At 36.6% G+C, this 230686-nt stretch carries 183 protein-coding genes, 4 tRNA genes, 3 pseudogenes and 2 riboswitches (2 of these 192 only partly in view); of the genes and pseudogenes, 144 read left to right on the top strand and 46 right to left on the bottom strand.

Annotated elements, in window-relative coordinates; all coding sequences use genetic code 11:
* The 25 genes and pseudogenes from HUW50_RS09090 to mmuM all read left to right on the top strand — a co-directional run.
* Window positions 1-584, top strand: the 3' portion of a protein-coding gene (locus HUW50_RS09090) for a YybS family protein (RefSeq protein ID WP_083964768.1). 352 nt of this gene lie to the left of the window's left edge; the window shows 584 of its 936 coding nt (coding positions 353-936); its start codon lies off the left edge, out of view; the stop codon is at window positions 582-584.
* 39 nt (window positions 585-623) lie between these two features.
* Entirely contained in the window at window positions 624-2597 is a 1974-nt protein-coding gene (locus tag HUW50_RS09085) for a DHH family phosphoesterase (RefSeq protein ID WP_066338721.1), read from the top strand.
* On the top strand, window positions 2594-3040 hold the full coding sequence (gene rplI, locus HUW50_RS09080) for a 50S ribosomal protein L9 (protein ID WP_066338717.1): 447 nt from the start codon (window positions 2594-2596) through the stop codon (window positions 3038-3040). The genes HUW50_RS09085 and rplI overlap by 4 nt, the downstream gene beginning before the upstream one ends.
* 157 nt (window positions 3041-3197) lie before the next feature.
* A complete protein-coding gene (dnaB, locus tag HUW50_RS09075) occupies window positions 3198-4559 on the top strand; it encodes a replicative DNA helicase (RefSeq protein WP_066338842.1) in 1362 nt (453 codons plus the stop codon).
* 269 nt (window positions 4560-4828) lie between these two features.
* Entirely contained in the window at window positions 4829-6115 is a 1287-nt protein-coding gene (locus HUW50_RS09070) for an adenylosuccinate synthase (RefSeq protein ID WP_066338714.1), read from the top strand.
* 222 nt (window positions 6116-6337) lie between these two features.
* Window positions 6338-6413: transfer RNA gene (locus HUW50_RS09065), tRNA-Lys, on the top strand.
* Window positions 6414-6433: 20 nt separating this feature from the next.
* Window positions 6434-6505: transfer RNA gene (locus HUW50_RS09060), tRNA-Glu, on the top strand.
* Window positions 6506-6531: 26 nt separating this feature from the next.
* Window positions 6532-6608, top strand: a tRNA-Asp gene (locus tag HUW50_RS09055).
* 158 nt (window positions 6609-6766) lie between these two features.
* A tRNA-Phe gene (locus tag HUW50_RS09050) sits at window positions 6767-6839 on the top strand.
* Window positions 6840-7151: 312 nt separating this feature from the next.
* Window positions 7152-8603 carry a M23 family metallopeptidase gene (locus HUW50_RS09045; RefSeq protein ID WP_232329079.1) on the top strand — a complete coding sequence of 484 codons (1452 nt, stop codon included), beginning with the start codon at window positions 7152-7154 and terminating at the stop codon, window positions 8601-8603.
* A gap of 292 nt (window positions 8604-8895) precedes the next feature.
* On the top strand, window positions 8896-9603 hold the full coding sequence (yycF, locus tag HUW50_RS09040) for a response regulator YycF (RefSeq protein WP_066338711.1): 708 nt from the start codon (window positions 8896-8898) through the stop codon (window positions 9601-9603).
* Window positions 9604-9607: 4 nt separating this feature from the next.
* Window positions 9608-11446 carry a cell wall metabolism sensor histidine kinase WalK gene (walK, locus tag HUW50_RS09035; protein ID WP_066338708.1) on the top strand — a complete coding sequence of 613 codons (1839 nt, stop codon included), beginning with the start codon at window positions 9608-9610 and terminating at the stop codon, window positions 11444-11446.
* Entirely contained in the window at window positions 11443-12792 is a 1350-nt protein-coding gene (locus HUW50_RS09030) for a YycH family regulatory protein (protein WP_066338703.1), read from the top strand. Before walK ends, HUW50_RS09030 begins: the two co-directional genes overlap by 4 nt.
* Window positions 12779-13597, top strand: coding sequence for a two-component system regulatory protein YycI (locus HUW50_RS09025; protein WP_066338698.1), 819 nt, complete (start codon window positions 12779-12781; stop codon window positions 13595-13597). The genes HUW50_RS09030 and HUW50_RS09025 overlap by 14 nt, the downstream gene beginning before the upstream one ends.
* A 21-nt stretch (window positions 13598-13618) precedes the next feature.
* Window positions 13619-14413, top strand: coding sequence for an MBL fold metallo-hydrolase (locus tag HUW50_RS09020; RefSeq protein WP_066338694.1), 795 nt, complete (start codon window positions 13619-13621; stop codon window positions 14411-14413).
* 192 nt (window positions 14414-14605) lie between these two features.
* Window positions 14606-15841, top strand: a complete 1236-nt coding sequence (locus HUW50_RS09015; RefSeq protein WP_066338692.1) for a S1C family serine protease — start codon at window positions 14606-14608, stop codon at window positions 15839-15841.
* 125 nt (window positions 15842-15966) lie between these two features.
* The gene (locus HUW50_RS09010; RefSeq protein WP_066338690.1) at window positions 15967-16122 is read left to right on the top strand and encodes a CxxH/CxxC protein; all 156 of its coding nucleotides are present in this window, start codon (window positions 15967-15969) and stop codon (window positions 16120-16122) included.
* Between the two features lie 85 nt (window positions 16123-16207).
* Complete coding sequence (gene rlmH / locus HUW50_RS09005) at window positions 16208-16687, top strand: 23S rRNA (pseudouridine(1915)-N(3))-methyltransferase RlmH (RefSeq protein ID WP_066338687.1); 480 nt, start codon at window positions 16208-16210, stop codon at window positions 16685-16687.
* A 200-nt stretch (window positions 16688-16887) separates the two neighbouring features.
* A complete protein-coding gene (locus HUW50_RS09000; protein WP_066338614.1) occupies window positions 16888-17664 on the top strand; it encodes a metal-dependent hydrolase in 777 nt (258 codons plus the stop codon).
* A 212-nt stretch (window positions 17665-17876) separates the two neighbouring features.
* Window positions 17877-18646 (top strand): annotated as a pseudogene (locus HUW50_RS08995) (isocitrate lyase/PEP mutase family protein).
* Window positions 18647-18675: 29 nt separating this feature from the next.
* On the top strand, window positions 18676-19248 hold the full coding sequence (locus HUW50_RS08990; protein WP_066338611.1) for a bifunctional transcriptional activator/DNA repair enzyme AdaA: 573 nt from the start codon (window positions 18676-18678) through the stop codon (window positions 19246-19248).
* The gene (locus HUW50_RS08985) at window positions 19235-20152 is read left to right on the top strand and encodes a DNA-3-methyladenine glycosylase 2 (RefSeq protein WP_185653856.1); all 918 of its coding nucleotides are present in this window, start codon (window positions 19235-19237) and stop codon (window positions 20150-20152) included. Before HUW50_RS08990 ends, HUW50_RS08985 begins: the two co-directional genes overlap by 14 nt.
* Window positions 20136-20615, top strand: coding sequence for a methylated-DNA--[protein]-cysteine S-methyltransferase (locus tag HUW50_RS08980; protein ID WP_185653855.1), 480 nt, complete (start codon window positions 20136-20138; stop codon window positions 20613-20615). Before HUW50_RS08985 ends, HUW50_RS08980 begins: the two co-directional genes overlap by 17 nt.
* Before the next feature lie 494 nt (window positions 20616-21109).
* A riboswitch (SAM riboswitch) is annotated at window positions 21110-21215 on the top strand.
* Between the two features lie 85 nt (window positions 21216-21300).
* Complete coding sequence (gene mmuP, locus HUW50_RS08975; RefSeq protein WP_066338595.1) at window positions 21301-22710, top strand: S-methylmethionine permease; 1410 nt, start codon at window positions 21301-21303, stop codon at window positions 22708-22710.
* Window positions 22685-23638 carry a homocysteine S-methyltransferase gene (mmuM, locus tag HUW50_RS08970; RefSeq protein ID WP_066338589.1) on the top strand — a complete coding sequence of 318 codons (954 nt, stop codon included), beginning with the start codon at window positions 22685-22687 and terminating at the stop codon, window positions 23636-23638. The genes mmuP and mmuM overlap by 26 nt, the downstream gene beginning before the upstream one ends.
* A gap of 213 nt (window positions 23639-23851) precedes the next feature.
* On the opposite strand, the gene HUW50_RS08965 is transcribed toward mmuM, so the two are convergent.
* A complete protein-coding gene (locus tag HUW50_RS08965; RefSeq protein WP_083964763.1) occupies window positions 23852-25459 on the bottom strand; it encodes a glycoside hydrolase in 1608 nt (535 codons plus the stop codon).
* Between the two features lie 625 nt (window positions 25460-26084).
* Here HUW50_RS08965 and HUW50_RS27045 point away from each other — a divergent pair.
* From HUW50_RS27045 to HUW50_RS08950, 4 genes and pseudogenes are all read left to right on the top strand, one after another.
* A pseudogene (locus HUW50_RS27045) lies at window positions 26085-26233 on the top strand (NAD(P)H-dependent oxidoreductase); the annotation flags it as partial.
* 94 nt (window positions 26234-26327) lie between these two features.
* The gene (locus HUW50_RS08960) at window positions 26328-27440 is read left to right on the top strand and encodes a CdaR family transcriptional regulator (RefSeq protein ID WP_066338587.1); all 1113 of its coding nucleotides are present in this window, start codon (window positions 26328-26330) and stop codon (window positions 27438-27440) included.
* Between the two features lie 126 nt (window positions 27441-27566).
* Entirely contained in the window at window positions 27567-28835 is a 1269-nt protein-coding gene (locus tag HUW50_RS08955) for a GntP family permease (RefSeq protein WP_185653854.1), read from the top strand.
* A 192-nt stretch (window positions 28836-29027) separates the two neighbouring features.
* On the top strand, window positions 29028-30173 hold the full coding sequence (locus tag HUW50_RS08950; RefSeq protein WP_185653853.1) for a glycerate kinase: 1146 nt from the start codon (window positions 29028-29030) through the stop codon (window positions 30171-30173).
* Window positions 30174-30391: 218 nt separating this feature from the next.
* Here the strand turns inward: HUW50_RS08950 and HUW50_RS08945 are convergent, their stop codons facing one another.
* The 10 genes from HUW50_RS08945 to ahpC form a co-directional block, all read right to left on the bottom strand.
* Window positions 30392-31846: a L,D-transpeptidase family protein gene (locus tag HUW50_RS08945; RefSeq protein WP_066338576.1), complete on the bottom strand. Its 1455-nt coding sequence runs from the start codon at window positions 31844-31846 to the stop codon at window positions 30392-30394.
* 408 nt (window positions 31847-32254) lie between these two features.
* Window positions 32255-32854 carry a hypothetical protein gene (locus HUW50_RS08940; protein WP_066338573.1) on the bottom strand — a complete coding sequence of 200 codons (600 nt, stop codon included), beginning with the start codon at window positions 32852-32854 and terminating at the stop codon, window positions 32255-32257.
* A 533-nt stretch (window positions 32855-33387) separates the two neighbouring features.
* The gene (locus HUW50_RS08935; protein WP_185653852.1) at window positions 33388-34914 is read right to left on the bottom strand and encodes a glycine betaine uptake BCCT transporter; all 1527 of its coding nucleotides are present in this window, start codon (window positions 34912-34914) and stop codon (window positions 33388-33390) included.
* Between the two features lie 90 nt (window positions 34915-35004).
* A complete protein-coding gene (locus HUW50_RS08930; RefSeq protein WP_066338566.1) occupies window positions 35005-35676 on the bottom strand; it encodes a hypothetical protein in 672 nt (223 codons plus the stop codon).
* A gap of 510 nt (window positions 35677-36186) precedes the next feature.
* Window positions 36187-37587 carry a decarboxylating NADP(+)-dependent phosphogluconate dehydrogenase gene (gene gnd, locus HUW50_RS08925; RefSeq protein WP_066338562.1) on the bottom strand — a complete coding sequence of 467 codons (1401 nt, stop codon included), beginning with the start codon at window positions 37585-37587 and terminating at the stop codon, window positions 36187-36189.
* 154 nt (window positions 37588-37741) lie between these two features.
* Window positions 37742-39088 carry a GntP family permease gene (locus tag HUW50_RS08920; RefSeq protein WP_066338560.1) on the bottom strand — a complete coding sequence of 449 codons (1347 nt, stop codon included), beginning with the start codon at window positions 39086-39088 and terminating at the stop codon, window positions 37742-37744.
* Between the two features lie 26 nt (window positions 39089-39114).
* Complete coding sequence (gene gntK, locus HUW50_RS08915; RefSeq protein ID WP_066338827.1) at window positions 39115-40656, bottom strand: gluconokinase; 1542 nt, start codon at window positions 40654-40656, stop codon at window positions 39115-39117.
* Window positions 40649-41380, bottom strand: coding sequence for a GntR family transcriptional regulator (locus HUW50_RS08910; protein ID WP_066338553.1), 732 nt, complete (start codon window positions 41378-41380; stop codon window positions 40649-40651). The genes gntK and HUW50_RS08910 overlap by 8 nt, the downstream gene beginning before the upstream one ends.
* Window positions 41381-41774: 394 nt before the next feature.
* Window positions 41775-43304: an alkyl hydroperoxide reductase subunit F gene (gene ahpF / locus HUW50_RS08905; protein WP_066338551.1), complete on the bottom strand. Its 1530-nt coding sequence runs from the start codon at window positions 43302-43304 to the stop codon at window positions 41775-41777.
* A 14-nt stretch (window positions 43305-43318) separates the two neighbouring features.
* On the bottom strand, window positions 43319-43882 hold the full coding sequence (gene ahpC, locus HUW50_RS08900; RefSeq protein WP_066338544.1) for an alkyl hydroperoxide reductase subunit C: 564 nt from the start codon (window positions 43880-43882) through the stop codon (window positions 43319-43321).
* A gap of 647 nt (window positions 43883-44529) precedes the next feature.
* Between ahpC and HUW50_RS08895 the strand changes: the two genes are divergently transcribed.
* The 3 genes from HUW50_RS08895 (at window position 44530) to HUW50_RS08885 (ending at window position 48901) form a co-directional block, all read left to right on the top strand.
* Window positions 44530-45483 carry a TRM11 family SAM-dependent methyltransferase gene (locus HUW50_RS08895; protein WP_396652610.1) on the top strand — a complete coding sequence of 318 codons (954 nt, stop codon included), beginning with the start codon at window positions 44530-44532 and terminating at the stop codon, window positions 45481-45483.
* A 223-nt stretch (window positions 45484-45706) separates the two neighbouring features.
* Window positions 45707-45812: riboswitch (SAM riboswitch) on the top strand.
* Window positions 45813-45938: 126 nt separating this feature from the next.
* A complete protein-coding gene (locus HUW50_RS08890; protein ID WP_185653851.1) occupies window positions 45939-47234 on the top strand; it encodes a Na+/H+ antiporter NhaC family protein in 1296 nt (431 codons plus the stop codon).
* A 455-nt stretch (window positions 47235-47689) separates the two neighbouring features.
* Window positions 47690-48901 (top strand): NupC/NupG family nucleoside CNT transporter, encoded by a 1212-nt coding sequence (locus HUW50_RS08885; RefSeq protein WP_185653850.1) that lies wholly within the window; start codon window positions 47690-47692, stop codon window positions 48899-48901.
* A gap of 66 nt (window positions 48902-48967) precedes the next feature.
* Here HUW50_RS08885 and HUW50_RS08880 read toward each other — a convergent pair whose 3' ends face one another.
* Entirely contained in the window at window positions 48968-50428 is a 1461-nt protein-coding gene (locus HUW50_RS08880) for a DHA2 family efflux MFS transporter permease subunit (protein ID WP_396652625.1), read from the bottom strand.
* A 592-nt stretch (window positions 50429-51020) separates the two neighbouring features.
* On the opposite strand from HUW50_RS08880, the gene HUW50_RS08875 reads away from it, so the two are divergent.
* Window positions 51021-51380 carry a DUF488 domain-containing protein gene (locus HUW50_RS08875; protein ID WP_066338528.1) on the top strand — a complete coding sequence of 120 codons (360 nt, stop codon included), beginning with the start codon at window positions 51021-51023 and terminating at the stop codon, window positions 51378-51380.
* Between the two features lie 44 nt (window positions 51381-51424).
* On the opposite strand, the gene HUW50_RS08870 is transcribed toward HUW50_RS08875, so the two are convergent.
* On the bottom strand, window positions 51425-53119 hold the full coding sequence (locus HUW50_RS08870; RefSeq protein ID WP_066338515.1) for a methyl-accepting chemotaxis protein: 1695 nt from the start codon (window positions 53117-53119) through the stop codon (window positions 51425-51427).
* Between the two features lie 221 nt (window positions 53120-53340).
* On the opposite strand from HUW50_RS08870, the gene sigY reads away from it, so the two are divergent.
* The 6 genes from sigY to HUW50_RS08840 all read left to right on the top strand — a co-directional run bounded on the left by sigY (window position 53341) and on the right by HUW50_RS08840 (window position 57528).
* Window positions 53341-53871, top strand: coding sequence for an RNA polymerase sigma factor SigY (sigY, locus tag HUW50_RS08865; protein ID WP_066338512.1), 531 nt, complete (start codon window positions 53341-53343; stop codon window positions 53869-53871).
* Window positions 53871-54203 (top strand): YxlC family protein, encoded by a 333-nt coding sequence (locus HUW50_RS08860; RefSeq protein WP_066338509.1) that lies wholly within the window; start codon window positions 53871-53873, stop codon window positions 54201-54203. Before sigY ends, HUW50_RS08860 begins: the two co-directional genes overlap by 1 nt.
* A gap of 2 nt (window positions 54204-54205) precedes the next feature.
* Window positions 54206-54412: a transcriptional regulator gene (locus tag HUW50_RS08855; RefSeq protein WP_066338822.1), complete on the top strand. Its 207-nt coding sequence runs from the start codon at window positions 54206-54208 to the stop codon at window positions 54410-54412.
* 242 nt (window positions 54413-54654) lie between these two features.
* Window positions 54655-55557 carry an ABC transporter ATP-binding protein gene (locus HUW50_RS08850; protein WP_066338490.1) on the top strand — a complete coding sequence of 301 codons (903 nt, stop codon included), beginning with the start codon at window positions 54655-54657 and terminating at the stop codon, window positions 55555-55557.
* Window positions 55558-55566: 9 nt separating this feature from the next.
* Window positions 55567-56379 (top strand): ABC transporter permease subunit, encoded by an 813-nt coding sequence (locus HUW50_RS08845; RefSeq protein ID WP_185653848.1) that lies wholly within the window; start codon window positions 55567-55569, stop codon window positions 56377-56379.
* Between the two features lie 222 nt (window positions 56380-56601).
* Window positions 56602-57528 (top strand): 1,4-dihydroxy-2-naphthoate polyprenyltransferase, encoded by a 927-nt coding sequence (locus HUW50_RS08840; RefSeq protein ID WP_066338485.1) that lies wholly within the window; start codon window positions 56602-56604, stop codon window positions 57526-57528.
* 116 nt (window positions 57529-57644) lie between these two features.
* Here the strand turns inward: HUW50_RS08840 and HUW50_RS08835 are convergent, their stop codons facing one another.
* Entirely contained in the window at window positions 57645-59138 is a 1494-nt protein-coding gene (locus tag HUW50_RS08835; protein WP_066338478.1) for a peptide MFS transporter, read from the bottom strand.
* A 304-nt stretch (window positions 59139-59442) separates the two neighbouring features.
* Between HUW50_RS08835 and HUW50_RS08830 the strand changes: the two genes are divergently transcribed.
* From HUW50_RS08830 to HUW50_RS08755, 18 genes and pseudogenes are all read left to right on the top strand, one after another.
* Complete coding sequence (locus tag HUW50_RS08830; protein ID WP_066338476.1) at window positions 59443-61266, top strand: sigma-54-dependent Fis family transcriptional regulator; 1824 nt, start codon at window positions 59443-59445, stop codon at window positions 61264-61266.
* Window positions 61267-61415: 149 nt separating this feature from the next.
* Window positions 61416-62612: an iron-containing alcohol dehydrogenase gene (locus HUW50_RS08825; protein ID WP_066338466.1), complete on the top strand. Its 1197-nt coding sequence runs from the start codon at window positions 61416-61418 to the stop codon at window positions 62610-62612.
* A 29-nt stretch (window positions 62613-62641) separates the two neighbouring features.
* Window positions 62642-63991, top strand: coding sequence for a GntP family permease (locus HUW50_RS08820; RefSeq protein WP_066338464.1), 1350 nt, complete (start codon window positions 62642-62644; stop codon window positions 63989-63991).
* A gap of 42 nt (window positions 63992-64033) precedes the next feature.
* Window positions 64034-65491 carry a CoA-acylating methylmalonate-semialdehyde dehydrogenase gene (locus tag HUW50_RS08815; RefSeq protein WP_066338462.1) on the top strand — a complete coding sequence of 486 codons (1458 nt, stop codon included), beginning with the start codon at window positions 64034-64036 and terminating at the stop codon, window positions 65489-65491.
* 500 nt (window positions 65492-65991) lie between these two features.
* Window positions 65992-66831 (top strand): oxidoreductase, encoded by an 840-nt coding sequence (locus tag HUW50_RS08810; RefSeq protein ID WP_066338461.1) that lies wholly within the window; start codon window positions 65992-65994, stop codon window positions 66829-66831.
* 1494 nt (window positions 66832-68325) lie between these two features.
* Complete coding sequence (locus tag HUW50_RS08805; protein ID WP_066338454.1) at window positions 68326-69513, top strand: ParM/StbA family protein; 1188 nt, start codon at window positions 68326-68328, stop codon at window positions 69511-69513.
* Window positions 69514-69522: 9 nt separating this feature from the next.
* On the top strand, window positions 69523-70137 hold the full coding sequence (locus HUW50_RS08800) for a hypothetical protein (protein WP_066338452.1): 615 nt from the start codon (window positions 69523-69525) through the stop codon (window positions 70135-70137).
* Window positions 70138-70966: 829 nt separating this feature from the next.
* Window positions 70967-72715, top strand: a complete 1749-nt coding sequence (locus HUW50_RS08795; RefSeq protein WP_066338450.1) for an ABC transporter ATP-binding protein — start codon at window positions 70967-70969, stop codon at window positions 72713-72715.
* Window positions 72716-74749, top strand: coding sequence for an ABC transporter ATP-binding protein (locus HUW50_RS08790; RefSeq protein WP_066338443.1), 2034 nt, complete (start codon window positions 72716-72718; stop codon window positions 74747-74749).
* Between the two features lie 86 nt (window positions 74750-74835).
* The gene (locus HUW50_RS27040; protein WP_232329077.1) at window positions 74836-74946 is read left to right on the top strand and encodes a hypothetical protein; all 111 of its coding nucleotides are present in this window, start codon (window positions 74836-74838) and stop codon (window positions 74944-74946) included.
* Window positions 74947-75278: 332 nt separating this feature from the next.
* A complete protein-coding gene (locus tag HUW50_RS08785; RefSeq protein ID WP_185653847.1) occupies window positions 75279-77018 on the top strand; it encodes a sensor histidine kinase in 1740 nt (579 codons plus the stop codon).
* Complete coding sequence (locus tag HUW50_RS08780) at window positions 77011-78423, top strand: response regulator transcription factor (RefSeq protein ID WP_066338433.1); 1413 nt, start codon at window positions 77011-77013, stop codon at window positions 78421-78423. Before HUW50_RS08785 ends, HUW50_RS08780 begins: the two co-directional genes overlap by 8 nt.
* A gap of 188 nt (window positions 78424-78611) precedes the next feature.
* Entirely contained in the window at window positions 78612-80312 is a 1701-nt protein-coding gene (locus tag HUW50_RS08775) for an extracellular solute-binding protein (protein WP_066338430.1), read from the top strand.
* A gap of 170 nt (window positions 80313-80482) precedes the next feature.
* Complete coding sequence (locus tag HUW50_RS08770; RefSeq protein ID WP_185653846.1) at window positions 80483-81373, top strand: ABC transporter permease; 891 nt, start codon at window positions 80483-80485, stop codon at window positions 81371-81373.
* Window positions 81374-81392: 19 nt separating this feature from the next.
* Window positions 81393-82283 carry a carbohydrate ABC transporter permease gene (locus HUW50_RS08765; protein WP_066338421.1) on the top strand — a complete coding sequence of 297 codons (891 nt, stop codon included), beginning with the start codon at window positions 81393-81395 and terminating at the stop codon, window positions 82281-82283.
* Between the two features lie 91 nt (window positions 82284-82374).
* The gene (gene yicI / locus HUW50_RS08760) at window positions 82375-84696 is read left to right on the top strand and encodes an alpha-xylosidase (protein ID WP_185653845.1); all 2322 of its coding nucleotides are present in this window, start codon (window positions 82375-82377) and stop codon (window positions 84694-84696) included.
* A gap of 339 nt (window positions 84697-85035) precedes the next feature.
* Window positions 85036-85269 (top strand): annotated as a pseudogene (locus HUW50_RS27035) (beta-glucuronidase); the annotation flags it as partial.
* A gap of 219 nt (window positions 85270-85488) precedes the next feature.
* Window positions 85489-86211 (top strand): YesL family protein, encoded by a 723-nt coding sequence (locus tag HUW50_RS08755; protein WP_066338411.1) that lies wholly within the window; start codon window positions 85489-85491, stop codon window positions 86209-86211.
* Between the two features lie 93 nt (window positions 86212-86304).
* Here the strand turns inward: HUW50_RS08755 and HUW50_RS08750 are convergent, their stop codons facing one another.
* The gene (locus tag HUW50_RS08750) at window positions 86305-87585 is read right to left on the bottom strand and encodes an MFS transporter (protein WP_185653844.1); all 1281 of its coding nucleotides are present in this window, start codon (window positions 87583-87585) and stop codon (window positions 86305-86307) included.
* 642 nt (window positions 87586-88227) lie between these two features.
* On the opposite strand from HUW50_RS08750, the gene HUW50_RS08745 reads away from it, so the two are divergent.
* The 7 genes from HUW50_RS08745 to HUW50_RS08715 all read left to right on the top strand — a co-directional run bounded on the left by HUW50_RS08745 (window position 88228) and on the right by HUW50_RS08715 (window position 95864).
* Window positions 88228-89145 (top strand): ABC transporter permease, encoded by a 918-nt coding sequence (locus HUW50_RS08745; protein ID WP_066338819.1) that lies wholly within the window; start codon window positions 88228-88230, stop codon window positions 89143-89145.
* A gap of 12 nt (window positions 89146-89157) precedes the next feature.
* Entirely contained in the window at window positions 89158-90027 is an 870-nt protein-coding gene (locus HUW50_RS08740) for a carbohydrate ABC transporter permease (RefSeq protein ID WP_066338398.1), read from the top strand.
* A gap of 158 nt (window positions 90028-90185) precedes the next feature.
* Window positions 90186-91814, top strand: a complete 1629-nt coding sequence (locus tag HUW50_RS08735; protein WP_066338392.1) for an ABC transporter substrate-binding protein — start codon at window positions 90186-90188, stop codon at window positions 91812-91814.
* A gap of 142 nt (window positions 91815-91956) precedes the next feature.
* Window positions 91957-92706, top strand: a complete 750-nt coding sequence (locus HUW50_RS08730) for a YesL family protein (protein WP_066338390.1) — start codon at window positions 91957-91959, stop codon at window positions 92704-92706.
* 314 nt (window positions 92707-93020) lie between these two features.
* Window positions 93021-93815: a Nif3-like dinuclear metal center hexameric protein gene (locus tag HUW50_RS08725; RefSeq protein ID WP_066338380.1), complete on the top strand. Its 795-nt coding sequence runs from the start codon at window positions 93021-93023 to the stop codon at window positions 93813-93815.
* 119 nt (window positions 93816-93934) lie between these two features.
* Window positions 93935-95041 carry a mannonate dehydratase gene (gene uxuA, locus HUW50_RS08720; protein WP_066338378.1) on the top strand — a complete coding sequence of 369 codons (1107 nt, stop codon included), beginning with the start codon at window positions 93935-93937 and terminating at the stop codon, window positions 95039-95041.
* A 145-nt stretch (window positions 95042-95186) separates the two neighbouring features.
* On the top strand, window positions 95187-95864 hold the full coding sequence (locus tag HUW50_RS08715) for a GntR family transcriptional regulator (protein ID WP_066338374.1): 678 nt from the start codon (window positions 95187-95189) through the stop codon (window positions 95862-95864).
* Between the two features lie 156 nt (window positions 95865-96020).
* Here HUW50_RS08715 and HUW50_RS08710 read toward each other — a convergent pair whose 3' ends face one another.
* On the bottom strand, window positions 96021-96437 hold the full coding sequence (locus HUW50_RS08710; protein ID WP_185653843.1) for a GNAT family N-acetyltransferase: 417 nt from the start codon (window positions 96435-96437) through the stop codon (window positions 96021-96023).
* 299 nt (window positions 96438-96736) lie between these two features.
* On the opposite strand from HUW50_RS08710, the gene HUW50_RS08705 reads away from it, so the two are divergent.
* From HUW50_RS08705 to HUW50_RS08650, 12 genes are all read left to right on the top strand, one after another.
* Window positions 96737-96919, top strand: coding sequence for a hypothetical protein (locus tag HUW50_RS08705; RefSeq protein WP_232329076.1), 183 nt, complete (start codon window positions 96737-96739; stop codon window positions 96917-96919).
* A gap of 421 nt (window positions 96920-97340) precedes the next feature.
* On the top strand, window positions 97341-97634 hold the full coding sequence (locus tag HUW50_RS08700; RefSeq protein ID WP_066338365.1) for a WXG100 family type VII secretion target: 294 nt from the start codon (window positions 97341-97343) through the stop codon (window positions 97632-97634).
* 250 nt (window positions 97635-97884) lie between these two features.
* Window positions 97885-98124, top strand: coding sequence for an ESX secretion system protein YukD (locus tag HUW50_RS08695; protein WP_066338357.1), 240 nt, complete (start codon window positions 97885-97887; stop codon window positions 98122-98124).
* Window positions 98125-98138: 14 nt separating this feature from the next.
* Window positions 98139-99458 carry a type VII secretion protein EssB gene (gene essB / locus HUW50_RS08690; RefSeq protein WP_066338355.1) on the top strand — a complete coding sequence of 440 codons (1320 nt, stop codon included), beginning with the start codon at window positions 98139-98141 and terminating at the stop codon, window positions 99456-99458.
* A gap of 49 nt (window positions 99459-99507) precedes the next feature.
* Window positions 99508-103977: a type VII secretion protein EssC gene (gene essC / locus HUW50_RS08685; RefSeq protein WP_185653842.1), complete on the top strand. Its 4470-nt coding sequence runs from the start codon at window positions 99508-99510 to the stop codon at window positions 103975-103977.
* Window positions 103974-107087 (top strand): type VII secretion protein EsaA, encoded by a 3114-nt coding sequence (gene esaA / locus HUW50_RS08680; protein ID WP_066338350.1) that lies wholly within the window; start codon window positions 103974-103976, stop codon window positions 107085-107087. Before essC ends, esaA begins: the two co-directional genes overlap by 4 nt.
* Window positions 107077-107583, top strand: a complete 507-nt coding sequence (gene essA, locus HUW50_RS08675) for a type VII secretion protein EssA (protein WP_066338348.1) — start codon at window positions 107077-107079, stop codon at window positions 107581-107583. The genes esaA and essA overlap by 11 nt, the downstream gene beginning before the upstream one ends.
* A 14-nt stretch (window positions 107584-107597) precedes the next feature.
* A complete protein-coding gene (locus HUW50_RS08670; RefSeq protein WP_083964758.1) occupies window positions 107598-108029 on the top strand; it encodes a YwqH-like family protein in 432 nt (143 codons plus the stop codon).
* Window positions 108029-108295, top strand: a complete 267-nt coding sequence (locus HUW50_RS08665; RefSeq protein ID WP_066338343.1) for a YwqI/YxiC family protein — start codon at window positions 108029-108031, stop codon at window positions 108293-108295. Before HUW50_RS08670 ends, HUW50_RS08665 begins: the two co-directional genes overlap by 1 nt.
* A gap of 343 nt (window positions 108296-108638) precedes the next feature.
* Window positions 108639-110492, top strand: coding sequence for a ribonuclease YeeF family protein (locus tag HUW50_RS08660; protein ID WP_185653841.1), 1854 nt, complete (start codon window positions 108639-108641; stop codon window positions 110490-110492).
* Between the two features lie 15 nt (window positions 110493-110507).
* Complete coding sequence (locus HUW50_RS08655) at window positions 110508-111059, top strand: hypothetical protein (protein ID WP_066338338.1); 552 nt, start codon at window positions 110508-110510, stop codon at window positions 111057-111059.
* A 638-nt stretch (window positions 111060-111697) separates the two neighbouring features.
* Window positions 111698-113077 (top strand): VWA domain-containing protein, encoded by a 1380-nt coding sequence (locus HUW50_RS08650; RefSeq protein WP_232329075.1) that lies wholly within the window; start codon window positions 111698-111700, stop codon window positions 113075-113077.
* 114 nt (window positions 113078-113191) lie between these two features.
* Here HUW50_RS08650 and HUW50_RS27505 read toward each other — a convergent pair whose 3' ends face one another.
* From HUW50_RS27505 to treP, 7 genes are all read right to left on the bottom strand, one after another.
* Window positions 113192-113494 carry a DUF2642 domain-containing protein gene (locus HUW50_RS27505; RefSeq protein WP_066338331.1) on the bottom strand — a complete coding sequence of 101 codons (303 nt, stop codon included), beginning with the start codon at window positions 113492-113494 and terminating at the stop codon, window positions 113192-113194.
* A 28-nt stretch (window positions 113495-113522) separates the two neighbouring features.
* Window positions 113523-113711 (bottom strand): hypothetical protein, encoded by a 189-nt coding sequence (locus tag HUW50_RS08640; protein WP_066338328.1) that lies wholly within the window; start codon window positions 113709-113711, stop codon window positions 113523-113525.
* A 202-nt stretch (window positions 113712-113913) separates the two neighbouring features.
* Window positions 113914-115152, bottom strand: coding sequence for a peptidase T (gene pepT, locus HUW50_RS08635; protein ID WP_066338325.1), 1239 nt, complete (start codon window positions 115150-115152; stop codon window positions 113914-113916).
* Between the two features lie 196 nt (window positions 115153-115348).
* Window positions 115349-115915: a CBO0543 family protein gene (locus HUW50_RS08630; RefSeq protein ID WP_066338322.1), complete on the bottom strand. Its 567-nt coding sequence runs from the start codon at window positions 115913-115915 to the stop codon at window positions 115349-115351.
* A gap of 222 nt (window positions 115916-116137) precedes the next feature.
* Complete coding sequence (gene treR, locus HUW50_RS08625) at window positions 116138-116854, bottom strand: trehalose operon repressor (RefSeq protein ID WP_066338318.1); 717 nt, start codon at window positions 116852-116854, stop codon at window positions 116138-116140.
* Window positions 116855-116917: 63 nt separating this feature from the next.
* Window positions 116918-118609, bottom strand: a complete 1692-nt coding sequence (gene treC / locus HUW50_RS08620; protein ID WP_066338316.1) for an alpha,alpha-phosphotrehalase — start codon at window positions 118607-118609, stop codon at window positions 116918-116920.
* A gap of 93 nt (window positions 118610-118702) precedes the next feature.
* The gene (gene treP, locus HUW50_RS08615; RefSeq protein ID WP_185653840.1) at window positions 118703-120103 is read right to left on the bottom strand and encodes a PTS system trehalose-specific EIIBC component; all 1401 of its coding nucleotides are present in this window, start codon (window positions 120101-120103) and stop codon (window positions 118703-118705) included.
* 336 nt (window positions 120104-120439) lie between these two features.
* On the opposite strand from treP, the gene HUW50_RS08610 reads away from it, so the two are divergent.
* Window positions 120440-121552, top strand: a complete 1113-nt coding sequence (locus HUW50_RS08610; RefSeq protein ID WP_185653839.1) for a YecA family protein — start codon at window positions 120440-120442, stop codon at window positions 121550-121552.
* A gap of 100 nt (window positions 121553-121652) precedes the next feature.
* Here HUW50_RS08610 and ade read toward each other — a convergent pair whose 3' ends face one another.
* The 3 genes from ade to HUW50_RS08595 all read right to left on the bottom strand — a co-directional run bounded on the left by ade (window position 121653) and on the right by HUW50_RS08595 (window position 126957).
* Window positions 121653-123386 (bottom strand): adenine deaminase, encoded by a 1734-nt coding sequence (gene ade, locus HUW50_RS08605; protein WP_066338303.1) that lies wholly within the window; start codon window positions 123384-123386, stop codon window positions 121653-121655.
* Between the two features lie 254 nt (window positions 123387-123640).
* Entirely contained in the window at window positions 123641-124576 is a 936-nt protein-coding gene (locus HUW50_RS08600) for a DMT family transporter (RefSeq protein WP_232329074.1), read from the bottom strand.
* A 281-nt stretch (window positions 124577-124857) separates the two neighbouring features.
* The gene (locus HUW50_RS08595; protein WP_066338301.1) at window positions 124858-126957 is read right to left on the bottom strand and encodes a metallophosphoesterase family protein; all 2100 of its coding nucleotides are present in this window, start codon (window positions 126955-126957) and stop codon (window positions 124858-124860) included.
* A 153-nt stretch (window positions 126958-127110) separates the two neighbouring features.
* Here HUW50_RS08595 and HUW50_RS08590 point away from each other — a divergent pair, with 153 nt between their 5' ends.
* The 5 genes from HUW50_RS08590 to HUW50_RS08570 all read left to right on the top strand — a co-directional run bounded on the left by HUW50_RS08590 (window position 127111) and on the right by HUW50_RS08570 (window position 131561).
* The gene (locus HUW50_RS08590) at window positions 127111-127866 is read left to right on the top strand and encodes a threonine/serine exporter family protein (protein ID WP_066338298.1); all 756 of its coding nucleotides are present in this window, start codon (window positions 127111-127113) and stop codon (window positions 127864-127866) included.
* Between the two features lie 18 nt (window positions 127867-127884).
* A complete protein-coding gene (locus HUW50_RS08585) occupies window positions 127885-128325 on the top strand; it encodes a threonine/serine exporter family protein (protein WP_066338293.1) in 441 nt (146 codons plus the stop codon).
* A gap of 103 nt (window positions 128326-128428) precedes the next feature.
* A complete protein-coding gene (purU, locus tag HUW50_RS08580; protein ID WP_066338290.1) occupies window positions 128429-129328 on the top strand; it encodes a formyltetrahydrofolate deformylase in 900 nt (299 codons plus the stop codon).
* A gap of 184 nt (window positions 129329-129512) precedes the next feature.
* Window positions 129513-130337 carry a uroporphyrinogen-III synthase gene (locus HUW50_RS08575; protein ID WP_066338284.1) on the top strand — a complete coding sequence of 275 codons (825 nt, stop codon included), beginning with the start codon at window positions 129513-129515 and terminating at the stop codon, window positions 130335-130337.
* A gap of 240 nt (window positions 130338-130577) precedes the next feature.
* Window positions 130578-131561, top strand: coding sequence for an aldo/keto reductase (locus HUW50_RS08570; protein ID WP_066338282.1), 984 nt, complete (start codon window positions 130578-130580; stop codon window positions 131559-131561).
* Between the two features lie 203 nt (window positions 131562-131764).
* Here the strand turns inward: HUW50_RS08570 and HUW50_RS08565 are convergent, their stop codons facing one another.
* The 3 genes from HUW50_RS08565 to HUW50_RS08555 all read right to left on the bottom strand — a co-directional run bounded on the left by HUW50_RS08565 (window position 131765) and on the right by HUW50_RS08555 (window position 134824).
* Complete coding sequence (locus HUW50_RS08565; RefSeq protein WP_066338280.1) at window positions 131765-132964, bottom strand: MFS transporter; 1200 nt, start codon at window positions 132962-132964, stop codon at window positions 131765-131767.
* 6 nt (window positions 132965-132970) lie between these two features.
* Complete coding sequence (locus tag HUW50_RS08560) at window positions 132971-133399, bottom strand: MarR family winged helix-turn-helix transcriptional regulator (RefSeq protein WP_066338277.1); 429 nt, start codon at window positions 133397-133399, stop codon at window positions 132971-132973.
* A 219-nt stretch (window positions 133400-133618) separates the two neighbouring features.
* Window positions 133619-134824 (bottom strand): nitrate/nitrite transporter, encoded by a 1206-nt coding sequence (locus HUW50_RS08555; RefSeq protein ID WP_066338274.1) that lies wholly within the window; start codon window positions 134822-134824, stop codon window positions 133619-133621.
* A 290-nt stretch (window positions 134825-135114) separates the two neighbouring features.
* On the opposite strand from HUW50_RS08555, the gene nirB (HUW50_RS08550) reads away from it, so the two are divergent.
* The 5 genes from nirB (HUW50_RS08550) (at window position 135115) to cobA (ending at window position 144500) form a co-directional block, all read left to right on the top strand.
* The gene (nirB, locus tag HUW50_RS08550) at window positions 135115-137460 is read left to right on the top strand and encodes a nitrite reductase large subunit NirB (RefSeq protein ID WP_066338272.1); all 2346 of its coding nucleotides are present in this window, start codon (window positions 135115-135117) and stop codon (window positions 137458-137460) included.
* A gap of 43 nt (window positions 137461-137503) precedes the next feature.
* Window positions 137504-139636 (top strand): assimilatory nitrate reductase catalytic subunit NasC, encoded by a 2133-nt coding sequence (nasC, locus tag HUW50_RS08545; RefSeq protein WP_066338269.1) that lies wholly within the window; start codon window positions 137504-137506, stop codon window positions 139634-139636.
* Window positions 139637-140056: 420 nt separating this feature from the next.
* Window positions 140057-142471, top strand: a complete 2415-nt coding sequence (nirB, locus tag HUW50_RS08540) for a nitrite reductase large subunit NirB (RefSeq protein ID WP_185653838.1) — start codon at window positions 140057-140059, stop codon at window positions 142469-142471.
* Window positions 142472-142556: 85 nt separating this feature from the next.
* Window positions 142557-142880, top strand: a complete 324-nt coding sequence (gene nirD, locus HUW50_RS08535) for a nitrite reductase small subunit NirD (protein ID WP_066338261.1) — start codon at window positions 142557-142559, stop codon at window positions 142878-142880.
* Window positions 142881-143012: 132 nt separating this feature from the next.
* Complete coding sequence (gene cobA / locus HUW50_RS08530; RefSeq protein WP_185653837.1) at window positions 143013-144500, top strand: uroporphyrinogen-III C-methyltransferase; 1488 nt, start codon at window positions 143013-143015, stop codon at window positions 144498-144500.
* Window positions 144501-144781: 281 nt separating this feature from the next.
* On the opposite strand, the gene HUW50_RS08525 is transcribed toward cobA, so the two are convergent.
* Complete coding sequence (locus HUW50_RS08525) at window positions 144782-144931, bottom strand: hypothetical protein (RefSeq protein WP_157094494.1); 150 nt, start codon at window positions 144929-144931, stop codon at window positions 144782-144784.
* Between the two features lie 396 nt (window positions 144932-145327).
* Between HUW50_RS08525 and HUW50_RS08520 the strand changes: the two genes are divergently transcribed.
* A complete protein-coding gene (locus tag HUW50_RS08520; RefSeq protein ID WP_066338258.1) occupies window positions 145328-146446 on the top strand; it encodes a Delta(10) desaturase DesB in 1119 nt (372 codons plus the stop codon).
* Between the two features lie 191 nt (window positions 146447-146637).
* Here HUW50_RS08520 and HUW50_RS08515 read toward each other — a convergent pair whose 3' ends face one another.
* Window positions 146638-148182 (bottom strand): FAD-dependent oxidoreductase, encoded by a 1545-nt coding sequence (locus HUW50_RS08515; protein WP_066338257.1) that lies wholly within the window; start codon window positions 148180-148182, stop codon window positions 146638-146640.
* Window positions 148183-148519: 337 nt separating this feature from the next.
* Here HUW50_RS08515 and HUW50_RS08510 point away from each other — a divergent pair, with 337 nt between their 5' ends.
* The 6 genes from HUW50_RS08510 (at window position 148520) to HUW50_RS08485 (ending at window position 153191) form a co-directional block, all read left to right on the top strand.
* Entirely contained in the window at window positions 148520-148870 is a 351-nt protein-coding gene (locus HUW50_RS08510; protein ID WP_066338256.1) for a lmo0954 family membrane protein, read from the top strand.
* A 31-nt stretch (window positions 148871-148901) separates the two neighbouring features.
* Window positions 148902-149549 carry a PspA/IM30 family protein gene (locus HUW50_RS08505; RefSeq protein ID WP_066338255.1) on the top strand — a complete coding sequence of 216 codons (648 nt, stop codon included), beginning with the start codon at window positions 148902-148904 and terminating at the stop codon, window positions 149547-149549.
* Between the two features lie 338 nt (window positions 149550-149887).
* On the top strand, window positions 149888-150622 hold the full coding sequence (liaF, locus tag HUW50_RS08500; protein WP_185653836.1) for a cell wall-active antibiotics response protein LiaF: 735 nt from the start codon (window positions 149888-149890) through the stop codon (window positions 150620-150622).
* Window positions 150619-151659, top strand: coding sequence for a sensor histidine kinase (locus tag HUW50_RS08495; protein ID WP_185653835.1), 1041 nt, complete (start codon window positions 150619-150621; stop codon window positions 151657-151659). The genes liaF and HUW50_RS08495 overlap by 4 nt, the downstream gene beginning before the upstream one ends.
* On the top strand, window positions 151656-152288 hold the full coding sequence (locus HUW50_RS08490) for a response regulator (RefSeq protein ID WP_066338246.1): 633 nt from the start codon (window positions 151656-151658) through the stop codon (window positions 152286-152288). The genes HUW50_RS08495 and HUW50_RS08490 overlap by 4 nt, the downstream gene beginning before the upstream one ends.
* A 66-nt stretch (window positions 152289-152354) precedes the next feature.
* Complete coding sequence (locus tag HUW50_RS08485) at window positions 152355-153191, top strand: STAS domain-containing protein (RefSeq protein ID WP_066338242.1); 837 nt, start codon at window positions 152355-152357, stop codon at window positions 153189-153191.
* A gap of 169 nt (window positions 153192-153360) precedes the next feature.
* On the opposite strand, the gene HUW50_RS08480 is transcribed toward HUW50_RS08485, so the two are convergent.
* Window positions 153361-154908 carry an ABC-F family ATP-binding cassette domain-containing protein gene (locus tag HUW50_RS08480; RefSeq protein ID WP_066338238.1) on the bottom strand — a complete coding sequence of 516 codons (1548 nt, stop codon included), beginning with the start codon at window positions 154906-154908 and terminating at the stop codon, window positions 153361-153363.
* Window positions 154909-155113: 205 nt separating this feature from the next.
* Here HUW50_RS08480 and HUW50_RS08475 point away from each other — a divergent pair, with 205 nt between their 5' ends.
* The 4 genes from HUW50_RS08475 to HUW50_RS08460 all read left to right on the top strand — a co-directional run bounded on the left by HUW50_RS08475 (window position 155114) and on the right by HUW50_RS08460 (window position 159477).
* Window positions 155114-157291, top strand: a complete 2178-nt coding sequence (locus tag HUW50_RS08475) for a DNA topoisomerase III (RefSeq protein WP_185653834.1) — start codon at window positions 155114-155116, stop codon at window positions 157289-157291.
* A gap of 17 nt (window positions 157292-157308) precedes the next feature.
* On the top strand, window positions 157309-157704 hold the full coding sequence (locus HUW50_RS08470) for a VOC family protein (RefSeq protein ID WP_066338231.1): 396 nt from the start codon (window positions 157309-157311) through the stop codon (window positions 157702-157704).
* Between the two features lie 16 nt (window positions 157705-157720).
* A complete protein-coding gene (locus tag HUW50_RS08465; protein ID WP_066338229.1) occupies window positions 157721-158185 on the top strand; it encodes an SRPBCC family protein in 465 nt (154 codons plus the stop codon).
* Window positions 158186-158496: 311 nt separating this feature from the next.
* Window positions 158497-159477 carry a nuclease-related domain-containing protein gene (locus HUW50_RS08460; RefSeq protein ID WP_066338226.1) on the top strand — a complete coding sequence of 327 codons (981 nt, stop codon included), beginning with the start codon at window positions 158497-158499 and terminating at the stop codon, window positions 159475-159477.
* Window positions 159478-159531: 54 nt separating this feature from the next.
* Here the strand turns inward: HUW50_RS08460 and HUW50_RS08455 are convergent, their stop codons facing one another.
* Window positions 159532-159804 (bottom strand): spore morphogenesis/germination protein YwcE, encoded by a 273-nt coding sequence (locus HUW50_RS08455; protein WP_066338218.1) that lies wholly within the window; start codon window positions 159802-159804, stop codon window positions 159532-159534.
* Window positions 159805-160120: 316 nt separating this feature from the next.
* On the opposite strand from HUW50_RS08455, the gene HUW50_RS08450 reads away from it, so the two are divergent.
* The 7 genes from HUW50_RS08450 to HUW50_RS08420 all read left to right on the top strand — a co-directional run bounded on the left by HUW50_RS08450 (window position 160121) and on the right by HUW50_RS08420 (window position 167589).
* On the top strand, window positions 160121-161329 hold the full coding sequence (locus HUW50_RS08450; protein WP_066338216.1) for an MFS transporter: 1209 nt from the start codon (window positions 160121-160123) through the stop codon (window positions 161327-161329).
* 151 nt (window positions 161330-161480) lie between these two features.
* The gene (nfsA, locus tag HUW50_RS08445) at window positions 161481-162230 is read left to right on the top strand and encodes an oxygen-insensitive NADPH nitroreductase (protein ID WP_066338214.1); all 750 of its coding nucleotides are present in this window, start codon (window positions 161481-161483) and stop codon (window positions 162228-162230) included.
* A gap of 130 nt (window positions 162231-162360) precedes the next feature.
* Complete coding sequence (locus tag HUW50_RS08440) at window positions 162361-163233, top strand: ABC transporter permease subunit (protein WP_066338212.1); 873 nt, start codon at window positions 162361-162363, stop codon at window positions 163231-163233.
* Entirely contained in the window at window positions 163230-164246 is a 1017-nt protein-coding gene (locus HUW50_RS08435) for an ABC transporter permease (RefSeq protein WP_066338210.1), read from the top strand. Before HUW50_RS08440 ends, HUW50_RS08435 begins: the two co-directional genes overlap by 4 nt.
* A gap of 31 nt (window positions 164247-164277) precedes the next feature.
* A complete protein-coding gene (locus HUW50_RS08430) occupies window positions 164278-165582 on the top strand; it encodes a TolB family protein (RefSeq protein WP_066338202.1) in 1305 nt (434 codons plus the stop codon).
* 766 nt (window positions 165583-166348) lie between these two features.
* On the top strand, window positions 166349-167260 hold the full coding sequence (locus HUW50_RS08425; RefSeq protein WP_066338200.1) for an NAD(P)/FAD-dependent oxidoreductase: 912 nt from the start codon (window positions 166349-166351) through the stop codon (window positions 167258-167260).
* A 74-nt stretch (window positions 167261-167334) separates the two neighbouring features.
* Complete coding sequence (locus HUW50_RS08420) at window positions 167335-167589, top strand: hypothetical protein (protein WP_066338198.1); 255 nt, start codon at window positions 167335-167337, stop codon at window positions 167587-167589.
* Between the two features lie 116 nt (window positions 167590-167705).
* On the opposite strand, the gene HUW50_RS08415 is transcribed toward HUW50_RS08420, so the two are convergent.
* Window positions 167706-168551, bottom strand: a complete 846-nt coding sequence (locus HUW50_RS08415) for an AraC family transcriptional regulator (RefSeq protein WP_066338196.1) — start codon at window positions 168549-168551, stop codon at window positions 167706-167708.
* A 269-nt stretch (window positions 168552-168820) separates the two neighbouring features.
* On the opposite strand from HUW50_RS08415, the gene HUW50_RS08410 reads away from it, so the two are divergent.
* The 4 genes from HUW50_RS08410 (at window position 168821) to HUW50_RS08395 (ending at window position 173490) form a co-directional block, all read left to right on the top strand.
* Window positions 168821-169990, top strand: a complete 1170-nt coding sequence (locus HUW50_RS08410; RefSeq protein WP_066338191.1) for a galactokinase — start codon at window positions 168821-168823, stop codon at window positions 169988-169990.
* 20 nt (window positions 169991-170010) lie between these two features.
* A complete protein-coding gene (gene galE / locus HUW50_RS08405; RefSeq protein WP_066338189.1) occupies window positions 170011-171000 on the top strand; it encodes a UDP-glucose 4-epimerase GalE in 990 nt (329 codons plus the stop codon).
* A gap of 109 nt (window positions 171001-171109) precedes the next feature.
* A complete protein-coding gene (galT, locus tag HUW50_RS08400) occupies window positions 171110-172642 on the top strand; it encodes a UDP-glucose--hexose-1-phosphate uridylyltransferase (protein ID WP_066338179.1) in 1533 nt (510 codons plus the stop codon).
* A gap of 290 nt (window positions 172643-172932) precedes the next feature.
* Complete coding sequence (locus HUW50_RS08395; protein ID WP_066338173.1) at window positions 172933-173490, top strand: HPP family protein; 558 nt, start codon at window positions 172933-172935, stop codon at window positions 173488-173490.
* A gap of 100 nt (window positions 173491-173590) precedes the next feature.
* Here HUW50_RS08395 and HUW50_RS08390 read toward each other — a convergent pair whose 3' ends face one another.
* Window positions 173591-173905: a YflT domain-containing protein gene (locus HUW50_RS08390; protein WP_396652609.1), complete on the bottom strand. Its 315-nt coding sequence runs from the start codon at window positions 173903-173905 to the stop codon at window positions 173591-173593.
* A 386-nt stretch (window positions 173906-174291) separates the two neighbouring features.
* Here HUW50_RS08390 and HUW50_RS08385 point away from each other — a divergent pair, with 386 nt between their 5' ends.
* The 5 genes from HUW50_RS08385 to HUW50_RS08365 all read left to right on the top strand — a co-directional run bounded on the left by HUW50_RS08385 (window position 174292) and on the right by HUW50_RS08365 (window position 177424).
* Window positions 174292-175101, top strand: a complete 810-nt coding sequence (locus HUW50_RS08385; RefSeq protein ID WP_066338167.1) for a glycosyltransferase family 2 protein — start codon at window positions 174292-174294, stop codon at window positions 175099-175101.
* A gap of 5 nt (window positions 175102-175106) precedes the next feature.
* Complete coding sequence (locus HUW50_RS08380) at window positions 175107-175784, top strand: uracil-DNA glycosylase (RefSeq protein WP_066338164.1); 678 nt, start codon at window positions 175107-175109, stop codon at window positions 175782-175784.
* Window positions 175785-176007: 223 nt separating this feature from the next.
* A complete protein-coding gene (locus tag HUW50_RS08375) occupies window positions 176008-176310 on the top strand; it encodes a YwdI family protein (protein ID WP_185653833.1) in 303 nt (100 codons plus the stop codon).
* A gap of 112 nt (window positions 176311-176422) precedes the next feature.
* Window positions 176423-176722: a hypothetical protein gene (locus tag HUW50_RS08370; RefSeq protein WP_083964755.1), complete on the top strand. Its 300-nt coding sequence runs from the start codon at window positions 176423-176425 to the stop codon at window positions 176720-176722.
* 330 nt (window positions 176723-177052) lie between these two features.
* On the top strand, window positions 177053-177424 hold the full coding sequence (locus HUW50_RS08365) for a DUF423 domain-containing protein (RefSeq protein WP_066338153.1): 372 nt from the start codon (window positions 177053-177055) through the stop codon (window positions 177422-177424).
* Between the two features lie 42 nt (window positions 177425-177466).
* Here HUW50_RS08365 and gerQ read toward each other — a convergent pair whose 3' ends face one another.
* A complete protein-coding gene (gerQ, locus tag HUW50_RS08360; RefSeq protein ID WP_083964771.1) occupies window positions 177467-177922 on the bottom strand; it encodes a spore coat protein GerQ in 456 nt (151 codons plus the stop codon).
* Window positions 177923-178292: 370 nt separating this feature from the next.
* Between gerQ and HUW50_RS08355 the strand changes: the two genes are divergently transcribed.
* Window positions 178293-178766: a GNAT family N-acetyltransferase gene (locus HUW50_RS08355; protein ID WP_066338149.1), complete on the top strand. Its 474-nt coding sequence runs from the start codon at window positions 178293-178295 to the stop codon at window positions 178764-178766.
* 353 nt (window positions 178767-179119) lie between these two features.
* Here the strand turns inward: HUW50_RS08355 and hemQ are convergent, their stop codons facing one another.
* The gene (gene hemQ, locus HUW50_RS08350; protein WP_066338139.1) at window positions 179120-179872 is read right to left on the bottom strand and encodes a hydrogen peroxide-dependent heme synthase; all 753 of its coding nucleotides are present in this window, start codon (window positions 179870-179872) and stop codon (window positions 179120-179122) included.
* A gap of 471 nt (window positions 179873-180343) precedes the next feature.
* Here hemQ and pta point away from each other — a divergent pair, with 471 nt between their 5' ends.
* Window positions 180344-181312 carry a phosphate acetyltransferase gene (pta, locus tag HUW50_RS08345; protein ID WP_066338137.1) on the top strand — a complete coding sequence of 323 codons (969 nt, stop codon included), beginning with the start codon at window positions 180344-180346 and terminating at the stop codon, window positions 181310-181312.
* A gap of 115 nt (window positions 181313-181427) precedes the next feature.
* Here pta and HUW50_RS08340 read toward each other — a convergent pair whose 3' ends face one another.
* The 5 genes from HUW50_RS08340 to HUW50_RS27025 all read right to left on the bottom strand — a co-directional run bounded on the left by HUW50_RS08340 (window position 181428) and on the right by HUW50_RS27025 (window position 186727).
* Complete coding sequence (locus HUW50_RS08340; RefSeq protein ID WP_185653832.1) at window positions 181428-182636, bottom strand: Ger(x)C family spore germination protein; 1209 nt, start codon at window positions 182634-182636, stop codon at window positions 181428-181430.
* 67 nt (window positions 182637-182703) lie between these two features.
* A complete protein-coding gene (locus HUW50_RS08335; RefSeq protein WP_066338126.1) occupies window positions 182704-183909 on the bottom strand; it encodes a Ger(x)C family spore germination protein in 1206 nt (401 codons plus the stop codon).
* Entirely contained in the window at window positions 183906-184997 is a 1092-nt protein-coding gene (locus HUW50_RS08330) for a spore germination protein (protein WP_066338120.1), read from the bottom strand. Before HUW50_RS08330 ends, HUW50_RS08335 begins: the two co-directional genes overlap by 4 nt.
* A 27-nt stretch (window positions 184998-185024) precedes the next feature.
* Window positions 185025-186581 (bottom strand): spore germination protein, encoded by a 1557-nt coding sequence (locus HUW50_RS08325; RefSeq protein ID WP_396652624.1) that lies wholly within the window; start codon window positions 186579-186581, stop codon window positions 185025-185027.
* A gap of 20 nt (window positions 186582-186601) precedes the next feature.
* Window positions 186602-186727, bottom strand: a complete 126-nt coding sequence (locus HUW50_RS27025; protein WP_260445673.1) for a hypothetical protein — start codon at window positions 186725-186727, stop codon at window positions 186602-186604.
* Window positions 186728-187051: 324 nt separating this feature from the next.
* Here HUW50_RS27025 and HUW50_RS08320 point away from each other — a divergent pair, with 324 nt between their 5' ends.
* The 21 genes from HUW50_RS08320 to HUW50_RS08220 all read left to right on the top strand — a co-directional run bounded on the left by HUW50_RS08320 (window position 187052) and on the right by HUW50_RS08220 (window position 219758).
* Window positions 187052-187903, top strand: a complete 852-nt coding sequence (locus HUW50_RS08320; RefSeq protein WP_066338117.1) for an octanoyl-[GcvH]:protein N-octanoyltransferase — start codon at window positions 187052-187054, stop codon at window positions 187901-187903.
* 27 nt (window positions 187904-187930) lie between these two features.
* Complete coding sequence (locus HUW50_RS08315; RefSeq protein WP_185653831.1) at window positions 187931-188626, top strand: copper homeostasis protein CutC; 696 nt, start codon at window positions 187931-187933, stop codon at window positions 188624-188626.
* A gap of 377 nt (window positions 188627-189003) precedes the next feature.
* Window positions 189004-189783 carry an endonuclease/exonuclease/phosphatase family protein gene (locus HUW50_RS08310; protein WP_066338115.1) on the top strand — a complete coding sequence of 260 codons (780 nt, stop codon included), beginning with the start codon at window positions 189004-189006 and terminating at the stop codon, window positions 189781-189783.
* A gap of 291 nt (window positions 189784-190074) precedes the next feature.
* Entirely contained in the window at window positions 190075-191391 is a 1317-nt protein-coding gene (locus HUW50_RS08305; RefSeq protein ID WP_185653830.1) for an alpha-L-fucosidase, read from the top strand.
* A 107-nt stretch (window positions 191392-191498) separates the two neighbouring features.
* Entirely contained in the window at window positions 191499-194576 is a 3078-nt protein-coding gene (locus tag HUW50_RS08300; RefSeq protein WP_185653829.1) for a beta-galactosidase, read from the top strand.
* A 340-nt stretch (window positions 194577-194916) separates the two neighbouring features.
* A complete protein-coding gene (locus tag HUW50_RS08295; RefSeq protein ID WP_066338103.1) occupies window positions 194917-197175 on the top strand; it encodes a helix-turn-helix domain-containing protein in 2259 nt (752 codons plus the stop codon).
* A 395-nt stretch (window positions 197176-197570) separates the two neighbouring features.
* Window positions 197571-198578, top strand: coding sequence for an ABC transporter permease (locus HUW50_RS08290; RefSeq protein ID WP_083964754.1), 1008 nt, complete (start codon window positions 197571-197573; stop codon window positions 198576-198578).
* Window positions 198579-198593: 15 nt separating this feature from the next.
* Window positions 198594-199499 (top strand): carbohydrate ABC transporter permease, encoded by a 906-nt coding sequence (locus tag HUW50_RS08285; protein WP_066338098.1) that lies wholly within the window; start codon window positions 198594-198596, stop codon window positions 199497-199499.
* Window positions 199500-199828: 329 nt separating this feature from the next.
* The gene (locus tag HUW50_RS08280) at window positions 199829-201412 is read left to right on the top strand and encodes an extracellular solute-binding protein (RefSeq protein WP_066338095.1); all 1584 of its coding nucleotides are present in this window, start codon (window positions 199829-199831) and stop codon (window positions 201410-201412) included.
* A 122-nt stretch (window positions 201413-201534) separates the two neighbouring features.
* On the top strand, window positions 201535-203868 hold the full coding sequence (locus HUW50_RS08275; protein WP_185653828.1) for a glycoside hydrolase family 3 N-terminal domain-containing protein: 2334 nt from the start codon (window positions 201535-201537) through the stop codon (window positions 203866-203868).
* Window positions 203869-203880: 12 nt separating this feature from the next.
* Window positions 203881-207027 (top strand): alpha-mannosidase, encoded by a 3147-nt coding sequence (locus tag HUW50_RS08270; RefSeq protein WP_066338090.1) that lies wholly within the window; start codon window positions 203881-203883, stop codon window positions 207025-207027.
* Window positions 207028-207158: 131 nt separating this feature from the next.
* Complete coding sequence (locus HUW50_RS08265; RefSeq protein ID WP_185653827.1) at window positions 207159-209876, top strand: alpha-mannosidase; 2718 nt, start codon at window positions 207159-207161, stop codon at window positions 209874-209876.
* A 99-nt stretch (window positions 209877-209975) separates the two neighbouring features.
* Window positions 209976-211277 (top strand): glycoside hydrolase family 125 protein, encoded by a 1302-nt coding sequence (locus HUW50_RS08260; RefSeq protein ID WP_185653826.1) that lies wholly within the window; start codon window positions 209976-209978, stop codon window positions 211275-211277.
* A 95-nt stretch (window positions 211278-211372) separates the two neighbouring features.
* The gene (locus HUW50_RS08255; RefSeq protein ID WP_066338083.1) at window positions 211373-212380 is read left to right on the top strand and encodes an asparaginase; all 1008 of its coding nucleotides are present in this window, start codon (window positions 211373-211375) and stop codon (window positions 212378-212380) included.
* Between the two features lie 16 nt (window positions 212381-212396).
* Window positions 212397-213431 (top strand): family 20 glycosylhydrolase, encoded by a 1035-nt coding sequence (locus HUW50_RS08250; protein ID WP_066338082.1) that lies wholly within the window; start codon window positions 212397-212399, stop codon window positions 213429-213431.
* Window positions 213432-213464: 33 nt separating this feature from the next.
* Complete coding sequence (locus tag HUW50_RS08245; protein ID WP_066338081.1) at window positions 213465-214337, top strand: sugar phosphate isomerase/epimerase family protein; 873 nt, start codon at window positions 213465-213467, stop codon at window positions 214335-214337.
* A 66-nt stretch (window positions 214338-214403) separates the two neighbouring features.
* On the top strand, window positions 214404-215780 hold the full coding sequence (locus tag HUW50_RS08240) for an alpha-L-fucosidase (protein WP_066338079.1): 1377 nt from the start codon (window positions 214404-214406) through the stop codon (window positions 215778-215780).
* 39 nt (window positions 215781-215819) lie between these two features.
* Window positions 215820-216782: a Gfo/Idh/MocA family protein gene (locus tag HUW50_RS08235; RefSeq protein ID WP_066338077.1), complete on the top strand. Its 963-nt coding sequence runs from the start codon at window positions 215820-215822 to the stop codon at window positions 216780-216782.
* Window positions 216779-217771: a Gfo/Idh/MocA family protein gene (locus tag HUW50_RS08230; protein ID WP_185653825.1), complete on the top strand. Its 993-nt coding sequence runs from the start codon at window positions 216779-216781 to the stop codon at window positions 217769-217771. Before HUW50_RS08235 ends, HUW50_RS08230 begins: the two co-directional genes overlap by 4 nt.
* A gap of 34 nt (window positions 217772-217805) precedes the next feature.
* Complete coding sequence (locus HUW50_RS08225; protein WP_066338072.1) at window positions 217806-218672, top strand: sugar phosphate isomerase/epimerase family protein; 867 nt, start codon at window positions 217806-217808, stop codon at window positions 218670-218672.
* Between the two features lie 21 nt (window positions 218673-218693).
* On the top strand, window positions 218694-219758 hold the full coding sequence (locus tag HUW50_RS08220; protein ID WP_066338069.1) for a Gfo/Idh/MocA family protein: 1065 nt from the start codon (window positions 218694-218696) through the stop codon (window positions 219756-219758).
* An 85-nt stretch (window positions 219759-219843) separates the two neighbouring features.
* Here HUW50_RS08220 and HUW50_RS08215 read toward each other — a convergent pair whose 3' ends face one another.
* Both HUW50_RS08215 and HUW50_RS08210 read right to left on the bottom strand, forming a co-directional pair.
* Complete coding sequence (locus tag HUW50_RS08215) at window positions 219844-220659, bottom strand: EcsC family protein (RefSeq protein ID WP_066338066.1); 816 nt, start codon at window positions 220657-220659, stop codon at window positions 219844-219846.
* Between the two features lie 178 nt (window positions 220660-220837).
* On the bottom strand, window positions 220838-221614 hold the full coding sequence (locus HUW50_RS08210; RefSeq protein WP_066338064.1) for an RsfA family transcriptional regulator: 777 nt from the start codon (window positions 221612-221614) through the stop codon (window positions 220838-220840).
* A gap of 342 nt (window positions 221615-221956) precedes the next feature.
* On the opposite strand from HUW50_RS08210, the gene HUW50_RS08205 reads away from it, so the two are divergent.
* From HUW50_RS08205 to HUW50_RS08195, 3 genes are all read left to right on the top strand, one after another.
* Window positions 221957-222181: a YuzB family protein gene (locus HUW50_RS08205; protein WP_066338063.1), complete on the top strand. Its 225-nt coding sequence runs from the start codon at window positions 221957-221959 to the stop codon at window positions 222179-222181.
* Between the two features lie 165 nt (window positions 222182-222346).
* Window positions 222347-223645 (top strand): HD domain-containing protein, encoded by a 1299-nt coding sequence (locus HUW50_RS08200; RefSeq protein ID WP_066338062.1) that lies wholly within the window; start codon window positions 222347-222349, stop codon window positions 223643-223645.
* 103 nt (window positions 223646-223748) lie between these two features.
* Window positions 223749-224270, top strand: coding sequence for a YwgA family protein (locus HUW50_RS08195; protein WP_185653824.1), 522 nt, complete (start codon window positions 223749-223751; stop codon window positions 224268-224270).
* A 209-nt stretch (window positions 224271-224479) separates the two neighbouring features.
* Here HUW50_RS08195 and HUW50_RS08190 read toward each other — a convergent pair whose 3' ends face one another.
* On the bottom strand, window positions 224480-224665 hold the full coding sequence (locus HUW50_RS08190; protein ID WP_066338058.1) for a 2-hydroxymuconate tautomerase: 186 nt from the start codon (window positions 224663-224665) through the stop codon (window positions 224480-224482).
* Window positions 224666-225068: 403 nt separating this feature from the next.
* Between HUW50_RS08190 and HUW50_RS08185 the strand changes: the two genes are divergently transcribed.
* Together HUW50_RS08185 and HUW50_RS08180 are read left to right on the top strand one after the other, a co-directional pair.
* Window positions 225069-225734, top strand: coding sequence for a site-2 protease family protein (locus tag HUW50_RS08185; RefSeq protein ID WP_157094500.1), 666 nt, complete (start codon window positions 225069-225071; stop codon window positions 225732-225734).
* 25 nt (window positions 225735-225759) lie between these two features.
* Entirely contained in the window at window positions 225760-226275 is a 516-nt protein-coding gene (locus tag HUW50_RS08180) for a YwhD family protein (RefSeq protein ID WP_066338055.1), read from the top strand.
* A gap of 338 nt (window positions 226276-226613) precedes the next feature.
* Here HUW50_RS08180 and HUW50_RS08175 read toward each other — a convergent pair whose 3' ends face one another.
* A complete protein-coding gene (locus HUW50_RS08175) occupies window positions 226614-228677 on the bottom strand; it encodes a transglycosylase domain-containing protein (RefSeq protein ID WP_066338053.1) in 2064 nt (687 codons plus the stop codon).
* A 559-nt stretch (window positions 228678-229236) separates the two neighbouring features.
* Between HUW50_RS08175 and speE the strand changes: the two genes are divergently transcribed.
* Window positions 229237-230067: a spermidine synthase gene (speE, locus tag HUW50_RS08170; RefSeq protein ID WP_066338048.1), complete on the top strand. Its 831-nt coding sequence runs from the start codon at window positions 229237-229239 to the stop codon at window positions 230065-230067.
* Between the two features lie 66 nt (window positions 230068-230133).
* On the top strand, window positions 230134-230686 hold the 5' portion of the coding sequence (gene speB, locus HUW50_RS08165; RefSeq protein WP_185653823.1) for an agmatinase. The gene runs 329 nt beyond the window's last position; 553 of the gene's 882 nt are visible here — the first part of the coding sequence; its start codon is at window positions 230134-230136; its stop codon lies beyond the right edge, outside the window.

Below are 230686 nucleotides of genomic sequence, written 5' to 3'. Positions count from 1 at the left end.
CAATACTATTCCTTAAGCTTGATTTTATAAAAATTTCTATCGGTTTACTTGAAGAATCAATAGAGCAATCAAAGTCAATCATTACTGCTCTTGACGCTAATACAAATGTAGAGCAACAATTTGAACAGCTGGAAAAGGGTTTGGATCTGATACATATATTAACACCAACTATGTTTGTAACCTTAGGTATCCTATTTTCTCTCTTTAGCCACCTTGTAGCAATACCAGTACTTAAGCGCTTGAAGGTTGAAGTATCTCCTTTAAAACCATTTAGGGATTGGCGCTTGCCAATAAGCTTAATCTGGTATTATTTAATCGTATCAGTGTTAATTATGATAAAACTTGATAAAGATAGCTTCTATTTTATGGCGTTGATAAACTTATATTATATTTTACAATTCTGTGTCCTAATTCAAGGCTACTCGTTCATATATTATTATTCATATAAGAAGGGCTTATCAAAGGCTATACCAGTAATCGCTGTAATTGCTTCATTGCTCTTACCAATATTTCTTTATCTTATTAGAATCTTAGGTATAATTGATTTATGCTTCCCTCTCCGTGACAAAATAACAAAAAAGTAAAATAGGATTCACTGCCTGAGAGGAGTTGATGAGAAACGAATGCCAAATTTAAATGAAAAGACATTAATCCGATATTCTATTTATTCATTAATTGGCTTAACAGTTATAGCTGTCCTGGTTCTATTTTTTTATAATTGGATAATCGGTATCCTGGTATCTATTTTCTTAAGTGTTTCACTTTACCTTCTAAGGAAAGCTGTTTTAGACTTTCAATTAGAAATGGAAGGTTATATTACAACGCTTTCATATCGATTGAAAAAGGTCGGCGAAGAAGCTTTAATGGAGATGCCGATTGGGATTATGTTATTTAATGATCAATATCATATAGAGTGGACGAATCCATTTTTAACTTCTTGCTTTGACGTAGATACATTAGTGGGTAGATCCCTATTTGATGTAGCTGATGCATTAGTCCCATTAATAAAACAAGAAGTTGATTCAGAAACGATTACCTTACATGATCGAAAATTTAAAGTCATTATTAAACGAAATGAACGTTTATTATATTTCTTTGATGTTACAGAACAAATAGAAATTGAGCGGCAGTATGAGAATGAGCGTACAGCCTTAGCATTTATCTTTTTAGATAATTATGATGAAGTGACACAAGGGATGGATGATCAGGCTAAGAGTGCAATAAATAGTGAAGTAACAGCCTTATTAAATAAGTGGGCTAAGGATTATGGTGTATTTTTAAAAAGAGTTTCCTCAGAACGTTTTTTAGGTGTGTTAAATGAAAATATTTTAACTAAGTTAGAAAAAACGAAATTCTCCATTTTAGATGAAGTTAGAGAGAAAACAACGATCCATAATGTATCATTAACATTAAGTATAGGGATTGGTACAGGTGTATCTTCGTTGCAGGAGCTAGCTGATTTAGCTCAATCTGGTCAAGATTTAGCCCTTGGACGTGGTGGAGACCAGGTTGCTATAAAACAAACAAGCGGTAAAGTAAAGTTCTTCGGTGGTAAAACCAACCCAATGGAAAAGCGCACGAGAGTACGTGCCCGTGTTATATCCCATGCATTAAAAGAAATTGTCTCTGAAAGTGATAAAGTGATGATAATGGGACATAAGTTTCCTGATATGGATGCCATTGGTTCTGCTATTGGAATCTTAAAGGTTGCACAAGTAAATGGAAAAGAGGGGTTTATCGTCTTAGACCCAGATGCACTTGATTCTGGTGTAGAACAATTACTGATTGAGCTAAAGCAGCATCCAGAGCTCTGGTCGAGATTTATCACACCAGAGCAAGCACTAGAGATTATGACAGATGAAACATTACTTATTGTCGTAGATACCCATAAGCCGTCAATGGTCATTGATGAAAGGTTACTATCTAGAAGTGAGCATGTTATTGTCATTGATCATCATAGACGGGGTGAGGAGTTTATAAAGGACCCAATCCTTGTTTATATGGAGCCTTACGCATCGTCTACAGCTGAATTAGTAACAGAGCTATTAGAGTACCAGCCAAAGCGTCTTAAAATGAACATGGTTGAAGCAACTGCTTTATTAGCAGGTATTATCGTTGATACAAAAAGTTTTACTCTTCGTACAGGTTCACGTACGTTTGATGCAGCCTCATACTTAAGAGCTAAGGGCGCTGATACAGTACTAGTTCAAAAGTTTATGAAAGAAGATATCGAGAACTATGTGAAGCGTGCTAGACTTATTCAAAACGCGTCAATCTACAAAGAAGGAATTGCGATTACAATTGCAGATGACAATGAATTTTTTGAACAGGTTATCATTGCTCAAACGGCTGATACGCTTTTAACAATGAATGGAGTTTCAGCTTCCTTTGTTATTGCAAGGCGGAATGAAGCTAGTATTAGCATTAGTGCCAGGTCATTAGGTGACATTAATGTTCAGCTCATTATGGAAGCACTTGATGGCGGAGGTCATTTAACAAATGCTGCGACACAGCTTCAGAATTACACGCTTAAAGAAACAGAAGAAAGACTGAAATCAGCACTAGAAGATTATCTTGAAGGAGGAACCAAATCATGAAGGTAATATTTTTAAAAGATGTAAAAGGAAAAGGGAAAAAAGGTGAAGTCAAAAATGTTGCGGATGGCTACGCGCAAAACTTCTTACTTAAACAAGGACTTGCAGTTGAAGCATCAAATGCTAATGTAAGCTCTTTAAATGCACAAAAGAAGAAACAAGAGAAAGAAGCAATTGAAGAATTAGAGCAAATGCAAGAACTTAAAAAGGTGTTAGAGGAACTAACTGTACAATTAAGTGCTAAATCAGGTGAAGGTGGGCGTCTATTTGGTTCAATTACTAGTAAGCAAATAGCAGATGAACTTAAAAAGAGCCATAGTATCAAGTTGGATAAGCGCAAAATCGACCTACCTGATGCAATTCGTGCCCTTGGATTTACAAATGTACCTGTTAAGTTGCACCCTGAAGTATCAGCAACAGTAAAGGTGCATGTAACTGAACAGTAAATGTTGGAAATATAAGTGGTTTTGTGGAAAGAGTGAAATTTATCTTGAAGCTTAGCCACATTTTTTTTATGCTTAGTACTTAAGAGTTTCTAATTATATGAGATTGAATCATTGATAGCTTCCTAGCAATTATTAAAATAAAAGGACGGTGGTCATCATAAACGAAGTAATTGGTGATCGTATTCCACCACAAAATATAGAAGCAGAACAGGCCGTATTAGGCGCAATATTTCTGCAACCATCTTCTTTAACATTAGCATCAGAACTTTTAATTCCTGAAGATTTTTATCGTGCATCACATCAAAAAATTTATAATGCAATGCTTGATTTATCCGATAAAGGTGAGCCAGTCGATTTAGTAACGGTAACCTCAGAATTAGCAGACGCGAATCTTTTAGAAGAAGTGGGCGGGGTTTCATATTTAAGTGATTTAGCAAATTCAGTACCTACTGCAGCTAATATTGAATATTACGGGAAATTAGTAGAAGAAAAGTCAATTTTACGTCGTCTTATCCGTACTGCTACTGGAATTGCCCAAGATGGGTATAGCCGGGAAGATGAAGTTGAAGTTCTTTTAAATGAGGCTGAAAAAACAATTATGGAGGTTGCACAGCGTAAGAATGCTGGTGCCTTTCAAAATATTAAAGATGTTCTTGTCCAAACATATGATAACATTGAATTGCTTCATGATCGTAAAGGGGATGTTACTGGTATCCCAACAGGTTTCATGGAGCTAGATAAAATGACAGCAGGCTTCCAACGAAATGATCTCATTATTGTAGCAGCACGTCCATCTGTTGGTAAAACAGCATTTGCATTAAATATTGCGCAAAACGTTGCGACAAAAACTGACGAAAACGTTGCAATCTTTAGTCTGGAGATGGGTGCAGATCAGCTTGTCATGAGGATGCTTTGTGCTGAAGGTAATATAGATGCCCAACGACTTAGAACAGGTTCATTAACCCCTGAGGATTGGGGTAAATTAACCATGGCAATGGGAAGCCTTTCAAATTCTGGAATATATATTGATGATACACCTGGTATACGTGTAAGTGAAATCCGTGCAAAATGTCGCCGTTTAAAACAAGAGGCTGGTTTAGGTATGGTATTGATCGATTACTTACAATTAATCCAAGGTAGTGGTCGTAGTGATAACCGCCAACAAGAGGTATCGGAAATTTCCAGAACTCTTAAGGAATTAGCTCGTGAGCTAAAGGTTCCTGTTATTGCTTTATCTCAGCTATCACGTGGAGTTGAACAACGTCAAGATAAACGTCCAATGATGTCAGATATCCGTGAATCTGGGAGTATTGAGCAGGATGCTGATATTGTGGCCTTCCTATACCGTGATGACTATTATGATAAAGAATCTGAGAATAAAAATATCATTGAAATTATCATTGCTAAACAGCGTAATGGTCCGGTTGGTACCGTGTCATTAGCCTTTGTAAAAGAATATAACAAATTCGTTAATCTAGAGCGGCGTTTTGATGACGAAGGTGTACCACAAGGTGCATAAGAGAAGATCGTATCCATGCGGTCTTCTTTTTTTATGTTCCTTTTAGAGTTAATCATTCTATATTGGGATATGATAAAAGTAATCGTAAATAAAGAGTAATGAAGGAATATATTGTTTTTTATTACAATAGACAAAGAGGAATATACGAACGAATACATCTCGTGGATTTATAAATGTTCGTATTTTCATTGACTTTCTTCATAGTGATTGATAAAATAAACATGTTTGATTAGTGCGAAATTAAGTGCGAAATTACGGAGGTGCACGGAATGTCTTCAGTAGTAGTTGTTGGAACTCAATGGGGAGATGAAGGGAAAGGAAAGATTACTGATTTCCTTTCTGAAAATGCAGAGGTTATTGCTCGTTATCAAGGTGGAAATAACGCAGGTCATACAATTAAATTTGGTGGAGAGACTTATAAACTTCACTTAATTCCATCTGGGATTTTTTATAAAGATAAAATCTGTGTGATTGGTAATGGTATGGTTGTAGATCCGAAAGCACTTGTTACAGAACTTGCTTATTTACATGAGCGTGGAATTACAACAGATAATTTACGTATTAGCAATCGTGCGCATGTCATTTTACCTTACCACCTTAAATTAGATGAGGTAGAGGAAGAACGAAAAGGCGCAAATAAAATTGGTACAACTAAAAAAGGAATCGGACCAGCCTACATGGATAAGGCAGCTCGCGTAGGGATCCGTATTTCTGATTTACTTGAGCGTGATGTTTTCGAAGAGAAGCTTGTTCGTGCTTTAGAAGAAAAGAACCGCATGTTAGAAAAGTTTTATGAAGTAGAAGGCTTCACTGTGGAAGAAATTTTAGATGAGTACTATGAATATGGCCAACAATTTAAAAAGTATGTTTTAGATACATCAGTTGTTCTAAATGATGCTTTGGATGAGGGGCGTCGTGTTCTTTTTGAAGGTGCTCAAGGTGTAATGCTTGATATTGATCAAGGTACATATCCTTTTGTTACATCTTCTAACCCTGTTGCTGGAGGAGTTACAATTGGTTCTGGAGTAGGTCCAACTAAGATAAACCATGTTGTTGGTGTATCTAAGGCATATACAACTCGTGTAGGTGACGGTCCTTTTCCTACTGAATTAAACAATGAAATTGGCAACCAAATTCGTGAAGTTGGACGTGAATATGGTACAACAACTGGACGTCCACGTCGTGTTGGATGGTTTGATAGTGTTGTTGTTCGTCATGCAAGAAGAGTAAGTGGATTAACAGACCTTTCACTAAACTCAATTGACGTGTTAACTGGCATTGAAACATTAAAAATTTGCGTAGCATATAAGCATAAAGGTGAGACAATTAACGAGTATCCTGCTAGTTTAAAAGTTCTTGCAGAATGTGAACCAGTATACGAAGAACTACCAGGCTGGACAGAAGATATTACAGGTGTTCGCAATCTAAGTGAACTACCTGCTAACGCTAGACATTATATCGAGCGTATTTCACAGCTTACTGGTATTCCATTATCGATCTTCTCTGTGGGACCGGACAGAACTCAAACGAATGTTATTCGCAGTGTATATAGTTAAATAAACATTAGTCATTGTATAGAGGGGAATCGAAGAATGTCGATTCCCTTTTAACATCAAAGAAAATATTACAAATTAAATAAAAAAATGTATTGTTTTATTTAGAAGTGATATGGTATGATAGATCACGTCCTGTTAGAAGATTTAATATCTTATTCATTGAATAATGAGTCACAGCAGTACAAGCACTAAAACAATGTAATATCTACTCATTTCTATAATGAGCCATTAGCTCAGTTGGTAGAGCATCTGACTTTTAATCAGAGGGTCGAAGGTTCGAGTCCTTCATGGCTCACCATTTTTACTACATGTTACTTTGGCCCGTTGGTCAAGCGGTTAAGACACCGCCCTTTCACGGCGGTAACACGGGTTCGAATCCCGTACGGGTCACTTTATATATAGTAGAATTACAATTAGGTCCGGTAGTTCAGTTGGTTAGAATGCCTGCCTGTCACGCAGGAGGTCGCGGGTTCGAGTCCCGTCCGGACCGCCATTATCTTAAGTTACTTTTCTTAAGTAAAAGGGTTTTGATAAACGAGAAGATCAAGGAAGCGATTGAACGATCACCGGAGCGTATGTAAATACGTGAGGATGTGAGTGAAAGAGCTGACGCAGAGATTCGAAGTTTAGCGGAAGCCGTAAACCCAGTATGGCTCGGTAGCTCAGTTGGTAGAGCAATGGACTGAAAATCCATGTGTCGGCGGTTCGATTCCGTCCCGAGCCACTCCAAAAGCATGATTCAATAGAATCATGCTTTTATTTTTTTAAAAGTTTATTAGGTAAAGAACAAGCTATTTTGTGGTAACTATAATATGCCCATTTCCTCCCTTCAAATCTACAGGAAATGACAGGAATAAGTAAAATATGTATGTAATAATACAATACTGTTACAATTTGTCGGATTTTAAGGCTGTTTACAAATAATATGTTACCTTTATAAGGTGGATAATGACGAGAATTTTGTCGATTTAAAACAAAATTCCTATGTAAGGGGCTTCCTGAGTTTCTTGTAGTAAAGATTTAGGGGGAAAAATCAGTGTTTAAGCGTTCTAATAGATTAGTAGGAAATCATCTCATAAAAAAATATTCATTTATAAATAAATTCACAATGGGGATTGCATTAGCAACTACCCTAACATTAGGAGTAGAATCTGCTTCTGCAGAAACATCCTTATCAACTGTTTATCATATCTACTTAGGTGAAGACTACATGGGCACTGTTGATAATGAAGTGTTGATCGATGATCTGTCTAAGAAAAAATTAGAAGAGCAAAAAGCCACATATGAGAATTTAAATTTAACAGTTGAAGATATAGAAATTATTCCTGAACAAATGTTTCGCCCAGTCTTTAATAATAATGAGACATTATTAAACTTAGATAAAGAGCTTGATGTTGTTGTTGAATCTACTGAATTAATGATTAACGATCAGTCTGTTGCTAATTTTAATAGTAAAGCAGATGCTGAATCTGTATTAACTGAGTATAAGCTGCAATATGTAACTAAAGATGTACTTAATGATATTGAGGCGAGACAAGCTACTAATCTTCCTTTAGACTCATTAAAAGAAGGGCAGTCACGTATATTAGACGTAACATTTTCTGAGAAAGTTTCACTTGAAACGAAAAAAGTTTCTCCAGACAAAGTATTAACTGTTGATCAAGGCGTTATTCTTTTAAAAAAAGGTACACTTGAGGAGAAGAAATACATGATTCAGGAGAATGATGTATTAGGTAGTATTGCATCTAAACATGATTTAACGTTAGAGCAACTATTAGACTTAAATACTGGACTTAAAAAAGATACAGTAATTAAACCTGGTGAAGAGGTGACCGTAACGGTTTTAAAGCCTTTCGTTAAAGTGAGTGAAAAGCAAGAGATGCTAAAGAAAGAAAGCATTTCCTTTGAAACAGAGGTTAAAGAAGATTCCTCACTGCCAAAGGGCGAACAAAAGATAACCCAAAAAGGTGTAGATGGTGAAAGACTGGTAAACTATGTTATTTTCAAAGAAAATAGCTCAGAGGTAAAACGAGAAACTGCTAGTGAAGAAATCTTAAAAGAACCTGTTAAAGAAATTATTTTAAAGGGTACAAAGATTATTCCTTCTAGAGGTACTGGTAGTCTAGCATGGCCAGCAGTTGGTGGCTATATATCCAGTGGCTTAGGCCAACGCTGGGGAAAGCTTCATAAAGGAATAGATATAGCTAGACCAAGTGATCGTACAATTAAAGCAGCAGATAATGGTACAGTTGAATCTGCAGGCTTTAATGGTGGTTATGGAAACAAAGTGGTTATTAACCATAATAACGGTTTAAAAACGATTTACGCACACTTAGATTCAATTTCTGTCTCAGTTGGACAAGTTGTATCTCAAGGGCAAAAAATTGGCGTAATGGGTACAACCGGTCATTCAACCGGTGTGCATCTTCACTTTGAAGTTTATGATAATGGTAATTTAAAAAATCCAATGGATTACTTAAAAAAATGATACAAAGGGTCTGACAATTTTAGTCAGTCCCTTTTTTGATTAAAGTAAGTATTACTTACCTACTACCCATAAAAAAGTTTTATAAACACGAAGTTATCTATAACGTACTTTTAACTCCTATTTTTATCAACCTTGTTGTTTAACTGAGACTTATCCTAAATAAAATACATTAATGTTTTTCTATTATTTTTCACATGGTTCACAGGTTCGTCTTTAAAAAAGATGATTCTCTTCTGTGAAAATGTTACATTTAAATTATGTAGATTACACGTAACTTAAAGGGGCGAGAGCATTGGAAAAAAAGATTTTAGTCGTTGACGATGAAAAACCAATTGCTGATATTTTGCAATTTAACTTAAAAAAAGAAGGATATACCGTATATTGTGCCTATGATGGCAACCAAGCGCTAGAAATGGTTGAGGAAATAAATCCAGATCTTTTACTATTAGATATTATGCTTCCTAATCGAGATGGTATGGAGGTTTGTAGAGAGGTTAGAAAGAAGCATGACATGCCAATTATCATGTTAACTGCTAAGGATTCTGAAATAGATAAGGTTCTTGGTCTTGAGCTAGGTGCAGATGATTATGTAACAAAACCATTTAGTACGCGGGAGTTACTAGCGCGTGTCAAAGCTAATTTACGCCGCCAGCAGACAATTGAGAACACTGAACCTAAAGGGGCAACAAATGAAATAAGTATTGGATCTCTTGTCATCCACCCTGATGCATATGTTGTGTCAAAGCGAGGAGAAACTATTGAATTAACCCATCGAGAATTTGAACTCCTACATTATTTAGCACAACATACTGGTCAGGTTATGACTCGGGAACATTTACTACAAACAGTTTGGGGCTATGATTATTTCGGTGACGTCAGAACAGTAGATGTTACAGTAAGACGTTTAAGAGAAAAAATAGAAGATAATCCAAGTCATCCAACATGGATTGTAACAAGACGTGGAGTGGGCTATTATTTACGAAACTCCGAACAGGAGTAATGAAATGAAGAAGGTAGGTTTTTTTCGCTCGATTCATTTCAAATTTGTCATGGTATATGTTCTTCTTATTATGCTGGCAATGCAAATTATCGGCATTTACTTTGTAAAAGAACTAGAAACGTCATTAAAGGAAAATTTTAATGCATCATTAACAAAACGTGTAAGTTTACTTGTTTATAATATTGAACAGGAAATGTCTCGAGATCCAAAGGAATACGAGGATGGAAGGACACCAGCTGATGAAATCACAACAATTATTAGGGATTTCGAGACAGATGAAATCCTCGAGGTTCGTGTCATTGATAAAAATAAAAATGTTATTGCTACCTCAAGTACAAACCAAGATATTGTAGGAAAAAAAACAACAGAGGCTATGGTACTTCGTACATTAGTTGGGATTGAGGATAGTAATAGCAGTTTCCATTTTGATCAAGAAACACGTCAACGTGTTGTTGTCATGACTTTTCCTATTAAAGAAAATAACTTTAGTGATAAAACAGTTGGTGCCGTTTATATGGTTGCTTCAATGGAAGAAGTATTTGCCCAAATGCGAATTATTAATAAGATATTTGCAACGGGTACAGGTTTATCCTTATGTATAACGGCTGCATTAGGAATTTTTCTTGCCAGAACAATTACAAGACCAATGACAGATATGCGAAAACAGGCAATCGAATTGGCAAATGGTAACTATTCTCGTAAAGTTAAAGTGTATGGAGAAGATGAAATCGGTCAATTAGCGGCTACTTTTAATTACTTAACTGAAAAACTGGAAGAAGCTCAAGCTATGACTGAGGGAGAAAGGAAAAAACTCGCTTCTGTTATTGCTCATATGACAGACGGTGTTATTGCAACAGATCGCAATGGACAAGTAATTCTTATAAACAATCCTGCATTAGAAATGTTAAATGTTTCACGTGGAACGTTAAAAAATGTCAACATTACTGACCTATTAAGGATTGAAGACAATTATTCTTTTGAAAGTCTTATCGATGAGCAAGAGTCATTAATTCTAGATTCAAGTACAAAGGAAAGACCGTTTATAGTACGGGTAAGTTTTTCTGTGATCCAAAAAGAGTCAGGAAGAGTAGATGGGCTTATTGCTGTATTATATGATATTACGGAGCAGGAAAAGATTGAACAGGAAAGAAGAGAATTTGTTGCTAATGTGTCCCATGAGCTACGAACACCATTAACAACGATGAGAAGTTACCTTGAGGCATTAGCTGACGGGGCATGGATGGACAAAGAAATTGCACCTCAGTTTCTAAATGTTACGCAAACAGAGACAGAGCGAATGATTAGACTAGTAAATGATCTGCTACAATTATCAAAACTTGATCGCACAGATTATCGTTTAAATAAGGATTGGATTAATTTTACGGATTTCTTTAATAAAATTATCGATCGTTTTGAAATGACGAAATCAGGGCATGTATCGTTTGTTAGAAATATTCCAAATGATGCACTTTATGTCGATATAGATACCGATAAAATTACCCAAGTTTTAGATAATATTATTTCCAACGCACTGAAGTACTCACCTGAGGGCGGGAAAGTTACCTTTACTATTGATATATTACCATCTGAACTTCAAATACGTGTGAAGGATGAGGGTGTAGGAATACCCCAGGAAAGCGTAAATAAAATCTTCGATCGATTTTACCGTGTTGATAAAGCCAGAACTCGTAAGCTAGGTGGAACGGGATTGGGCTTAGCGATTGCAAAAGAAATGGTATTTGCACATGGTGGCGATATTTGGGCGTTAAGTAAAGAAGGACAAGGTACAACGGTATACTTTACATTACCTTATGACCCGGAACAAGAGGATGAGTGGGAATGAATAAAGAATCGATAAAAAGTGCCGCACTAATTGCATTAATAGTCATCAGTTTATTTTTCACTTGGAACATATGGAGTCTCCAACCATCTTACGATAACTTTCAAAATAATGGATTTTATGAGAGTGTACCGATTAGTGAAGTAACAATGGACTTTTATGAAGTAATCAAACCACAACAATTATTTTTTCACGCAGCAGAAAACCATTACAGTAGTATTAATGATACGAGTAGTATGTTAAGTCTTTGGAATGAAATGCAAGACTGGGAATATAGCAACGAAAGAAACCAGTCTACAACCTATACAAAGGAAAAACTCCAAAGTCTAATCCATGGAAATGGAGAAGCTAAGCTAGAACTTAGATTCTATGATGAAATCCCAATGGCAACCTTTCAATCAATGGTAGATTGGGAAAAGGATATAAACCAGACCATTGAATTTGATCGTATTTTATTAAACGTTGAGAACGATAGCGAAGTGCAAAAGGTTTATTTCGTTTCTTATGATAAAATGAAAGTTGTTGAAACAACAGTTAATCAATCTAAAGCAAGTCACTTTGTTGGAGAGCTATATAATAAAAGAGAAGAGTTTCAGCCATATTTTTCTTATGAAACAGGACAAGGTAACGAAATTATGCTTCCGGAAAATCAAGTGGAATTAGAAAGCTATCAATATTTCACCGAAGAAATAGAAGGGGAAAAATTTAAAGAGGCTTTGTTTGTTAATCCGCAAATTGTTAAACAAGATGTTAGTATTTCTAAAAATAGATATACCGATGGAACTAGGGAGCTTAATATTTATCCAACTACACACATGGTTAAATATGTGAATCCAACTTTAAAGGATACAAATCCTGTTGAAGCGAATTTTCTTATTGAGCAAAGTATTAAATTTTTAAATGATCATGGTGGGTGGACAGATAATTATGTATTATTTGACATACAGGAAAGTGATCAGGAAGTAAAATTTATTATGTCTATTCATTCAATACCAGTCATTAGATCAATGGAAAATCAGTATGGCCCTACAATGATTTCACAAAGATGGGGTCAAAATGAAATTGCGATCTATGAGCGCCCTTTGTATGAGCTAATTATGTCACCTCTTTCAAGTAATTCTTTAACTTTAATGTCGGGAAGAAAAGTAGAAGAAATTATAAATAAGAATCAACAGTTAGATAAGACACAAATTAATAACATTTTTATAGCGTATGAGCTTGGAGGATCAGATAGTCAGCAAACTGTAAAGGTAGCCCCTGTCTGGTGTATAGAAATGATGAATGGAACTCTAATAAAAATGACTGAGGTCGTAGAACAGCCTGGGGGGGATGAAAATGGATTGGAGTAAAACTAAAACCATTTTTATTCTTGCATTCCTTATATTAGATATCTTTTTGGCGATTGAGTTCTATGAATTACGTGGTAAAAGAGATTATGCGGTTATTCAAAAGACATCAATAGAGGATCAGTTAGCTGCAGAAGATATAGTATATAATAAGTTGCCAGAAGATGTAGATAAAGGTTTTTATATTACAGGTAAAAGTAAGGACTTTACTCTAGAAGAGGTCAGTAAACTAAAAAATCAAACATTAATTTTAACAAATAGTAATTTAAGTGGAGAGTCCTTTAGAACATTAAATATGGAGCTTAAGGATCCTTTTTCTTTGCCTGAAGTAAATCTAAAGAGCAAAGTAAATCAGTTCTTAAAAGAAAACATTCTCTCTGGAGAGCTTTATCACTACTGGTATAGGGATGAAATATCTAATACAATTATCTGTATTCAACAGTACAAAGATAAAAATATTTTTCAAAACAAAGATGATGATCACATTGCAATGGTGATCCTTTATGTAAATGAGGAAGATGAGATATTCGCATACGAACAGTCCATGCTTGTAGATATAAAAGAGATTGAAGAAAAGGAAGCTGCTGTTCCTGCTATAAAGGCAATTGAAGCTTTATATAACAAAAACTATTTAAAGTCTAAGAGTAAAATCATACAGATCCAATATGGATATTACACACATATTCCACTTACAAATCAACAAATATTAGCACCAACTTGGCATATTATTGTTGAAACGGATGAAGAAAAGAGAGAAGAGTATTACGTTAATGCCTTAGAGGGAGAAGTTTTACAATCAGCAGAATAGGGAATAAAGGAGTGAATATTTATGAGCTTGCAGTTTAGTGTCCTTGCAAGCGGAAGTACGGGGAATGCAATCTATGTTGAGACTGAAAATCAATCATTTTTAGTGGATGCAGGATTAAGTGGTAAGCAAATGCAAAACTTATTTGAGCAAATAGGACGAGACATCAAAAAGCTATCAGGTATTTTAGTGACACATGAGCATAGTGATCATATAAAGGGTCTGGGCGTACTTGCTAGAAAACATAAGTTGCCAATATATGCAAATGAGAAAACATGGCAAGCTATGGATGGTTTAATTGGAGAAATTTCAACAGAGCAAAAATTTGTGTTTCAAACAGGAACAGTTAAAACATTTGGTTCACTGGATATTGAGTCCTTTGGTGTATCACATGATGCAGCTGAACCAATGTTTTTTGCTTTTAATCATCAAGGGAAAAAGCTAGCTTTAATTACCGATACTGGTTATGTAAGTGACAAAATGAAGGGAACAATCCGAAATGCGGATGCTTTTGTTTTTGAAAGCAATCATGACGTTTCTATGCTCCAAATGGGCCATTATCCTTGGAGCATAAAACGACGGATTTTAAGCGACGTTGGTCACGTATCGAATGAGGATGCTGCAATAGCGATGATGGATGTAATCGGAGATGCAACCAAACGAATTTATTTAGCTCATTTAAGTAAAGATAACAATATGAAAGATTTAGCTCGAATGTCTGTTCAGCAAACGTTGGCAAGTAAAGGCTTTATCACAGGAGAGCAATTTGATTTATATGACACAGATCCAACTACCCCGACACCGCTTGTAGCAATATAAGAATGATTGTGAAGATAATGATTAATAGTAAATTACAATAGTAATAAAGAGTTTGGAAAGATGGACACCTTTTCAGTGTGCCTCTGTCTAATTTTTGAGCAATAAAATAAAATCATCTTGGTTAATTTTAATTAGACAAGAGAATAATGTTGATTAGGTATACACACTATTCATGCAGCAGTATGGAAAGGGATGGTGATAGTTGTGGGCTATTATGATCAAGATTATGAAAACTATAATTCTAAAAGACAAAAGGGAAATCGCGGCGGATGGTTTTTAGCAGGATTGGTAGGAGCCATTTTAGGTGGATTACTAATGTTATTTGCTTTACCTGCTTTATCAAATTTCAATTTTTTACCTTATGATATGGATCTTAGCGGAGAAGTGGATCAACAAGAAGATGGTATAGCTTCAACTGGCGAGGTTAAAAATGTATCTGTTGAGGTAAACACGGCTATTACAGGTATAGTTGATGAGGTCTCAGATGCAGTTGTTGGAGTTGTAAATCTTCAAGAGGCAGGCTTTTGGAATGAAACAGGTGAAGCAGGAACAGGATCAGGCGTCATTTACAAAAAAGACGGCAAAAATGCTTTTGTTGTAACAAACCACCATGTTATTGCAGGTGCGTCACAAGTTGAGATTAGTTTAAGTGATGGTACAAGGGTTCCCGCTGAGATCCTAGGAAGCGATGAATTAACTGATTTAGCTGTATTACGTGTAGATAGTGAAAAGATCAAACAAGTTGCTCAATTTGGAGACTCGGATAAGGTAAAACCAGGTGAACCAGTCATTGCGATAGGAAATCCATTAGGTTTACAATTTTCTGGATCTGTTACACAAGGGATTATCTCTGGTACAGAAAGAGCCATTCCAATCGATTCAAATGGTGATGGTCAAGTGGATTGGAATGCAGAGGTTATCCAAACAGATGCGGCAATAAACCCAGGTAATAGCGGTGGTGCACTTATTAATATCGATGGGAAAGTGATCGGGATTAACTCAATGAAAATTGCTCAATCAGCAGTAGAAGGAATTGGCCTAGCAATTCCAGCAAATCTTGCAATTCCAATTATTGATGACCTTGAAACATATAGCGAAGTAAGACGCCCATATATGGGAATTGCCATGAGATCATTAAATGAAGTTTCGAGTTATCATTGGGAGCAAACATTAAAGCTACCTAAAGATATTGAATCAGGAATCGTTGTTATGAGTGTTGAACCAATTTCACCAGCAGCTCAAGCTGGTCTACAGGAGCTTGATGTGATAACTGAATTCGCCGGTCAAGAAGTGAAAGACATTATTGAGCTAAGAAAAATCCTATATAAGCAAGAGGTAGGAAACACGGTTGAATTCACGTATTATCGAGGCGGAGAAAAGCAAACTGGAAAGATGAAATTAGGGGAACAAGATGTACTAGGGAGCTGATCAATAGCTCTCTTTTTTTAAGTTGTGGATAAATACTCCAAGAGAATAGAATTTAGTTTGTGGATAAAATATAAACATGGTAAAACTATAACAGAACATCCACATGTGGATAAGGAGGAAGTTACATGTATTGTTGTGAAGATCATATTGAATTAGCGATTGATATGTATGTAGATGAAAAGGAATTAGCTCCAGAAATCGAAAAAATAGATAATAATAGCAAGTTATCCACAAGTTGTGAAATGTGTACAAACCCAGCTATATATATAGTGGGGAACTAATATTCGGTTGTTAATTGTGGATAACTAGATCGTGATTGTGGATAACCATATTAGAAAGAACTAGAGCTTGAAATGGGGAACATATGTGAATATTTCAATTGTGACAATTGGCAAGCTGAAAGAAAAGTATTTAAAGCAAGGGATTGATGAATACTTAAAACGTCTTTCAGCTTATGCAAAGATAGAAGTAATAGAACTACCTGATGAAAAGGCTCCTGAAAACCTAAGTGAAACGGAAATGGAGCAAGTAAAGGAAAAAGAGGGAGAGAGGATACTAAGCAAAATAAGTGATGACACACATGTCATTGCTTTAGCAATAGAAGGAAAAATGAAATCCTCAGAACAGCTCGCAAAGGATCTAGATCAGCTAGCTACATATGGAAAAAGTAAAATTGCCTTTGTCATTGGTGGCTCACTCGGTTTAAGCCATACTGTTATGAAACGGGCCAATGACAAACTATCATTTTCAAAGATGACGTTTCCACATCAACTAATGAGGTTGATTTTGGTGGAACAGGTTTATCGGGCCTTTAGGATTAATCGGGGGGAACCGTATCATAAGTAAATGAGGTCATTAATAGATGCTTTAAACTTTTTTACATGATTAGAAATAGCTCATTCAAAAAGGATTTGCTTCAGATGGGGAAATCCTTTTTGAATGGTTTCTAGTACTATAGCCTTGAACAAAGAGGGGAGACATGAATATACAACGAATTTTATATACATAGTATGTAGGTTTAATTATTTTTTATAGCGGGCTTTTCTATGAAAATATTACGTTTAGGTCATGCGATGTATGTATTTACAACTAAAAAGGGAAATCGGTATTTAGTCGACCCATTTTTTGATATGAACCCAGGTTGTCCAAGTGAGTATCAAACAGAAGAATTTTTGTCCAAGATTAATGGAGTGTTATTAACACATGGACACTTTGATCATACAAGCGGACTTGAAAAATTAAGAAAAGCTAACTCGAGTTGTTTAGTATTAGCACAATATGAATTAGCACTGATTTTAGGTCAAAAGGGTTTTGAAAATGTTTATCCTATAAATTTTGGTGGATCTTTAAATTTCGGTGACATAAAAGCTACTATGGTACCTGCTCGTCACTCATCTAGCTATGGTGAATTAGAAGGAAGCCCCATTTATGCCGGAGAATCAGCAGGGTATATATTAGATTTTGAGGATGATCATACGTTGTATCATTCTGGCGATACAATGATTATGACGGATATGAAACTAATTCAAGATTTATATCAACCATCTATTGCGATTCTTTCTTCTTCAGGTCAATTTACAATGGGCCCAAAAGAAGCAGCTTATGCAGTGGAACACTTATTAGATGTTAAATTTGTAATCCCAAGTCATACATTTCCTAGTGAAAACACAGCAGTATCACTAGAATCTTTAAATGGATTATTACAGGCATTTCCAGTTGTGGGAAATATGATTGGAAAAGATCATGAACTCAAAGATTATTTATCAAACCAACAAAAAACTGAGGTTGTCATTATTGGGTATGGGGAAGAAGTGACATTCTAGTAAAATATGATATTTAATGTTCCTTTTTTACTGCAGGTTTAAAACGATACAGTGACCTTATCACAAGTATAGAGAACATAGACTTTAGAAGTGAAGCAGAATATAGCTTCACTTTTTTTGTTTTTAAAACAGACCATATGAGCAAGAATGAGGACGAAATGGAGATCAATTACTTGTTAAAATGAGTCCAATAAACATTAGGAGGAAATAAAGTGAACAAGATTCAGGAATTCAATGAGATGCACTTTTCAAAGGATATATTATTTCTAGGCAACACCTGGGATTTACTTTCAGCCTTAATGCTTCAAAAAGCAGGATTCAAAGCAATTGGTACGACAAGTTGGGGTATCGCTAACTCACTAGGATTTGCAGATGGAGAAATGATTGATTTTGATAGACATTTGGGAATCATTAAAACCATAGCAGATAATGTGAAAATTCCAGTTTCTGCTGATATTGAAGCAAGGTAGGGGGAAGATATGCAAACAATTGTTGATAATGTGTTAAAGACGGCAGATGCTGGGGTAGCTGGCATCAATATTGAGGATTCACTCAAAAAACCAAAAGGGTTAAAAGAGATATCTAAGCATTGTGACCTTTTAAGTAATATAAGAGCAGCGTTAGAAAATAATGGTTATAGAAATTTTTATATTAACGCAAGAACTGATACTTACTTTCAAAGGCAAAATCCTCTTTTGGAAACAATTGAACGAGCAAAGGCGTACGTTGAAAGTGGTGCTAGTGGGATTTTTATTCCTGGATTAATAGAAGAGGATGAGATTAACAAAATCACAATGAATATTAGTGCTCCACTGAATGTATTATCTTTACCTGGACTAACAAATTGTAATAAGCTTAAAGAATTAGGTGTGAGACGATTTAGTTTTGGAAATGCCCTATCTGATAAAGTGATTGCTTATTTAGAAAAAGTGCTGGTGAATTACTAGAGTTTATGGATACTTCCCATTTGTATGAGAACTAGTACAAGTGCAGAAAGGATAGTGGAATGACATGGTGATTAATATCAATCTTTCATTTGAAGAGATGTGGGACAAAATCATCGCTTGTGATCGTAAATACGATGGTCTATTTTTTACGGCAGTAAAAACAACTAAAATATATTGCCGTCCTTCATGCAGATCAAGGAAGCCAAAAAAAGTAAATGTAGAATTCTACCATGATATCAATGGAGTTGAAGAAGCTGGTTTTCGTCCTTGCAAAAGATGTCAGCCAGAAGTTGAACAATCCCCGCATATTGAGATTGTCAGAAGGATCATTACCTTCCTAGTCAACCATTATAAACAAAATTTGATGCTAAAAGACATAGCGGATCAAGTAGGCTTAAGTCCCTTTTATTTGGAACGCTTATTTAAACAAGAAACCTCTGAGACTCCGCGTACTTATTTAGAAAAAATACGCATCGATAAAGCAGCCCATCTTCTTAAATGCACAGCTATGACAAACTTAGAGATTTGTTATGAGGTAGGATTCCAGAGTCCTTCCAACTTTTATAAAGTGTTTCGAAGCTTAAAAAACTGTTCACCTAGTGAATATCGAAAGGAATTCCTAAATGAATTGGATTGATCATGAATCTTATTTGGAGATTTATCCTCCTGAGGAATTTAATTTTGAAGAGTGTTTAATTTTATTAGGAAGGTCTAATCAGGAAGTGCTTCATCAAATTAAAGAGGGAGCTGTATATAAACTAATAAAAATTAAAGACTCTTTGATTTTATGTAAAATAGAATATATCAATAATTGCATAAATGTTGAATTTCCAATCAGGACTCCATCTATTCTCCATCGTAAAAAAGTGGGAGAGTATATTTGGGAATGGTTTGATTTGGCTCATGATTTAGAAATATTTTATCAAATGGCTAGTAAGGATAAAATTTTAAAGAAACTTGCGCATAAATATTTTGGCTTAAGGATTATGTGCATTCCAGATTTATTTGAAGCGCTAGTATGGGCAATAATGGGACAGCAAATTAATTTACCATTTGCTTACACATTAAAGCAACGGTTTGTTGAACAATTTGGCGAATTTATAATTTTCGAAGGACAAAGGTTTTGGTTATTCCCATCATTTGAAAAAATTGCATCCTTAGATATAGATGATTTAAGGAAACTTCAATTTACTACTAGGAAGGCTGAATATATCATTGGCATTGCTAAAGAAATGAAAAGTGGCAAATTAACAAAAAAATTATTGCTTCAGAAACAAGATTATCATCAAATACAAAAATCATTAATCTTGATAAGAGGTATCGGAGCATGGACGGCAGATTATGTGATGATGAAATGCTTACACCAAACCTCCTCCTTTCCAATTGCGGATGTAGGTCTTCATAATGCCTTAAAGAATCTATTAAGTCTTAAGGAGAAACCGACTATAGAAGAAATAGAGGAATATGCAGCAAATTGGGAAGGTTGGCAGGCGTATGCTACCTTTTATCTATGGAGGTCCTTATATGACAAAAATATATAAATTAGACTATGAATCACCGATTGGCGTGATAGAAATAATCAGTACTCATGAAGCCATCAGTTCTATACTGTTTTCTGAAGGGAATAAAAAAGAGAATTTATTACAAGCTGAAACACTTCCAGTTTTAACAGAATGCTACAACCAACTTGACGAATACTTTAAGGGCCATCGCCAAGAATTTACATTCCCATATCAATTTGAAGGGACTGACTTTCAAAAAACAGTATGGAATGCTTTAACAAAAATACCTTACGCTAAAACGGGATCTTATAAGGATATAGCTGTTTCCATTGAAAATAAAAAGGCGATAAGAGCAGTAGGGAGTGCAAATGGGAAAAACAGGTTAAGCATTGTGATCCCTTGTCACAGAATAATCGGTTCAAATGGGAAATTAACCGGTTATGCAGGAGGTCTATGGAGGAAGGAATGGCTGCTTCAACATGAGAAAGCTCATAACATTTAAGAGCTTTAAAGTACTTCATTTAGAATCGTTAGGATGAACCGTACCATAAGTATAAGTAAATGCGGTTTGGGGAGTGACATGGAAATTGGCTTTATTAATGAAAGTAAATAGGTTTTTAACATAACTTATCTAGAATTTATGAAATCTGTTTCATAATATAGCAAAGAATAAATGATCAAAAATTCAATGTGAAAACAAGGTAGGCGGAGTGGAGATATCGATACAAAGATCCAACCGACACCTTCCATTGATTCAAGGTTAGATATATGCGTTGTGTAGCAAGTTGGGTCGTCCTTTTTTACGAAAGATCGTTTGAATCTTCATTAGTTACCCTCTGTTTAATCCCAATTTAAAATGAAATGATTTAATGATCTATTCTTCAATTATATTTTTTTACTTTGCCAGCTGTGATTATTATAAATATTCGAAATTCTCTAACTATACAGAAGTGTATTGACAATTTTTTCATAGGTTGATAAGGTTAAAAAAATTATTTCTTATCCAGAGAGGTGGAGGGACTGGCCCTATGAAACCTCAGCAACAGGTCTACTAAGACACTGTGCTAACTCCAGCGGGTGATGAATCCTTGATAGATAAGAGCCTAAGTTTTTATTTGTCAGTAAAGCACTCTATTTTCAGAGTGCTTTTTTGATTTTTTCTGGATGTAAGATAAAGGAGAGTATGAATGGAGAACGAAAGTAAACAAGAATTTCAAAGAAAAATGCAAGCACGACATTTAGTAATGCTATCGCTTGGTGGAGTGATTGGAACTGGATTATTCTTAAGTTCTGGTTATACGATTCAACAGGCTGGTCCAATCGGCACAATTCTCTCATATTTAATTGGAGCATTAGTGGTTTATCTAGTCATGCTTTGTTTAGGTGAACTTTCAGTACATATGCCTGAGACAGGTGCGTTTCATAGCTATGCAACCAAATACATTGGTCCAGGGACAGGGTATACAGTAGCTTGGTTATATTGGCTAACCTGGACTGTTGCATTAGGTTCGGAATTTACGGCTGCAGGATTGCTAATGCAGCGATGGTTTCCATCAATCAATGTTTGGATATGGAGTGTTCTATTCGCAATTGTGATCTTTGTATTGAATGCTCTGACTGTTAAGCTTTTCGCTGAATCCGAATTCTGGTTTGCATCTATAAAGGTAATAGCAATTGTGATCTTTATTATTTTAGGAGTAGCAGCAATGGTAGGTTTTATTCCAATGACTAATTCGCAACCAGCACCATTCTTTACCAATTTTGTGAGTGCAGGTTTATTTCCTAATGGTGCTTTTGTAATTATAATGACGATGCTTGCAGTGAATTTTGCATTCTCGGGAACTGAATTAATAGGAATTGCAGCAGGAGAAACTTCAGATCCAGAAAAAACGATTCCAAAGGCAATTCGTACAACATTATGGAGATTGGTGATCTTTTTTGTAGGAACTATCGTTGTATTATCTGCGTTATTGCCTATCTCGGATGCAGGAGTATTAGAGAGCCCCTTTGTTGCAGTTCTTGAACGAATTGGTGTGCCATATGCAGCGGATATTATGAACTTTGTTATTTTAACAGCTATTTTATCTGCTGCAAACTCAGGTCTATATGCATCTTCTAGAATGCTTTGGTCACTTGCAGATAAGAAGACTATATCACCAATTTTTGCAAAATTGACAAAACGAGGTGTGCCTATATATGCAATCATTTTCAGCATGTTAGGCGGTGGTTTAGCTTTGTTATCAAGTATTATTGCACCAGATACTGTATACATAGTGCTTGTATCCATTTCGGGGCTAGCCGTGGTTGCAGTTTGGATGAGTATTAGTGCTTCACAGTTTCTATTTCGCAAACAATTTATAAAAGAAGGAAATTCAGAAAAGGACTTGGTCTATCGTGCACCATTATATCCTCTAGTACCAATCGTTTCGTTTATACTTTGCCTTGCTTCATGTATTGGAATTGCATTTGATCCTACACAACGCATTGCGCTGTATTGTTGCATTCCATTTATTTTGTTTTGCTATGGAAGTTATTATATAACACAAATTTTAAAGAAAAGGAGAGTAGAATATGTCGAACAAAATCAACCCAATTAACGCTATTTTACGCGATCATTCAATCATGATTCTGGACGGTGCTCTAGCTACAGAGCTTGAGCAGCATGGGTGTGAATTGGACGATCCCCTTTGGTCTGCACGTGTTTTACTTGAAAATCCAGAATTGATTTATCAGGTTCATTCAGACTATTTTCGTGCTGGAGCAGACTGTGCGATAACTGCAAGCTACCAAGCTACTATCGATGGTTTTTCCATGCGTGGTATCCAAGAAAAAGAAGCTTTGGAGTTAATTAAGAAAACGGTATTACTTGCAAGAAGAGCAAGAGATGATTTTTGGAAGGAAGAGATGCAAACGATTAGACCAAAGCCATTGGTTGCTGCATCCATTGGTCCTTATGGGGCTTACCTTGCAGATGGTTCAGAGTATGTAGGAAATTATGGTGTTACAGATGAAACATTAGCAGAATTTCATCGTTCAAGAATGTCAGCGTTGATTGATGCAGGTGCTGATCTATTAGCATTTGAAACGATTCCTTCCCTGCAAGAAGCAAAAGTATTAGATTCATTATTAAAGGAATTTCCAGAAACATATGCTTGGCTAACTTTTTCTTTGAAAAATGAGAAAGCGATAAGTGACGGTACATTGCTCGAGGAGTGTTCGAGAGTGTTTGAGGACAGTAAGCAAATTGTTGCAATTGGTATCAATTGTGTACCAGTATCATTTGTCACAGAATCCATCAACGTGTTAAGTGCTAATACCAAAAAACCGATTATTGTTTATCCGAACTCTGGTGAAACCTATAATCCAGAAACTAAAACATGGCATGGTCAAGAATCATGTAACGGACTCGAATATGAATCTAAAGAATGGTACCATGCAGGGGCGCGTATAATTGGAGGATGTTGTAGAACAGCACCTCATCATATTGAAGAGATTTCAAAAAAATGGAGACCTTCTGAGGATTAAAATTAGTATATGAAAATCAATAAAACTACTGGACAATAGACATTTTTCAAGGGGTTCAATATACATCTATACTAAGGAACAATCTTTAGAAAATATATTAATTGTATTTGAACAAGCCATTAAAGAAAATAATAAAGAGAATGCCGGATTTATCTAATTCTTAACCGGCATTCTCCATTATATTGTGAAATTTTTTAATCTGACCTATTTATATTATTGAGCTACTAATGTGACGATAGATCTAGGTGGTACATTAAATGTTTTATTGGCAGGGAACAAGTTTAGCTGTTCTAGGTCATAGTTTTCAGAAGTCACATATGGTTTGAATTGTATAGCTCCTTTATTTCCTGGTAGATCATCTACATTAACATTCACCGGTTTTGTTTCATTACTGTTATTTACAAGTACAATAGAGAGCTGAGTATCTTCCTCGTGATAATACGCTGAACCCATTAGGCCATCCTTATCGTTAGCTCCTTGTAAGTCGACTCTATATGCCCCTGGTCTAACAAACCGACTGTAATTACCTAACGCCCATAGTAACTTAGATTCGATGATTGTTTCTTCATCCCCTGGATTTAAGTAATCCGTATAGATCAAACCATCCTTGTAATCATATGGTGATACAGATAGCCACCATTGCCATGCTGAGGCTTGTGTTTCCACCATGTCATAATGAATGACTCGAGCAACATCGAGTGCAGTTTGTATCGATAGGTCTCGACCATGTCCATGACCTCCCAAAATGCAGTACTCTGACATCCAAATCTTTGCATTAGTATTATATCGATCTATATTTTCCCGTACGGATTTTCTTAACGGAATTAGTCGATCCTCTCCTGAAAAGTAATCAGACCAATATGCATGTGCACTAATTTTGTTTCCAATCATCTCACTGATTTCGGGGTCCCCTAAGAATTCTTTAATATATTCTCGGTACTTCCCTGGATATGTACCGCTAGCATTTCCACTACTATATTGGCTATCGCTACCTGTAAATTCAGAGTATATATCGTCATCAAGTAATGATGTATATTCTACAGCTTCTGGTGCGTCAATTTCAGTTTCAATGTCTCGGTTTTTTAGTTCATTATTTAATGCTCTTATTACTTGCTTCATATCCTCTATATTGTAACGATTTCCTTCTTGCCCAGCATAGTTCCAATCCCATGTAGGCTCATTAATCGGACTTATATAGTTAAACGGCAATTGTTCTTGTTCAAAATGTTCTAATACATCAGCTAAAAATTTTGCATATTCATCAATATTTTCTTCTTTTAAATTTGTGCTACCTACACTAGGGTCAGGTTGCCCATGTCCATTCTTTGTCATCCATACAGGCGGACTATTCACAAATGCAATAAATTCTTCAACACCTCGTTCTTTTGCCGCTTGGAGAAACCATTGCTGACCAGCTTGTTTATCCCAATCATAAGGTTCCTGTTCTGCTGTTTTAAAACTTTCTGTTCTCCTAAAGCGATCTGTAATAATTTCTTTATCTGTCAATTCACTACCTGCGCCAATATTAAAACGCCATAGCGATAAACCAATTCCTTTATCTTGTGAGAATAGTAAATCGGCAACTTTGTTTTTGTTTTCTTCTGACCATTCGGAACCAATTGGATCTAAAGCCCAAGCACCAGAAGCGCCGAATCCATCAATTTCCTGATATTTCTTTTCTACATTTATATCAATTTCTTGAGCGATATTGCTATTAGGAACTGCTAAATTGTTTTCTTTTGCGTTACTAACCGTTGAGCCAAGTAATAAAAAACTTAGTGATAAAGCCAATGGAAATTTTAATTTTTTATTTTTTGTCATTATTTTCTCCTTTCAACTACTCTTTTTAACTTAAAACTAGTCGACCTAAAGTAATTTGAGTGATTTTTATTTACCACCTCCTTTAGCGAACGGTAATATAGTTAACTTGTTTTTATAGATGAAGACAGTATAAAAAAGTATATAAACGAATCTACTTATCTTTTTAAGGAATGGATATAATTTTCTTCAAGAAAAGGAAATAAAATGAAACCCGTTTCATTTTAGATCTCAAAAACTAAAAGGTATGATATAACTAAGAGGTAAAAAAACTTGAAGTAATAGGTATGCCTATGACCAAGTAATAGATAGTCGACATAGCGAAGTAGGGGTTCTTAAAGTTTCTATCTTTTAATAGACGTATCTATACTATTTTCATAGCAAACTAGAAGTTAAAAAGTGAATTTCCTTTCACATATACATCCTAATAGGGAGATTGTATAAGTTGAAATGAAACCGATTACAAAATAAATAATACCATAAGGTGGAAGGTCTTTTCAATCCCTAATACAATTATATACAGTACGATATAATACTTTTAAATAAGATTCTTGAAAAAATATTGAGCCTCATCGATTAGAGATAATTGGAGTAAATTAACTATCAATCGATGAAGCTCTTGATAGTACATAAAGTTCTAATGAAAAAAGCATTATTAATTTTGTGGGAATCAAGAAAGTGAAGTTCTTTGAATTTGGGAATATGGAAAATCCAAATGGAAATCAAATGAAAAAACTAGAAAAGATTTATAATTATTTTAAAAGGCTAGATCACTAGGAAAACTCGATACCTCATTTAGATAAGTCAAGGAAACCCTATCATAAGTAAATATGATGTTTTAATGAAAGAGCAGGAAGGCAGGTAAACAAGCATGCAATTTTTAACCTATGAACTGGCTCAGGAAATTGTTGAGCGTACAATGAAAATTTTAAATAGAAATATAAATGTTATGAATGGTGAGGGAGTTATCATAGGATCCGGAGATAGCGAAAGGATTAATCAACTCCATGCTGGTGCTCTTCTCGTCCTTAAAAAAGGAGAAAGTGTTGAAATAGATAGTTTTAGGGCTGTGACAATGAAGGGTTCTAGACCTGGAATCAATTTACCTATACGCTTTAGTAATCAAATTGTTGGTGTTGTGGGTATTACAGGGGAGCCAGAGCAAATTCGGAATTATGCCCAGCTTGTAAAAATGGCGGCAGAACTAGTTTTGGAGCAGTCGTTTTTGCTTGAGAGGGTGCAATGGAAGCAAAGACTTCAAAGTGAGATTGTGAATCAGCTTATTTCAGAAGAAGGATTGAATGAGGAATCAATAAAAGAACGTGCCGGATTTCTTGGGATTAATTTAGAACATCCAAGAGTTGCTATCGTCATCGAAAAACGAGATTATACAGAAATCTCTAATCAACTAATTAGGTCAGTTCAGTATGAAATTGGTAAGGCTGATTTAATCGGTGTTACTTTTAACGATGAAATAGTCATTCTTAAAGCAGCAGCTGTTAACGAGTCCGAAAGGGATTTACCACCGTTATTAAAACGATTGCTAAAAGTATCAGGCGGCAAGGTCCTTATTGGAAGTGGAGGTCTGGCCGAAAACATAAAAGAATTAAAATCTTCATTCTATCAGGCGAAAAGAGCAATTATGGTAGGCAACAAGCTACAGCCTGATACGAGCTTCTATCAATTCGACGATTACCAATTAGAAATAATGCTGGCAAAATTGGTCCAGTATGAAGATAAAAGTATCTTTTCCTATTACCATCAGCTGCTAGATCAAGGTAAGAAGGGAGAACTGGCCGATACGCTGGAAGCCTATATAAGGGAGGGGGGAGAATTGAACAAGATTGCAGAAAGTTTGTTTATCCATCGGAATACCCTAAGGTACCGTCTTGAGAAAATTTCAGAATTGACAGGCAAAGATCCACGAAATATAAAAGATTTAATTGAATTGTATATGGCAAAGCTGCTGCATGATATTAGTTGATTGTGCATATGCACAATTAATGTGATTTTTTTAAGCTAATATTTTATCATCTTTCACAATGTAATCACACAAGCAAACGCTTACAATATAAACATAACACAAAACAAGCACTGTGGGGGAATCAGCATGGATGTTACTGTAAGCGCTCTAGGAGCCGTTAGTGCCTTAATCATTGCGATTATACTAATCTTAAAAAAAGTCCCGCCAGCATATGGGATGGTTGCCGGAGCTTTAATCGGCGGGTTGATTGGCGGCGTAGATATTACAAATACAGTTACCTTAATGATGGAAGGGGCCAAAGGAATCATTCCGGCAGTATTGCGAATTATGGCTGCGGGTATCCTGGCTGGGGTCTTAATTGAATCAGGGGCTGCTTCATCGATTGCGGAAACGATTGTCAAAAAATTTGGGGAAACACGTGCGTTGCTGGCATTATCTGTTGCAACGATGATCTTAACAGCGGTTGGGGTGTTCGTAGACGTAGCTGTTATTACCGTATCACCGATTGCTTTGGCAATTGCTAAACGTGCACATCTTTCAAAAACAGCTATATTACTAGCGATGATTGGTGGCGGAAAAGCAGGGAATATTATGTCACCAAACCCGAATGCTATTGCTGCTTCTGACGCATTTGGCGTTCCACTAACATCCATTATGGTTGCAGGAATCATCCCGGCCATTTTCGGACTGGCTGTTACGTATTTCTTTGCGAAAAGACTTGTAAATAAAGGCTCTGAAGTGTTAAGCAAAGATATTGAAATGACGGATAATACAGAGGTTCCTATTTTCATAACAGCATTGATCGCACCGCTAGTCACAATTATAATGCTCGCCTTGCGACCATTATTTGATATCAACATTGATCCAATGGTTGCTCTGCCAGTTGGAGGAATTATTGGCGCAATTGCAATGAAAAAGACAAGGAAAATTAATGATTATGCCGTTTCTGGTCTGAGCAAAATGTCCGGCGTAGCCATTATGCTATTAGGTACTGGTACATTAGCAGGAATTATTGCTAACTCTGCCTTGAAAGATATCATTATAAATTCGTTAAGTGCTTCAGGTCTGCCAGCTTATTTATTGGCGCCTATGTCTGGGATTTTCATGTCAGCTGCAACTGCTTCAACTACAGCTGGTACAGCAGTAGCGAGCAGCGTTTTCAGTGGCACAATTTTAGGATTGGGTGTATCAGCATTAGCTGGAGCGGCAATGATTCATGCAGGTGCAACAGTATTAGACCACTTACCGCACGGAAGCTTTTTCCACGCTACAGCTGGAAGTGTCAATATGGACATTAAGGAACGATTAAAATTGATGCCATACGAGTCTTTAGTCGGTTTAACACTTGCAATTATTTCAACTCTCATATTCGGAGTCTTTAAGTTATTTGGTTAAGAATGCACGGCAAAAAAATAGAAAAAAAGAACAAACAGCTAACTAAGCTCGAATAAACACTAAGATGTCCTAGAAAAGCTAACGCTCGGTCGTGCGATATATCGTAGATTCTGTGGAGAACATAGGGTCGGCAAATCTTATGCTGGTTTTATCGAACTTAAATAACGATTATTAGAAAGGAGATGGAAAACTATGAAAATTGTAATTGCCCCGGACTCTTTTAAGGAAAGTTTATCGGCTCTGGAGGCTGCCAATGCAATTGAGAGAGGCTTCAAATTGGTTTTTCCAAATGCTAGGTACAGTAAAATGCCGATGGCAGATGGCGGTGAGGGAACCGTACAGTCACTCGTAGATGCTACAAACGGTAAAATTGAGGAAAGAATCGTAACTGGCCCCTTGGGTGAACCAGTTAAAGCATTCTTTGGATTAATTGGAGACGGGGAGACAGCTGTTATAGAAATGGCTGCTGCCTCAGGTTTGCATCTTGTACCTGCCGAAAATAGAAACCCGTTAGTCACCTCGACAAAAGGAACAGGAGAATTAATATCAGCTGCACTTGATTTTGGTGTAAATCATATTATCATCGGGCTTGGTGGCAGTGCTACAAACGATGGGGGAGCCGGAATGGTCCAAGCATTGGGGATAAGACTACTAGATGAATTAGGAAACGATATTGGTTTCGGAGGCGGTGCCCTCTCACAAATTGTTACAATAGACTTGGCCGGTCTTGACGACAGATTGAAAGATGTTCAAATTGAAGTAGCCTGTGACGTTGATAATCCTTTAACAGGACCTAGAGGTGCTTCAGCAATTTTCGGTCCTCAAAAGGGTGCCACACCTGAGATGATAGATTTGCTTGATAAGAACCTGTCCCACTTTGCTGACGTCGCAGAAAGAGTACTTGGGAAATCCTTTCGAGATATAGAGGGCGTCGGTGCAGCTGGGGGCCTTGGAGCAAGTCTGCTTGCTTTTCTTAATGGAGACTTAAAAAGAGGGATCCAAATAGTCTTGGATGCTGTAAACTTTGAAGAAGTAGTCAAAGATGCAGACCTTGTTATTACGGGTGAAGGTCGGATTGATAGTCAAACTATTTATGGGAAAACTCCAATCGGCGTGGCAAAAGCAGCTAAAAAATATGGTGTGCCTGTAATAGGACTTGCGGGATCATTATCAGAAGACAGCGATGTAGTGTATGAACACGGAATTGATGCCCTTTTCAGTATAGTACCAGGTATTGTAAAACTTCCAGATGCGTTTGAACATGCTGCACATTACATGGAAAGAACAGCAAGAAACATTGCGGCATCCATGAGAGCTGTAAAAAATTCCGATGAATGATTGTTAAATAATAGGTGAAAAACAATTTATATTATAGGGAAAAGCTCAACAAGAGCAGTAATTTTCTAAGTGTTTTTTCAAAGGAAGATTGAAAGGAGTTTGAAGCGAGGAGTGCTAGCAATAAACGAAATTGTGTGCATTACTTAAAGATCAGCTGTGTTTTCAATAGATAAATAATAAAAACTCAGGAATCATTAACGATTCCTGAGTTTTATTTTCTAATAGACAACAACTGGCTGGTAGACACTGAGATTATCATACACAGATTTCATTACACTAGGGGATACGTTGACACATCCACCTGATCCTGCAGTAAGATAGGCATTGCTTGCCCAGTTTTTTCGCCAACCAGCGTCGTGGAAGCCTTGTCCACTGTTTGTAAATGGTGCCCAATAATCTACTTCAATTGAATAATTAGGATTACCTGAAGAACTTCCCGTTAGAGTGTAAGGTGTTCGTTTATAGAGGATATACCAAACTCCTTTTGATGTATCCTCTTGTGTACTATGTTTTCCAGTAACTACATTAGTTGTTACTACTAATTTTCCATCTCTGTAGATCCAAATTCGTTGTTCTGCAATCGATACTTCAGCATAAGTGTCACCAATACCATTGTTTGTTGTTGTTTCATAACCATAGCCCTCATTGCTCCAGCCATTTCCGTAAATATTTGAAGCAGAAACCGATTTTTCTCCTTTTTCAAGTGCTTCTTGAATCAGTGAGGTTTCTTTAGCTACATTAAGTGCCCAGCCATAACCCTGTCCTTTAACTGAAATGACTGACCCTGAATGGGTCTTAAAGCTGAAATTTTTACCTAATGTGGATTGAGATTCATTAATTTCAGCTATTTTATTTTTAATATTGCCTGGGTCTATTGAAACTTTCAAATCCTTTGACACAGTAGCATTTTTAATTAATTCGCTTGCCTTTAATGAATAAATTTGATCCTGTACCTTATATTCAACGGTTTGTTGAAGGAGTTCGTTTAGCTTTTTCTCTTCATTTTTTACAATTTGACTATCCTCCTTAATTGGGCGTAGGTATGCAGGGCTCAGAAGGATTTTACTAGTATAGCCCTGGGTTTCGAAATCCTTTAAAAGACTGGTAACATCATATTGTTTACCATCAATACTCTTTGAAACGATAATTTTTCCTTCCTCCAGATATGCCTGTGCATCTTTAGGTGCTTTTAAATTTTGATTCATTGAGATGAGTTTTTGTTCTAGTTCAGTTTTCAGCACTTCGCTACGATACTGGTCCTGTTTGCTTGGCATTAAGGAATAATTTTTTTCCTTGAAGGAAGGAAAAAATGTCCACTGGCCTTTTAATAATTTTTTTACTGCTGGCAGATCACTTGCAGTAAATCCCATCTTCATATCTTTTCCGTCTAAAATTAGTTGTTTTCCAACATAGACATCGTTCTTTAAAACTGATGTTTGTATACTTTTTAGAGCCTGATCAGCAGTCAGGCCATTTACTTTTACGCCATTAATCGTAATACCTGTATTAAAATGGGACGCCTGATAATAGCTCATTGTCACTAATATGAGTGCAATAATGATAATTGTTGTAATAAACTTCCAAGTTTTATACCATTTAACTGATTTTTTCCGTGAGTAATCAGTTTCTACAACTGATTGTTCTACAGCGTTTTCCAAAAATATTCCCCCCATACACACACTCGATAACATTAGACTGTATTCTTTGCCCTTTATTAAAAGTTTACAATTATTTTACAGTAATATTAAACTTTAACTACAATTCTACTAAATAGAATAGGATGAATTCTGTCGATATTTGTAGATTTACAAAGTTTTATTAAATTAATGGAAATGACAGGTAAAAAACATTAAGAGCAACTAATCGAATAAGAGTATTTTTAGATATTAAATAAAGTAGAGGAGGAAACCTCATTTAGAGTTAAATTGGAGAACCGTATTATAAGTTTTAATAGGTTTGTTTGAGGGGAAACCAAATAAAAGAGTCTAAGGTCAGAGGGTTTCCTAAACAGATTCCTTTTTGGAAACCCTCTCATTTACTGTTCACTAGCAGTTTAACAAAGAGGGTGTTCATTTAATTTTTTAAGCTAATCTTTTTACGATGCTTTTTAATTCATTCGTTAATGTACCATTTTTGTATTTTTGAATAAAATGACAATATATGAATTGTAAGACATCATTTACGCTGAATGTTACTTCTGGTTCTAAGTTTGCTAAATCACTTAGTATGACTTCAAGCCTTAACGCTTTTTTTCTATTGATTATACAGTCTATCACTTTGTTTCTTTGTGTCTCATGATTGATATGTAGAATTTCATGCTCTCCACTGTAATGAAAGATTTCGATGGGGTGCTGAATGCCTGAGTGTAAGTCTCGGTATAAATCAGAAAGATTCCTTTTGTGTTGTGCCTGATGGAGGAAATCATCCAAAAGAATACTGATTAAATTTGTTTGTGTAAATGGTTTTTCAATCACTTCAGAAACGTCCTCACAAAAAAGCTCGCCTCGAAGAAATTCTGAAACAGGAACAGTAAATGTATATTTAAGGTCGATAGTTTGGGAAAACTTTCGTAATAAATGATGTAGTAGTTTGTCAAAAAGACCTGTAGGATTATATGTTAATTCATTAAGCTCTTCTTCATATATTGTATATAATCTTTGATCAGAATAGGACTTACTCATACTATTTCCCTACCTTCTAAATTAACGTAATTAAATTCTCTATCTTTTCTACTTCAGCTTAAGAAACCTTCTGAACGATTACTATTTCAATGGATTAAGCATCAAAAACCCATTCTATTTATTCCTTTTTAAAAAATACTTATTTGTTATATTACTAGTCTATTCAATAGAGAGAAGTGGTAGAACGTTTAAACTAATAAGTTTTTGTATAAACTAATAGAAATATAAACATGAACCGAATGGGAGAGAAGACATATGACGTCTAAAAAGAAGGAAAAGAAAAATAGTCTCCAGGAAATCGATAAGAAGTTGTTGAATAAATTTGCTAATGTAGCTAAAAAATCAAAAACAGTTACTTCTATTAAAATAAGATAGGGACGGGGGGACAGGCACCACGTCCCTCGAATAGCGAGAAGATAGAATGTAAGGAATTTTATAGAAAAACAAATCTCATAAAGATATAAATCATGAATTAAAACAAAAACTCCCTGATTAATGACACTATCAGGAAGATTTTTTGTTTTAATAAACATTTAAGACTGATGCATACTTCTTTTATTCCCTTTTTGTACTTCGACTTCACTTTTTAAACCTTTTAGTAAGGAGAAGCACATGATGACCATGATAATGGCAAAAGGTAGAGCGGCGGCGATGGAAGCTGTTTGCAATACATTCAAACCGCCAGCTAAAAGTAATACAGCAGCCAAAGCAGATTGAATGACACCCCATGTCATTTTAATTTTATTTGAAGGGTTTAATGTTCCACCTTCACTTAGCATTCCCAATACAAAGGTGGCTGTATCTGCAACAGTTATATAATAAATGGCTACGACAGCAAACCCCAAAATACTTAATACAGAACTTAATGGAAGATAATCAAAGAATGTAAAAATAGACAATGATACGTTTTCGGTAATATTTTTTGCCAGATCATTGTTACCCGTTTTTTGAACAATATCAAGCGCTGAGCCCCCAAATATGGACATCCAGAGACATGTTCCGAGTGTAGGAACAACCAACACGCCAATAACAAACTCCCTGACTGTTCTTCCTTTGGAAACCCGGGCAATAAACATGCCGACGAAAGGTGCCCATGCAATCCACCATGCCCAATAAAATAGCGTCCATGATGCAATCCATTCTCCCTCACCAAATGGCCTTAACCTTAAGCTCATATGGATAAAGTCACTAATATAAATCCCGGTGGTATTAAAGAAGACTTTAATAATAGTCATGGTAGGACCAACAACCAAGATTAGTAACATGATGGCAAAAGATAAGATCATAGCAGCATTAGATAGATATTGGATTCCTTTCTCTAAGCCTGTATTGATTGAAGTGATAAAAAGGACTGTTGCTACAGCAATGACTATCAACTGTACAAATAACTCATTGGGAACGCCGAATATGTCATGCATTCCGGCAGTAACCTGCATAGCACCAAGGCCTAAGGATGTTGCGATACCAAAGACTGTTGCGAAGATCGACAGTATATCAATCGTTTTTCCTATCGGTCCGTAAATTCTATCTCCAAGTATCGGTTGGAACGCCGAACTAATTGCTGCAGGCAACTTTTTGTTATACTGAAAAAAGGCAAGTGCTAAACCGATTACAGTATAAATGGCCCAAGGGTCCAGACCCCAATGGAAGAATGTATATTTCATGGCAGTATTGGCTGCGTCAACTGTAAAGGGTTCTCCATAGGGAGGAGAAGTATAGTGAGTTACAGGTTCAGCAACACTCCAGTACACAATTCCAATCCCCATACCAGCACCAAACAGCATGGCAAGCCAAGATGCTGTATTAAAATCTGGGCGGTCAGTTTTTTTACCTAGTCGAATATCACCGTATTTAGAAAAAAGTAAATATATGGAGAATACCACGAAGAATAGGGTAGCACCAAGATATACCCATCCGAGGTAATCAATCGAACCATTATAAATCAAATTGGTAACTTTGGTGAGATTATCAGTAAAAAAGACTCCCCAAAAAATAAAAATAAGGGTAAGTAATAAAGAGATAATAAAGACACCTTTTCCTTTATTTTTTTTACTATCCATAGAAACCTCCTAGTAAAGTTTGATGTAAGATAAATAAGTTTTAAAAACGTTATCAAAAGGGTTTACTTTTCAAGCATGAAAAGGGGACAATCACTTATCAAGGAGATTATATAAAAATTCCCACTTATCTTTGTTCATCAACTCTTCCTGGGTTAACTCTAAACCACTTCCAAGGATAACTGTCTGGTTTGTAGTTGCAACCACCATTGCTTCAAATGATGTATCACTTTCAAGCATTTTGTATACATCCCCTATGGTTGGCAATAGTTCATTGTTAGGATTACTGAAATTGTTGAACCCAATATCATCTATGCTTTGAGTTTCGACGTTTTCAGTATTTTGATAATCAATAGGGTGGCAGTTAGTAGCGCGACCGGGTACCATTAATAGATATTCATTATGCTTGACCCCGTGAGAATTACTAGTGATGACTCCGTGTTTATCAACTTCTTCAACCATTTCGATTTCGTTTAACGAATAAGTGTCCAGGGAATCAGGCATTGGATTATGAATTAAAATATAATCTCCTTCTTCAGCTTTTCGATCTTTTTTGAGCGTATAAGCTTTATGATTGAAAATAAAGCTGTCAAACTCCTTTGGTTTGTATCTTTCAACGCTTACAGCATTGGTTAAATCCTGTGTTAAATCCCTCAATCTTATAAGATGAACGGATTTTTTATAAATCGGTTTCACCCCATAGACCTTGTGTAATTCATTGTTATAATAGACAAATTGTCCTTTTCTAACTTGGTACAGTTTCACGAATAGATCTCCCTTCGACACATATATAATAAGCTGTTTATTCACCAAAACTCTTTTCTTATTATTAGGATGCCTTATTTTAGAAAAAGATATTATATTTAAAAGGGGATAAGTAATCATACATAAAAGCTATTTCTTAATTCCGCATATTTGGAAACTTTGGATCTTTTCCAAAAAAAACTAATTTCTTTTGAAATTTTGTTTATAACACAAAAATAATGAAGTCTTGTAGATAATATTGCAAAAGGCTTATAAAGTAGGAGATAATATTAGAAGAAATTTGAGAGAAAAAAAGAGGCAGTCCAAAAGGGTTACAAATCCTTTGGACTGCCTTCTTTATTATCATTTAGGAAATGATAAAATTCTTAAACTGTGGATAAGCGCACGACATCCAGCTCCAGCGCCTAGCCCCTCTAGGGTCTAGCTAATTTAGAATTGAAGGCAAAGAACGCCTTCTATTCTAAATCATCTTATTGCCCGAGGCTGATCAAGGCGCTTGCGCTTTTGTTCTTACCATTTTGTGTGAAATAGACCTTCCATATCATTTCTCTCATACGTATGAGCACCAAAATAGTCACGTTGTGCTTGCAGTAAGCTTGCATTTGATTTGCCTGTACGGTAGCTATCGTAATAAGTCAGTGAAGCACTTAAGCATGGAAATGAGATGCCAGAATTGATGCCCTCACAGACAACCTTCCGTAAGCCCATTTGATATTCCTTAACCTTTTTCGCGAAATATGGGGCAGTTAGCAAATTATTAAGATTCGCTTGTGCTTGAAATGCTTCACTAATGACGTTTAAAAATTCAGCACGAATGATACAGCCGCCACGGAAAATAAGGGCAATATCTTTTAAAGGTAGATCCCAGCTGTAAAGTTCAGAAGTCATTTTATATTGTGTGAATCCTTGTGTATAAGCACAAACCTTACCCATATATAATGCTTGTTTAATATATTCAATCCATAATTCTTTATCTAAACTTTCCTGTTTCATCTCTGGACCATCCAAAATCGTTTCCGCAAAGACTCTTTCCTCTTTTAAAGAGGAGATATAACGTGCAAACAATGACTCTGTAATAATGGATGATGGGGTCCCATTATTAATTGCTTGAATGCTCGTCCATTTACCCGTGCCTTTTTGACCAACTTTATCAAGGATAACATCTATTATTGGTAAGCCCGTTTCTTCATCTTGTTTCTTTAAAATCTCTGCTGTAATTTGAATTAAATAGCTTTTCAGTTCACCCTGATTCCATGTTTCAAAGATATCAGCAATTTCATTAACCGATAAATGCAATCTTTCCCTTAAAAACGTATAAGCTTCTGCGATTAATTGCATATCCGCATACTCGATGCCGTTATGTACCATTTTCACAAAGTGGCCTGCACCTTTAGGACCAATATAAACACAGCAAGGGGTATTTTCAACCTGTGCTGCTATTTTTGTAAGAATAGGCGCTACCTTTTCATATGCATCTTTATCGCCACCAGGCATAATAGAAGGCCCTTTTAGAGCACCGACCTCGCCACCGGAAATACCAATTCCTAAATAATCGATTCCTTTAGTTTTTAACTCATCATATCTACGTTCAGTATCTTCGTAATGGGAGTTACCGCCGTCCATGATAATATCTCCAGCTTCGAGAAAAGGGATTAATGAATCTATTACAGAATCGATTGCTTTGCCTGCAGTGACCATGAGAAAGATCTTTCTAGGCGTTTTTAATGATTGAACAAAGTCTTGAACTTCGTAATAAGGATTGATTGCTTGTCCTTTACTTTTTTGAACAAGTTGATCGGTTAAATCCCTTGTATAATTATAGACGGCCACTTTTTCACCTTTACTATTCATGTTTAGAGCGATATTACTGCCCATAACTCCTAAACCAATAACACCAATTGTATTAAACATTTATTCTTGCTCCTTTTAATTCAGATTAATAGGCAGTAAATCCCTTACTTAAAAGACTTAGAATATACTAAGAGAACAAGTAGGGGACTTACTGCCTGTAAAGGCCTTCTTTTCGTTATAAATCTTGTTGGACTTTAGCTCTTAGAAAAATGGCTTATACGAATAAACTTAGTAAAAGGATAAACACTAATCCAGCTACTGAAATAATGGTTTCAAGTAATGTCCATGTAGCAAATGTTTCTTTCATGCTTAGACCAAAATACTCTTTAAACATCCAGAAACCGGCATCATTAACATGTGAAGCAATTAAGCTTCCTGCTCCTGTTGCTAGTACTACTAAGGCTAGGTTCACGTCAGCTTGACCTAACATTGGAATTACCAATCCAGCAGTCGTTAAAGCTGCAACAGTGGCAGACCCTAAAGCAATACGCAAGATGGCAGCGATGATCCATGCTAGCAGGATTGGTGATAGTGTCGTATCTTTAAATAATTCAGCGACATAGTCACCAACACCGCCATCAATTAATACTTGTTTGAAGGCTCCGCCGCCCCCGATAATTAAGAGCATCATCCCAATATGCAAGATTGCTTGTGTACAAGACTCCATGACTTCTTTTATTGGAATCTTTCTTGCTATTCCCATCGTATAGACTGCAACTAATAAGGAAATTAACATAGAAGTAGATGCATCACCAATAAAGCGAATAATGGCAAGTATACTATTATCTTCAAAACCTAAAGTTTTTTGAAGCAGTGTAATAATCGTAGCGATTGACATTAAAATAACAGGAAGCATTGCAGTAAAAACACTGATCCCAAAACCAGGTGTGTCTTCAAGCTTAAATACTTTTTGTTCTCCTAAAGAAGAAATACTGCCTGTTTTAGAAAATGATTCAGGTACAAGCTTTTTAGCCAGCTTTGTAAAGATTGGTCCTGCTAAAATAACCGTTGGAACCGCGATAATGAATCCGTAAAGTAAAACCTCACCAAGATTTGCACCATATTCACCAGCAATAACGGTTGGTCCTGGGTGTGGCGGTAAGAAACCATGTGTTACTGATAAAGCAGCAACCATTGGAATACCTAGATACAAGATTGAAATTCTCAATTCTTTCGAAATGGCAAATACAATTGGAATTAATAACACTAATCCTACTTCAAAAAATAATGCAATACCGATAATGAATGATGCTACGACGACAGCCCATTGAATATTTTTTTCTCCAAATTTGTTTACAAGGGTCATCGCAATCCGTTGAGCACCGCCAGAATCGGCAATTAACTTACCTAACATTGCTCCAAGTCCAAATATTAGGGCCAAATGACCAAGTGTTCCACCCAATCCTGCTTCAATTGTTTTAACAATTTGCTCCAGTGGCATGCCAAGTGCTAAAGCAACCCCAAATGATACAATGATTAACGAAATAAACGTGTTTAATTTTAAGCCCATGATTAAGATCAGTAAGGCTACGATCCCTATTGCGACTATAACTAAAGGCATGATAATTCCTCCTACTCCCGTTTTATCTAGTTGTTATTAATTAAACTTCTTTGGTAATTTGCAATTCGAGAATAATCCTCTGTTAAGACTCTTGATAGGTTAATAAAAATTGGAAGCAGCTCCCTGTACTCTTTTGAGGCAGCTTCGTTTGGTGTGTGTGCGTAAGTGCTGCCAATCATTTCAGTAACAATCTCAAAGGAATCGATTTCTCCAATTGCATATAGTCCTAAAATACATGCTCCTAGGCAAGAACTTTCGTAGCTTTCTGGAACGACTACTTCAGATTCAAATATATCGGACATCATTTGTCGCCAAACATCAGATCTTGCGAAACCTCCAGTTGCCTGAATCCGTGTTACTGGACCGTCCATGCATTCGGTTAAGGCTAAAAACACAGTGTATAAATTATATATAACTCCTTCTAGTGCTGCTCGAATCATATGTTCTTTCTTATGTGACATCGTTAAGCCGAAAAAGGAGCCACGCACATCCGGATTCCATAGCGGAGCGCGTTCACCGGCTAAATATGGATGAAATAATAATCCATCGGCGCCTGGTCGTACACGTTCAGCAATTTTCGTTAATACTTCATATGGGTCAATTCCTAGACGTTTCGCTGTTTCTATTTCTGAAGAGGCAAATTCATCTCTAATCCAGCGCAGGACCATCCCACCATTGTTTACCGGTCCGCCAATTACCCAATGCTTTTCTGTGAGACAATAGCAAAAAATCCGTTCCTTTTCATCAGTTTGTGGCTGATCAATAATGGTTCGAATTGCACCGCTTGTCCCGATTGTGATCGCAATTTCACCTTTTTTTATAGCGTTTACACCTAGGTTGGAAAGCACTCCGTCACTCGCACCGATAACAAATGATGTTGTGGAATCGATCCCAATTTGCTGTGCTAAATCTGGATCGCAGTTGTTAAAGACCTTTGTAGTAGGAACAAGCTCAGATAAATGCGCTTGAGTCACACCTGCAACCTTCAACGCCTCTTTATCCCAATCCAATGTTTGAAGATTCATCATGCCCATCGCTGAAGCAAGGGAATGATCGACAACATATTGTTTAAAAAATTTATGAAAGATATATTCTTTAATTCCAATATATTTTTTCGTTTTGTTAGCGATTTCAGGACGTTCATTTACAATCCAAGCAATTTTGGTGAGAGGGGACATAGGGTGAATCGGTGTCCCAGTGCGCTTGTAGATTTCATGTCCATTCAGTTCATCCTTTATTTTATGTGCCCAAGCTTCACTCCGATTATCAGCCCAGGTAATACATGGCGTTAGCGGCTGATCATTTTTATCCATGGCGATAACACTATGCATCGCACTGCTAAATGAAATAAACGATGGCTTTTTCTGTGGATGGGCTTTCATAATATTTGAAACGGCTTGCAAAACAGCCTGAAAAATTTGCTCTGGATCTTGTTCAGCTGTTGAAATATCCGGTGTGTAAAGAGGGTATCCTATATTCTCTTGTCCGATGACTTCACCTTTTTTCGTGAATAAAACTGCTTTCGTACTCGTGGTACCGATATCTATACCTAACATATAGCTAGTCATTTTCATGCTCTACTCCTTTAGATAACATTTGTTGTGACATCCATAGGTCTTCTACTTTTCCTTGAACATCATCAAAGTTTTGGTGTAAGGACTCAACCATTCGGGCCCTATCTTTTGTTTTTATCGCTTCAATATACAGCTCATGATTTTTCAAAATCCGTGTAAAGTCTTCATACTTTTCTTTAAAACGGACGCGCATGGATAAAAGAATGAAGCCTTCCATAACAGGTTTTAAATTATCCCAAATCATTTGGATATAGGAATGATTAATTGCTTTTATAATTGTTTCATGGAATAGGACATCCTGATATGCGAATTCATCGGCATCCTGGTATTTTATCGCGACCTTCATCATTTCAAGTATTTTACTAAGTTCCATTACTAATTCATTTATGTCCATCTTTACAAGCCGTTCAAATACAAACGATTCTATAAGTAAACGTACATCATAAATTTCCTTAATCTCTTTTTGGGTTATACCAATGACAACTGCACCCATTCTTTCTAAACGTATCATATTTTCGGAAGCAAGTATTTTTAACGCTTCACGAACGGGTGACCGACTTACAGTAAAATCTGCAGCTAATTTATTTTCAGATAAAATGGTTCCGCTTTCAATCATACCTGAAATAATTCTCATTCTAAGCTCAGATGTTACCCGAGTACCAGCAGAAGCTTTTGCAAGCCATTTTGCAGGGTATAGAAATTCGCTAGATTCAGTCATAAACTCACCTCTTGCTTTCATCCAAGTATACTTGTATACAAGTATTATATCTAAGATTTTAAGTTTTGCAAGCCCTTTTATGAAATCTATATCATATAATGTTTGACAAAAAACGAATGGTGATACATAGACTAAAAACTTAAGTTTGGATTTAGATAGTAATAAAAATGAATGAAAAACACCTAGAAGGGGAGTTGAAGAAAAATGTGACAAATATATGTGGCTAAAGATGATGAAGTTATCCTGAGGGTCTCTTTGTAACTTAGCAAGAACCTACTTATTGATAAGTAGTTGAACTAAGTAAGTCCCAAAATCATAAACTAGTAGAAAAAAAGGTCTTAAAAAGAAGAAAGTCACTTATCTATAGTGAGATAAGTGACTTTCTAAATTATTATTAATTACGGATAAGATAGTCAAATGCACCTAATGATGCAGTCGCGCCTGATCCCATCGAAATAATGATTTGCTTATATGGATTATTCGTGCAGTCACCTGCAGCAAATACTCCTGGAATGTTTGTTGCTCCGTGATTATCTACTACAATCTCACCGATTCTCGTACGTTCAATCGTTTCACCTAACCAATCGGTATTTGGTACTAAACCGATTTGAACAAATACTCCAGCTAATTCAATATGCTGCTCAGCCCCTGTTTCACGATCAATATAGGTAACACCGTTTACCTTGTCGGTACCGGTAATTTCTTTTGTTTGAACATTTTTTAGGACCGTTACATTAGGCAGACTGTATAAACGTTCTTGTAGAACAGAATCAGCTTTAAGTTCTGGCATAAATTCGAGAACTGTAACATGCTTCACAATTCCTGCAAGATCAATTGCCGCTTCAATACCAGAATTACCGCCACCAATAACAGCAACGTGTTTTCCAGCAAACAATGGACCATCACAGTGAGGACAGTATGCTACACCTTTATTCTTAAATTCAGCTTCGCCAGGTACACCAACATTTCGCCAACGAGCACCTGTTGAAAGGATCACGGTTTTACTTTTAAGAACTGCACCATTTTCCAATTCAATTTCAATGAGGTCATTCTTTTCTAAGCGTTTGGCACGCTGCAAGTTCATGACATCAATGTCGTACTCTTTCACATGTTCTTCAAGGCTTGCAGCAAGTTTAGGACCTTCAGTGTATTTCATACTAATAAAGTTTTCAATGCCCACCGTGTCCATGATTTGACCGCCAAAGCGTTCAGCGACAATACCTGTACGAATGCCTTTGCGTGCTGCATAGATTGCTGCACTCGCACCCGCTGGTCCGCCTCCAACAACAAGCACATCAAATGGATCCTTATCGGCAAACTCTGAAGCATTTGGAGTACTACCTACCTTAGCAAGGATCTCCTCTAGTGACATACGACCACTACCGAAGGAATCTCCATTGAGGAACACTGTTGGTACAGCCATGATGCCTTTGCTTTCAACCTCTTCTTTAAACGCTGCACCATCAATCATTGTGTGGGTAATGCCAGGGTTTAAAATGCTCATCAAGTTCAGAGCTTGTACAACATCAGGGCAGTTGTGACAGCTTAGGCTGATGTAAGATTCAAAGTGATATTCACCTTTAATACTTTTAATTTGATCAATTACGTTTTGTTCAACCTTTGGAGCTCTTCCACTCACTTGCAGTAAAGCAAGTACTAATGAAGTAAATTCGTGTCCAAGAGGGATACCAGCAAAAGTTACCCCAGTGTCTTCGCCGATACGGTTCACACTAAAGCTTGGTGTTTTTGGTAATTCTGAGTTCTCAACTTTAATTTTTGATGACATAGTGGCTAATTCATCGACTAAAGCCAACATGTCACGTGAAACGTCATCAGATCCTGCGCTAACTTTGAGAAGCACATTACCTTCCATCAGTTCAAGATATTGGGCTAATTGTGCTTTAATATCTGCATCTAGTATCATTAATCTCTTACTCCTTAAATTTTCCCTACAAGGTCAAGGCTTGGCTTTAATGTTGCAGAACCTTCTTGCCATTTTGCCGGGCAAACTTCACCTGGATTGTTGCGTACATATTGTGCTGCTTTAATTTTATTAACAAGCGTACTTGCATCACGGCCAATTCCACCCGCATTGATTTCAACAGCTTGAACGATACCGTCTGGATCGATGATGAAAGTTCCACGATCAGCAAGACCTTCTTCTTCGTTTAATACATCGAAGTTGCGAGAGATTTTTTGTGAAGGGTCACCAATCATAACATATTCGATTTTGCCAATTGCTTCTGAGTGATCATGCCATGCTTTATGTGTAAAATGAGTATCAGTTGAAACAGAGTATACCTCAACTCCAAGTTCTTTTAGCGTTGCGTATTGATTTTGAAGGTCTTCAAGCTCAGTAGGGCATACGAATGTAAAGTCTGCTGGATAAAAGCAAACTACGCTCCACTTTCCTTTTAGGTTTTCCTCAGTAACTTGGATAAAATCTCCGTTATAATAAGCTTGTGCGTTGAATGGTTGTACTTCTTTTCCAATTAGAGACATAGTAAATGTTCCTCCTAGTGTGTATTTGAGAATTTTTTAATAGCTAGTTTTGGACAGATAGTCAAAACTATAAATAACCAATAACTAATTATAATTTCTTCTTAGTTTTTATTAGTTATAAATAATAATTCTAATTCAAAATTAATTATTATATAAACCTCATTATTTTGTCAAGGATAATACTCAATCTTCGGAAGATATTTAAATCACTTTTGTGTATCAACACTGGTAGGTCTTGTGAAATGCAAGGTATTTCTAAAACGATCTAAATTGATTTTGGTGGTAAAACTTAAATTTTCAATTATTATCTAGATTTCTCAATAAACCGGTATTTTTAGAAAAATAAAATGCTCTTGATTTATATAAGAATTATAAATAATAACAAGGAAGATGTGTAAGTACCCTAAAATATGGTTGCCTAAATAACTGGTTAATAACCATATCTTCGTATTAAATGTTAAAGCGGTCCTGAAGCGGACTCCCGTCTTACGCCCTAACCAACAAAGTGCCAAAATCAACAGTGAACGTTTTGGCAAAGGTTCACTTCTTGTTATAATGAAACAAGAAATGAACAGGTAACGATTGTGATAATCAATTAATATCGCATGAAGTGAAGCTGAAATAGATTATTAAAGGATGAAAATTAATTGGACAATAAAGACCCAAAAATGAATTATGTATATACTTACTCCTATCCTGATGACGAAAGTTCTTTGTGTGCTTTGGAAATGCGCTCTTTTTTTGGAAAAGAGTCTAAGTCTAGAGTATTGGAAAGCCCAGTGAAGGTTAATCCCACGCGAAGCCCGTTTATTAAGGAAAGAATTGAAGTGAGATATGAGGGGGAAAGCCTTCAGGACCTTGTCAAAAAGGTAAAATCTCTACAATTAGTCGAGGAGACATTTAAAGTTATTTATGTGAAAAATGGAGGGCTTGCAAAAACTGAAAAAGAAGGCTTTGAGAGACGACGTTCAGTAGAGCGAGAGATTGGATTGCATGTCAAAGGTGAAGCGGATTTCCATAATCCAGATCGATTGTTTGGGGTCATGAATGTAAATGGACGATGGGTATTCGGTGACTACGCTAAAAGTGAGGCGGTTTGGCTCAAACATCAAAAGAAGCCTCATGGTTATTCCACTGCTCTCAATACTCGTGTTGCAAGGGCGGTAGTTAATATTGCCATTCCAAATCCAAGTGGAATAAAGGCAATCGACCCATGCTGTGGGATTGGGACAGTACTAGTTGAAGCCCGATCAATGGGGATTGATATAGTAGGAAGTGACCGAAATTACCTAATCCTGAATGGGGCACGAGAAAACATCGAACACTTTGGTCTAACTGGAGAAGTAAATTTAGCAGATATCAGAGATATAACTAATGACTATGATGTAGCGATTATTGATTTACCTTACAACTTGTGTTCTGTCATAACAGATGTAGAAAAACTGGAAATGCTCGAGAGTGCGCGGAGATTTGCAAAGAAAGTGGTAGTGGTAACGATCGAACCGATTGATGAGGTTTTAAGAAACGCAGGATTTTCCATTATTGATCGAGCTATCGCTAAAAAAGGGTCGTTTATCCGTGAAGTGATCGTATGTAAGTGAGGAAAGGGGGACAGTCCCTCACCACTTCACAGCTTTAATGTTGTGAGGGACAGTCCCCTGATTTGACCTTTTAAAGTGGACAAGGTAATTCCATCTATTCTTTTTAATCTTGGTGGTTAACATCCTTGTTGAAGGGAGTAATAATTTTTTTATACTCTTGCGAAAAGAATATAAATGTTGTACTCTTATTTATGTTTTTAATAAAAAAATAAATATGATGATCTTCTTATATAGAGAGACAGAGGGACTGGCCCAATGAAGTCTCGGCAGCAGGCTCAAGATGAGTGCTGTGCCAAATCCAGCAAGCGAAAACGCTTGAAAGATGAGAAGGGTGTTTTATTATAATAAGGCCTCTTCTATTTGTTTGAAAAGAAGAGGTTTTTTATTTTCCCCACATATAGGATGACAGAGTGGATGAAAAAGGTGTTTTGTAAAAAATTAGTGAGGTGTTCATCATGAGTACAGACAGAAAAGGGAATCCATGGGCTCTTTTGCCTTTTGTCGTGTTTTTAATAATCTTTATTGGCTCTGGAATCGTAACAGGAGATTTTTATAAGTTTCCTGTTATAGTGGCGATTACGATTGCAGCAGCTGTCGCTTTAGCAATGAATCGAAAAGAGTCTTTCAATCAGAAGGTTGAGATCTTTTGTAAGGGTGCCGGTGACACAAATATTATGTTAATGGTCATTATTTTCCTTTTAGCTGGTGCTTTTTCAGAAGTAGCAAAGGGAATGGGTGCGGTTGATTCAACTGTAAATCTTGCATTATCAGTTGTACCACAAAACTTATTAATGGTGGGTATATTCATTATCGCGTGTTTTATATCTCTATCTATGGGTACAAGTATGGGAACAATTGTAGCACTTGCACCAATAGGCGTTGGTATTAGTGAGCAGACTGATATTTCACTAGCACTTTCAATGGCTGCGGTTATTGGTGGTGCGATGTTTGGTGATAATTTGTCTTTTATTTCTGATACAACGATTGCTGCAGTGCGCACACAAGGTACAAAAATGAAAGATAAGTTTAAAGTGAACTTTTTCATTGTCTTACCGGCGGCAATAATTGCTTGTGTTATTCTGGGGTTTTTAACAATCGGAGAACAAGCAGTTGTCACACAGCATTCATATAGTTGGGTTAAAATTTTACCATATATCTTTGTGCTTATCACAGCGCTAGCAGGGGTCAATGTATTCCTCGTTCTTTTCATTGGAGTTGTTTTTTCAGGAGTTATTGGGTTAGCAGATGGTAGTTACCGCTTAATGGATATCATTCAACAAATAGGTAATGGGATGTCAGGGATGTATGAGATCTCTTTCCTAGCCATATTAATTGCAGGCATGGTGGAAGTGATTAAACATAATGGAGGTATTGATTATCTTCTTTATAAAGTGACACGCAATATTAAATCAAAAAGAGGGGCTGAATTTAGTATTGCTGGACTTGTTGGTTTAACAGATCTTTCAACAGCAAATAACACGATTTCCATTATCATCACTGGCCCGCTTGCTAAAAATATTGCTGATAAGTATGAGATTGATCCACGTAAATCAGCAAGCCTGTTAGATGTTTTTTCGTGCTGTATTCAAGGTTTAATCCCATATGGAGCACAATTACTTGTAGCTGCAGGAGTTGCAAATATATCACCAGTAAGTATTTTACAATTTTCATTTTATCCATTATTAATTGGAGTATGTGGAGTGATCTCAATTTTAATCGGTTATCCACGATTTGAGCGAGGTAGGAATTGAATCAGTTACAAAAGGCTAACCTTTACTTATAACGTTGGGTTAGTTTTTTTGTATTTAGGTCTGTTAATGCTCACTATTGATTTTGGTACGTTGTTGATTGGAGTGAATGATTACAGCGGAAATCAACAACCAAGTTTAACGGTGCCTTGTATTTAAATTTGTTCCTTAGATACTCAATTAATGATAAAAGACTAGTTTAGAAATAAAAATCATTTCGGTAAATAAAAAGGACTTTGTTCTTTTTATGAATGTACTGCTTTATACAGGTAAATATAATACATAAGTATGATTTTGGTGTTTTCTTAATGGATTCACAAAACATCCATTTATATTTCAAGTAGGGTTTGGTAAGATCAAATGGTTGTCTGATGACCGACAACTAAATCCTATTAAGTAATGGTAAGCACTTATTCTTAGTACTTAACCAAATTTGATACATCTAAGAGGTGACAATAATGAATTTATTATGGGGAATATTCGGTATTTTAGTTGTTTTGTGTATTGCATTTCTTTTATCCAATGGAAAGAAAGCGATTAATTTTAGAACTATAATTGGTGGCTTAGCGATCCAGATTATTTTTGCATTTATCGTGTTGAAGTGGGAAGCGGGAAGAACTGGGCTGGAGTGGTTCACTTTAAGGGTCCAGGATATTATTAATTATGCAAATGAAGGAATTTCATTTCTTTTTGGTCCACTTGCAAGTGGCGGAGAATTTGGGGTAGTATTCGCTTTTCAAGTGTTAACAGTAATTATTTTCTTTTCATCATTAATTTCAGTCTTATATTATTTAGGCATTATGCAATGGTTTATAAAAATCATTGGTGGTGGTTTATCAAAGCTTCTAGGCACGAGTCAGTCAGAATCAATATCAGCGGCAGCAAATATTTTTGTTGGTCAAACGGAAGCACCACTTGTTATCCGACCATATTTAGCTAAAATGACGAAGTCTGAACTTTTTGCAGTAATGACGGGTGGACTTGCTTCTGTCGCAGGGTCTGTACTTGTTGGTTATGCACTTTTAGGTGTACCACTTGAATATCTACTTGCTGCAAGCTTTATGGCGGCACCTGCAGGATTAATTATGGCAAAAATAATGATGCCAGAGACAGAGCGATCATCCGACTCAGGTTTTGAAATCTCCAAAGATACAGATTCAGTAAATGTTATTGATGCAGCAGCTCGTGGTGCAAGCGACGGGTTAAAGCTTGCATTAAATGTTGGAGCGATGTTATTAGCATTTATTGCATTAATTGCTTTAGTTAATGGGATTTTAAGCGGTATAGGTGGAATATTTGGTTTTGAAACACTATCACTTGAGGGAATTTTAGGAATCCTGTTCTCTCCGATTGCTTTTGCTGTGGGTGTACCTTGGTCAGAAGCAGTTACCGCAGGTAGCTTTATTGGACAAAAGTTAGTATTAAATGAGTTTGTTGCTTATTCAGCATTTGCACCACAAATCGACCAATTGTCTGATAAAACAGTAATGGTTGTAAGCTTTGCACTATGTGGCTTTGCAAATCTAAGTTCTATGGCAATTCTTCTTGGTGGCTTAGGTGAACTAGCACCAAATCGCCGCCCTGATATTGCAAGATTAGGTCTCCGTGCAGTAGCAGCAGGAATGTTAGCTTCCTTATTAAGTGCAGCAATAGCAGGTATGTTTATTTAAAGGAAAAGGGTAACCCCAAAAGTCTCTGTTTAAGACTTTTTGGGGTTACCCTTTTTTCAGTGAATCCTAACCTTCATTTAGTGCCACCTTTTGTGGTCTTTTTTCTTTAACCACTTCTTGCTTTTCGTCTTCTTCTGCTGGTCCCACTCTCTTAATAAAGAATGCAAGGATTACAGCTATTAATGATAAGTAAGTTGCCACGACAAATGCATCATTGATTCCTTGGATAGTTGCTTCTTTTAAAATATATCCCATTTGCTCTGTAGCTTCAGGTGTTACACCAGCTGCTGTTGCCATTTCAGTTGCGTGTTTCTCTGTCTGGTTGGACATCACTGTAACAAGAAAGGCTGTACCAAGTGCACCGGAAATTTGCTTAAATGTGTTAGACATAGCTGTTCCATGTGCATTTAATCGTTGTGGAAGCTGATTTAACCCTGCTGTCATAATTGGCATCATTAACATTGACATACCGAACATACGAGCAGTATATATGACTAATAAAAATGTATATGTGGTCGAATCTGTCAGTTCACTGAATTCCCATGTTGTAACGGTAGTGATTGCTAAACCAATAACAGAGAGCCATCTTGCACCAACTTTATCAAAAATCCACCCTGTAATCGGAGACATAATTCCCATTAAAATCGCCCCAGGCAACAATAGCAACCCTGATTCAAGTGGCGTAAATCCGCGGATATTTTGTAAATAAATTGGCACTAGAATCATTCCAGCAAACATGGCCATTGTGATTATGGCATTAATGATCGTTGTAAGTGTAAACATATTATATCGAAACACTCTAAATTCCAACATAGGATTTTTTACAGTCATTTGACGCCAAATAAATAAGGAAAGAGTAATAATACCAATAATAATGGCTGAAATGACTTCTACACTAGTCCAACCTGAGTTACCAGCACTACTAAATCCATATAATAATCCTCCGAAACCTAATGTAGAAAGAATGATTCCCGTAATATCAATCTTAGGATATGTTTGTTTCGTTACATTTTTGAGAAAGACTATAGCTATAAGAAAATCGATAATAGCAATTGGTAATACGATATAGAATAATACTCTCCATGAATAATTTTGGACAATCCAACCTGAAAGTGTTGGACCAATAGCAGGTGCAAAGGTCATCGCTAATCCTATTAGCCCCATGGCTTGACCGCGCTTGGCAATTGGGAAGATTGTTAATATAACGATCATTAATAATGGCATAAGTATCCCTGCACCTGCTGCCTGCACAACTCTCCCAGTTAAAAGAATTGTGAAATCAGGGGCAATCGCACAAATGAACGTACCAGCTGAAAATAACCCCATTGAGGTCAAAAAGAGCTGTCTCGTCGTAAATCGTTCAATCAAAAAGGCTGTAACAGGGATTAACACTCCATTCACAAGCATATATCCTGTCGTTAACCACTGTGCTGTATTTGCAGACATATCCAAGTCTTTCATCATTTCTGGTAAGGCCACATTCATTAACGTTTGGTTTAAAATAGCTACAAATGAACCTAAAAGCATAACTGTAAGAATGGCGCCCTTTTTTATTTGCTGGCCAGAAACGTTCGCATCGTTGGTCATTTTTTTATCCTCTCCTTTAAGTATATTTTTAAAAAGAATGAAATGGTGTAGTTAGCAATATTTGTACTAGCATCTTCAATATGTTTTTACATTTTCTTCATAAATATGTTGAAAACTTCTATTGCTTAGCCTTTTCTTATCGTTTAAGAAATGAAAATTCTTGTACTATGGATAACGCTGTGGCATCCAACACCAGTGCCTAGTAGCGCGTTGTGTATTTTACTAAACATGCGTACAGAGCTTCAATGAAGGGTTATGTACATTACTCGTGACTTCAACCATTTACCTTAGTTAATATTTCGTGGTACGAAATATTAACGATTCTACATTATACGCTGCTTTGAATAGAAGTCAACACCCTAAATGAATATGTGGAAACTTGAGGAATGTTATAAAGAAATCAAGTTTCTCAAACAAATACAATAAATATAGCTTTTTTATGGGAAAATAATTGTACAGTCTCGCTTGAATTTAGTTCTAAAGTTAAAGGTAGATAGTAAAGTAACAAAATAAATAAAGGAGTTATTATAGTATGCCAGTTACAATCAAACGTATTTATGATGAAGTGGGTAAAGATGATGGTGTCCGTGTGCTTGTAGATAGATTATGGCCAAGAGGTCTTTCAAAGGAAAAAGTAAAAGTTGACTGTTGGATGGAACAAGTAGCTCCATCAACTCAATTGCGTAAGTGGTTTCATCATGATCCGGAAAAATTTTGTGAATTTAAGGAGAGATATAAAGAGGAGCTAATGAATGAAAAAGAAAAAGGATTACAACTAGAAGAATTAAAGAGTCTAGTAGCAGAGTATAGAAATGTAACATTAATTTATTCTGCAAAAGATCAGAGGCATAATCAAGCAGTGGTTTTAAAGGAAATTTTAGAAAGGCAATAAAAAGAAGATGACAGTGCTAAGTCATCTTCTTTCGCAATATTTAATTATAGTTTAAATCTATTTACAATCGTATTTAATTGATTAGACATTTTATTAATGACAGTTGAACGGAATGCAACCTCTTCTATAGAAGCAGTTGTTTCTTCTGTTGCAGCTGATACCTCTTGTGCATTCATAGACATATGTTCATTCGCTTCTTCTAGATGAATGACAAGCTGAACAATTTGTTCGGATGTATTCGCCTCATCATGTGTCAAGGAAGAGAGTCCTTTGATCTCTTCAACTATGTTTTTCACGGCAAATCTAATGTTTTCAAGTGCTTCTCCTGTTTCATTTACAGTTTGTTCCCCCTGTTCGACATGTTTACGACTTTCTTCAATGCATCCTACTGTATTTGTAATGCTTGTTGTGATTTTTGAAACGAGCTTATCCACTTCTGAAGCTTCCTTATTTGATTGCTCAGCTAATTTTCGAACTTCATCAGCAACGACAGCAAACCCTTTTCCATGCTCGCCTGCACGTGCTGCTTCAATTGTTGCATTAAGCGCTAAGAGGTTTGTTTGTGAAGCAATGGTTGTGATTGCTTCTGTAATTTGTTGAATTTCCGTTGTATAGGTGCTTAGTGTTCCAATGATTTGCTGTGTATCAAGAGTTGATTTTTTGATAACATTCATCCGTTCTACAATTTCATGTACCTTTTGTATCCCTTGCTGTGCGGTTGTCATTGTATGTTCAGCACTTTCAACACTAATGTCAGCCTTCTCTTTAGATGAATGAATGAGCTTTGATAATGTCATTAAAGCATTTGAAGCCTCTGTTGTCATTTCTGCACTCTTTGAGGTTCTAGAGGCAACCTCATCCATATTTGTTGATACGTGGCCAAGCGCTAGGCTTATTTCATTCATTGATAGAGATGTATCACTTACATTTGAAACGAGATCATTTGAAGTAGTCTTTATTGTTGAAATAATCTCTCTTAAATTAGTAGACATTTCTTCAAGGTTTTGAGCCAAATCTCCTACTTCATCTTTGCTTGTAATATTATTTTCGTATACGGTAATATCGCCATTTGCAATCATTCTTGTCCGTTCAATCAGTATAGAGATTGGCTTTGTCTTTTTTCTAATAAGATACAATGTAAAGATAGCAGCGATTATTAACGGAATAAACCCTAATAATAGGCCATCCTTTACAACAGTCCATGTCCGTTCTTTAACAATATCCGCATTAAAATCAATAACACTAATGGCTATTATTTCTTTAGAAGGATCATGATCTTTAAAGATAGGCGCATACCCTGAAATTCGCTTCATTCCACCAAACTCATAGATTTCTGAGTAAGTAGAATGTTTCATTTCAATTAACATTTGAATGGCTTCTTTATCCGTTTGAAATTGATCGCCAACAGAGAACCCTTGTTTTATTAAATGGTCATCAAGAGCAAGTATTTCCCCATCTAAGCTAAGGATATATTGACTCTCAAAGATTTCTTTGTGATTAACTGTCCAGTTTAACTTTTTTCCAATTTCTATAGTGCGTTCACCATTTAGCAAATCTTCTAGATCCCTTGCTTCTAATAGACCTGTTGTAATATTTGCACATCCATAAGCCTCAACCCCGGCTGCTTCATATAGACTATTATAAGCTGTATTATATGTTGTAATAGAAGTAATGATTAATGTTGAAAAAATAACACCAATAATGATTAATCCTAATCTCCATGTTAGAGTTCTCTTCATAGCTAGCCTAGCCCCTTAAAAAAGATTTATTTATTTATCATACTTTTTACCCAGTGGTAAAGATGTGACTTTTATCACGTTTATTTTAAAGATTTTAGTTAGCTGTTTTAGATGTATCATAGGTTATGTGAATTTATTATGAAAAAATAATTTAAAATGAACGATTAAAGGAATCCAAACGTCAAATAGATAGAACAAACAGAAAGGGGGCTTGTCATCGATTGGATCAGGTAGAAGAGAGCAAACTAGTTAACGACGCAAAACGTGGGGACGATGAGGCGTTTACGGAACTGTTTCAGATGAATTATAGGTTCTTATATAAATATTTAATTAAACTAACCCTTCACCCTGATCAGGCGGAGGATCTTATTCAAGAAACAATGCTAAAGGCATATGTCCACCTTCAAAGCTTTAAGGGAGAATCAAAATATTCAACATGGCTTATTTCCATAGCATCTAGGTTATTTATTGATCAAAAACGAAAGGAAGTAAGAGATAAAAGGCGTTATGAAAAAGTTAGGGATGACGTAAAACAAAAAATGAAATGGAATGTCATGATAAATGGACAGGAATGGACGATCTATCTGGAGTTGTTTGCAAGACTAGAACCAGATATTCGTACTCCTATTTTACTAAGACATTACTATGGATTCACATATCCAGAAATTGCAAAGATGCTCAATCTTAAAGAAGGAACAGTGAAAACTCGTGTTCACAATGGACTAAAGCGAATAAGAAAGGAGTTGTGGTGATGAAAGAGAACAATGAAGATGAATGGATCAGCCATTTAGTTGGGGATTTGCAAAAGGTAGAGGCAATGCAAGAACCGGAAATTCCTGAAGCTGATCAATTAATGCATTCTATAAAGACATTTAAAGCTGAACGGAAAAAAGCTTATAAACGGGAAATGATAGCATTTTTAGTAACAGCTCTACTTATTCTAATTTCATATTCAACAATTGCCTTTAAAATGATGACAGTTTTTATATGGATTCAAGGGTTTGCATTGCTCTTAATTCCGATTATTTTTAAGCTTGAAAAAAAACGAAGAATGAAGCGCCGAAATGAGGTGACCATGTTTTGACAATGGATACTGAAGTATTAGTGGTGATTTTTCTTGTAGCACCTATCCTTCTTACTCAGGGTATTCTTTTATTTATAGATGCAAAGAAAAAGGGGGCATACTCCTGGTTTTGGGGAATATGGGGATTGATCCAATTTCCATGGCCGAGTTTGTTTTATTATTTCTTTGTGATTAGACCATATCGAAAAAGGATCAGTAGGATTGAATGATACTAATGTTAGAAATCGAAAGATAGTGATGTAATATGGATAAAATTCATGGTCTAAAAAAATACCCCCTACTTTAGGATAAATCCAATTGTAGGGGGTATTTTATATTAGGTTTATAAATGATTGTGTATCGACTCCTCTATCCTAGTCTGAATAAGGCAGCGAACATTTCCTATTTATAAAAACGATAGTTAGGTTCGTATCGTCATATAAGCATAAGAGGAAAAGTGGAGGTGTAACAGTTGATAACTGTAAACAATATTCATAAGCATTTTGGTTCACAGGCTGTATTATCAGGGATGAGTTTCACGGTGAAGAAAGGGAGTATTGTTGGGCTACTGGGCCCAAATGGCTCTGGGAAAACGACGATGATCAGGCTGTTGAACGGTGTAATTCAGCCGGAGCAAGGAACTATGGAAATTAACGGGTTTAACCCTTTAAATGATGGAAATGTAATCCGTCAAATGAGTGGTATTGTCACAGAGGGTGCAGGACTCTATCACGAAATGAGCGGGGAAGATAATCTATTATTTTTCTCGCAAATTTATGGAGTCAGGAAAGCGGTAAAACGAGTGAATGAATTGCTTAAAGACTTTGATCTTTATGCCCATCGTAAAAAGAAAGTTGGAACATATAGCACAGGAATGAAGAAGCGACTTGCATTAGCGAAAGCATTGCTTCATAAGCCGAAGCTTTTATTTCTGGACGAACCAACAAACGGCCTTGATCCTGATGGAATAAGGGATGTTATGAAGTATTTAACAAAACTGAATAAAACGGAGCAAATAACAATAATAATTTGTTCTCATGTTCTTCGGCAGTTGGAGGATATTTGCCACTCATATGTATTTATGGAGAAGGGAACTGTACTAGCACAGGGAACGAGGCAACAATTAGAGAAAGACTTTTTAACAGACATTTTGTTAAGGGTAGAAACAGGACTCAAATTGGATTCAACTGCATATTTTGGGTACCCAGCAGAACGAGTGAATGAAACTGCAATTATCTTTACTCTTCCTTCAAAAAATGAGATATCACCTTTATTAAATGAGATCTTAAAGGAAACCTGGATACATTCAACAACCATTGAAAATATAAGCTTGGAGTCAATTTACTTTGAAGTGAGGAGGAGGAACAATGAATAAAGGAATGGTGTGGATCATTGCAAAAAAGATATAAAATCGATCCTTGCAATTAAGCAGATATTACTTCCAATGTTGATTTTACCAATAATGCTATGTGTTATAATGCCAGGTATTCTTGTTTATCTTCTTCAATCTAATAATCTTTCATTTCTAAACGAGATTGATCAAATGATGAGTTTAGTAGGGACAATACCAGGGGATGATGGGGAGTTAATAAGGAGTCTTCCGACTAAAGAGGGACAGGCGATTTATTTATTCGTAAATTACATGCTTCCGTCTATGTATCTGCTTGTACCAGTTATTACTTCGATGATGATAGCTGCCAACAGTTTTGTCGGAGAAAAAGAGAGACGGACATTAGAAAGCTTGTTATTTGCTCCAATTGGGATCAAGGATTTGTTTATTGGTAAAATGCTTGCAGCCTTTATCCCATCGATGAGTATTTCGCTTGGAGGTTTTCTATTATGCTCATGTTTCATTAATATCCTTACTTATGGTCAATTTGAGCGTTTTCTCTTTTTGACGGTGGATTGGCTGTTGTTTGTTTGTTGGATTGTTCCTTCACTTACAGCACTGACGATATTACTTAATGTTCTTATATCTGCACGGGTAAAGGGTTTTCAAGAAGCACAACAAATAGGAGGGGCTACGGTCTTGCCAATTATCGGTCTATTACTTAGTCAGGTAAGCGGGTTATTTTTTTTCAATCCAACGATTATCCTTTTAATTGGTTTCACTCTCATTGTTTTATGCGTCTTTTTATTGTACAGAATTGCAAAAATGAATGAACGTCACATCCTTTTTGAAAAGCAGGTACATTGAAAAGATAGGATATAGATCAGTAAAAAAGATTACATTATTAAAGAGTATCTGTAGTTGCAGATGCTCTTTTTCATTGCTTGGGAAATTAATCATGTATAATGTTTATGTATGAATTAATGAACATCTAGAGAAGTTTTAGTTAATTGAATAAACCAGTAATTAAATAGTACGTATATTTAGTTATAACTAGATGAAAAGGACTTTTTAGAAAGGAAGTTTTATGTGGAGACAAAAAATGGTAATCGAAAAGAATCATTAAGTAGAGGTAAAATTTTGTGGCAATTAACCCGTCCTCATACATTAACCGCATCATTTGTACCAGTATTAATTGGTACAGTTTTAGCTATGTTTTATATAGACCTTGATGCAAGTCTTTTTGTAACAATGCTCTTATCTTGTTTATGGCTCCAAATTGCTACAAATCTGTTTAATGAATATTATGATTTCAAACGTGGATTAGACACTGAGGACTCTGTTGGAATTGGTGGTGCCATCGTACGTCACGGAATGAAGCCGAAAACGGTTTTAAAGCTGGCATTGGGTTCATATGGAATTGCTCTATTATTAGGTATATATATATGTATGAACAGTAGCTGGTGGTTAGCTCTTATTGGAGGAATAGGTATGTTAATAGGCTATTTATATACCGGTGGTCCTTTGCCTATCGCATATACTCCATTTGGAGAACTCTTGTCAGGACTTTGTATGGGGTCAATCTTTATTTTAATTTCCTTCTATATTCAAACAGGTACTCTTAATGTTCAAAGTATCCTTTTATCTATTCCAATCGGAATTTTAGTAGGGGCAATTAATTTATCAAATAATATTAGAGATATCGAAGAAGACATTAAAGGAGGAAGAAGGACGTTAGCTATTTTAATTGGGAGAAAAAAGGCCGTTTATTTACTAGGAGCAATGTTTTTAGTTTCATATGTTTGGGTTACTGGGTTAGTACTAGTTGAATTTGTGAGTCCTTGGCTATTACTTGTTTTTCTAAGCTTTCCTAAGCCAGTTCAAGCATTAAAGGGCTTTTTGGCAGGTGCTCATTCTCCTGCACAGATGATATTAGCAATGAAGGCAACTGCCCAGACAAATACTGTATTTGGAATCCTTTTATCAATCGGGTTATGTATTAGTTACGTTATATAACTGTTGTTATCATGATCAATGGAAATAAAAAACCCCCCGGAACCTTGTGTAACTGGATATTCACACAGGATTCCGGAGGATATAAGCGAATGCTCGTAACGAACAAGCAATAAAATTTAACGTACACCTTTCATAAAGCCCTGAATTTTAGGTGATAGGGCAAAAAGAAGGATGCTGAGAAGAATTGCTACTCCTCCAATGACACCAAAGTAAACCATTTCTGTTTCAGGTGTATAGAATTTAACAATTTGTGCATTAATGGCCTGTGCAGCAGCATTTGATAAGAACCATAAACTCATCGTCTGAGCTGAGAATGCTGCAGGTGCTAATTTTGTAGTAGCTGAAAGTCCTACTGGTGATAAGCATAGTTCTCCAAGTACGACAATGAAATAGCTAAGAACAAGCCATAATGGGTTGACTAATGAATCTGAACCCGTCAAGTATCCTGGCAACAGGATGACAAGGAATGACAAACCTGCAAATAATAATCCTAATGAGAACTTCTTAGGAACAGAGGGCTGGCGATTTCCTAGTTTCACCCAAAGCCAAGCAAATACTGGCGCTAAAATGATAATAAATAACGGATTTAATGATTGGAACCATGCAGGAGAAATTGTAAAGCCTGCGAACTCTAAATCTGTACGTTTATCAGCATAATGGGCAAGAATGGTTGAGCCTTGTTCTTGAATCGCCCAGAACATAACAGAAGCAATAAATAGCGGAATATAAGCTAGTATCCTAGATCGCTCTACTGCTGTTGTTTTAGGACTACGGTACATAACAAAGAAATAGATTGTTGGGATAAGAATACCCAAAATTCCTATAAGTGCTATAAAGGTTTCAAATGTTAAAATGCCTAGTGGAATTGTAACAGCAATTAAGATAGCTATAAGTACAGTAGCTAGTCCAAAAATAGAATAGACTTTTTTCTTTTCAGTTTGTGAAAGTGGATTTGCTACAACAGTACCCGCAAGGCCAAGATTTTTTTTCTTTGTAAAAATGAAGACTAATAAACCTAAAAACATACCAACAGCAGCAATAGCAAAGCCTAAGTGGAAATTATGCTTCAATCCTACTTCTCCTACAATTAATGGAGCCAGGAAACCTCCAAGGTTAATCCCCATATAGAATATGCTAAACCCAGCATCGCGACGGTTGTCTTCTTCACTGTAAATCTCACCTACAACACTTGAAACGTTTGGCTTCAATAGCCCTGTACCAAGTACAATAAGAACCATAGAGACAAAAAACATGGTTACGCTTCCAGGAATTGCCAATACGATATGGCCAAACATGATCAATATTCCACCGTAAAATATAGCCTTGGACGTACCGAATATTCTGTCCGCAAGCCAACCACCAATTATTCCGGACATATACACTAGTGATCCATAGATCGACATGATGGCAAGAGCCATATTTTCATCTAGACCTAATCCACCCTTTGATACTTCATAGTACATATAAAATACAAGAATTGCTCTCATTCCATAATATGAGAAACGCTCCCAAAACTCAGTAAAGAAAAGAGTGAATAATCCTTTAGGATGTCCAAAAAATCCTTTTTGAGGAACACTTGCCACAATTTTCTGTTTATTTAAGTCTGACATCATACAACCTCCTTTATTCTTCTACTATAATACTTTTATGGGTTGATGTTGTCAAAAAATAATTATTTCGTTTAAATTACTGAATTTTTTAGATTGATTAGGTATTTTGGCATATTAATGATATTTTTTTAGAATAATAGGAACATTGCCTATGTTACCAATTGTTTGAGAAGTTTTGCTATAATAATAAAAAGTAGAATTAAAGATACCTCTTATATTTCTCTTTTTGAAACCGCTTTAAATATTATCGTTACTGTCAATACGGTGCAAGCAGTACAATTTACTTATGAAATGAGGGATGTATATGGCTATACATGATCTAATCCATAAAGGCAGAGACGAATTGAATCTCGAAAATTTACTTCAGGTAAAAAACTGGATGACGCCAAGTCCCTTTTGTATTAAGGAAGGTCAAACATTAAGGGAAGCAGCGGAGATGATGATAGAGAATAGGGTAGACGGTCTTCCAATTGTTACTGAAGATCTTCAATTCATTGGTATCGTAACATTGAGACAGGCGCTTTATTATTTTGTAAATGGACAAGAGAATGAATTAGTTGAAAGTAGTATATTAAAGCGAAATTATGCTGTTATTAATCAATTTGACTCAATTTTTAGTGTTTTTTCAATGCCATATAACCAATTACCTGTCATCGATACCTCTGGAATGCTCATTGGCATTTTGACAAAGAGAGATATTCTAGATGGTTTTTCAAAGTATATTTATAGGCTGCAACAAAAGCAAAATAGTGCAGAGGTACTGAATGTTATCTTAGAGAGTGCATATGAAGGAATTGCAGTTGTTGACGAGAATGGTATTTTACAAGAATTTAACGAGGCTTATAGTCGTTTTACAGGAATAAGAAGAGATGATGCAATTGGTCGGCATGTTACGGAAGTCATCGATAATACCAATCTTCATTTAACAGTAAAAACAGCCATTCCTGAACGAGGTGTTGTCCAAAACATACAAGGACAAGATATGGTTGTTCATCGCATTCCTATTATTAAAGATGGAAAAGTTGTTGGTGCAATAGGGATGCTCATTTTTGAAGGAGTTACAGAGATATATAAAATTTATGAACGCTTACAGGAGAATCATATTAAAGATCAAACTGAAGAAAGGCCATTTACCTTAAATAAAGAACAAGATAGTCGTATGACACTTGATCAAATAATTGGTGTAAGTGATGCGATGACAACAGTTAAAAGGTTAGCAAGAAGGGCTGCAAGGACGGCAGCAACGGTCTTAATTACAGGAGAAAGTGGTACAGGGAAAGAAATGTTTGCCAAAAGCATACACCATTTAAGTCCGTTTGCAACAGGGCCGTTTATAAGTGTGAATTGTGGAGCGATCCCTGAGCATTTATTTGAATCAGAGTTATTTGGATATGAAGAAGGTGCCTTTTCCGGGGCAAAGAAGGGTGGAAAACCAGGGAAATTTGAATTGGCTGATAATGGGACGATTTTTTTAGATGAAATAGGTGAGATGCCGTTAATGATGCAAACAAAACTTTTACGTGTTTTACAAGAGAGAGAAGCGGAACGCGTTGGAGGTATTAAAAAATATCAAATAAATGTAAGAATTATTACAGCCACGAACCGGAACCTCAAGGAGATGGTAGACAAAGGAGAATTTCGTGAGGATTTGTTCTATCGACTTAACATTATTCACTTACATATCCCCGCTCTTCGCGAACGGAGGCAAGATATACCGATCCTTCTTTCATATTATATAAAAGAAATTTGTGATAAATACAGGATAAAAACAAAATCCTTCACACAGGAAGCTATTTCGGCATTTATGCAATATGAATGGAGAGGTAATATTCGTGAAATGCTGAACTCAATCGAGAGTCTTGTTACTCTAGTAGATGGACCTATTATTGAGTTAATGCATTTGTCTGAATCTATGAGAGGGTTTGAAAAGGGTGTAATTGAAGAAAGGAAGCCTTTAATTAGTAAGGGATTAATGGAAGAGGCAAAAATGTATGAGAACGAACGAGAAAAGGAATTGATTATTAAGGCGTTGAAAACTGCTGGTGGGAATAAATCAAAAACTGCTGAACTATTAGGCATTCATCGAACAACGCTTTATCAAAAGTTAAAAAAATATAATGTTACTTGATTGTAGTGTAGTGATATCACTACAAAATAACTACAGTTGTAGTGTGTTTACTACAGTTTTTGTAGGTTATATGTTAATTTTACAAGATGATAAAGTTGGCACACTTCTTGCTTTGTATATGTATATAGAAAAAAGGAGTGATTAGCCAAGTGGATAAATTTGCTGTTTTTCGTACACCACAAACAATTTTATACGGGCGGGAAGCTTTTAAAAATGTAGGAACAGAAAGTGCACTTAGAGGGGAAAAGGCACTCATTGTTAGTGATAAAGTGATGAATCAGCTCGGGCTTGTAAGTCAATGTCAAAGCTACCTTCAAAAAGAGGGAGTGAATAGTGAGATTTATTTAGGTGTTGATTCTGAACCGACAGATCAATATGTCGCTGAATCTTTAGAGCTATTAAAAAAGAAAAAATGTGATGTTGTGATTTCTATTGGTGGAGGGAGCTGTATTGATACTGCGAAAGCAATTGCTGTCTTAGCTACAAATGATGGATATATTGGTGATTATAGGGCAAATAAAAAAATTGTAGAGAACACACCAATTCCACATATCGCAATTCCAACAACAGCTGGAACTGGTTCAGAAGCAACAGATGTAACTGTAATAACCAGTACATTAAATGACGTGAAAATGATGATTAAGCAGCCTGCATTTATGCCAGATGTAGCGATTGTAGATCCATTATTGACCATTACATCTCCACAGCATATTACAGCAGCTACAGGAGTAGATGCTCTGAGCCATGCGATTGAGGCGTACCTTTCGAAACGTGCTCATCCAATGACAGACACAATTGCGTTATCTGCTATGAAGTTATTAGTAGAAAATATTTTAACCGCTTACAATAATGGGGAAGATCTTGATGCTCGTGAGGCAATGAGTTTAGGGTCACTACAAGCGGGTATGGCGTTTACAAATGCCTCGGTATGCCTTGTCCATGGTATGTCCAGACCTATCGGTGCATTATTTCATGTCCCACATGGATATTCAAATGCAATGCTTTTACCTGCAGTTTTAGAATTTAGTAAAGAAGCTTGCATTAACCGATTAGCTGATCTAGGGCGTATATTTAAGCCTAACAGTATCAATCTAACAAATGAAGAGGCAGCAGAAATAGCCGTTACTTCAGTTAAAAATCTTTGTTTGCAATTAAATATTCCAAACCTTAAAGGTTGGGGAATTGAACGTGGAGCATTTGAGAGTGTTGTTGGTAAGATGGCAGTAGATGCCTTAGATAGCGGAAGTCCAGCTAATAACCCTAGAGTTCCAACTCAAGTAGAATTGGAAGAACTCTATCATAATTGCTTTGATTACCAATTCACAAGTGAAGAAAAGGTTATGTAAATGTAGTTCAGGGGACAGGGGGAAATTAAATGATTGGAATGCTAGGATTGATAGCTTCACTCATACTACTAATCTATTTAACAATGAGGGGTATTAATATCATAATTGCTGCTATATTTAGCGCAATATTGGTTGCGCTTACAGGTGGTTTGAACCTAGAAACTGCCTTGACTGAGCATTATATGACAGGATTCACATCCTATTTTGCATCGTGGTTTTTAATTTTCTTATTAGGAGCCATTTTTGGTAAAATCATGCAGGCAACTCGGGCAGCAGATAGCATTGCAAATTGGGTAAAGAATACTCTCGGACCTTCACGAGCGGTGTTTGCAGTGGTTGCAGCTGCAGCAATTATGACGTACGGAGGAGTTAGTTTATTTGTAGTTGGCTTTGCCGTATACCCAATTGCGGTTTCTTTATTTAAAGTAGCAAATTTGCCACATCGATTTATTCCAGTTGCTTTAGTATTCGGATCAATATCCTTTACGATGACAGCTCCTGGTTCTCCTGAGATCCAAAATTTGATTCCTACTGAGTTCTTTGGGACAAAACCGACTGCGGGTGGCGTTATTGGTGTAATCATGGCGCTACTTATTATGGTTGTTGGTGGATGGTGGTTAGGGAGAATGGTTAAAAAGGCTGTTCAAAATGGAGAGGTTTTCTCCCTGCCAAATGATACATCGTCAAAAACAGCAGATGAAATGGCAGCAAGTATAGAATTTGAGGCACAAAGGCCAGAAACGGGATCTATAGATAAAAAATATCCAAATATTATATTTGCGGTGTTACCATTAGTTACCGTAATTGCAATGCTTAATACGATTTCTAACTTTACATCTTCAACAGGAGCTGCATTAATTTCGTTAGCTACCGGAATTCTTATGGCCTGTGTATTAATGTTTAACTTTTTACAAGAGTTCTGGGGTGCACTTGCCAAAGGTGCCCAAGATGCTTTGGTTGCAGTAGGGAATACGTGTGCTGTAGTTGGGTTTGGAAGTGTTGCCGCACAAGTTACCGCGTTTGATACTGTCGTTGATACTTTAGTTAATATACCTGGACCACCATTAATGGGATTAGCGATCGCAGTAACTCTTATTTGTGGAATAACAGGATCAGCTTCTGGTGGATTAGGAATTGCATTGCCAATATTGTCGCCGATATATTTAGCACAAGGACTTGATCCAGGTGCAATGCACCGAATTTCTGCGTTGGCATCTGGAGGACTTGACTCACTACCACATAATGGATATGTTGTGACAACGATAAGAGCTATATGCGGGGAAACGCATAAACGCTCGTATGGACCAATTTTTATGCTAAGTGTAGTACTACCAACAATTGTATTGGTTTTAGCGGTTATTTTATATTCAATATTCTAAAAAATATTTTTTTATGGAGCATGATAAGAGAGGGGAATTTTTATGACAACAACAACTACGCAAGTTTTAAAGAATTATATTAATGGTGAATGGATTGACGCTAAAACAGATGATTATCAAATTGTATCTAATCCTGCTACTGGTGAGGAATTAGCACAAGTACCAATCTCTACAAAAGAAGATGTAGATGCCGGTGTTAAGGCGGCGAAGGAAGCATTCAAATTGTGGAGTAAAACACCTGTTCCAAAACGTGCACGTATTCTATTTAAATATCAACAATTATTAGTAGATAACTGGGATGATCTCGCTAGATTAATTACATTAGAAAACGGAAAAAGCTTTAAGGAAGCTCATGGAGAGGTCCTAAGGGGAATTGAGTGTGTAGAATTTGCTGCTGGGGCCCCGTCATTAATGATGGGAAAACAGCTACCAGACATTGCTACAAATATTGAATCTGGTATGTATCGTTATCCTGTTGGAGTAATTGGTGGAATAACACCATTTAACTTCCCGATGATGGTTCCTTGCTGGATGTTCCCATTGGCAATTGCGATGGGTAATACATTTGTTTTAAAGCCTTCTGAAAGAACACCATTATTAGCGAATCGATTGGCAGATTTATTTAAAGAAGCTGGATTACCAGATGGTGTACTAAATATCATTCATGGAGCTCACGATGTTGTAAATGGACTACTTGATCATAAGGATGTTCCAGCTATCTCATTTGTTGGTTCACAGCCTGTAGCAGAATATATCTATAAATCAGCTTCAGCAAATGGAAAGCGCGTTCAAGCTTTAGCTGGTGCAAAGAATCACTCAATTGTTATGCCAGATGCCAATTTAGATACGGCAGTAAAGGAGATTATTGCTGCCGCCTATGGCTCGGCAGGTGAGAGGTGTATGGCATGTTCAGTTGTAGTAGCTGTTGACGATGTTGTTGAACCTCTAATTCAAAAGCTTAATCAAAAGGCAGATGAAATTAAAATTGGCAACGGTCTTGAAGAAGATGTATTTTTAGGACCAGTCATTCGCGAAGATCATAAAAAAAGGACAGTTAGCTATATTGAAAGTGGAGTAAACGAAGGTGCAACACTCGTTCGGGATGGGCGTAAAGATGAGGCATACCATGGAAATGGATACTTTATTGGACCAACAATCTTTGATAACGTTAACCCTTCAATGAAAATTTGGAAGGATGAGATTTTTGCTCCAGTGCTTTCAATTGTACGTGTTAAGAGTCTTGAAGAGGCAATTGAGTTAACGAATCAATCTGATTTCGGAAATGGAGCATGCCTATTCACGATTAATGGCAGTAATGTACGTTACTTTAGAGAAAACATCGAAGTTGGTATGCTTGGTGTCAATATTGGAGTACCTGCACCTATGGCCTTCTTCCCATTCTCTGGCTGGAAAAATTCCTTCTACGGAGATCTCCATGCGAATGGATCAGATGGTGTTGAATTTTATACAAGACGTAAAATGCTAACTGCTCGATGGTAGATAGGTATAGACACTGTTTAAAGTTAGGTATAACTTCCTAAAAGTAAGCACTCCCAGGTCGCATTATGACTTGGGGGTGTTTTTGTTAGGCTGTTTTCGCAAACTTTGTAGCTATTTACCAGGTAATGCGACGTGGTTGATTTCCGCTTCAGATGCTCGCTTTCCGCGGGGCGGGCGGTGAGCCTCCTCGGCGTAAACGCCTGCATGAGTCTCACCTGTCCCGCTACTCCCGCAGGAGTCTCGCAATCCGCTCCAATCAACCTGAATTAGTTTTTGTCTTAAAAGCAACAATCTTTTAGAAAAGAGCCTTTTGTTATCATAAAATGTTAGTAATTGATGTTGTCTAGTTCAATTTCCATGTAATAGAAGAGGATGGTATTCTAACACTAATAGATAAACGTAAAAAGTTAAGAAGGACTTTAATTGTCATCATTTAGTATGGAAAGGTCAGACTAAAATTCATTATATTGAATTGTAAATGGGGTAGAGGGGGAGAGCGTATGGAAAATCAAATTGCAGTTGTTACGGGGGCTTCAAGCGGCTTTGGTTTGTTAACATCGTTGGAGTTAGCCCAAAAAGGTTTTCACGTTATTGCAACAATGCGTGATATGAAAAAAGGTTTACCTTTAGTCAATCAGGCGGAACGTCTTGGAGTGAAAGATAGAATCCAATTATTTGAGTTAGATGTTACATCAAATCATTCAATTACTAATTGGAAGACCTTTATGGAGGAACTTGGAAGGATTGATATCCTAGTTAATAATGCAGGTTATGCTGGTGCAGGCTTTGTAGAAGAGATACCAGTAGAAGAATATCGGGAACAATTTGAGACCAATGTATTTGGGGTTATCGGTGTCACTCAAGCAGTTCTCTCTATGATGAGAAAACAACGTAAGGGAAGAATCATAACTATTAGTAGTATAAGTGGTAGAGTTGGATTCCCAGGCTTGTCACCATATGTATCCTCGAAACATGCGTTAGAAGGCTGGAGTGAATCGCTTCGACTAGAGATGAAGCCATTTGGAATTGACGTTGTAATTATAGAACCGGGTTCATTTCAAACGAATATTTGGTCATCAGGTAAACGGGTAACGGAGAATTCGTTAAAAATAGATTCACCTTACTATGGAAAAATGAAAAAGCTTGAACAGCATATTGAAAAAGGGACAAACAAATTTGGTGACCCAGTACTAGTTGCTAAATTAATTGCCGGTATTGCCCTAAAGAAAAAAACGAGCTTAAGGTATATGGTAGGGGAGGGGGTTAAAGTCTCTGTTATCTTGAAATTTATTCTCCCTTGGAGACTTTGGGAAAAGCTGCTATTAAAGCAATTAAAGTGATTATATTTTAGATAATAGCAAAAGAAGTTAATCAAATCACTATAGGTAATCTTAAGTATAGCAGTGAGTCAATCTTATTATAGGAAACAATATTAGTTGAGTTGAACTTAAAGGATATAAGCAGTATTTCCATGTGTAAAGCATCCGAAAAACCGGTGTTTGCAATTTTGTATACAAGTAAACAAAATGTAACCGTATTGTATACAGAAGTGTAAACATGTGTACATACCCGTACACATGTTGGTATTGTTGAATGTATACATTTTCTGATGATTTGTTTACAAAAATGTATACGTGTACACCTTTTTGTAAACAAATCACGCAACAATGTTTTCTTGTTTAACGAAAACTTAATGTATTCTCTTCATTTTAAGGGGTTATAAAGTTTGATATAGGGTTTTGTATGAAGGTATTTGCGAGGGATTATTTAAGTTTTGTAACTATCCTACTTCCAATATTACGTTGCACTAACATGCATAATATTAGAGTAGACTTGAAATCTGAATTTGACAAAGTTTCACTTTATTTTAGGGCTCTTTTAAATTTGGCTGTTCATTTCCGTTGCAGGTGTTCCATTTTCCGCGGGAGTTCACGCTTCCCCTCCCGCAGGATTCTCAAGTATCAATTTCAATTAACAAAGTGCCAAAATCAAAAGTGAGCATTATCAGAGTCTGTTTTAAAGATTGTATACATATTAGTTGAATTGCTGTTAGAAGTAGTGGTGTCAAATTTAATCGAACAACTTGTCAGTTCCTCTTTCTGTCATACGGCAAATTGAATTCATGTTATTAAGGAATACTTCTTTTAAGAAATCAGAAAGTAATATATTTTGTTCTTTGTTTTAGTGTTGAGCTTCAAATATCTACTGAACTTCTCATATCTTCTTAGGTTAACTTTAGCCAACAATGAATCGTTTAAGAACTTCATGTTTACTATAGCCGACATTAACGCACGGAAAAACCCACTCTAGCTAGTACGAATCGATTGAAAGAGTGGGTGGGGGATAACTTGTACGTAAAAGCTTAGCAATTCTAACTTTATTTCATATGAAGCTTTGGTTCATAATACTTCGACAAATGGAATTTCTGCTTTCTTAAAAATTCTTGGTCAAATCTATAATATATTAGATAAGTCTAGCATCCTTAAAAAACAATAGAATCATTTAATTAGCGACATTATTTGCATATGGGCAAAAAGAAAGAGAAAACCGTGTCGAAAGGAAAGGGATAATAGAGGTTTACGTCGATGTATACATGTATACGAAATGTTTTCTTTTTGATTACAATTACGTATACGTGTATACAAACCTGTAAACTCATTGAAATATAAGGATGTAAACACATTTGTTTATTTGTATACAAACTTGAAAACTTGTTTTCTAGTTGAACACAACTAAAGTAATATTGACGATTATCTTCCCCTGCTTTACCCTTGAATTAAATAGATAAAGTTTATTCATATTCTTTATTTATTTTATATGAAAGGAATGATTGGATGAGTATTAGTAGAATTGCAGCAATAGACGTTGGAAATGATTGCGTAAAAGCATTATTTGGAAAATTAGATTTTAACTTGTACATACCAAATGTAATTGCAAGAGATACAGAAGATCGACCAGTCATTGGAATCGAAGAATTAAACGAAAAAGATCCTTTGGATGGTATTCACATTCGAGTTCACTCCCCTGCTTTAAAAGAAAATAATGTCATTTATCGTGTTGGGAATTTAGCAACAAAAAGTGACAATCCAAATGAACTTGATCCAGGTAGCAGTAAATCAGAAGAAGATCAGACTTTAGTTATGCTTTTTGCCTCTTTAGCATTAGACGCAGTGAGAGAAAAAAATTCTGAGATTTTCAAAAAAACAGGCAATGTAATTGATGCAAGTTACACGCTTGGAACTGGTTTACCTCTACGTGAAGTGAAAGAAGGTAAGGATGTAGGCTATCGCTCACAGCTATTAAGCTCTGTTCATCAAGTTGAATTTTTAGTAACCCCTAAATATCAAGGTATTAAAGTAAATATAAAGTTTGATGAAGTAAAGGTTTATCCAGAAGGATTTGCAGCGTATATCAATCTTGTAATGGATAATGAGTTAAATATTATTAACCGTGATCTTATTGATAAAAGAATCCTTATCCAAGATATTGGGGGATTATCAACAGATGTTGCTGTTATTAAAAATCGCAATGTAGATGATGATAAAGCTCAAGGGTTTAATATTGGAGTCTCTGAAGCCCTTGAATCGATAAGAGAAGAAATCCGTACAAAACATGGAGTAGAGTTAGATAGTCGTAGAGATGTTGTTGAAATCATCACACGGAAAAACGACCGAAACCATATCATGGTTAAAGGAAGTCGGACAAGTGTTCATGATATTACAGATCGTATTCTTTTAGAGTTGGCTAAGAAGCAATATCGCCACTTACGCAATGTATGGCAGAAAAATTCCCAAACGGAGATCTGTTACTTCATTGGCGGTGGAGCAATGGTATTAAAAGACTATATTAAAATGTTAAATAATAGTTTAGATGGTTATAACATTGAGTTTTTTGAAGACGAAAAAGAAAGCATTTGGATGATGGCAAATGCTTACTATAAATTAATTTCAGATTATGCAAGAAAGAATAATAATATAAACACAAATGCAAAAAAGGTAGAGAAACAACCAGTACAAAAATAGGGTGATCTTATGAATAAAAAGGGCTCAGCAAGTATACAAAGGGGACAAGCAATTACTTTCCGTCTTCCTTCAGATACACCTGATCATATCCTAAAGCAGCTGCAAAAGTTAAAAGAAACAGAGAGAAGAAACTTTTCTAGCAAAATGGCAGAGTTTATTTTGGAGGGTGTTAATAGCTCTTTATCGAAAGAGAGAGAAACGGTAACACTTCCATTACCAAAACAATTAAATAAAGACCAAAGAAATTGGTTAAAACACTCCCATTCAGAAGCTATGTTAGGGAGTATTGTCTATCAATTGTTAGCTGATCCAATTCGTGCAACATCAATTTTGGCATCACTTAATAGTAATGCTTTGGATATTAATGAAGCACTGTATTTGCAAGAGGAAAAACAAGAAGAAATAGAAGATAACTTTATAATTCCAGCAGAATCAAGCATCGATGTTGAACAAGAGGAACCGGATGAGGTTCCTCTTGCTATTGATGATGAACTGGATAATGATTTAATGAATTTTGATTGGGAAAAAGCTAGACAGGAACACGCTGCAACAGAAGAAGATCAAGAAGAGCCAGAAAGTGTTGAAGACCTTCTTGGAGGATTTCTAGCAAATATGAATAAATGATCCAAAAGTATTTTGTACAAACCCGAACAAAATAAGAAGCTGGACTAATCTTTAAAGCTCAGTGTATAACTTTCTTATCATAAACTCCAGCCTGATGAATATAAGTGTAATAAATTATATTTCAGGGGAATGAACAGGGATTTATTTTTGAAAATCCATTGACAGAAACAAATGGAAAATTATACAATAAAAAAGGTAAATTAAATTACAAGAAATGGAGGGTTACAAAATGAAAATGTTAAAAGTCGATATTATTCATCAAATTTCATATTGTTATGTGACCCGCCAAGAGTTGTATATGGGCTAAACTTTCTTGTGAAAAGCTACCCTTATTATGTACATTTAACGCAGGTTACTACTTTAGTGACGTGCGTTTATTTTGTGTCTTTTTATGACATCGTGCGATTACGCATGATGTCTTTTTGTATTTTTAGGCTCTTTTCTAAAAGATTGTTGTTTTTGAACAAAACTGATTAGGTTGATTGGTGCGGATATGCGAGACTCCTGTGGGAGTAGCGGGACAGATGAGACCCCGCAGGTGCTTCGCGCTGAGGAGGCTCATCGCCCGCCCCACGGAAAGTGAGCATCCTCTCGCTGCAATCAACCTACCCAATACTATTTTAAAAGCAACAAAGTTTGGCGAGTCAGCCTTATTTTAAATACCGAGCATTTTGCTCGTTTATATAGATATGCCCGTTAAGAATGGGATGAATTTTTGAAAGGAGTTTTTTGAGATGGAAAAAGAAAAAGTGATCCGTATTTATTTAGATTGGATGAAAGGTGGCTAACAATATATATTTACTTTTAATAATAGGGGAGGGACCTTTCAGTGTTCTCAGTATTTAAGAAAATAAGTTGGTTTTTTAAACAGTATTGGAAACGATACACAGTTGCGATTACTTTATTAATCATTGTCAGTGTATTAGATGTTATTCCACCTAAAATTATCGGAATTGCGATTGATGATATTCAATTTGGGCAGATGACTGGTGAACGCTTACGTGAGTTACTAGTTTACTTTGGTGCTCTTATTGTTTTGAGCTATGGCATAACCTATGTATGGATGTACCAGTTATTTGGAGGAGCTCATTTAATTGAGCGAATTTTAAGGTATCGCTTTATGAGACATTTATTATCAATGACTCCTAGCTTTTATGAAAAGAATCGAACAGGCGATTTAATGGCAAGAGCGACAAATGATTTGAAGGCGATTTCAATGACAGCAGGCTTCGGGATTTTAACCTTAATTGATTCAACTATTTTTATGATTATTATTATAATCGTAATGAGCTTTACGATTAGTTTGAAGCTTACTCTTGCTGCTCTTTTACCATTGCCACTTATGGCAATTGCAATTAATTATTATGGAAAGCTTATTCACCAACGTTTCACAGTCGCTCAAAATGCCTTTGGCGATTTGAATGACAATGTGCTTGAGTCAATTGCAGGAGTTAGAGTTATCCGTGCATATGTACAGGAAAAGGCAGATGAAAAACGCTTTAATGACATGACAGAAGATGTATTTAACAAAAATATTGCCGTTGCGAAAGTCGATGCATTATTTGAACCTACCATAAAAATTCTCGTTGGTCTAAGCTATGTAATTGGTCTTGGCTATGGTGCTTATCTAGTCTTTCATCAAATCATCACACTAGGAGAATTAATTAGTTTTAACATTTATTTAGGAATGTTAATTTGGCCAATGTTTGCTGTTGGTGAGCTTATCAATATCCTTCAGCGTGGAAATGCCTCACTAGATCGAGTAAATGAAATCCTTACTTATGAAGCAGATGTAAAGGATCACAACAATCCTAATGAAGTAGCTGTAGCAGAGTCGATTGTGTTTTCAAATGTTACATTTCGTTATCCGACCTCAACAAATGAGAACTTAAAAAACGTTTCTTTGCATGTAAAAAGAGGCGAAACAATCGGAGTTGTAGGCAAAACAGGTAGTGGAAAGACTACTTTGTTAAAACAGCTGTTAAGAGAGTATCCATTGGGGACTGGACAATTAAAGGTATCAGGTATACCTCTAGAAACTATTGCGATTGACAGCGTCCATTCCTGGGTTGGTTATGTACCACAAGAGCAAATTCTTTTTTCACGAACGATCAGAGAAAATCTTCAGTTTGGAAAAGAAGAAGTGAGTGAAGAGGAAATTGATAAGGCGCTACATTTAGCTGCCTTTAATAGTGATTTGGCTATTTTACCAAAAGGATTAGATACACTTGTTGGTGAAAAGGGTGTTGCATTATCAGGTGGCCAGAAGCAGCGGATTTCAATTGCAAGGGCATTAATTAAAGATCCAGAAATTCTATTACTTGATGATGCTATGTCTGCTGTTGATGGAAAAACAGAGGCGAAGATTATAGAGAATATACGTAAGGAAAGAGCGGGAAAAACAACGTTTATTACTGCACATCGACTTTCAGCTGTTCAGCATGCAGATTGGATTGTTGTAATGGATGAAGGGGAAATTGTGGAGGAAGGAACACACGAACAGCTTCTGAAAGAGGGAAAATGGTATAAAGAGCAATTTGATCGGCAGCAATCTGATTCCTATGGAGAGGTGAGTTAAATGAAATCAAAATCAACTGGAAGACGCCTCCTTCATTACGCACTTCTCTACAAAAAAACGATTATAATAGCTCTTGCAATGCTAACATTTGCTGTTGCAGCTGAGCTTACAGGGCCTTTCTTAGCAAAAAAAATGATCGATGACCATATGATTGGAATTGAAAGCCCTTGGGTTGAAGTGACAAATAAGGATGATCAAGCAGTTCTGTATAACGAGCATTATTTCAAAAGAAGTTCGAATGTTACTATAGGAGACTCTTTAGGGGATGAGGAAATACAAATTATCCAAGTAGGACGCTCCTTTTATGTTACGAATGAGCATCTCCCTTTTGACGGCGAGAGATCAATTAGTGGCGACATGCTAACAATATCGAATGGTTCTGACGAAGAAAGCTATGAAGTAGATAAATTAAATCAACAGGAGTTATTTGCTTTTTATCAACCAGAAATCCGACCAATTATTCTCCTGCTTAGTTTTTATGTTGGTTTGCTTTTTATCGCGGCATTTTTCCAATATGGAAAATCACTAATGCTTCAAAAAGCCGCTAATCGTATTATTCAAAAAATGAGAACCGATGTGTTTGAGCATATACAAAGAGTGCCAATCAATTATTTCGATAATCGGCCAGCTGGAAAAATTGTTTCACGTGTAACAAATGATACTGAAGCAATTAGAGAGCTATATGTTAAAGTGTTAGCGACCTTTTTTACAAGTGGTATTTACATGACAGGAATCTTTGTAGCATTGTTTTTCCTTGATCAAAAGCTCGCGTTGATTACACTGTTTTTGGTTCCAATCATCATAATTTGGACGTTGCTTTATCGAAAGGTTGCCTCAAAGTATAATCACTTGATCCGAACAAGGGTAAGTGACATTAATGGGATCATTAATGAATCCATACAAGGAATGCCAATTATTCGTGCATTTCGACGTAAGGAACAAACAATGAAGGAATTTGAGACGTTAAACGAAGAACACTTTACCTATCAAAATAAGTTACTTAGCTTAAATTCAATGACTTCTCACAACTTAGTGAATGTCCTTCGTAATGTTACGTTTGTTGTACTAATTTGGTATTTTGGCGGGCAATCGATAAGTGCAGCAGGAATCGTATCTATTGGAATGCTTTATGCGTTTGTTGACTACCTTAACCGTTTGTTCCAGCCGGTAACTGACATTGTGAATCAGCTTGCACAGTTAGAACAAGCAAGGGTTGCATCTGAAAGAGTTTTTGAGCTTCTAGATGAAAAAGGTGAGGCTGTTAATGAGGATGAATTACCTAGATATGAGGGAAATGTTAAATTTCATCATGTTTCGTTTTCCTATGATGGAGAAAATGATGTCTTAAAAGATATCTCATTTGAAGCGAAAAAGGGAGAGACTGTCGCATTAGTAGGTCATACTGGATCAGGGAAGAGCTCGATTATCAATCTTCTATTCCGTTATTATGACATTGATCGAGGAAGTATTATGATTGATGGAATGGATACTAGTAAACTTCCTCGTCAACAGCTTAGGAAGCATATGGGAATCGTTCTGCAGGATCCGTTTTTGTTTACGGGGACAATCGAAACTAATGTAAGTCTAGAGAATCCAGCAATTACAACAGAAAAAGTTAAAAAGGCTCTACAGGATGTAGGAGCAGATCGATTTATTGAAAAGCTTCCAAATCAGTATGAGGAACCAGTCCTTGAAAAGGGTAGTACATTATCCGCTGGTGAACGGCAGCTTATCTCCTTTGCCCGCGCATTGGCGTATGATCCTGCAATTTTAATTTTAGATGAGGCAACAGCTAATATTGATACTGAGACTGAGGCAATGATCCAACAAGCATTAAATATTGTGAAAGAAGGTAGAACTACATTTATCATCGCTCATCGTCTTTCAACGATTCGTAATGCTGACCAAATTCTTGTCCTAGATCACGGGGAAATTGTCGAGAGTGGCAGTCATAAAGAGTTACTCGACCAAAAAGGAAAGTACTTTCAGATGTATCAGCTTCAGCAAGGGAAAGAAGTTTCAAAGGTAGGTTAGATACTTGGAAAAACGTAGATTAGGGTGATGGCTATGTTTACCTTCTAATAGACTCGGGAATATTAATAAAAAAGTAGGAGGTAACTATGAAAAGACTAATTAAAAAAATCATGAAATGGGCCCCTATTGTTTATCCAATTGTAAAAAAGATAATAAATAAGCGTAAAGCGAAAAAAGTTAAGACATCTACTTATTAGATGGTTAATTGTAGAAGCAGGCTATTAGTTATTTAACTGATAGCCTGCTTTTTTGTTGCTTAGAATATAATAAAATCTTGAACTGTGGATAAGTGCTTTAGCATCTAGCTCCAGCGCCTAGCCTATTGAGGACATAAGCTAATTTAGAATTGAAGGTAAAGAAGCCTTCTATTCTAAATTAATTTATTTGCCTGAGGCTGTTCAAGTCGCTTGCGCTTTTGTTAGGGAGAAAAAGCTTTTACAGAAACCACATTCTGTTAGCGCTTGCAAGGTGCATTTATCATGATATGATAAAGACATAATACTAGAAATATAGACAAGGATGCTAATTAATGAAAATAAACAGTAAGATTTCAAACCTTTTGGAACAGTTTACATTAAAAAAAAGAATCGTGTTTATTTTTGCTGTTGGTACACTAATTCCTTTTGTCTGTACAGCACTCATTTCATATAATGCCATGTCATCCATACTGAGCAGTAAACTAGATTCTGGAGTACGAAGCAATTTGAAAAATGTTCAACAGTCACTTGAAAGTACAATCGACAACTTGAACCATGTTTCACAGCAACTTGTCATCCCTGGGAGTGTTGGGGGCTATTTGGACACGTATTTGCATACGGAACAACCATATGAACGTGCAAAATATTATCAGGATATCAAGACGAAATTGAATGAAATTACTTTTACTAATCCTGGTATCGGTTTAACTATGTATTATTCTGATGAAGAGAATAATTATTTATTTAATACCTCTGGTGTAAAAAATGACTTTACAATTAATCGATTGCCCTTACTAGTTAATCATTTTAGAATCGCAAACTTTGGCCCACATATAAGTAATGAACTCCATAGTAATAGATATGTATTTTCTGTTTTAAGAAAGGTAGACTTGCCTGAAAGGGATGATATCTATGTTTATATTGAATCAGATTTAAAACATACGCAAAATATTTTGCAGCGAGATCAAACTGGAGAGCAGGATTATTACCTGATTTTAGATAATCATGGGAGGATCGTATATAGTGAAGTCAATAATCCCTTTCAGGAAAATACCTATTTTGAAGGTGGAAAGTCGGGTAAGGGTTTACTAAACGAATATTACTGGTTTAAAGAGACGAGTGATCAAGGGTGGAGCATAGTATCTTTAATACCAGTGGCAAAATACAATGAAGAGAAAAACCAATGGGTTGTGCAAATGATTTACCTATCCATTATCTTTGGAGTACTAAGCCGCATCATTGCTTGGTTGCTGTGGAAGATGGTATATAAGCCATTGCAGAAATTCGATAAAGAAATCAATTGGATGATGCAGAGCGATTTTCAATCCGAGACCTTTCGTACACGTATTCCGGAATTTGACTATTTGCTCAGACAATTCCGCAAGATGAAAAATCAAATTTCAGACCTTTTTAAGGAAATAGAACAAAAAGAAAAGCGTAGAGCTGACCTTGAGGTAGAGAAACTATTATATCAAATCAATCCCCACTTTCTTATGAATACATTGGATACTGCTAACTGGCTCGCTGTGATGAATGATCAGAAGGATATCAGTCAGCTTGTTACGTCTCTCAATAGGTTGTTGTATTATAATTTAGGGAAGGCTGGACAGACCTCTACGATCATGGAAGAGATCGAGACATTGAAGCAATATTTGGCTATCCAGAAATTCCGTTATGACTTTGAATTTGAAGTCCGAATTTATACTGATGATGTAATTTTGAATAATCCAGTCCCCCGATTTATCCTTCAACCGCTTGTAGAGAATGCAATTTACCATGGGTTGAGTGATGAAGGCTATATTTATGTAGAAGTGAGGAACGATAACCATAACATACAAATAGAAGTTAATGATAATGGTGCGGGGATCTCAGAGGAAGCTGTTGATAGATTATTAAATCAAAATCAAACGAAACAGCAGAAGGATGGCATGGGAATCGGATTAAATTATGTAAAGAGGATGTTAGAAAACCATTATGAAGGAAAGGCAAAATTAGAGATTAAAAGTTTAGTGGGTAAGGGAACGAGTGTTTTTCTGACTCTACCAATTTTGGAGGTGGATGCTCGTGATTAAAGTGCTTATCGTCGATGATGATAAATTAGTTAGAAAAGGACTCACTTCGACAATGCCCTGGCAGGATTATGATATGAAGGTGGTAGGAGAAGCAAAAAATGGAGAAAAGGCACTAGAATTCATGGAGTCTAATGAGATCGATTTGCTATTTACTGATTTAGCAATGCCCGTGATGTCAGGTATTGAATTAATGAGGAATGTTCGTGAACGTTACCCCAGTGTCTCAATTGTAGTATTAACCATGCACCAAGATTTTGAATATATTCAAGATGCCTTACGGTTAGGGGCAATTGATTATATTGCTAAAGTTCAAATGGAAATGGAAAGTTTTGAAGAAGTTTTGGCTAGAGTTCAAAAGCGAATGATAGATGTAAAAGGAAAAAATGACCGACAGTTTAAAGGTGAAAGTTCCTCTGAGATATTGGAGATCGATGAAGGTTATGCTTTTGTTTCAACTATGGAAACCGATGGTATGATAAGTATCATAAAGGAAAAAGGTGAACTAGACTTTCAACCAGAATTGATTGATACGGGTGTTTGGCTCTGGTTACCTACAAGTGAGAAAGACTGCAAAAACATATTAAATAGGATATCAATTGATGATGATAACAATAATAATGATTATGGAATTATTATTTTGAATGGGCTTATAAGGAAAAATAAAAATGAAATCCAGAAGCATTTGATTAAGTATAAAGAAAAACGGTTCTTCTATGATTATCATCCAAACAACAAAAGGATCTACCTATCTATACAAGAGCTAGAAAGAAATCTATCCCTCGTTGACGAGGTAAAGATTACAAAGCTAAAGGAACAATGGTTGTCTCTAGCTTGGGTACAACAGACCTCAGAGTTTGAAAAGCTATTGAAAGAAATGAAAGCATTACATTTGCCGAAGACAAGATTAGTTAATCTCTTGTATTTCTTAGTCAATGAATGGATCCGGATTTATAACCATGTCATTGCGAAGTTAGAGCTACCAGATGAAATGAGCTGTTGGTATGATGTTGAAAATTGGTTTTACTCGATCAGAGATCTATTAAACGAATCAATGGGGAACAATCTATTTTCTAGTGATGTTCAAAAAAGTATTATGAAGTCAGTTCGAATCATACATGAAGAATTGGCATGTCCAGTTCATGCTTCAGATATAGCAAAAAGGGTAAATATGAGCCGCAGTTATTTTAGTCAATGCTTTAAAGATTTGGTAGGAATGACATTTAATGAATATGTACGTCACGTAAGGGTTGAAAAAGCGAAAGAATACTTAGTGCATACAAATAAAACGATAACATGGATTGCTGAGAATACTGGCTATGCAGATGACAAGTATTTCAGCCGTACTTTTCGTAAAAAAACAGGTAGTTTACCTAGTGAGTACCGTAAAATGAATCAAAAAGGGTGAGGAATGTCCTTTTTTAGGGTGAGATATGTTTGATTACTCTAAACTAAGAAAATATAAGTGTGTTTTGAGCAAGTTAATTGGTCATTACTCTCCCTAAACTGGCAACCGCTTTCTAACTTGGAAGCGGTTTCATTTGTGTTATAGTACATTTGTAGATTAAAAGATTACAGTAAAAAGGGGGAAATAGTATGCGTAATAATAAACAAGCTTTGATGGTTTTACTTGCGATTCTGTTACTTTTCGTTACCGCATGTACAAATGGTGGGTCATCATCTGAGGAAACGAGCCAAACGAAAGAAACGAATTCTGAAAATCCACCTGATCCATTTGGTAAATACAATGAAGCGGTGACGATAACAGTTGGCCAAGAGGTTGATCCAAGTGATACGAGTTTACCGTCAGGTGATACACCTTTGGATAATCAATATACTCGAAGCGTAAAGGAAAATTTAAATATTAATGTAGAACATCATTTTACTGCATCACCTTCAAATTACGATCAAAAAGTCAGTTTGGCTATTGCTAGTAACGATTTGCCAGATGCGATGATAGTTGGACCTGTGGAATTAAGACAAATGTATGAGGCTGGGCAACTTGCGGACTTGACGGAAGTTTACGAACAGTATGCTTCTCCTGCTATCAAAAGAATTCTTGAAAGCACGAATGGTCTTGCTAAAGATAGTGTTACATTTGATGGAAAAATGATGGCAATCCCGAGTGTTCAGTTACAGGCAGATGGAGTCCACTTATTGTGGATCCGTCAAGATTGGTTGGACAAATTAGGACTAGAGCCACCGAAGACAGTTGAGGACTTGGAGAAGGTGGCAAAGGCCTTTACTGAGCAAGACCCGGATGGTAATGGAAAGGCCGATACAATAGGTCTTTCAGGACCAGATACAAATAATAAATTGTATGCTAATTTTCTGGAGTCGACAAACAACCTATATGGATTTGATGGAATCTTTTCTGCATACAATGCCAATCCAGGCTACTGGGTAGAAGGGGAAGATGGAAAGCCTGTATATGGCTCCACCTTACCAGAAACAAAAGATGCATTGGCTAAATTAAGAGATATGTATGCTAAAGGGTTAATTGATCAAGAAATGGGGGTACGTGAAGATTCTGGTGAATCTGTTATTAGTGGAGATTCAGGAATGTTCTTTGCTCCTTGGTGGATGCCTTATGGACCAATAACAGATGCGATCAATACGAATCCAGAAGCTAATTGGCAAGCATATGCTCTACCACTTGATGCAGATGGAAAATATAGTCCGCACATGAGTACTCCTTCAAGCCGCTTCGTGGTAGTACGTAAGGATTATGAACATCCTGAAGCAGCTATGAAAATGTTAAATAACTTATTAGCGAATGAAGCCACATTTGATCCTAGTAAAGGTGGCCCGGGCTTTTATCCGTTGAGACTCGTTTTTGCTCCTTCTGATGAAACTGAATATAGTGTTAAGGCGCTTAGGGAAGTGTTGGCAGGTACGAAAACAGCTGAAGACTTCAAAGATAAACCAGAATATAAGTTATTAGTAACAGACGCAGAAAATATTAAAAAGGTCAAATTGGAGCCTTATGACAAATTAGGTATCCAGCACTGGGATCCAAAGGCTGATTTAGGGGCATGGACTCGTTCCTATGCGCTGATGGTTGGTGGGTCACCACTTGTAGACCAAGAAATTAACGGGGTTTACAGTCAAATCTATGGACAAACAAAAACAATGGAAAGTAGATGGGTAAATCTCAAAAAGATGGAAGATGAAGTTTTCCTAAAAATTATTATGGGTGCAGCACCGCTTGATGATTTTGATAAGTTTGTTAAGGATTGGAAAAAACAAGGCGGAGATAAAATAACTGATGAAGTAAAAGAAGTAGTTAATAAGTAAATTTCCTAGATAGGCTGTCTCAAAACCTAAGGGTTAGATCCCTCAGAGCCAATAAGTAGGATTTTTCATTAAAGGAAAAGTTCATGTTATTGGTGTTTGTGGGGATAGCCCCTTTTGAGGCAGCCGCTTTCTATTAATCTATTACAGAGAAGTCAGGAGGGAAACGGGCTATGAAAAACAAAAGTTTTGCCAAGCATTATTACCTTATGCTTCTACCAGGGTTTATTTGGCTATTATTATTCAGTATTGTACCTATGTTTGGAATTGCTATTGCTTTTCAAGACTATAATCCGGTACAGGGAGTATTTGGCTCAGAATGGGTTGGTCTTGAGCATTTTAAGTATATGTTCACATTAAATGATACGATGGATATTTTTTTTAACACCATTTTTATTGCTGTATTGAAAATTATAGGAAATCTCATTATTCCGTTGATCTTTGCATTAATGCTTAATGAATTGCGCTTAATGGTATTAAAAAGATGGATTCAGACGATTGTGTATTTGCCTCACTTTCTATCATGGGTTATTTTAGGGGGCATTCTTTTAGATATTTTTGCTTATGTTGGTCCAGTTAACCAGTTTTTATCTTTATTTGGTGTTGATCCGATCTTATTCTTTGGAAGAGCAGACCTGTTTCCTATTCTGGTTGTTGGAAGTGATATTTGGAAGGAATTTGGATTCAATACGATTATCTATCTTGCAGCATTAACAGGAATTAATCCAGCTTTGTATGAGGCTGCTTCAATTGATGGTGCGTCTCGTTTACAGGGTTTGTGGCATGTGACCCTTCCTGGAATTAGAACAACGGCTATTTTACTAACCGTACTAAGCTTAGGCAATGTATTGAATGCAGGATTCGATCAAATCTTTAATTTATATAATCCACTTGTATATTCAACAGGAGACATCATTGATACATGGGTGTATCGTACCGGATTGTTGGATCTACAGTATGAGCTTGCAACAGCAGTTGGTTTATTAAAATCTGCTGCAGGATTTATTCTCATAAGTTTATCTTATTTCTTGGCTTACAAAACAACAAATTACCGTATCTTCTAAAAGATTGGAGTGAAGATGGATGGTCAAAGATAAGACGATTGGCTCAAGAGTATTTGACATTGTACTTATTGTTATTTTAGTCGGAATTGCCATAACGTGTATTCTACCACTCTGGTATACATTAGCTCTTTCGTTTAGCTCAAAATCAGCTGCAAGTGCTGGAGAGGTCGCGTTTTGGCCTGTGGGATTTAATATTAATTCATATAAGCAATTATTAGGGGATGCACAATTCTTTCATTCCTTTTGGATATCGATACAGCGTGTAGTACTTGGAGCTGCCCTTAACTTTATTATTGTGCCCCTTATGGCTTATCCACTGTCTAAAACTGTAAAAGACTTTAAACTGCGAAACATATTAATGTGGCTACTAATTTTTACAATGTTGTTTAATGGTGGGCTAATTCCTTTATATCTGACGATTAAAGAATATGATTTACTCAACAGTATTTGGTCTCTTGTTCTAGTTGGTGGGGCACAGACGATCGTGTTTAATATTATTTTGGCGATAAACTTTTTCCGTAATTTACCTAAGGAATTAGAAGAAGCAGCACTTGTGGACGGTGCAGGGCCTTGGTATATCTTATACAAATTATATATTCCACTCTCCGTACCAGTACTGGCAACGGTTAGCCTTTTTAGTATTGTTTATCATTGGAATGAGTTTTTGTACGGTTTAATTTTTATGACAAGAGAAGAGTTTTATCCATTACAGACATATATTCAACAATTGACGGTGGTCCTTGATCCTGCAAGTATGACTGAGGATCAGTATAAACGAATGAGCGAGCTTTCAAACAGAACATTAAATGCAGCCAAAATCTTTATTGCTATGCTTCCTGTATTAGTCGTTTACCCGTTTTTACAACGATTTTTTATTCACGGGATTACACTTGGCTCTGTGAAGGAATAAATCGATGTGGAAAAACTCTTGATTTAAAAAGAGGGGTTTTTTTCCGTAACATAAAGTTTTATTAGTTAAATAGGTAAAGGAGATGGAAAAAATGAAATTTAGTAATGGTAACTGGTTAAACCGTGAGGGAGTAAATATTTACAGTCCCTTTGAAGTGAATGAAGTAGAAAAAGATGATCAGTCATTAACCGTTTATGCACCTTTCATGCATATTGAAACACGTGGACATACGTTAACAGGACCGCTATTTACTATGAAGTTTTCATCACCAATGCAGGATGTAATCCGTGTCCAAATGTATCATTTCAAAGGAGAACAACACCAAGGACCAGAATTTGAACTTTTCCCCGATTCTAATTCACCTGTGAGCATTTATGATAATGAAAACGAAGCAAGTTTAACAAGTGGAGACCTGACCGTTAAGATTAATAAGCAAGAAGGATGGTCAGTGGATTTTTACAATAGTATGGGCAGGTTAACGGGTAGTGGCTCACGAGGCATGGGCTATGTAACAACCCAAGATAAGAAAACATATATGAGAGAGCAATTAGGACTAGGAGTGGGTGAATCTGTTTATGGTCTAGGTGAAAGATTTACTCCCTTTGTTAAAAATGGGCAAAGTATCGATATTTGGAATCAGGACGGTGGAACAAGTACAGAGCAAGCCTATAAAAATATACCGTTTTATTTAACGAATAGAGGTTACGGAGTTTTTGTCAATCATCCAGAAAATGTTTCGTTCGAAGTTGGTTCTGAAAAGGTATCTAAGGTCCAATTTAGTGTTAGCGGTGAATATTTAGAGTATTTTATTATTAATGGTCCTTCACCGAAAAAAGTCTTAGAGAACTTTACTTCATTAACAGGAAAACCGGCTGTGCCACCGGCATGGTCATTCGGACTGTGGTTAACGACCTCGTTCACGACAAACTATGATGAAGAAACAGTGAACCATTTTGTAGATGGAATGATCGAACGTGATATACCGCTTCATGTGTTTCATTTTGACTGTTTCTGGATGAAAGAGTATGAGTGGTGTAATTTTGAATGGGATAGACGGGTGTTCCCTGATCCTGAAGGCATGCTGAGACGCCTGAAAGAGAAAGGGCTAAAGATTTGTGTTTGGATCAACCCATATATTGCTCAAAAGTCAAAGTTGTTTGATGAAGGGAAGTCAAAAGGATATCTTTTGCAAAAAGAGAATGGAAGCGTGTGGCAGTGGGATTTGTGGCAGCCAGGTATGGGGATAGTTGATTTTACAAATCCACAAGCGTGTGAATGGTTTGCTTCCCACTTGAGAAGGTTGATCGATATGGGTGTAGATTGCTTTAAAACCGATTTCGGAGAGCGTATCCCAACAGATGTCGTTTATTACGATGGTTCTGATCCGTATAAAATGCACAATTATTATAGTTTTCTTTACAATAAAGTCGTTTTTGATGTGCTTGAAGAAAAGCTTGGTAAAGGAGAAGCTGCATTATTTGCGCGTTCAGCTACAGTAGGCGGACAGCAGTTTCCTGTACACTGGGGTGGTGATTGTGATTCAACATATGAGGCAATGGCGGAAAGCTTGCGCGGTGGTCTGTCATTAGGTCTATCTGGGTTTGGATTTTGGAGTCATGATATAGGAGGTTTTGAAAGTACTTCCTCTGCTGATTTATATAAACGCTGGGTTGCGTTTGGTTTACTTTCTAGTCATAGTCGTTTACATGGCAGCAGATCGTACAGAGTACCATGGATGTATGATGAGGAAGCAGTCGATGTGCTACGCTTCTTTACAAAACTGAAATGTCGATTAATGCCTTATTTGTTTTCCGCTGCTTGTGATGCTTCACAAAAAGGATATCCAATGATGAGGGCTATGTTACTTGAATTTCCAGATGATCCTGCATGTGAGAATCTAGATCGTCAGTACATGCTCGGTGATTCCTTATTGGTTGCACCAATTTTTCAAGAAGGCGGCCAAGTTTCCTTTTATTTACCTGAGGGAAATTGGACACATTACTTGACGGGTGAGAAGGTTGAAGGTGGGGGCTGGAGAAAGGAAGAACATGGCTATCAAAGTTTGCCTTTATACGTGCGTGCTAATAGTTTACTAGCTATAGGAGAGTTAGATGACAGACCTGACTATGAGTATGCCGAAAATGTTGAGTTGCATTTGTTTGAGTTGCAGGATGGAGGATCAGCTTCGACAACAGTTTATGATCCAAAGGGAATGCAAAAACTCACGGTTGAGGCTAAACGGGAAGGTAACGAAGTCTATATTTCAGCAAATGGAACATCTAGTAATTGGAGTGTTCTTTTGAGAGGAATCCAAGAACTTAATGCATTAGAAGGAGGAGTTGCTGAAGCTACCATGAGTGATATTCGATTGCTTCCAAATCCAAATGTAGGAGAACTTAAGATAAGGTTATAAACATTTAATCGTTCAGCAATTTAAAGGGAAGTTTATTTGAAAGTAGTGCTGTTAACTTTAAAAGAATAAGATGCTAATATAATTTCCCAAGCAATAAGCTAAAGTAGTGATGATCCGAGTACCGTAAGTAGGGGGAGTACTATGATTAGATTATTTCAAACGCATAAAGTGAGGAAAATCACAGAATTAGATGGTACTTGGGATTTTGCAAAGGTAGAAGAAATAGAAAAGAAACTACTATAAAATACACCTATAAAATGCCTGTTCCTGGTTGTTGGGAAATGCACCCAAAACTATGGTGATAAAATTCCTATAGATAACTTAATTGAACGTATTGGAAAAGGAACAGAAGAACGACAAGCAGATATTCTTGAACAGAATTTAAGGGCGTACACCTCAAAAGATTTTATTTCAGGTATGTACATTTGGCAATTTTGTGATTGTCGAGTGACTGAGGCGACGGGTTGGCTCCTTAATAGGGCTGGAACCCAGAATAGTAAAGGGATTGTGGATGTTTATAGAAGGCCTAAACTTGCTTATAATATTGCAAAACAATTTTTTGACACTGATTAACAGGAAGTAACCGATGTTATTAAATGTAAATAATTCAAAAAGAGGTGTTATTTTAGGGGTGAACCTGAGGTACCTCTTTTTTGTTTTTTAATGAACGAAAGCACAAATATGTTCATCGAGAAAAATAAAATAAAATTTAAGTAAATTTTTTGTAATAAATACTAGTTTAGTAATGGTATAATAGTTAAAAAATGAAAACGCTTAAAGGTGGGGCAGCGAATGGAAATGAACGGTTTGATGGGCGGCTTTTACAAATTATCGGTTTTAATTATGCGCTTTTCGTTAACAAATGTTCTGTGGGTTCTTTTTAATTTTCCTATTGTGTATATTTTGTTGATTCTTTTAGTTGGTGACATTTCCAACTTGCAGATGGGTTTATTGACGATTGCCATATTAGCACCATTTATTTTCTTTCCAGCTACTGCTGCAATGTATGGGGTAGTTAGAAAATGGGTGATGGGAGATGGGGATATCCCAATTTTTAAGTCCTTTTTACGCTACTATAAGGAAAATTATAAACGAAGTTTTCTTATAGGCGTTGTCTTTACTTTGTTTTGGACAAGTTGGGTATTAAACTATCTTATGTTCTTTCAGCAACAATCTGTCTTTTTTAACGTTATGTTTATGGTGATAACTGCCTTCTTCTTCACGTGGAATGCTTATTTCTTTTCTTATACTGTACACTTTGAAATGAAGTTCTTTACTTCATTAAAAAGTTCATTCATTCTTGCTATAGGTAGTCCGTTTTCTACGATTGGTGTAGCTCTTATAAATGGAGCACTCATCTTTATAAGCTTTAATTTTACATTTTTAATACCATTCTTTGTAGGCTCACTAAGTGCTTATTTTTCGTTCCTATATTTTTATAAGGTTATTCAAAAAGCAATGAAAGCACAGGAAGTGAATGAAAAAGTAACGAGCTCACCAGGCCTTGAAGGGTAATGAAATTTTAGGGTATGTTGTATAAATAAAAAGGCGCCGACTAGCCAATGACTAGCTAGCTGGCTCTCTTTTATAAATAGCTGGTGCTTCTCCTTAAAAGGATTTATGATCTACATGAGAAGCTAAATCTGTTTTCGGTTCGGGAACACGAACAAGTATGAGAAGACCAACTATAAATAAAAGAATAAGACTGAACACTCCACTATTTGAATCCCCAGTAAGCTGTGCTGTTACTCCTACTAATAGCGGTCCCATTATTGACGCAAATTTCCCAAAGATGTTATAAAATCCAAAAAACTCATTAGCTTTTTCCTTTGGTACAAGTTTTGCGAAGTATGACCGACTTAAGGCTTGAATCCCTCCTTGTGAGGTTGCAACAAGCATTGCCAAAATCCAGAAGTCTAATGTGGTTTTTAAAAAGTAAGCATAGATGCAAACAATCATATAAATGATAATTCCAACATACAGCATTTTCTTTCCGGTAAACCTCTCAGACAATCTTCCATAAAGAATCGCAAATGGAGCGGCAACAACCTGAGTTACGAACAAAATAATAAGCAAATTTGTTGAGCTTATACCTAAGTCAGTACCATATGCTGTGGACATTGTAATAATCGTGCCTACACCATCGATATAAAAGAAATAAGCAATCAGGAACAGAAATAATGCTCGATATTTACGGATTTCCCTTAAGGTTTTTCCTAGACGTTTAAAGCTATTTACAACTGGGTTCGATTCTCGTTTGATGTAATATCGTTGTTGAACATTTTTAAACAGAGGGATGGTAAAAACTGCCCACCATAAAGCCGTAATTATAAAGGCAATTTTACTTGCTATTGTAGTAGAAATAGGAATTATCTCGCTTTGTGCTAAAATGATGATCGCGATACTAATAACAAATGGAATGGTACTGCCGATATAGCCAAAGCTAAATCCGTGTGCCGAAATACGGTTCATTCGTTCCTCTGTTGTAACGTCTACTAAAAATGCATCATAAAATACATTTGCACCAGCAGATCCAACTGCAGCAACGGTATAACAAATAAGCAAGAGTAGCCACTGGTCACTTGGGATAAAGGCTAGTATTCCCGTAAAAATGACCCCTAAAGAAAAGAAAAAACTGAAAAAGCGCTTCTTAAACCCCTGATAATCAGCTATTGTGCCTAGAATTGGTCCGAGCATTGCTAAAATAAATGTCGCAATCGCAATTGTGTAACCCAAATAAGCTGTGGAGTTAGCAGGGCTAATTCCAGCATTTGTCGCTGCTGCTTTGTAAAATAAAGGAAAAACAGCAGTAGAAATAATAATGGAATAAGCGGAGCTTGCCCAATCATAGAATATCCAACTATTTTCCTCTTTCGAAAAACGTTTCATAAATGTGGCCTCCCTAGTAAACGGTCCCTTTTATTTTACAAGAAAAATAGTTTGTTATAGTAAGCGCTGGGAAAATTTAATATGTAATTTACATTATTAACAATTTATCAGGATTATGCTTGTCTGCTGATATGCAGAGACTATTTAGTATGAATATGAATGATATAAAACCTGATTTAAATATCGTGATACTTACTTGTAAAGTTACAGCTAATGTAGTGTCTGATTGTTTATTAAATAAATTAAGTTAAGATTTATTTTCGAAAAAACAAAATAACGTATTGAATATAAAGAAAATTTAGTTTACAATGAATTTAACTACCATACTAGTATGTCTAATGTGTAACAGAGTATGAAATAAGACTGACTTTACACCGATAGTAGTCTACGTCTATGCGGAATAAACTACCATACTAGTATTCTAATATGTATACGATTTCTAGCAGAAAGACTCGAAAAAACACATACGTAGGACACCTTTATCTCAATTCTGTAAGCGCTTTATAGTTAAAGTGGAGGAGCTTATCCAGATCAGTATTTAGTAAAACAAAGGCTACATATTCAGATTTATAAAGTGAGTGGGGGGTTAATATGGGGGAAGTTAAGGTCGAAAAGATGGGTAAGGTTAATGTATTGAAGGATATGAAAAAAAGTAAATTTGCCATTATTGGAGTATCTCTAAAAAAGGATTGGCAGCTTTACTCTTTATTGATTTTACCGATTATTTACTTATTGATTTTTAAATATGGTCCAATGATTGGTAATGTAATTGCATTCAGAAGATTTATGCCTGGGGGCAATATTTATGGGGAGGAATGGGTTGGATTACATTATTTTAAAATGTTTATCAATGATCCAACCTTTTGGAATGTTTTTACGAATACCCTCCTTATTGGTGGGCTAACATTATTGTTTTGTTTCCCAATGCCGATTATTTTTGCCTTGTTATTAAATGAAGTGAAGGGTAAAAAGTTTAAGAAATTTGTCCAAACAGCTTCTTATTTGCCTCACTTTCTATCTATTGTAATTGTTGCAGGAATGATTCTACAATTAACGGCTGTAAATGGTTCAATTAATAACATTGTAGAATTCTTTACCGGTGAGAAAATTAACTTTATTCAACAAGCAGAATGGTTTAGAACGATTTATATTACCTCAGAAATTTGGCAAGGTATGGGCTGGGGAGCGATTTTATATTTGGCAGCGCTAACAACAATTGATGATTCATTATATGAAGCAGCCAAAATTGATGGAGCAAATCGCTGGAAGCAGACACTCCATATTACAATTCCAGGTATCCTACCGACAATTATTACGTTATTAATCTTAAATATTGGTAGTTTTATGGCTGTAGGCTTTGAAAAAATATTACTTTTATATAATCCATTAAACTATGAAACGTCAGATGTTATTTCTACTTATTTATATCGTGTTGGACTTGAATCAAGTAATTTCAGTTATGCGACAGCGATTGGATTGTTCGAATCTCTAATCGGATTGGTGTTAGTATTATCGGCTAACGGTATTTCAAGAAAATTAACAGAAAGAAGCTTGTGGTAGAGGGGGAAGACCATGAAGGAATCTGTACAATATAAGATTTTTAAAGTGTTTAACGCGTTTATCTTATTAGTCATTGTTTTCTGTACACTATATCCATTTTTAAATGTTATCGCTCAGTCCTTTAGTAGTGAAGCTTTTATTAATGCAGGTCAAGTAAGTTTATTACCAAAGGGCTTTAATATCGAGACATATAAAACAGTAACTCAGGACAAGATGTTTTGGATCAATTACAAAAACACGGTTGTCTACACAGTTGTAGGAACTGCTATATCAATGTTTTTAACAATAATATTTGCGTATGCATTATCCAAGAGGAGATTGGCCGGACGTAGATTTTTTACAGTTTTTGCTGTATTCACGATGTTTTTTAACGGTGGATTAATCCCTAACTATGTATTAATTAATAGTATTGGATTTGATAATACAATGTGGGCAATTGTTATTCCTGGAGCCATTAGTATCTATAATATGTTAATCATGAAATCCTTCTTTGAAAATATGCCTGAAGAGCTAGAAGAAGCAGCATCAATTGATGGGTTAAATACTTATGGTATTCTCCTGAGGATTGTATTACCTCTCAGCAAGGCGGTTGTTGCAACGATGATTCTTTTTTATGCAGTAGGGCATTGGAATTCTTGGTTTCCAGCTTTCTTATACTTGGATCAAAAAGAGTTATTTCCAGTCACCATCTACCTTAGAAATTTAATCGCTGGTGTTACTGGAGGACAATCAGCTGGAGCGACTTCAGCCGATAACTTAACTCAAATATCAGCAAACATTAAGTCAGTTACAATGGTACTTACCATTTTACCGATTTTAACAATTTATCCTTTCGTTCAAAAGTATTTCGTATCAGGTGTAATGCTTGGATCTGTTAAGTGAAGACTCCATGAAAAGCAACAATCATGATGAGAAAAAGCATAGGTAATAAAGGGGTAATTATTTTAGGTAGATAAGCGTTATGTTGAGTGTCGAAAAACTAGGGTGGAAAAGGCTCAAACGCTTTCTTATAGAAACTGAATCAAAAGGGAGGAATAGAAATGAAAAGTGGTCGTAAAAGGTTAAAGTCAATATTTTGTTTAATAGCTTTGTTTGTACTAGTGATTGCTGGCTGTTCTAATAAAGAGTCTACAGGTACAGCAAACGAAAATACTAAAAAGGGTGCTATGGAATCATACGGTGTAGGTGATACATTTAAGGCTAGTGAAGAATTTGAATTACCAATCTTATATAGCGATCAACCAACCTATCCTTATAAAGAAAATTGGCTATTGTGGGAAAAGATCAAAGAAATGACGAATGTTTCGCTAAAACCTACAATTGTACCAATGAGCGATTACACGCAAAAACGTAGCTTGTTAATTAGTTCAGGTGATGCACCATTAATTATTCCTAAAACATATCCTGGTGAAGAGTCAGCTTTTGTTTCTTCTGGAACGATTTTGCCAATCAGTGATTACATTGATAAAATGCCACATTTCAAAGATAAAATAGAAAAATGGCAACTAGAAGATGAATTAGAAGGTTTACGTCAAAATGATGGTAAATTCTATCTGCTTCCTGGTTTACATGAGGAGGTATGGCCAGACTATACCCTAATAATAAGAACAGATATTTTTGAAAAGCACAATATTGCTATTCCAACTACTTGGGATGAATTATATGTAGCAATGAAAAAATTAAAAGAATTATATCCAGATGTTACACCATTCTCTGATCGCTTCCTATTTGATAGTACGCTTAATATAGCGGCTACTGGCTTTGGTACTAAAGCAGGCTGGGGATATGGAAATGGATTAACATATGATGAATCAGCAGATGAATTTATCTATTCTGCAACAACTAACGAATATAAAGAATTACTAACTTACTTTAATAAATTAGTATCAGAAGGACTACTCGATAAAGAAAGCTTTACACAGGAAGATGATCAAGCGATCCAAAAATTTGTTACTGGCAAATCCTTTATTATTAATGGAAACTCACAAACAGTTATCTTACACCGTAACGATATGGATAAAACGCTTGGTAAAGATAACTACTCAATTTCTAAAATTACCGTTCCAGGCGGTCCAGCAGGTCAGCTTATGTCGGGTTCTAGATTAGAAAATGGTGTTATGATCTCTTCTAAAGCAAAGGAAAGTGAAAATTTCGATGCCATCCTCCAATTTATTGATTGGCTTTATTATAGTGACGAAGGCCAGGAATTTGCTAAATGGGGTGTTGAAGGAACAACATTTACTAAAACAGATGGTGTTAGAAAATTAGTAGATGATGTAAATTATAATGGGCTTAATCCAGCTGGCACAAAGGATTTACGAACTGAGTTTGGTTTCTCTGGAGGAGTATTTGCCTATGGTGGAACAACAGATCTTCTACAATCAATGATGAGTGAGGAGGAGATTAAATTCCAGGATGATATGGCAAAGGTTAAAACAACAATTCCGGCAGAACCACCGATTCCATTCTCAATGGAAGATAGAGAAAAGGTAACATTACTAAATACGCCATTAAAAGACTACTCAGTTCAAAATACACTAAAGTTTATCATTGGAGATCGTGATTTAAAAGAGTTCGATGCATTTGTGAAAGAATTAGAAGGCCAAGGACTGCAACAATATCTTGACCTTGCTAATAAAACATACAAGGAATATAAAGAGTCTAAGTAGTTGAATAATCTAGTAGGTTGCCTTTTCACATGAAAGGGCAACCAACTTTATTAAATTGGAGGAAAATTGAAAGGGAAAATAACTTATTATACATAAACCGTAGTAAAATATATGTAAAATGAGAAAAAGATGGTGAATAATCATGGAAGAAAAGAAAGAGTTTGGTCAAGGAATCTTATACATAATTACAAACTATATCTATTGGTTGCTTTTAACAAATATTTATTTTGTCGTAACGAATAGCTTATTTATCTTTTTCTTTATGACATTAAAACCGTCATTTTCTAACATTCTACTATACTTTTTGGCATTACTACCAACAGGCCCAGCAATTGCAGCTATGTGTTACTCAATGGAGAAGCTTGTAAGAACGAAAGAAATATCACCAACACGTGATTTTTTCTATGGCTACAAAAAGAATATTAAAGATACTTTTTCTGTGTGGTTGCCAATACTCGTCGTTTACTTCATTTTATTTGTAGATTTACAATATCTCCGCCAGTCTACATCTGATACAAGTCAAATAATATCCATTGTGATTTTCATTCTGACGCTACTATGGACGATGTTAAGCTTAAACATTCTTACGATTAATGCCAGGTATAAATTTAGAATAAGGGATGTTTGGAAATTGTCAGTATACTATAGCTTTACGAAATTTAAACAAACATTCGGTAATTTTTTGATTTTATTTATCGTGGCATTTGTCACAACCGTAACAACGGATTTTTTAATTGTTTTTACTTCTAGTATTATTGCTTACCTCATGATGCTAAATATGAAAGAGATGCTGGCAGATCTTGAATTAAAATTTTTAAAGACAAGTACTGAAAATTCAATTGAAAAGAGTATGAATAAAAGCGCAAGCGCCTTGAACAGCCTCGGGCAATAAGATGATTTAGAATAGAAGGCGTTTTTTGCCTTCAATTCTAAATTAGCTGTAGACCCAAGAGGGGCTAGGCTCTGGAGCTGGATGTCATGCGCTTATCCATAGTTTTAGAATTTTATAATTTCTTAAACGATTAAAAATGGAAGAAATCCACTAGGGAGGCTAGTTAGTTGATTGATTTTAATCCTCACTGGTAATCCCAATTATAGGTTGGGAGAATCAATACTACCATACTAGTATAGTTATGAATTCAGTATAAGGTCCTTTGTGAAAGTAGATATCAAGAAAAGCTAATCTTTTCCTGTTGGGGAGTTGAAATGATGATAACGATCCAGGATGTAATAACTAAATTAACAAAACCAGTTGATAAGTTGGAAATAAGTGTTGATAAGCTGGTGTTTGGAGATCCGTATACAGAAGTTAAAGGTATTGTAGTCGCATTTGTAGCATCCCACTACGTAATTCAGCGTGCAATAGACATGGGAGCAAACCTTATCATAACTCATGAAGGTACATTCTACAGTCACCATGACAGAATTGAGCATCTAGAACATGATTCAGTGTATCGTAATAAGAGGGAAATGATTGATGAATCAGGTATTGCAATTTATCGATTTCATGACTATTGGCATAAGTATCAACCCGATGGAATTATGGTGGGGTTAATACAAGGATTAGGTTGGACTCACTATGTTGAAGAGAATAATGCAACATCAACTTTACTGACTATATCTAATATGACGGTTAAGGAGATTGCTGATTATGTAAAAAGAAAGCTTTCTATTCCTTTTGTACGTGTTATTGGAGACACCTCAATGCCATGCACTAGAATTGGATTATTAGCAGGATATCGAGGTGGAGGGGATATAGCTATACCGCTATTTGAACAGGGTGATCTTGATTTAATTATTTACGGCGAGGGTCCCGAATGGGAGACACCTGAATACGTTCGGGACGCCATTTATCAAGGGAGAAATAAGGCGTTAATTAATATAGGGCATGCTGCTAGTGAGGAACCAGGAATGGAGTATCTTGCAGAACTAACAAAGGCATTTTTCCCAGGCATTCCTGTTCACTTTATTTCCGAGGAAAATTCCTTTCAATTTCTCTAATGGCATTAATACAATAATGATAAACTCTCGACTTTTTAAAATAACCTTAATATAGAAATTTTAAATCTAACAAATTATAGCTTAATCTAACTAATACACAAAAGATGGAGGTTATATAGATGAAAATCACATTTCGATGGTTTGGCAATCAAGATGATAGTGTTACGTTAGACCAAATCAGGCAAATTCCTGGTATGGATGGGATTGTGGGAGGACTTCATGATATTCCTGCTGGGGAAGTGTGGCCACTTGATCAAATTTTAGCATTAAAGAAAGAGATTGAAGAGAAAGGTTTAAATCTTGAAGTGATTGAGAGTGTTAATGTACATGAAGATATAAAATTAGGGCTTCCTACACGTGATCTTTATATTAACAATTATCAGAAAACAATTCGAAATTTAGCACAAGCTGGAATAAAGGTTATTTGTTATAACTTTATGCCGATATTCGACTGGACAAGATCAGAGCTTGCGAAGGAATTACCAGATGGATCTACAGCATTAGCGTATGAAAAAGCCAAAGTAGAAGAGGTAGATCCTGCTGTTTTAATAAAAATGATTGAAAGCTCATCAAATGGTTTTTCTATGCCAGGTTGGGAACCAGAACGTGTTAGTAAAATTAAGCGGGCATTTGAATTATATAGAGATGTAACAGAAGAGGACTTATTTGAGCATCTGCAATATTTTTTGGAGAAAATTATTCCAGTTGCAAAAGAGTGTGACGTGAGAATGGCTATCCATCCTGATGACCCGCCTTGGTCTATTTTTGGCTTACCAAAAATTGTGATAAATAAAGAAAACTTAGAAAGAATTGTGAAACTAGTTGATAGTCCATACAATGGATTAACTTTGTGTTCAGGTTCATTAGGTGCAAACCCAAACAATGATATTCCAGATATAATGAGACACTTTTCAGCAATGGGGCGAATTCCATTTGCTCATATTCGTAACGTGAAAATCTATGAAAATGGTGACTTTACAGAAAGTTCTCATCGTAGTAGTGACGGTTCCTTGGATATATATGAGATAGTAAAAGCATTACATGATACAGGATACACAGGTTATATACGACCTGATCATGGGCGAATGATCTGGGATGAACAGGCTCGTCCTGGCTATGGCTTGTATGATCGTGCACTTGGAATAATGTACATTTTGGGCATTTGGGACAGTTTAGAAAAAGTAAAACAGTCAAATGGAATTGTTGGCAGTCAATCTCTATCTTAAACTAGTAAATTAGCTGTGTGAAATAACAAGAGTGCATCAGGTTGCTTTTTGTCAAAACATGATGCACTCTTGTTGGATCTAAGTATAAAGGAAAAGAGTTAGTATTTACTAGTATTGAAAAACAGGAATGAAGGGGGAGTTCGTCATGTATACCGACTATAAAACACAAGCAACATCGACACGTGAACAGGTTTATCAAGAATTGAAATCACAAATCTTAAGTTTGCAGCTTGTTCCTGGTACCAACATTTCAGAAAAGGAAATGTCACTTGAATACAATGTTAGCCGTACACCGATAAGAGAAAGCTTTCTCCGCCTTTCACAAGAAGGACTGCTTGATGTTTATCCACAAAGAGGTACATTTGTTTCGTTAATTGATTTAAACCTTGCTGAAGAAGCAAGATTTATGCGGGAGCATCTTGAAAGAGCTGTTATTCAATTAGCTTGCAGGGATTTCTCAAAAGATAATTTATTGGCACTTGAAATGAACTTAAGCATGCAAAAGGTGTGTATTGAACAAAAGGATTATCGAAAAATGTTTGAATTAGATGAAGAATATCACCAAACGATTTTTTCAGGCTGTAATAAAAGAAATACGTGGTTAATTATTCAGCAAATGAATGTTCATTTTAATAGAAGTCGGATGCTAAGATTAGCTACTGATTTTAATTGGGATACAATTTTTGCACAACATGAAGAAATAGTAGTTGCAATAAAAGAAAAAAAGCCAGAACTTGCTGATGAGCTAATGCAAGAACACTTACTTCAAGCAGTGATTGACAAAGAGTTTTTGAGGAAAAATTATCCAATGTATTTTAAATAGGTTAACTCTGTGTGCAAACAACTGCCTAAGCTAAGAAATGAAAGCTTTATATTTCCTTATATGAAAAAAGCGGTAGAAAACAGGATTGACAGGAACTTGAAAATGACTGCCGCTCCCCATTAGAATGTTAATTAATGTAGTTCCTTTACTATATCTTCAAAAATCCAATTCCATCACAATTGAAAGATCCTGAAATCCAAGCTGTTCATATAAACGTTTTGCTGGATTACCTGTATAAACATTTAGGATAATCTTTTGAAAGCCTTGATACTTTAAGTGTTCAAGGGCCTGTTTCATTAATTGTTTTCCTAAACCAGATTTTCTAAACTCGGGTAAAACATAAAGAGAAGTGATGCTGCCTGTTTTGTACATATTTATAGGGTTGAAGTCAGGTCCTAGTAATACCCACCCGGCAATCCTATTATTTTCTAAGGCAACAAGGTAATAGGAACCGCTGTTTAATAAGGGAATAAATATGTTAAAGCCACTTTGAACATCGATTTGAACCAAACCCATCGTACTTTCATTCATAACCTCTATTGTCATTTGTAGAAGTGTATTTGTCTCTGTCAAGTTAGCCTTCCTAATCAACATTTAAGACACCTCGATCCTTTATCCCATTCTTAAAGGGTAGTGAGACCCCCACTGTATGAAAATCAACTATTATCAAAGACATTTGAACATAAAAATAGTGTATGATCAAATGGTGAATAGGTGTGTGTCTATGAGTTGAAAAAAGTGATTCTGACTATAATTTAGAAATAAGGGTTAAAATGACCATAATAGGAAGAGTTGTTGTTTAGCTACAACAATATGTGGGAATATAAGAAGTTTTATATATGATATACTTACGTAAGAAGGGAAGTGTCTGGTTGAAAAACTCAAACAATCTGTTCAATGATGGAGAAGTGGTAAAGGTTCAGAAAACAGGAGAGCTAGTTACAATTTCAAAATCACAATATGTAAAACATATGAAAAAGTACTCATATAAAGTGATTGAACATCCAAGCACCTTTTATTTTGAGGAAGAGCTTCAAAAGTCACAAGAAGATTAAGGTAAATAAGTAATAACTAGGTAAAAGTATGTTTAGAAAAAGAGATCACCTCGTTGAAGGGGTGGTCTTTTTGTTGTTCGTGATTAAAGTCCTACTTTGAAATATTCCTACTTATTTTATAAGTGCTTATTACTCAAAACTGAGGATAATTTTTTATGAACATAATACTGTAGACATTTTTGTATTATAGGGATAAAGATCTCTTTTTGTGGCTAATTTAGATTTTTTCTGTATTTATTTGGGAAGATATGTTATTGGTATATTATAGGAAAAACCTGGTGTTTGGAGAGCGTAGGTAAAAAGTACGTTAATATGAACACCATGTTTAAGAAATTAAGTTTAATAGAAAAATCATAAACAGGGTACTCACAATTAACATAGATGAATACCAAATAAAACCAATATTAGGGAGAGATTTTAAATGTCTGGAATTATTCGCGTTACCCCAGCTGAACTAGTTAGTATGTCAAACCGTTATTCAAGTGAAAGCAGCCAAGTAGGAGAGCAAGTTTCTCGTCTTGATACAATGATTAGAGAATTAGAAGGAATGTGGGAAGGTGAATCAAGCAGAGCATTCAGCGATCAATACCAAACGTTAAGACCATCTTTCATCCAAATGCAACAGTTGCTTGATGACATTTCTACTCAATTGAACAGCACAGCTAAAGCACTTGAGGATGCTGATCAACAAATTGCAAGTCAAATTAGAGGATAATCTACATACAAAACCTCTATGGCATTTTGTTTTAATGTCATCATGAAGGAAAGAAGCGGAGTATTGCAGAAAGCCATATTAGGGTGAAATAGGCTGCCCAATCTTTTTTAGAAGTAAGCTAGTCTAATAGCTTGCTAATTTGGAATGCATGCAAACTTCTTCGTCCCCTTACCTTCTTACAGTCAGTTAAGAGATAAAGGAGCGCTCTTTTTATAAAAAATTGCGCTCCTTCCCTATGAGGTGAATACATATGTACATAGAAATCACGATTGATTTAAAAAATTATCAAGGGGATAGCTTTGATTTACGACTATCAAACTATCACTCAGTTAAAAAAATGATTGACATCGTCTGGCAGGCAAAGCAATTGCACGCGCAACCTAAAGAAGGATCCTGGGTAAGGGTCATTAATAAACATAAAGTTGTCCAGGGTAATAAACGCCTTCTCGATGCTGGCATTACAACTGGAGACAGAATTGAAATATTATGAAGGAGATAATGGGAATGTCATCACAAAACGATATCTCATACTTACAAGAAAAACTAGAAGCTGTTATTAAACAGGATGAACAATCAATAGCTTTCACGTTTCAAATAGAAAAAATAAAATTAGATGATCCTACCGAAATTTCTTTTTTAAAGGAGATAAACCCAAAAATTAAAAAAGAAATTACAATGATGGATGATGAATTATCCATTCTTCATACAATCCCTAACACTTACACTTTTCTTCCTCGTTTGGATCAAGTAGATGTGAGAGATCAGCTAAGGATTGCGTATAAAGTTGTTCAAAAGGCTGAAATCCATTCCTTATCAAGAATTCATTTGCTTGTATGTCCAGAAAACATTGTCCTTGATCAAGGGCTTAATCCATATTTTCTTCATTTTGGGGTGAAAGAAAGTCTTCCACCGTATGAAAAAAATTCTGATCAATTATTGAAAGAAGTAAAGGCGACAGTCGCAGCAATTGTTGACAAACAGTATTCCTTTGAACAATATGTCCACTATTTTGATACATTGAAGCTTTCTGATTTCACAAAGAAAGTAAGGACTGCGCAAAGCTTTAATGAGTTAATAAGTATCATTGAAGAGCGAATTCAACATGAGAATGTTGAAAAAGAACTTCTGATGACAGTTAACAAAAAGACATGGAAAATAAATCGTTATGTACTGTATGGTGTATCCCTATGCTTAATCCCAGCATTAGTTTATTCAATATATTCTTTATTTTTTCTTCAGCCGAAACAGACAAGCTTTATTCATGCACAGGAAAAGTTTTTAAATAATGAATATAGTGAAGTTGTCACAGCTTTACAGCCATATGAATTTAAGGAAATGCCGAAAGTCACTCAATACGAACTCTCTATGTCATATATCATTAATGAATCATTGACAGAGGAACAAAAAGAAGTCATTAGAAATACTGTATCTTTACAGTCAGATCCCCTTTATTTTGAATATTGGATCCTAATAGGACGTGGAAATGCTGAAGAAGCACTCGATATAGCAAGGTATCTTGAAGATCGATCATTGATTTTATATGGACTTGTGAAATACAAGGAACAAGTAAAATCAAATGATGATTTAGATAGAGAAGAGAGACAGCAACTATTAGCTGATATCGAAAGCGAAATAACAGAATACCAAGATGAAATAAAACAAGAGGAAGAAGAAGAACAGGCTACCTCGGAAGAAACACAAGAAGAAGCCCAAGATGAAACTGCGGAACAAACGAGCTCATCAACTGAGGCGAAAACTCAACAAGTAGATGAAAAAGCAGTCGCTCCTTCTAATGACACAACAACTAATCAAGTGAAAAAATAAAAAAGCGGAAGTGCCTTTTAAATTGAACAATTATAGGTGGTGACAACACATGTCTGTTTTATGGGTTTTTTATCGTGAATCCTATCAACAGGTGACATTCAAATCCAGTCCTAAACAAGAGTTAACAATCGGGTGTGATTGGAATCATTCGATAACTCTTCCAAAGCTGCCTTCTTCCCCAAAGCCAATAAGGGTGAAATATCGCGAGGATTCCTTTTGGCTTTTCCAAGATGAGGATCATGTGCAACAGATCGAACAAAACAAACTGTATCCAACTCGTTTTGGGGAAGAAGATCTTTCTATAATGATTACAGCAGCTCCATTACTAACAAACTCGTATTATATTGGGCACTTGGATGAAGTGACCTTTTCAACAACTAGGCAGGATGCCACTATTTTTATGGCTTCTGTATCTACTTTTGAACAAGACTCATTTACGCTTTACAAAAAGAATAATGCCTGGGAAATAAAAGTAGAGGAAAGTCAGTCCCTGTTCAAAAATGGTCAGCTAATCAATCAAGCATCACAGCTGGAGGTTGGTGATCAACTGCTTTGGCCTCTTATGACCATTACCCTTTTAGAGGATGATTTAATTCAGATTGATAGCTTACAAGATTTTGAAACGATTTTATTAGAGACGGTTCAGCCCCAATCAGAAATGCAGAAAAAATATCCAGTGTATCGACGTACACCAAGGATGGTTTATGATCTGCCTGATGAAAAGGTTCAGTTTTCCTTTCCTTCTCAAGATTCAGAAAGCTCTAACCGAAGTTTATGGCTTATTATTATGCCACCGCTTATTATGCTAATTGTTATGGGACTTGTGGCGATTCTTGTTCCTAGAGGAATTTTTATTATCGTCTCATTAGTTATGTTTATGACAACTTTGGTAACCTCTACTGTTCAATACTTCAAGGATCGAGGGAATCAAAAGAAATCAAAGGAACGTCGTAAACGTATTTATAATCAATATTTAGATGCAAAAAGACAAGAACTGCAAAATCTTGCTGATAAACAAAAGGATGTTCTAACGTTTCACTATCCCTCCTTTGAGAGAATGAAGTATTTAACAGAGCAGATTTCTGACAGGCTTTGGGAAAGAACACCTGAAAGCCCTGATTTTCTGCAATTTCGTCTTGGTGTTGGAACTGTTTCAGCTAGCTATACGATCTCATCGTCACAATCAGATATGTCCAATAGAGAGATGGATGAATTATTAGAGGAATCACAAATGCTTGAAAGAGCTTATAAATATTTGAAAAACCTGCCAATAACAGCGAATCTTTCAGAGGGAGCCATTGGGTTAATTGGGAAAGATGCTGTATTGAAAAATGAATTGCACCAGCTGATTGGACAGCTAACCTTTTTCCATAGTTATCATGATTTGCGCTTTGTTTTTATTTTTGATGAAACAGAATACAAGGAATGGGAATGGATGAAGTGGCTACCACATTTCCAATTGCCAAATTCCTTTGCAAAGGGATTTATTTATAACGAAAAAACTAGGGATCAATTGCTTTACTCGCTTTATGAAATGGTTAGAGAACGTGATCAAGAGGAAGAAAAAGAGAAAATCCGTTTTACCCCACATTATGTTTTTGTGATTACAAATCATCAACTTATCTCCGATCATGTAATCTTAGAATATTTAGAAGGGGATCATAGGCATCTTGGTATTTCAGTTATCTTTGCTGCAGAAGCAAAGGAAAGCTTATCAGATAACATTCATACCCTTGTGCGATATATCAATGACGGGCAAGGAGATATTCTAATCCAACAAAAAAAAGCGGTGCGAATTCCGTTTGATTTGGATGTACATAAAAGGGATAGTAACGAGAATTATGCTCGTATGCTAAGAACTCTTGACCACCAAATTGGCATGACAAATTCAATTCCAACCGCAGTGTCATTTCTTGAAATGATGAATGTAAAGAGCGTTGATCAGCTTCCAATAAAACAAAACTGGCTTACAAGGGAATCGGCAAAATCTTTAGCTGTGCCAATTGGTTTAAAAGGAAAAGAAGAAACAGTTGAACTGAACTTACATGAAAAGGCTCATGGTCCACATGGCTTATTAGCGGGAACGACAGGTTCGGGGAAAAGTGAATTTTTACAAACTTATATCCTATCGCTAGCTGTACATTTCCATCCACATGAAGTTGCCTTTCTATTAATTGATTATAAAGGTGGAGGCATGGCACAACCTTTTAAAAATATGCCACATCTTTTAGGCACAATCACCAATATCGAAGGAAGTAAAAATTTCAGCTTACGAGCCTTAGCTTCGATCAAGAGTGAATTAAAAAGACGTCAACGCTTATTTGATCACTATCATGTTTCACATATTAATGACTATACAAAGCTATTTAAACAAGGAAAGGCAGATAAGCCACTTCCACATTTATTCCTTATTTCAGATGAATTCGCTGAGCTTAAGACAGAAGAACCAGATTTTATTCGAGAATTAGTCAGTGCAGCACGTATTGGACGAAGCCTCGGTGTTCATCTCATACTTGCTACCCAAAAGCCTGGTGGTATCATCGATAATCAAATTTGGAGTAATGCTCGTTTTCGTGTTGCTTTGAAGGTGCAAAATACTGAGGATAGCCGTGAGATTTTAAAAAATGGTGATGCTGCATCAATTACAGAAACAGGTCGAGGGTATTTACAGGTTGGGAACAATGAGGTGTATGAGCTTTTCCAATCAGCATGGAGTGGTGCTCCGTATCATGAGGAAGAAACATATGACCTCGAGGATGAAGTTGCGATTGTAACAGACCTTGGGTTAATTCCTTTATCTGAAGTATCCGCAAGTGAGCAGAAGTCAAAAGACGCAGTGAGTGAGATTAATGAGATTGTCGATAGAATTGAACAGCTTCAACAAGATATGGAGATTGAGAGGCTTTCAAGTCCATGGCTACCACCACTTCCTAGTCGTCTCTATCGTGAAGATGGAAATCAGGATGAGAAAACGAACATCCTATTTGCAATGATTGATGAACCGGAAAAACAAAGTCAATCAGCATACACGTATGACGTTATCGAGGATGGTAATATTGGAATCTTTGGTTCATCTGGTTATGGTAAAACACATACAATTACAACATTGTTATTAGGAATTGCTAAGGCATTTACTCCTAAAGAAGTTCACTATTATTTAATGGACTTTGGTAATGGTGGGCTATTACCACTTAAGCAGCTCCCACACACAGCTGATTATTTTTTACTTGATCAAGAACGAAAAATCGAGAAATTCATGAGGATTTTAAGAGATGAAATTGCGAGACGGAAACAACTTTTCCAACAGCAAGAGGTAAGCTCGATTAAGATGTATAACATCTTAAGTGATGAGCCGTTACCTTTATTGTTTCTTGTGATTGATAATTTCGATCTTGTGAAAGAAGAAATGCTTGATCTTGAACAGCAGTTAAACCAATTTGCTCGTGATGGCGGGTCGTTAGGTATTTACATGATTCTAACAGCAACTCGGATCAATTCAGTACGACAAGCATTGATGAATAACTTAAAAACGAAAATTGTCCATTATTTAATGGATCAGTCAGAGGCATACACGATGTTAGGCAGACTGCCATTTTCACCTGAGGCAATGCCAGGAAGAGCCATTGTGAAAAAAGATACAGCCTTCTTTGCCCAAGTCTTACTCCCAACAGATGGTAAGGATGACTTTGAGCAAATGACGAATTTAAAGGAAGAAGTACAGAGTATTAAGGAAGCATATAAAACGGTTAAGAAGCCAGACCCCGTGCCAATGCTACCTACAGAGCTTACGATTGTCAATTTTTCTTCTTATACAGAATATAAGGCTGGCCTGTTACCAATTGGCCTTGATGAGGAGAGTGTGACTCCTGTCTATGTCAACCTCTTAAAGACAAAGCATTGTATTGTACTAGGGCAGGCTCAAAAAGGAAAAACAAATTCCTTAAAGGTAATGATTCATACAGCACTTGATCAGAAAATTGAACATATAGCTTTATTTGATTCAATTGATCGAGGCTTGTCTTCGTTTATCGGTGATGAGAAATTAGTGTATCTTGAAGGAAAAGACCATGTAACCTCATGGTTAGATAAGTTGGAGAAAATATTTATCGAAAGAGAAGAAACGTATCATCTACAAATCCAGAGTGGAAACCAATTACCTCAATTTTCACCAGTATTGTTTGTTGTAGATGGATATTCACGCTTCCTTCAAAGTGTTGACAATCTGACACAGGACCGAATTGTTCGATATATGAAAAGCTATAGTCATCTTGGCTTTAATATGGTGGTCTCTGGTAGCAACAATGAATTAACAAAAGGATATGATCCTTTAACAATAGAAATTAAACAAATTAGACAAGCGGTTATTTTAATGAAAAAATCTGAGCAAACATTATTTACTCTTACTTACGATCGTAAGGAATCAGAGATTCAACCAGGCTTCGGCTATTATGTTGAAAATGGAAAAGAGCAAAGTATTCAGATACCGCTTGTAAATGTTGAAAGGAAGGTACATGTATGACGGAAAAAGCAAGCATATTCAAGCTGATACTAGTCATCATATTAATTGTCATTACACCCCTTCTTTTCTTCCGTACAATCGGTGATAATCCTTTAAAGGTGGTTAAAACGGAAAATGCAACAAAATCCATTGCCATTATTAATGAGGATATCGGAACACAAGAAGCGGATGAAAAGATTCAGTTCGGTCAGGATGTTGCGTCAATTCTGGCGGAGAGTTCAAACTTTGAATGGACGGTTGTAGGTAGAAGTGCAGGTGAAAGTGGCCTGCGTAATTTAAAATACGATGCAATTGTTTATATGCCCTCAGATTTCTCAGAAAATATTATGACGTATGATGAGGCAAACCCTGTAAAAACAAATTTTCAGTATAAAGTGCAAAGTCAGCTAAATGCAGTTAATAAAGAAAAAGTGTTAGTAGAGCTTGAAAAAGCAACAAAAAGAGTAAATCAAAAAATTTCATCTCTTTACTGGAATTATGTTTCAGCAGACATGGAGCATATCCGCCAGGAGTTTGATGAAATTCTCCAAAAGGAAGTAGCGTTTCAAGAAACAATGACAGCATTCTATAAGCCAAGCTCAAAAAACCTTGCTGGACAAATAGATGAACAGAAAGCAATGCTCACAAGCTTGCAGTCTTCTATTCAGCAGATTGGTGAAAGAACTCCGGAGCAACAAGCAACAATGGAAGGCTATGAGCAAAATTTGGCAACCTTTGTTGAATATGTGGAGCAATATAAGGAGTATCAAGCGAAACAACAAATTCTCTTAGCTGAAATTCAAGCAAATTCAATCCAGTCTGTTAACCAAGCAACTGTAGATCAACAGCCTTTGTTTATCAAATCTACAAGTCTATTTGAAGATGAAGGCAATACGTTTATCGAAAGTATGTCAAAGCTTGATAGCCGAATGGAAAACACAGAGCAAGTCTTCGGGAAACTTGAGGAACAAAGATATAGTCAGGTCGGAAGACAAATTAGTGAGTTTTACAAGCTTCAAGAAAAAATTCTTGAGTTTTATCAGCAGTTAAAGGACTCAACTTTGCTAAATGATGTTGAGGGCCAGCTTGCTACTTTAAGTGATCAGCTTAGTGTTGGTGAGGAGCCTACAGAACCTGAAGAACCAGCTGAGGACGAAAAAGATAGTCCAGGTAAATCTGATGGAAAAGATCAACAATTAGTTACCTTGAACACAGAGGAAAATGGTAATGGCTCAGGTAATCATGACGAAAATCATGGTGAAGACACCACAGACCAAGAGGAACCTGAAATGCCTCTTGAGCCAGAAAAACCTGAACAGCCAAACGGTCCTAAAGTACCTGTTGTCGATTTCGAAAGTGAGATGGCGGAGTTAACCTCTATTTCAGAGGAGCTTACAAAGATAAAGACTGAACTTACTAATCTGGTTGATCCAAAACCGGAAGAGATGGAGACCTCGTTATCAGGCTTGGGTGTTATCAATGATCGTATCCTAGCTTTAAAAACAGCACTTGATACGAAAGAAACAGATAAAAACCCATTAGAGGATGATTTAAAAGCACTTCAGGATTCATTCAATGAATTACTAGGTGTTAAAAATACATTAGATGAAACAATTGCTAATAAAAATAGTCAAATTCAGCAACTAGAAGATGATAACAAACAACTAATAGAAGATAATCTCCAGTTGGAAACAGATATTGATAATTTGGAGGAAATAAAAAGTCAGCTTGAATCAGAGCTAACTTTATACAAAGACTATGAATCTAATATCAAAGAAGAAATTGAGAAAAAGGAACAATCAATCCTTGCATCTAAAGCACTTTCTGAAACAAGAAAAGAGCATGTAAATGAAATCTTTTCTAAGGATATAAAAAGTAAAGATCTTCTTCAGATGATGTTTTACTTCTCATATTTAGATCGCTATGAGGCGACATTAAACAGCATGCTTGCAGAAAACACTGCGATAGTAGCCGTTCTTGGTAATGAAGAATTGCAGCAAGAAGCAAATAAAATTGCCGCGATCACAAGCGAAGAACAATCTAGTTGGGATCAATTAGGTAAGGATATGCCGACAAACCAAGATGCGTTAAACACGCTAGAAGACGGCTTTACCGTATTTATGGCTGAATATCGTCAAACAGTCGATGAGCAACAAGCTAAGTTAGTCGAAAGCCTTGATGGAATTCTTCAGGAAGCAACAACGGTATTAGATCAAATTAAACAACCAGACCAAATGCTTACGGTTGTAGAACCGACAACAACTGTTGAAGGCCAGGAAATGGTTTCAGGAACAGAAAGAATTAGTGAGCAAATGGAATCAATTCATACTTGGATGGATTCTGTGGGTGAAAGTCAAAGCAGCATCATAGAATATACAGGAGAGCTTCAAGTACAAGTAAGTGATGTTCAAGTAGACGCAGATAAATTAAACGATAAATGGGCTTCAAATGTTTCGTCAACAGAGCTAATTCGAGATGACGTCTTCAGTGTTCTCGGTAATACATTTGTTGATGGTCAATCAAATGGCTATGTTTATGATTTCTTAACAAACCCGCTTAAGATTAGTGGTGATATTCCAGAAGAAACTGAAAGTACGACTGTGAAAAATATTCCACCAGTAGTTGTATTATTTATCGTTCTTGTATGCAGCTTACTTATCGGGTATACAAGTTATTATTTTCAACAGCCTCCGTTGTGGCTTCAGGGAATTCTATTTGTCTTATTAACTCTCATTGTTGGATTTGTCATTAGTTTATTTGGCTTAGACATCTACCCATTGCGAGAGGAAAGCGCGGTTGAATGGACTGTATTTACGATCCTTCTTCTTGCGGCAGGTTCAGCCCTAGTAAGAGTTGCATTTACTGTTCATCACTTAGTTGGACTGTTCGTCACGGTAGGTTTGGTGATCTTTTATGTAACACCATTGCTAGCATTAACAACACCGAACTTTAGTTTTTCAGATCCAATGTCCAATGTATACATGTCAATTCAATATGGGACAGATTCATTATTTACACAGGCTGTTATGATCCTTGCCTTGATATTAGCAGGGCTTGGAATGCTGCAATATTTCATTGGAAAAGCAAGAATGAGTCCAGATGAGAAGGGGTCAGAAACCCATGCAATGTAAGCAAGTCTCACTTGTTTCGCTTATTCTGCTAATCATGACAACTTTTCAGCTATTGCTTGCAGGAGTTGTGCACGCAGATACCACGGAGATTGATGAGCTTGTTCCAAATGATTATCAAAAGAACCAATTCAAAAAAAATAATGAGTTGCTCCATGATGATTCATTATCAGACCAACGTTTAAACATACCTGAAGAATTAAAAGGTTTGAACTTTCAAAGAGAAAAGATATCCCAAGAAGATATCATAAAATCGACGTTATTTTTAAGTGAGTCAAGTGATAACAATACGATTAAAGCAAAAGCATTAGAAATGGAGCTATTTACAGAGGCAGATTCATCAATGATAAATAGTATGGAAGAGGATACACCATCCTCTTCCAATCTTTCATTAACCATTTTAATTTGGGCAATGGTTGGCATATGTAGTTTGTTATTAATTGTAGTATTGGTTGTTTGGAGTAAATCCGCTAATAAAGCAAAAATCTCTTCAAAATAGGTTGAGAGGTGAAGATGATGAGTTTATCAAATGTATTGTTTTCCATTCAAAGGTCGATCTCTTCGCAATCGAATGATCTTGATGAAAAAATTGATCGTTTGACACAAGCGAAAAGTGATATAAGTCGAGAGCAAGATCTTCTTCTCCAAGAAATAAAGAAAATAAAGCAACCAGATTTAGGCAGGGAATGGACAGGGAATAGAGCTGACAATTTTGATCATGAGCGCGAGGATGCCTATTCTGTTATGCAAAAGATCGGGCAAACTGATTACTCTAGCTATCAGAGATTAATCGAAGGTAAGATCAATATGTTAGAGATGGAACGAACTGTATTAAATGTAACAAGAGCCCTTGCCTATGAAGCAGGTCAATTAGTTGATAAGGGTGAAGATGCTGTAGATGAGCTTGCAGATCGAATTAGCGATTTGAAAAGGCGGTTATTTTAATGGTCACGATTAAACTAAATTATGAAGCCGTTATAAAAGAATTAAATGAAGTTAAGTCAGCATTAGCCAATGTAACGATTGAACCACCACAATCTAGTAATCTAGGGAAAAACCGCTTGGATTTTACTACTTATTGGCTTGAACGCGAAGCAAGAATCCATCAGCTCATAAGTGAGTATGTTGAGGTTGTTGAGAAAAACATAGAAGATACAAAAGCAAATGTACGTTCATTAAAAGAGCAGGATGAAGCAATTACAAGAAATTAAGTGATGCTTTTGTTGTTTTGTTGTATTGGTACAAAAAGCTATTACTTCGGGAGTTAAGGGATCGTTTGGGGTGAAAGGGGCGCAATCGACAACTTAGCCCCTGTTTTTTTTACAAGGTAAGAAAGTATAAGTTTTTGTACTTAGTTCTGGTGTCTAGCTCCAGCGCCTATCGCCTATCGCCTATCAAACTTCAGATCATCTCCCTACGATAAGTCAACATCGGTTCGCTACGCTTACCGTGTTTCCTTTATCTCAGTCGATGCTCCTCCAGTTTGTACGGCGATGATCAAGGCGCTTGCGCTTTTCTCTCTTAAAAGAACCCAAACGAAAGGAAGGGCAGACGGTGACTGTGAAAGTATATGAAGCGAAATCATTAATTGATTCAATGGAAGCAAGGTCTAAAAGCTATAATGACTTACGGGGAAAGCTAGAACAAGTAAAAAGCCAATTCAATGACATCGTCAATCTAGACGACCAACTTCAAGGAAAGGGGGCAGAATCCATCAAAGGCTTCTTTCAGGCCCAAATGGATGTTGCTGAAGCCTGGCTCCGCCTGATTGATCGAAACATTGCCTTTTTTAATGGCATTGCCGGAACTGCTGAGGACAAGAACTTATCAGGTGATACAGTTGTTCATGTTCCGTTTTTAGATGATGAGCTCACCCATCATGCAAGAAGCCATAAAGAAATGGTCTCAAGCCAACGGGACGAATTGAAAAGGATCTTCAACAGAATAGATGATCTGATTTCTCTTGACGCCTTCTCAAAGGAACAATTTGATGATCATATGGAAAAAGCAGAAAAAGACCGGAAAGATACAGCTGATGCGGTTGACCAGATTGATAATGATTTAAAATCAGAATACAACCTATCAGAGGGTGATGAACAATATGTCGTCGCACTCTTTCAGCAGCTAATGGAAGCATCCCGCCAAGGCAGCAAAATCCAACCGATTCATTTCAACGCAGAAGCCTACAAAGCTAGTGACGTCTATAAGCTGAAAGAACAAGCCGAGCAGCAAACAAAAGAATACCTCTCGTTTAAAGACGAACAAGAAAAATTTAGAGAACAGTTAAAGCGACAAGAGGAACTCGAAAATCGCCCATGGTACGAAAAAACTTGGGATGGAGTCAAAACCTTTACAGGAGAACTAACAGGCTACTACGATTATATCCGTGCATCAGAAGGAGTTGACCCTGTCACTGGTGAAAAACTAACAACAGGTCAACGTGTCGCAGCCGGAGCCATGGCAGCTGCAGGCTTTATTCCTGTCGTAGGCTGGGCAGGGCGCATCGTCAAAGGCGGAGGCGCCATCTACAAAACCGCCAAGGGCATGCATGCAGCCGACCAGGCATTAGACGTCTATCGAACGGCAAATACGTTCTCAACCCTTGAAAAAGCGGAGATGGGCATCTATGGGCTTGTGTCTGCCAATGGGTTTAGTGAGTACATAACGGGTAAGGATATGTTTGGGAATGAATTGACGGAAGAGCAGCAGAAGAATAGTCTTTATCAGGCGCTAGGGTTGTTGGCTGTTGGTGGTGGAGCTTATTATCTTAATAAGTTGCAGGCTGAGAATGCAGTTTATCAGGTTCCGAATATTGTTAAGAATAATCAAAGCAGAATAGAATACTTGAGAAATAAGTACGGAAAATTAACGCCAGAGGAACTACATAATAGAATTAATACAAGAGGGATTCATGAAGAAGCGATTAGATTTGGATCTAAAAAAACATGGGATGAATTCCTGGAAAACTCAAAAGGTACTGACAACATTGGAGAGATAAAAAATTCTTATATTAAATTAATAAAAGAACAATCACCTTGGCCAGAAGGGTTTACTCCTAAAAGAGGGACCTTAAAATCTGGAGATACATTTGAAATGGTACTGGATAATGCCCAACCACTAAACAAACCAGGTAGTTTTGGTACTTTTGATAAAATAACCGGTGTTGAGTATGCGAAAAATAATTTAGCTATTAAATCAAATTGGAAAGAGGACTTTGGGAAGGTTGTTACATACAGAGTGAAAACAGGAGTTGAACTACAAGTTTTAGAGGGCCCTGTTGGACCACAAATTGATATAGCAGCCAATAAATACTTACCTGGTGGAGGTACTCAAATACAAATACTACTTGATTGGAAAGAAAATAAAATGAATTATTTAGAGGTTGTATCAGTACGATCAAATAAATAAAGGAGTATGATTATTATGGAAGTAAAAGATTTCATATGGGATTTAGATATTGTAAGTTGGAGTTATAATGAAAAAAATATCAAAATTCAATTTTCTAATATTAATTTTGCGAATGTGGACTCAGTAAAAAATTATGTATATATTGTATGCGGAGAAAATTTTTCTGAAGATCAAGTATATTACCTTTCATTTGAAGGCAAACAGATTTTTGCATACGATAAAAAAAGTGGAAAGATATCTTGGGATTATAAAGATAGATTAGTTGAAATTAATTGTAAAAATATAACTAGTGCTAAGCTAGAGAGTAAAGATGGAATAGTTTTAGTTATTTCAGGAAGCCAAAACTCAAATGAAAAATTATTAGGTTTTACATTAGATGGTATACAGTTATTTGAAAAAGCACCGCCAAAGGGTTATCACTTTTTATATTTTTCATCCGTTAGTAATAGACTTTCTATAGTATGTGAAGGTGGTAAGGACCAAGCTGATGCATACGGCAGGAATAACTGGCATTTTGTCATAGATACAAAAATAGGAGAAATGGTAAAATCGAATTTAGCTTATTGATTAGTAAAGGACTTTATTGATTCATTTGAAAATGAACCAATAAAGTCCTTTTAGCCATGCCAGTGGGGCAATTCTATCCATGCCGTAGACATGCATTAGAGTCTATCAATATTGTTGAAAAGGGTGTATGGAAAATATATGAAACGACAGAGCGTGGAGGCCATTTTATAATTAAAGAATTAGATAATGAAAATGAGACGTTCGACTATTTTTATAATTTACTAGTAAGTAGAAATGATTATATATCATAAAACAAATTAAAAATTTGATTTTGGTTTAGATAGTGACAGAATGGCATTTTAAGATCGATACAAGAACAGGAGCATTGTTGAAATCTAATTTATCCTATTAAGGAATATAAGAAGTGATCCCCCTTGATTTCCATATTCTCACAAAAACACCCTATAATACTCACATCTTAACAGCAATAAATATACTCCCACTATGCCATTTTACCTAAAATCACACATTAACTTTTTGTGTAATAACGACCGTAGACAAATAAGAATATTAGGTAAAAGGTTTGGTTTTTTGTGACAATACTGTTTATTTATGTATTTTATTTGAAATATATGCTATTGGTATAAGGGGTGCTAAAAGATAAATAATCAATGAGTGTAATTAAGGAGAGTTGTGATGTGAGGAAGGTCTTATTTTTATTCATGATGCTTTTATTGGTATTAGGAGTTCTGTCAGCGTGTGGTTCTGACGAAACGTCCAAAAATGAGGGGAACAATGATCAGTCTAAAGCTGAAGAAACTGGTACAGCAGAGGATGAGACAGAAGGCAAAAGTTCTGATGAAGAGGAAGTAGAAATCTCAACAACTTTAGAGGAGATACTTAAGGAGAAGTCAGGGAAGTATTTTGGTAATGGTTATAACGAGGCCATTGTACATAGAGATCTAGATGAAAAGAGTTTCCAAGATAAAGATAGCTTCCAAGTGTATAACTATTTGCTTGGTTTAATGAGTGAATCGGAAGCATATAAAGAATATTATGATTTTGCCGAGACGTTTAATGCCAGCATTGAAACAACTGTTTCTAGTACGCCAGAGGGCATGAAGCTTGAGGATGGTCAGGTTGTAAACGGTACATCAAATATTGCGATTCTCTTAGATGCAAGTGGAAGCATGGCGCAGAAGATTGGCGGCAAAACGAAAATGGAGCTGGCTAAGCAGGCAATTAATGAATTTGTTGCATCAATGCCTGAAGGTTCCAACATATCATTACGCGTTTACGGTCATAAGGGAAGCAACAGTGATAGTGATAAGGATGTATCATGTTCAAGTACAGAAATCGTTTATGAATTAAATCCATATAATGAAGCTAATTTTAAAGATTCTTTAAATAGCTTTAAACCGACAGGCTGGACGCCAATAGCGAAGGCAATCTCGGAAACAAAAAAGGACTTTACGAAAGCTGATGGCAAAGCGCAAAATATTATCTATGTTGTAAGCGACGGGATTGAAACATGTGATGGAGACCCTGTTAAAGCAGCAAAAGAGCTTCATGATTCTAATATTAAAGCAGTAGTAAACATTATTGGCTTTGATGTAGATAGTAATGGCCAGAAACAATTGCTAGAAGTAGCTGAAGCAGGTGGCGGTGAATTTGAAACTGTAGACTCTGCTGATGATTTTAAACAAATGTGGGAAAGAGAACGAGTTCGTCTATACAATGAGTGGAGTGCATGGTCTGCAGATAATTATAATGATGTTTCAGCCGAGCAATCCGACAAGATAAATGAACTATATAGTCAAAAAGCTGACTATTCAAATTTAACCTACGCAGAGAAAAATCATTTGGAGGATGCAATCTACTACTTGCAAAATAAGGAACGAATTAGCTCTGAAGTAAGAGAAGAGGTAGGAAGCCTTATTCAGCAAAGGCATAAGATCTTAGATGAATACAATGAACGATATAAAGAGTTAATTGAAGCAGTTGAAACAGAAGGTAAGAGTATGAAGGAAGAAATCGATGAAAAGGGCGATGAAATGAAGGATAAATATCAAAATTAATTCCTATTTACTTAATTTGAACTAAAATAAATAGCCGTTCATGGATAGTAGACAAAGAACTCTTCTATTCTAAGCAGCTATTTGCTTTATAATCAGCTCTGTCAAAAATAGAACCTAGCCAGCCTTCTTAAAATACACCACCTGTGGATAACGCACATAATAATTTTCCCCGTCAATTGTTAGTTGGAGATGGTCTATAGCAACACCGGTTAACATTCCTTCTAAGGAACCGTTTACTAATACTACTTTAATTTTTTTATTAGGCTCTTTTCTAAAAGATTGTTGTTTTTGAACAAAACTGATTAGGGTGATTGGTGCGGAAGGTGCGAGACTCCTGTGGGAGTAGCGGGACAGATGAGACCCCGCAGGCGCTTCGCGCTGAGGAGGCTCATCGCCCGCCCCACGGAAAGCGAGCATCCTCTCGCTGCAATCAACCAACCCAATACTATTTTAAAAGCAACAAAGTTTGCGAAAACAGCCTTTTATTAAGATGGAGTAATAAATGATCAAAAAAGATAGGCTCCATTTTGATTGTATAAGCTGGAGAAGTTGTCATCATTGTATGTGGCAATAAATTTGAATACATATAATAACCAGGTGGCAGTGCGTTTTGAGGTGAATAGTGTTGATACATGAGAAACGCCCCTTTTTCTTATTAGACTTATACCTATGTAGCCCTTGAAAAATCTGTAACGGCGACTGCCTAGATTAACATAAAACAACAAAAGAGGACCAAACATTTTTTTGTATGCTTAGTCCTTTTTCTCTTGAAAAGATTATGGAGTTAGGTTCGAAATTAGGAATCTATCGACAAAATCCCCTGTGATTATACATATTTATTTACCTGCTCGTTCTTCAAACAACTTAACAATTTCAATGACTGTATTTGTTGCTTGGATCATATTTTCAACTGAGATAAATTCAAATTTACCGTGGAAGTTCTCGCCACCGGTAAAGATATTCGGTGTTGGCAGTCCCATATAGGAAAGCTGGGATCCATCAGTGCCGCCTCGAATTGGTTCAACGATTGGCTTTATACCTAAATTCTCCATTGCTTCATGAGCAATATCAACAATGTACTTAACTGGCTCAATTTTATCCTTCATATTAAAGTATTGATCATTTAATTCTAAAATAATAGTTTCCTGTCCATACACTGTTTTGAATTCCTCGACAAGTTCAACCATTTTATCTTTCCTTACTTGAAAATGCTGTTTATCGAAATCGCGAATGATATAGTGAAGCTTTGTTTCTTCGACATCACCAGTTATTGTTAGTAAGTGATAGAAGCCTTCATAGCCTTCTGTAAATTCAGGTGCTTCCATTGCTGGGAGCTTGCTATTAAACGCCATCGCGATCTTGGCTGAATTGATCATTTTTCCTTTAGCTGTTCCAGGGTGGACATTATTTCCTTTAAAGGTAATCTTGGCGGCAGCAGCGTTAAAGCTTTCATATTGAAGTTCACCGAGAGGGCCACCATCCACTGTGTAGGCAAAATCAGCACCAAATGCAGCTACATCAAATTTATGTGGTCCCCTTCCAATTTCCTCATCAGGTGTAAAGGCCACTCTGATTTTTCCGTGCTTAATTTCTGGATGCTTGATTAGATATGCCATCGCCGTCATAATTTCTGTAATTCCAGCTTTATTATCAGCACCTAAAAGTGTTGTACCATCCGTTGTAATGAGTGTATGTCCTTTATAATTAACTAGATTCGGGTAATGAGTAGGAGAAAGAACAATATGTAATGGCTGATTTAAAACTATGTCGTTTCCATCATAATTTTCAACTATTTGTGGCTTAACGTTTGTACCTGTAAAATCAGTTGCTGTATCCACATGTGCTAGAAATCCGATTGTTGGGACTTGCTTTTCAGTGTTTGATGGAAGAGTAGCCATCACGTATCCGTTTTCATCAATCGAGACTTCTTTCATACCAATCTCGTTTAACTCCTTAACAAGCATATTCGCAAGTGTCAGCTGACCAGGTGTTGATGGACAGGATTCATTGTTTTCGTTTGATTGGGTATCCACTTTAACGTAATTAGTAAATCTTTCAACAATCTCGTTTTTCATAGGAACTTCCTTTCTTATCGTAGGATAGTTTTATCTTATCATGATCAAAACAGAATCGCATGTATGAGAGTATAGAGATGTATTTGGATAAGCTTTTGTGGTCAAATTGAAAAAAGAGCTTGGTTTGACCAGCTCTTTAAAGGCACTGTTTTGAAAGATATCCTTCTACAAGTGTTTCTATTCAGATATACGAACATCAATCATCCTCATTTAGTTTTTTGAAGCTATCCATCCGACTAAACCAATACGCTATAAAAAACAAGAAGAGATAAATAAAGAAGTCATAAAATGTTGACCAACCTTTCGGATTATAAAAACCAAGCATATCAAATGCATTCATTCCGATAAAGGCTGCCAAAGCAGAAAAGATAATACTCTTTATGAATGGATTAGCGTTTGGCTTAATTTGCAGAAAAAACATAATGGCAACTGGTGCTAATGAAAAATGATAAGGAAGAAATAGCTGAGATGCTATAGGTGAAAACTTTACCGGATAAGTCCATAGTCCTAAAGAACTCGCAATAAGGTCAATCGTTATTGATAGCATCATTGTAATAACGCCAGCGAATAGTAATCGACCGGTACTTTCCCTTTTTCTGAACATTAACCAAAAAATCCAAGGGAGAATAATTAAGCCAATTCCTAACCACCATTGCCAAGTAAATAAAAAGGCATTAACAACTGCATCAGACATCATTGTATGTCCTTCTTTAATCAGTTGATAGGCCTTTTCTGTTTGTTTTATCCCTTCTTCAACTGTCATTCTAAACTCAACTCCTTCAAATAAAGGGCTTTTATTGATAAATGAGCTAAAAACTTCTGTGTATGAATGATTTCTATATATTAATGTTTGCATTTATATTACGAACTATGTATTAGTTAAAGTAAGAATAGATGTTGCTTAAACAAAAAAACACATGATTCCTAGGTAGAATCAATGTGTTTTTTTCGTAATTTTAATTTAGAACTCTCTAATAAAATTAGTTCAAACCCCACGCCGCGCAAAGTCAACAAACCGAAATTTATCGAGGCGGTGACGTGATTCAGTATATTGGAACAGGCATGCATTATCTAGATACACATAGTTTTTGACAACAACGATGTGGGAAAAGCCTTCTAAGTCGAGAAATTGTCTGTCTTCCTCCGTACAGTCCTCAACAACGATTTCCTTTTTTGCGAAGCTAATGTTTAACTGAAGCTCTTTTTCTAAATACTCATAGATTGAGCCTTCACAAATTTGTTTTGATAAGGTTGGCACATACTTCTTTAAGAAATAGTCCTTATCTAAGATGATATGTTCGCTACCAATCGCACGTGAGCGGAACACCTTCCAGATCTCATCCTTGCTTGTAGCATTTAATTGTTGTTTTATAAATGGGTCAGGCTTCACTAACCCGAAATCATGAACAGTTGTAATTGCGTCCATATTTAAGTTTTTAGAAACTTCCTTAAAGCTCACTAATCCTGAGATTGGGAAGCTCATCTTTTGTACATCAATGACAATTGAGCCTTTGCCCCTTATTTTTTGAATAAAGCCATTTTGGGATAAGAGATTTAACGCTTTACGGATTGTCTCTCTGCTCGTGTCGTATGTTTCAGCTAAGTCATGCTCAGATGGAAGTGCTTCGCCTGCTTTGATCTCACCAGACTTTATTTTATCTGTCCATTCTTTGTAGATGGCAAGGTATTTATTATTTTTCATGTTTTATCACCATTATTATCTTACCATGAACAAGCATGATGATGCATTTTGACTTTAATCTATCTATTGTGCAGTTTGTAAATAATAAACAACAGATTCATATGGGCGAAGCTCCATTTTTTCGAGTGTATCAACAGAGTCTGGATAGTTAGATACTAATTTTTTTCTTGAAAATCCGTCTACTTTGATATGGTCAGGCAACTCAAATGTTGTTGAGTTATCATAAAAATTATTAACAACAAGGAGCATTTCGGTTGCGGTTGTTCTTATATATGCAAAAATTTGTTTATCATCTTGTAATAGCAGTTCGTAATCGCCGTCTGTAATGATGTCATATTCCTTACGTAATGAAATTAGCTTTTGATAGTGATAAAAGATCGAATTTGGATCATTTACCGCATCTTCTGCATTAATCTCTTTATAATTATTTGCGACATCAATCCAAGGAGTTCCGGTTGTGAAACCTGCATGCTTTGTGTTGTCCCATTGTACTGGAGTTCTAGAGTTGTCACGTGATTTATGTCTTAGTATTTCAAGAATTTCATCTTCAGACATTCCTTTTTGCTGCAAAATGTTGTACATATTTATCGATTCAACATCACGGTATTTTTCAATCGATGTGAATTTAGGATCTGTCATGCCAAACTCTTCGCCCTGATAAATATAAGGAGTTCCTTGCATCATATGAATGGTCGTTGCGAGCATTTTCGCTGATTCACGGTGATACTTTCCATCATTACCATAGCGAGAAACAATTCTAGGCTGATCATGGTTGCACCAAAATAATGCATTCCAGCCTCCACCTTTATTCATTCCTGTTTGCCAGGTGGATAGAATATCCTTTAATGCAAGGAAATCCATTTCTCCAATTGCCCATTTTTCACCATTAGGATAGTCGACCTTCAAATGATGGAAATTAAACGTCATACTTAGTTCTTGACGCTCAGGATTGGAGTACTTAATACAGTGATCAATTGTCGTGGAAGACATTTCACCAACTGTCAGACTATCATGTTTTGAGAATACTTCTTTATTCATTTCATGAATATACTCGTGGACGAGAGGGCCATCTGTATAAAATTTTCTTCCATCACCAGGTGAAACGGATCCATCATCATCTGGGAAGTCTTGATTTTTCGAAATGAGGTTGATGACATCAAGACGGAATCCATCGACCCCCTTTTCAAACCAAAATTCCATCATTTTATAGACTTCATTACGAAGTCCTTCATTTTCCCAATTTAGATCTGCTTGTGTGACATCAAATAGATGGAGATAATATTGCTCTGTTTTCTTGTCATATTCCCATGCTGGGCCACCAAATTTTGATTCCCAGTTAGTAGGCAAAGAACCATCAGCTTTAGGATCCTTCCAAATATAGAAATCACGATAAGGATTATCCTTTGATGATGCAGCTTGCTTGAACCACTCATGCTCAGTTGATGTGTGGTTTACAACAATATCCATAATGACTTTAATGCCATGTTGATGAGCTCTATCAAGTAATTCATTAAAGTCTTCCATTGTGCCATACTCTTCATGAATCGAGTAGTAATCACTAATGTCGTAGCCATTATCTTTTTGCGGAGATGCATAAATCGGTGTAAGCCAGATGACGTCTACACCTAGTTTTTCTAAGTAATTTAGTTTGCTAATAATCCCTTGTAGATCGCCTACCCCGCTTCCATTTGTATCATTAAAGCTTTTCGGATAAATTTGATAAACGACCGCTTTTTTCCACCAAGGTTGTTTCATTTTTTACACCATCCTGTCAGGTTCAATATTTTGCTATATGATGTGAAAAAGCAGGGAGCCTAATCTAAACGACAGGCTCTCCGCTTTTTTTTTTTATTTTTCTTTACGTATTTTTCCGAATAACAAGGTTAGGACAAATGGTACTACAATTACAATAATCATACCGATAAAGAATGATCCCCAGTTTTCCGGGAAGATGGATAGGAATCCCGGAAGGCCGCCAACACCTATAGATGGAGCCTTTACGCCTTGAATTGAGATGAATGCTCCTGCAATTGCCGAGCCAATAATAGCTGAGATGAAGGCAAAGCGGAAACGTAAGTTTACACCGAACATTGCTGGCTCAGTAATACCAAGATAAGCAGAAACAGCGGATGTTATTGATAGACTTTTAAGCTTCTCATCTTTTAATATGAACATCATTGCTAGAGCTGCCGTACCTTGAGCAATATTTGATAATGCAACCATTGGCCATAAGAAGGTACCGCCAGTATTTCCGATTAACTGTAGGTCTACTGCTAAGAATGTATGGTGCATACCAGTGATAACTAAAGGTGCGTAAAGCCCACCGTAAATTAATCCTCCTACAATTGGTGCTACATTGAAAATTCCTACAACCGCATCAGTTATAACGTTACCAATTGCAAATGTAATTGGTCCTATTGCGATAAATGAAACTAGTCCAGTTACCAAAAGTGTAATTGGTGCAACAAGTAGTAGTTGAAACGCATCTGGAATGAGTTTTCTTAAGAACACTTCAATCTTAGATAAAACATATGAAGCTAGTAGGACTGGTAAAACCTGTCCTTGGTAACCAACCTTCTGTACTTCTAAACCAAATAAGTTCCATGTCGGAATTTCTTCTGCTGCTCCATAGCCCCAAGCGTTTAAAAGGTCAGGGTGAACAAGCATTAGACCAAGCACGATACCTAGTAACGGACTTCCACCGAATCTATTTACAGCAGACCAACCGATTAATCCAGGTAAGAACACAAACGCAGTGTTAGCAATTAAGTTAATGATGCTTGCTACATCTGCCCATTGGGGATAAACCTCGATTAAAGCCTCATCAAAGAAAATCCCTGGTCCCGTTAAGATGTTATTGATTCCCATTAATAACCCAGCTGTAACAATGGCAGGTAAGATAGGAATAAAGATATCTGCTAATGTTTTAATCGCACGCTGAAGTGGGTTTAAATGCTTCTCAGAAGCCTTTTTCACATCATCTTTAGATGCTTCCCCTACCCCAGTTTGACTTACAAGCTCTTTATATACTTTATCAACAGTACCTTGGCCAATAACTACTTGAAACTGTCCATTAGTTGAAAATGATCCTTTAACAAGATCTATCGATTCAAGCGCCTCTTTATCTACTTTTCCTTCATCTGCTAAAGCAAAGCGTAATCGTGTAACACAGTGTGTTGCTGCTGATATATTATCTTTACCACCTATTGCGTCTATAATTTGATTTACTTGTTTTTGATCAACACTCATGGTTTTCCCTCCATATCCATCTTTTCGTGTAAATATTTTAATACATATTTGAACAAGCTAAGCGGTTTCATTATTGAATCTGCTTGTCGAAATATGTATATACATGTCATGTATTTATCTTAAACTTGTATATACATGTTGTCAATAAAAATAAATGCGTTTTCAAATAATAAATGTAGTTAATTATTCCCACTACCCAAACTGGCTCAAACCCCTACCTTATGATTTTTTCCTCGCATTAGTTTTGCGTCATTGTTTTGAAAAGATACACATGTTAAAACATAGGTAGATGATTTTTTTGCAAAAGAAAAATATAGAAATAGAGAGGACTATAATATGAATTTTAAAGACAGAATTGAACCCTTCCTTATTACGGATGATCTAATTGTCCAGGAATTTGTTGTCCAAGCCTTACATGATTACCCAAATGTTAGTAAGCGCTGGATTGAAAAGCTTGTAAGAGAAGCTGTGGAAAATGAAGAAAAAAGATCAACAATTTTAATTTATTTATCAATTAATCCAATGCATGAAGAGATTGTTGGACATTTAGTTGAAGGAGCCCAACATACGCCTAGTAACATGAGCCATTTATACTTTCAGTTATTAGCTGATTTGGACCCTGAACTTGCCTTAAAACATAAGGAGGAGCTCAAAACATTCATTCCTAATGATTACTGGCCTTTATATGAGGTATTAGTAGATGGAATGGAAGAAGAGGTCTGGTTATTAATCGAGGATTTTGCCAAAAAGCTAGAGGCTGAAACATACCTTAATTCGAATTTTTATATAAAAGCCAAAAAGGTTGCTTATACGCTCGTGAAAAAGGGTTGGGTTACAGAAGCTCAACTAGATAAAGTTGTGCAAGAAAATCTAAAAGATAATTGGTTTAGTTACAAGGGAATCCTTGCGGTTTATATGATTGGTTTAATGAAGAATGATAAGTACATACAAACACTAGCTCCCTTGCTTGTACGAGATGAGGACATTTTGCTTGAGGAAGTTGCCGCAGCATTGATTTCCTTCCAAACGGACGAGGTTGTAGAAGCAGTTGCGCCATATCTTTTAAAAGAAGAATCGAATATTTTTGCTGCCTCTATAATCGAGAATATAAAGACTGATTATGCAGTAGAGGTTTTACGAAATGCTTATCGTCAGGTAGAGGATGAAGATAGTCAAGCCATCATTTTTGAAGCACTTATTCATCAGCTAAGTCCTGCAGCAGAGCCAGAAATAAATCAATATGTAAGTGAAAGACCTACCTCTTTTTTAGTTGAAGTTGAGCAGTTAGCGTATAGCTACTACAAAATAATTGGGTTGGATCATCCTCTTATGGAGGAATGGAAGTTGAAATTAACTGAGGGTAGTTCGCCTGTACAAACTGAAAAGGTTGGAAGAAATGAACCATGCCCTTGTGGAAGTGGGAAAAAGTACAAAAAATGCTGTGGGTAAGTTAATTAACGTCAGCTAGCTTTGAAGTGAGAGAATCGAAGGTCCACCGATTCTCTCAATACAAGCGGAAATCAACAACGATGTTTAACAGAGCCAATATTTAAAGAATAACATCAATATGTTTAAAGTCTTTCACTTGAAAGAGTCCGAGATCAGTAAGTTTTAGCTCTGGTATTACTGGTAAAGCCAAAAAGGATAAAGTTAAAAATGGATTAAAGTTGCCTTTAAAGCCAATTTCTTTTAAAGCATGATCGATATCCATCAACTTATCATTTATGATTGCAAAGGGATTGGCGGTCATCAATCCAGATATTTCTAGTGGTAATGAAGCCAATACTTCGCCATCCTTTATGACAACCATTCCTCCACCCATATCCTTCATCATTTCAGTTGCTTTGTGGAGATCATAATCGTTTGTAGCAAGAGCAACAACATTATGTGAATCATGAGCGATAGTTGTAGCAATTGCTCCGGCTGTTAGACCAAACCCCTTTACTATGCCTAGCCCAATATTTCCTGTCTGGTTATGTCGTTCAATTACAGCAATTTTAAGCTGGTCCTTATCAATCGATGGTTGAAAGAACCCGTTGCTTGTTTCAATCTCTTCGACAATATGCTTTGTTATTATTTTATTTGGAAGAACCTCGATTATATTTGCTTTAGCATTCTCTAGAGATTTTAATTGTAACTCCTCGACTGAGAAATTTTTAAAATGAACTGTATTTAACAAATTGTTAGGTATGCTTACATCTGATGTAGTGTTTTCGGTGACAACAAAATCACCCTTTTCAGCTATACGTTTTCCTTTAATGAAAACTTGGTCTATATCTACGCTCTCAAGATCATTTAATAAAATCAGATCTGCGTCATACCCAGGAGCAATTGCACCCTTTGTCTTTAAGTCGAAGCATTCTGCTGCATTTATTGTAGCCATTTGGTAGGCAAGAATGGGATCTAGCCCGTTTTTAATAGAAAGTGAAATACTATAATCAATGCTACCTTGTGCAAGTAAATCATCTAAATGTTTATCATCAGTAACAAATAAACAGCGACGGGCATTTCTTTCAGTGACCACTGGCAATAATGATACTAAATCCTTTGCAGCAGACCCTTCTCTAAGCATGACATACATGCCCTTTTTTAAACGGTCATACGCTTCTTCAGGAGTGACACATTCATGGTCTGTTTTAATACCAGCTGTTAAGTAAACATTTAAAGGATCTCCTGAAATTCCGGCTGCATGACCGTCAATTTTTTTCTTTAGCAGATTAGCGGCATTGATTTTTTTTAACATAGCTGGATCTTGATTAAATACTGATGGAAAGTCCATGACTTCTCCTAAGCCTAATACACAGTCATGCTGATAAAAGGGCTGCAAATCTTCAGCTGAAAGGATTGCGCCAGCATGTTCAAACGGTGTTGCAGGAACACATGAAGGGAGCATGTAATAAATGTTTAAGGGTGCGTCCTTCGCGGAATCGATCATAAACTGTATTCCATCGGTTCCATTAACATTTGCAATCTCATGGGGGTCCGCAATGACGGTAGTTACTCCATGTGGTATGACAACCTGAGAAAATTGAAAAGGTGTGACCATCGCAGACTCGATATGAACATGGCCATCGATAAAACCTGGAGAGATAAACTTTCCTTTCGCATCAATGGTTGTTACCCCTTCATAGTCGCCGACACCAACAATGGTTCCGTCAGTAATGGCGATTGTTTCCTCAATTAATTCACCATTAAATACATCAATGATTTTACCGTTTTTAATGACTAAATCAGCTTTTATTTTCTTGGCTGCTGCTTCGAGTCTTCTTACAAATGGCTCCATAAAAATAAAACCCCTTTCGTTTTATACGAAAAAAACCGCATTAAAAAAGTGTGAATTACTTTCTTTTTGCGGCTTTCGTATGACCTGCTTTGAGAGTAAAAGAGAATGTTAGTTTTTGTTTGATTAGTTGCTGTTTTTGCATAAGATTTTAAATTATGCCTATTAAGATAAATACTAGTTACCCTAACATTGTATGTCAAGATTTTTAACATAACTTTATTGTGGTCCTTTAACAACTAAAGCCTCAAATTGATTTATTTTGAAATAATCATTTCTCTTTTGCTTTTTTGGTGTCGTAACAATTCCTCTAATCCCCCGGCACCTAAGACAACGCCAAATATGATAAAGATAAACCCGATTACTTGAGTGAAGGTAATCATTTCATCTAAAAACAGTGCAGCTCCCACTAATGCGAAGAACGGATTAAGATTAATGAATATGGCAGATTCGGCTGCACCTACTTTTCCAATCGCGTAATTGTATGTCATATGTCCAACAGATGTTGCTAAGAAGGCAGATGCAAAAAAGATGATCCACACAGTGGACGATCCACTAGCCATGCTTTGAAAGCCATTCGGTTCTACAATTACGCTGATGATGAATAAGAAAACTGACCCGATTATCAACATATATCCTGTCATAAGACGTGGATCTAATGTAGAAGAAACCTTTTTGATCATGATAAAGCTTATCGTTTGTAAAAATATTGATAAAAATACGTGAATATCACCTAAGGATATGAGTTGTAGCCCTTCACCGCTTTGGAACACAATAAATGAAATTCCAATAAAACCGAAAATAACTCCGCAAAAGCGTAGTAAGGTAACTTTATTTTTTAGAAAAAAGATTGCTAGAATCGTAGTTAATATAGGTCCCATACCTAATATAAGGCCACCGTTAGATGCTGACGTTCCCTTTAACCCAACGGATAAAAAGTAATGATGCCCAACAACATTAAAGAGTGAACAGATTAGAATATAAAGAAATTCTTTTTTTGAGGGCATTCTAATTAGTCTTAAGTAAAATAGGATGATGAACACACCAACACCTGCCGTGAAAATTCGCAGTGCTGTCATCGTGACTGGCATAAAGCTTGTGACAAGTAGTTTTGTTGCAATAACATTGAATCCCCAAATCACCATAACGAAAAATAGAGATATATAAATCGGATATTTACTTTTGTTGCTCAAATCTTTTTCCTTCTTCCTTTTTTCATACAATTTAGCTTAAAAACAGCATCATAATATTTCATAAATCATATAGCAAACGAAACCATCTGTCTATAATCAAGCTATTTTCGTGCTTTCTCATTATGTAACTGACTTCTAAGGGTGTTCGTGAAAAATCATTATGTAAGGTTTTTAGATTCATAGAGGTTGACTCAAAGGGGCCTGCTTCCTGTGGTTTTGAGTCAACCTCATAGGCTTCGTATTTAATTGCTATTGGTAAGTAGCTATTAGAGGTCTTTCTTCTACTTTAAAGGAAAAGGCTCAAACTTTCCATAACCGCGCTGTTCATTAAAATCTTGTAATAACACATTTTGAATAGTCTTATTCGTACGTGTTAATAGACCAAGGTTATTAGCTGTTTCTATGATAGTGCCATGTTCCAAAGATTGATAGCTTATTTTTTCCTTCCACACCATGTTAGCTGACTGATGAGTTAAGTCACTCTCTTTGAGAATAGGATTCTTATCATCGTAATATCTGTTTACCGTTTTCTCCTTTTGTCTGAGTGTTGTAATCCAAACAATGAGTTTAAGCAAACTTCCGAACAATCCTTCAAAGCTCATATTCTTCATTGGACTACTTGTAAGCTGATAGATAGAGAGCTGTTCGTTGTTTATTTCGACATCAGCTTTTACAGTTGAAGCATAATGAACATCACCTGATAAAATGATGCATTCACTAGGCATCCATTCCTTAAGGTAATGAAGAAAAGAAGAAAAGCCTTCAACATTATATTTCCATGCTTCAAAGTCTAATTTGTAATGGACTGGTACACCAAGTACTCGAAAAGGGTAGATATTATTTTTCAAAAATGATTCGATAACACCGACTCCATATAGTGGTGCTGGAGAAGCGATTATTAAAGGTTCCCCTTTATTCCAATCGCTGTCTTGTAATGTTTGATTAACAAGTTCCCATCCTTTTTTCCCAATTAACTTAGGGGTTTTTGTCGTTTCCTCAATCAAATTCGTCCATTTTACTTGCTTTGGTGTAGAATCGTATTCTCGTAATGTTCGAGTATCAAGGAATAATGTCAAAGGTGTAGTTGGAGCTGTAAAATGCCATGATTGAAATTCCTCCAACGTTTGAAGCCAATTCTTGTAAGCGGGTGCTTCTGCATGAAAGCCATTGAAATATTGATTCATGGCTGAAATAAAGGATTGGTCAAATCGGCTTGGGTCATTTCCCCACCCTTGGAAGGCCCAGTAAGCAGCAAGACCGTTAGCAATTGTATGTCTTCCTAATGGAGCTTCATGGACTTGTTTTTTCCATTCTAATGAAATATTCCAGTCATCTGTAATATCGTGATCATCAAATATCATATAGGTGGGGATATTGGCTAATAAGCGTCGAACCTTTGCAACCGACTGTTGGAATTGTTCGATATCGAGTGATTGTTCATGATAGCGATCCTTATGTTGGAGATACTCATCATGATGTTCCTTAAGAGACGCTGCCTTTTTGGGAGAATTAAAATGGATCAGATTGTGTTGATAAGCTTCCTCAAACGTATACATTACATGCTCTTCCTTGGCCATTTGCCAAAGTACTGGACTCCAGCTTAATAAGTACATTGTTGCATATTCTCCGAACGTTATAAGGTGGTTATAGGCATTTGAAGAGGTGAATTTACAAAACTGCTCGATTATAAACTGTCTGCCCTGGATTTTTGTTAAACGTTGTTTAAAGTTATTCCTTTTAAGAGACGGCTCCACTTTAGATAAATCTTCTTGTTCATGCCCTGTTAATTGACGACTCATTTCTTGGATAATAGGAAAGATTGGATCTGCAACATCATCTGCATAGATTTGATCACCTAACATATAGAGGGAGCTGGGCCTTACTTCTTTGTCTAATGGTTTTTTTGCAATCATTTCGTCTGCCCTTGCTAATGCATCCTGTCCTTTCCCGTGTAATTTTCTACATGAGCCATAAAGAATGGCTGATTCTGGTTTTGAATTAATATAGAAGGTAGGATATAAGAAATCTCCATAGACAATTGAGTTAGGGTTATTGGGGGAAAGTAAACCAAGGCTGCTTAAATCATATTTATTAGATCCCTTTGTAAAAAACAAATTATAGCCAAGTAATTGATCAACAGGTAGGTTTTCCTCTAAAGGTGTGATGTGTACTAAATGGATAAAGAGTTGTTTTCCAAGACGAATTGATTTTAATATTGTACGAACTTGTAGCTGTTTATCATCCTTGGAATCTTGATTAGTGCCTACTTGATAAAGCTCTGCTTTTATATGAAAGTCCTTGCTTGTTGCAATCCAAATATACACCTGTGTTGGGTCTACTTTACGAATAATCGGTCCAGATAATAGGATTGGAAGTTCCATTATTCAAGTCACCGCCTGAATAGGTATTTATACTAAGCTATTCAGGTGGTAATAAAATGGTGAGGACAGGGAAAAGTCAAAGAAGGAAAGATTTGCTTAAATGAACCTTCTTCATTAAACTCTATATAGACATCTGTTATGGAGTGAAGGAAGTTGGAAAATAAACAAAATCAAACGTTTGAGATTATCGAGGTGTGTTTATTAGCTGGAAAGATCATGCTTAGAAGTGGTGCGGAGACGTATCGGGTAGAAGATACGATGACACGCATAGCAGCGGCCTATGGTATTTTACATTCACATAGCTACGTTACTCCTACTGGGATCATTTTTTCTATAGACAGTCATAACCCAACAAAATTAGTAAGAATTATTGACCGTTCAACAGACCTACAAAAGGTGGCAAAAGTGAATAGTGTTTCAAGACTAATCAGTAGTGGTGAGCTTTCAGTCCAAGAGGCATACGGACATCTTAAAGAGATTGAACATGATGCACATGCATATCCCATTTGGATACAGATTGCTGCTGCATCTATAGCAAGTGGCTGTTTTCTAATTATGTTTCAAGGTGACTGGACTGATTTTCTTCCTGCGTTAATTGCCGGTGGAATTGGATTCTCATGCTTGATCTATATCCATCAATTAGTAGAAATAAAGTTTTTCGCAGAGTTTTTGGCATCATTTATTATCGGGTTGATAGCTGTATTGTTTGTTGTGTTAAGCCTTGGAACAGAGCTTGATAAAATTATTATTGCTTCTGTTATGCCGTTAGTTCCGGGCTTGTTAATTACTAATGCAGTTAGGGATTTAATGGCGGGACATTTAGTTTCCGGAATTTCAAAAGGGGCTGAAGCGTTTTTAACAGCATTTGCGATCGGAGCGGGTGTTGCTGTTGTCTTTTCATTTTATTAAAGGCAGGGGGCTTACATAATGATCGAACAGTTTATTACTAGCTTTATTGCGTCATCTGCATTTGGAATTATCTTTAATGCACCAGTAAAAACGTTATTCAAGTGTGGTTTTGTAGGTATGGTCGGCTGGATGGTTTATATTGGTCTTTATGAATACACACTAGATAGTGTTTTTGCGACACTAATTGCATCTTTCTTTATAGCAATTATTAGTCAATTTTTTGCTAAGGCCTATAAAACACCAATGATTATTTTTAATGTTTCAGGTATCATACCACTAGTACCAGGTGGTTTAGCTTACGATGCAATGAGGCGGGTCGTAGAAAATGATTATAATGCCGCAATTCCTCTTGCTGCAAAAGCGTTTATGATCTCTGGTGCAATTGCAATCGGGTTAGTTTTATCAGAGGTTATTAACCAGATTATTCGAAAGGCCAGTCTTAGGAAAATGGTACAATAATTTATATGGGTGTTTTTCCTAATAAAAAAATTCACTAAAATTCTTAACCAATTAAGCTGGCTCATGTATAATGTTTTTCATCACTTATAGAGAGGTTTTAACAATGAATTCATATATTAAGGATCAAATAGAATTATTTCAGGAACGTAATCAGAATCGTGGACGTCTTTTAGTTAGTTGTCCGGATAAACCAGGGATTGTTTCGACAATCTCGAAATTTTTGTTTTCACATCATGCAAATATCATTGAATCAAGCCAGTATTCAACAAATCCAGAGGATGGAACGTTTTTCATTCGTATTGAGTTTGAATGCCCTAATCTTAAGGAGAAAGCGAAAGACATGGAGCATCAGTTTGCTGAATTGGCAAAAGAATTTTCATTTGAATGGAAATTAACTCATGTTTACAATGTGAAAAAAGCGGCTATCTTCGTATCAAAAGAGCTACACTGCTTGCTTGAGCTTTTATGGGAATGGCAAAGTGGCGATTTAATGGCTGATATTGCTCTTGTCATAAGTAATCACGAGGAAGCAAGAGATGTTGTGGAAGGACTTAATATCCCGTTTTATCACATTCCAGCTAATAAAGATATTCGGGCTCAAGTCGAAGAACAGCAGTTACAGCTATTAAAAGATTATGATATTGATTTAATTGTACTAGCTCGTTATATGCAAATCCTAACACCAAATTTTGTAGCAGCGAACCCTAATAAAATTATTAATATCCATCATTCATTCTTACCTGCCTTTATTGGAGCAAGACCATATGAACGAGCGTATGGACGCGGCGTAAAATTAATTGGTGCAACCTCACATTATGTTACAAATGATCTTGATGAAGGACCAATTATCGAGCAGGATATCGGTCGTGTCGATCACCGAGATAATGTTGATAATTTGAAAAAAATTGGTCGTTCGATTGAAAGAAGCGTACTAGCAAGAGCAGTAAAATGGCATTTGGAAGACCGTATTATTGTTCATCAAAATAAAACGATTGTTTTTTAATGTGAATCCCCTTTTTAGGGGTTTTTTATTTGCCACGATTATGTAAACTGTTTTCTTATCAGATTTTTCTAAAATATAGTGTTTGAAATCGTTACCATTTTATATAGAAGAAACAGAATAAACTATCTATTAAGAAATGATGATACAATATTAGCAACTTAGAAAATTACTGGGAGGGATTGTCGTGAAACGATTAAATGGCATAACCATTGCACTGGCAGGACAGAGAAAGTCTGAGGAATTAAGTAAGCTAGTTGAGAATTTAGGTGGTGTCGCTTTAGTGCGCCCAGCGCAGGGTACTGTGTTTCTTGATGATTCAAATGTGGAAAAAGAAATCCAAGCATTGGTGGATGGGAACTTTGATTGGCTTATTTTCACGACAGGCTTAGGGACAGACAAACTTTATCAAACGGCTGTGAATATCGGCTTAGGTGAAAAATTTATTGAAGCCTTAAGCAAATCAAAGGTGGCAGCAAGAGGATATAAAACGGTTAATGTATTAAAGAAGCTAGGAATTATACCTGTTGTAAGAGATGATGATGGGAGCACAGCTGGGCTAGTAAGAGAATTAAATGCCCACCGTTTAACGGGCTTACGAGTTGCTCTTCAGCTACATGGTGATCCAGCTCCAGTATTGATTGACTGGCTAGAGGAACAAGGTGCTGAATATAGAGAAATCTTACCGTATAAGCATATTCCGCCTAAACCTGAAGTGATGGAGCAACTAGTTGGTGAAATTTTAAAAGGTGAGGTTGATGCAGTAAACTTCACTAGCACACCACAAGCGCGTTTTTTAATGGCACATGCTAAGGAAAAGGGTGTAGAGAAGGAAGTATTACACGCCTTTGCAACAAATGTTATTGCTGTTTCAGTTGGGAAAGTTACTGCCCAAGCATTGCGAGAAGTTGGCATTACTCGAATGGTTGTACCAGAAGAGGAGCGAATGGGTAGTGCGATCATAGCGCTAGTTCATTATTATCAGGAGTTACAAGCGAACAAACCTGAATAGTACGATTGTGGGGATAGTAATGAGGTTGACTCAGGCAGGGGCTAGGATACTGTTTGAGTGAGCCTCTTTTTTTGATGTTAACAGTTTTTTATATAAAATTATGAAATTCGCAAAAGAGCATTTCCTGAAGTTAAAAGAAGGATATGAAGGTTAATTCCTTTTGTTAGCGCTTAAATTTCACTATAATTAACTTGTACAAGGTATTATACTAAAGCTACATAATTAGGGATGGTGGAGAACATGAATTATCGTCAACTAGGAGATACTGAGTTAAAGGTCAGTGAATTAAGCTTTGGCACATGGGCAATTGGTGGCTCTTGGGGGAAATCTGATGACCAGGAAGCGTTAAAGGGATTAGAGCATGCGATGGATGCAGGGGTCAACTTCTTTGATACTGCAGATGTCTATGGCGATGGCCACAGTGAAGAGTTATTGGCAAAAGCGACAAAGGGAAAGGAAGACAAAATTCACATTGCGACAAAGTTTTGCCGTGCAGGTGATATTTTTGATCCAGAAACCTATTCTGAAAAGTCTATAACTGAGTATTGTGAAGCAAGTTTAAAAAGACTTCAACGTGAAGCGATTGATCTATATCAAATTCACTGTCCACCAATGGAAATCCTTAAAAGTGGCAGTGTCTTTAATGTGCTAGATAAGCTGCAACAACAAGGGAAAATCCGCCACTATGGTGTGAGTGTTGAAACGGTGGAAGAGGGTTTACTTTGTTTGGAGCAAGAGAATGTAAAAGCGCTGCAAGTTATTTTTAATATCTTCCGCCAAAAGGCAGTTACTGAATTACTTCCACAAGCAAAAGAAAAAGGTGTTGGTCTATTAGCACGAGTTCCTTTAGCAAGTGGATTGTTAACGGGTAAATTTACAAAACAAGCAACATTTGAGGCAGATGACCATCGTAGCTTCAATAAAGATGGTGAGCACTTCAATGTAGGTGAAACGTTTGCGGGTGTAGAGTTTTCAAAAGGAGTCGAGTTAAGTGAACAACTTAGCTGGATCGCTGATGGACGTGGAAATATGACAAGAGCAGCATTGCGTTGGATTCTTGACCATGAGGAAATTACCACTGTTATACCTGGATTTAAAACAGTTAAACAAGTTGAAGATAATCTGCAAGCAACTGAGGTTCAATCATTTAGTGAAGCAGAATTAAAACAACTATCAACATTTTATCAACAGGAAATCCATCCGAATATTCGCGGTGTCTACTAAAAAGAATGAGAGTTAAAGCTTTTCTATAGCTTTAACTCTTTTTTTAAACAGTTAGAAAGTATAAAAGTTTGTACCTAGTTTTGGTGTCTAGCTCCAGCGCCTAGCCCCTCTAGGGTCTAGCCAATTTGGAATTGAAGGCAAAGAACGCCTTCTATTCCAAATCGTCTTATTGCCCGAGGCTGGTCAAGGCGCTTGCGCTTTTCTTAGTGAGTCTCCTTCAAATTGAACTTTGTCACTTCTTTTCGATGTAAGACCAATTTATAACATACAATGACAATAATCATAAATATAGCTGTATAGAAATATAGCTGGCCATAACCAAGCTGTGTAGCAACAATGCCTAGGATGTATGAGCCTGCAGCAATTCCTGTATCGAAGAGTGTGAAAAATGTTGCTGTAGCATGCCCGCTTCTATTACGATCAGTTGCTTGAATGGCAAGTGTTTGCAAGGAAGGTACGACGGTTCCATAACCAAGTCCAATGAATGCACCTGATAACAGCAGCATGAACGAAGTTTGAGTCAAACTTAATAGAACCAATCCGATCAGGAATAATCCGAGTGCTGGATAGATAACAATATGGGGACCTTTTGAATCAAATAAACGGCCACTAAAAGGACGAGCAACTAGCATGACAACAGCAAAGACTACGAAGAAAAAGCTAGCCGCATCTAATAAATTGAGCTCTTGTGCATAAATAGATAAAAATGACAGTACACTTGAATAAGCAACTGCAACTAAACTACCGATAAAAGCAATTGGTAATGCCTTTCGATCAATTAGGTCGGAAAACTGTAACTTTTTCTTGCTCTTCGTTTCTTTTGAAGCTGCTTCATTTATTTTACTTGAAGCAGTAAACAGTACTCCTGCTGTAATTAATAAAGCAAATACAAGAAAGAGAATAGTAAATGATGCAACTTGTATTAGAGTTAGTGCAATTAGTGGACCAAAAACAACAGCGAGGTTCGTCGACATCACGAAGTATCCAAGACCTTCTCCACGCCTTTTTATTGGAACGAGATCTGCTGCTATCCCACCGGTTGCTGTCGTAGCAATACTAAACCAAATTCCTTGAAAGAATCGCAGTGCTAGTAATAACGTATAGTTTTCAATCAAAAGGTACATAAACGAGCATATTGTAAAAAGAATAAGACTTATCATTAACATTCTTTTTTTGCCAAAATCCTCTAATAACTTCCCTGAAAATGGTCGAACGATGATGGCGGAAAGAAGGAAGATCGTTACGATAAGACCTGCATCTATCTCAGAACGATGTAGTTCATCGACTACATATATTGGTAAGGAGGTTAATAAGCCGTAAAAGGCAATAAAGATAAAAAAGTTACTCAAGGAAATACTGATAAAGCTTTTGGTCCAAATTGGTTGTTTGCTTTCATTGTTCATTCGAATTTATTCCTCCTCTTCAAGTGATGTTGTACCTAGTTTGTTTAATAAGTGGAAGAAGTAATCCTTTTCTTCGTTTGATAAACTTTTGACCATCCTCTGTTCAAAGGATTTAACTTCATCTTCAACAGCTGGTAAATGTTGAATGGCTTTATCTGTCAGTGATACAAGACGTTCACGTTTATCGCTACCCTGTGTTCGTTTTACCCAACCACTTTCCTCGAGCTTCACCAAGGTTCGCGTAACTGTAGGTGCTTCAACTACTAAATAACGCCAAATATCACTCTGTGTCATTGGTCCATTAATCTTTAGGCAATAAAGAATCGACCACTGGGAACTATATAAATCGTGTTTTTGCAACTGTTCATTTAGTTCTTTTGTCATGAAGCGAGTTTTCCGATAAAGTGTGTGGAATAGCTTGTTTGTGTTTTCCATCTGATGTCACCTCATTTTATTTACTTAGGTAAGTATCGTTTATGTACCTAATGATGGAAGTTCAGCTTTATTTACCTAAGTAAGTGATTAATATTTACCTAGGTAAATATATTGCTTAATAAGCATATCAGAAATTACAAATTTGTAAAGGGAACAGAATGCAGTAGAGCAGAAAAAACCTTGGCTAGAGGGAGCCAAGGTTAGGTAAAACGAGATAAATTAAATCTTTACAGTATCGCTTTTTAAATTCCATGATTTCTTCCAAGAGTAGCTTGCTAGTAGCAAAATAACAAATGCTAGCAAAGCTATGACAGAAAAGGTAATAAATCCAGAAGCGTAAGAGCCTGTCAGTTCTTTTAATGTACCTAAAATGTTTGGTAAGAAGAAGCCGCCAATACCGCCTGCAGCGCCAACGATTCCTGTGATCATCCCAATTTCCTTTTGGAAACGCTGTGGGACTAATTGGAATACTGCACCATTTCCCATACCTAAACACATCATACCGACAAATAATAGAGCAGTAATTGCGAATAACGGAGGTAGTTGACTAACGCCAACCATACAAATGGCAACCCCAATAAAGAGGAAGGATAAAACCTTCACACCGCCAACTCTGTCAGCGATTAAACCACCTACAGGTCGGAAGAAGCTTCCTGCTGCAACGCAAAGGGTAACAAAATCTCCTGCTTGGACATTTGATAATTGATATTCATCAACAAAAAACATACTCAAAAAGCTTGATAGACCGACAAAGCCGCCAAATGTCACACTATAAAGTAAACAGAAAAACCATGTATCTTTATAAGCAAATACTTTGAAATAGTTTGCTAATGGCTGTGGTGCTGGTTGTGTTGGTGCATCCTTCGCTAAAACAACAAATATCACAAATGTTATAAGAAGTGGAATAATGGCAATTCCCATCGTTACATGCCAGCCGAAGTTTTCAGCTAACCGAGGGCCAAATAATGTCGCTAGTAAGGTACCACTGTTTCCTGCACCAGCAATTCCCATTGCTAAGCCTTGGAGGTGTGGAGGATACCATCTGCTTGCCATTGGTAAAGAAACGGCGAAGCTTGCACCAGCAACCCCTAATAAAATCCCAATCATATATAACTCAGGTAGTGTGTTACCAGCTATTAACCCCCAAAGTAAAGGGATCGTGGTAATGCTCATTCCTAAAATAGCTGTTTTCTTAGGTCCAATTCGGTCTGTTAATATCCCTAATACAATTCGGAAGAAGGAACCGGCTAAAATCGGAACTGCAACAATAAGCCCTTTTTGGGATGGTGATAAACCAAAATCTTGAGTGATGAAAACACCGAGGGCGCCAAGAATAACCCAAATCATAAAGCTAACATCAAAATACAAAAAGGAAGAAAAAAGAGTTTTCGGGTGACCGCTTGTTTTTAATTCAGATAATTTCATATGTGTTACTCCTTTCAATAGTTGAACTAGTTATTTGAATTTTCAGTCCTGTTGTTCATGAGGTCATTATAATGTGGGGGAAAATAGTATAAAAGTTATTTGTAAGCAAATATAACATGGAATTATTTTTTGTGAAGAATATATAAAGATGAAAAATAGCTGTGATGAAGTTGCTGAGTAAAAGTGAGATTCTGTGTTAGGAAATGTGACAACAATAATTTGTTGAGAGGAATTTTATGAAATAATGAAACCATTAGATGAGGTCAGACCATTGATGCTGGAGGGTTAAGATGAAGCAAAAATTGGTAGTTATCGGAAATGGAATGGCGGGTGTCCGCTGTGTTGAAGAGATTTTAAAGCATAATTCTCATGATTTCGATATTTCGATCATTGGGAGTGAACCACACCTTAATTATAATCGGATTTTATTGTCCTCTGTCTTACAAGGAGAGGCAACATTTCAAGATATAACGATTAATGATTTCGAATGGTATGAACAGAATCGAATAAACCTTTTTTCTGGTGAAGCAGCTATTAAAATAGATTCACATAAAAAAGAGATCACTACAGATCAAAATCGCTTATTACCGTATGACAAATTAATTATCGCAACTGGATCGTCACCTTTTGTTCTTCCTGTACCAGGAGTTGAGAAAAATGGAGTTGTTACATTTCGAACAATAGAGGATTGTAAAGCAATTATTGGGACGTCTGATAAGGCCAAAAAAGCTGTCGTTATTGGTGGAGGAGTATTAGGGCTAGAGGCAGCTAGAGGTCTTTTGAATCTTGGTTTAGATGTAAAAGTCGTACACAATACAGATTACTTAATGCAACGTCAACTTGATGTTACTGCGTCAAACATGCTAAGAGAAAAATTAGAGCAACAAGGTATTGGATTTCTTTTAGGTAAGGTAACACAAGAAATCGTTGGTGAAAACAAAGTAGAGGGACTCCTATTTACTGATGGATCTTCAATAGAGGCTGATTTGGTTGTGATGGCTGTTGGTGTTATACCAAATATTGAGATGGCAAAAACCAGCGGAATTCATACGGAACGCGGAATTGTTGTCAATGACTTTATGGAAACCAGTATTTCAGATATTTATGCAGTTGGAGAGTGTGTCCAACATAATGGAATAGTCTATGGATTAGTCAAACCACTATATGAACAAGGCCAAGTACTGGCAAAGCATATATGCGGTCTAGCTGAACAAGGTTATAAGGGCTCAATCTTATCAACTAGCTTAAAGGTTCCTGGTATTGACCTCTTTTCCGTAGGAGAATTTGATGAGGATGATACGACTAAGACGTTAAAGATGCTAAATGAAATGGATGAAGTATATAAAAAAATCGTCGTCCGTGGAGATATAATTGTTGGCGCTGTGTTATTTGGAGATACAAACGATCAATCAAAACTATTAGATTTAATTGTGAAAAGAAAGCATGTTAGTGATGAAGAAAAACGAAAGATCCTCGATTCATCGAATAAGGATGCATCTTCAATAAAATCAATGAAAGCAAGTGAGATCATTTGTAATTGTAATGGTGTATCTAAAGGAACAATTATCGAGGCTGTTCAGCAGAAAGGATTAACATCAGTTGAACAAGTGAAACAGTGTACAAAGGCGTCTGGCTCATGTGGTGGTTGCAAATCACTTGTCTCAGATTTGCTTGCTTATATTCATAGTGATGAGTGTGAGGAAACCTTTCAGCAAAAGTCACTATGTGCTTGTACATCGTTAACAGAGGATGAGGTTGTATTGCAAATTCAACAACGAAATCTATCTTCATTACAAGATGTGTTTGCTGAGCTTGGTTGGAAAACGAAGAGTGGCTGTTCAAGTTGTGCTCCAGCTATTAGTTATTATTTAGCGATGATATACCCAGATACTGATGTTCTGAATGAAACATTCTCTGTTAATGAGAATATTGGGGCCTATCTAGAAAAGGATGGCACGTATTCTGTCGTTCCGCAAATGTATGGAGGGATGACAAACGCAGCAGAGTTTCGCAGGCTTGCTAGTATTATCGAAAAATATAAGATAACTAATGTTGGTATAACAGCTGAACAAAGAATTCAACTAAAAGGTATTGAAAAGGAACATATTCAAGCAGTTTGTTCAGAACTAAATATGCAATTAAGTCCAGTGCGTACTAATACGATTCGTCATGTAAATACTTGTTTTGGTGAACAAATATGTCAGTGTGAAAACAAACACGCCTTACAATTAGCGATAGAATTGGAAAAGGAAATGGAGTATTTATTAACACCTCATAGAGTCGTATTGGGTATATCAGCCTGTAAGCATAGAGAAATAGATATGATAACAAAGGATATTAGTATAATTGGAGTCAACAGTGGATGGGAAATCTACGTGGGTGGAAGTAGCAATCCTAGCTTTAAGCAAGGCGAATTATTTACTGTAACCAGCAATAGTCAGGAAGCAAAACAGTTAATATGTGGATTTGTCCAATATTACAGAGAAACTGCGAACTACCTTGAGCAAATCGGTGAATGGAGCGAAAGAGTAGGCTTGATTCATATAAGGGAAGTACTATTCGAAGATTCATTACGCGACCAGTTAATTGAACGCCTTGAGGCAGAAGTGCTCCCATTTGTAGGGAAGTCTGTTTAAATAGATCAAAATCATAAATTATTAGAATAAAGGATGATGTGCCTTGACCGAGTTATTATTAAAATATTTCCGGACAAAGCAACAAGAAGTACAATCAGAAAAAGTATATGAAACGCAATGTCCGTTTTGTAGTATGCAATGTAAGATGCAATTAATTGAACAATCAATAGTCTCAAGAAAAAAGTATACAACGGTAGGAAAAGACAACCCTACATCTGAAGGTCGATTGTGTATTAAAGGAATGAATGCCCATCAACATCCTTTTCATCAAGATCGCATTACTACTCCTTTATTAAAAGTGAATGGGGAATTTGTTCGAATTTCATGGCAGGAAGCATTAACCCATATTAAAGAGCAATTTACTGAAATCCAAGCGGTCGATGGACTAGATGCATTATCTGTGTATGGCAGTGCCTCTATTACAAATGAAGAAGCATACTTGCTCGGTAAATTCGCCAGAGTCGCATTAAAAACGCGTTATATTGATTACAATGGTCGATTGTGTATGTCTGCAGCAGCAACTGCTGCAAATCAAACCTTTGGTCTCGACCGCGGATTAACAAATGCGTTAACAGAAGTGCCGTTCACACGAGTGATTATTTTAGCTGGAACAAATATTGCCGAATGTCAGCCAACAATTATGCCTTATTTTGAAAAGGCTAAAGAAAATGGTGCCTATATTATTGCGATTGACCCACGTGAAACGGGAACAACGCAAATTGCTGATTTGCACCTAAAGGTGAAACCAGGTATGGATGCTGCCTTGGCTAATGGGTTATTGAAGGTTATTATTGAAGAAAATTTGCTTGATGAGCAATTTATCGAGGAAAGAGCGACAGGATTTGAGGAAGTAAGGGAATATGTAACGTCTTTATCCTTAGACGAACTCTCAGAAATGACTGGCGTTCCGAGTGAACAAATCAGGGTAGCGGCGATTAAATTTGCTAGTGAAGAATCTGGCATGCTTTTTACAGCAAGAGGGGTAGAACAGCAAATTGATGGAACTGCAGCTGTGAGGAATTTACTGAATATTTTGATCTCAACGGGAAAAATAGGCAAACCATACTCTGGCTATGGCGCAATTACAGGGCAAGGAAATGGACAAGGGGCACGCGAGCATGGACAAAAAGCAGACCAATTACCAGGCTATCGATTAATAGAAAATGAAGAACACCGAGCATATATTTCGAGTATTTGGGGTGTTGATAAGGAAGAGCTACCTAGAAAAGGTGTTTCAGCCTTTGAGATGTTTAAAAAGATTGATGACGGCGAAATAACAGGGATGTTTCTTATGTGCTCAAATCCAGTCGTGTCCAACCCAAATGCACATTTTGTAAAAGCTGCTTTAAAAAAGTTAAAGTTTTTAGTTGCTGTTGATATGTTTATTTCTGAGACAGCCAAGCTGGCTGATCTTATCTTACCAGCATCTTCCTACTTAGAAGATGAAGGAACAATGACTAATTTAGAAGGAAGAGTCACCCTCAGAGAAGCGAGCCGTCCATGTCCTGGGGAAGTAAAACATGACTGGGAAATTATTTGCGAGATTGCTAAAGTTCTTGGCAAAGAGGAGTATTTTCCATATAAAAATGCAGAGGATATTTTTAATGAATTAAGATTAGCTAGTAGAGGTGGGACTGCTGATTATTACGGGATAACCTATGAACGTATAAGAAAAGAAAAAGGCATTCTCTGGCCTTGTCCTGAGTTAGATCATCAAGGTACTACACGGCTCTTTGAAGAATCATTTGCCCATCCAGATGGGAAAGCAAAGATGATCGCTGTACCAAATATACCAGACGTGCCTAAGGAAAAACCGAGTGAAGAATTCCCGTTGTATTTAACAACAGGAAGAGTGATGTCACATTATTTAACAGGAGTACAAACAAGGAAAAGTGCTGCACTTGCAGCAAGGAACTTTGAATCCTATCTTGAAATCCACCCAGAGACGGCGAAAAAGTATAACATCGACAATAATCGCTTAGTATCTGTTGCCTCAAAACGAGGAAAGATTGTAGTAAGAAGTAAATGGTCAGATAAAATAAGGCAAGATACTGTGTTTGTTCCATTTCATTGGGCAGATAGTCAAAATGTAAACCTGTTAGTTGGTGAAGAATTAGACCCATCATGTAAAATGCCAGGTTTTAAAGTAAGTGCTGTAAATGTAACACCAGTTTAGAATACAAAGAGTAAGAGTAAGAGGTGCAAAAATGCACCTCTTATTTTCGTTCTTAAGTATTAAAGAAGATAGGTACGGGATACATGCCTGTTTATTAGATCTGATAGGTCTCGTGTTAATGCGGGATTTTGTCGTTATTAGTCGAATGGTCGATATCTTGATGAATTCGGTTGAGATATCACTGATTTCGGACAATAAAGTAACAAAAGTGGTCGATAAAACAAGCGAGCCCGACAATATAACGTGAAATGTTGACAATAAGCCATATTTCATTTAGTAAGAAGGAAAACTCGAAGGCGCGATCTCAAAGGGATGATTATGTCACAAAATAAAACAATGTCAGAAAACCTAACATGTATGTAAAATCTTTTATTTCACCGTGATATAGTAGAGGAAACTTTCCAAGGGGAGGAAAATCAGGTGGAAAAAAAGAAATTAGTTCTAATAGGGAATGGAATGGCCGGTGTAAGAGCTATCGAAGAAATTTTAAAGGTTTCAAAGGATTTATTCGATATAACAATCTTTGGGAGTGAACCACATCCTAACTATAATAGAATCCTATTATCAAAGGTGTTACAGGGTGATACCAAGGTAAAAGATATTACACTAAATGACTGGGAATGGTATGAAGAAAATAATATTACCCTCTATACAGGTGAAACAGTAACGAAAATTAATCCAGAGATGATGGCAGTCGTATCAGATAAAGGTAGAGTTGTACCATATGATGAGTTGATTATCGCAACTGGATCTGTACCATTTATCCTTCCATTACCTGGTGCTGATAAGCAGGGTGTAACAGCATTCCGTGATATTAAAGATACCGACATTATGCTGGAGGCATCTAAAAATTATAAAAAAGCAGCAGTTATAGGCGGAGGCTTACTTGGATTAGAAGCAGCACGTGGCTTATTAAACTTAGGGATGGATGTCTCTGTTATCCATATCGCTCCAACATTAATGGAACGCCAGCTAGATGAAACAGCTGGACGCCTTTTACAAAAAGAACTTGAAAAACAAGGAATGAAATTTTTATTAGAAGCGCAAACACAAGAAATTTACGGGACAGACAGAGTAGAAGGATTGAAATTTAAAGATGGAACACAGCTTGAAGCAGACTTAGTTGTTATGGCGGTTGGGATTAAGCCTAATATCGAGTTAGCTAAAGAAAGTGGGATAGCTGTTAATAGAGGAATCATCGTAAATGACTTTTTACAAACAGATCTTCCACATGTTTATTCTGTTGGTGAATGTGCAGAGCATAATGGAATTCCATATGGTCTAGTTGCTCCTTTATATGAGCAAGCAAAAGTGCTGGCTAGTCACATTTGTGGTCAAGAAGCAGCACCATATCAGGGGTCTGTATTATCCACTCAATTAAAAGTTTCTGGTGTTGAAGTATTTTCAGCAGGTGACTTTATGGATGGAGAAGACAAAAAGTCTCTAAAAGTATTCGATGAACAAGATGGAATTTATAAAAAGATCGTATTAAAAGGAAATAAAATTGTCGGAGCCGTATTATTCGGGGATAGCAAAGAAGGAAATCGCCTGTTTTCAATGATTAAAAAAGAGGCTGACATTTCAGATACAGAAAAGATCACAATTTTGCAGCCGATAGGAGAGGAAGCTGGAGCTAGCTTAGTTGCTACAATGAGTGCTGATGAAATCATCTGTGGGTGTAACGGGGTTTCAAAGGGTGCAATCGTTCAAGCGATTCAGGAAAAAGGCTGTACTTCTGTTGACGCAATTAAAGCATGTACTAGTGCTTCTCGATCTTGTGGTGGATGTAAACCATTAGTTGCAGATGTCTTACAGCTTACCCTTGGCTCTGAATTCGATGCTTCCTCACAAAAAGAAGCAATTTGTGGCTGTACAACATTATCTCGAGAAGAAATTGTCGATGGCATTAAAGAAAAAGGCCTAACACATATAAGAGAAGTCATGAATGTTCTCGGATGGGAATCTGAAGAAGGCTGTTCAAAATGTCGTCCAGCAGTTAACTATTATTTAGGAATGGTAAATCCAACAAAATATGAAGATGAAAGAGAATCACGTTTTGTTAATGAGCGTATGCATGCGAATATTCAAAAAGATGGAACATACTCAGTTGTCCCAAGAATGTACGGTGGTGTTACAAATGCAAATGAATTACGTCGTATTGCAGATGTTGTTGAAAAATATGAAATTCCATTAGTAAAAGTAACCGGTGGACAACGTATTGACCTGTTTGGTGTTAAAAAAGATGATCTACCAAAGGTATGGCAGGATTTAGATATGAATTCAGGCTATGCATATGGAAAATCACTGCGTACAGTGAAAACATGTGTTGGTGAAACATTCTGTCGCTTTGGCACACAGGATTCAATGGGCTTAGGAATTGACCTTGAAAAGAAATTTGAAGGATTACAAACTCCTCACAAAGTAAAAATGGCTGTATCTGCTTGTCCTAGAAGCTGTGCAGAATCAGGCTTTAAAGATATTGGATTCATTGGTATTGATGGTGGATGGGAAATCTACGTTGGTGGTAATGGTGGTACACACGTACGTGGAGGAGACTTATTATACAAAGTAAAAACAGATCAAGAAGCAATGGAAATTACCGGTGCTTATTTACAATATTATCGTGAAACAGCAAACTATTTAGAACGTACTTCAGCATGGATCGAACGTGTTGGCTTAGCTCATGTCCAATCCGTACTAGATGATAAGAACAAGCGTACAGAGTTAAATGCTCGTATGGATGAGGCGTTATCTGTTTATAAAGATCCTTGGAAAGAGATTATTGAGAGCAAGAAAACAACGAAGGAACTATTTGAAACAGTAGGCATTTCTTAATCTTGTGAACTGTTAGAAAAGAAGCGTTCTTTTATCAAGGTATACACATAAAAAACAGAATATTTCGTCAAGGAGGAAGATGGGCATGAAGGAAATGACAAAAACAAAGGTGTACGTTGGTCCCCTTTTAGAATTACCAGAACGAGTTGGAAAAACTGTTCAATTAGAAAAGGATAAGGAAGTTGCTGTTTTTAAACTTTCTAATGGAACAGTCAAAGCTGTGGAAAATAAATGTCCTCATAAAGGCGGAGTCTTGAGTGAAGGAATTGTTAGTGGAGAGCATGTATTTTGTCCGATGCATGACTGGAAGATCTGCCTAGAAGACGGTAAGGTTCAAGCACCAGACTTTGGCTGTGTCAAAAAATATGAAACGCTAATCGAAGAGGGAGATGTGTTCCTCTTAATTTAACCAAATAGGGGAGAAAACAAAAGTAAAGTAGCTAAAGGGTTCTTATGCCATTTAAGAGAGTGTCCTCCCTTACTTTGAGTACAACAAAGTGCGTGAATAATTAAACAAAATGTTAAGGGAGGAATTTAGAAAATGCAGATGGGTAAGGTGTATTTAGTTGGAGCTGGTCCTGGAGATAGTGAATTAATAACCGTAAAAGGGATGGAAGCAATTAAGAAGGCCGAGGTTATCCTTTACGATCGCTTAGTTAACCCAAGACTACTTGATTATGCAAAAGCAGACTGTGAATTGATCTATTGTGGGAAGCTTCCTAACCGACATTTTATGAAGCAGGAGGAGATAAATCGGACATTGCTTGAAAAGGCATTGGCTGGTTTTACAGTTGTAAGGTTAAAAGGTGGAGATCCTAGCGTCTTTGGAAGAGTTGGTGAGGAAGCTGAAGTTTTAGCCGAGCAGAATGTAGCCTATGAAATTGTACCCGGGATAACCTCGGGTATTGCAGCTCCTCTTTATGCAGGAATTCCTGTTACACATCGCGATTACGCTGGCTCCTTTGCAATGGTGACAGCACATGATAAATCAAAAAATGGTAAACCTGATATTGATTGGGAAGGGCTTGCTAGAGGTGTCCAAACGATTGCGTTTTATATGGGGGTTTCAAATTTAGAGCATATATGTGAAAATTTAATTTTCCACGGGAAAGCACCAGATACCCCTGTTATCGTGATTCGCTGGGGCACTTGGAGTAGACAGGAAAGTGTAGTCGGTACACTTTCTTCGATTGTTGAAAAGGTCCGGGAAGGAAATATTGAAAACCCGGCTATTACTTTAGTTGGTGATATTGTTGCAACTCGGGAAAAAATAAAATGGTTTGAGAAAAAACCGTTATTTGGCCAACAACTTCTCTATGTTCGTGGATGTGCTGAAGAAGAGAGTTTCGCACATGAGTATTTGAATCAAGGAGCAGACGTAATTGAATTCCCTAAGTGGGAAGTAAATAAAGGCTCTTTAGATGTTAAGGTTAGAAAAAAATTACCAGCTTATAAAAGAATGCTTTTTATGTCAACAGAAGCGGCAACGAATTTTTTTAAGCTCTTAAAAAGCTACAAAATAGATATTCGACAATTACAAGCAAGACTTTTTTGTAAGCAATCAACAACAATTAAGCTCCTAGAAGATAAAGGATTCCTTTCAGGATTAGCAGATGAGTTAGATAGTGAAGGAAGCTTATTAATAATTGGATCAAATGATCACAGTGAAAAGAATTGGAAGCTTGATTACAAATATGGGGAACATGATTATGCTGGTGTTTATCAAGCATCAATTGATAAAAGGTACGAATCGATTATTAGGAGGTCAATTGAAGATGCTTCAATCTCAGCAATTCTCTTTTCCACTAGTGATTCAGTTCACACTTTTATGAAGCAAGCTGCTCATTATGGCGTAGCACTTCAGTCATTTGCACAAACTACTGACATCATCTGCTTAAATAAACAAGCGTGGTTGACTGCTACTAATTATGGTCTTAACCCAAGGATGCAGGATGAAAATAATAAATTATATGTAGAAGACTTTTCACAGAATAGCAAAAATTTAATTGTTTCATCAAAAACGTACTAAAAAGGCTGAATCAATAAGATGCTCAGGCTTCAAAAGAGCAGGTCTTATTGATTCAGCTTTTATTTTTTTAAAACTATGTTTTATGCTTGATGAAGTAAGGGTAATTGTATAAATTTGCAAAAAAATCCATATCCTTCCCTTGTATAATTACAATAAGGTTGTGGGATAATCTATTTCTGTAGGAAGGAAAGAAATCGGACTTGGATTTATAAGCAAAAAATGATTTTAAAATAAATGAAATAGTATGTTTTTGTTGACTCCGATTTTCCTTCGTCATATCATCAATATTCTATTTCTTCATAATCCTTTGGTTGAGGAACTGGTTGTTCTGGAAGTGTTATGTTGTATTCTGAAAGGGCTTCAGATTTCCTTTTGTATATTTTTCCGCTATAGGGGTTTTTGACATTTTGATTGTGGTTTGTTTTGTTCAAATTGATCATCTCCTTTTTGTAATGTTAGTTTTTAGTCTATCCAATATGGGTATTAACATGAAGAAATAAAAGCTTATTTTACCTGTTAAAAATTCACACATCAGTCACTTTATAACCTATTATTAGCACCTGGTAATAAAGTGTCATTGCTATTTGTTATTTAGCTTGGTACGATTAACCATGTTGCTGTTAATAGGATAAGGCTTTTTTCTTAGAGATTGTTGTTTTTAAACTCAAATCAACCACACGAACTACTTGGTAAATAGCAACAAAGTTTATGAAAAAAGCCTAAGATAAAGACCGGGAAAGATTATTAATAATAACTTTCTAATCCAGATGTGGTCGATTTTTGACACTAACATTAAGAATATAGTTGATTATGGAAGGAGTAATGTTATGAAAGAACTTCATTCATTTGCATGGTATGCCGCGCGTATATCTCCCAAATTACCGAAAAAGGCATTTAAGCCTGTTCCTGGACGCCTCTGGGGAGGATTAGCCTATCTGCTAATTGTCATAGCAGGGTTTTTAACAATTGGTTTATTTTCTTTAAATCCGTTTATTTACTTAGCTATTGCAATAGTACTTGGTACTAGTTTTGCAGCAATGGGATTTCTTGGGCATGAAATTTTACATGGTACGGTTGTTAGAAAACCGTGGCTACGAGATTTATTAGGTGCTATTGCGTTTTGGCCATTAAGCACTGGACCAAGACTCTGGAGAAAGTGGCATAACTTAACACATCACGTGCATACACAGAAAGAGGACCATGATCCTGATTCATGGCCAACACTAGAAAGGCTTTCTAAAACGAAAATTTTAAGTTGGATCTATCGCTTACCACAGGGATTTCGAGCATTTGTAAGCTTTTGTTCATTAACTGTGATGTTTTCATTACATTCAGCTAAAATGTTTACTGCTTATATAAAAGAATTTAATCCGAAGCATCAGCCTTCAGTGTGGATGCAATTCATCTTACCATGGGTATTTTGGATCTCCCTGTTGTTCATTATGGGACCATATAAATGGTTTTTTGCTTTCTTATTACCTTTATTTATTGCGAATGCAATTGTTATGGGGTATATCTCAACAAACCACCGTTTGAACCCAATTACTGAGGTGAATGATCCGTTAGCAAATAGCTTAACGGTAACTGTCCCAAAATGGGTTGATGTCTTACACTTTAATTTTTCATATCATACAGAGCATCATCTTTTTCCAGGGATGAGCTCAAAGTATTACCCATTAGTAAAGGAACATATTAAAAGTATGTGGCCTGAGCGCTATCATGAAATGCCTATAGGAAAAGCGTTAGTAGCACTCTGGAAAACACCGCGTATTTATTATGAAGGAAATAAACTAATAGATCCTAGACAAGGACATGTATATGAAACGTTAGGTCATGGACTAGATATTTCAAATATAACGTTTAACAAGCTTGATAAGGAAGATACATTAGTTAGAATCATTAAGAAATCAAAGGCGAAAATTGGTAAAGTTGTTAAAGAGGAATAAGAAAAGCGCACGCGCCTTTATCAGCCTCGGGCAATAAAACGCAAATGAATAGAAGGCGTTCTTTGTCTTCGATTCATTTGTGGCTTAGGCCCAAGATGGGCTAGGCGCTGGAGCTAGACACCAAAACTAAGTACAAAATTTTAAACTTTCTTAACTGTTAAAAAGGGGTCAGACATATGTCTGACCCTTAATTAATGCAAATCTACCTTTTTCAATGGTTTTTTAGCTGGTCCTTCAAGAACATCACCAGAAACTGAAAATCTAGAGCCATGACATGGGCAATCCCAAGAGCGGTCACCGCTATTCCACTCTACTTCACAGCCCATATGAGTACAGGTTGTGTCAACGAGGTTTATATTCCCCTCTTTATCCTTATAACAGCCAGCGCGTTTTCCGTTTACAACTACAACTGAACCTTCATCATTTGCAATATCTTCAATTCGCTTATCCGCAATATCGATTTTCCCCTCAATTAAATGTCCTGCTACATCTAAGTTTTGCATGAGGAACTTTTTGATGCTTGGATCTGCATAAAAACGTGATGGACTATATAATTCCTGATATGAGTTTTCTTTTTCTAAGACAAAGTCACTAAGCAATTTTGCTGCCGCTGTTCCATTTGACATCCCCCACTTACGATAACCTGTTGCGACGAGAATATTTGGCTTTTTTGAAGTGATAGGTCCAACATAAGGGACTTTGTCTAGGGTATAGAGATCTTGTGCAGACCAACGGTATTTGATTTCTTCAATTCCCAACACTCCCTCACCGAATTCTTCAAGTGCTTTATAGTGCTTATGGGTAGACGTACCTTGACCTGTTTTATGGCCATCCCCGCTTATTAAAACTAACTTTTCTCCATTCATCATCGGTGTGTAACGTAAAGATCGCGTAGGAGAATCAGCACTGTAGAACATACCACCAGGAAACTCCTGTTTTGTTTTGACTCCTAAAATATAAGATCGCTCTGCATGCAGTCTTGTAAAGTAAAAACCTTTGCCGTCAAAGAACGGAAAGTGAGAGCATGCAATTGCATACTTACAAGCAACTCGACGACCCTCGCGTGTAATAATCATTGGTTTTGGTGTTGTTTCATCAATATCAATTGCTGTTGTTTGTTCGTAAATTTCTCCGCCAGCATTTGTTATTTCATTCACAAGTGCTTTTAAATAACTTAAGGGGTGGAATTGAGCTTGGCTTTTCATAATGACTGCACCTTTGACATCTATTGGTAAAGGAATATCTTCAGAGAAATCACTATGTATTCCTAGCTTTTGATAAGCTTCGTATTCCTTCATAATTTTTTGCGCATAGTCATCACTTATCGCATACATATAGGCATCCTCTTCTGATAAATCACATTCTATTGCTAGGTCTTTAACAGTTTGTCGAACGAAGTTAAGTGCATCATTATTTGCTTCATAATATTGTTTTGTTTTTTCTTCACCGATATGTTGAATGAATTCATCATAGATCAAACCATGCTGTGCTGTTATTTTCGCAGTAGTGTGTCCGGTCGTACCGTTTAGAATTTGGCTTGCTTCTAGGATGGCAACCTTCATCCCTTGCTTTGTTAACAAATAAGCAGTAGTTATCCCCGTAATCCCACCTCCAACAATTGCAACATCAACTTCCGTATCAATGGAAAGCGGTGAGAATGTAGGTAACTGTGTTGATTCCTTCCAGTATGGTTCTGGTTCATAAGGCATTTTTCCTTGTGGAAATTCTTCGGTCATTTGAAATCCTCCTTAATAACAATCATTTTCCATACAGATAATTTTTACCAAAGTCATTGAAATCATGTACCACGTATACAAAACGGTAAAGCTTAAGCTAAGCATGTTTAAGATGAAGGGGGAATATGAGTAGCGCTACTGTGGTGAAAAATGCTGACTGAATATAGCTGAATAGCGGGTTCTATCCCTTTTTTTAAGCCAGAATTGAAGGTAGTCTGATCTGGTCTAAGCCTCAAGTCTTAGATGAAAATAAAGCTAGCGCTCGTTATGAGGATTTTCAAAAGTAGGTAAGATAAGGACATAGAAACGAACACAAGTTGAAAGGAGGAAATGAGAAATGAAAAAATTTGGTTACTTACTTTTAGGCGGGGTGGCAGTGGTTGTATTGCTTTCAAATCTTGCCCCTATGATCGCATTAGGAATCAGCCTACTTATCATGTACTACGCATATAAAGGCTTTATCAAAACAAATTCAACATTTAATAAAGTTGTCTTAGCGATCATTGGTGTCATTGCATTATTTGCATCAGCATCTAACCTTCCAGCTATCTTAGGATTTGTTGCTGTTTATGTCCTATATATTGTCTTTAAAAAATGGAAAAACCCAACAGCAGCTAAAAAAATGGAAGATAATGATCCATTCACAAACTTTGAAAAAGAATGGAATGATCTTAAAGGGAATTTGTAATAGAAATAACAACTTAAAAGGAGAGATAATAATGGCAAACATTTTTACTAGAATAAGGGATTCAATTTCAGCTGATCTTCATGAGGTAATCGATCAAAAGGAGCAAAAAAACCCAATATCTGTGCTTAATCATTATTTAAGACAATGTGAAAATGAAACGGATAAGGTACGTAAGCTTGTTGAACGACAATACCTATTAAAGGAAGAGTTTAATCGTGAATACAATGAGGCAGTGCATTTAGCTGAAAAGCGTAAGCATCAAGCTGAAATTGCTTCAAAAGCTGGAGAAGCAGAGCTTTATGAATTTGCTCTAAAGGAGCAAACTTATTACGAGGAACGAGTTGCGCGTTTAAATGAATCACGTGGGCAAACAAATCGTCAACTTGAGGAGCTTGAACAAAAATATGAAGAGATGAAGCATAAGCTAAAGGATATGCATATTAAACGTATGGAGCTTATGGGTAGAGAGAATATGGCTCGTGCCCACCACCGTATGAACAAAGTTGTAGATAACAACAGCTATTCGACAAAGGCATTCTATCGTTTTGAAGAAATGGAAAGCTATCTTGATCGTTTAGAGCATCAAGTAAATTCAGCTTACCATCGCAATACAATTGATGCACGAATTGCACAGCTTGAAAAACAACAGAAAAACCAAGAAACAAATACTATTTCATAATTAAAACATGGTATGCTAATAAGGCGTAGGTTTCTACGCCTTATTTATTGCTAAGGAAATTATAAAATTCTTGTACTGTGGATAAGCGCACGACATCCAGCTCCAGCGCCTAGCCCCTCTAGGGTCTAGCTAATTTAGAATTGAAGGCAAAGGACGCCTTCTATTCTAAATCATCTTATTGCCCGAGGCTGATCAAGGCGCTTGCGCTTTTGTTCAGCATAAACTAGGCATTGCAATCTTAAGATATAAGTCAATTCATAATGGAAGGTAATTGCACCTTCTATTATGAATCGACTTATGTTTCTAATTACGCTATTTCATTGGAAGGAGGCTATCTCATGCTACGAAACATTAAATCAGATTACTTAAACTGGATCATTTTAATAGGGATTCTCCTCCTTCTATTAGAGGTCTTGTTTTTTAATGGAGGCTTAATTGTCACATTTGTTTTATCGATTGGCTTTATTTATTTAGGAAGGAAGTGGAAGCCTCGATTTGTGGGGAAGGCCTTCTTTTGGATTGGTTGGATTTGGCTTATCGGAACGGTGCTAAATATGATGACCTTTCGCTATTTTCTATGTGTCGTCCTTTTATATATAATCGTGCAATTTTTTCAATCACAAAAGCAGCCTAAAGTAATTAAGCCTGTTATTTTAGAGGGCAATTTTAAAGCAGAATCAGAACCTTATTTAAAGAGACAAAAGATCTTTGAAAATAAATTCTTTACGAGTCAGCAGACACCGGAGCATGTTTATGAATGGAATGATGTAAATATCCAGGTTGGCATTGCGAACACAGTCATTGATCTTAGTGATACCGTATTACCAAAAGGGGAAGCGATTATAGCAATTCGTAATTTAGTCGGTAATGTTCAAATCCTTGTTCCGTATGAGGTTGAAGTTCATATCAATCATTCGATTATGGCTGGAACTGTAGCGGTTTTTCAGGAGCAGGAGCAGCGAGTTATAAATGAGACCATTGTCTATGAAACCGCAGAATATGAGTCTGCCGAACAGAAAGTGAAGCTTATTACCGCAAGTATTACAGGTAAACTTGAGGTGAAGCGAGTATGAGTATTATCCAAAGACAGATTCTGCTCGCTGCAATTTTTTCACTTGTGTTATTTATTTTATTTTCGATTATGTTTTTTATTGCGTTTCCTTTGGGGAGCTGGAGTTCATTGTGGGAGAGGAGGGTGATCGATTTACCCTTTATCTATATTGTTCCAAGTGTATGCCTTCTGTTGGGAGTATGTTACGGGTTAATATTAGGGTATTTTTGGAAAAAACAACTTCTTACTGTTGAAACAGCAGTAAGGGAGCTTGAAAAGGGACGTACAATACCAGTTGAGCCACATGCAATTCCTGAAGTTCATGATATTTGGGTTAGAATTGAAAAGGTGCAAAAACATATATTTGAGCAAACTAAGCTTTCTCAGAAGCTAGCAAATGAAAAAGCAGAGGATCAGGAAAAAATAATCCAGGAAATGGTATCTCAAGAAAGAAATCGATTAGCCCGTGAGCTTCATGATTCAGTCAGTCAACAGCTATTTGCTGCCTCTATGATGATGTCGGCGATTACAGAATCAAAGCCACTATCAGATGATAGAGAGTCAAAACAGTTAAAATTAATTGAGGAAACAATCCACCAATCACAGCTTGAAATGAGGGCTCTGCTTTTGCATTTACGTCCTGCCGCTTTAAAGGGAAAGTCACTTCAGGAAGGTGTTCAGGAATTATTGGTAGAATTAATACAAAAGGTGACTATGAATATAAAGTGGAAGGTAGAGCCGATCCCACTGGATAAAGGGGTTGAAGACCATTTATTCAGGATTCTTCAAGAGTCTGTATCGAACACCCTTCGTCATGCAAAAGCAACAAGCCTTGATGTCCTGTTAATTAAACGGGATGATTTTGTCATTATGCGAGTAACAGACGATGGCATTGGTTTTGAGGTTGATGAGGGGAAAACGGGATCTTATGGCTTGCAAAATATGCGCGAACGAGCAGTTGAAATTGGTGGTACATTGAAAATTGTTAGCTTGAAAAACAAGGGAACAAGGTTAGAGGTAAGGGTTCCTGTATTGCAGATAGAGGGTGATGTGGAATGATAAAAGTGGTATTTGTTGATGATCATGAAATGGTAAGGATTGGGGTTTCTTCTTATTTATCTGCTCAGCCGGACATCGAAGTCATTGGTGAAGCTGATAATGGTAAGAAAGGTGTCGAGCTTTCGCTTAGCTTACGTCCAGATATTATTTTAATGGATTTAGTGATGAAGGAAATGGATGGAATCGAAGCAACAAAACAAATCATTGAGGCATGGCCGGAGGCAAAAATTATTATCGTTACAAGCTTTCTTGACGATGAAAAGGTATATCCAGCATTAGAGGCTGGGGCAACAAGCTATTTATTAAAAACGTCAAAAGCAAGTGAAATTGCGGGTGCTGTCCGCTCGACATTTCATGGGCAATCCATTCTTGAACCTGAAGTAACGGGAAAAATGATGATGAAAATGCGTCAAAAAGATGTAACACATCCTCATGATCAATTAACATCCCGAGAAATGGAGATTCTTATGCTAATGGCTGAGGGGAAATCAAATCAAGAAATTGCTGATGAGTTGTTTATTGCCTTGAAAACAGCTAAAACGCATGTGAGCAACATATTAAGTAAGCTTGAGGTACAGGATCGTACACAAGCAGTCATCTATGCTTTTAAGCATTCACTAGTAAAATAGAAGTAAGTACTTAAAATCTGTTACATATATCAAAAGGCTATATCTTATATTTGGGGTGAGACAAACATGCATAGAAATCAAGAGTTATATCATTTTTTAATGGAGAATTCCCAGCAAATGACTGAGGATTGGTATAGTATGGTTGAAGATCAAGATGCTAGCTCGATCTATTCTACAAAAGATCCTAAGATTATCAATACTTTAAAGGAACAGAACCAAGATTATTATCTTCATTTACACAAACTTTTTATTGAGGAAGAAAGTCAGTTTTTTAGTGAGTTTGAGAAGTGGTCTAAAGAGCTTGCAAGTGATCAAAAACACTTAAACACACCTGATCATTATGTTGTGAGAGAATTTATGAGAACCCAAGATGTATATACCAATTATATTAATAATTTCTATAAACAAAATATAGAAAAAGTCAGTGTTGATCAATTATTCTCTTGGCTTGACATCATTAGAAAAGTTTTTAATCTATCCATTTATATTTATATTGATGAGGCTCATAGAAACACGATGAAACAACTAGAAGCACAAAAACAAATGATTAACGAATTGAGTTCACCTGTTATTCGCTTGCAAAATAAAACGGCCTTACTTCCTTTAATTGGGGATATTGATACAGCACGAGCTAAATTAATTTTAGAAAATACATTAATCCAATGTGCTGAACTTAAAATTGAGCATCTATGTATTGATTTATCAGGTGTCGCGATTATTGATACAATGGTTGCCCATGAAATTTTTAATCTAATTAAAACACTAAAGCTGTTAGGTGTAAAATCAACATTATCTGGAATAAGACCAGAAATTGCCCAAACGGCTATCCAGTTAGGCCTTGATTTCGATGAAGTAAGAACGACTGCCTCACTAGCCAATGCGTTAGAGCAGATAAATACGTAACACTAGAAAATAATAATTATTTTAAATAATATCTTTTTGACCTAGTTTTCGTATCTAGCTTCAGCACCTAGCCCCTCGAGGTCATAAGCCACTCATGAATTGAAGGTAAAGAACACCTTCTATTCATGAGCGTCTTATTTGCCCAAGGCTGATCAAGGCGCTTCCGCTTTTAATTAGCCGCCCAATCCTCAATATCCCATACCTTTGTTACCCAATCCTCATAAAAATCAGGTTCATGGCATACAAGGACAACTGTGCCTTTATATGCTTTAATGGCACGTTTTAATTCTTCTTTTGCTGTGACATCAAGGTGGTTTGTTGGTTCGTCAAATAACAGCCAGTTGCTTTCATTCATTTGCAGTTTGCAGAGACGAACTTTTGCTTGTTCTCCACCACTTAACTGAGTTAATGGACGTGAAATATGTTCATTTTTCAGTCCACAGCGTGCTAAAAGAGCTCTAACTTGATGCTGATCTAAATGTGGGAATGCGTTCCAAACATCATCAATCGGTGTGATGGAATCTGCTTTTACCTCTTGCTCAAAATAAGATGGGAACAGGAAGTCTCCACGATTAGTCGTTCCGCCTAATGGCTCGATTTTTCCGAGAATTGTTTTAAGTAAAGTCGACTTTCCAATTCCGTTACAGCCAACAATCGCAATTTTTTCGCCACGTTCAATTGTCATCGAAAGCTTTGGTAATAATGGTGTATCATAGCCAATTTCAAGATCCTTTGCTTCAAATACATAGCGACTACTACCTCTAGATTCCTTAAATTCAAAAGTTGGTTTAATTGCTGTTTCAGGACGATCAATCCGTTCAATTCGATCTAATTGTTTCTGACGGCTTTTTGCACGACCTGTTGTTGAATAGCGTGCTTTATTTTTAGCAATAAAGTCTTCTTGCTTTTTAATGAATTCCTTTTGTTTTTCATAAGCATGAAGATGTTGATTTTTATTAATTTCTGCAAGCTCAAGGAACTTTTCATACGTAGCAGTATAACGTGTTAGCTTAGCAAACTCTAATTGAAAGATCACATTGGAGACACCGTTCATAAATTCAGTATCATGAGAGATTAATAGAAAGGCATGTGGGTAATCTCTTAAATAAGTGCTTAGCCAACGGATATGTTCAACGTCTAAGTAGTTTGTCGGCTCATCAAGTAATAAGACATCAGGCTGCTCAAGTAAAAGCTTGGCAAGTAATACCTTCGTACGTTGACCACCACTTAATGCAGATACATCACGGTCAAGACCAATTGCATCAAGTCCTAAACCCCTAGCTGTTTCTTCAACCTTCATATCTAATAAATAAAAGCCACCAGCATCTAAACGATCCTGAATTTCAGCCATTTTCTCTAATAATTCCTCTAGCTCTTCAGGTGTAGCTGTTGCCATTTTGTCTGTAACAATATTTAATTCTTTCTCCTGCTCAAAAAGCGGAAGAAATGCATCGTTTAAAATATCACGAATTGTTTTTCCTTTTGTTAAAACTGTGTGCTGATCAAGATAGCCATAACGAACTCCAGGAGTCCATTCTACACGACCAGTGTCGTGAATTAGCTGCCCTGTAATAATATTCATTAAAGTAGATTTCCCTACTCCATTAGCTCCAACAAGACCTACTCGTTCACCTGCTAATAGGCGAAGCGATACATCCTTAAATAACGTACGGTCACCAAAACTGTGACTGAGATTATCGATCGAAAGTAAACTCATTTCTTTTTAACCCTCCAAGAGTAACAGTATCTTTGCTCATTCTACTATTTTCTTATTTAATATGCTACTGGTAAACGAATGAAACAATGGATAGTATTCTTACTAAAAAGTGAGATCTTATGTCGTATTCAATCAATCTAATTAGATTTCCAATACAATTACACATATAATAGAAGAAGGAAATAGGTTTTGAAAGGATGTTTATATGAGTAAAACAGTCGTTCTAGCAGAAAAGCCTTCAGTAGGAAGAGATTTAGCTAGAGTGTTAAATTGTCATAAAAAAGGAAATGGTTTTCTGGAGGGAGATCAGTATATTGTCACATGGGCACTCGGCCATCTTGTCACATTAGCTGATCCGGAAAGCTATGGCGATAACTATAAATCATGGCGGTTAGAAGATTTGCCGATGCTACCAGCACCGCTAAAGCTAGTGGTGATAAAAAAAACAGGCAAGCAATTTCAATCAGTTAAGACACAGCTTTTACGAAAAGATGTACGTGATATTGTTATTGCCACTGATGCAGGTCGTGAAGGAGAGCTTGTTGCCCGTTGGATTATTGAAAAAGCACGAGTGAATAAACCAATAAAACGTTTATGGATCTCATCTGTTACCGATAAAGCAATTAAAGAGGGCTTTCGAAAATTAAAAGCTGGGAAAGAATATGAAAATTTGTATGCATCAGCTGTCGCAAGAGCAGAAGCAGACTGGATTGTTGGCTTAAATGCAACAAGAGCCTTAACAACTAAGTACAATGCTCAGCTTTCATCTGGACGTGTCCAAACACCTACACTTGCCATGATCGCTCTGCGTGAAGAGGAAATAAGAGGCTTCAAGCCGAAAAAATATTATGGAATGAAGGCTATCACTAATAACCGATTAACGCTTACGTGGCAAGACGCTAAAACAAATGATACGAGAACCTTCACTGAGCAACAAATCGATGAAAAGCTAGGGAAGCTAAAAGGTAAGTCAGCAACAGTTGTTGATGTAAAAACAACGCCTAAAAAGACCTACTCACCGGCACTCTATGACTTAACAGAGCTACAACGTGATGCAAATAAACGTTACGGCTACTCGGCAAAAGAGACGCTTTCCATCATGCAAAAATTGTATGAACAGCATAAGGTGTTAACATACCCGAGAACTGACTCTCGATATATCACGAGTGATATTGTTGAAACAATCAAGGATCGCTTAGAGGCATGTCGAATAAAACCGTATGCACAGGTTATTGCTAAAATTACGAAGCAACCTATAAAAGCAAATAAGTCATTTGTTGATGACGGGAAGGTATCAGATCATCATGCGATTATTCCAACTGAAGAATCTGTGCCACTGAGTGCTTTAAGTGATAAAGAGCGCAAAATTTATGACTTAGTCGTAAAGCGTTTTTTAGCAGTGCTTTTACCTGCCTACCAATTTGAGCAGACTGTTGTTACAACTAAAATTGGTGATGAGCAGTTTACTGCAAAGGGAAAGAGAATTCTCACACAAGGCTGGAAGGAAGTCTATAGTGATTACACAGATGAGGACAATGAAGATGAACAAAAGCTACCTGCATTATCAAAAGGGGACCTGCTGTCAATTGTTTCATTAACAAAAACCACTGGTGAAACAAAGCCTCCATCACGGTTTAATGAGGCTGCACTCCTTTCGGCGATGGAAAATCCAACAAAGTATATGGCTGGAGAGAGCAAGGATTTAATTAAAACAATTGGAGAAACTGGTGGACTTGGAACAGTTGCAACAAGAGCGGATATTATTGAAAAGCTTTATAGCAGCTTCCTAATTGAAAAAAAGGGTAAGGAAATCTTCATTACTTCAAAGGGGAAACAGCTATTAAAACTTGTACCTGAAGACTTGAAATCACCAGTATTAACAGCAGACTGGGAGCAAAAGCTAACAAAAATCTCAAAAGGCACTCTATCGAAGCAAGCCTTTTTAAATGAAATGAAGCATTATGCAAAAGAAGTTGTAAATGAAATAAAAAATAGCAAGCAAACCTATAAACACGATAATATCACAGGAAGTAAATGTCCTGAATGTAGTAAGCTTCTCCTAGAAGTGAACGGTAAAAAGGGAAAAATGCTTGTATGTCAAGATCGTGAGTGCGGCTATCGCAAAGGTGTTTCAAAAGTAACCAATGCACGTTGTCCGAATTGTCATAAAAAGCTTGAACTTAGAGGTGAGGGAGAAGGCCAAATTTTCGTGTGCCGTTGTGGGCATCGCGAGAAAATGTCTACCTTCCAAGAAAGACGAAAAAAGAATCAAAATAGTAAGGTTTCGAAAAGTGATGTTGCGAAGTATATGAAAAAGCAGGATGATGACTTTACAAATTCAGCACTAGCTGATGCTCTTGCGAAGCTTAATTTAAAAAAATAGCGTAAAGGATGTAGGTCATGACACGTAAAATTGGGCATATCACGATTCTTGTAAAGGATTATGATGAGGCGATTGATTATTATACAAATACATTAGATTTTACGTTAATTTCAGATAATTCGTTTGGTGAAGGTATGCGTTGGGTAACTGTTGCTCCCGCTAAGCAACACGAAACAGCCATCGTATTTGTTGAGGCTGATACCGATGATAAGAAAGAACGTGTTGGCTCTCAAGCTGCTGGGCATGTTTTTCTTGTCATTGAAACAGATGATTGTATCCGCGATTATCAGAATATGAAGGAAAAGGGTGTCACCTTCTTAGGTGAGCCAAAGGATATGCCTTGGGGAATTGAAGTTGTGTTTGAGGACCTATACGGTAATCGATATGACTTACTTCAGGTAAAAAGCTATTAAGATAGGAAGATAGAAAGTGCCAATAATAAAAACCGATATGTTTATTTATGCACCGCGTGACATTTGTTTTGATGTTGCACGAGATATTGATATACATACTCAATCGACAAGTCACACAGATGAACGAGCAATCACTGGTGTGACAAGTGGATTGATTGGGTTAAACGAGACGGTAACCTGGGAAGCCATCCATTTTGGAATGAAACAAAAGCTAACAGTCCGAATCACTGAATACGATTTTCCATACCGCTTCGTAGATGAAATGGAAAAAGGGGCATTCAAACGCTTTTACCATGTTCATGAGTTTGTTGAAAAAGCGAATGGAACACTTATGATCGACACCTTTGATTATACTTCTCCATTTGGTGTGATCGGCAAGATGGTAGACCAGATGTTTTTAGAGCGGTATATGAAGGAATTTCTAATAACAAGAAATCGCTATATAAAGACGATTGCTGAAGAGAAAGTAAGAGAGAAATAACGCCGTGCGAATGCGGCGTTTTTTTGCGTGGAAAGATGGGAGCAGGCTTCGGATTGGCTCGGTAACGTGCATCGCCATCGTGCGATTCAGTTCGAAGTTTGTCGAATGATAGAATAATTGACGAAGTTGCAAAATTATAGTGCAAATTTGCAAAATCCCTCTGTAGAGTTGCAAAATTATGGTCAATTGTTGCAAGATTGTTTTCGGAAATTGCAAAATACCATTCTCGACCACAAAAATTCTTATCCTTTTTTGCAGGATTCCAGTGGAAAATAGCGAATAAAGTTGGAAAATGAGATTGGAGTGATCAAATGATTAGTAAAATACGTACGATTCCCCTATCAATTCTAAAATTGCAAGCATTGTTACGTCGCCTTCCACCTACCCATCCGAAGTTTCTCCTCATCAAAGAAAATCTATCAAAAAGGCTTGCAGGCTATAAAGGAGAAAAGGCTATTGATTATCCATTAAGCTTTCTCCCGGAAAAAGATTACTACATTCTGCACGATCTCCGCTTACATGATTCAACCCACTATTTTCAACTAGATACATTATTGATATGTCCTAATTTCATTATCCTTTTGGAAGTAAAGAATATTGCAGGTACCATCTATTTTGACCAAGAATTTCACCAGTTAATCCGTACACATGATGGCAAAGAAACTGTTCTAAAAGATCCGCTCATTCAAACAAGTCGTCAAGAGTTACAACTTAAAAAGTGGCTAACAAAAAACAAATGTTCAAAAGTCCCCATTTTATCTTTAATTGTTATTAGCAACTCGAATACACTTATTCGTACCTCCCCAGAAAACCACGATCTGAATCAAAAGGTTATCCACCATCATTTTCTCCCGACAAAAATTAATCAGTTAAAGAAGGATTTTCCTAATAAAATGCTTTCAGAGAAAGAAATGAAAAAGACGATTAGAATGTTACAAAAGGAACATAAACCTTTAGATCAATCAATTTTAGATCAATTTGAAATTCAGTTTGATGAGATTCTTAAAGGTATATTTTGTCCTTTATGTCATCATCTTTCTATGTTAAGAATCCATGGGACCTGGTTTTGTGGTCATTGTAAGCATAAAGAAAAAGCTGCACATCTTTCTGCGCTAAAGGATTTCTATCTCCTTTTTGGTGCAGAAATAACCAACCATAAGGTAAGAGAATTCCTGCAAATTTCTTCACCCTTTCTCTCATCAAGGCTGCTTCATTCTATGGAACTTTCTAATAATGGGACAACAAAAGACAGAGTGCACCATTTGTCTTTTGAAGATTTAAGTAATGAATAATTTATCCATAAAAAAACGAGCCGAATTTTTATGGCTCGTTTTCTTGCACTGGTTTTAAATTAAGCTTTTCGGTTTTGACATCATCTTAAAGAATGGGACAACGAACAAATGGAATATAGTCATATGTGCAATAACCACGTTCGCTAAATATGATAGTCCGAACAGGATCTGACCTGTTAAACCAAGATCAAATGTCATATATGAAATAAATACGATCCACATTGCGAATACAACTGGGATATGGCAGATGGCTAATTTTCTGTTTTCTTTCCATAAAAACAATGGTGTAGAACTAGAAATTAATAAATAAGCGAAAAATACATCCATATTATTCAGCTCCTTATATTGTTGATACCGTTTTCATAATTGTGTCAAAAAAAAGGACAATTTGTGAACTTTTTGTTACATTTAATATATCATATCTATTCCCGATAATAAAGGGAAAAAAACCTAAAAAATGAATGAGGGAGAAAAGAATATGGCATGTTAAGCATTAAATATTGACTGAAATAAATTGTATGCAGTATAAGTGAAGATGGAGTGTTAATCTATCATAGAGAAAGTGAAATCATTTAGTTGTGTATGACTACCTATTATGTCAATACCCACTAGATAATTGTTTTAAGCTTGAAAGGTGGTTTGAATGAAGACAACGAAAGAAATATCTAGAAAAAAATTACTTGGTATTGCCGGCTTGGGCTGGATGTTTGATGCAATGGACGTAGGGATTCTTTCATTTATTATTGCTGCTTTGCAAAAAGAGTGGAATTTAACTACTTCTGAAATGGGTTGGATTGGTAGTGTCAATTCAATTGGTATGGCTGTCGGTGCGTTAGTATTTGGCTTAATGGCCGATCGAGTTGGGAGAAAGCATGTGTTTATTATCACCCTCCTTCTTTTCTCAGTGGGAAGTGGTTTATCAGCATTTACAACCTCTTTAGCACTATTTCTAATTTTGCGCTTCTTCATTGGGATGGGATTAGGTGGAGAGCTACCGGTTGCATCTACACTTGTTTCAGAAAGTGTACCTGCCCATGAACGTGGAAAAGTTGTGGTGTTATTGGAAAGCTTTTGGGCAGGTGGGTGGCTAATTGCTGCACTTATATCCTACTTTGTTATTCCTAGCTTCGGTTGGCAAGCAGCGTTATTATTAAGTGCCCTTCCAGCCTTCTATGCTTTATATTTACGTATGAAGCTGCCTGACTCACCACGTTTTCAAGCAATAAATGTGTCTAAACAAAAGGAATCTTCTATAAAGAAAATCGCAAAAGTATGGGCAAAGCCTTATATCAAGCAAACGATTATGCTTTGGATCCTATGGTTTTGTGTTGTTTTCTCCTATTATGGAATGTTTCTTTGGCTGCCAAGTGTGATGGTCATGAAAGGCTTTAGTCTTATTAAAAGTTTTGAATATGTATTAATTATGACACTTGCACAATTGCCAGGCTACTTTATCGCAGCATATTTAATCGAGCGAGCAGGACGGAAATTTGTACTAATTACCTTTTTAGTTGGCACAGCAGTCAGTGCCTATTTCTTTGGAAATGCAGAGACACTCCCATTGTTGCTAACTTCAGGTATTTTCTTATCCTTTTTTAACCTAGGAGCATGGGGTGCGCTATACGCGTACACACCTGAGCACTACCCAACAGAGGTCCGTGGTACAGGCTCGGGCTTAGCTGCCTCATTCGGAAGAGTGGGAGGAATCTTAGGTCCATTAACAGTTGGATATTTAGTTGCAGCAGAGGTGCCGATACATACAATCTTCTTTATATTTGCAGTATCGATTTTAATTGGTGCCCTTGCTGTACTATTACTTGGTGAGGAAACGAAACAAAAAGAGCTAGTATAAGTTAAGACCCTTTTGTAGAGGTTAGTTAAAAGCTAATCTCTATTTTTGTTTTTGTATGAGGGAAGCCACTGAACTCGTTTAAGCATTTTCAATGCCAAAAAAGAATGGAATAGGTATGCTAGAACTAGTTTGACAAAAGGAGGATAAAGCTTTGAATAAGGTTATTGAAACAATACTTGAACATCGTTCGATTAGAAAATTTGAAGATAAGCTATTGACAGACGAGCAAATAAAAGCAATTGTCCAAAGTGCCCAAGCAGCCTCGACTTCAAGCTTTGTGCAAGCATACTCAATTATCGGGATAAAGGATAAGCAGAAAAAGGCTCGGTTGGCTGAACTTGCTGGCGGACAAACATATGTAGCTGAAAATGGTCACTTTTTTGTATTTTGTGCAGACCTTTATCGTCATCAAGTAATCGCAGAAATTAATGATCAGGATGCGGGGGAGGTATTAGAAAGCACGGAGAAGTTTATGGTCGCTGTAATTGATGCTACTCTAGCTGCGCAAAATGCAGTGCTTGCAGCTGAGTCAATGGGGCTTGGCGCTGTGTATATAGGTGGTTTAAGAAATCAGCTTAATGAGGTATGTGAATTGTTAAAAACACCAGCTCGAGTTTTACCGCTATTTGGAGTTGCGATTGGTTATCCAGTGCATAAGCCTGATCAAAAGCAGCGATTGCCAATAGAGCATATTTATCATGAAGATGAATATGAGCAAGATAAAGCACTGTATTTGGCTCAGTTAGAACACTATGATCAAGAGATATCAGCCTATTATGAAAAACGAACAAACGGGGAAAGAAAGGATACGTGGACTGGTCAGATGGCGGGTTTATTAGCTAGACCAACAAGAATGTATATGAAGGAATTTGTCAAGAATAAAGGGTTTAATAAACGGTAACACAAAAGGTCTGATTATTCACATCAGGCCTTTTTTCATGACCGAAATGACATCATTCTTTAAAACAACAGTCTAATATTTTACAAATATAGTATAATTGGTGAAAATAATGCATTGTGGGGGTGGAATAGTGAAAAAAATCGCGGTAATCTTTCTACAGTTCATAACAGCCTGTATCGGAATTGTTGTATTTGGAGCACTGCCGTCATTATTTGTTGCAACATACACAGGCGAAAACCATTTTTATTTATTTATCGAAACAATAAAGAGGATCATATATAGTCTCATCCATTTTGATCAAATGACCTTTCTTATAAACGGGGAAGAATATAAGGTATATCCATTTATCGTAGAGGGTGCATTTTATTCGTTAACTCTCATATTTTCTGCTTTAGTGCTTTCATACATAGCTTCAATTCTATTAACAGTTGGGACGATGCAATTCCCAAAATGGGTTAGAGAAAAAATTAAAATGGTCATTTTTTTCATTGAGTCATTACCTGATATTCTTGTTGTGCTACTGTTACAGCTTTTCATTATTACTATTTTTAAAAAGACGGATGTTTTACTAATGAAGGTTGTGACAGTTGGTGATTCACGTGCATATTTATTACCCATTATCTGCTTAGCCTTGTTACCAACTATTCAACTTTATCGAATAACAATTCATTTATATGAAGAAGAATTATTAAAGGATTATGTTTTACTAGGTAAAGCTAAGGGGTTAAAGTACACTTTCCTATTAATCATCCATATGTTAAGAAATACGATAATCTCATTGTTTTTCCATTTGAAAAAAACAATATGGTTCATGCTTTCTACGTTAGTTGTTGTTGAGCTCTTATTTGGTATTTTTGGGATTACCCATTATTTAACCAACTATATGATCCCTGAGATCTTTACCTTTATTCTGCTATTTATTTTTGTACCAATCTTTATCTTTTATCACCTTGTGAAATGGATACTTGAAAGAACGATCAAAGGTGGTGAAGTCTTATCATGATAAAGCTATTTAAAAACCCTTTCTTTTTAATAGGATTTTTATTTGTTATGGGACTATTAAGTACTAGCTTTATTTATTCAGAGATTGTCGATCATAAGGTTCGCCAAATTTATCATATATTTGGTGAAGGGAATGAACTAATCGATTCTGCGCCGATAGCACCTAGAAAGGAAACTCCTCTTGGTACAGACAAACTAGGTTATGATATGTTAAGCAAAATAATAATAGGTGCAAAATTTACGATTATTGCAGCCTTTGTAATAGCAGTCTTGCGAATGATGATCTCAATTCCACTCGGCTTAGCTTTAGGCTCCTATTTTTCTAGGTTACAAAAGTTTGTGAATAGCTTAGTTGATGTCTTTCACTTTATTCCGTTAACGATTATTGCTTTATATTTACTGAGCCCAGTTCTTATTCAATATCCAGGTGCTGTTACATATTCCTTATTAGAGCGAATGTCCATCGAAGTTGTCGTGCTAACATTATTAACCATCCCTATTTTAACAGTCTTAATAGGCAACGAAACAAGCGAGTTTTTTAAAAGTGAGTTTGTATTAAGTGCGAGAACATTAGGGGGGACACGGCGTCATATTTTGATAAAGCATATTTTCCCGCTGTTAAAGGCCAGATTTTTGATTCTCTTTGGACAGCAATTTGTGCAAACATTAATTGTCATGGCACACCTTGGATTGTTTAATCTGTACTTTGGCGGGACGTTAATGTCTGATCCAGGTGCATTAGAGGGTGACCCGCCACAATCATTAACAAATGAATGGTCTGGCTTGATCGGTGGAACAAAAATTTTCCTACAATGGGCTCCATGGATTCCATTAACACCAATTGTCTGTTTTGCGCTAACGATTCTTGCAGTTACATTCATGGTTGAAGGGTATTCAAGAGTGACTACAGGAAAACAGGTTTATTTTAAAAGGAAAAAGGTAGATAGTAAATCAATGAAACATGAAGTTAAAACTAAATCAATCGATTTTACATTTCTTAATAAAACATCATAATTTAGTCAAAGTCTAAAAGGAGGTTAATGCGTTGAAAAGTAATCGACTATTACTAGTGTTTATGGTCATTAGCTTGGGCCTTCTAATCTCATCCATCTTATATAGCATTTTTCATGAGCGTGATCCATACAAATATCACACAGGCTTAGGGAGTGAGCTTGCTATTTCGCCAAATGATGAAAAACTAGCTTTTTCTTACTACCTTGATGGTAATGAAGCCATTTATACAGCAAACTCTGATGGAACCGAAATAACGAAAATTAGTAAAGAGGAAGAAGGTAGGGTCCATACAACGCGATTTTCCTTTGACGGAAAGAAGGTCGCCTATTTAAAGGAAAATAGTGAGGGCATTCAGTCATTAATGATAATGGATGCCGATGGAAGCAACAGCAAGCAGCTGACGAAGGAAAGTCTGCATGTATCTGATGCGGTTATTTCTCCAGTAGGTGATACCATTTATTACATTGCTATGCCTGCTGCGGACTATAAAAAGGCAGAAGGAGAAACGAAAGAAGGATATGATTTATTTGCTGTAAACATGAATGGAAAAGAAGGAGAGCAAATAACAAACAAAGATCATTTTTCAATGAATAACCTTTCCATCTCGAATGATGGACAACAGTTGTTTTATAGCTTATTTGAAACGAAAGAAGAGCTATATACCTTTACAATTAATGAGAAGAAGCAATTAAAGGTAGAGGCAGCCGCAGGAATTAGTGCTGATATGTATTCAGCCGTATTCTCACAAGATAAGAAACTCCTTGCGTTTACTGCTGTTTCAGAGGCATCGGAAAACAGCTCATTATTTGAATATGAGTTATATTTAAGGAATACTGAAACAAAAGAAACAAAACAACTCACACATTTAAAAACGAGTGTTCAGTCACCCGTCTTTTTTCACCATACAAATAAGATTGCCTTTCTTGAATATAAAAACTGGCCAGGTGATCCGGAACAATATCAACTTATGACTGTTTCAATCGAAGGAGAGGAACCTGTACTCATTGATCTAGAGCTACCAGCATCTGAAGAAAATCATTGGTTTATGAAGACAGTTGATTTTCTACTAAGTGATGCAGCAATAGCTGTTTATTATGTCCTACTCTTAGGTGGGATCACCGTTTATTTACAAAGGAATTCAGGCAAAGTCTTTTTACCTTCATACTTCAGTATCGGTCTTGCTATACTAATTTTTATTAGTAGCTTTGTAATAGGTGCCATTACAAATCCATGGTTTGGGATAGGGTTAGCGATGGTTGCTATCACACTATTCATATGCTCTATTTTACTTTTAGCGTTTGCTTTTATTGTAAAAAGAATTGTAAAGCCGTTCTGACTTGGGTCGCTCAAATATGTCATTTGAGCGGCCTTTTATTGTTTGTTTTCTGGATGTGATGGTGGTGGTTTAAAAAGAAGTGAAAGTGGTTCAATATTCGAGAAAATAGGTTTAATCAAAGCGATAAGTGATTCAATTCTAGAAAAGTGAAATTCAATGGTTCAGTCAAAAACAAAGTGGGGTAACCATTAAAACTTGCTCCAACTTATGTATTCCTAACATCAGATCATTCAAGATAAGTAAACGGTGGAGAATATCATTCCCTATCATTCGACATATGTCTGACATTACGAGAAAGTTATCCAAAATATAATGTCTTTTTATGAATAATTTGTGAAAATGGTGACGAACGTCCTGTGTATAACCTGTGAATAGTGGGTAAAAGTCCTAATATATATTGTGGCGAACGTGTGTACCCGCACAAAATGTGGATAGAAATTGTGGATATGTTGATAACTTTTGTGGATAACTTGTTGTTAATTGAAAAAATGGTTGTTAATATCTGAATTTTTAAAGCGTATAAGTGGAAAACCATTTAGTATAATGAATTTTTAAGAGTTTTTAGTTTAGTTACCCACAATTGATAATGAATTTTAAAGGGGGTGGCTTAAGGGCCAGTTCCTTTTTTGTGGATGAATGGAAAGAGAAGAATACTTCTACATTTTTCTAATGGATCAATAAAGACTTTCTCGCTTTCTAAAATCATGAATGATGCCATTCGTTTTGACACAATCTAATTTAAGCGAATAAAAAAGGACGTGTACGAATGGCGAAAAATACGTATGAATGCATCATTGTTGGGGCAGGTATTGCTGGATTGCAGGCTGCCATTCAGCTTGGAAGGTATATGCATAATGTTCTTGTAATTGATAGTCAAAATGGAAGGTCTAATCTTTGCAGAGGGTATCATAATATCCTTGGCTGGCCCGATGGAGTAAGTGGACAGACACTTAGAGAGTTAGGTCAAAAACAGGCAAAAAGCTTAGAGATCGAATTTATGAATGATCTTGTGATTGAGGCAGAAAAACATGATAAGGAAATTTTACTTCGAACAAAGCAAGGAACAGAGTATAAAACAAAAACCTTGTTAATTTCGACTGGGATAAAAGATCAGATTCCAACTATCAAAGATATCGAACCCTGCTTAGGGATATCTATATATGTTTGTCCTGATTGTGATGGGTATGAGGTTAGGGATAAGCATGTTTTATTATTAGGATCAGGAAGTACTGGAGCAAATCTTGCTTTAACATTAACTTACTGGACAAACCAAATCACATTCATTAATCATGATTCAAAGGAACTTGAACAAGATATGAAAAATAAGCTTATGCAACATAATATAACGATCATCAATGAACAAATTGCAGCAGTGATCGCTGAAAATGAATCATCATTTAAAGGTGTTAAGCTGAAAAATGGTCAAACTGTTAGTGGGGATAGAGGATTTATCGGATTTGGCGGCAACCATGTTCACTCTGAGTTAGCAAAGCAACTAGGAGTCGAGTTGCTAGAGAATAAGCATGTCCTAGTAGATCCGCGAACAAAAGAAACAAATATTACAAATGTGTGGGCTGCTGGTGATGTTGTTGCCCATTCAGAACAGGTTACAATTGCAATGGCTGATGGATGCCAGGCAGCAATCTGGATCCATAAACGACTTTTGAAGGGTACATAAAAAAGTACGTTTTACCTTAATCCCTTCGTCTTGTATGATAGTATACAAGCAGATAATAAAAGGGAGCGGAGGTCATGAAAAAAGAAATTGAAGAGCTGTACGATGAAGTTTATGAGTCGATTGCAAACTACCATCTCAAATCACTTCAATATGCAAAACAGCTTTCAGAAATGCCTGGAACTCAACGTGAAGAAGAGACTGAAAAGCTAGAGCGCATTGAATTTGCTCTGCAAGCTGCAAAGGATATTTTAGAAAATATGATGACCCCTGGGACAACCATGACAATCATGCATCAAAAGGGCTCGATACAGATTGATTTGAATAAATGAAGGAAAAAAGTAAATAGAGGATAACTTTTTGTACTTAGTTTTAGTGTCTAGCTCCAGCGCCTAGCCCCTCGGTGTCATAAGCCACTCAGGGCTGATCAAGGCGCTCTGAGCTTTTCTTATTTCCCCTGCCTAATCTCTCCAGGTGATTTACCCATAAGCTTGCGCGTTACTTTGTTTAAATAATTTGCATTTTTGTAGCCGACTAATTGAGCAATTTCGTCAACCGTGTATTTCGTATGTTGCAGAAGCTCGATCGATTTTTGCAGGCGAATATTGGTTAAATATTGAATAGGTGTTATGCCTGTTTCTTTTTTGAACGTCCGTGTAAAGTGATATTTCGATAATTGTGAAGCATCGGCCATTTCCTCTGCTCCAATTTCATCTTGATAGTAATTTCTTGCAAATAATGCAGCACTAATGACACCTTCTGACCAATCTTCCATTAGCTTATCACTATTTGAAAGATAGACATATAGCTCCATAATGAAATTATAGGCTATGCTTGAACCTTCGTATGCATTGGTGATTTTCTTTTCTTTTGCATCATCATAGATTTTTTTAACTAGCTTAATCGGTGTAGATTCAGGATGAAAACGAACAAATTGATTTCCAGAGTTTTTTACAAAACTCCAGCAGCGTTTTGCTTCATTTCCATAAAGAGTTAAATAGATAAATTCCCATTTCTCCGAATCCTTAGGTAAATAATAATGATAATTACTTGGACTACTAACAATAAATGCATGTCCTGCTTTTACTTGGTGGATCTTACCATCAATATTGATTTCCCCATGTCCTGATAAAGTGTATTGAAAGATATATTTTTCTTGGTCCTTTCTCTCAGTACCACTCCAATTATAAAGCGAAGATTGTTGCTCGTCCCAACCTACTGACCATATTTGGGCTACGTGATTGACTTGTTGATCCGTAAACCGAAAAGCGATGGCTCCAGTTTTCTTATCCATAGCAAAATAATCCCCTGTTTCTACCCTTTTTCTGAGCGTTGAAGCAAAAAAAGGGTGATTTGTATAAGTTATTCTATTTTATAAGGTTATTAAACACTGATTTATTTAAGAGTGAAAGTAAATTCGAGCAAATATGTGCTAATTTCTCAATTTAATTTTACCATTGTAACGAGTGAGAAGGAAATTTACAATTATAACTAATAAAAGATTATGATCTAGAAAAAAAGGATAGGTCTCTAATAAATAAGATATAATGAAGGGTGATTTTCATGCGACAACAAATGATGGAACAATTTACAAAGCTATTTAACACAGAAAATGATATTCGAACTTTTTTTGCACCTGGTCGAGTGAATTTAATTGGCGAGCATACTGATTATAATGGTGGTCATGTTTTTCCTTGTGCACTAACATTTGGAACTTACGCTTTGGTAGCATTACGAAATGATCAAAAGATCCAAATGTATTCAATGAATTTCCCTGATGTTGGCATCATTTCTTTCTCAATTGATGAGGGGATAACCTTTAAGAAAGAGCATGATTGGGCAAATTATCCAAAGGGTGTTATAAAAGAATTTGTCGATAAAGATGTAAACTTAGGTCAGGGCTTTGATGTATTATTCTATGGCAATATTCCAAATGGAGCAGGTTTATCCTCTTCTGCCTCAATTGAACTTGCTACAGCTGTTATCCTACAAGGTATCTATGAAACAAACTTCGCAACTGTTGAACTTGTAAAGATGAGTCAGCATGCTGAAAATGAATTTATCGGGGTAAGCTGTGGAATTATGGATCAATTTGCGATTGGGATGGGCAAGGAAAACAATGCGATATTATTGAATTGTCAAAGCTTAGAGTATCAATATAGTCCGATCCTGCTTAAGGATGCATCGCTTGTTATAGCAAATACAAATAAACGTAGAACACTAGCGGATTCGAAATATAATGAACGACGTTCTGAATGTGAGCGTGCCCTAGAAGATTTACAAAAAGAGCTTCCAATACAATCTTTAGGAGATTTAACGCCAGAGCAATTTGAGAGCAATCGCCATTTGATTCAAAATGAGATTGATCAGAAGCGAGCCAAGCATGCTGTTTATGAAAATGCTCGTACCATTCAAGCTGTAGAGAAGCTCCAAGAAGGGGACATATCAAGCTTTGGGAAGCTAATGTGTGATTCCCATACTTCATTAAGAGATGATTATGAAGTAACAGGCTTTGAATTGGATACATTGGTTGAAGCTGCGATGAATCAGGCTGGTGTCATTGGTTCGCGTATGACTGGAGCAGGCTTTGGTGGTTGTACAGTATCAATTGTCGAAAATGATAAAATAGAAGCGTTTATTGAAGAAGTAGGAAAAAGCTACAATGAAAAAACAGGTTTAACAGCTGAATTTTATGTAGCGAGTGTAGGCGACGGCGCAAAAGAGTTAAAATGAATAATTGGAGGTAATAAAGCATGGCAGTATTAGTATGTGGTGGAGCAGGTTATATCGGAAGTCACACAGTATCAGAGCTTTTAGATCGTAATGAAGATGTCATCGTTGTTGATAATCTACAAAAAGGTCATAAACCAGCTGTTTTAGAAGGTGCAAAGCTTTATTCAGGGGATCTACGTGATGAGGTTTTCCTGAAAAATGTTTTTAAAGAAAATGAGATTGAGGCAGTCATTCACTTTGCAGCAGATTCACTTGTTGGTGAAAGTGTTGAGAAGCCACTTCAATACTATGATAACAATGTATATGGAACAATGTGTCTTTTAAAGGTCATGACAGAATTCGATGTTAAGAAAATCGTCTTTTCTTCAACAGCAGCAACATATGGAGAGGCAGAAAATATTCCAATTTTAGAAACAGACCCAACAGTTCCAACAAATCCATATGGAGAAACAAAGCTTGCCGTAGAAAAAATGCTGAAATGGAGTCAGCAAGCATATGGATTGAATTATGTTGTCCTTCGTTACTTTAATGTTGCAGGTGCACATATGGAAGGAAAGCTTGGAGAAGATCATCAGCCTGAAACACATTTAATTCCGATCATTTTGCAAGTAGCACTAGGGGATCGCGAAAAAATCATGATTTTCGGTGACGATTATAACACAGCTGACGGTACTTGTATTCGTGATTATATTCACGTAACAGACTTGGCTGATGCGCACATCTTAGCAATCGAAAAGCTTCGTAAAGATAACAAAAGTGCTACCTATAACCTAGGGAATGGAAATGGCTTTTCTGTTAAAGAAGTCATTGAGACAGCTAGAAAGGTAACAGGTCATCCAATTCCAGCTGAAGTAGCACCTCGTCGTGCAGGCGACCCAGCAATCTTAATCGCTTCATCTGAAAAAGCAATCAATGAGCTGGGCTGGAAACCGAAATATGCTGATCTTCAGACGATGATAGAGAGTGCTTGGAATTGGTTCCAAAAGCATCCTAGCGGTTACGAGAAATAAGATTATGCTAATAAAAGGGAATAGCAGGTAAAGGTTAATGCTTGCTATTTCCAAATTTTTATAAAGATGAAAAAGCTCATGCTTGTAAATGCCACGAGGGGATGATTATATGTCTATCAATATATATCTAGAAATCGAACGACTGCTGCAATTCGGACGTAAAAAGCAACTCATTTCAGAGTGGGACGTGGATTTAACTCGTAACAAGCTTCTAGAAGTTTTACAATTAAATGATTTTAAAGCGGTTACTGTAGAAGACGAGGAGCTTTCCTCACCGGTTCCTATCTTAGAGAATATTCTGGATTGGGCTGCCCTGAACGAACGTTTACTCGAAAACACTGTAACCTACCGTGATTTACTCGATACTAAGCTAATGGGATGTCTCGTTCAATCACAAGGAGAAATCATTCGAAACTTTCAAACGAATGTTGACCAATATGGGCCAGAAAAAGCAACAGAGTCCTTTTACCAGTTTTCGCAAGATGTTCATTATATACGAACAGATCGGATTGCTAAAAATGAAAAATGGCTTGCTGAAACTGAATATGGTGACCTACAGATGACAATTAACTTGTCTAAACCTGAGAAGGACCCTGTTGCCATTGCAGCAGCTCGTAACTTACAAAAAAGTGAGTATCCAACATGTCTGCTTTGTAAGGAGAATGTTGGCTATGCTGGGCGCCTGGATCACCCAGCAAGACAGAATCATCGTATTATTCCGGTGACGTTAAATGATGAACAGTGGTTCTTTCAGTATTCTCCGTATGTGTATTACAATGAACATGCGATTGTTTTTTCAGGTGAGCATAAACCGATGAAGGTCTCAAGGGAATCGTTTACGAAACTACTTGATTTCGTTGAGCAGTATCCTCACTATTTTCTGGGTTCTAATGCTGATTTACCAATTGTAGGTGGCTCAATTTTAAGTCACGATCACTTCCAGGGTGGGCATCATACTTTCCCAATGGAAGTTGCAGAGGTTGAATACTCCTTCAAGCTAGACAAGTATTCAAGCATAGAGTTAGGAATTGTAAAATGGCCAATGTCTGTGTTGAGACTGCAAGGAGCGAATCAGCAGGATCTGATCAGTGCAGCCGATGACATTTTGCAGGAATGGAAGAATTATAGTGATGAATCAGTTGAGATTCTAGCCTTTTCTGGGGAAACTCCGCATAATACAATTACTCCGATTGCAAGAAGAAGAGGAAATCTTTTTGAACTTGATTTAGTGCTACGTAATAACCGAACAAATGATGAACATCCATTTGGGATTTATCATCCACATCAAGAGGTTCATCATATTAAAAAAGAGAACATTGGTCTTATTGAGGTAATGGGCTTAGCTGTATTACCGGGCAGACTACTAGATGAACTAAAAAAATTAGCCAATGTCCTTGGTGAAGGTAAGGAATTGTCTATTATTTTAGAAGATGCTGACTTAAACAAACACTATGATTGGGCAACACGTTTGAAGAAGAAATACCCAAATTTGGATCAAACGAATAGCTATCAACTTTTACTAGAAGAAGTAGGCCAAGTGTTTGCGACAATTTTGGAGCATGCCGGTGTATTTAAACGTGATAAATCAGGCCAACAAGGTTTTCTGCGTTTTATTGAAGAGCTTCAGAAAAAATTAAAGTAATTTTAATTTGCTAGTATAAGATAATTGTATACTGGCGATAATGGTAGTAATCCCCCCCTAATCTTTATATAATGTATAACCTCCTTACTTGTAAGGAGGCGTTTTTTTGTTTGTAAGAAAGAAAAAAAGAGTTCAGTTTTAATGAAACGCTTACATTTCGTAGGAGGAAAAAGAAGTATTATTTTTACCACTTTTCTCTTTATTTTGTCATAAGGATCATTTAAAATAAAATTTATCTGTAAGAAACACTTACAAACTAATTGCAATTTCGTATAGTGTAGGGGGATCTAATGAATATCGAAAAAATGAGGAGAACCGAGGTTAGCTCATTACCTCTTGGGTTCGGTACATATATAAGAAAAATGAAGGGTGAATCCACATTTAAATCCAACTTAAACTATGTGGATTTAATGATTTCAGCAGTCGGTGGTCTAGTTGCGATGAGCATTATTAGTATGATTGCCATATCTCTTGGCTATCCAATGGTTCTTGGCCCTATTGGAGCGAGTTGTTTATTAATCTTTGGGGCACATAATGGTCCATTTTCACAACCGAGACATATCATCGGTGGTCATTTCATTGCAACTTTTGCATCTCTTGCGATTTGGGATACGTTCGGTCGGAGTTTTTTGACTATTGGGATAACTTTAGCAGTCGTTATTATCATAATGGTCGTAACTAACACGATTCATCCTCCAGCTGCGGCAAGTGCTATTGTAGCAATAAATACTGGAGCAGGATGGGGATTAATGCTAAGTATTTTATTATGTAGTGTACTCTTAGTCTTGATGTCCTTACTTTATAATAATTTATTTCAATCAAGACAATATCCTAAGCACTGGATATAAGAAAGGCTGCCTAATGGCAGCCTTATCTGATTGATTATTAAAAAATAAAACTCTTGTACTGTGGATAAGCGTTTTGACATTCAGCTTCAGCGCACGTTTATTACTGTGTAACAATAACTACCTTACCTTCATCCAATTCTTCCTCTAGTCGCATTGCTTCTGTTTCGGGAACACCTAATGAAGTCATTCTTGCACGAAGTTCGTCGCCACGTGAACGGAAAGCATTTGCCATCTTATCAAAAAGCCCTTCTTCCTTTAAGCCAATATTATTTGTGTCAGTATTTTCTGTTAAGTGCTCGGAGCGAGTTGTATCATGAGCAAATAAATAGATGTCGTCCTTTGTAAACCCTTGAACTTCTAAGTTTCTAATTGTTTCTGAAGCTTGTACACCATTTTCTACAACATATGTTTTCATGATCTTTTCATCTCCTTTTTGTTGATAGTTTGATAATACCCTCCTGTTTTACCGGAAAACCTTGTTAAGAAAAAATGAGAAGAAAGTCACATGTAATCTTTTCCTATATAAATTGCTATTTACTTTGTTGAAATAATGCACTTTTCTTAGAGATTGTTGCTTTTTAAACGAAAACTATTTAAGGTTGATTGGAGTGGAAGTGCGAGACTCCTGCGGGTGTAGCGGGACAGGTGAGACCCCGCAGGCGTTTACGCCGAGGAGGCTCACCGCCCGCCCCGCGGAAAGCGAGTATCTCTCGCTGCAATCAACCACACCGAATACTTGGTAAAAAGCAATAAATTTTGCAGAAAACAGTCTAAAATAAAGATAGACCTGAGGTGATACTTATGAAAATATCAATTGTTATTGCAACCTATAATAGGATCACAGAACTTGCAGAGCTTCTAGAATCGATCCATAAGCAAACTGTTGCACCATATGAAATCATCATCGTAAATGATGCAGGAAAAACGATTGCACCATTAGTTGATTTATATAAGGAAATGCCGATCAAGGCGATTGAACTAGTGGAAAATGTTAAGCATGTTCACGCTAGAAATATTGGTGTAAGTTATGTAACAGGTGATGTAATTATGCTCTGTGATGACGATGATTTCTTAACAGAAAACCATATAAAGCAAATACAAAGTGAATTAAAGACTGCAGACTTTGTTTATTCAGATGCAGAAATTGTCAGCTTTGAAACGAAAGAGAATATACGTTATCCTTTGGCTAGACGTACGTTCGCATATTATTATGATCTCCAAGCGATGAGGGAATTTTCAACCTATATTCCGTCAGGCAGTGCTTATAAAAAAGAACTCCATGATCAAATTGGTTTATTTGACCCTGAGGTGCATAACTATTGGGATTGGGACTTTTTCTTACGAGCTGCTAAAGTATGCCGTGTCAAAAGAATGCCGGTTGCTAGTGTCATCTATGCTTTTACCGAAAATGGAAATAATCAATCAGCAGACCTAACAGATAAAAGAAAACACTATTTAGACAAATTATGTGAAAAGCATCAATTAGGAGACTTACCAACGAAAAACTTTTTTGTGCTTTTAGAAGAGCCTGAAATGAAACAACGTGAAGCAGACACAGAGATTGTTTGGGATGGCAAACCTCTTCGTTCACGAATAGTGGAACAGGGGTGAAACAGGTGAAGAATTTATTAGAGAATGATTGGTCAAGAGTATTAAATGATCAGTTTGAACAACCATATTTTAAACAACTCACACAATTTTTACACGAACAATATAACGAAGAAACCATTTTTCCAAGTCAAGAGCATATTTTCGAAGCTTTGAACAAAACTCCTTACGGGGCTGTAAAAGCAGTTATATTGGGACAAGATCCATACCATGGTGAAGGACAAGCGCAGGGCTTAAGTTTTTCAGTTCAGCCAGATGTAAAGCTTCCTCCCTCACTACGAAATATATTTATTGAGCTCCAAGAAGATATAGGCTGTGAACCACCCGCGAATGGTTCATTATTGAAATGGGCATATGAAGGTGTATTGTTATTAAACACGGTACTAACCGTAAAAAAAGGAGTGGCTAATTCCCATAAAGGTCAAGGTTGGGAACAGTTCTCCGATGAAATTATAAAACAATTGAACAAACGTGAACAGCCGATTGTTTTTATTTTATGGGGAAAACATGCTGGGGAGAAAAAGCAGTTCATTACATCGTCCCAACATTTAATAATCGAGTCTCCACATCCTAGCCCATTCTCAGCTAGAAAAGGTTTCTATGGAAGTAAACCATTTTCTAAAACGAATGATTATTTAAAACAGTGTAAAGTGAAAGAAATTGATTGGTGCTTAGATGAGAGTTAGCCTTTCATAAAGGAGTTAAAATAAGTGAAAGAGGCAACAGTAAATTGCATAAAGTGTAAGCATTTTTATGTCACATGGGACGCCAAGTTTCCCAATGGTTGTCGTGCGTACGGATTTAAGTCAGCAAGCAGACCAGCCATTATGGTAAAGAAATCCTCAGGAATCACCTGCCTTAAATATGAACCGAAGTCAAATAAGTCTTAAAACGGAGGAGGTACTAACATTGAATATCCATGTGTCAAAGCTCCTTCAAAAGATGGAGGAAGAGCTAGATAAAGCGAAAAAAAGTGATACGGATAAGGAATTGAGAGAAAAGCTAGTTGTGATCAAATCTTTGTGTGAAGTTATATTAGATGAAAAGTCGATTTCTTTAAACATACCTTCACCAAATTCAAATGAAATTAATCAAGCAGAGCTTCAAAAAATGATGGGAAATTTGTCAACTGCTGTTAAACAACAACCGACAATTTCATCAACACCTTACAAGGAAAGTGATGCAAACGGTGATTCACTTTTTGATTTTTAAGATCGTGAAATAATCGTGTTGCCATAAGAAAGGTAAACACTCCAAAGAAATCCATCATATTATAACCTAATCAGGACACAATGATAGTAAATATTCATTGGAGGTTATTAATATGGCATACGATGACTTGTTTAATATGGGGAGAGGAAGATTTGATATGGGGTTGTTTAATGCCTCTACAAATTCTCAACTTTCCCATGATCGCTACGATGTCTATGTAAACCAAGACTACATTGGTCAAAAGTATTTATTATCTGCACAGGAATCTGTTCAAGACATTGACGATTTTTTAAGAAATGAAGGATACAGCAACTTTCAATCATATTTAGATGGGGACCATTATTATATTAAAGCAGTTAATAACGAACATGATGTAGCAAATGTACTGAAGGTTTATTTGCAAAATCGGTAGGAGCCATTGATTTGGCTCTTCTTTTTCTATTGGGAAAATGATAGGGGTTCAAAAGCGAAGAAAAATGGTTCAATTAAGATTCTTAATGGTTCAAAAGCAAAGAAGAGTGGTTCAATTAACGAAGAAAGTGGTTCTATTCTCATACATACTGGTTCAATAGCAAGATAATACAATATAATTCCCAGAAAAAAAGGTTCCAACCAAACATCTACAGTTTCAAATTACCTCAATGGTTTAATAAATCGTCAAAAATACCTCAATTAAACAAGTTGAAAAGACCAAATAGTAGGGTAAGATGGAAGAGGAACAAATGAGGGAGGTATGATAGATATGAAGCTTTTTCTTATTTTAGGAGCAATCAATGCTTTTTTAGCTGTTGCATTAGGTGCATTTGGTGCACATGGATTAGAAGGGAAAATTCCCGAAAAGTACATAAAGACGTGGCAAACCGGTGTAACCTATCAAATGTTTCACGCTGGTGGATTATTTGTGATCGCCTTTTTAGTAGACAAATTGTCCAATGTTGGATTATTAACAACTGCGGGATGGTTGTTTTTAGTGGGGATCATTCTATTTTCAGGTAGCTTATATGTGTTAAGTGTGACACAAATTAGTGTTTTAGGAGCAATTACTCCTCTAGGTGGTCTCGCTTTTTTAGCTGGTTGGATTTTATTAGGATATGTCGCTATTCGTTTTCTATAAAAGGGTTGAGGCTGACTCTTTAAAGTCAGCCTTCTTTAAATGTTATCTAGGTGAATATGAAACTAAGCCTTGAATATCGTAATTTAATTCTTCATCAAATGTTACATAATCCAAATAAACCATTAATAATAAATAACGCATCCCGGTTTGTGGATCACTGAGGATGATATGATCACGACCTGCTGCCTCGACTACACCTTTGAACACCTTTGCATTCCACTCACGATTGTTCTCAAACGTCATATAAACAGTTGCCACTTTTCCGCGATTCAAACGTAAAATATTTTCAATATACGACTCTTCCATTGGTAGCATGCCAGGGATATTTTGAGATGGTCCTGGTTGTTGTGGCATTGGAGGTACTTGTAAACCAGGTTGAGCAAATTGACCTGGATATTGATATGTAGGATATGGTTGATACCCTGCACCTTGCTGCATCTGCATTGGCTGACCTGCCTGTACTCCTTGAACACCTGGCATTCCCTGCATCCCTTGCATGTCATAGCCATAAGGTTGACCTTGAACTTTTTTTGCCATACTAGATAACCCTCCTCAAAAAATGTAAACAGCTGAAATATCAGATTGAGACGGCGAATAGAAGCAATGTGATTTATACCGGCCAGCATTTGATTGATTGAACCATTGAGTAGGACAATTTCCTACATGGAATAACCATAAAGAATATTGCGCGGAATGATGTCTTTGTCCCTAAATACCCTTGCTTGCAAAATCGACTTCACTTTACCTGGCCCCTTGTTAAAACATAGCTCTCGAGGGACTTCTTAAATCATTCTTTGCTCATTCATAGGTATGTAATGAACAAACAACTTATGACTTTAGTGAAAAAATAATCCATCGGAGGAATAAAATGAGGACAATTATATTTGAAGAAATAACAGGTGACAAGCTTACAGTTGTTCAAGAAATTGTTCATTCAAACAAAAGTTATAACCTTCTAGAAAATGGTCGCGCAAACCGAACAACCGAAGAGCTGAAAGAGGAGTTTCTAAATTCAATAACAAAAAGCATGTTTATAAAGTTAGAAAACAATTATATTGGAGTCATAGATTATTTGGAAGAAAACCCAAAGGATGGATTCCCCTGGCTAGGACTGTTAATGATCCATGGAGATCAACAGGGAAAAGGTTATGCAAAGCTAGCATTTGCTAAATATGAAAGCGAACTTCTCCAAACTGGTAAATCATCTGTTCGTTTAGGGGTTTTAAAGGGAAACGCTAAAGCAAAGCAATTTTGGGAATCACTAGGCTTTACTTATTATGAAACAAAGCCATTCAAGGCTAATAAAGAAGTAGACTGTTATCAGAAGGTAATATTGAAATAAAAAAACTGACTATTACCGTGTTAACCTCTCCGAGAATAAGGTTTAATGGTAGAGTCAGTTTTTAGTCGTTTAGGATAGTATAAAATTCTTGTATTTTAGATAAGCGCTTTGACATCCAGCTCCAGCGCCCAGCGCCTAGTGAACTTCACACTCCTTATACGCTAAGTCAACATCGAATCGCTATCGCTCTTCGTGTTTCCTTTGCCGCACCTAAACGGTCAGTAAATGATAACTGCACGTAAAGGTCCGATAAGTCTCGCTATCCATCAGAAAACCACTGATGGAAGTCTCGCTTTATCTCATTCGGATTGCTCCAGTTCATACGTCGCTAACGGGCGCTTACGCTTTTGTTCTTAATTTACATAAAAGAAAGAATGCAGTTTAGAAGTACTTAACAGGTTTCCGACAAAGAATGATCCGAATTCTCCGTAGCGAGCACTTACTTCGTCAAAGCGCATTTCATAAACAAGCTTTTTAAATTGAAGAACATCATCTGAGAAAAGAGTTACTCCCCATTCATAATCGTCAAAGCCAACTGAACCAGTAATAATTTGCTTCACTTTTCCTGCATAAGAACGACCGATTAGTCCGTGACTCTTCATTAAGCTACGGCGCTCTTCCATTGAAAGAGAGTACCAATTGTCATTTCCTTGACGGCGTTTATCCATTGGATAGAAGCAAGAGTATTTAGATTGTGGCAGCTTTGGATACAATCTTGATCGAACATGTGGATTTTGGTATGGATCTTCATTGCTTTCTCCAGCTAAATAATTGCTTAGTTCAACAACAGAAACATATGAATAGGTAGGAATCGCATATTCAGCAAGCTTTGTTTTGTTAAACTCAAGCTCGATCTCGTTAAGCTCCTCCATTGTTGGGCGTAGAATCATTAACATGAAATCTGCTTTTTGACCAACAATTGAATAAAGAGTATGGCTTCCTTGCTCAGCATCCTCTGCTACATTCCACTTTTCAAGAAGTCCCAAAAATTCATGGATTGCAGCTTGACGCTCATCACTTGTTAAAAGCTTCCATGCTGACCAATCAATTGAACGGAAATCATGTAAACAATACCAACCATCTAGTGTTTGTGCTGCTTCACTCATATATATTCACTCCTATTTTGTAATTACGTTATGTACACTTTAACTATATCATAGTTTGTCCAACCAACCATGTGAATAAAACTTGAAAATTAGTAGGTTAGTTTTTGAGAAAAGGAGTATATTAACAAATTAGAATGACCTGAGAAAAGGTGACTTGTCGTTTAGGAAATTATAAAATTCTTGAACTGTGGATAAGCGCTCGGCATCCAGCTCCAGCGCCTAGCCCCTCTAGGGTCTAGCTAATATAGAATTGAAGGCAAAGAACGCCTTCTATTCTATATCATCTTATTTGCCTGAGGCTGATCAAGGCGCTTGCGCTTTTGTTCTAGCATTATAAATTTTTAGTTTATTTTGAAATTAAAAACTTTTATAGTGTAAGCGTTGTTACCTTGTGGAAATGTTTGAAATTAGTAATAAGTAGAGTATCCTAGTTGTAGAAGAAATAATATTCCCATTCAAGGAGGTTTTTTTGTGTCAGATTTATTTTCAACATTAAAGGAAAAAGTGAGCGGACAACAGATTAAAATTGTTTTCCCAGAAGGATTAGATGAGCGGATTTTAACAGCTGTTAGTAGATTAGCTAGTGAAGGTATTCTTCAGCCAATTTTGATCGGAAACCAACAAGAAGTATCAAATAAGGCAAAAGAATTAAATGTACCATTAGATGGTGTAGAAATATATGATCCACATAGCTATGCTGAAATGGACCAGCTTGTGGCTTCATTTGTTGAACGACGTAAAGGGAAAGCAACAGAGGAGGATGCACGTAAAATTCTCTTAGATGAAAATTACTTCGGTACAATGCTAGTTCATCTTGAAAAAGCCCATGGTCTTGTGAGTGGTGCTGCTCACTCTACAGCAGACACAGTACGCCCTGCTCTACAAATCATTAAAACAAAAGAAGGAATTAAAAAGACTTCTGGCGTCTTCATCATGGTTCGTGATGATGAGAAATATGTATTTGCTGACTGTGCCATCAATATTGCACCAGATAGTCAAGATCTAGCTGAAATTGCCATTGCTAGTGCTGAAACAGCGAATATGTTTAACATTGATCCACGTGTTGCATTGCTAAGTTTTTCAACAAAAGGATCAGCGAAATCTCCTGAAACAGAAAAGGTTGCCCAAGCTGTCCAAATTGCAAAGGAGCTTAATCCAAGCTTAGTATTAGATGGTGAATTCCAATTTGATGCGGCGTTTGTACCTTCAGTCGCTGAAAAGAAAGCACCGGGCTCTGTTATAAAAGGTGATGCAAATGTATTTGTCTTTCCAAGCCTTGAAGCAGGAAACATCGGCTACAAAATCGCGCAACGTTTAGGTAATTTTGAAGCAGTTGGTCCAATCCTACAAGGTTTAAATAAGCCTGTTAATGATTTATCACGTGGTTGTAATGCTGAAGATGTTTATAAATTAGCATTGATTACTGCTGCTCAAGCTTAATGGTAAAAGAGAGTGACTAAAAAACTAAAGGTTAAGCCCCCCGAAACAAGGATATTTATTGGTTGGGAGATGCCAGACCCTTTTGAGTCACCCTCTTATTTTTATTTGACGGATTTTATTTGCTATAGTTTTTGAATCCAAAATCCGTGATTGATATGTTCACATTGTAGTTGATTGGGATCTTGCTATATGTTTTGTCCCAATCCTTTTTGTGTTTTTCCCATAGTTTAGGATGTTTTATTCTTAATTGGTTTCCAAAGCCGGCAACGTCAACTTTGTATTCATTTTGCATTTTATTTAATGTAAGATCCACAAGTCGATTCACTTCTTCTTCGGTGGCTTTTTCTGCAAATTTTAAAAATGTTTGTTTAGACAATTTCTTTGAGACCACCCAATTTTCAGAGATTCGCCCAGTAGATTCAATGTTGACATCAAAAGTGATATTATTTCCATTAACATGAGGTATGATTTTGCTATTCATTGACGTTACTTCGTACATGAATGGCTGACCTGTCTCTTGGTCCAGGATTTTAACTATACCGCCTTTTCCTTTTCCAGTTAGCCAGGTCATCCCATCCAATTCATCTTCATTAAAAAAGCCTAGCAACTTCTTAGTCTTTCCTTCAATAATAGCTGCTCCGGCAAATTTTACTTCTCCATTTGCTGAAATCACATTTTGCAAAAGAAAACTGTTGCCAGAATTCATTGTTCCTTCTATTTTTGCAAGAGATATAGGAGGCAATATCCTTGTTGTTTTATATTCATTAGCAGAAATTCCTAGCAATCGAAATGATGGAATTTCCATTGTGTCTTTGGATTCAAGCGTTTTGCTGGCTTGCCCTTTACTAATGAGCACAAGGCAACTAGGTCTAATCTCATTATCCCGCAAAAATTGATCAAGTAATTGTTCCAAACTATGTTTACTTGCAAGATCCTCTCCGATAACGATGACTTTTAGATGGGGACTGAACATGGGAGTATTCCTTCTCAATGAAAATTCCCGAGTCATTTGATGGACGGAATCACCTGTTTCGGAGATATTCTCATATGGCTTTAGTTGTCTTTCTTCTCCAGTGCCCGCTGACTCTGTACTTTGTAGGTTTGCAAATTGATAGGTTAGCGTTATAAAATCTTCTTTAAGGTATTCTTCTCCATATTCCATAAACTCTTTTTCAATTGGTGACTCTTTCCCTTCATCTAATGCAAGACCTATACTTAAGCCTAAATCTTCAATTTCATTGCTGTTCCAGCAACCAGCTAGAAAAAGGAGTAAAAGGACTGGGAGCGAAAACAAAAGGATTTCTGCATTTTTAAGACTTTGCATTATGCTTTTCCCCCATCCTGTTTCAAGAAATGATAAAAAAATCTTGTCACATTTATTGTTTGATCGATCATCTACTTATCTCTGAAGTTCCAAAGTCTGTTATCGTAATGTTCACGGTGAAATTGATCTGAACCTCACTAAATGTTTTATCCCAATCCTTTTTTATATCCTCCCATAATTTGGGGTGTTTGATTCTTATCTGGTTTCCAAAGCCAGCTACATCGACTTGGTAATCTTCTTGCATTTTCTTTATTACAAGATTCACTAATCGATTGACTTCTTCTTCAGTGGATTTTTCAGCTGTTTTTATAAATGTCTTCATTGGTGTACTCTCGGAAGTTACCCAATTTTCAGAGATGCGTCCTTCAGATTCAATATTGACATCGAAAGAGATATTACTTCCTTTAACATGAGGGGTAATTTTGCTATTCATTGACTCTACCTCGTATAAGATTGGCTGTTTTGTTTCTACATTGAAGGTTTTCACCAAACCACCTTTTCCCTTTCCGGTTAACCATGTTAAACCATCCAATTCTTCTTCATTCAAAAAGCCAAGAAGCATCTTAGTCTTTCCCTCTATGATAGCCGCTCCGGCAAACTTTACTTCTCCTCTAGAAGAGATGACATTTTGCAACAGAAAACTGGACCCAGATTGCATCTTGCTCGTTAATTTAGCAAGTGACAATGGGGGCAAAATCCTTGATGTTCGATATTCATTATCTACTATTCCAATCAAACGGAATGCTGGAATCTCAGTTGTATCAGTTGATTCTAGCGCTTTGCTAGCTTGCCCCTTGGAAATAAGCACAAGGCAGCTTGGTCTAAAATCGTTATCACGTAGAGGGAAATCCAATAATTGCTCCAAACTATATGATCGAACAAGCTCCTCATTGATAACAATCACTTTTAAGTGGTGGCCAATGGGGGGAGCATCTCTTCTCAATGATATTTCACGTACTGATTGAATGAGTGAATCACCGGTTTCAGAAATATTCTTATATGGCTTTTGATTTGAGCCGCCCCCTTTGCTATCCTGTTCCGATGATGATGGCGTAGCAATCTGATACGTTGAAGTAATCAAATCCTTTTTCGAATATCCCCCTCCTTGTTTTTTTAGCTCCTCCTCAATTGGTGACTCTGTTGCTATATCTAACGCCAAACCGGATACGATGCCTAGATCTTCAATTTCAAGGTTGCTCCAGCATCCAGTAAGGAGGAGAAGTGAAAATGTCGGCCAAAGCAAAAGGAACCGCAGATTATGACGTATATTCATGATTTTTTTCCTCTTAATCGAGAAGCTAAGAGTAGGAGCAAAGGAAGTAAGCCAAATGAATACAATGCAATATTACCTAAGATATCCCCAAATTTAAAAAGGTCGTTGATGTTTTTTGGAACCATGGCAATGAGATAAATAACGGGAAGCAGGCCATAGATAAATCGATGAATATCTTTTTTGAAGAGCTGAGCGAGCCCTAAAGAAGCAGCGTAGTATGTGATTGTGAAGGTGGAAAATATTTGCATGATCCAAATCACTAACAACAACGACTCAAATCGCTCAAAGATCAAACCAGGGCTTTCAAAACTTCGAATAAGGTCAATGGACGGCCAGGTTCTTGTGATTACTCCATCAATTGATAACGCACCAATAACCATCACAACTGTGATCATATAAAAGGCTATAGGGATTGAAACCCCAATCAGAACGGCTTTCACCGCTTTTTTTGGTTTTTTCATAAACGCTGTTAGGAGCAGCATGATTTCAGGGCCAATGAATGCGAGAGATGTTGTCTTTATCCCTTTTAATACCGGCATAATTCCTAATCCTAATACCGGGCGTAAATTATCTAGTTCAAATAGTTTAAAACTCATCAGGGAAACCAGCAAAAAAATGATCACGGTAATTGGGAAAATAATTTCAAAAAGACGAGCGATTGGATTAATACCTCCCAATATCAAATAGAGACCCACCCACATGAAGGGCATGATAATCGCCCAGGTAGGAGTGCCTTCTAACAACAAGTACCCTGTGACTTCTGTTAGGGCTCTGACTTCAAATGCCGAGAGAGAAAAAAAGTAAACGATTAAAATCAGACAAAGGAATCCACCAGCCCATTTTCCTATAATCTTCTGACTGTATTGATAAAACGTTTTTTCGGGAAATTGTTGACTTAATTTCACAATGATAACCCCTGCGATCATTGCAATCAGCCCGCCTATAAGAACGCTAATCCAAACATCTGGTGTTTTTACCTTTTCCACAGAGGTTCTTGGTAGGGTGAGAATCCCAGTAGCAAGGATATAATTGCTGATGACGACAGCTGCTTGCGAAGTGGTAATTCGATCATTCGGACTGAGATTCATCCTTGTTTCACTTCCTTTCGTAGAAGGTTACCTTTTGCGTATTGGGTCTTTTCCATTCAGCATTTTTGGACGACGTTTCATCATTTGAAGCGGCATGCGAACCATAAAATCTTTCCAATCACTTATTTGATAAGGTACCGCAGGACTTACATAAGGAACGCCGAAGCTTTTTAATTTCACTAAATGACTGCATAGGAAGAGAAAAAACAGAATGACACCGTACAATCCAAATAATGCAGCACTAAACATTGCTACAAAGCGAAGGATACGCAATGGAATACCTGCACTATAATTAGGAAGGGCAAAGGAGGAGATAGCGGTTATTGCTACAATGATAACCATAATATTGCTGACAATCCCTGCTTGTACCGCTGCTTCGCCAATAATCAGTCCGCCAACGATTCCCATTGCTGGTCCAATCGGCTTAGGTAAGCGTAGTCCTGCCTCCCTTAAGATTTCAATAGCTATTTCCATAAGCAGTGCCTCGATTAAGGAAGGGAAAGGGACACCCTCTCTAGAACCTATAATCGAAATGGCTAACTTGGTTGGAATCAATCCTGGATGAAAGGAGATAAAAGAAATATATAATGCAGGAGCGAACAACGTAACAATAGCTGCACCAAATCGTAATAGACGTATAAGGGTTCCAGGGATCCACCGTTCATAATAATCTTCTGGCGATTGTAAAAGCATGCTGAATGTAACTGGAGCGATCAATGCGAATGGTGTCCCATCTAACAGGATTGCTACTCGCCCCTCCATCATTGCACTGATTACACGGTCAGGACGCTCCGTACTCTGTACCTGGGAAAAGGGACTTAGATAATTATCTTCGATCAACTGCTCTACATAACCTGATTCAGGTACATCATCTATATCTATTTTCTTAATTCTTTTGATTACCTCATTTACTAATTCTAAGTTTGTAATCTCTTTCATATAGGCGATGACCAGCTCTTTTTTTTCTCGCTTTCCTACTTTGTATTTGGTTAATGTTAAGTTTCCATTTTCACCGCTTCTTCTTAATAGGGCAGTGTTATCGGATAAAGATTCAGTGAATCCCACCCTTGGACCTCTGACTAATGCCTCTGTTAATGGCTCGTTAATATCACGAGTTTTCCCTTTTGTCGTGCCAAGGATAAAGGCATCAGGAGAACCATCAATTAAAAGCGCGGTTGAACCTGTAAATACCTTTGTCACTATTTCTTTTACGTAATTGACAACTTTAACATCACTAATGGAAAGAACCTGATTTATGATAAATTCATTTGAAAATGTACCTTTCACATTAGGAGTTTCCTCTTTAAACTCTTCGCAAAAATCTAGCATCAATGATTTCATTATATGTTTGTCGATGAGATCTCTATCTGACAAACCATCAACAAACATGATTGCAGCACGAATTCCTGTGCGCCCTATGTTTAACTCACGAACATGTACATCTGAGTTATCGGCGATTTCTTGCTTGACAAGCTCTAGGTTCACCTTGAAATCGCCAGTCAGTTGGTCTGTTGAATCCTGAAAAAGGGTAGTATTTTGCTCGTTTTTACTTTGAATGGAAGAATGTCTTCTTTGATTTTTCATTGATGTCCATTTCATCTTCATCACTCTTCCTCTAAAGTACGGGCCCATTTAAAAAATCTTGAAATTGCAAACGGAACGAAAAATGCGATAAATCCTTGAAGAAAAACTTTCCAGTCTGGAAGATAGGAATATACCATTTTCCACATATTAATAATCACCCTTTTAGTAAGTCATACTCCAAATTCTGCAGGTACCGATGTAGAGTAAAGTGCCAATTTCATTAAAAACTGAAGATTCTTCCATTATTATTTGCACGACATTGTGTGTGTATGCAGAATATTACGTAATGAACCTGGTGTAGTAATAATATTTTTTATCATGTCAACATTAAGTACAAACAATCGATCAAAACTTGTTAGAAGTTTAATTGCTTTGCTAATCATCTCTTTATTCTTTAAAGACTTTTCCACGATCCTGAAAGTGATATAATGGAAGGGAAAAATGTTAAGTTCAAGGGAGTAATACATAGTATGGACCTTTCAATAACAGCCTCTTTAATCAATCAACCTGAATGGAGAATTATCGACCAATCTAGTCTTGGACCTCAATTTGATGCTAAGCACTCATTTGCGATTGATGATACATTATGTGCAAGCGTTGGAAAGCATGAATCACCAGCAACTGCGAGAACGTGGGTGCATCATAATACAATCGTCCTTGGTATACAGGATACGAAGCTGCCATATTTAGAGGATGGAGTAAATTTTTTAAAAAACAAGGGCTATCACGTCATCGTAAGAAACTCTGGTGGACTTGCCGTTGTATTGGACAAGGATGTGTTAAACATTTCTCTCATTTTTCCTGATCGTGATAAGGGCATCGACATTAATCGTGGGTATGATGCGATGCTGGATTTAATAAAACGTATGTTAAAGGAAAATGGCAGTCAGGTTGAAGCACGTGAAATTGTAGGATCTTATTGTCCTGGAAGCTATGATCTAAGTATTAATGGAAAGAAGTTTGCTGGTATTTCACAACGTCGACTTCAAAAGGGGATTGCGGTTCAAATATATCTTTGTGTTGCTGGAAGTGGTGGAGGTCGCGCTGATTTGATCAGACAATTTTATGAAATTTCCTTAAAAAAAGAAGAAACAAAGTTTACCTTTCCAAAGATAGAACCGGAAACAATGTCATCGTTAAGTGATTTACTCGGAATTGAACTTACTGTTGAAAAGTTTTTATTTGAGCTATTAACAACATTAAAGAACCATAGTCAGCAGTTGCTGTCATCATCATTGACTGCCCAGGAGCAGCAAATTTTCCAGCAATATTTAGTGAGAATGAATGATCGAAATGACAAAGTCTTTTTGAAAGAGCGCTAGATAAAACTGAGACTAGAGGGATTTTATATGAGTAAAGTTGAAGTAATTGTATTAAATCAAGAAGATGCAAAAATTGCTGAGGCATATGGAGCGGATCGCTTAGAATTGGTTTCAGCAATTAGTGAAGGTGGATTAACCCCAAGCTTTGGAGCAATTAAGAGTGTCGTAAACAGTGTTAATATCCCTGTTATGGTGATGATTCGTCCTCATAGCTATTCCTTTGTCTATCAGAAGGAAGAATGGGAGATGATGAAAGAAGACATTAAGGCTGCTCGAGAACTAGGTGCTGCAGGGATTGTTTTCGGTGCACTAACGGAAGAAAAATTAGTGGATTTTGAACTGCTTGCAATGGTAGTAGAGGAAGCTAAAGGGCTATCGATTACCTTTCACCGTGCCATTGACGAATCTAATCCACAAGAAATCTATCAATCCTTATGCGGGTCTCCTTATAAGATTGATCAGGTGCTAACTTCTGGGGGGAAACCAACAGTAATGAAAGGATTGGATATGTTATGCAATTTGATGAAGGAGTCTGTACAAAGTACTGAAAATCCTGTTATTATGCCAGGTTCAGGGCTTGATCAAAACAATATACAGTTTATCCATCAAACCTTGCAGGCGAAAGAATATCATTTTGGCTCAGGTGTCCGAATCGAAGGGGATTTTCGTCAATCAATTAATGGAAGAATCCTTCAGAAGATAAAAGATATCATTGTAAGCTAAGCTTGATGTGAAATCGAATCGTTTGAATAGTTCAGAGAAAAGAAATAAAGGTTAGCTGCTAAATAAAGCATTTATACTGACCTTTACGCTCATAGTGTGAATCTGATAAAACAAATAATTTTAAAAGTATAAGCTTAAGGAAACCTTTCTATGTGAGGGGTTTTCTTTTATTTTATTAGGAAGATTGTCAAATACAACATAGATGGAAAAAGATACATATTTTAAGTTTTGTTTCATGTTATTACTATTAAGCTAAGTAAAATGCTTCAAAACTGATTTAAGAGGTGTGTGAAAGATACGGATCTACCAAAAAACCTTTTGTAATTAGAACAAATTGGCCATTAAGTAGGTTATTTTATCAAAATAGGAGGAGAAAAATGGAGTTTAAAGTAATGACCTTTAATTTACGTGTGGATAGTCCTGATGATAATGATAATGCATGGTCCTACCGGGCTGACAAGATTGCTGAAATGATAATGAAACACGATCCTATCATCTTTGGAATTCAAGAAGGAGTTTATTATATGTTAACTGACCTTGAGGAACGTCTATGCAACTATCATTGGCTTGGAAAAGGTCGTGATGGGGGAAATAAAGGTGAATTTTCAGCAATTTTTTTTAAAAAAGATGTTGTAACTGTTGTCGACGAAGGACAATTTTGGTTATCTGAAAAACCAAATGTACCGGGCAGCAAAAGTTGGGGAACAGAATGTCCACGCGTTTGTACATGGGGGCATTTTAAATTACAGCAAGAAACTGAAAGTGAATTCTGTTTTTATAATACTCACTTGGATCATATAAGTCAGGACGCAAGGGAAAAGGGTATTCAGATGATTTGGGACACAATGAACACTCATCGCCAACAAAAGGCTAGACCTGCGTTTTTAACAGGTGATTTGAATGCACCGCCTCAAAACAACGTTATTAAGTTTTTAAATGATAAAGAAGAGATCGTGAATTCTTATAACATTTTCGAAGGTAATGTTGGATCTACTTTTCATAATTTTTCAGGTGGAAAAGAGGGTGATCCAATCGATTACATCTTCGTCACAAAAGACATTTATTTACAGAATACGATTGTTGATAGAAGTAAGGTAAATGGTGGTTTTCCTTCTGATCACTATCCAGTTATTCTAAAGTCTTCTATTCAATTATAAGAAAATGATTTTGGTTTTCCTTGATTTACGGTTGATTTAATTTGCATAATTGCTGGGCGGGGTTAATCTTACGACAAACATAAAATACTTTCAATATGTGCAATTTCATTTTTCTTTTTGTGAAATTTTATAAAAGGGTAGTGCGTTAAGTATTAATTCAGTAAAATGCACACAAATTGTAAGGGTTTACATACTGCTGATAAATCTACATATTTACGGTTTCTGTCTGCAACAGATATTATGGAAGGCGATATTTATAGGAAACTACGAGATTATTGGAGGTAAATAAAAGTGTGTACAGTTACAAATGAGAAAAAATATGAAAATTGGCCATTACAATATGGGAATCCGGAATGGTTTATTCATGATCGTTTCGGTTTATTTATCCATTTTGGGCTCTATTCACCGGCAGCTCGTCATGAATGGGTTATGATACACGAGAAAACACATCCGAATACATATCGCAAGTATTTTAACCATTTTGAGCCAGATCTATTAAATGCTAAGGAATGGGCTCATGCCGCTAAACAAGCAGGTATGAAATATTTTGTTATCACAACGAAACATCATGAAGGCTTTGCATTATGGGATACAAAGCTAAGCGAGTATAAAGTGACAAACACCCCGATAAAAAGAGATCTATTACGTGAAATCATTGATGCTTTCCGTGAAGAGGGATTAAAAGTTGGACTCTATCATTCATTAATAGATTGGTATCATCCAGAGTTTACGATTGATGGGTTGCACCCTCAACGAGATGATGAAGATTTCAAAAAGGAAAATACTGGTCGTAATATTGATAAGTATGTGGAGTTTATGCATGGACAAGTTCGGGAATTATTAACGAATTTCGGGAAAATTGATTATATTTGGTTCGATTTTTCTTACCCACACCGTGACTGGGGATGGGCTAAAGGGAAAGGGGAGAATGATTGGCAGTCTAAGAAGCTGGAAAAGATGGTGCTAGAACTTCAGCCTGATATTCTCATCAATGACCGCCTTGATTTAAATCGCGGTGTTATAACCCCGGAACAGTACCAGCCAAATGAACATGTCGAAAAAGATGGGCATCCAGTCATTTGGGAAGCATGCCAGACAATGAATGGAACATGGGGTTATCACCGTGATAATCTTGACTGGAAATCTACTGAAGTGCTGCTCAAAATGTTAATTGATACTGTCTCAAAAAATGGAAATTTGCTTATGAATATAGGGCCAAATGGACGAGGGGAATTTGATAGTCGTTCCATAGAGCGATTGCAGAAAATTGGTGAATGGATGAGATTTCACTCCCGTTCGATATATGGAGCAAAGCATAGTGAATACAAGCCACCCCTTGACTGTCGCTATACACAAAATGGAAATCGCTTGTACCTCCATATTTACTCATGGCCATTCCGGCATCTTCATTTAAAAGGTTTAGCTGGAAAAGTAAAATATGCTCAGCTTCTAAATGATGCATCAGAGGTCCATTTTAGAGAATTTGATCCTGAAGAAGTCATTACAAGTACAGAAACAAAAATTGATATTGATTCAGTTGTTTTAGAACTTCCTGTGCAAAAACCAGATGTACTTGTACCCGTTGTTGAGATTTTTATTATAGATTAACTATACTGGTTTTTTAGAATGATAGAAGATAAAGACGCATGAAAAGCTTTAAGCATGAGTCCTGTCATTACAAAGATTACATTAAGTAAAAATGGGGGTTATTATTTATGGGTAACATCGTAATTTTCTATGATTCTAGTTTTCCAATAGATGGTCACAGACCGAACAGCTCTTTTTTTGGAAACTTTAATAATGAAATAATCGTTGCAGATGCTCTTTCTTTAAAGGAAGTTTTAGCAAATAATGAAGTGGAATGTTTTGTAAATATGCATGGTCCCTATTTCCCAAAAAGTGCTTGGCAAGCAATATATGATCATCTTAAAAGTGGTAAAGGAATCGTACATATTGGCGGAATTCCATTTCGGATTCCTTGTTATATGACGAATGGCAATTGGGAAAGGGAGCGTGTGCAAACAGCTTACCATCAGCAATTAAATATTCATGAAGCTTTGCATGTTAAATCCGAACCGATTGCTTCTTTGCAACATAATGAGGATATTCCTGTGTTCTCCGGTAAAGAGGAGCTATTTCCAATTGCGGATACCTGCAACTTTGTGTTGCATGTGACAAAATCCAGTGCAATTGAGTCTGAAATGGGTTCAGTAGGTCCGATGGATGCACGTATTTATCCGTTGCTTAAAGGTGTTTCAAAGAGCGGACGTGAAGTAGCAGCCCCTAGTGTCCTAATTGAAAATACAAAAGGGAAATTCACCGGAGGGCGCTGGCTCTTCATTAATCAGAAGGTTAATGAACAATTTTGGACAGAAAAAGGCGCAAAGGCTATCGAGGAATTAGTTTTGTTTGTAACAAATGGAGTAACTGAAATGTGGTTGAAAACGAACTATGCAACGTATGATGAAGGAGAACGTCCAAAAGTAACCTATCAATTGCAGTCGTTTAAAAGCGAAACAACAGAATGGACATTGACATTTACTGTTAAAAAGAATAAAGAAGAAGTCTTTTCTAATAAAGAAATCGTAAAAGCTTCCCAACAATTGAATGCCCTTTCTTTTATTTTGCCAATAGATATTATGCCAGGATTGTATGATCTAACATGTCATGCTGCATCAAGCAAAGGTGAAACACGAATACTTCATCAAGGTTTCTGGGGCATGGATAAGACGCTTTTAACAACAGGTGTTCCATTAACATGTGATCGAGACTATTTTCAAAAAGATGGTCGCCCAATGCCAATTGTTGGCATGACGTATATGACATCAGATGTTGCTCGTTACTTTCTATTCTTACCTAACCCTTATATTTGGGATAGGGATATGGCACAAATGAAGCGTGCAGGAATAAATTATATTCGTACAGGGATTTGGACTGGATGGCGCAACATGATGTTTGTCGATGGTCATGTGGATGAAAATGTGCTGCGTTCCATTGATGCTTTTATCCTATGTGCGAAAAAACACGATCTTGAAGTAACATTTAATTTCTTTTCCTTTACACCGGAAACATGGGAAGGGGAAAACCCATACCTTGACCCGCGAAGTGTTGAGGCGCAAAAACGTTTTATTACGTCAATCGTTTCAAGGCATACGGAAACTACCAATATTCAATGGGATTTAATTAATGAGCCTTCATTGTTTGATCCGGGCCGTACATTCGCAGGTCCAAGATCACTTCATGATAAGTATGACAGAAAAGCATATAGAGACTGGCTTAAGAATCGTCATAGCTCCACTCGTGAACTACAAGAAAAGTGGAACATGACAGATCAGGAATTGCCATCATTTGATACGATTGAACCACCTGAACCGAGTGAGATCAATTTTGGAATTAAAGATATGCTACTTGGAAAAAAAGGTTTAAGATGGTTAGATTATACGTTGTATACGATGGATATGCATAATATGTGGGCAAGGGAACTTACAGATACCATTAAGAGTTTAGCGCCAAATCAGCTTGTTACGGTCGGACAGGACGAAGCCCTTGGCTCACAGCGGCCATCACCGCTATTTTACTCTGATGCGGTTGATTATACAACGAACCACACCTGGTGGCTACTGGATCAACTAGTTTGGGATGGTATTTTTACGAAAACGCCTACTAAGCCAAACTTAATTCAAGAAACGGGAATTATGTATGTGGAAAATCCAAATAATCAAGCAAAAAGAAGTGAAGAGGAATTGCGTAACATACTTGAAAGAAAATATGCTTATTCCTTTTCGACAGGTGGAGCGGGTGCTGTGCAATGGCTTTGGAACACAAATTACTACATGAATAATATTAATGAATCGAACATCGGAGCTATTCGTGCTGACGGTACCGAGAAACCTGAAGCAAACGTTTCTTATGATTTCGGTACGTTTATAAATGATACACGTGATTTATTCAAAGGCAGAGAACTGGAAGAAATAGCTGTCGTATTCCCATACTCAAATGATTTCTCAAATCGCAGACTAGCATTAGATGCAACGATGAAGCTTACGAGAACATTGGCTTATGAGATGAATACACCATTTCGTGCTTTAAGCGAATACCATCTTTATGAATTAAAGAATGAACTTCCAAAATTAATTGTTGTTCCTAGTCCTCATAATTTTAGCAGTAGTGCACTTACTAACATATTGGAAGTAGTAAGAGAACAAGGTGCAACACTACTAATTACAGGTCCAGTAAATTTAGACGAATATTGGCACGATACAAAAAGAATGGATGACATCATCGGGTCAACTAGTGTTAAGAATATCCTTCGTGAGGAAATGCTTGAAATAAATGAAAATAAGTATCCAGTTTCATTTGGCGAAGAACGAATTGCTGAAGCGCTGAAAGAGGTTGTGAACTCTGAACAACAATCAAATGAAATAAAGGAAATTTCATTTGGAAAAGGTGAAATTATCTGGTGTTCATTACCTGTTGAACTAAATGAAAGAAGTGAGCCGATAATTGCATTATATAAATATGTAATAGAAAAAGCAGGGGTCCAGGTTCAAATGGATTGGGAAATAGGTAATATGCCGGGGAATTATGGAAGGAAACTAAATTTTGAAGAGGGATCTTTATTTATTTTTGTGTCCGAGTTTGCTAGGGATACACCTGTTAAAATTAAGGATATTGAATCAAATAGAACCTATTCATTTTTACTGGAGACTGAAAGAACGGTTATGTTTGCAACAGATAAAATGGGAAATATCATCTCTGTTTATCGTCCTGATGAAGTTAAAATTATTTGTTAAGAAGGTATAATAGTATACTTATATGCCCACAAATTGTGCACTACTAACCAAATACGTGCTATACTTATGGTACATAAAGGAAATCGGCAAATGCCGGTTTCTTTTATGACTAATTTTTTAAAGGATTAATTGAAAGCGCTTAATGTGTTGTGTATCTTTAAATGGTGTCTTACTTAGCCGTGAAACAGGTACAACCATAACTGTATAGTGCAATTATTTTATCGATTTAGCTTTCTGCTAAACCCTTTTTTAGAACCTTAAATTATTCCTAGTCCTCATTTTATCCTTTTCATTATATATATGTTCAAAATAGATTAGACAAAGATTAGGGGGTTTGGTTGTGTTGCGTAATAGGATTAAATCTCGACTATTATATAAGTATATCGTCTCCTATCTACTGGTTTTTCTTGTTCCGTTTCTTATAATGAGTACAATTATTTATTATCATTCTGTAGCAAGTCTACGGCAGGAAATTGAACAATCAAACATTAACAAATTAGAACAAGTAGAAAATCTAACAAATGAACGAATGAAAGAGTTAGAAACACTTGCAGCAAGAATTTCATATGATCCTAGGCTTACTCCGTATATGATTAGTCATGGCTATTATAGTGGAGAGGCGATTGAGGAATTAAAAAAGTATAAAGCAAATAGCTCGATTATAGAAGAACTATTTATCTATTATCATAATGATGAGACGATCTATTCCACCAATGGCTCGTATTCATTAGAAGCTTTCACGGAAAAAAAATACCGATTTGTTGAATGGAGAAAAGAGGATCTTTTTAGTGATTTACATACAAAAATCCCATTTATAAAACCTATTAATAAAGTAGTGATCAATAATGAAAAACATAAGAATATGATCGCGTATTTATTTCCAATTAGTCCTAACAGTCACAATCCTTATGGTACAGTTATGTATTTTATTGAGGAATCGACGATGACAGATCTAATTCAAAACATACTAGGCGAATACGAAGGTAATGTTTATATTTTCAATGAACATAATCAAGTTATTGCATCTTCCAATAATGATAAATCGATAAGTTCAAAACAATTAACGTCTCTTCCTATTGATCTTTTCGGAGTAAATAATGTTGAAATAGATGGAAAAGAGTATTCGCTTGTTTCTGTTAATTCTGAGTTAAGCGGCTGGAAATTTATAGCTTTGATGGATGCTGACCAGTTTTTTCAACGGTTAGACAATACGACAATCTTAATATTTGCCATATTAATTGCCTTATTAATAGCTGGATTTATATTAGCGGTATTACTTGGGAAATATCAATATAAGCCAATCCAAAATCTGTTTGAAATTACAAACAGGAACGGTAGGAAAAAAGTTGATCTTGAAGGTGGAAATGAACTAGATACCATTCGTAAGAGGATAACACATGTATTTGAAGACCACCAGATATTAAATGAAACGATGTATTTGCAAAAGCCCTTCGCAAGAGATCAATTTCTAGTAAAGCTATTAAAAGGTGACCTAAGTAATGGTAATGAAATAAAGGCATTGCTAAGTTCGTTAAATATTCAAATGAAGGATGGCCATTATTTTGTAGCAATAGTTTACTTTGAAAAAGGTGCTTTTGTAGAGGATAATTTAGAGGAGCGGGAAAAACTCTTTAACAGCTTATCGAATATTTCGCTTGTAAATGCAACAGCACATGGTATTGATTTATTTTATAATGATGCAATCGCACTGATTGTCAGTATGAATAGACTAGAAAAAGAGGTGAACATTGAACGTCGAAAGCTAGTTCTACAGATTCAGAGATTTATTAGAGAAACCTGCAATTTTGATCCTACAATTGGGGTAGGAGGGTTCTACGATGAAAAAAATTGGATAAACAGATCCTATATAGAAGCTCTCGCAACCTTAGAATATAAATTTACAAAGCCTCAAGGTAGTATAATCTATTTTGAGGAAATCAGCATTCTACCAGAACAGTCACTCGGTTACCCGATAGAAGAGCAAATGAAACTTGTTCAAAGTTTGAAGCAAGGTGACCAAATTGTTGCTGCTGAAACCTTACGCAACATGTTTTCAAATCTTGCTGATAAAGATTTGTCAATTCAAGTATTAAAGTGCATCTGCTTTGATATTATCAATTCGATAGTAAAAACAACGTCTGAAATGGGATTGAGTAAAACTATTCGGGATTTTAATGCAATAGCAGATTTCCATTCTATTGAACAATTGCACAAACAGCTACACACGTTAATTTTAACAATATGTAAAGAGGTTGACGATAAGAAGGAAAGCCATAATGATAAGCTGAGAAACGATATCTTGGACTATATTAGAGACAACTATAATAATTATGACCTATCTTTGGAAAATTTAGCGCTTAAATTTCAACTATCTGTATCTTATGTTAGCCGCTTTATAAAAGGACAAACGGGTGTTACATTTACGCAATACTTACAGGATCTCCGTATGGAAGATGTAAAGAGGCAGTTAAAGGAGACTGATAAGTCAATTAAAGATATTGTCGTTCAAGTAGGGTATTTGGATGTTGCAAATTTCACACGAAAGTTTAAGAAGATAGTAGGTGTAACACCTGGACAATATCGTAATTTAAACAGGTAATAGAATACATGATACTAAGGCCATGATTTTGATAAATCATGGCCTTTTCAATTTAGGCGGCTCGCATGCATTGTTGTTTAAAACATACTAAAAAAGAAGAGTTATCGTGTAAGCACGACACGGGTATCTATCATTGGTGGAAGTTTCACTTTACTTTATTATGAATTGTTAAACCCTTGAAACACCTCTCCAACGCCATTTCAGCGCAATGTAAAGGATGACATATCAAAGCAAGATTAACATATTGCTAAAGTGATTAAGTCTTAATTTGTAAGCGTTTCAATTTAATTTTTACCATTTTGACAACGCTTAATGAAATAACATATTGATTACATTTGAGAGAAAGCGCTAACATTATGGTAGTTTCATATAAAAGCAGAAGGAGGGGTTATTGAATGAGTACAAGCTCAAGTACAGCAACTTCCCCATTACAACAGAAAGAAAATGTTAATAAGGGTTTTACGAAACCCCATAAATTAGGACTAAAACATCCTAGAAAACTGAGGAAGAGCAGAAAGATTCTACAAAATTGGCAACTTTACATATTTGTACTGCCAGCATTTTTATACTTTCTTATTTTTCATTATATTCCTATGTACGGAGTACAAATTGCATTTAAAAATTTCATTCCAACCTTAGGGATATGGGGAAGTGAGTGGGTTGGGTTTGAACATTTTACCCGGTTTTTTGAATCGTATTATTTTTGGGATCTAATCAAAAATACCTTAGGGATTAGTGTCTACGAATTAATCGTTGGGTTTCCTTTACCGATTATTTTAGCGTTGGCTTTAAATGAGGTTAAAGACAGTTTTTTTAAGCGGACTGTACAGACTGTTACATATGCACCTCATTTTATTTCGGTTGTTGTTATGTCAGGGATGATCATAGCGTTTCTTTCTCCTGCTACAGGTATAATAAACCACGGCATACAATTTCTAGGTTTTGAACCAATTGCATTTTTGAGTGATCCAGCCTGGTTTAAAACGGTATATGTATTATCTGGTGTATGGCAAAGTACGGGGTGGGGAACTATCATTTACCTTGCTGCACTTGCAGGGGTGGATCCACAGCATCATGAAGCTGCAATAGTTGATGGTGCCACCCGTTTTCAGCGTATCTGGCATATAAACATTCCAGCGATTGTTCCAACAATGATTATTTTGTTAATTATGAACGTTGGCAGTATTATGGCGCTTGGATTCGAGAAGATTTTACTATTGCAAAATCCTCTAAATCTTGAGTCCTCGAATGTGATTGCGACATTTGTTTATCAAGCAGGTTTATTAGACGCACAGTATAGTTTTGCATCAGCAGTTGGGCTGTTCAATGCTGTTATAAATGCTATCTTACTAATAACTGTAAACAAGATCGCGAAAAAGACTAGTGAGACAAGTCTATGGTAAGAGGGGGATTAGAAGATGAATAGTTCAATACATGAAACAAAAACAGACAAAATATTTAAAGCATTTGTTTATATTTTTCTTACAGGTGCATTAGTGATCGTACTTTATCCTTTGATTTATATTGTTAGTGCATCGATAAGTAATCCATCAGATGTAAACACAGGGGAAATGTGGCTTTTTCCAAAGGGGATTACATTTGAAGGTTACAGACTGATTTTTGAAAATGGCGATATTTGGAGAGGGTATTTAAATACAATTTTTTATACTGCTTTAGGTACGTTCATTAACTTAGCAGTAACAATCCCTGCTGCATACGCATTGGCACGTAAAGATTTTGTTGGTAGAAATCTTCTTATGGGTATGTTTGTCCTAACTATGTTTTTCAGTGGAGGGCTAATTCCCACTTACTTAGTTGTAAAAAATTTAGGGCTTATTGACACAATTTGGGCGATGGTATTACCGAATGCTGCGGCAGTATGGAACATCGTGATTGCACGAGTGTTTTTCCAAACGTCCATACCAAAAGAATTGGAAGAGGCAGCAATTATTGATGGTGCCTCAAATTTTAAAATGTTTGTCAAAATTATCTTACCATTATCAGCACCAATTATAGCCGTTATGGCACTATTCTATGGTGTTGGCCATTGGAATGGATATTTTAATGCACTAATCTACTTATCTGACAAAGAGATGTTTCCACTTCAATTAGTTTTAAGAGAAATACTTGTTTTGCAGGAAATGTCATCACAAAGCACAAATTTAACAGGTACTATGGCTGAGGCGATGCATAGTAAGCAGCAGCTTGCAGCTGTAATTAAGTATGGGGTAATGATTGTCTCTACACTTCCTATTATTATTGTTTACCCATTTTTACAACGTTACTTTGTGAAAGGTGTAATGATAGGCTCACTAAAAGGGTAGTAGGATGATCTTCTTTATAAAAGGCTCTTTTCTAAAAGATTGTTGTTTTTGAACAAAACTGATTAGGTTGATTGGAACGGATATGCGAGACTCCTGTGGGAGAAGCGGGACAGATGAGACCCCGCAGGCGCTACGCGCTGAGGAGGCTCATCGCCCGCCCCACGGAAAGCGAGCATCCTGGAGTGCCAATCAACCAACCCAATACTATTTTAAAAGCAACAAAGTTTGCGAAAACAGCCTAATAAAATGTATTGATTTAAGGGGGTGATCGTTTAAAATCTGCCAGTTAAATCAAAGAATTATGGTTGAAAATGAAAGGGGATGCAAGGATGAAAAAAATACTAGTACTTCTTTTAACAGCTATATTATTACTTACTGCATGCAGTTCGAAAGAAAAAGTAAGTCAAGAGTCTTCTAAGGGTGTAGAAGTGAATAAAGAAGGATTCCCAATTGTAGAAGAAGAAATAAAAATTTCCATGATGGCACCTGGTACTGGTTTGGCTGAATGGAATGACATGCCTACTTTAAAGGAGTATTCAGAAAAGACCAAGGTTAATTTTGAGTATATTACTCCTCCAATGAGTGATTTCCAGACGAAATTAAATCTAGCATTTGCTAGTGGAGATATTGCAGATGTTATTTATGCAGCAGGGTCAACTAATTTGACTCCTGGTATGGAAGTAGATTATGGAAAACAAGGAGTATTGGTACCTTTAGAAGACCTTATTAAAGAATATGCTCCTAATATACAAAAAATATTTGATGAAAATCCTGAAATTAAAAAATCCGTTACAACTGTTGATGGACACATCTATTCAATCCCTGCTATCAATATGCATCCAACATCTGGCTGGTATAGAGGCCCAATGTGGTTCAACGGTCAATGGCTAAAAGCATTAGGTGTGGAAGAATTACCTAAGACTACTGATGAACTATATGATTTATTAGTACGGTTTAAAACTGAAGATCCAAATGGTAATGGAAAAGCTGATGAAATTCCATTAACAGATGTAAAAATGGATAGCACACGTCCTTGGTTACTTGGTGCTTTTGGATTGAAAGAATGGGGTATTGATGAAGTTGATGGAAAAGTAAGATATACGCCTATGACAGACAATTATAAAGAATACTTAACATATATGAATAAACTTTATGAAGAAGGATTATTAGATCCAGAGACGTTTTCACAATCTGATGAACAGAAAAAGGCAAAAGGACAAGTGAATCGTCTTGGGTTATTCCCGGATTATTTCTCATTCTTTACTACTGGTGAAACACAAGATGAAGCAATAAACAATCCAATGTTTCATCCTCTAACAAGTTCAGTTTCAGACGAGCCATTGTTCCCTCGTAGTCCTGGAATAAGTAGGGGTGCCTTCTCTATCACTAGTAACAATGAAAACCCAGAAGCTTCGATTCGATGGGTTGATTATTTCTATTCAAAAGAAGGTCGTGAATACTTAAATGATGGACCTGAAGGATACCTTTGGAAAAAAGGTGAAAACGGAGAAAGAGAATATCAAGAGGTACCAGAAGGCTTTGATAGTAGTGAAGATTATCGTGGAACATTAACACCTGCATATGGAATTACTGCACCAACAGTTACGGCTCGAATTGAAGGTGTCGAACTATCAGAATTTGATAAGTTTATTGAAGCTGAAACGAAGGAAAAGATTGATCCTTATGCAGAGGTTCCATTTCCACTTACCTATTTAACAAATGAAGAGCAAGCAACAGTAAATACTATTGAAGTGGATTTACAATCTTATGTAGAACAAATGGAAGCAAAATTCATCACTGGGGTTGAACCATTATCTAACTGGGATAAATACGTAAAAACGATTGAAGATATGAATATAGAAAAATATATTCAAGTTTACCAAGATGCTTACGATCGTTGGAAAGATAGTTAATAGGATAAACATTGCACTCTAATCCCTAATAGACTAATAAATTTATTAAAAATAAAGATGAATCGTATACCCCCTTATAAAAAGCGGGAATACGATTCATCATTATATTTTGGGGGAAGTACATGGAAAAATACAAAGATAGTCATTATCCCATACACGAACGATTGAATAGTTTAATAAATCAAATGACATTGAAAGAAAAGGTAGGCCAATTAAATCAAAAAATGTATGGATGGGAAGCCTACAATAAAACAGAAAATGGATATGAATTAACAAGCGCCTTTAAAGAACAAGTTGCCAAATTTGATAGTATGGGTGCTTTATATGGTTTGTTTAGAGCAGATCCGTGGTCAAATGTTAATTTTGCAAATGGGATAAAGGTTGAGAATAGTGCAGCAGTGACTAATATGATCCAGAAGTATGTGAAAGAAAACACAAGATTAGGTATACCTGTGCTATTTTCTGAAGAATGTCCACATGGGCATCAGGCATTGGATAGCACCATATTTCCGACACATATTGGGTCTGGAGCCTCTTGGAATCCACAGCTACAGCAGATGGTTTCCAAGCATGTAGCGGATGAGTTACATGCTAGGGGTGGGCACCTAGGTTTAGTCTCCACTTTAGACATTGTCCGAGATCCGAGATGGGGAAGAACAGAAGAGTGCTTTAGTGAAGATCCCTTTTTATCATCGAAAATGACAGAGGCGGTCGTTCGTGGGATGCAAGGAGAGAATGAGAATACCCCTAAAGTCCTCCCAGTATTAAAACACTTCGCTGCACAAGGAGCTGGAGTTGGAGGTCACAATTCAGGACCAGCATTAATTGGTGAAAGAGAATTACGGGAGATTTTTTTACCACCAATGAAAGCGGGAGTACAGTCTGGGGTTCTAGCTTGTATGGCTGCTTATAATGAGATTGATGGTGTTCCTTGTCATGCGAACCACCACCTATTAACTAAGATCCTTCGCGAGGAGTGGGATTACAAAGGAATTGTCATGGCAGATGGTACTGCACTTGACCGATTGCTATTATTAACTGGCAACAAGGAGTTAGCAGCTGCATATGGCTTAAAAGCTGGAGTAGATTTAAGCTTATGGGATGATGTTTATATGGAGATTGAAACAGCAGTAAAAAGTGGAAAAATTGAAGAACAACTTGTTGATAAAGCAGTTTCAAGAGTACTTTATCTAAAGTTTAAGCTAGGGCTTTTTGATGAAACAACAACTAGAAGTGAAGGAAAGGCTTCAAATGTTATTGGAAGTAGGAGAGCGATTGAAACGAATGTAGAAATGGCTCGTCAGTCTATTGTATTAGTTGAAAACAAGAACAAAATCTTACCTATTAGTAAACGGTTAAAGAAAATAGCTGTTATTGGACCGAATGCTGACAATATCTACAATTTACTCGGCGATTATACACCACCTCAGCGTAGAGAAAATGTTGTGACCATACTTGATGGTATAAAATCGATGGTCGGTAAGGATACGAAAGTATTGTATGCAAAAGGGTGTGGAATTAGGGATAAGGATAAATCTGAGTTTACGACTGTAAAGAAAATGGCTAAGGAAGCAGATATTGTTGTTTTAGCATTAGGTGGAACTAGTGCTAGAGAGTTTGGAATGGAATTTGAAAATAATGGTGCTGCTAAGGGATTTAATGAAACAGAAATGGATTGTGGAGAAAATATTGATGTAGCTAATTTAGAACTTGGTGGAGTACAGCTGGATCTAGTGAAAGAAATACATTCAACTGGAACACCTATCATTTCTGTTCTTATTCAAGGGCGTCCTTATTCAATTCCGTTGCTAACCCAATATTGTGAGGCCGTTTTAATAGGATGGTATCCAGGGCAACAGGGAGGGAGAGCAATAGCTGAAGTACTATTTGGTGATGTTAACCCGAATGGCAAGCTTCCAGTTTCTATTCCTCGTTCGTCAATGCAACTACCCGTTTATTATAACTATAAGGATAGTGGTGCCAAAGAGGATTATTTTGATATGAGTGGAAGGGCATTATATCCTTTTGGTTATGGTTTAAGTTATACATCGTTTACATATCGTTTCCTTTCTGAAGAAAATGAAACAATTACACTAAAGGAGCTTCATGATTCTAAGCAAGTTACTTTTTATGTAGAAGTCAAAAATATAGGCGAAATAGATGGATATGAAGTAGTTCAACTTTATATTAAAGATATGGAAGCTACTGTGACACAAAGAAAGAAAGAACTGAAAGGATTTCAAAAGGTTTGGTTAAAAAGAAATGAAACCAAGACGATTACATTTTCTCTAGGTTTTGATGAACTAGCTATATGGGACATTGATATGAATTTCGCAATTGAACCAGGATCCGTAAAACTGATGGTAGGTGGTTCTTCTCATACTGTGTTAGAAAAAAAGCTAATCATAGAAGACCGTTCACATCATTTGGGAATGAAAGGTCAAATGCAGGAATAGAAAGGAAAAAAAATGCAGCATATTCAACGTATCATTCGGATCTTACAGGCAAATCAGTATAAGGATCAACTAGAACTCCAAGGCTGGAAAGCTAAAAGAGCTCATTATATAAACCCTGGAGAGTATGCCAACCATAAGGAAAACACCGAAGATTTAGTGGTGAATATTGGTGATTTAGTTGCGGACTCTGGTATGACGGTGTTTCTTGAAAAGGAAGTAGAAATTCCATCAAATTGGAAAAAGGATAACGTAGGTATCGTATTTAAAGTAAATGGTAATGGAAAGCAATCTTATAGTGAGGGACTTTTATCATTACAAGGAATACCAACACAAGGATTAGATCGAAATCGTGCTCTTGTGGTTATTCCACCTGAACAGTTAATAAACAATATGTTACATGTACATGTTGAATTATTTAACCCAGTCGGAATTCCTCAAGATGAACTACGTGGATTTAACCTAGTTGCAGGTCCAGAAACTGATCCACCGGCAGCATATTTGGAACAAAGTAGTTTGGTCTTAATAAATAAGGAAGTACAAAGTCTTTTATACCTATTGGAAGTTTGTTATAAGACGGCAGTATTATTTGATAAAAGTGATACTCGCTACCATTTACTCTTTAAAGCGATGGAAAAGGTAGTTGATAAGCTTGGTATGCCAAGTAATGAAACACTCCTTGACCAGGAATTACTTACAAAGTTAGAGGGAGGTTTAAAACAAACAATCCAAGATTTATCAGGGTATAGAGAAGGAACTATTCGAGCTATTGGTCAATCTCATATTGATATTGCCTGGTTATGGCCTATAAAAGAAACAATAAGAAAAGGATCTCGTACATTTTCTAGTGTTTGTACATTATTAGAAGAATACAATGAATTTGAATTTGCTCAAAGTCAACCTCAGTTGTTTGCGTACTTAAAAGAATATCAGCCAAAAGTTTATGAACGAGTAAAGCAAAAAGTAGCAGAGGGTCGATTTGAAATTATTGGTGGTATGTGGGTAGAACCTGATCTGAATATTCCTTCAGGTGAATCCCTTGTCCGACAACTACTTTATGGTAAGAAATTTTTCAAAGATGAATTTGGTTTAGAACCTCGAGTCGAGTGGTTACCAGATACCTTTGGTTATTGTGCATCTTTACCACAAATCCTAAAAAAGGCTGAAACAGACTTTTTTATGACAACAAAACTAAATTGGAATGATACCAATCGTTTCCCTTATGATCTTTTTTATTGGGAAGGAATTGATGGTACTAAGATCATATCTTATTTACATAATATTCTTGGTCAGCAAACACAACCAGCAGATATTAAGAGTACGTGGCAGGATTATAAACAAAAGGGCGAGTATCCTGAGAAGATGTTGGTCTATGGCTATGGTGATGGAGGCGGTGGTGTCACAAGGGAAATGATTGAGTATTTGGAACGGTCTAGCAATCTTCCCGGAATGCCAGATGTGAAATTTGATAAGGTTCATGACTTTTTTGAGAGAATTGAATCAAAAAAGCCCCAATTACCTAGCTGGTATGGAGATTTATACTTAGAACTACACCGCGGCACTTATACGACTCATGCAAAAACCAAAAAGAATAATAGAAAAGCAGAGGCTCTTTATAGAGAACTAGAGATTTGGAATAGTTTTGCTCACATCGCCCTAGGTAAACCATATCCTATGGAGGAAATAAACCAAAATTGGAAGCTAATCATGCTCAATCAGTTCCATGATATTGTACCAGGTACATCCATTTCACCAGTATATGAACTTTCAGAGAAACAATATAAAGAGGTATTTGACATTGGTGCAAAATTAAAGGACGAAGCTATTCACTATATCGCTGAATCAATAAATACAGAAGGTGACGGCCAACCTATTATTCTACTAAACAGCCTTAGCTGGACACGTGATGAAGTGATAACGATTACAGGTGGGAAAGAACTATTAAATAAAGAATTGATTGATAAACAAGGGAACAGGTATGTAACAGAATGTATTGTAAGCGATGATGGAGTTGTAACACTCAATGCTCACATTGATCGTATTCCAGAATTAGGGTATAAAACAGTGTGGTTAAAGGATGCTGATGAGCAGCTAGAAGTAGCATATTCTAAAGAATTCAATGGTCTTTGGGAGACACCTAATTATAAAGTGGAATTTACTGAAAATGGTTGGCTTGGCCGATTATATGATAAGAAAGCTGAAAAAGAAATTATTAAAAATGGAGAATATGCGAATGAGTTGCAATTATTTGATGACTTACCAACTGATTGGGATGCTTGGGACATAGATCCGAACTTTGAAAAACAGCGTTTGGTAAATCCTCAATTAATTGAAGCTAGGGTAATTCATAAAGGATCTGTTACAGATAAATTGGAATTCAAATGGAAAGTGAATCATTCACTAGTGACTCAAGAAATCACCTTTTATCATAACAGTAAAAAAGTGGATTTTAAGACAAAAGTAGATTGGATAGAAAAACATAAACTGTTAAAGGTTTCCTTTCCGGTAAATGTTTTTAGCCCTAAAGCTACTTATGAGATTCCGTTTGGTTCAATTGAACGTGCTACTCACAATAATACAAGTTGGGAACAAGCACAATATGAAGTATGTGGACAACGGTGGGCAGACCTTTCAGAGGGGAATTATGGTGTAAGTTTATTAAATGATTGTAAATATGGTTATGACATAAAAGGAAATAAAATAAGGCTATCACTATTACGTGCTGCAAAATGGCCTGATACCCAAGCCGATATAATGGAGCATGAATTTACGTATTCATTATTCCCTCATGAAGGGGATTGGAGAAAAGGAGAAACGGTTAGAAAAGGACAAGAGTTAAATTCTCCATTATCCGTTGTCAAGACATCGTCACATTCTGGTAAATTACCAGATTCAATGGCATTTATTAACATAAACAGTGATAGTGTAATCGTTGATTCAATTAAACAAGCTGAAAGTGAAAATGGAATTATTTTAAGAATGTATGAATCTAAAGGGAATGAAACTTCTGCTAAAATGCAGTTTAGTCAAATGATCAATGCTAGAGAGACGAATGAAACAAATTTACTTGAGAAATTCGTAAATAAGTTGTTGATGGAAGACGGAAATATTAATCGGAAGTTTCACCCGTTTGAGATTTGTACATTCCACGTAACGAAGTAGTTAAGATGTACCTTTTATGGATGATTAAGTTAAAACCCAAGATTAGATGAAAATCATTTTTTGTGGAATAAGCCAAATAATCAAGTGAATGGCTCTTTCTGCTGCAAGTAACATTTTTTGGAGGTTTAAAATTGGAAGATAAAAAATATATCCATATCATTTCTCATACCCATTGGGACAGGGAATGGTACTTACCATATGAGAAGCACCATGTCCTCTTAACGAAGCTGATGGATAGGCTGCTAGAAACATTGGAAAGCAATCCTGATTTTAAAAGCTATCATCTTGATGGACAAACAATCATTTTAGATGATTATTTACAAATCCGCCCTGAAATGCGGGAAAAGCTTCAAACGTTCGTCAGAGAGGGAAGGCTCCATATTGGCCCTTGGTACATTTTGCAGGATGAATTTTTGACAAGCAGTGAAGCCAATATTCGCAATCTTCAATACGGGATGAAAGATGCAGCGCTTTGGGGAGGCGTTTCAAAGGTCGGCTATTTTCCTGATTCATTTGGAAACATCGGCCAGGCACCACAAATCTTAAGCCAGGCTGGTATTAACAATGCTGTCTTCGGAAGAGGTGTGAAGCCAACAGGATTTAACAATACTGTCAGTGAAGCAGAAAATTATGAATCGCCCTATTCAGAAATGCTTTGGCGCTCCCCAGATGGGTCATCAGTTCTCGGTATTTTATTTGCAAATTGGTACTGCAATGGGAATGAAGTACCAACAGATGAAAAAGAAGCCCAAAAATATTGGGAGCAGCACATTGCATCCTTAGAAAAATATGCAGCAAGCCCACATATGCTCATGATGAATGGCTGTGATCATCAGCCAATCCAAACTGATTTGCCAGAAGCCATTCGAGTTGCTGAAACGTTATATCCGAATATCGAAGTTATTCATTCAAATTTTAATGATTATGTAGGCAAACTTGCCGCATCACTACCGCAAAATTTAAAAGTAATTGAAGGAGAGCTGCGAAGCCAGCAGACGGACGGATGGGGCACGCTTGTTAATACAGCATCCGCACGCGTATATATTAAACAAATGAATCAACTTAGTCAGACACTCCTTGAGAAAGTGGCAGAACCACTGTCAGCATTCGCCTATTTACAAGGAGGAGATTACCACCATCATTTAATTGAGTACGCTTGGAAGACACTAATGCAAAATCACCCGCATGACAGCATTTGCGGCTGCAGTGTTGATGAGGTTCACCGTGAAATGGTCACAAGATTTGAGAAGAGTAAACATGTAGCTGAGATGATCATTGATGAAAGTCTCGAGTCCATTTCCGAAAAAATTAATACAGCTAGTTTTAAAAAATGGGGTGAAGATGCACTTCCATTTACTGTATATAACACGACTGGATGGGACCGTACAGGAGTAGTTTCTATTACACTTGATGTAAAAAGAGATTATTTCTCAGCAGGAGTAAACAAACAAGAGCTTAAAGGATTTCCACTAGGAGAAAGAACATTAGTTGATGATAAAGGAACTGAATATCATTGCAAGGTGGAAGATTTAGGAATCGCTTTTGATTATGATCTGCCGGAAGAGAAATTCCGTCAACCGTATATGGCTAGAAGAGTTCGTCTAACATTTGAAGCAGAAAAAGTACCGGCACTAGGCTTTACGACATATGCATGGGTTTCATCTTCAAAACATAATGATAATAGTTCCTTAATCATAAATGAAAATGAAATGGAAAATAATTATGTAAATGTAAAAATTAATGAAAATGGTTCCTTAACTGTAACCAATAAAGTAAATGGACGTACATTTGAAGACCTATGTGTGTATGAAGACACAGGTGATATCGGTAACGAATATATGTACAAGCAGCCGAATAATGAACAAGCGCTTACAACAAAAGACTTAATTGCAAAGGTAAACATCATCGAAGATACACCATTCCAGGCTGCATATGAGATTGTACAAGAGTGGGAAATTCCGGCAAGCGCATCAGATTTACTAGATAAAGAGCAAAAAGAGCTTGTCTGGTTTACTGGCAGAAAGTCAGAACGTGTAGATGAGAAGGTTCCGTTTACAATCAAAACAGTTGTAACGTTAGCAAAGAATAGCAAAGGAATAGACGTTAAAACATCTTTCAACAACCAAGCGAAGGACCATCGTCTCAGAGCATTATTTCCAACAGATATTAAAACAGATGTCCATCATGCTGATTCAATCTTTGAAATAGCAAAACGAACCAACGAGCCGTCACAAGAATGGACGAACCCAGATCATTCACAGCATCAGCAAGCATTTGTTGATGTAAGTAATGAAGTTGAAGGCTTGACTGTTGCGAATCTTGGATTAAATGAGTATGAAATAATCCGTGATGGTCGGAATACGATAGCGGTAACTCTACTGCGCTCTGTAGGAGAGCTTGGCGATTGGGGATATTTTCCGACACCTGAAGCACAGTGTTTGGGAGAGCAGACTGTTTCATTTTGCATCTATCCACATGATGGAAAAGATAGCGCGGCTAAGGCATATAAAGATGCATACCAATATCAAGTACCTTGGTCATTGAAACAGACAGGTCTTCATGATGGTGAATTGCCTCCTGTTCATTCATTTGTCCGGTGGGAATCTGCTAATCTAGCATTTTCCTCTATGAAAGTATCTAAACAATCTGGCGATGTCATGATGCGCTGGTTTAATATGGCTGATGAAAGTGAGACTCTGATCGTCAAGACATCAGAAACTTATGAGAATACGTATAAAAGTAATGTGATCGAAGAAAAAGAGAAATCATTACATGTTGATGGCAATAAAGCTGTTCACGTTTCAGTTCGTAATCATGAAATCGTTACACTAGGATTTGAAAAAAATTAATTTGAAAAATGAGTTCAATAGTGAGCAGCATGAATCAATGCGCAACATTTTAACTCGGGACATGACTATAAGACTACTAGAAAGGGAAGTGAGTACTCCATGCAAGGACAATTACCACGATCAATGAAAGCATTAATAGATGAAGTAAAATCATCATTCGCTCATGATCAAAAAGTACAAACAATGTTTGAAAATTGTTTTTCCAATACCTATGAAACAACCATTCGACCTCAGGATGATGGAACGACATTTGTGATTACGGGTGACATACCTGCAATGTGGCTACGGGATTCAGCTGCACAGGTTCGCCCATATTTACTACTTGCTGAACATGATGAGAAAATGGCAGACCTAATTGAAGGTGTGATAAAAAAACAATTATCTTGCATTATTCATGATCCATATGCAAATGCGTTTAACGAAGAAGCAAATGGAAAGAGATACCATGATGATAAGACAGAGATGACACCACTTCTATGGGAACGAAAATATGAAATTGATTCACTTTGTTATCCAATTCAATTGTCTTATTTATTCTGGAAGTCAACTGGAAGAACATCTCAATTTAATGAAATGTTCCGGGAAGCTGTTGCCAAAATAATCGAAACTTGGAAGACGGAGCAAAACCATGAAGAAAATTCTAGCTACATGTTTGAAAGGGATAACTGTCCCACACAGGATACATTATCACATGATGGAAAAGGGGCTCCTATTGGCTACACGGGAATGACCTGGAGTGGTTTTCGTCCTAGTGATGACGCTTGCCAGTATGGTTATTTAATCCCTGCCAATATGTTTGCTGTAGTTGTCTTAAAACAATTAAAGGAGATAGCTGAAGAAGTTCTTCATGATAAAGATCTTGCGAAAACTGCTTTTGAATTGGCGAATGAAATTGATCAGGGCATTCAAAATTTCGGTAAAGTTGAACATCCAGTCTATGGAACCATTTACGTCTACGAGACAGACGGACTCGGAAATTACAACCTAATGGATGATGCGAATGTACCTAGTCTTCTTGCACTTCCGTACTTAGGTTATTGCAATGCAGAAGATCCAATTTATCAAAACACGAGAAATTTTATTTTAAGTTCTGAAAACCCTTACTACTATCAGGGGAAGGTGGCGAAAGGGATTGGCAGTCCACATACACCTGAACAGTATATTTGGCACATCGCTCTTGCGATCCAGGGGATGACGGCATTAACAAATGAGGAGAAAGAGGAAATTCTTGAGCTGTTTAAAAACACCGATGCAAATACAAACTTTATGCACGAAGGATTTCATGTTGATGAACCTGAAAAATATACAAGGCCCTGGTTCTCATGGGCCAATTCGATGTTTAGTGAATTTTTGTTAAGTCAATGTCATTTGTTTGTAAAAGGCAGTCCTTTAGAGAAGTAGCAAATAGTAACAAAGATAAAGTGAAACTTCCATAAGAGGGAGTTTTACTTCCCGTTAATGTGGGATAAACAAACAGTGATTATGGAGGTGGAACAATGATTTATGAAGTTCTTGTTAATGATTATCGAAATGGCTTTCTTGAAAATATCCACCCTGGTCATATTTGTGGAGTGGATGAAACGGGAATGATCAAATACGAGGTAGGAGATTCAGAGCATTGGACTTTTTTGCGGTCCGCATTAAAGCCAATTCAGGCGATTCCAGCAATTGCTAATCATATTCAGGAGCATTTCAAGCTAACGAATCGGGAAACATCCCTAATCGCTGCATCACATCGAGGTGAAGAATTCCATATCGATGAACTGGAGAAATTACTGGATAAAATCGGGGTAGCAGAAGAAAAATTGCTATGCCACCCGACATATCCGCTAAATCCAGAGGCAAAGGATGCACTCTTAAAAAAAAATCAACCTAAAAGAAGGTTATACCATAATTGTTCTGGTAAGCACCTAGGAATGCTCGCCCTTGCAAAAGTCCTTGGTGTTAGCACGGAAGGATATTTCGAAATGGAACATCCAGTACAGCAGGAAATTATCCGTGCTCTTTCAAGTATTTCCGGGTGTAATGTTGAGCAAATCAGGACTGGGGTGGATGGATGCGGTGTTCCTGTTTACGCGCTACCACTTAAGTATATTGCAAACGCCTACTTGCGATTTGCAAGACCAGAGCTTATTTGTGACCGATCCATTCAAGAAGCAGTTTTGAAAATAACAAGCATCATGAATGAAAATCCAGATATTATTTCCGGAACAAATGCGATATGTACAAGTTTGTTAATGGATGACAATATCGTTGCAAAAGGCGGGGCGCAAGGGGTTTATTGCTTTGGATTAAAAGAGGAGAAATTAGGCTTTTCATTAAAAGTAATGGACGGTTCTGAGGAACAATGGCCATTAATCGTTGCAAGTATTCTCGAACAAATCGAGTATGAAAATAAGAATACCATCCAAAGGTTGTATCAATTGTCTCAAAAGGAAATATATAACGACAACAACAAGCTTGTAGGGAATAAAGAAGCTGTATTTAAATTAGCAGAAGTTTAATGGGGAGTGTATACAAGTGAATGTAACAGAACCTGTACGCGCGTTTCATTTAAGATTCGGATCACATGACTTGGTCGATCCATTCAAGGAATTTATTGAGAAGGTATTGGCCCCAAAAGGAATAAACCATTTGCTTTTGGAATGCAATACATCTTTTGTCTATGAGTCACACCCTGAAGTCACTGGTGGAACATTAACAAAGCAGGATGCAAGGGAAATAGCCGCAGTATGTAAAAATAATGGGATACGACTTATCCCATTATTCCAATGTCTTGGACACCAAGGGTGGGGTGGAGCACCTAATTCAATACTGAAAGCGTATCCTGAATTTGATGAAACACCGTATGTGCCTATGGATGCAGAGTGGCCTGACATCTTTTGCAGAAGCTGGTGTCCGGAACATCCAGACGTTAATCAGCTTGTATTTGAACTAATGGATGAACTTATCGATGCTTTCAGTGCGGATGCATTTCATGTTGGAATGGATGAAGTATATGAAATAGCAGATGATAACTGCCCTCGCTGTAAAGGAAAGGATCGAGCTGATTTATTTGCGAAGGTCGTAAATGATATGTACAAGCATTTAGTAACAGAGCGCGGTGTTGAAATGTTTATGTGGGGAGATCGCTTAAACGACAGTGAAAAGATGGGCTATGACCAATGGGAAGGGGACACGTTTGGTACACATAAAGCAATTGATCATATCCCTAAAGATATTGTCATTATGGATTGGCATTATGAAAGATTGAATTCGTATCCTTCGATTGGGAATTTTATTGAAAAAGGCTTTACCGTCATTCCTGCCTGTTGGTTCAAAACAGATGCTGCGGTAGATTTGCTAAATGAAAGCAAACGTCAGGCTGGGGAACAAGGGGCAGAAGATAAGATGCCAGGTATGCTTGTGACATCATGGAACGGCTGGAATAAAGAGTCTTTTGAAAGATTTATAAATAGGACGTCTACTATCGGATGTGATGAAACACTAGAGGAGCTCGATGAGTTATATCGAACACTCGATGTCATAACGAAAAAGCTAGCGAATAGAATGTAAATCTACTAAATACTAAATTAGAGGTGATGTGAGATGAAATTAGGATTAAGTACGTATAGTTTGCTAGATGCAATTAAAGCGGGAGAAATGGATGTTTTAGATGTTGTCGAGTGGATTGCCGACAATGGTGGAGAACATATGGAAATTGTCCCTTATGGATTTACTTTAGTAGATAACCTGGAACTAGCGGATAAAGTACGAGAAAAAGCAAAAGAAGTTGGGATTGAACTATCAAACTATTCAATGCCTGCAAATTTTGTTCAGGATACGGAGGAAGAATTTGAAGCAGAGGTTGCACGGTTGAAGGAACATGTAGATCTTTTAGACCGCATGGGGATCAAACATATGCGCCATGATGTGACTGCATTTACATTACCACCTGAGAAAATGACCATTGAATACTTTGAGAACAGCCTGCCGCAAATCATTGAAGGAAGCCGCCGTATCGCTGACTATGCAGCAAAATTCGGGATAACAACAACAATTGAAAATCATGGTGTTGCTGTACAGCATAGTGATCGTGTCCAACGAGTACTGCAAGCAGTGGACAGACCTAACTTTAAAACAACATTGGATGTAGGGAATTTTATGTGTGTCGATGAAAACTCCATCATAGGTGTGAAGAAAAACCTGCCATATGCATCACTTGTTCATTTTAAGGATTTTTATTTCCGACCTTACTATGAAGATCCAGGTGCAGGAAAATGGTTTAAAACGTCTAACGGTAACTTTTTAAGAGGTGCAATTGTTGGACAGGGTGATATTGAAATAAGAGAAATTGTGAAATTGATTAAAGATTCCGGTTATGACGGATATGTCACATTGGAATTTGAAGGAATGGAAGAATGCCGAGAAGCTTGTAAAATTGGCCTGGATAATTTAAGGCGTTTCTGGGAGGAAGCATAATTTCTTAAAAGGCACTTACTAGGATTGATATATTCATAGAAAAGGCGACTTGAAAGGGATGGAAAAATGACGACTGAATCGAAAGACAAGGAAGTAAATAATGGTGTCCATAATTATAGTGCGGAAGAGAAATGGATTAAACCGGAAGACCCAGTGTTATTGGAACGTCTTGAATGGTTTAAGGACCAAAAACTAGCCTTGATGATGCACTGGGGGCCTTATTCTCAGCTTGGTGTTGTGGAATCATGGGCACTAAGTGATAAGGATGGCGATTGGTCTCGCACGGATATTGACTGGGAAGAAGATGGCGAGGAATTTAAGCGACAATATTTCAATCTAAATAAAACATTTAACCCTGTTCGTTTTCAACCTGAAGTTTGGGCTGATTTAGCCGCAGAGGGCGGTTTTAAATATTTCATTTTCACGACGAAGCATCATGATGGCTTTAGTATGTGGGATACGAAAGAGACAGATTACCGTATTACTTCATCAGAGTGTCCTTTTCACAGTCATAAGTATTCGGATATATGCAAGCATGTTTTTGATGCGTTTCGTGAAAAGGGCTTAGGGATAGCTGCGTATTTTTCTAAGGCTGATTGGAATACACCTTACTATTGGGCTCCTGGCATGGCACGTGGCAGAGAGACGTGGCGCGGTCCATCATATGATCCTGATGAATATCCATGGTTATGGGAAAAGTTTGTGACCTTTACCCATAATCAGATTATGGAATTAATGTCCAACTATGGCCATATTGATGTGTTGTGGTTAGATGCAGGTTGGGTAGGTAAAGGGAAACAGGACATCCGCCTCGGCGAAGTGGTGGAAAGGGCCCGTGAAATACAGCCATGGTTGCTTACAGCTGACCGTACCATCGGCGGGGAGTTTGAAAACTATATTACCCCTGAACAGACAATTCCTGAAGGTCCGATGAGTGTGCCATGGGAAAGTTGTATAACAATGGGAACTTCCTTTTCTTTTAAATATGAAGATAAATATAAGCCTACTCGCGAAATTGTCCACACGTTGATTGAAATCATATCCAAAGGCGGAAATCTTGCATTAAATGTTGCACCACAACCTGATGGGCGCTTACCTGAGGGAGCAATTAAAAGGATGAAAGAGCTAGGAGCTTGGTTGAAAGTTTACGGTGAAGCCGTCTATGGTACACGCATTTGTGCACCGTATTTCAAAGAAGGACTTGCTTACACAAGAAAAGGTGAAACAGCATACTGTTTCCGGTTATATCAAAGCGAAGATGATCGTTATAAGGAAGAAAATATTTACATTCCTTATACTGAAAAGGTCCATCGTATCGATATGCTTGGCGGAGAAGAAAATCTTGAATTTAGTCAGACGGAAGAAGGAATATCTATAAGAATGCCAAAAGTAGTAGAAACCGAAGAAAATACTCCAATCGCTCATGTATTTAGGTTAACATAACCAATTATTTTAAGAATAACTAAGGTAGAGGTGTAAGAATTGTTAAATGTAGCAGTAGTAGGAAGTGAAAAATCAACTAACGATCATCTTAGTGCCTGGTCCAGAATTAAGAATGTGAATGTTGTTGGCGTAGTTCAAATCGAGACTACAGAGAATGAACAAGTTTCTGAAAGATATAAACATAAATTAGTTGAACATGTTGAAGATTTAAAATCCCTAGATGTCGATGTAGTCGATCTTTGCTTACCAGTGAATAGGACTGATATTATCCGCCATATGTACAGGGAAGGATTACATATCATATGTGAATCTCCACTAGCATCAACCCTGGAAGAAGCATCAGCCATTGTAAAGGAATGCGCAGAAAAAAATGTTCATCTTTATGTTGGGAATACACTAAGATTTTCCCCTGAATATGCGGATGCAAGAAATCAGGTGTGCAATGGGAATATTGGGAAACCAGGTGTCATTAGATTATCAAGTGGCATGTCACATCCAGGAGGACAGATTGATATCTTTACTGGTTTGGGTATACCCGATTTTGATTGGCTGACATGGACATTTGGTGATGTTGAACGGGTCATGGCCAAACACGTCAAAAGGGAGCGCTTGAATGGATCACCGATTGAGTATGCATTAGTATCACTTCGGTTGAAAGATAACACATTTGCACATATTGAATTGTCTTGGGCAAAGGCAAAAAAGGAAAAAAGCTTTGAGCTTACTGGAGATAAAGGAATGCTTACCCACAACAGTAAAGATAGTTATCCAATCAATGTTCAGTTGTCTCCTTCTTATCATGAGCCCAAGCTTGAAGAAAGTATCTTAGCCAAGACAGCGCTTCATCGACAGTTGGAGCACGTTGCAGCATGGGCAGAAACACAAAATAAACCGATGATTGTAGTTGATGATGCTTTAAAAGCAATTCAAATTGCAGAAGCAGCAAGGAAGTCAGCTAACACAGGCCAGCCTGTTTCATTAAATGGGAGTGTTTTCATATGAAAGTAGGAATGATTAGTTTTGCTCATATGCATGCACTAAGCTATGCAAAATACTTAGTGCAGCACCCCGAAGCTGAATTAGCTGGGATCTGGGATGCTGATAAGCAGCGGGGAAATAAGATGGCTGAGCAATTTGAGACGGAATTTTATGCAGAACTGGATGAATTATTAAAGACTGACATTATAGCCGTCATCATTTGCTCTGAAAACGTGAATCATAAAGAACACGTGTTAAAAGCTGCAAGCTATAAAAAACAAATTTTGTGTGAAAAACCGATTGCTACTGAAGTCGAAGATGCTATAGAAATGATTAATGCTTGTGAGGAACATGATGTTATTTTACAAGTAGCATATCCAGTCCGTTTTGCCCCGGCTATTCAAAAAGTGAAAGAGATCATTCAATCAGGGAAAATTGGCGAAGTCATTGCAGTAAATGCAACAAATCATGGACAAATGCCTGGTGGGTGGTTCGTTGAAAAAGAATTATCGGGTGGAGGATCTGCCACAGACCATATTGTTCACATCATGGATTTGCTCCGTTGGATATTAAATGATGAAGTGAAAAATGTATATGCAGAATTTGATACACGCTTTTACGATATCGAAGTCGAGGATTGCGGTTTGGTCATGCTAGAGCTCGAATCCGGAGTCATAGTATCGATTGACCCAAGCTGGTCCCGACCAAAAACATTTCCGACATGGGGCGACGTCAAAATGGAGATTGTTGGAACAGAGGGTGCTTTATCCGTTGATGCATTTAAACAGCATTCTGTACTCTACAATGATCATGCCGGGAAAATCCAGCAGCATCCATGGTCAGAGGATATGGATGAGGGCTTGGTCAATGATTTTATTTTCTGTGTTAAGTCAAAGAGTAAACCTTCAATAACCGGAAATGACGGCCTCAGAACATTGGAAGTTGTGAAAGCTGCCTATCAATCTAACGAATTAAAAGAAACGGTTCTTTTAAAACGTAATGAGAATTACTAGTTAATGTGAAATTTAGTTAAATGGAGGGCTATTAATGAAGCTTGGTATGAGTTCCTACAGTTTAGTAGGAGCAATTAACTCAGGAGAAATGTCGATTATGGATGTTATTCAATGGACGGCTGACCAGGGTGGCGAGCATATTGAGCTTGTTCCGATGGGTTTCAGCTTGACGGATAACCCATGGTTAATAGAAGAGATTCTTCAAAAGACGGAAGAAGCAGGTATTGAAATTTCAAACTATGCGATAGGTGCTGACTTTCTAAAGGGTGATAGGGAAGCATTTGAACAAGAAATTGTAAGAGTAAAGAAAGAAGTTGATATTGCACATCAACTAGGTGTAAAGCTGATGAGGCATGATGTAGCATTTAAGTCCCCTCACGAAGCATCTATTAAACAGTTCGAACTAGATTTACCAAGATTAACAGAAGCTTGCCAAAGAATCGCTGATTATGCAGCACAATACGACATTGTGACAAGTGTGGAAAATCACGGCTTCTATGTTCAGGCAAGTGAGAGGATACAGCGATTAATCGAGAGTGTAGCTAGAGCAAATTTTAAAACGACACTGGATACAGGGAATTTCCTTTGTGTGGACGAAGATCCAGTTGCAGCTGTAAAGAAAAATATAGCCTATGCATCAATGGTTCATACGAAAGACTTTTATTATCGACCAGCTTCTTCCTATCATCCTGGTGAAGGCTGGTTCCAAACTGCTTCAGGTAATTATTTAAGAGGTGCAATTACCGGTCACGGTGATATTCATTTATATGATGTACTGAACGTAATAAAACAATCTGGCTATGATGGGTACATTTCCATCGAATTTGAGGGTTTAGAAGAATGTAGACAAGGATCTAAAATAGGTTTAGATAATGTCAAAAGAATTTGGGAAGAACTTTAAAAGAAAAGGAGATAACAAAAAATGGGGAAAATAAAAGTAGGTGTAATTGGGGCAGGCTCTATTTCTGAAATGCATTTTGAATCCTATAAAAATAATAACGGTGTTGAAATCTATGCTGTTTGTGATCTTAATGAACAAAGAGCACAAGAAAAAGCAGAGAAATATGGTGCTAAAAAACATTATAAAAACTATCAGGAATTACTAGCAGATTCAGAGATTGATGCTGTCAGTATCTGTACATGGAATAACTCACATGCGGAAATTTCAATTGCTGCATTAAATGCAGGGAAACATGTGTTAGTTGAAAAACCGTTATGTAAAACAATTGAAGAAGCATACGAAATAGAAAAAGCTGTTGAGAGAAATATTGGTAAGGTACTTCAAGTTGGCTTCGTTCGTCGCTTTGGCACAAATACTCAAGTATTAAAGAGCTTTATTGATTCTGGAGATCTTGGAGAAATCTATTATGCAAAAGCATCCTGCATCCGAGCTTTAGGTAATCCTGGGGGGTGGTTTGCTGATAAGGAAAGATCAGGTGGTGGGCCATTAATCGATCTAGGTGTTCACGTTATTGATCTGTGCTGGTATTTAATGGGGAAACCGAAAGTTAAATCAATCAGTGGAAATACATACAATAAGCTAGGTAACCGCGCAAATGTTGAAAACAAATCTTTCTACAAAGCAGCAGATTATGAGCCTGACAAGAATACAGTTGAGGACTTAGCTAATGCAATCATCCGATTTGAAAATGGAGCTTCTTTAATGGTCGATGTAAGTTTTACACTCCATGCAAAGGAAGAATCAATCGCTGTTAACGTATTCGGTGACAAAGGTGGTGCAGAAATCGAACCTCAACTTCAAATTGTAACAGAAAAAAATAATACGATAATAAATTCTACACCACAAATTGATTCATTATCATTTGATTTTCATAAAGGATTTCAAAATGAAATTGATCATTTTATATCTTGTATCAAAGGTGAAGCAGAAACAATCAGCCCCGTTCAAGACGGCGTAGAAATGATGAAAATATTAGTTGGGGTGTATGAATCTAGCCAAAAAGGGAAGGAGATTTATTTCGAATAGAAGGTGAAGCCAGAACATAATTGTCTTTAACCGCTTCAAAAAACAGGTGTCCGTTTTTTGAAGCGGTTTTGGATAAAGCTCGAAACTAGGTGGTGCTCTTCTCATCTTTCTCTAGTCTTTCAAGAATTCTCCTTTTCCGATAAAGCATCATACCTGCTTCAGCCAAGTCATGGATCATGGAACGATTTGTGAGTGCACCAAATACCATTCCAGCGATTGGCACCATTTGCAGTAGCTTTTTCCAACCAAATTGATCACGGTATGTATAAACGACCTCGCGCCAGCCTTGTAGTTGGGAAATCATTTCATTATTTGTTGATTTGTCGCGATGATAAAACGCTGATAATTCATTTAAAATGGCTTGTTTTCCCACAACGTCTGCTGAGGCAAATTGAAGGCTTTTTACAATGAAAATCCGCTCATTACGATCCTTTGGATCATAGCCATATGCGATCGCAATTTCCTGAAGTGTTTTTAATGAAAGACCAAGTAGGACAGGAATATCTACCGCTAACGTAAAAATACCGCCTACTCCTGTTGTTGCTCCTTGAATGGTCGCGAGCTTGCTTCGATTTGCTTTTAATTCTTGGCCAACAGCATCCATAGTAGATAAAGGAAGTGAAGAAATATCAGCAAGCTCAATTGTCTCTTTTAGTGAATGCTTTTGTAGCTTGGCTAAAATAGCTTTTTCCTGTGTTAAGTATTGTCCACCTGTTTGAACGAAAGATCCTAGCTCATCTAGTAAAACACCAATTTTCTTTTGGATAAAAGCAGGAGTTACTTTATCTAATAGCTTAAAAGGAAGGCGCCCAATTTTTTCCCAAAACCAAAGACCCTGTTGATCCTTCTCCCATTTTTCAATTGCTTGTAGCTCTGTTTGTAACCAATCCCTAGTTTCCACGTCATACCAACCTTTTCATTAATTTATCACATATACTTGTATAACTGTAATACGTTTGACCCTTTAATAGGTTCCGTATTTTAATTATACTCTCCTGAAAAAGGTCTTTTAAACCTGAAATGATTAGTCCGATCATACGAAAAAAGACGCAGGAAGGATCTCCTTACGTCTTAATAAATCATTCAGCCATTTTTTCCAGATTGCCATTACGATCCATTTTAAATGTTGTGGTTGATGCGCGATCGTCTTCATCAAATAATACTAGTTTTCTTGCGCGGTTCATGATTTTCATTAATGTTTCATAGTCTTCTTGGACTGTAACAGTATCTTGTTCAAGTCTCTCAACCTTTTTCATTAATTCTTCGTTTTGTGAAGTGAGCTCTTGATTTTCACGCTTTAATCGTCTATTTTCACTCATAAGAACCTCTGAGTGCTCATTATTTGATTTATAAGAATGCAAGAATGCAATAACTTGTTCCATTGTCATTCTGTTTGGTGATACAACTTGTTGATTCATACCTGTAAATGGTTGTACTGATACAGGTTTTGGTGTTGGTTTTGGCAAGTTAGCAGTAACATCCTCATCAGCTGGCATTACTTCGGCCATATGACTCTCTAAAGCTGACATCATTGTAAGCTCTTCTTGTTCGTCCTCATCAACTTCAATAGATGGCAAATCTGGTGAATAGAGAAGCTGTTTCTTGACTGGCTGTCCTTTTCCGAGTGCTCTCATACGTTGTTTGCGTTGTTTTTTAGCAAGTTGAAGTGCTTTTTCATAATCATGTCGGACAACTGCGTTCCAACGGAAGCCACATGCAGCAGAGGTACGATTCAGCTTATCACCTACTTCTTCAAAGGCATTTAACTGTGTACTTCCCTCCCGTACATGACGTAAAACAGTTTCAGCTAGTAATAAATCATTCTCTTCAGACCAAGCATCTTGTCTTTGTTTCATCTTTTTCCAACTCCCTATATAAATAGATGGTTTAATTCATTAACTGTTAATAAGGATGGACAATTTCGAAGGTTTTTATACAAATTTCTTAAGAGGATACTAGTTTTTTATGGAAATTAATTAGTAATGATTTGATTCAACAATATATCTTTCATCTTTAGAATCTACTATCCGAGGTGAAATTATCCATTGATGGAAGGTAAATCTCAGGTTTGACTTTGTTTGTTTACTTGCATTGGGATTAGATAAGCGGTAAAATACCTTTTAGTGAAAACGAAGGATTAATAGGTCTTTCAAATATGGAGCGGAATGACGCTTTGTAATAGAAAGGATTGTAGCTCGATGGCAAATGAATTTAGAATTTGTGATGATTGCCAAGCAACAAACATTAAAACATTAGTGCCAAGATTGGAAAAAATAGATTCCGAAGCTTCGATTGATATAGCATGTCAATCTTACTGTGGCCCAGGAAGAAAGAAGGCTTTTGCATTTGTTAACAATCGCCCTATGTCAGCACTAACAGAAGATGAACTTATTGATAAAATTGAAAAGAAATTAAAAAAATAACATCACCCTTGTTGAACGTTACAAAGGTGATTTTTTATTGTCGTTTTATGCAAGATTTTAGGTGTGAATATCAATAAGAAGTCGCTATAATAGAAGAAGTGAATAAGAATTTAAACCATTAGTGAATACAATAAAGAGACAAGTCAGAACGGAAGAGGGAAGACAATGGAAAATGGAAAATTGTCTGAAGAAAAGGTATTTAAAGATCCCGTTCACCGCTATATACATGTTCGTGATAAACTCATTTGGGATCTAATCGGAACAAAGGAATTCCAACGACTTAGAAGAATTCGTCAGCTTGGTACAACCTATTTAACGTTTCATGGTGCAGAGCATAGTCGATTTAACCATTCTTTAGGTGTATATGAAATTGTTAGACGAATTGTGGATGATATCTTTAAGGGGCGTCCGCAATGGGATGATGAAGAGAGACTGTTATGTCTTTGTGCTGCACTTCTGCATGATTTAGGCCATGGACCATTTTCACATTCCTTTGAAAAGGTATTTCACCTTGATCATGAGGACTTTACTCAGGCGATTATCCTAGGGAATACGGAGGTTCATTCTGTATTAAAAGAAAATGGAGCAGACTTTCCGAAGAAGGTTGCAGAGGTTATTGCAAAAACCTATGAAAATAAACAGGTTGTTAGTTTAATATCTAGCCAGATTGATGCAGATCGTATGGATTACTTACAGCGTGATGCCTATTATACAGGGGTTAGCTATGGTCATTTTGATATGGAAAGAATTCTCCGTGTCATGCGCCCTCGTGAAGATCAAGTTGTTATAAAAAGCAGCGGGATGCATGCTGTTGAGGATTATATTATGAGTCGCTATCAAATGTACTGGCAGGTTTATTTTCATCCAGTTACTAGAAGTGCTGAAGTGATCCTGACAAAAATACTTCATCGAGCAAAACGACTACATCAGGAATTTTACTCCTTTAAGCATAGTCCTATCCATTTTTATTCCATGTTTGAGGATGAACTCACATTAGAAGACTACTTAAAATTGGATGAATCTGTTATTATGTTTTATTTTCAAGCATGGCAGGATGAGGAAGATCCGATTTTAAGTGATTTATGCAGACGTTTTATGAACCGCAAGTTGTTTAAATATGTTGAATTTAACCCAAATGTACAGATGATGACATTGATGGAGCTAACCACCTTATTTAAGAAGGCAGGAATTGATCCTGACTATTATTTAGTTGTCGATTCTTCTTCAGACCTACCTTATGATTTTTATCGACCTGGTGAGGAAGAAGAACGCTTGCCAATCCATTTACAAATGTCAAACGGAGATCTTAGAGAGCTATCAAGACAATCTGAAATCGTTGATGCGATTTCAGGGAAAAGAAGAACAGATCATAAATTATATTTCCCATTAGATTTGTTAGAGGACTTTTCAACGAAGCGAACAGCTAAGAAAAAGATCTTAGAATTATTAAACCTATCTAACTAGATTTGAAAAGTGCGACATCCTGAAATTTCCTGGGATTGTTGAGCTAGAAAAAAATACACCTTTTATCGATCAAACAGAGAAAGAGTTAGGAGATGACGGGGCATTGATGAAAGAACACGCTAAGCTGATGAAGGTGATCTCATCAGCTGGGGAAATCATTGGTCGGAAAAAGCTACAAAAGATGATTTATATTGCGAAAAAGATCGATCTTCCTTTTTATGAAAAATATAACTTTCACTTTTATGGGCCGTACTCTGAGGAGCTGACACTTCGAATTGAAGAACTTTGTAACTTAGGGTTCTTAAATGAAGTTCATGAAAAAAAGGGTGGCTATTTTCAATATCGCTATTCATTAACAGATACTGGAACTGAGTTTTTAGGTCATTATGATCTAGATCTACCTCCATTTGAAGGTTGTATGCTTCATTTAAATGAGCAAAGCTCAAGATTTTTAGAGCTTGTTTCAACGGTTTTATATTTTGATGGATTAGAACAAGAAGAGGTTAAAGAGAAGGTATTTACATTAAAGAGTAAGCAGCGTTATACAGAAGAAGAGATTTTAGATGCGTATAAATATATCGAGAATTTAAGAGGTTTAGTTGCAGAAGAGCTCGCCAAACATTAAGTTGGCGGGCTTTTCTATTTAAAGTGAAGAAAGTATAACTTTTTGTACTTAGTTTGGGTGTCTAGCTCCAGCGCCTAGCGACTAATGAACTTCACCCTCCTTATACGCTAAGTCAACATCGAATCGCTAACGCTCTCCGTGTTTCCTTTATCTCATACGGAGTGCTCTTTTTTCTACGTCGCTGAACAAGGCGCTTGCGCTTTTCTTAACTATTGGTCGCTTAATCTCTTACCACCGAGTGCATAATTGCTTTTGCTCATTTCATCGATAAAGACAGCAATTTTTTCAGCGGGCGCCCCGGTTGTTTCGGATACAGCGGCAGTTACTTTTTCGACTAAGGCTCTTTTTTGCTCGTCTGTTCTTCCTTCAAGCATTTTAACTGTTACGTATGGCATTGTTTATCACTCCTTCATATGTATGGGCTTTATCGTAATCAAAATAGTACGAAATCAGCCTGTAAATATAGTATACTTTAAGCGAAATGGTTTGCATAACATGTTAAGCTAGTAGTAAATAGATTGAATTTGCTTTAAGTTGAACTTTAAGGATGCTTTGCAAACTTTGTTGCTATTAAATAAGTATTGTGCCTGGTTGATTGCAGCGAGAGATGCTCGCTTTTCGCGGGGCGGGCGGTGAGCCTCCTCGGCGTAAACGCCTGCGGGGTCTCACCTGTCCCGCTACTCCCGCAGGAGTCTCGCAATCCGTTCCAATCAACCTTAATTAGTAAAAGCAACAATCTTTTAGAAAAGAGCCAACTTTAAAAGTCTAAAGGAGAGAGAGATGGACAATTTAAATAGTATAAATAGTTTTTTAGCATTTCCACTTGAAATGATTCCATATGTCGTCATTACGTTAATGATTGCTTTTACAATTCATGAATACGCTCATGCCTATGTAGCATATAAATTTGGTGATCCAACTGCACAAAGGCAAGGCAGATTAACGCTTTCTCCACTTGCACATCTAGATCCCTTTGGTACGCTGCTGATTTTTATTGCAGGTTTTGGGTGGGCGAGACCTGTACCTGTTAATCGTTCCTATTTTAAAAGACCTCGTTTAGCAGGTGTTCTCGTTTCGGTTGCAGGTCCTCTAAGTAATTTAGTGATCGCATTTCTTGGGACTGCAATTTGGTATATTCTATTAGCAACAAATGCAGTAACCGCACTACCAGAATTTTATGTTAACGGTCTTCAGGATTTTTTCAATATTTTTGTGTCACTTAATGTGATGCTATTTATATTTAATTTACTTCCATTTCCACCATTAGATGGTTACCGGATTATTGAAGATCTCGCTCCTGCAAATATTAGAGCGAAAATGACGCAATATGAGAGTTATGGAATCATTATTTTTCTGATATTAGTTATTACACCACTTGATGGTTACATTATTCAGCCTATTTTTGCTGTTGGTAGAACAGCGGTGATGGAATTGTTTCACTTTCTTTTAGGTCCAATATTATAGGATAAATGATTTAGGAGGTTTAAACATGGAGGAAAATAAAAAGAAGAAAAGCATTGGCTTTAATATTATAAAGAGTGACCCTACTGATGGACATGGAGGCTATGGTGTTGGTGCACTTAGTCTTGATAATGTATCACCGGTATTTATTGATATTGAAGAAGGAGAGGCCTTCGTTGATATTGGGGCTATGCATGCAAGAAGTGTTGTTGAAAAGGGCATTAAATTTCTTAAAACTAAGGAAGAGGTTCCTAATGGAAAGCCTTATTGGCTAGTATGGGTCACGATTGATCGTAAGGCAGAAGGTCCATATTACGCTGGTGTTGCAGCATGTGAGATGACAGTTGATCGTTCGATACGAAGAGGCTATAAATCACTTCCAGAACATGTTAACCGAATGGATAAATCAATGAAGCGTCATATTATTGTCGAGCATATGGATGAGCGTTCAAAGGAAATCCTTGCTGGATACTTAAAAAAGCATGATAAACATATGTGGGAACACTCTGACCAAAAATTAAAAGACGATCTAAATGCTAACTGAAATATGTCGAAAGTGTGACGTTTTTGTGAATAAATTGGTAAATTCTTGTGGTTCTTCGGTAAAATTAGTAGACTAAGAATACAGTTATAAAACTAGGACATGAAAAACCCCGAACAGGTCAGTTCGGGGTTTTTTATCGTTTGAAAAATTATAAAATTATTGAACTGTGGAAAAGCGTACGGCATCTAGCTCCAGCGCCTATCGCCTAGCAAACTTCAGATCATCTCCCTACGATAAGTCAACATCGGTTCGCTACGCTTACCGTGTTTCCTTTATCTTTAGTCGATGCTCCTCCAGTTTGTACGGCGATGATCAAGGCACTTGCGCTTTTGTAATTATCAATCCCACCATTTAAAAAGGTCATACCAATTATCTTTTTCTTTCTTTTTGTGCTCATGGACCTTATCGTCATCGGTTTTGAGATGCTCTTTACAATATTCTGTTGGCTCTGTGCCTTCTATAAAGTAAGTGAGCCTTCGGACAGGGCAATCCTCAGTAGCAAGCTTTCCACTAGCAGGATTAATGTACACCCCCACGGTACCATCTGGAGGACGAAAAGCTTTAACAGACTCTTTGTCCAAAGCTTTTTCCATGAACTTAGCCCAGATTGCTTTTGCGTAGCCCCGCTCTTGAACGAGATCAATCGTTTTTCCTTTGTCATATCCAGTCCAAACCCCAGCAACTAATTGTGGTGAAAAACCAATCATCCAACTATCTGTTGATGTAGTACCAGATTTTCCAGCGTAGTCTCTCGTTAAAGAGTCAGCGATGCTATGACCAGTGACAGAAGTATAATCATTTAAAGCAGTATCAAACATTCCTGTCATCATATGAGTTGTAACGAAAGCAGCTTGTTCATTAAGGATTTGTTCCTTTTTTGTATCAGATTTATAAATAATTTCACCTGTGGCATCCTCTACCTTAGTAATATAGGTAGGCTCAATTTTTCTTCCGCCATTTTCTAGCATACCGTAAGCATTAACGATCTCAACTAAGCGAACTGGAGATGTTCCTAAAGCTGTTGAAGGGATGTTTTTAATTTTTGTGTTAAGTCCAAATAACTCGCCCGTTTTCACAAGCTTTTCCATCCCAAGCATCATATGAGTTTTAACAGCATAAATGTTATCAGATAAAGCAATGGCTTGAAGTAACGTAATAAAGTCATTCGCATAATAGTCATTATAGTTGCTCGGCTTATATGAAGCCTTGCCATCATCATATGAAAATGTCGTTGGCTCACTCAGCATCTCTGTAGATGGCGTAAACCCATTGTTTATGGCTGAGTAATATAATAAAGGCTTTATTGTTGAGCCAGGTTGTCTTTTCGCCTGTGTTGCCCGATTGAACGGACTTTTTTCATAATCACGCCCACCAATTAAGGCTTTTACATAACCTGTAGCTGGATCAATAGCAATAAAACCAGCTTGTATATCAGATTTCTTATCGATAGACTTTTTCACCAGATCCTCTGCGATTTCTTGCATTGTTAAGTCTAATGTCGTATAAATTCTTAACCCTTTTGTTTCAATCATTTGCGCGTCAATATTTAATTCGTCTGCTAAAGCACTCATAACAGCATCTTGAAAATAAGGTGCAATGCCTTTTTGAACCTTATCTTCCTTTGTTGTATATACAAGACTCTCGCTTAATGCGCTGGCTAATTGTTTTTCCGTAATATAGCCCTCTTTTTCCATCGTTTTCAAGATGATCGCTTGTCTACCTTTGGCTTTTTCTTGATTAACGTAAGGAGAATAAAGGCTGGGGCCCTTTGGGATGCCTGCAAGCATAGCGGCTTCCCCTAAAGATAACTCACTGGAATTCTTTCCAAAGTAATATTTAGCAGCAGCTTCGATCCCGTATACTCCATGACCATAATAAATCGTATTTAAATACCCCTCTAAAATTTCATCCTTACTATAATTTTGCTCAAGGCGTATGGTGTAAAAGGCTTCCATCGCTTTTCTCTGCCAGGTTTTTTCATGTTTTAAAAATAGATTACGAGCATATTGCTGTGTAATCGTACTAGCACCTTGAACCTTGGCCATCGCCTTTAAATCCGCTAAAGCAGCCCCTGCAATTCGTTTGAAATCAAAACCATTATGATCGTAAAAGCTTCGATCCTCGATCGCAATCGTTGCTTGAAGAACATTTTCAGAAATATCATCAAGCTGCACCCAATACCGTTTTTGCCCATTATGTAATTCCCCAATCTTTGACCCATCACTCGCATAAATAATCGTTGATTGTGGCACTGTTAAAGAGGGAGGCCCTTGCCATTTGGCATACATAACAACACTAAGAATAATTGTTGAAAAAAAGACTAATAATAGCAAACTAATAAATGTTATGGCACGGATTGTCTTTAACGTAATTCGAATTCGTTTAGGTGTGATCACATCCATTTTGCTCACCTCCAATCTAAAATAGAAAAGCTCAAGTCGTGCCTTGTTCAGTCTCGGGCAAATAAGACGCTCATGAATAGGAGGTGTTCTCTACCTTCAATTCATGAGTGGCTTATGACTCGAGGGGCTAGGCGCTGGAGCTGGATCATATGCTGTCCGAACTTAGATACTATTAGCCATTATGAGTTTTTTAAAAGGTTTTTAAACATTTTGATAAAAAGTCATGAATTTTTTCTTGATTTTTTACTAGATTCATCTATAGTTTTAAAAGGATATAAATGAAAAATTTTCCGGATGTTCAATAGAAAAGCGGAAGCGCCTTGATCAGCCCCGAAAAGCATAAGACGCTCATGAATCGAGGAGCTAGGCGCTGGAGCTAGACATGAAAACTAAGTACAGTGGGGTTAGATGTCGAGCACTAAGCAGTTGTATAAGTCTGTAATTTTTTTCAAATAATAAAACAAGCTTAAATACATGAATTCTGTCTCTTAAGGTTTGACATAAATGTAAAAGGATAAATGTATAGTTGAGAGCTGATAGATGAAAGGATGGTAATAAAATGAGTGAATTATGGTATACAGAGAAACAAACAAAGAATTTTGGGATCACATTAAAAATTAAACAAACGTTACATACAGAGCAAACAGACTTTCAATACTTAGAAATGGTTGAAACGGAAGAGTTTGGAAATATGCTTTTTCTAGATGGAATGGTCATGACATCACAAAAGGACGAATTTGTTTATCATGAAATGGTTGCACATGTTCCTTTATTTACACACCCTAATCCTGAAAATGTTCTTGTTGTTGGCGGCGGTGATGGTGGCGTTATCCGTGAAGTACTGAAACATCCTCAAGTGAAGAAAGCAACACTTGTTGATATAGATGGGAAAGTCATCGAGTATTCAAAAAAATTCCTTCCTGAAATTGCAGGGAAACTAGAAGACCCACGTGTAGAAGTAAAAGTAGGCGACGGCTTCATGCATATCGCTGAAAGTGAAAATGAGTATGATGTTATTATGGTAGATTCAACTGAACCAATGGGGCCTGCTGTAAACTTATTTACAAAAGGATTTTATGCTGGTATTTCAAAAGCGCTTAAAGAAGACGGTGTTTTCGTAGCACAAACAGACAACCCTTGGTTTACACCAGAATTAATTACAAACGTTCAACGTGATGTGAAGGAAATATTCCCGATTACACGTCTTTACACTGCGAACATCCCAACATACCCAAGTGGTTTATGGACATTCACAATTGGTTCAAAGAAATATGATCCACTTGAAGTAAGTGAAGAACGTTTCCATGAAATTGAAACTAAGTATTACACAAAAGAATTACACAAAGCTTGCTTCGTATTACCGAAATTCGTAAGTGACTTAATCAAGTAATTCATATTATATAAGAACTTTAAGTGAGGGAATAGTTCTCTCACTTTTTTATAGGAGGAAAAATAAATGAGATTTGATGAAGCATATTCAGGTAATGTATTTATCAAGAGCCATCCTAACTATGAAGAAAGTGAAGCAGTAATTTACGGAATGCCTATGGATTGGACAGTAAGCTACCGCCCAGGCTCTCGTTTTGGTCCAGCTCGTATTCGTGAGGTATCAATTGGGCTTGAAGAATACAGTGCATATTTAGATCGAGAATTAGATGAAGTAAAATATTATGATGCTGGTGACATTCCGCTCCCATTTGGAAATCCGCAACGAAGCATCGATATGATCGAGGAATATATCGACAAATTACTTGCAGACGACAAATACCCATTAGGTATGGGCGGTGAACATTTGGTTTCCTGGCCAGTAATGAAGGCGATGTATAAAAAATATCCAGATTTAGCGATCATTCATATGGATGCACATACAGATTTACGTGATGAATATGAAGGTGAACCATTATCACATTCAACACCAATTAAAAAAATTGCTGATCTAATCGGACCAAAAAATGTCTATTCATTTGGGATTCGCTCAGGTATGAAGGAAGAGTTCCAATGGGCAAAAG

It is taken from the genome of Metabacillus sp. KUDC1714 (assembly GCF_014217835.1).
In the GTDB taxonomy this organism is placed as follows: domain Bacteria; phylum Bacillota; class Bacilli; order Bacillales; family Bacillaceae; genus Metabacillus; species Metabacillus rhizosphaerae.
The sequence above is the reverse complement of the archived record's forward strand: the minus strand, read 5'-3'. Positions and strand labels throughout refer to the sequence as shown.

What these genes read in the sequence shown, in the direction of transcription:
- HUW50_RS08555 (WP_066338274.1), bottom strand. Translation starts at nt 134,824, where the DNA reads ATGAAATTATCTGAATTAAAAACAAGCGGTCACCCGAAAACTCTTTTT.
- nirB (WP_066338272.1), top strand. Translation starts at nt 135,115, where the DNA reads ATGAAGCAAAAATTGGTAGTTATCGGAAATGGAATGGCGGGTGTCCGC.
- HUW50_RS08355 (WP_066338149.1), top strand. Translation starts at nt 178,293, where the DNA reads ATGAGGACAATTATATTTGAAGAAATAACAGGTGACAAGCTTACAGTT.
- HUW50_RS08890 (WP_185653851.1), top strand. Translation starts at nt 45,939, where the DNA reads ATGAGTACAGACAGAAAAGGGAATCCATGGGCTCTTTTGCCTTTTGTC.
- HUW50_RS08420 (WP_066338198.1), top strand. Translation starts at nt 167,335, where the DNA reads ATGAAAAAAGAAATTGAAGAGCTGTACGATGAAGTTTATGAGTCGATT.
- HUW50_RS09010 (WP_066338690.1), top strand. Translation starts at nt 15,967, where the DNA reads ATGTATTGTTGTGAAGATCATATTGAATTAGCGATTGATATGTATGTA.
- HUW50_RS08750 (WP_185653844.1), bottom strand. Translation starts at nt 87,585, where the DNA reads ATGAAACGTTTTTCGAAAGAGGAAAATAGTTGGATATTCTATGATTGG.
- HUW50_RS08365 (WP_066338153.1), top strand. Translation starts at nt 177,053, where the DNA reads ATGAAGCTTTTTCTTATTTTAGGAGCAATCAATGCTTTTTTAGCTGTT.
- HUW50_RS08505 (WP_066338255.1), top strand. Translation starts at nt 148,902, where the DNA reads ATGGCAAACATTTTTACTAGAATAAGGGATTCAATTTCAGCTGATCTT.
- treC (WP_066338316.1), bottom strand. Translation starts at nt 118,609, where the DNA reads ATGAAACAACCTTGGTGGAAAAAAGCGGTCGTTTATCAAATTTATCCG.
- HUW50_RS08520 (WP_066338258.1), top strand. Translation starts at nt 145,328, where the DNA reads ATGAAAGAACTTCATTCATTTGCATGGTATGCCGCGCGTATATCTCCC.
- HUW50_RS08210 (WP_066338064.1), bottom strand. Translation starts at nt 221,614, where the DNA reads ATGAAACAAAGACAAGATGCTTGGTCTGAAGAGAATGATTTATTACTA.
- HUW50_RS08810 (WP_066338461.1), top strand. Translation starts at nt 65,992, where the DNA reads ATGGAAAATCAAATTGCAGTTGTTACGGGGGCTTCAAGCGGCTTTGGT.
- HUW50_RS08230 (WP_185653825.1), top strand. Translation starts at nt 216,779, where the DNA reads ATGAAAGTAGGAATGATTAGTTTTGCTCATATGCATGCACTAAGCTAT.
- HUW50_RS08655 (WP_066338338.1), top strand. Translation starts at nt 110,508, where the DNA reads ATGGAAGTAAAAGATTTCATATGGGATTTAGATATTGTAAGTTGGAGT.
- HUW50_RS08290 (WP_083964754.1), top strand. Translation starts at nt 197,571, where the DNA reads ATGAGTACAAGCTCAAGTACAGCAACTTCCCCATTACAACAGAAAGAA.
- HUW50_RS08640 (WP_066338328.1), bottom strand. Translation starts at nt 113,711, where the DNA reads ATGTATCAACACTATTCACCTCAAAACGCACTGCCACCTGGTTATTAT.
- HUW50_RS08485 (WP_066338242.1), top strand. Translation starts at nt 152,355, where the DNA reads ATGCATAGAAATCAAGAGTTATATCATTTTTTAATGGAGAATTCCCAG.
- mmuP (WP_066338595.1), top strand. Translation starts at nt 21,301, where the DNA reads ATGGAGAACGAAAGTAAACAAGAATTTCAAAGAAAAATGCAAGCACGA.
- essA (WP_066338348.1), top strand. Translation starts at nt 107,077, where the DNA reads ATGCAATGTAAGCAAGTCTCACTTGTTTCGCTTATTCTGCTAATCATG.
- HUW50_RS08435 (WP_066338210.1), top strand. Translation starts at nt 163,230, where the DNA reads ATGATAAAGCTATTTAAAAACCCTTTCTTTTTAATAGGATTTTTATTT.
- gerQ (WP_083964771.1), bottom strand. Translation starts at nt 177,922, where the DNA reads ATGCAAGGGATGCAGGGAATGCCAGGTGTTCAAGGAGTACAGGCAGGT.
- HUW50_RS08175 (WP_066338053.1), bottom strand. Translation starts at nt 228,677, where the DNA reads ATGGATGTGATCACACCTAAACGAATTCGAATTACGTTAAAGACAATC.
- HUW50_RS08985 (WP_185653856.1), top strand. Translation starts at nt 19,235, where the DNA reads ATGAATTGGATTGATCATGAATCTTATTTGGAGATTTATCCTCCTGAG.
- HUW50_RS08805 (WP_066338454.1), top strand. Translation starts at nt 68,326, where the DNA reads ATGAGTATTAGTAGAATTGCAGCAATAGACGTTGGAAATGATTGCGTA.
- HUW50_RS08665 (WP_066338343.1), top strand. Translation starts at nt 108,029, where the DNA reads ATGGTCACGATTAAACTAAATTATGAAGCCGTTATAAAAGAATTAAAT.
- hemQ (WP_066338139.1), bottom strand. Translation starts at nt 179,872, where the DNA reads ATGAGTGAAGCAGCACAAACACTAGATGGTTGGTATTGTTTACATGAT.
- HUW50_RS09015 (WP_066338692.1), top strand. Translation starts at nt 14,606, where the DNA reads ATGGTGATAGTTGTGGGCTATTATGATCAAGATTATGAAAACTATAAT.
- HUW50_RS08800 (WP_066338452.1), top strand. Translation starts at nt 69,523, where the DNA reads ATGAATAAAAAGGGCTCAGCAAGTATACAAAGGGGACAAGCAATTACT.
- HUW50_RS08495 (WP_185653835.1), top strand. Translation starts at nt 150,619, where the DNA reads ATGAGTATTATCCAAAGACAGATTCTGCTCGCTGCAATTTTTTCACTT.
- ade (WP_066338303.1), bottom strand. Translation starts at nt 123,386, where the DNA reads ATGGAGCCATTTGTAAGAAGACTCGAAGCAGCAGCCAAGAAAATAAAA.
- HUW50_RS08790 (WP_066338443.1), top strand. Translation starts at nt 72,716, where the DNA reads ATGAAATCAAAATCAACTGGAAGACGCCTCCTTCATTACGCACTTCTC.
- HUW50_RS08340 (WP_185653832.1), bottom strand. Translation starts at nt 182,636, where the DNA reads ATGCAAAGTCTTAAAAATGCAGAAATCCTTTTGTTTTCGCTCCCAGTC.
- esaA (WP_066338350.1), top strand. Translation starts at nt 103,974, where the DNA reads ATGACGGAAAAAGCAAGCATATTCAAGCTGATACTAGTCATCATATTA.
- essC (WP_185653842.1), top strand. Translation starts at nt 99,508, where the DNA reads ATGTCTGTTTTATGGGTTTTTTATCGTGAATCCTATCAACAGGTGACA.
- HUW50_RS08775 (WP_066338430.1), top strand. Translation starts at nt 78,612, where the DNA reads ATGCGTAATAATAAACAAGCTTTGATGGTTTTACTTGCGATTCTGTTA.
- purU (WP_066338290.1), top strand. Translation starts at nt 128,429, where the DNA reads ATGAATTCATATATTAAGGATCAAATAGAATTATTTCAGGAACGTAAT.
- HUW50_RS08470 (WP_066338231.1), top strand. Translation starts at nt 157,309, where the DNA reads ATGACACGTAAAATTGGGCATATCACGATTCTTGTAAAGGATTATGAT.
- HUW50_RS08275 (WP_185653828.1), top strand. Translation starts at nt 201,535, where the DNA reads ATGGAAAAATACAAAGATAGTCATTATCCCATACACGAACGATTGAAT.
- HUW50_RS08300 (WP_185653829.1), top strand. Translation starts at nt 191,499, where the DNA reads ATGGGTAACATCGTAATTTTCTATGATTCTAGTTTTCCAATAGATGGT.
- HUW50_RS08325 (WP_396652624.1), bottom strand. Translation starts at nt 186,581, where the DNA reads ATGAAAAATCAAAGAAGACATTCTTCCATTCAAAGTAAAAACGAGCAA.
- HUW50_RS08390 (WP_396652609.1), bottom strand. Translation starts at nt 173,905, where the DNA reads ATGAAAACATATGTTGTAGAAAATGGTGTACAAGCTTCAGAAACAATT.
- HUW50_RS08425 (WP_066338200.1), top strand. Translation starts at nt 166,349, where the DNA reads ATGGCGAAAAATACGTATGAATGCATCATTGTTGGGGCAGGTATTGCT.
- HUW50_RS08570 (WP_066338282.1), top strand. Translation starts at nt 130,578, where the DNA reads ATGAATTATCGTCAACTAGGAGATACTGAGTTAAAGGTCAGTGAATTA.
- HUW50_RS08270 (WP_066338090.1), top strand. Translation starts at nt 203,881, where the DNA reads ATGCAGCATATTCAACGTATCATTCGGATCTTACAGGCAAATCAGTAT.
- HUW50_RS08200 (WP_066338062.1), top strand. Translation starts at nt 222,347, where the DNA reads ATGGAAAATGGAAAATTGTCTGAAGAAAAGGTATTTAAAGATCCCGTT.
- HUW50_RS08815 (WP_066338462.1), top strand. Translation starts at nt 64,034, where the DNA reads ATGACAACAACAACTACGCAAGTTTTAAAGAATTATATTAATGGTGAA.
- HUW50_RS08180 (WP_066338055.1), top strand. Translation starts at nt 225,760, where the DNA reads ATGGAGGAAAATAAAAAGAAGAAAAGCATTGGCTTTAATATTATAAAG.
- HUW50_RS08565 (WP_066338280.1), bottom strand. Translation starts at nt 132,964, where the DNA reads ATGAACAATGAAAGCAAACAACCAATTTGGACCAAAAGCTTTATCAGT.
- HUW50_RS08990 (WP_066338611.1), top strand. Translation starts at nt 18,676, where the DNA reads ATGGTGATTAATATCAATCTTTCATTTGAAGAGATGTGGGACAAAATC.
- HUW50_RS08755 (WP_066338411.1), top strand. Translation starts at nt 85,489, where the DNA reads ATGGAAATGAACGGTTTGATGGGCGGCTTTTACAAATTATCGGTTTTA.
- HUW50_RS08940 (WP_066338573.1), bottom strand. Translation starts at nt 32,854, where the DNA reads ATGAGTAAGTCCTATTCTGATCAAAGATTATATACAATATATGAAGAA.
- HUW50_RS08315 (WP_185653831.1), top strand. Translation starts at nt 187,931, where the DNA reads ATGAGTAAAGTTGAAGTAATTGTATTAAATCAAGAAGATGCAAAAATT.
- nirD (WP_066338261.1), top strand. Translation starts at nt 142,557, where the DNA reads ATGAAGGAAATGACAAAAACAAAGGTGTACGTTGGTCCCCTTTTAGAA.
- HUW50_RS09030 (WP_066338703.1), top strand. Translation starts at nt 11,443, where the DNA reads ATGAATAAAGAATCGATAAAAAGTGCCGCACTAATTGCATTAATAGTC.
- HUW50_RS08395 (WP_066338173.1), top strand. Translation starts at nt 172,933, where the DNA reads ATGAATATCGAAAAAATGAGGAGAACCGAGGTTAGCTCATTACCTCTT.
- HUW50_RS09020 (WP_066338694.1), top strand. Translation starts at nt 13,619, where the DNA reads ATGAGCTTGCAGTTTAGTGTCCTTGCAAGCGGAAGTACGGGGAATGCA.
- HUW50_RS08855 (WP_066338822.1), top strand. Translation starts at nt 54,206, where the DNA reads ATGGATACTGAAGTATTAGTGGTGATTTTTCTTGTAGCACCTATCCTT.
- HUW50_RS08255 (WP_066338083.1), top strand. Translation starts at nt 211,373, where the DNA reads ATGATTTATGAAGTTCTTGTTAATGATTATCGAAATGGCTTTCTTGAA.
- cobA (WP_185653837.1), top strand. Translation starts at nt 143,013, where the DNA reads ATGCAGATGGGTAAGGTGTATTTAGTTGGAGCTGGTCCTGGAGATAGT.
- HUW50_RS08320 (WP_066338117.1), top strand. Translation starts at nt 187,052, where the DNA reads ATGGACCTTTCAATAACAGCCTCTTTAATCAATCAACCTGAATGGAGA.
- galT (WP_066338179.1), top strand. Translation starts at nt 171,110, where the DNA reads ATGTCTATCAATATATATCTAGAAATCGAACGACTGCTGCAATTCGGA.
- HUW50_RS08490 (WP_066338246.1), top strand. Translation starts at nt 151,656, where the DNA reads ATGATAAAAGTGGTATTTGTTGATGATCATGAAATGGTAAGGATTGGG.
- HUW50_RS08595 (WP_066338301.1), bottom strand. Translation starts at nt 126,957, where the DNA reads ATGGAACTTCCAATCCTATTATCTGGACCGATTATTCGTAAAGTAGAC.
- HUW50_RS08785 (WP_185653847.1), top strand. Translation starts at nt 75,279, where the DNA reads ATGAAAATAAACAGTAAGATTTCAAACCTTTTGGAACAGTTTACATTA.
- HUW50_RS08715 (WP_066338374.1), top strand. Translation starts at nt 95,187, where the DNA reads ATGTATACCGACTATAAAACACAAGCAACATCGACACGTGAACAGGTT.
- HUW50_RS08935 (WP_185653852.1), bottom strand. Translation starts at nt 34,914, where the DNA reads ATGGATAGTAAAAAAAATAAAGGAAAAGGTGTCTTTATTATCTCTTTA.
- HUW50_RS08515 (WP_066338257.1), bottom strand. Translation starts at nt 148,182, where the DNA reads ATGACCGAAGAATTTCCACAAGGAAAAATGCCTTATGAACCAGAACCA.
- HUW50_RS08740 (WP_066338398.1), top strand. Translation starts at nt 89,158, where the DNA reads ATGAAGGAATCTGTACAATATAAGATTTTTAAAGTGTTTAACGCGTTT.
- walK (WP_066338708.1), top strand. Translation starts at nt 9,608, where the DNA reads ATGAAGAAGGTAGGTTTTTTTCGCTCGATTCATTTCAAATTTGTCATG.
- HUW50_RS27040 (WP_232329077.1), top strand. Translation starts at nt 74,836, where the DNA reads ATGAAAAGACTAATTAAAAAAATCATGAAATGGGCCCCTATTGTTTAT.
- HUW50_RS08950 (WP_185653853.1), top strand. Translation starts at nt 29,028, where the DNA reads ATGAAAATTGTAATTGCCCCGGACTCTTTTAAGGAAAGTTTATCGGCT.
- HUW50_RS08860 (WP_066338509.1), top strand. Translation starts at nt 53,871, where the DNA reads ATGAAAGAGAACAATGAAGATGAATGGATCAGCCATTTAGTTGGGGAT.
- HUW50_RS08700 (WP_066338365.1), top strand. Translation starts at nt 97,341, where the DNA reads ATGTCTGGAATTATTCGCGTTACCCCAGCTGAACTAGTTAGTATGTCA.
- HUW50_RS08480 (WP_066338238.1), bottom strand. Translation starts at nt 154,908, where the DNA reads ATGAGTTTACTTTCGATCGATAATCTCAGTCACAGTTTTGGTGACCGT.
- HUW50_RS08585 (WP_066338293.1), top strand. Translation starts at nt 127,885, where the DNA reads ATGATCGAACAGTTTATTACTAGCTTTATTGCGTCATCTGCATTTGGA.
- HUW50_RS08330 (WP_066338120.1), bottom strand. Translation starts at nt 184,997, where the DNA reads ATGAATCTCAGTCCGAATGATCGAATTACCACTTCGCAAGCAGCTGTC.
- HUW50_RS08190 (WP_066338058.1), bottom strand. Translation starts at nt 224,665, where the DNA reads ATGCCATACGTAACAGTTAAAATGCTTGAAGGAAGAACAGACGAGCAA.
- HUW50_RS08955 (WP_185653854.1), top strand. Translation starts at nt 27,567, where the DNA reads ATGGATGTTACTGTAAGCGCTCTAGGAGCCGTTAGTGCCTTAATCATT.
- HUW50_RS08415 (WP_066338196.1), bottom strand. Translation starts at nt 168,551, where the DNA reads ATGGATAAGAAAACTGGAGCCATCGCTTTTCGGTTTACGGATCAACAA.
- HUW50_RS08920 (WP_066338560.1), bottom strand. Translation starts at nt 39,088, where the DNA reads ATGCCTTTAGTTATAGTCGCAATAGGGATCGTAGCCTTACTGATCTTA.
- galE (WP_066338189.1), top strand. Translation starts at nt 170,011, where the DNA reads ATGGCAGTATTAGTATGTGGTGGAGCAGGTTATATCGGAAGTCACACA.
- rplI (WP_066338717.1), top strand. Translation starts at nt 2,594, where the DNA reads ATGAAGGTAATATTTTTAAAAGATGTAAAAGGAAAAGGGAAAAAAGGT.
- HUW50_RS08960 (WP_066338587.1), top strand. Translation starts at nt 26,328, where the DNA reads ATGCAATTTTTAACCTATGAACTGGCTCAGGAAATTGTTGAGCGTACA.
- HUW50_RS09000 (WP_066338614.1), top strand. Translation starts at nt 16,888, where the DNA reads ATGAAAATATTACGTTTAGGTCATGCGATGTATGTATTTACAACTAAA.
- HUW50_RS08220 (WP_066338069.1), top strand. Translation starts at nt 218,694, where the DNA reads ATGGGGAAAATAAAAGTAGGTGTAATTGGGGCAGGCTCTATTTCTGAA.
- treR (WP_066338318.1), bottom strand. Translation starts at nt 116,854, where the DNA reads ATGAAAAATAATAAATACCTTGCCATCTACAAAGAATGGACAGATAAA.
- uxuA (WP_066338378.1), top strand. Translation starts at nt 93,935, where the DNA reads ATGAAAATCACATTTCGATGGTTTGGCAATCAAGATGATAGTGTTACG.
- HUW50_RS08770 (WP_185653846.1), top strand. Translation starts at nt 80,483, where the DNA reads ATGAAAAACAAAAGTTTTGCCAAGCATTATTACCTTATGCTTCTACCA.
- HUW50_RS08945 (WP_066338576.1), bottom strand. Translation starts at nt 31,846, where the DNA reads ATGGGGGGAATATTTTTGGAAAACGCTGTAGAACAATCAGTTGTAGAA.
- HUW50_RS08240 (WP_066338079.1), top strand. Translation starts at nt 214,404, where the DNA reads ATGACGACTGAATCGAAAGACAAGGAAGTAAATAATGGTGTCCATAAT.
- HUW50_RS08475 (WP_185653834.1), top strand. Translation starts at nt 155,114, where the DNA reads ATGAGTAAAACAGTCGTTCTAGCAGAAAAGCCTTCAGTAGGAAGAGAT.
- HUW50_RS08260 (WP_185653826.1), top strand. Translation starts at nt 209,976, where the DNA reads ATGCAAGGACAATTACCACGATCAATGAAAGCATTAATAGATGAAGTA.
- HUW50_RS08765 (WP_066338421.1), top strand. Translation starts at nt 81,393, where the DNA reads ATGGTCAAAGATAAGACGATTGGCTCAAGAGTATTTGACATTGTACTT.
- HUW50_RS08280 (WP_066338095.1), top strand. Translation starts at nt 199,829, where the DNA reads ATGAAAAAAATACTAGTACTTCTTTTAACAGCTATATTATTACTTACT.
- gnd (WP_066338562.1), bottom strand. Translation starts at nt 37,587, where the DNA reads ATGTTTAATACAATTGGTGTTATTGGTTTAGGAGTTATGGGCAGTAAT.
- HUW50_RS08830 (WP_066338476.1), top strand. Translation starts at nt 59,443, where the DNA reads ATGGCTATACATGATCTAATCCATAAAGGCAGAGACGAATTGAATCTC.
- HUW50_RS09070 (WP_066338714.1), top strand. Translation starts at nt 4,829, where the DNA reads ATGTCTTCAGTAGTAGTTGTTGGAACTCAATGGGGAGATGAAGGGAAA.
- HUW50_RS08880 (WP_396652625.1), bottom strand. Translation starts at nt 50,428, where the DNA reads ATGCTTTTAGGTTCATTTGTAGCTATTTTAAACCAAACGTTAATGAAT.
- HUW50_RS08885 (WP_185653850.1), top strand. Translation starts at nt 47,690, where the DNA reads ATGAATTTATTATGGGGAATATTCGGTATTTTAGTTGTTTTGTGTATT.
- ahpF (WP_066338551.1), bottom strand. Translation starts at nt 43,304, where the DNA reads ATGATACTAGATGCAGATATTAAAGCACAATTAGCCCAATATCTTGAA.
- HUW50_RS08410 (WP_066338191.1), top strand. Translation starts at nt 168,821, where the DNA reads ATGCGACAACAAATGATGGAACAATTTACAAAGCTATTTAACACAGAA.
- HUW50_RS08835 (WP_066338478.1), bottom strand. Translation starts at nt 59,138, where the DNA reads ATGTCAGACTTAAATAAACAGAAAATTGTGGCAAGTGTTCCTCAAAAA.
- HUW50_RS08910 (WP_066338553.1), bottom strand. Translation starts at nt 41,380, where the DNA reads ATGACTGAATCTAGCGAATTTCTATACCCTGCAAAATGGCTTGCAAAA.
- HUW50_RS08370 (WP_083964755.1), top strand. Translation starts at nt 176,423, where the DNA reads ATGGCATACGATGACTTGTTTAATATGGGGAGAGGAAGATTTGATATG.
- HUW50_RS08335 (WP_066338126.1), bottom strand. Translation starts at nt 183,909, where the DNA reads ATGAATATACGTCATAATCTGCGGTTCCTTTTGCTTTGGCCGACATTT.
- HUW50_RS08560 (WP_066338277.1), bottom strand. Translation starts at nt 133,399, where the DNA reads ATGGAAAACACAAACAAGCTATTCCACACACTTTATCGGAAAACTCGC.
- liaF (WP_185653836.1), top strand. Translation starts at nt 149,888, where the DNA reads ATGCTACGAAACATTAAATCAGATTACTTAAACTGGATCATTTTAATA.
- HUW50_RS08745 (WP_066338819.1), top strand. Translation starts at nt 88,228, where the DNA reads ATGAAAAAAAGTAAATTTGCCATTATTGGAGTATCTCTAAAAAAGGAT.
- speE (WP_066338048.1), top strand. Translation starts at nt 229,237, where the DNA reads ATGAGTGAATTATGGTATACAGAGAAACAAACAAAGAATTTTGGGATC.
- HUW50_RS08630 (WP_066338322.1), bottom strand. Translation starts at nt 115,915, where the DNA reads ATGACAGTTGAAGAAGGGATAAAACAAACAGAAAAGGCCTATCAACTG.
- HUW50_RS08870 (WP_066338515.1), bottom strand. Translation starts at nt 53,119, where the DNA reads ATGAAGAGAACTCTAACATGGAGATTAGGATTAATCATTATTGGTGTT.
- HUW50_RS08455 (WP_066338218.1), bottom strand. Translation starts at nt 159,804, where the DNA reads ATGGATGTATTTTTCGCTTATTTATTAATTTCTAGTTCTACACCATTG.
- HUW50_RS08695 (WP_066338357.1), top strand. Translation starts at nt 97,885, where the DNA reads ATGTACATAGAAATCACGATTGATTTAAAAAATTATCAAGGGGATAGC.
- HUW50_RS08310 (WP_066338115.1), top strand. Translation starts at nt 189,004, where the DNA reads ATGGAGTTTAAAGTAATGACCTTTAATTTACGTGTGGATAGTCCTGAT.
- HUW50_RS08225 (WP_066338072.1), top strand. Translation starts at nt 217,806, where the DNA reads ATGAAGCTTGGTATGAGTTCCTACAGTTTAGTAGGAGCAATTAACTCA.
- HUW50_RS08450 (WP_066338216.1), top strand. Translation starts at nt 160,121, where the DNA reads ATGAAGACAACGAAAGAAATATCTAGAAAAAAATTACTTGGTATTGCC.
- ahpC (WP_066338544.1), bottom strand. Translation starts at nt 43,882, where the DNA reads ATGTCTCTAATTGGAAAAGAAGTACAACCATTCAACGCACAAGCTTAT.
- HUW50_RS27025 (WP_260445673.1), bottom strand. Translation starts at nt 186,727, where the DNA reads ATGTGGAAAATGGTATATTCCTATCTTCCAGACTGGAAAGTTTTTCTT.
- HUW50_RS08510 (WP_066338256.1), top strand. Translation starts at nt 148,520, where the DNA reads ATGAAAAAATTTGGTTACTTACTTTTAGGCGGGGTGGCAGTGGTTGTA.
- HUW50_RS08980 (WP_185653855.1), top strand. Translation starts at nt 20,136, where the DNA reads ATGACAAAAATATATAAATTAGACTATGAATCACCGATTGGCGTGATA.
- HUW50_RS08725 (WP_066338380.1), top strand. Translation starts at nt 93,021, where the DNA reads ATGATGATAACGATCCAGGATGTAATAACTAAATTAACAAAACCAGTT.
- HUW50_RS08460 (WP_066338226.1), top strand. Translation starts at nt 158,497, where the DNA reads ATGATTAGTAAAATACGTACGATTCCCCTATCAATTCTAAAATTGCAA.
- HUW50_RS09085 (WP_066338721.1), top strand. Translation starts at nt 624, where the DNA reads ATGCCAAATTTAAATGAAAAGACATTAATCCGATATTCTATTTATTCA.
- HUW50_RS08670 (WP_083964758.1), top strand. Translation starts at nt 107,598, where the DNA reads ATGATGAGTTTATCAAATGTATTGTTTTCCATTCAAAGGTCGATCTCT.
- treP (WP_185653840.1), bottom strand. Translation starts at nt 120,103, where the DNA reads ATGAGTGTTGATCAAAAACAAGTAAATCAAATTATAGACGCAATAGGT.
- HUW50_RS08735 (WP_066338392.1), top strand. Translation starts at nt 90,186, where the DNA reads ATGAAAAGTGGTCGTAAAAGGTTAAAGTCAATATTTTGTTTAATAGCT.
- gntK (WP_066338827.1), bottom strand. Translation starts at nt 40,656, where the DNA reads ATGACTAGCTATATGTTAGGTATAGATATCGGTACCACGAGTACGAAA.
- HUW50_RS08730 (WP_066338390.1), top strand. Translation starts at nt 91,957, where the DNA reads ATGGAAGAAAAGAAAGAGTTTGGTCAAGGAATCTTATACATAATTACA.
- HUW50_RS08285 (WP_066338098.1), top strand. Translation starts at nt 198,594, where the DNA reads ATGAATAGTTCAATACATGAAACAAAAACAGACAAAATATTTAAAGCA.
- HUW50_RS27505 (WP_066338331.1), bottom strand. Translation starts at nt 113,494, where the DNA reads ATGCTCGCTTTCCGTGGGGCGGGCGATGAGCCTCCTCAGCGCGAAGCG.
- HUW50_RS08610 (WP_185653839.1), top strand. Translation starts at nt 120,440, where the DNA reads ATGAATTTTAAAGACAGAATTGAACCCTTCCTTATTACGGATGATCTA.
- HUW50_RS08875 (WP_066338528.1), top strand. Translation starts at nt 51,021, where the DNA reads ATGCCAGTTACAATCAAACGTATTTATGATGAAGTGGGTAAAGATGAT.
- yicI (WP_185653845.1), top strand. Translation starts at nt 82,375, where the DNA reads ATGAAATTTAGTAATGGTAACTGGTTAAACCGTGAGGGAGTAAATATT.
- HUW50_RS08385 (WP_066338167.1), top strand. Translation starts at nt 174,292, where the DNA reads ATGAAAATATCAATTGTTATTGCAACCTATAATAGGATCACAGAACTT.
- essB (WP_066338355.1), top strand. Translation starts at nt 98,139, where the DNA reads ATGTCATCACAAAACGATATCTCATACTTACAAGAAAAACTAGAAGCT.
- HUW50_RS08965 (WP_083964763.1), bottom strand. Translation starts at nt 25,459, where the DNA reads ATGACAAAAAATAAAAAATTAAAATTTCCATTGGCTTTATCACTAAGT.
- HUW50_RS08205 (WP_066338063.1), top strand. Translation starts at nt 221,957, where the DNA reads ATGGCAAATGAATTTAGAATTTGTGATGATTGCCAAGCAACAAACATT.
- HUW50_RS08245 (WP_066338081.1), top strand. Translation starts at nt 213,465, where the DNA reads ATGAAATTAGGATTAAGTACGTATAGTTTGCTAGATGCAATTAAAGCG.
- HUW50_RS09025 (WP_066338698.1), top strand. Translation starts at nt 12,779, where the DNA reads ATGGATTGGAGTAAAACTAAAACCATTTTTATTCTTGCATTCCTTATA.
- mmuM (WP_066338589.1), top strand. Translation starts at nt 22,685, where the DNA reads ATGTCGAACAAAATCAACCCAATTAACGCTATTTTACGCGATCATTCA.
- HUW50_RS08820 (WP_066338464.1), top strand. Translation starts at nt 62,642, where the DNA reads ATGATTGGAATGCTAGGATTGATAGCTTCACTCATACTACTAATCTAT.
- pepT (WP_066338325.1), bottom strand. Translation starts at nt 115,152, where the DNA reads ATGAAAAACGAGATTGTTGAAAGATTTACTAATTACGTTAAAGTGGAT.